This window comes from Paenibacillus sp. FSL R7-0210 (assembly GCF_038009085.1).
GTDB classification, from domain to species: domain Bacteria; phylum Bacillota; class Bacilli; order Paenibacillales; family Paenibacillaceae; genus Paenibacillus_AQ; species Paenibacillus_AQ silagei.
Genome location: NZ_JBBPAR010000001.1, coordinates 519044 through 749729 on the forward strand (window position 1 = coordinate 519044; position 230686 = coordinate 749729).

Sequence of the window (230686 nt, forward strand, 5' to 3'; positions counted from 1 at the left end):
TGTAGAGGGGATTGAGGTATCGGCTTTAACGGACCCTTTGGATAATGGAGTAAATAACCGGCGCAACATTCTAATACCGCTGGGCTCCACCAATACCGCTTCAACAGGTGCCGGAGGCGTTTACGCTGCCGGAGGTGCAACAGGTATGGGGTCCGGGGCGGCCATTGTCCCGGCAGTTGCGGCAGAGGATGATCTGAAACGTACGGATGAAGTACGCGCCGATGAAGTACGCACGGAGGGCGAGGTGCATAGAGGGCAAGAGCTGACAAGCAGTGACCTGGAGCACTTGCATTATGTGATGGATCTCAAGGTAGCCGAGAATCATTACAACGAGGTTGTAGAGGTTCTGCGCGGCAAGCAGGCCTATGTGGAGATTTTTGATTAAAAGGGACCGCGGTATCCCGCCGGGATACATTTCAGCTCCAGCCCTCCGTTATGGAGAGGCTGGAGCTGTTTTATATGCAGCATAAAAGGAAGAACTGCATTATAGATCTAGACAGGAGCTGTGGGATGGTGTAACCTATGGATTAGCATGACAGCGGGGATTTGGACGGCTTGGTGAAACGCTTTCTTTTCTGTAATGCAACTGTAACACTACATTCATGATTCCTTAATATAGCGTGTTTATAATAGAAGCATGACCCCCTTTTTTATAATATATGATGATGGACCTGCAGCAATCGGCTGCAGGTCACTTTTTTGTTTTTAGGGTTGGCGAAAGAGTGAGTGCCAGCAGAGTGAAGCGGACTGAGAAGCGCCTATTTGTCCAAAAACCGTTATTTTGAGGCAGACGAGGACTGACATTCCGTTATTAGGTTGATTTGAGCGATTAACGAGGCAGATGTAGGCACATAACGGAATCTGAGTCCGCTTAAGCTGAGAATGTTGAGTTTTTGCCACAATAGCGGAATCTCTGTCCACTTGGCGGAAGGAACGCTGGTGGCAGCTTATTTTATTCAATCCTTGACTTTAGCGCAGTGGTTCAGTAGAATCTAACAGTATACGGTAAGTTTATATTGTTTTGATGACGGGACCAAGTAATCCGTAACCCACAACCCCAGAGAGGAATCCCGCAGATCATGGCTGTCGTCCAGGTAAGGAGGACCGTACGCTGATCCGCAAGGCTGTAAGGATTCTGTTGATGAACGGACGAATGACCTCCCCGAGAACGCACGGCGAACGCAGGCAGCAGGATTGCCTACAGTCAGTAGCCGATTGCGCGTAGGCGGGCGTTAACCGCTTAGAGCGGAGCTTACGCAGAGCAAGTTGCTAAGCCCGGAATGTGGGTGGTACCACGGGTGAATTATTGGTTATGATAATCCCTCGTCCCTGTTTGTAATTGAACAGGGATGAGGGGTTTTTTGCTGTTTTAAGGGGTTATTTTCAGGAGGGATAGACTGTGGCTAAAGAAAGATTCGAGAAACCAACAGGTACACAGGATGTGCTGCCGGGTGCAGTAGAGAAATGGCAGGTTGTGGAGGCTAAGGCCAGAGAGCTGTGCCGCCGCTTCAATTACCGGGAGATTCGCACCCCGCTCTTCGAGCACACCGGGCTGTTCGAGCGCGGAGTCGGCGAAACAACGGATATTGTAGAAGGTGAGATGTACACCTTCAAGGATAAGGGCGACCGCGATCTGGCGCTTCGTCCCGAAGGGACAGCAGGCGTGGTACGCGCGTATGTCCAGAACAAGCTGTACGGGGAGCCGGATGTCAGCAAGCTGTACTATATCGGACCGATGTTCCGTTATGAGCGTCCGCAGGCCGGCAGATACCGCCAGTTCCATCAGTTCGGCATCGAAGCCTTCGGCGCGGTGGACCCGGCGATTGATGCTGAAGTCATCTCGCTTGGATACCAGTTCTACATTGATCTGGGGCTGAAGGATGTGCGGGTAGAGCTGAACTCGGTCGGCAATGCTCCGAGCCGTGCGGCTTACCGCGAGAAGCTGCTGGATTTCCTGAGACCGATGAGAGAGAGCCTGTGCAGCGACTGCCAGCGGCGGATGGAACGCAACCCGCTGCGCGTGCTGGACTGCAAGGTTGATCAGGACAAGTTCGGCGGAGCGCCTTCTATTCTGGACAGTCTGGATGAAGAGTGTACAGAGCATTTTGCCAAGGTGAAGGGGCACCTGGATGTGATGGGTGTGGAATACAGCATCAACCCCCGCCTGGTGCGCGGCCTTGATTATTACACGCATACAGCGTTTGAGTATAAAGCGGCAGGCATTGGCTCCATCGACACGGTGGGCGGCGGCGGCCGGTACAATGGTCTGGTCGAGGAGATCGGCGGACCGGATCAGCCGGGCATCGGGTTCGGGATTGGACTGGAGCGGATTCTGCTGATTCTGGAGAATCAGGGTGTGGAGCTGGAAGCGGCGAAGCCGCTGGATGTGTACTTCGTCGCATTAGGTGAAGCAGCAGATCTGGAGATCACGAAGCAGCTGTTCCGTCTGCGCAGTCTTGGATTCTCTGCGGAGCGCGATTACCTGGGACGCAAGATGAAGGCGCAGATGAAGTCGGCGGACCGTATGTCAGCCCGGTATACGGCGATTCTCGGTGAAGACGAGCTGAATAGCGGCGTCATCGCACTGAAGTCGATGGAGACCGGCGAGCAGCGGACTTTGAAGCTGGACGAACTGGCAGAGGCGCTGATTCAGAATTAGGCGAAAAGGCGAGTATATGTAATTTTAATCATGAAGGGGTAGGATAAAAGATGACCAGAAGCCATAACTGTGGACAATTAACGACAGCGAGCATCGGTGAGACAGTAACATTGAACGGTTGGGTGCAGACCCGCCGTGACCTTGGAGGCGTGCTGTTCATTGATCTGCGCGACCGGACAGGGATTGTACAGATTGTATTCAACCCTGACTATTCCGGAGAAGCGCTGCAGATTGCCGATAAGGTCCGCAGTGAATACGTGCTGTCCGTGACAGGTACGGTGGTTAAGCGCGATGAGGAGACCGTTAACCGCAACCTGCCGACCGGTGAGATCGAAGTGCAGATTACAGACATCGAAGTGCTGAATGCGGCCAAGACGCCTCCATTCTTCATCGAAGACGGAGTGGAAGTAGACGAATCCCTGCGTATGAAATACCGTTACCTGGATCTGCGCCGTCCGGAGATGCACAAGACGCTGCTGCTCCGTTCCAAGGCAGCGAAGATCTTCCGCGATTTCCTCGACAACGAAGGCTTTATCGATGTGGAAACGCCGATCCTGACCAAAAGCTCGCCGGAAGGCGCACGTGACTATCTCGTGCCAAGCCGTGTGCATGAAGGGGAATTCTTCGCGCTTCCGCAGTCACCGCAGATCTACAAGCAGCTGCTGATGGTCGGCGGCATCGAGCGTTATTACCAGATGGCCCGCTGCTTCCGCGATGAGGATCTGCGTGCTGACCGCCAGCCGGAATTTACGCAGTTCGATATTGAGACCTCGTTCATGCCGCAGGATGAGTTGCTGTCGATGATGGAGAAGCTCATGCAGCGTCTGCTGAAGGAGACGGTTGGGGTTGAGGTATCCGCACCGTTCCAGCGGCTGACCTATGCCGAAGCGATCGGCAAATACGGCTCGGACAAGCCGGACCTGCGGTTTGGCCTGGAGCTGGTAGAGATGAATGATATCGTTGCTGAGAGCGGCGTGAAGGTATTCGCTTCCGTGATCGAGAAGGGCGGAGAAGTGAAATGTCTGAACGCCAAGGGCTGTGGCACCTGGACACGTAAGGAGATTGACGATCTTGGACCATACGCTGCACGCTACGGCGCCAAGGGTCTGGCCTGGATTCAGGTCAAAGACGGCGAGTTCAAGGGACCGATTGTGAAGTTCTTCTCCGAGGAAGAAATCGCTGCCGTGAAGGAGCGCACAGGTGCCGAAGAAGGCGACCTGCTGCTCTTCTCCGCGGATACCAAGAAAGTGGTAGCAGATGTACTTGGCGCCTTGCGTCTGAAGATCGGCCGCCAGCTTGGTCTGATCGACGACAGTGTGTTCAAATTCGCTTGGGTAACGGAATTCCCGCTTCTCGGCTACGATGAAGACCAGAAGCGTTATGTGGCTGAGCATCACCCGTTCACACGTCCGATGGACGAAGACCTGCATCTCTTCGATACCGATCCTGGCGCCATCCGCGCACAGGCGTATGACCTGGTGCTTAACGGCTACGAGGTGGGCGGCGGTTCCCAGCGTATCTACAAGCGTGAAGTTCAGGAGAAAATGTTCAATGCACTCGGCTTCTCGCAGGAGCTGGCCTATGAGAAATTCGGCTATCTGATGGATGCCTTTGAATACGGCACGCCTCCGCATGGCGGCATCGCGTTTGGCTTCGACCGTCTGATTATGCTGCTGGCGGGCCGCACGAACCTGCGTGAGACCATTGCCTTCCCTAAGACAGCAAGTGCAACGGACCTGCTGATGGATGCTCCATCCCCGGTGGATGCCGGACAACTGGAGCAGCTGCACATCAAGCTGGCACCGAAACCGGAGAAAGAAAAGAAATAAATTAACTATGGACTGACGGGGCGCTCCAGGAGAGCAGAGGGACGTCCCGGAAGCCTTGCCCAAGGAGGCTGACATCATGCTGAATCAGTTCTCGCGTACGGAGCTGGCGATCGGGCCGGAAGGCCTGGCGATCATGAAGAACAGCACAGTAGCTGTGCTGGGAATCGGCGGAGTTGGCGCTATGGCAGCGGAAGCGTTGGCCCGGACCGGAATCGGCCGCATTATCCTGATTGATAAGGATTCGGTCGATATTACCAACATCAACCGCCAGCTCCATGCGCTGACCACGACCATCGGCCAGAACAAAACCGATCTGATGGTGGACCGCATCAAGCTGATTAATCCGGACTGCGAAGCGATTGCGCTAAATATGTTCTACACCGAAGAGACGTATGAGGAGCTGTTCAAATACAAGCTGGACTATGTGATTGACGCTTCGGATACGATTATCTATAAGATTCACCTGATCAAGGAATGTCTGGCCCGGAAGATCCCGCTGATCTCCAGCATGGGAGCGGCCAACAAGATGGACCCGACCCGCTTCCAGGTCGCCGACATCTCCAAGACTACCATGGACCCGATTGCCCGGGTGATCCGCACCAGACTGCGTAAGGAAGGCATCAAGAAGGGCGTGAAGGTGGTCTTCTCCACCGAGAAGCCTGTGAAGCCGCGCGAAGATGTGACGGAGCAGATTGTGCCCGCGGATGCGCCGGACCGGCGCAAGGCGAAGCAGCCTCCGGCCAGTACTTCTTTTGTCCCCCCTGTAGTCGGCCTGATTATGGTCAGTGTAACGGTACGGGATTTGCTCGAAACGGGCGGTATTACATTTGAATGAATTCTATCAGGTAAAAGGGTGTGTAGCCGGCTTCCGGCTATATGCCCTTTTATTACGGTATGTTTTGGGGCCCCCCGCAAAGTACCTGAGTAAACATCGAAGCAAACCCTCACTTTGTGGGGATATTTTTACGGTATGTTTTGTGGAGAGATACTTGACATCCTATGAGAAGAACTTAAGTGGAGGTTGTTACATGAAATCGAATATTTGGCGGAATAGTGTGGGAATGGAGCCGGGCGACAACTGGAAACAGGAATGGGCGGCCGGCATCCTGTCGTATTTCGCTTCGGTATATATTGTAATGGTTAACGCGGCGATCCTGGCAGATGCAGGCATGCCGCTGCGGGCCGGGATGGTTGCTACGCTGCTGACAGCCATCACAGGCTGCCTGCTCATGGCGTTTGGCGGCAAAACGCCGATTATCGTGGTCCCGGGCATGGGGATCAATGCCTTTTTCACCTATACGCTGGTGCATTCCATGAAGCTGGACTGGCGTGAGGCGCTGGCCGTGGTAGTGGTGACCGGGGTGCTGTTTACCATTGTGGCCTTCACCTCGCTCTACCGCATTCTCAGCGATGCGATTCCCCATAATCTGCAGCATGCGATCACAGTTGGCATCGGGCTGTTCCTGACCTTCATCGGCCTGCAAAAAAGCGGGATTGTCATTGCTCACGCCACCACCTTCGTCGCCATCGGGCATTTCAGTGATCCTGCGGTCATTACCTCGGTGGTGACGCTGCTGCTGGCGCTGGTGCTGTTCATCCGCGGCACACGCGGCGGTCTGCTGATCAGTATGCTCGTGGGCACAGGGCTTGCCTATCTGCTGGGGGCCGCTCATGCGCCGAAGAATACCGAGCCGGGACATGTGTTCAGCGGTTATGGCAGCGTGTTCGCCAGTATGGACTGGGGCGGATTCGTCAGCCTCGTCTTCTGGATTGCCGTCTTCCTGCTGCTGCTGATTGTGGTGTTTGAGAATATCGGCCTGATCTCTTCCCAGACACTGATGGCAGGACGCCCGGAACGCTTCAAAAGCAGTCTGCGGGCGCTCTCGCTCGCCAACATCGCGGCAGGTCTGTTCGGCAGCAGCCCGGTGGTCGCCGCTGCCGAATCCACCGCCGGGATTGCGGCAGGGGGACGCTCCGGCTTAACTTCACTCGTCACCGGCCTGCTGTTCGGCGCGACCTTCCTGTTCATCCCGCTGCTGGCTTATGTGCCGGACAGCGCGATTGCGCCGATTCTGATCGTGATCGGCGGGCTGATGGTGCAGAGTGTGCGCGAGATGGATCTCGGCGACATGACGGAGCTGTTTCCGGCGTTCCTGGTCATGGTGATGATTCCCTTCACCTACAGCATCGTGGACGGCATGGCGTTTGGCTTCATCACCTATCCGTTGGTGAAGCTGGCTACCGGCAAAGGCAAGGAGGTTCCTCCTGCCTTGTATGGTATTGCCGGACTGTTCATTGCGAACTTCGTGCTGCATGCGCTGATGGGCTAACAGCAAAGGCGGAAGGGGGAAGCACCCCTTCTCTCATCCGCTTGTCCTCCGCGTGGAGGGCAGTTTGAAAAATATGGCTTTCCCCGCTCTGCTGTGTTATGATGGACAGCTCACACAACTTAAGGTGCATGCTTCCGAAGCAAGTTATGCTCGAAGTGATTCAGGAAGCGAATGCCCGCACAACTTTTAGGAGGTAACTGAAATTGGAAGACAACTTTCAAAGTGCCTATCAAGAGGAAGAAGACAGGCTGAACCACGCGCTGACAGAGATTGACTCTACCCTTGAACGATTGCGCGGAACTCCGGTCTACACAGGACACGATTATACGGAGCAAGTGCTGGAGGATTCAAGGGAGCAGAGGCGCAAAGATCTTGCCAAGCTTAGGCAGGAGCCTTATTTCGGACGGCTTGATTTTCAGGGCAATGACGAGGAAGACCGCAAGGCACTGTATATCGGCAAAATCGGCGTAGACCGCGAGCAGGTTAGCGACCGTCCGCTTGTCATTGACTGGCGGGCACCGGTGGCAAGCCTGTTCTATTCTTTTACCGGAGGAACGGAAGCCGCCTCGTATGAAGCGCCGGACGGGCTGATCGAAGGGCTGGTCTATCTCAAGCGCAACGTGGTGATCCGGAAGCAAATCCTGGAGCGGGTGGCGGATACGTATAACCGTGACAGCGACGCACCGGCGGTATCGGATGAATTCCTGGTCTACCGGCTGGGGGAGAACAAGGATAACCGGCTGCGGGACATCGTCTCCACGATTCAGGAGGAGCAGGACAAGATTATCCGTGCGGCCAAGAACACGGCGCTGATCATCCAGGGGGTGGCGGGAAGCGGCAAGACCACCGTTGCGCTGCACCGGCTGGCGTTCTTATTGTATCAATACAAGGAGCAGGTCTCGGCGGAGAAAATGATTATTTTCGCACCGAACCGCATGTTCCTGGACTATATTTCGGATGTGCTGCCGGAGCTGGGCGTCGGCAATATTGCCCAGAGCACGTTCCCGGACTGGGCGGCCGGAGTGCTTGATGTCACGCTGCCGGAGCAGGATGCTTCGGAGGTCATGAGCCGCTGGTTCGAGACGGCGGGAGCAATGCCGGCCATCACGGAAGAGACCCCCGGGCGCTTCAAAGGCTCAACGGTGCTGATGAGCGTCATTGAATCCAGCGTCAAGCTGCTGGAGACCAGTGCTGTGCCGGAGGGCGATTTCAGCCCTTGGGACGGGGCGGTGCTGAGCCGCCAGGTGATTCTGCGCTGGCACAATGAGGAATACGCACCGTATCCTCCGGCGAAGCGCAAGGAGCGCGTCATGGCGCGGCTTCACCGCTGGATCGAGATGGAGCTGAAGAAGAGCCCTTCAGCGGCTGCGCTGAAGGAGCGCAAGAAGAAGGGCGCGGCCCGCGAGAAGGCCTACAGCGCCAAGTGGCCGAAATACGAGCCGCTCGCCATCTATAAGCAGATCTTCCGGGCGGCGAAAGTGCCGGAGGACTGGCCGGCGGCAGCACCGGAGGAGATTCCGCCATCCGTGCTGAAGGAGACTGTCAAGGAGCTGAAGAAGGGGATTCTGCGCGAGGAGGATCTTCCTCCGCTGCTGTATATCCATTATCTTCTGAACGGTAACGAAGGTACTGAGCGCTTTGACCATATCGTGATCGATGAAGCGCAGGATTTCTCCCCGTTCCAGATTGCCGTACTGGATCTGTATGTGAAGGGGCATTCCTTCACCATTCTGGGTGACCTGTCGCAGGGCATCCACGCCTACAAGGGAGTACATGCCTGGAGAGAGATGCAGACGCTGTTCGCCGAAGAATACACCGCATACCATGCACTGACCCGAAGCTACCGCTCAACGATGGAGATCATCGAGTTTGCCAATGGCATTCTGTCTGCGGGCGTTTTCAGCGAGCTGCTGGCTGTGCCGGTCTTCCGCAGCGGGAATCCTGTGCGGCTGATCTCCTATGAGGAGGATGTGCTGCCGGGAGCGGCGGCGGCTGCATCGGCGGACCAGCGGCTCAGCGCGGTCAAGAGCGCGCTGGCGCAGCTCTCCGGGCGCGAATACCGCACGGTGGCGGTATTGACCCGCAGCCTGCGGGAAGCCTCTCTACTGTACGCTGAGCTCGCCATGCAGTTCGAGGATCTTCATCTGATTGACGGCAGCATCACGGAATATCGCGGCGGCTTGTCGATTCTCCCCGTCTACTTGTCCAAGGGACTGGAGTTCGATGCCGTCATTCTGGCAGACGCAGACAGCGCCCATTATGGAGCGGCGGCCTGGGATGCGAAGCTGATGTATGTGGGCTGCACACGTGCCCTGCATGAGCTATGGCTGCTGCGGGGCGGCGAATTGCCGCCTTACGTTCAACTGAACGCAGAGGAGAGCGTCTCCGGCTGGCCGGAGCTTGAGCAGCAATAGGTCCAGAGAGGCAGCGCCAAGCGGCCCCGGGAAACCGAACCAGCGGCGATCCGGCTATGATCCGGTACAACGGATCCGGCGATGTAGCGAAACAGAGCCGCGGAAGCACCGTGCGTTAATGAGCGCAAAGACAAGTTCGGCTCCTTAGGGACCGTAGCGCCCTTATTTTCAGGAAAACGACACTTTTTGGGAAGTAACGGACCGTAGCGCTTTTATTGTCTCTGTAAGCGATGCTTATGAGCGGAATATCGGCTGATAAGGGCCGTGGTGTCCGTAAATTTGCCAAATCATGACCTTCATCCGAAATAAGCGCCCCTCTGTCCGTAATGACAGGCGGAGTTCCCCTGATTGAAGAGAAAAAGCAGCGATTTTCCTTTATTGGAGGATCGCTGCTTTGTATTTTGGGCGATTCTGTATTTTTAAGCCTTGTCCTTCGCATCGAACTGGAAGCGCTCCACCTGTCCCTGCATATCCGCAGCCATGCCGGAGAGCGCCGCAGAGGAGGAGGTGATCTCCTCCATCGAAGCAAGCTGCTCCTCGGTAGCTGCGGTTACGCTCTGGAAGGAATCGAGCGCGGCTCGGGCAATTGTGGCCATCTCCTGGACGGAAGCGGCTACTTCGGAGCTGCTGGCCGACATTTGCTCCGTAATGGCGGAGACCTCATGGATCTGCTCGCCGACCTGCCGGGTGGACTGCTCAATCTGCCGGAAGGCTTCGCTCGCCTCCAGGGTAAGCGCCATGCCCTGCTCCACATCCTCTGCCACCTTATGCTTCATCACATCATACGCGCTGGCGATCAGGCCCACCATCTCGGAGATGGTCTCCTGAATCTGCCCGGCACTGCTATTCGTAGCCTCCGAGAGCTTGCGCACTTCACCCGCCACTACGGCGAATCCTCGGCCGTGTTCACCGGCCCGGGCCGCCTCAATGCCGGCATTCAGCGACAGGAGATTGGTCTGCTTGGCAATGGCGGAGATCGCCGTGCTGGTCTCAGCCACTCTGGCACTTAAGCCGTTAAGCTCAGCGATCAGGGTGCCGGACTGCTGCACCGATTCGCGGATCGTCTTCATCTGCTCTCCGACCTGCTCCATTCTGGCGCTGCCGGTGGAGACATCCGTTTCCGTAAGTATAGCGGCGCTCACAATTGACTCTGAAGCGGAAGCGATTTTCTGGATGCCGGTGGACATCTCCTCCATCGTTGTAGCGACTTCGGCGGAAGCATAAGCCTGGGTCTCCACGCCCCGGGTGGATTCCTCCACCAGCTCCGTCACATACTCGACTGCCTTGCTGTTCTCGGCCGTGCTGGCTGTGAGCTGTTCACTGGCAGCGGCGAGCTGGCCGGAGGTCTCGGCAACCTCCTGCACCATGGTGCGCAGCGAAGAGACCATTTCATTATAATTGCCGGCAAGCTGACCGATCTCGTCCCTGCGGCTGGTCTGGACGAATTCATCCAGATACCCTTCGCTTACCCGTTTGGCCGAACGGTTCAGGCGTTCTACCGGCCCGGTTATCCGGCGGATAATCAGGAAGGTAATTACCGCAGCAAGCAGCAGCGCAACCACGAGAACGATAGCTGATTTGTACAGAATCGGGTAGACCGCCTTCGTATATTCACTCTCTGGAAGCACTCCGGCCAAGGTGAAGCCGGTCAGCTCATTGGTAATGTAGTATCCGTCCATTTGCGTATCGGCTGCAGCATCCTTGTAGGATATTTTACCCGCCGGGCCTTGCTTGATTCCTGCTGTCATTGCGCCTGTGGCTTCCGAAGCAATCTCCATGGCAGGGTGGTAGATCACCTTGTTATTGCCGTCCAGGATGAAGACATATCCGCTATCGCCCAGACTGACATTCTTCGCCAGCTCCATAAGCTCCTTCATGCTGATGCTGATCGTAACAGCCCCCTTGCCGTCCGGAAAAGCCTTGGAGATCGGCAGAATGTAGCTGTTCGTTACTTTGGAGAAAATGGGATCGATCACCGATGTTGTCTCCGGGGTCTTAAGTGCATCTATGTACCAGTCGCGTACGCGGGGATCATAATTGTCCAGCTTGGAATCCGGCGCGAACATGTATTTCCCGTCCTCGTTGCCTATCGCCACGATATCTACCTCAGGATGCTCCAGCTTGAAGTTGTCGATCAGCTTGCGCAGCTGTGGAGAATTGTTCGTTAGCCCCGCGCTGCTCATCTCGTATGCCAGCTCATTCACTCCGGCGCTCTCCAGCAGAATCAGCTGCGACAGTGTTTTATCCAGGAGGTGGATGCTGGAGCGTGTGGTGTCTTCCATTTTGGAGCGCAGAGCCGATTCTGAGGTTTGTGTCGATATGGCCACCAGAGCCAGCGAGGGCAGTACAATGGCTGTAATGATAAGCAGCATCAGTTCAGTTCTGAGCTTCGTGATACGGAATAGGCGCTTTAGGGGGTTTTTCGGTGTTGGCATGGAAGTTCCTCCTGAATTTCTGAATGGATGGACGTTAAAATTTATTTCCATATCTCGAAGTAACTAGATATTTTAATATATATTTCGACAGGGATCGACTAAATAGTTAGTTTTTCGTCAAAAAATGTACTCCAATATTTCTGCAATTCTCCCTCTTTCCAAAAGAGTTCGCGTGCCAGCCTTCAGGTGGAGAACGATTATAACTATTCTTGAACTTGTAACCCGGGGCGGCCTGTGGCTTAATAATAAGTGTCCGGCCGGGCAAGATTACTTCTGGAAGGAGGCTGAAGATATGTTTTCAGAATACGAGGTGGTTTCCGTCTAAGACGGAGACCTGTTAAACGGGAGGCCGCGAGGCCTCCTTATGTATAATGAGCGAACACGAGCGGATATGTAATTCCGGTTACTACAATATAAAGAATGACACTGACCAACCACTGACAGACCGCTGATCCATAATGAATGTAGACGATAACCGTAGGGTTTAATATAATGAATTTAGGTGATTTACCAAATTTGAGGAGAAGAAAGGAGGCAGGTGGAATGATTATTCAGAACAGTACAGTGATCGGACTGAACGGAATACACCTGTTGAAGGAGGAAATTGAACGTGAGTTACGTCAATGGAAAGGATGTGCTCCCCCCGGGGCTGCTCGAAGAGCTGCAGGGTTACATACAGGGTGAGCTGTTATACATCCCGAAGAAAGCGGAAGAACGGGTAAGATGGGGCGAGAACAGCGGCTCCCGGCAAGAGATTGCTGCCCGCAACGAAGAGATCTTCTGTAGTCACAGCAGCGGCTGCTCGGTGAACGAGCTGCAGAAGAGATATCACTTATCCGAAGAAAGCATCCGCAAGATCATTTCAAAAATGCGGCAAACGCGGCTGGCGATGAACCGCTAGTCTGGAACGGATATGAGTTCTAATTATAGAACAAAGAGCATGGCTCCCGCCGGTGGCGGCGGGGTCATGCTCTTTTTAACGTTTGGGACAGGTATGGTATGATAGGAGAAGTGAATGTATTCTATTGAAATCTTAGATGATAGCAAGGAAGTGTAAGGATGGATTTATTCTCGCAGGGTGAAGACAACGGGAGCGGACGGCTGCTTGCAGACCGGATGCGGCCCGGCAATCTGGATGAATATATCGGACAGGAGCATATTGTAGGCAAGGGCAAGCTGCTGCGCAGAGCGATTGAAGCGGACCAGGTCTCTTCCATCCTGCTGTACGGGCCTCCGGGCTGCGGCAAAACCACTCTGGCCCATATCATATCGCATCACACCCAAGGTGAATTCGTGCGGCTGAATGCGGTGGAGGCTTCGGTTAAGGATGTGCGGGAGGTCATTGAACGCGCACAGAGCAATAAGGCGCTGTACGGCTCGAAGACGATTCTGTTCCTGGACGAGGTACACCGCTTCAACAGCTCCCGCCAGGATGCGCTGCTGCCGGCCGTGGAGAAGGGGACGATTACCTTCATCGGTGCGACCACAGAGAATCCGTTCCATTATGTGAACGGGGCCTTGATGAGCCGCTCGACGCTGTTTCAGCTGGAGGCGCTGACCAGCGAGCACAGCTTGCTGGCCATGAAGCGTGCGCTCGCCGATGAACAGCGGGGCCTCGGATTCATGGATCTGAAGGCGGATGAGGAGGCGCTGCTGCATATCGCCGCGATGGCGAACGGCGATATCCGCCGCGCCTTGAACGCCCTGGAGCTGGCGGCGATGACTACGGCCCCTGAGCGTGACGGCAGCGTGCATATTACGCTGGAGGTAGCGGAGGAGTCGATCCGCCGCCCGATTGTCAAAGCGGACGAGTCAACACAGTACGATGTGCTGTCCGCTTTTCACAAAAGCATTCGCGGCTCCAGCGACGCCGCCCTGTTCTGGTTCCTCTACGCGGTGGAGAAGCTGGGAATGGACCCGATGACCTTCATCCGCCGCCTGATTGCGGCCAGCAGTGAGGATATCGGCCTGGCGAACCCGCAGGCGATGGTCCAGGCGGTCAGTGCGCTGGATGCCTACCGTAATAACGGCTGGCCAGAGGCGAAGCTGAATATCGCGCAGGCGATTCTGTTCGCCGTAGAGAGCCCAAAATCAGACGGGGTAGTGACCGCTATCGCGAATGTCATGAACAGCTTGGAGGATCTGAAGTCGGCTGAGGTGCCGCTGCATTTGCGGGATACACACTATAAAGGTGCGACCCAGCTGGGCCATGAGGGCTACCAGTACCCGCATAATTTTCCCGGCCATTATGTGAAGCAGGACTATCTGCCGAAGGCCATCTCCCGTAAGGTCTTCTATCAGGCCACCGAGCAGGGCAACGAGGCGAAGATCCGCCATAACCAGCAGCTGCGGCGCGGGCAATAGGGCTTCGATGATAGTTCACTCCAGCCAATTATAGATTTTTACAAACAGAGAGCAGCCATTCTCCATAACTGGAGGAGGCTGCTCTTTTTGACGCTGTAAATATGATAAAAATGGAAATATTTTGACAAAAAACCGGTATTCTCAGAAAAATATAATGTAAATATATAGAATTAATTTACTGTATGTGGTATATGTGTAGGTGGGGGTACTTTACCTTAATTTGTAATATGGAGGTGGTAAATGGAACGTGCTCAAATACTATGTCTAATTATGGACACTGGGGAGGTATTTGTGCGTGCCTGAGTCCTGAAGGACTGAACAAACAAGAAAACGAAGGGAGATGAGTAAGGATGAGTCAAAGTAAACGGAAGACTGGCTGTATCGCTTCACTAAGCCTGATGTTAGCCTTCACCATTGTATCAGGGACGGCTGTCCGCCCGTCTGTCACCGAAGCAGCAACCGCCGGATTTAATTATGCAGAGGCACTGCAGAAATCGATCTATTTCTACGAGGCCCAGCGTTCGGGTGAGCTGCCGGCGGACAACCGCGTGGAATGGAGAGGCGACTCGGGGCTGCAGGATGGTGCCGATGTCGGCCATGACCTGACGGGTGGCTGGTATGACGCAGGAGATCATGTCAAATTCGGATTTCCGATGGCGTACACCGCGACAATGCTGGCATGGTCGGTCTATGAATACAAGGATGGTTACGTGCAGTCCGGGCAGCTGGATGAGATTCTGGACAATATCCGCTGGGCCACAGACTATTTTGTGAAAGCGCATACTGCACCGAATGAGCTGTGGGGCCAGGTGGGTAACGGCACGGCGGACCATAACTGGTGGGGACCGGCGGAGGTCATGCCTATGGCGCGCCCGGCTTACAAGATTGATGCTGCACATCCCGGCTCGGACCTGGCTGGTGAGACTGCCGCCGCCCTTGCCTCGGCTTCCATTATTTTCAGAGATTCAGATGCCGCCTATGCGGACAAGCTCCTGCTGCATGCCAAGCAATTATACAATTTTGCCGATACGTACCGGGGAGCTTACTCCGATACCATCACTGACGCCAAGCAGTATTACAATTCGTGGAGTAGTTACGCGGATGAGTTAAGCTGGGGCGGTATCTGGCTATACCTGGCGACCGGTGAGCAGACCTATCTCGATAAGGCGATTGCCGCCAGTGATCTGTGGGGCACCAACCAGGCCGGTGACTGGGGCTACCAATGGACGCAATCCTGGGATGACAAGCATTATGGTGCGCAGCTCCTGCTGTCCCGCATCACCGAGGACCCGAAGTTTATCCAGTCCACGGAACGCAATATGCAGTTCTGGACGACCGGGGTGAACGGCACCTCTGACCGGGTAGCGTATACTCCAGGCGGGCTGGCCCATCTGGATCAATGGGGGGCGCTGCGGTATGCAGCCAACCATGCTTTTCTTGCTTTTGTCTATGCAGACTGGGTTACTGATCCGGTGAAAAAAAATACCGCCCAGGCCTTCGCAGAACGCCAGATTAACTATATGCTGGGCGATAATCCGCGGAGCAGCAGCTATGTCATTGGCTTCGGCGCGAATGCACCTGAGCATCCTCACCACCGCACCTCACACGGCTCCTGGAGCGACAGCCAGACCACTCCGGCCAACCACCGGCATGTGCTCTACGGCGCGCTCGTTGGCGGACCTTCCAAGACCGATGCTTACACCGATGCGATCAGCGATTATGTCTCAAACGAAGTTGCAACCGATTACAATTCAGCCTTTACCGGCTCTCTGGCCCGGATGATGATGCTCCACGGGCAGGGGCAGAGCCCGCTTGCAAACTTCCCGCCGGCCGAAACGCGTGAGGATGAGATGTTCACGGAGACTTCTGTGAATGCCAGCGGCAGCAATTTTGTGGAGATCCGCGCGGTTCTCAATAACCGTTCGGCATGGCCTGCCCGCTCCAGCAGCCAGCTGTCCTTCAACTACTATCTGGACATCAGTGAGGCTGTTGCCGCAGGATATGGCCCCGGCGATATCACCGTCAAGGCAGGCGGCTATAACCAGGGAGCCACCGTCTCGCAGCTGCTGCCTTACGATGAAGCGAACCATATCTACTATACCAAAGTAGATTTCTCCGGCACCCCGATCTATCCGGGAGGACAGTCTGCTTACCGCAAGGAAGTACAGTTCCGGATTGCCGGACCGCTGAATACTACCTTCTGGGACAACAGCAATGACTTCTCCTTCAAGGGAGTGGCTGCGAATGCTTCAGCGGCAACGAAGAATCCGTTTATCCCGGTATACGATGCAGGTGTAAAAGTGTACGGCGAGCTGCCTTCCGGCGGCGGAACACCGGGTGAACCGCAGGTTCCGGCCCGTCCGTCCGGCCTTCAGGCCGTACCCGGCAATGCCAGCGTAGCCTTGAGCTGGAACGCAGTCAGCGGTGCAACCAAGTATACGGTCAAGCGCTCTCTGGTGAGCGGAGGACCGTACACTACAGTGGGTACGGCAACCGCAGCGGTCTACAATGACAGCGGGCTGACCAATGGTGTGGACTATTATTATGTGGTGACTGCAACGAACAGTGTAGGTGAGAGTACAGCGTCTGCCCAGGTGACTGCCAAGCCGCGCGAGATTACTGTGCCTGCCGGCGCTCTGCGTGTGCAGTACCGCACCAATGACACGAGCCCCGGGGATTCCCAGATCCGCAGCCAGTTCCGGATTGTCAATACGGGAACCGAGGCCATTCCGCTCAGCGGTCTGAAGCTGCGCTATTATTACACCGTGGACGGGGACAAGCCGCAGGAATTCCACTGTGATTACGCCCAGGTCGGCAGCGGCAACGTGAGCGGAACCTTCGGGAAGCTGAGTGCGCCTGCGGCACTGGCTGATTCGTATTTGGAGATTTCTTTTGCCGCAGGGGCAGGAAGTCTGGCTCCGGGAGCAGACAGTGGGGAGATCCAAGTACGCTTCAACAAGTCCGATTGGACAGCCTACAATGAGAGCAACGACTATTCCTATGGGGGTACTCAAGCGACCTTTGCGGATTGGGATAAAGTCACGCTGTACCGTGCAGGAACACTTGTCTGGGGCCTCGAACCCTAAACCATACCAGAGAGGAAGTATGCCGAAATGATGAAGCTAAGTTCATTCAAGAAACCGCTTTCTATCGCGCTGAGTGCTGTCCTCACCTTGTCTCTCACCAGCGGGATCATCAATTTCCATCCGGGAACCGCCAAGGCGGAATCGGTGGAGAAGACCAGATTCCTGCAATTGTATGACCAGCTGAAGGACCCGGCCAGCGGGTATTTCTCGGCTGAAGGCATCCCGTATCATGCGGTAGAGACCCTGCTCAGCGAGGCGCCCAACTATGGGCATATGACTACCTCCGAGGCCTATAGCTACTGGATGTGGCTTGAAGTACTGTACGGCCATAACACCGGGGACTGGAGCAAGCTCGAATCAGCCTGGGACAACATGGAGAAATACATTATTCCGATTAATGAAGGCGACGGCGTGCAGGAGCAGCCGACCATGAGCAGCTACAACCCGAACAGCCCGGCCACCTACGCCTCGGAGCTCCCTCAGCCGGATCAGTATCCAAGCGCACTGAACGGCAAGTATACCCCGGGGAAGGACCCGCTCGATGCAGAGCTGAAGTCCACCTATGGCAATAACCAGACTTATCTGATGCACTGGCTGGTGGATGTGGACAACTGGTATGGCTTCGGCAATCTGCTGAACCCTACGCACACCGCCAGCTATGTGAACACCTTCCAGCGCGGAGTGCAGGAATCGGTCTGGGAGGCCGTAGGCCACCCTTCACAGGATAACAAGACGTTCGGTAAAGCCAATGAAGGCTTCATGACCCTGTTCACCAAGGAAAATAGCGCACCTTCCGCACAATGGCGGTATACGAATGCTACGGATGCGGATGCGCGGGCTGTGCAGGCCATGTACTGGGCCAAGGACCTTGGCTATACGAATACGGTCTATCTGAACAAAGCCAAGAAAATGGGTGACTTCCTGCGCTATGGCATGTACGATAAGTATTTCCAGAAGGTCGGCAGTGCCGCTGACGGTACGCCTGAAGCGGGAACGGGCAAGGATTCCAGCCAGTATCTGCTGGCCTGGTATACGGCCTGGGGCGGCGGCCTGGGAACCGGCGGAGACTGGGCCTGGAGAATCGGCGCCAGCCATGCGCACCAGGGGTATCAGAATGTGGTTGCAGCCTATGCGCTGTCGACCGCAGCCGGAGGGCTGATTCCGTCTTCGGCAACAGCCGGAACGGACTGGGGCAAATCGCTGACCCGCCAGCTGGAATTCTACAACTGGCTGCAATCCTCTGAAGGGGCTATTGCAGGCGGTGCGACCAATAGCTATAACGGCTCCTACAGCGCTTATCCGGCAGGAACAAGCACCTTCTATGGCATGGCCTATGACGAGGCTCCTGTCTATCATGACCCGCCATCCAACAACTGGTTCGGGATGCAGTCCTGGAGCATGGAACGGGTAGCAGAGCTGTATTATATCCTGGCTTCCAGCGGGGACACCACCTCGGCTAATTTCAAAATGGCCAAACGGGCCATTGAGAACTGGATTGACTGGTCTACAGATTATGCCTTTGCGGGCAGCCGTCCGGTAACGGATGCCGCCGGCTATTATCTGGATCAGCAAGGAAACCGGATTCTGGGCGGAGATGATCCGCAGGTTGCCACCGTATCCGCACCCGGCGAGTTCTGGATTCCGGGCAATGTGGAGTGGCACGGACAGCCGGATACCTGGAGCGGGTTCAGCTCTTTTAACGGCAATAGCGGCCTGAACGCAGTGACCAAAGATCCGGGACAGGATAGCGGCGTGCTGGGCAGTTACATTAAAGCGCTCACCTTCTTTGCCGCAGGGAATAAAGCGGAGCATGGCAGCAATACTGCGCTCGGCGGAACCGCTTCACAATTGGCCAAATCCTTGCTGGATACGGCTTGGGGCTACAATGACGGAGTGGGCATTACGACACTTGAGAAGCGTGCGGATTATTTCCGGTTCTTCACCAAAGAGGTATACTTCCCAACAGGCTGGAGCGGTACCTTCGGCCAAGGAAATACCATACCGGGCAACGCTACTGTATCTTCCGATCCGGCCAAGGGCGGTAATGGAGTGTATGCGAGCTACACCGATGTGTATCCAGATATCAAAAATGATCCCAAGTGGAGTTATCTGGAAGGTAAGTACAATAGCTCGTACAACAAAACAACCAAGACCTGGGACAACGGTGCACCTGAGTTCACCTACCACCGCTTCTGGTCACAAGTGGACATGGCTACAGCCTATGCCGAATATGACCGCTTGATCAATAACGGCAGCGGCCCAACGCCAACGCCGACGACTACACCGACGGCAACACCAACAGCCACACCGACAGTTGCGCCAACAGCTACACCGACAACAGTGCCAACAGCTACACCGACAACAGTGCCAACAGCCACACCGACAGTCGCACCGACAGCTACACCGACAACAGTGCCAACGGCTACACCGACAGTTGCACCAACCGCTACGCCTGCCGTAGGGAATCTGGTCGTTCAATACCGTACAACGGATACGAACGCCACAGACCCGCAGTTCCGTCCGCAGCTGCGGATTGTCAATAACGGGACCACAGCGGTAGACCTCAGCAAAGTTAAGGTCCGGTATTACTACACGATTGACGGCGAGCGGGCACAGCAGTTCAATGTCGATTATGCGGCTCTCGGCGGCAGCAATGTGCTGGGCAGCTTCGTGAAGCTTGAGCCTGCAGTTACAGGAGCGGACCACTATGTGGAGATTTCCTTTAGTGCGGGCGCGGGCAGTCTTGCTCCGGGTGCGAATACCGGCGAGATTCAACTGCGCATTAATAAGACCGACTGGAGCAATTACAATGAGGCGGACGATTACTCCTATGATGCAACCAAAACATCTTTCACGGACTGGAACCGTGTGCCGCTGTATCTGAACGGTGTGCTGGTCTGGGGCGTTCAGCCGCAATAAGGCTGCCGTCCGGTAAGCCAGTCCCGGCGTGACTCTGTATTCTGATTAATCAAAGAAAAAGAACCTTCAACTCCACGCGCTGTGGTGTTGAAGGTTCTTTTTTTAGCGAAATAAGAAACTGTATGCGAAAAACCGAACATAATGGGGTAGTCGTCGGCAGATGGACCCAATGTATGCCAAAAACCGAACACAATGTACTGGGCGAAGGCGCGTGGGCCAAATGTAGTCGGAAAACCGAACACAATGGGCTCAGCACCAGCACTGTTCACCCGTTAGAAAGTTTTTCTTTAGTAGGGTAGCTCTCTGGCTGGGGTGCAATCAGACCTGCGCCAGTGGCGCGACTTTGTCGGCCGTCTCGATGGTTCCGCCGCCAAGACAGGTCTCGCCCAGATAGAAGACCACGGCTTGTCCGGGCGTAATCGCCTTCTGCTGAACGTCAAAGGCCACATGGACGGTTCCATCGGCCTGCTTCGTCAGCGTAACGCCCTGATCCGGCTGGCGGTAGCGGAACTTGGCAGTACATTTCAGCGGCTCATCACCAAGGGTGTCCGGATCAATCCAGTTCACCCCTGAAGCTATAAGACTGGTCGAGTACAGGCTGATGTGCTTCTCACCTTGCACCACATACAGGGTATTGCTTGCCAGATCCTTCTCGGCCACGAACCAGGGTTCACCTGTCCCCGAGCCGCCGATACCAAGCCCCTGGCGCTGGCCCAGCGTGTAGTACATGAGGCCGTCATGCCGGCCCTTCACTTCGCCCGTAGCGATATCGACCATATTGCCTGACTGTGCAGGCAGGTATTGGCTGAGGAATTCGCGGAAATTGCGCTCTCCGATGAAGCAGACGCCGGTGCTGTCTTTTTTCTTCGCGGTATAGAGTCCGGCTTCCTCGGCAATCCGGCGTACCTCCGGCTTCGGCAGATGTCCGATCGGGAACATGGCCTTCGAGAGCTGGTACTGGTTCAGCGCATTTAGGAAATACGTCTGGTCCTTGTTGTTGTCCACACCGCGCAGCAGCTTGAACAGGCCGTCTTCTTCCACGACCCGGGCGTAATGCCCCGTAGCGACATAATCTGCGCCAAGCTGCAGTGCTTTGTTCAGGAATTCGCCGAACTTGATCTCGCGGTTGCACATCACATCCGGATTTGGGGTCCGGCCAGCCTTATATTCTTCAAGGAAATAGGAAAAGACTTTATCAAAGTATTCCTTCTCGAAATTAACGGTATAGTAAGGAATATCGATCTGCTCGCAGACGCGGCGCACATCCTCGGCATCGGTCTCGGCCGTACATACGCCGAACTCGTCGGTATCATCCCAATTCTTCATGAAGATGCCGATGACGTCATATCCCTGCTGCTTCAGCAGCAGCGCTGTAACAGAGGAATCCACTCCGCCCGACATCCCGACGACGACCCGGATATCCTGATTAGCTTTTGTCATCGTGATCACCATTTTCTGTACACAAAATACCGGCGTTCTCACTGAACACCCGGCTCATTGTGTATTATAACATACCTGTCTACCCCAAACGAGGACACTACTGCTATGAAATATAGCGAAAAACGGTCCGAAATTGACAATTTGTCCACCAGTGGAGAACAAAATCGTGAATTATTGCCGTTTGCTGTTTCAAATGTGTCCATAGATATGATAACATAAGCTGAGAGCAGACATCGGAATACATTGATATGCAACTAAACCGAAAGAGGTGCCCCTTTGAAAATCTCAACCAAAGGACGTTACGGATTAACCATTATGATGGAGCTTGCCCTGAAATTCGGCGAGGGGCCTACATCACTTAAGAGCATCGCCGAGAAAAACGGACTCTCCGAGCATTACCTGGAGCAGCTCATCGCCCCGCTGCGCAATGCAGGCCTGGTGAAGAGCATCCGCGGAGCTTACGGCGGTTATATTCTGTCCCGCGAGACCAACACCATTACCGCCGGAGATATCATCCGCGTCCTGGAAGGCCCGATCTCCCCGGTAGACTTCACCGAAGAAGACGACCCGGCCAAGCGCGACCTCTGGCTGCGCATCCGCGACAGCATCGCCGATGTGCTGGACTCCACCACCTTGTCCGACCTGATCAACTTCAAGGAAGAGAGCCAGGCGGATAATTACATGTTTTATATATAAAAATGTCTTTAAATCGTCCTTCTCAAGAAACTTGGGGAGGATCTTTTTTTATCTCGCTGTCTTTTTATTTGATCTGCAGTTCATCTGCATATGATCTTTATCTGTATAGGGTAACCTTATTGTATACTTTGGTAGTTCTATGCGTTTTATGTTCCTGGTTCTACAAAAAAAGGGTGAGGTTATCATATGTCAAAAACAATATTGATTGTGGAAGATGAAAATATTCTACGTGAAATTATGAAAGATTATCTGCTGGAAGAGGGATATCGCGTGATTGAAGCCATTGACGGAAAGCAGGCGATCTCGTTATTTCAGGAGCATGAGGTGGACTTGATTTTGCTGGACATCATGTTGCCGGAATTGGATGGATGGTCCGTATGCAGGCGAATCCGCAAGACGTCGAATGTGCCGATTATCATATTGACGGCCCGTTCGGATGAGGACGATACGTTGCTGGGGTTCGAGCTTGGCGCTGACGACTACGTGACCAAGCCTTACCGCCCGCTCATTCTGTTGGCCCGGGCCAAGCGGCTGCTGGAGAGCAGGCATACGCATGAGCATGAAAGCGACAGGGTGTCCGGCGGAGGCATTTCAATCCATTTTCCATCCCGGACCGTTTCGGTTGACGGCAAAAGCTCTGATCTAACGCATACGGAATTCGAAATATTAGCCTATCTACTGCAAAACAAAGGGATCATTATCAGCAGAGAGCAGCTGATTACGAAAATTTGGGGATATGATTTCGCGGGCGATGATCGTACGGTTAACAGTCATATCCGCAATTTGCGTTCCAAGCTGGGGGAGCATGCCAGGCAGATTGTTACGGTTGTGCGTTCAGGATATAAATTTGAGGAAGAGCTATGAAAAAGGGGATTGTGCTTAAACTGTTCCTGCTGACAGCAGGATTGTGCCTGTTCCTGATCGCCGTTATTTTCATCTTGCAGACCGTATTTTTCAAACAGTTCTACGTTCATCAGAAAATAAAAGACGTTAACGCGGCACTTCAGGCTTATGAACAAGACTACCTGGATCATGGCTCGAACACGCAGGAGATGGCCAAGCTGGAGCAAGACTTTTTTCAAAAGCATAACACCTGGATCACGGCTTTGGACTCCCGCGGAAATTTAAAGTTTGCAGATGATTTCTTCATGGACATTAAGCTGGATCATTCGGACGAACCGGCGCTTGCTGATACAACGATAACCGTGCCGCTATACAGTTTTATTAACGTAGAGGACTTCAGCAGCAATCAAACGTTCCTCACTCCCTGGATTGAAGAGGGGGGAATGATCGCCATGGAAGGCTTAATCATCAACAATCAGCCAGTGATCCAGCGGATGGGAAGGATTCGTGCCAATCTGAGAGATGAGAGCCGGCTGGAGAATCATCAGATGGTGAGCAAAGAGTACGAGGTACTGGGCCGATTAGGTGCGGTCCAATATCGTGAGCAATATTCCACCTTTCTGGTCACAGGAACGATTACGAAAGTCCGGGTGCCGGAAGGGGCTGGGGTCTCGCGTTACACCAATCACCTGTTTCTGGACCGCATCAAAGCTTTTCAGGCGGATCTATTATACGGTGACTTGAAGGATGCCGCGAACGCTAAACAGGTTATAGATGTTGAAGAAAATCACGTGAACTACAAAATTATCGTGGACCGTACCCGGGACCGCGACGGAAATCCGGCATACCTGTTCGCGATGACATCGCTGCAGCCGGTTAATGAAGCCGCAGGGATCATCAACGACTACTATGTGTATATCATTATTGCGGCCTTGCTGTTTGTGCTGCTGACATCGTTTTACTACTCCCGCCAGATTGCCCGCCCTTTGCTGCGTATCAGCCGTACCACCCGGCAAATGGCAAACCTCGATTTTTCGGAGAAAATTCCCGTCACCACGAAGGATGAAATCGGAGACTTGTCGGGCAACATTAACGAGCTTTCCGAGCGCCTGCACGCCCATATTCTCCAGCTTGAACAGGATATTGAGAAAGAAAAGCAGCTGGAGCATACGCGAAAAGAATTTATAGCCGGCGTATCGCATGAGCTGAAGACTCCGTTAAGCGTCATTCAGAGCTGCCTTGATATTTTGAATGACGGGGTTGCCAGCCATAAGCGGGAGCATTATTTTGCGGCAATGGAAGACGAGGTCGGCCGGATGAATGTGCTGATTGACGATATGCTGGAGTTGGCCAAATATGAATCGGGTACGTATAAAATGGACACCGGTTCGTTCTATATCGATGTTGTCATCAACCGGGTGTGTACTAAATTAACGCCGGATTTGGCAGCCAAGCAGCTGCTTCTCCACACTTCGCTGATTCCTGCCCAAGTCCAGGGGAACGAGCGCCGTATAGAGCAGGTCATCGTCAATTTCCTGACCAATGCGATTTCGTATACGCCGGAGCAAGAATCTATATATGTCAACGCTTCGGAAGAGAGGGACACCATTCTAATTTGTATCGAAAATAAAGGCGCCCATATCCCCGATGAGCAGCTGGAGAAAGTATGGGACCGTTTCTACCGCGGTGAAACCTCCCGCCACCGGTCTAATGGTGGGACGGGTCTTGGTCTTGCCATATCCAAGAAAATTTTGGAGATGCACGATGTGCCTTACGGCGTGAACAATACCTCCGATGGAGTGATGTTTTATTTTCAATTGAATAAAAAAGCGTAGCAATACGGAAGAAAGTGCAGACCTTGGTTCTGCACTTTTTCTTTTTTTATTTTTTGATATGGCATTGATTTGCTCTGCACTTTATCTTGACCTTGCCCGATTATACTTTTTTTCGGAAGGATAATTTAAATGAAGAGAGGACCATGTTCATGTTAAAAAAAATCATTTCAACGCTAGTTATAGGCAGCACCGTACTCACCCTGGCAGCATGCGGGAGTGGACAAAACCCGCAAAGCGCGACGTCTCAGCCGCAAGCCAATGACACAGCTCAGGTGGAGAAGTCAAACCAGACTTCCTATAAAACGATATTTAAGAACAGCGTATTTCTGGGAGATTCGATTACAGAGGCACTATCTTACCATGACATTCTGGACGAGTTCAATGTAGTGGCAGGTGCCGGAAAGACTACCGAGCTATCTCTGATGAGTGGAGATGTGGACAAGCTGGCAGAGCGGAAGCCGCAATATGTATTTATCATGCTGGGGTCCGATGATATCCTGTTGCCGCCCCAAATTACCGATAACCCCAAGCAGTATTCGCTGAAGTTTTACGCCGAATTGATCGACAGTATCAGGGAGAAGCTTCCGGAGGCATCCATAACGGTTTTGCCGGTCACTCCGGTCACGCCAGAGGCTGAACAAGTGGAGCCACGTTACAAAAATATCAGCGATTACAACCAAGGCTTACAAGAGCTGGCGGACAAGCAGCAGGTTGGATTTGCCGATTTATCTTCGATCTTTGATGACGGCCAACATTTGTATAGCTCGGACGGCATTCATTTTAAACCGGAATTCTATACACGTATGCTCGATTTGCTGAAAGATCGGGTGAAATAACATGCAGCCAGGTGAAGCTCTGGAGGTGACGGGGATTGGTTTTTAGCAGCCTTATATTTGTATTTCTCTTTCTGCCGGTCACCCTGCTGATCTACTATATCTCGCCTATGAGGATTAGAAATGCTGTTCTGCTCGCCGCAAGCCTGATCTTCTATGCATGGGGCGAGCCCGTCTACATTTTCCTGATGATCTTCTCGACGGTATTCGACTATGTGAACGGGGTTCTGATCGATAGATACAGGCATCGTAAAGTGATTGCACGCGGAGTGTTGATCCTGTCCATGATGGGCAGCCTGGGGATTCTTGGCTTCTTTAAATACGCGGGCTTCGTGTTCGATAATATCAATTCGCTCTTTAACCTGCATTTGCAGGCAGCAGATCTTCCGCTTCCGGTGGGCATATCGTTCTACACGTTCCAGACGATGTCTTACGTAATCGACATTTATCGGGGGAAAGTGAGTGTTCAGAAGAACCTGATCTCCTTCGGCGCCTACGTAACGATGTTTCCGCAGCTTGTGGCGGGACCGATTGTTAAATATGAAGATATCGCGGGACAGCTCGCTAAGCGCACAGTGACGTTGGAGCGTTTTGGCGAAGGAGCGGAACTATTTATTAGGGGGCTTGCTAAAAAAGTATTGCTTGCCAACAATATCGGTTTGCTGTGGACAAGCGTCAAAGCGGTGCCTGCGGGGGAGCTGTCGGTTCTTTCTGCATGGCTCGGCATTGTCGCCTTCACGTTTCAAATTTATTTCGATTTTAGCGGGTATTCGGATATGGCACGTGGTCTGGGTAGAATGTTCGGGTTCGAATTTATGAAGAACTTTGACTATCCTTATATTTCCAGGAGCATTACGGAATTTTGGCGGAGATGGCATATTTCGCTCGGTGCCTGGTTCCGTGAATATATCTACATCCCGCTCGGCGGGAACCGGGCGGGTAAGCTGAAACAGCTCCGAAACTTGGCGGTGGTATGGTTTATAACCGGATTGTGGCATGGAGCGAGCTGGAATTTTATCATTTGGGGCTTATATTTCGGTCTCTTTGTCACACTTGAAAAGCTAATTCTCTTGAAACAGCTTCAGCGCTTGCCTGTCTTGGTAAGCCATGTCTACACCCTGATGATCGTGATCATCGGCTGGGTATTTTTCGAATTTGAACAATTGCCCGCAGCCCTGACCTTCATCGGAACGATGTTTGGTGCCGGAACACATGGATTCGCTGACAACCGGGCGCTCTACGATCTGTCGGGGAATGCCCTGCTGCTGCTGATCCTCACGGTTTGTGCCACTCCGTTACCCGGCAAAGCCTTGGCCCGTATCCGAACCAGATTTGCCCGGTCCGGCACGATTGCCACGCTTGTCATCTACTGCATTTTCATCGTGGCCTCAACAGCGTATCTGGTCAATGCAACGTACAATCCATTCTTATACTTTCGTTTTTGATGTTTTTGCTGGAGGTGATTTGATTGAAGAAATACGACCAAGTCTATTACCGCGCACTCGCCATTGTACTGCTTATGTTTACCGGGGCGGTATTGGTTGTCAATATTCTGACCCCGGGAAAGGTATTTTCCGAATCAGAGAACCGGATGCTGCAGCAGCTCCCGGCCTTCTCGCTTCAAGCCTTAGAATCAGGCAAGTTTACTTCCGAATTTGAAGCGTATCTATCGGATCAGTTTATGGAGAGGGACTTTTGGATTGGACTGAAATCTGACGCGGACCGGGGATTGGGAAGGAAAGAGAGCAACGGGGTTTACATCGGCAAGGACGGATACTTAATTCAAAAATTTACTCCTCCCGGGGAAGGAGAGTTGGAAGACAAGGTGAAAGCCATTCAAGCCTTTGATCAGGCTACGCCTGGTCTGCGCAAATATATGATGCTGGTGCCGACGGCAGCTTCCATACTTGAGGATAAATTGCCGCCTTATGCTTCCGGGGGCGGTGAGAGGGTCTATTGGAACAAGATAAAGGCTTCTGATCTCGGGAATATTCACTGGATCGATGTTTTCCCCGCGCTGGAGGCGAACAAGGAGCAGCCGCTCTATTACAAAACGGACCATCACTGGACGACCAAAGGCGCTTTTCTAGCCTATCGGGAGCTGGGTGCATCCATAAGTTTTACCCCCAAGAACGAAGACGATTTCAACATTCGTGAGGTCACCGGTCAGTTCTACGGATCTTTGTATTCGAAAAGCGGATTCAGGCACGTACAGCCGGATTCTATAGAGCTGTATTATCCCAAGAGACCGGCGGCCCTGTCCGTGGATTATGCCCACGAACAGCAAAGTGCGGATTCGATGTACGTTATGGAAAACCTCACAAAGAAGGATAAATACACTGTTTTTTTCAATGGGAATCATAGCCTGATCCGCATAACAACCGGACATACGGAAGGGCGGAGACTGCTTATTGTTAAAGATTCGTATGCCAACAGCCTGATCCCTTTTTTAACATCGCATTTCAGTGAAATTGATGTGGTAGACCTCCGTTATTATGATGGGGATCTACTGAAGCTTACGGAAGAACGGCAAATCCGCGACATGCTGATTTTGTATAACATCACCACATTTGTTGAAGATCCATCTATTACATCATTAGCAGATTCTGTGGAATAATCCATAAAGGGGTTGAGTAACGATGTTTCCGGGAAAGAGAATGAAATACTTAGTTGTCCTGGCTGCAGTCATGAGCTTATGTGGCATTCTGATCGGATGCTCCAGTAAGAAGGAAGACGCCAAGGATGTTCCTGTCCATACCATTGAGGAGCGTATCAAGCAAGCGGCTTCTATGGAAGCCATGGAAAAAGGGGATATGAACAGGCTTAAGAAGCTCTATCATTTTAATGCAGAGGAAGTTCAGGATTTTGTGCTCTATACGGCAGAATCGAACGTCGAAGCAAATGAGCTGGCCGTGATCAGGGTGAAGCAAGAGAATCAGGCGGAAAGCGTTAAGGAGAAAATCATGAAAAGAATTGAGGCTCAAAAGGTCAAGCTGAAGGACTACCGTCCTGAGCAATTTTACCTCGTCGAAAAGCATATATTAAAGGTCAAAGGCCCATATATTTTGTTTACGGTCTCCAAGAATGCGGAGCAAATCGAAAGTGCGTTTAACGAAGCGCTTAAATAATCTCATTCACAAATGCGAAAAAGACCCCTCGGCCATCCACGGCTTGGAAGGGGCACGCATAAGTTTCTATCTGCAGGAGCTATCTGGCTAGCGGGCCTATTTATTTTATCCCCCGCCCAGCAGCCGCTGAAGCCGCGTTGCCAGCTTTTGGCCGGCATTGGCCTCTACGAGCGTAAGGTCCCACAATACCGCATGGGTTCGAGGGTCGGCAGCATCAGTTTTGACTGTAAGGGTCAGCTCCTGTTTGCCTTCAAGCGGCACCTGAAAAGACAGCGGCTGATTCTCGCTCGGTGCGATATTCACATCCAGGGAGTAAAGCTCTTCTCCGTCGGCGCTGATCATGACGCTGCTGGTGCCGCTGCCCTTAGCAGGTATAGCATCGTCAGGGACGCCGAAATTCCCGGCTAACTCCTTATACTGTCCATCCAGGCGTATTGAGAACTCGTGGAGTCCCGGATGATCAGGGCTATAGAGATTGACCGCCGGTTCAATCTGCTCCTGTGCCATAGTGAAACTATGGAGTCCTTGTTCCCACTGCACTTCACCATGCTCAAGGGGGAGCTGGTCCAGCGCTCTGATCTCCCCGCGGCCATGATCCAAATAATAGTTAATACCGCTCACGGCGGAGTAGACGATTAATGTCAAGATAGCGCCTGAGGACAGGAGCTTGAGCACCCCTCTTGGCGTTGTCCGGTCGCGGCGGATCAGCCGCTGGGCGCCGTAGCCGACAGCCGCACCGAGCGTATTAATAACGATATCGTTGATATCGAACGCACCCAAACGGGTTACCATCTGAATCAGCTCTACCCCGGTAATGGCTGCTAAGAAGACTAAGAGGAACGGCAGGAAGCGGCAGCGAACCAGCAGCGGGATAACGAGGCCGAACGGTACGAAGGCCAAATAGTTACCCAGATTGAAGACCCATAGATTCAAATAACCACCGCCTGGAAAGTGCAGCGGAATTCCGTCAAAGGTCAGCTGATACCGTAAGCCTGTCTCCGGCAGAGCCGATGAGCGGTTGAAGCCGGCAAACAAGAAAAATAAGGTGAGGATCGTGTAGAGACTTAAGCCGATCCAGACGGCAGTCCTCTTTTTGCCTTCAAACATGATGGTTGACCTCTCTTTATTCTTAGTTTAGTCCCCCTTGCAGGGATAACATAGGAAGTATAAGCTATCCTCACAGCTCCAGCAAGGCGGAGGGGCTTTACGTTCAGCTTTTCCTATCATCACACATTAATGTGTTAATCGTACTTGCAATCCATCCAATGCCTATTCTTTGGGTGTGGCCAATAACAGCACCAATGTTCTGCTCAATACTGCCAGTGTTACCGGACCCGTGACCTTTTCCGGCGTTTCGACTGGATAAAAGAAAAAAAACCGTCAGCCTTAATTGGTCGGCGGGATTTTTTATACTAGATCAATCCATTCATCCTCTATTCTCCTTGATCAGTGTACGCTCATACTCCGACGGGGTTCGGTCTTAATGGGACGGTCGGCTCGGCGTTACGGACTGAGACGCGCTTATTTCGAAGGAGAGTCACAACTTGGGCAAGTTGCGGACACGGCCCTTATTAACGAATATTCCGCTCCTAAACGTTCTTTAGAGAGACAATAAGGTCCACTCGGTCCGTTACTCCGCAAGAAGTTCCTGTTTCTTCAAATTAACGGCTCTCTGGTCCGTAAGGAACCGAAGTAGCTCGGGGCCCTTGCTTGGCCTGCAGGCTACATTACTCCATTTTTGATTTTACAATTTTGCTGGCGGTAACTTGTGCCGGAAAGGAATCATCACTTGTTTGATAGAACACTTCAATTTCTTCACCCTTTTATATTTAGAAGGTGAAACTCCATTTACCCAAATGGCTTGAGAATACATATTAGTTTCTAGAACTTCCTTGTAATTCTTATTCAAGTCTTCTTCTTTCAACTGAGCGATTACCAAGATCCTTGTATTCTCTACATCTACTGTGTGTACCTTCCCTTTAAAAACATTATCCCCTTGCTACAGGCGGCCAGGGCTAACAAAAAAACGAAAATGAGAGTCGATTGGAGACTCGCTTTTAGAAGCATGGACGTTCTCCTTTGAGGGGGTATGACATTATTCAATATTACCTCCTTTTGGGTTTCAGTTCCAGCTAGTGAATGCGGTGGAATTCCTGTTTGTTCCAGCTTTTCTCTATCTCTAAATGTTCCTTCCCGGTTCTAACTATCTCCGACTCAGCATACCCTATCTTAACGGGAACATTTGTTCTATTTTACCATTGCTTAAAAATCTTAATCCTGGTTATAATACAAACAAATGTTCTTACTTAAGCCCGGAGGCGATTAGTCATGAAGATGAGCATCGGCCAAACCATAGAAATGATATACCTGGACAAAGCGGGCCAGATTACGCAGCGGAAAATTGAAGTGCGCGGCATTCGTGACGGCCGCATACGTGCCACCTGTCTGAGTACCGGCCAGCCCCGTGTATTCCTAACCGCCAATATTCTGTCGTGGCATCCGGTACGGGGGCGGAGGTATGCCTAAGGACCGGATTATTCTGCTCTCGGACTGCCAGTCCTTCTATGCCAGCGTCGAGAAGGCGGCCCATCCCGAATATGCGGATCAGCCTGTCGCTGTGGGTGATCCGTCGCGGATGAACGGGATTGTGCTGGCCGCCTGCCCGCTTGCGAAATCCTATGGCGTAACTACCGCATCACGCGTGGGCGAAGCCCTGACGAAATGCCGGGATCTCGTGGTCATCCGGCCGCGGATGGGGACGTATATTCAGGTCTCGCTGCTGATCTCAGAGATCTACCAGGGGTATACCGATCTGGTGGAGGCGTTCAGCATTGATGAGCAGTTCCTGGATGTGACCGGTTCTCTGCGCGTGTTCGGAGGGGATTTGCCGGAGCTGATTCACTCGATCCAGCAGCATGTTCTGTTATCTACCGGAGTGTGGACCCGGGTGGGCATCGGCCCGTCCAAAATCCTCGCTAAAATGGCCAATAATTTCGCCAAGAAGAAGGCAGCCGGAACCTTCCGGCTGGATTACGATAATCTGGACACAGAGCTATGGCCGCGCCCGGTGCATGAAATGTTCATGGTGGCGGGCCGGATGACCAAGAATTTCTACCGCATGGGTATTTCGACCATTGGAGACATTGCCCGGATGGAGCTGGGCGAGCTGAAGCGGAGAATGCGCACCACGCTGGGTAAGCAGAGCGATATTCAAGCGGAATATTATTGGCAGACCGCACGCGGCATCGATCCCAGCCCGGTGGTGACCGGGATACGCCATGAGATGAAGTCCGTCGGCCACGGGAAGGCGCTGCGCTGGAATCTGTATACCCGGCTGCCGGAGATTGAGGTGGTGCTGCTGGAACTGGTGATTGAGGTCTGCCGGCGGGCGCGGAAGTACCGATACATGGGAGCTGTGGTGTCCGTTGCGGTAGTGGAGACAGACGGCAACACCTCGAATGCCTACAGCCGGCAGACGACACTGCCGGAGCCTTCGTCGTTAACCCATGAGGTGGCAGCGGCTGCCTACCGTCTATTCGTAGATCATTGGAGCGGCTTGCCGATTAGCCGGCTGGCTATCTCTATATCCCAGCTCACGGATGACAGCGTGATGCAGCTGACCTTGTTCGACGACCGGATACGAAGCAGTAGCAGAGAACGGGCTATTGATCAGATCAAGAACCGGTACGGAAGCGGGGCGCTGATCCGCGCGTCTTCTTTGCTGGAGTCTGGGGTTGCTCTGGAACGGGCGCAGCAGATTGGGGGGCACTATAAATGAGCAAGCTAGACGGAAACGAGCGGTGGAAATCCAAAATGTTAATGACAGAGCATGTCCAGCAGTATGAGCAGAAGCAGGGGACAGAGGGCAGGAAAATGATTACGGTAGAGGAGCGGACGATGGTGCGTGACCTCATTCTGCTTCCTTACCTCGATACGATGGTCAGCAAAAGTCTGAAGGAGCTTGAGCTGTCCAATAGTATTCTTAAGCGGGCTTTCATGCTCGCCGGCCAGGCGATTCAGCAGCGTATTATGCAGGATACCTACCAGCTCCAGAAGGAACTGAAGCAGCATAATATCCGGGTGCTGGCCGATGAGCAGGAGGAGTTCCTGGTGTATTACAAAATCTTTTGCCGGGGCTATCAGGAACGCTTCGGACTTACCCGGGATGTGATGCGCACCGAGATCAGCCTGCGGCTGACCAGGTACACGGCGGAGCTTGGAGCCGGTCTGAAAAACCAGCATTTGAGCAGTTAGTATCAGCTACAGCGCTTTGGTGAAGAAAATCTCTAGCGGCTCATTATCCGGCAGCAGGCAGCCTGAGTCCCGGTAGCCCAGTTTCCGGTAGAAATGCTGTGCCTCTTCACTCGCCATCGAGGAGGTCATAACCTGCTTATGGCCCATGGCCTGCATCGCTTGCTCCCAGTGCTGCACCGCCTGTCGGCCGAATCCTGCGCCGCGATAAGGCTCATCAATCCACAGCAGATTCATGAAGGGGATCTGGTCCCAGAAATACCCGTACCGCAGCCAGCCAATGTCCAGGCTACCCTCGCTCAGAATGTAAATTTCCTGCTGGTTTATTTTAGAGAGAAGAAGTGAGTTCAGGATATGGTGGTCACGGCTTGCGAGATAATCATAATCGGCTTCGGTTGCGGTTCTGATGTTCATAGGGTGATTCTCCTGTCATTGTATAGTGTGTGAAGAACGATTGTCCTTACAAAAGTCTACCACCTCTGGTTGTCTGGTTCGGTGTAACAAACAGCTATAAACAAACAAGCCCCTTCCTGGGACTTGTCTTTGTCTTTGATTGGCCCGAATGTATGCCAAAAACAGCATACATTGTGCCGGTGCGCAGGCGCATGGCCCGAATGTATGCCAAAAACAGCATACATTGTGGTGGTGCGCAGGCGCATGGCCCGAATGTATGCCAAAAACAGCATACATTGTGGTGGTGCGCAGGTGCATGGCCCGAACGTATGCCAAAAACAGCATACATTGTGCCGGTGCGCAGGCACATGGCCCGAATGTATGCCAAAAACAGCATACATTGTGGTGGTGCGCAGGCACATGGCCCGAATGTATGCCAAAAACAGCATACATTGTGCCGGTGCGCAGGTAATCAGGCTTCGCCGCCAGCTTGTCGGCTATACAGAATCCGGTATTCCAGCGGCTCCAGCGTCATGCGGATTTTCTCCCCATCCTGCTCCACAGGCTCGCCGCTCAAGGCATCCTGCCAAGTGCCCTCACCCAGGGATTGCATAAGCGTCAGCGGTTCAGCGGAATTATTCATCCAGACTGTGAAGCGGGTGTGCTCATTCCAGCGTTCATACACTAGGGCCCGGCTGCCCGGATCACTCCGCAGGAAGCGGAACTGGCCGGTGCGCAGCACCTCGTGCTCTTTGCGCAGGGCAATGAGGCTCTGATAAAAGCGCAGCAGCTCACGGTCCTGCCGGTCCTCTTCCCAGATCATACATTTGCGGCAGTCCGGGTCGTCTCCGCCGGTAAGTCCGATCTCGTCCCCATAGAAGATGCACGGCGTCCCGGTGAAGGTGAAGAGGAAGGTGACCGCAAGCTTCAGCCGCCCCTTGTCCCCGCCGAGCCGGTTAAGCACTCTCGGGGTATCATGGCTCGCCAGAAGATTGAACAGTACCTCATTCGCCTGCCGGGGATAACGCATGAGCAGCCCGTAGATTTGAGCAGCGAAGGTTCCGGGATCAACCTCCTCGTCGGTCCCGAAGAACTTCAGCAGCCGGTCAGAGAAGGGATAGTTCATTACCGAATCGAACTGGTCGCCCTGCAGCCAGCTGAGGGAGTCGCTCCACACCTCGCCGATGATGAACGCTTCCGGGTTAATTTCTTTGACCGCCTTGCGGAAATCCCGCCAGAATACATGGTCCACCTCATTGGCTACATCCAGCCGCCAGCCGTCGATGTGTACCTCCTTGAGCCAGAATTTGGTGATATCCAGCAGATAATCTCTGGCTTCCGGATGGGCAGTGTTGAGCTTGGGCATTCCGCTGAAGAAGCCGAAGGTATCATAGTTGGCCTTGCCGTCCAGCACCTGAACGGGATAATCATGGACATGGAACCAGCCTGCGTATTTGGAATCCGCTCCATGCTCCAGCACATCCTTGAACGGTGCGAACTCGGAGCTGGTATGATTGAAGACGGCATCGAGGACCACCTTAAGCCCTTTGGAATGGGCGAGATCAACCAGTTGCTTGAGCTTATCAAGATCCCCGAAGCTGGCGTCAATCGTTCCGTAGTCAACGGTGTCATATTTATGGTTGCTGGGAGCCTGGAAGATCGGGGTCAGATACAGCGCCGTTACGCCAAGCTCGGCAATATAATCCAGATGGTCAATCATCCCCTGCAAGTCTCCGCCAAAATAGCTGTCGTGGGTGGGCGGTGCCCCCCATTCGAGCGTCCCTTCGGGGTCATTCGCCGGATCTCCGTTAGCGAACCGGTCCGGCATAATCTGATAGAAGACCGCAGATTTCGCCCATTCGGGAACCTGGAGCAGGTCGGCCTCATGAAGGTAAGGCATTTCGTAGTAGCCTCCGGCAGGCTCGGGCAGCCTGTCTGTAAAGAACCCGGATTCTAGCATCCATACGGTTTCCTGATCGGTTTCCAGCCGGAAGCCGTAGGAAAAGCGTTTGAACTCAGGGAAGATTTCTGCTTCCCAGTAATCGAAGAAGCTGTCGGTAGCCACCTTGCGCATGCTCAGCTCCTGATGATGCTGCTCCCAGTCGTATTTATCGCCGGTCAGGGCAAATACCCGGTCTACATTGTTTTTTTTGCTGCGGATTCTTAAGTGGTAGGTGTCCTTGTTATAGGCATACGCCCATCGCCCCTGCGTTGAATGATAGAGACATTCCAGCTCGATGGAGTCGCCGGATGAGCTTAAGGACACTGCTTGTCTGCTGGGAGCCATATGAAATTCCTCCTGGGATACGTATTGTGGATGGATATTATGAGGTATGAGCTTTAGTTAATACCCTGGGACCGGAGGTTTCAAACAGCAGATATTTCACTAGGCAGCAGTCAAAATAGGGTGCCCTGCACCGGCTCCGGCCCGGCTCTGCGGATCAGCTCCGGGTAGTCACTCCGAGCATTGCCCACGGCTGGGGAGACGGGATAAGCCATCATCTGTTCCGCATCGTAAGGCCGCAGCAGCTTCATCAGGTCGGGAATATTCCGGTTGCTGCGCTCCAGCCACTGCGCTTCCCCGTCTGCATCCAGAATGACCGGCATCCGGTCATGGATGTCTTTCATGAGAGTGTTCGGAGCGGTGGTGATGATCGTGCAGGTGGAGATTCTGCCGCCGTCCGGACTGGTCCAGATATCATACAGTGCAGCCATGGAGAACAGCTTACCGTCCCGCATCGTGATCCGCATCGGCTGCTTGCCGCCTTCCAGGGTCTCCCAGTCATAGAAGCCGTCTGCGGGAATCACACAGCGGCGGGAGGCCACCAGCCCTTTGAATGAAGCCTTTTCCAGCAGCGTTTCACTGCGTGCATTGATTAGCTTGGCAGCGTTCTTGTCCTCCTTGGACCAGGAAGGGAGCAGCCCCCAGCGGAGTTCTCCAAGCTTATTCTGTGTGCCGTCATGAATAACCGCAGCAATATGCTGCATCGGAGCCGCGTTATACCTTGGCGCATATTGGATGAGCGGATGCTCCCGGATGAAATACTTGGCGATCAGCTCCTCCAGCGTTACCGTAATCGTATATCTTCCGCACATTTTATCTATGCCTCCCTGGGTAGTTAACGGTTTACAGACCGAACAGCTTGTCTTAGCATTATATTAGAATTATATAAGATGAGACTGAAGATTGCGAAGGGGGACGGCAGCACATGATTATCGTAAGCTCCTGCCTGGCAGGAATGAAGGTCAGATATAATGGAACCGATTGTCTGGAGCAGGGCATCCGGCAATTACTGGACAGCCGGCAGGCGGTTGCAGTATGCCCCGAGCTGCTGGGCGGCTTCTCTACCCCGAGAGAACCGGCAGAGATTATAGGCGGCAGCGGCAGAGATGTGCTGGAGGGGCAGGCCCGGGTGGTTGACAGAACAGGGAATGATGTAACCGCAATGTATATAGAAGGCGCGCATGCCGCGCTGGAGCAGGCACGCAGCTTAGCTGCCACGCTTGTTGTCCTTAAGGAGAACAGCCCTTCCTGCGGCAGCTCAAGGATCTATAACGGAGAATTTGCGGGCGGGAAAATCCCCGGAGAAGGGGTGACCACAGCCCTCTTGCGGCTGCATGGTATTGAAGTGATCTCCGAGGAGCAGCTTGCCGCGCGGTTGCCGGAATTAGAGGGCTGATCGGGAGCGCCAACCATGGACAAATGTTACAATATTGTGTTTATTAACAGGTGGTAAAACAGGCAGTTCAGCAGTATAATCTAGTAGTCCTGTAAGTGGAAACGGCATTGCCGTCCTTTTTAAGGACGGTACCGTTTCAGCGAGAAATAGAAGGATAAATTATCGTGTGAAACAAATAAATTCTTATATTTTAAGAAAATCCTGAATTTCAAGAAGTGGAGAATTTCGTTATGAAACCCATCTATTTGGACCACGCCGCCTCAACACCGGTTCATCCGGAGGTGGCAGCGGTTATGTATCATATGCTGTTGAACGAGTACGGCAATGCGTCCAGTGTGCACCAGTTCGGACGGTCTGCCAAGAGAATTATAAATGGGGCGCGCGATAGAATCGCGGGCTTTTTGGGCTGTTCCCCTGAGGAGTGGGTGTTCACAAGCGGCGGCACGGAGAGCGATAATCTCGCCCTGTTCGGGGCGGCCTATGCTTCTGCTTCCAAGGGTAGACATATCATTACTACAGCGGTTGAGCATCATGCAGTGCTGCATACCTGCGCGGAACTGGAAGGGCAGGGCTTCGAGGTCACCTATCTTCCTGTCGATTCTACCGGCCGTGTCTCTTTGGAGGATGTAGAATCGGCTCTGCGCGAGGATACAGTACTGATTAGCATAATGTATGTGAATAATGAAGTGGGAACTGTACAGCCTATAGAAGAGATTGGCAGATTAGCGGCCGAACGGGGTGTGCTTGTGCATGTAGATGCTGTACAAGCTCTGGGAACGCTGCCCCTGGTGCTCCGCGACCTGCCGGTAGACTATATGAGCTTCTCGGCCCACAAGATCGGAGGTCCTCAGGGGATTGGAGGCTTGTACGTCCGGCGGGGGGCGCCGCTTATGCCAAGACAGCATGGCGGACTTCAGGAGCGCGGCCGGCGGGCGGGCACGGAGAGTCTGGCTCATACCGCCGGGTTCGCCAGAGCCGTTGAACTGGTTGTACAAGGGCTGCCGGGTCATCATGAGCAGGCTCTGGAGCTCCGCAGAACACTGCTGGAAGAGCTGGACAAGCAGGTCGGAGCAGAGAGATATGTTATCAACGGAAATGAACAGCATACGGTGCCTGGAATTCTGAATATCAGCTTCCCCGGGGCCAAGACAGATGTGCTGCTGATGAACCTGGACATGGAACGGATTGCGGCAGCCAGCGGCTCAGCCTGTACATCAGGATCTCTGGAAATCTCGCATGTTCTGCAGGCGATGAAGCTTCCGGAAGAACTTTTGAACTCTGCGATTCGCTTTAGTACAGGTTTGGGTAATACTAATGAAGAAATGCAGGTTGTGGCCCAGAAAGTTGGAACCGTTTTGAACCGGCTGCGTACAAAAGACTAGGTTTTCGTGCAGTCTGGCAGACGTTCGGGAGGTCTTTGGCCCATGGGACCCGTATGCAATACTTAAGGTGAGGGGACTTTGGATACCATGAAGCTTCAAGATATGATTGGCCTCACTGTATATGAAGTTGAAGAAGGTACGGAAGTCGGTGAAATAATCGACATTGGACTGGATTCAAACTGGAATATTACGGGTATTGAACTGGAAAGTAAATCTTTTTTTGGAAGGCTTGTGAAAGTTGTGGCATGGGATAATATTGCCGCTTATGGCGAAGATGCTGTCATGATCCGCAATAAAGAGTCGATTGTTAAGGTTGACGCTGACCATATATCCTACACTTTCCTCTTGGGAAAGAACAAATTGAAGGACAGGCAGGTGCTTACAGCATCGGGAACGGTGCTTGGGCGAATATCGGATGTTTATTTTGACCAAAAGTTGGGAAACACAATAGTAGCGCTGGAAATCAGTGACGGGCTTGTAACTGATTTGATCGAAGGCCGCAAATGGCTGCCTTGTTCTGAAGAGATGACTATCGGAGAGGATTCTGTACTGGTTCCCGCGATGAGTGAAGAACGGCTCCAAAATGCCATTAATATTGTTAACGGATAGGTGGAATGTATTATATGAAGTGTCCAAACTGCAACTCCAAGGATATCGGCAAGATCGGCTCCCACCAGTTCTATTGCTGGGGCTGTTTCATCGAACTAACGGTCAACGGCGAGAAAATGTCGGTGTATCAGGTTGAAGAGGATGGCACGCTCAGCTCGCTTGACGATCTGTTCTCGGGTGAAGAGGTTGCACAGGATTTCCCGCAAATCCACGCCTCCTCTTGAGCATTGCCTGATTCATAACCGGCTAACAGTTACATAGATTCGCCGTGCCCAAATACCGGGCGGCTCTTGAAGCCGCCTGGTATTTGGGCTTTTTTGCTGTTCTCCAAAAACAATTGGAAAAACAACACTACGAAAGTTGCATCTTTGTTATAAGGGCTAAGGAATTGGTATGTCGTCTCCGGGACACGGACCCTATACTGAAATCGACTGGCACGGGGCCAGAATTCAACAAGGTTCTACACGAGGGGGAATGTTCAGATGTACCGCAAAGGAATATCGAAGCTTCTGATTGCCGGATTGCTGCTGTCAGGAATTCAGCTTCCGGGAACTACAGGAATAGCGCAGGCAGATAACGGGAAAGACGCAGACAGGCTGTCTGCAAGTACAGGACAGGCAGATGCAGCCCGGGCGGCAGGGTTCACCGATATGAAACAGCACTGGGCGTCGGCTGCAGTGAACAGGCTGTCAGCCGCAGGAATTCTGCAAGGGGACGAGGCAGGACAATTCAGACCGGGACAAGCGGTCTCACGGGCAGAGATGGCCGCCATCATCAGCCGCGTGTTCCGTTATTCGGATTCGGGCAGCACTGTGTTCAGTGATGTAAGCGCTTCTTCCTGGTATGGCAAGGATGTAAGCCGCGTGAATGCCGCAGGCGTTATTCAAGGCTACGCGGACGGCCGGTTCCAGCCGGGATCGGCGGTCACCCGCCAGGAAGCTGTAACCATGCTGAGCCGGGCATTCACGCTGGAGGCGGGCTCCCCGAGTGCGCTGGCTGCACAGTCAGATGCGGCAGTGGTCAGCGGCTATGCCCGGGAAGCCGTGAGTGCGATGCTGGACGCCGGTTACCTGCGCGGCGATGCGGACGGCAAGCTGAATCCCAAGGCGCAGATGACCCGGGCCGAGCTGGCCGAGCTGCTGAGCCGGATGGTCGGGTGGATCAGCTCAGGCGAGGGAAGCCAGAAGCTTGGAGCCGTGTCCGGCAATGTGATTGTCAACCGGGCGAATGTGCAGCTCGAAGGCGGCCCGGTCAGCGGCAATCTCTACGTCACAGCCGGAGCAGGGGAAGGGGAAGTCTCGTTCTCGGGCATTAAGGTGCAGGGAACGGCACATATCTCAGGAGGCGGTGACCATTCGGTGGTGTTCCGCCAATCTACCCTGGGACAGATCAAGCTGAATAAGCTTACCACCCTGGTAAGGATGGTACTGGAGGATGGCAGCACCGCAGCGCGCATTGAATTGCTTAAGCCGGCGAAGGTGGAGATCGGAGCGGGCTCACGCGCAGAGACTGTGGTCATCGGCGCAGGCGCTGCAGGATCAGAGATCGTGAGCCGGGGGCAGATCGGCCGGCTTGAGAACCAGGGGGAGCGTGTGCTGCTTAACGGCCAGGTACTCAAGTCCGGGGAGACGCTTCGGGACTTGTCCGGCACGGGAGCTACAGCGCAGGCAAGTGCCAAGGCTACCACTGCCCCGGCCCAAGCGGGCGGCGGAAGTGCAGGCGGTGTTGTCACACCAGCGCCAAGCTCAACACCTTCACCAGCGACGCCGGTGCCGACAGCGGCGCCTGTTGCCACGCCGACCCCGACGCCGGCCCCGACTCCGCCAACCCAGAACAATCCATGGGAGCTGGTGTGGAATGACGAATTCGACGGCCAGGCCATTGATGAGGGCAAATGGAATGTACAGGATACCGGCACGGTGTACAATAACGAGCTGGAATATTATCACCCGGACAATGCTTCGCTTACGACAGAGAGCGGGCAGAGCGTACTGGAGCTGGAAGCCCGGAAGCAGGCTTACGGCGGGAAGAATTATACTTCAGCCAAGCTGACCTCGAAGATGAAGGGCGACTGGACCTACGGCAAATTTACCGTGCGGGCCAAGCTGCCGGTTCAGCAGGGCATGTGGCCAGCCATCTGGATGATGCCAACCGATGACGAGACGCAGTATGGACCTTGGCCGGGAAGCGGTGAGATGGACATTATGGAATTGACGGGACCGGTTGCCGGCAAGGCAGAGGCGGATCTCTATCCAAGAACGGTCCATGGCTCGATTCACTACGACATTCCGCACGCATCCCAGACCAAAACCTATGTACTGCCGGAGGGCCAGACCTTCGCGGATGATTATCACGACTTCACGCTGGAATGGCTTCCGGGCCTGATCCGGTATTATGTGGACGATGAAATGTATTTTGAAACCAAAGACTGGGGAACGATGGCCAAAGGCCAGCCGGATTACTATACGTATCCTGCTCCGTTTGACCGGCCGTTCTATATGATTCTGAATTTGGCCGTGGGCGGCGACTGGCCGGGTGATCCGAAGGCCGACTTCAAGTCGGATAAGATGTATGTGGACTATGTAAGGGTCTACAAGTACAAGAACCTGGACCAATGGCCGGATGTAACAGGCAAGCGGCCGATCGATCCGGGGCACTCGGCCCCGCAGCGTCCTGCCCTGGCAGACGGGAATCAGATCTACAACGGGGACTTCAAGGGTACTGTAGCAGCCCAGGGTCAGCCGGAATATTGGGAATTAATTGAGAATGAAGGCGGGAGCGGAACAGCCTCCGTCATTGATGATCAGGATAAGGGCAAGGCGGTGAAGGTTGCCGTCCATGAGGCCGGCAAACAGAACTACTCCATTCAGCTTGCGCAGAAGCCGCTGCTGCTGGAGCGGGGTAAAGCCTACAAGGTAACCTTCGATGCCAAAGCGGACGCAGCCCGGCCGCTGATGAGCAAGCTGACCGAATTCGGCGGCGGATGGACGGCTTATTCCGGGGAGCGCAATTTCCAGCTTACACCGGACTGGCAGCCGTATGAGTACAGCTTCACAATGGCCAAGGCTTCGGACAATAATGCCCGCTTTGAATTCAATCTGGGTCTGAACAACATTTCCGCCTACTTCGCGAATGTAAGAGTGGTAGAGACAGAAGCACCGCCGGTAGTACGCACCCCGCTTGCTGATGGCAACCTGATCTATAACGGAGGCTTCGATCTGGGAGAAGCGCGGCTCGGATATTGGAGCTTTGCCGTTAGGCAGGGCTCGGAAGCAGCGGCGAAGGCTAGTGTAACCAATACACTTGCCCTGCCGATGATGAAGCGGGAATTCCGGGCGGACGTGCAGAAGGCCGGAGGATCGCCGGAGGATGTGACGCTGACCCAGGCAGGAATTCCTGTGTCGGCGGCAGCCGTCTACCAGCTTGCCTTCGATGCGAGATCGGCCGAGGCGCAGCCGCTTGGCATTAAGCTGGCAAGCAGCGGTGGACAGACGGTCTATCCTGACGGAACCACCTTCACGTTGACACCGGAGTGGAAGAGCTATACAGCAGAAATTGAGCTGTCCGGCGGGTCCGGCACGGAAGCTGCATTATCGTTCCTTCTGGGCGCAGCTGCGGGACAGACCGAGCTTGACAATGTGCGTCTGGTACGGATGACCGATCCGCCAGTGCTCACTAACTACCTGCATCTGCGCGGAGACCAGTTCTGGAGAGCCTCAGGAACCGGCCTGATTCCGAGCGGTGAAGGCGGCAAGGATATTACGGACATGGATAAGGGCGACTATGTGGAATACAAGGTGGTACTGCCACAGGCAGGCAGCATTATTCCGGTAACCCGCGTATCCAGTGTGCGCGCGGATTCGGAGCTTACCCTGTCCGTATTGGATGCCGGCAAGCAGAATGTGGTGACGGAATCTGTCTACAGCACGGCAGTAGGCGATACCGGAGGGCTTCAGTCCTACCGGGCGATCGTTGGAGCACCACTGGAGTTGCCTGCGGGAAGCTATTACATCCGTCTTGGCGGCAGCGGCTACAATCTGGCCTGGCTGGATCTGTCCCGCGAGCTGGTGGTGAACGGCAGCTTCAAGGACGCTTCCACCGACAACTGGACGCTATACAAGAAGGACTGGGATGACAATGACCCGGGGAAGAGCACTGTAATGAAGGCTGTGTATGGAGAACTGCAGGTTAGCCTCGGCGGAACTGGAACGGAGGCTTGGCATGCACAGGTGAAGCAAGCGGGCATCCCGGTAGAGCAGGGCAAGAAATATCTGCTGCGCTTCGATGCGGATGCTTCGGTAGGCCGGGATATTAAAGCGCTGGTTCAGCATGACGGGACTGAGGATGGCAACTGGACTCCTTATCTGGAACAGGAGCTGAGACTCAGCCAAGACGGCGGACACTATGAATATTTGTTCACTGCCCCGGCAACGGATCCCGCAGCGGTGCTCCAGTTCAGTCTGGGCAAGATCACCGAAGAGCTGGGAGCGCATATGGTCAACCTGAGCCATATCTCCTTGCTTCAGGTAAGCCCGGTGCTGGATGGTGAGGCTTACGGGGAGAATCTGATTCCGAACGGGGACTTCTCAGAGCCGCTTAAGGGCTGGAGCAGCTACTCCTCTGACAACGGGGAGTTAGCCATTGACAATGTGGATGGAGCGCTGCAGATCAAGGTGGGCTCCACCGGCACGAACACCTGGGACCGGCAGGTCTTTTATGAGGGAGTCGCTTACAACGAAGGCAATCATTATACACTTACCTTCAAGGCCAAGGCATCGGCTGAACGCAAAATGAATATCAGCATCGGCTGGCTGGATGTAGCAGACAATTACAACTGGCACGGGTATACGAGCAAAATTGTTGATCTGGGCAGTGAATATCAGGAATATACCGTAGAATTCGATGTTGCCGGAGGCAGCACCTCCATCGGCCGCATTTCCTTCGAGCTGGGGGATATCAAGGATGGCGGCACCGGGCATCTGACGGTGGACGTGGATGATATTGTGCTCACGAATAACGGGACAGCAGCTGCACCTTAAGCACCTTGAACATGCTTTGGATTTTGTTATTCAGGCTTACGATTTGGTATTTAGACTGGCCGCATACACTTCTATAATCATTACATGGAGAACGGGCAACCGTTCTTCATGCTTGTCCAGAACCTTCCCCAATCCTTCGGCCCAATGAGTATACATAACAGGGAATGAGTATCATCCAATAGAAAACAGGAAAAGAGGAGAACCATTCATGATGCTGAAATTCAATACCGCAAGAGCAGCGGCTGCTTCGCCTGAAGATATCCTGAGACAGGCATTCGCAGACCGGATAGACGAGGGCGGCCAGCTAAGCGCCATCTTCACGGATTCCAGGTGCATCGGGGCTGTTGGCGTAGCAGGACTTCCGCTTCGGCTGCCTGCCATTCAGGAGCTGCTTAAGCTCCCGGAGGTGGCAGCGCTGCTGCCGAAGGAGACTGGCGCATCGGCGCTGTTCACCGTGAATGATACAGGTACGGAGCTATCCCTGCATATCCGCCATGCCGGAAGACAGGAACAGGCAATAGCTATACCGGAGGCGGCTGCAATCGCGGCACTGGCGCAGCTTCAGGCTGCACCGGGCTGGGCTGGTGCCCTTAACGCTGAAGGCGAGCATGTGATTGACCTGCGTTCCCCCGTTCCGGGTCCGCACTTCGCGGTCAATCTGCTGCTGGGCAACCGGCTGGAGTTCCCTCATCCGCTCCAGACTACACCGAAGAGCGTGGTAGACCGCCTTGGCGGCGGCAGCTTCCGTTCCCATGCGGCTACCCAGGTGCTGGCGACCCGCTGGGATATGCGCCAGGAGGAGAACGGCTTCCCGGCCAACCGTCAATTCTATCTGTTCGAGGACGGGAAGCAGATCTTCTATTCCGCTGATCCGGGCGGAGAAGGTATTGAATCGGCGGTCTGCCGCCATTCACAGAATGTAACCATCATCACGTACCGCCTGTCTGGCGGACTTGAGATTACGCGCACCATCTTCATTCTGCCGCATGCTGAGGGTCTGCCGCTGGCGACCGAGATGCAGCGCGTTACGATTACGAACCATGGAGAGAGCAGCCGCCAGCTTCGTCTGGTGTACACGGGCATGTTCGGCTCGGCAGCACCGGGCGCTCTATTCGAGGATGTGCTGTATAGCAATGTTATTATGCAAGGCGGCGTATTGCAGGACGCTGATGGTGCCGTGGCTGCAATCAGCCCTGACTATTACCCGGAAGGCGGGCGTCATGATCTGCGCTTCCACACGATGATCATCCACGGGGAAGACGGACCGGTGCTGCCCCGCGAATATTGCGTCAGCTACAATGAGTTCGTCGGCACCGGCTCGCTTCACCGCCCATCCGGCGCGCTGAAGCTAAGCAGCATTCTGCACCGCAAGGGGCCGGGCTTCTTCGCGGTAGCGGGGGAGATTCAGGTTGCTGCCGGAGCCACGGCAGCAGTTGACCAGCTGACGGGCCTTGTCTCCGACAAGAGCGGTGCATCCTGGAGCGATACGGTACTGGAGGAAGAGGTAGGTGCGCTGATCGCCCGCTTCACAAGCCGCAGCTCGGCGGAAGAAGCCTTGGCGCAATCCCTGAAGTTCGTGCGGAATTACTCCAGGTTCCTGCAGGTATCCTCCGGGGACGCGGATTTCGACCAGTTCGTGAACCGTAATCTGCCTTTTCAGGTGCTCTACCAGAGCTTTGTCTCCCGTTCTTTCTGTCAGACCCAGAAGGGCTACCGGGAGATCGGCTTCCGTGAAATTCAGGATATGTATGCCTCGATGTATTATTTCGTCGGGATGGGCCGGGGCGGTCTCGTCAAGAGCCTGCTGAAAGAATGGACCAGCATGGTCTTCGAGCTGGGGTATGCGTATCACAATTTCTTCTGGGCCGGCAAAGAGCCGGGCAAATGGTCCGATGATGCGCTATGGCTGATCCAGGCTGTCTACCGTTATGTCATGCTGACCGGAGATTCGGAGTTCCTCGATGAGTCTTGTCCGGTAGCAGGCACGGACACAGAACGGCCGGTATTCGAGACCCTGAAGGCGATTATTGTCTATTCCGGACAGATCTCGATCGGACGCCACGGCCTGCCGCTGCTCGACTTCGCTGACTGGAACGACTGTCTGAAGCTCGATGACACCTACCTGAACGGCCCGGCCAAGGAAGCTCTCTACCGGAAGCAGCTGGAGGCCGGCGGTGTCTTCGGGGATTCGCTCGAGAGTGATTATTCCGAGAGCGTCATGAACGCCTTCCTGCTGAAGGTGGCGGTCGATGAATTGTCCGCTCTGGCCGCCCGCAAAGGCGAGCAGGCGTATGCAGATGAGCTGACCGGCTTCGGAGCCAAGCTGCGCGAACGCATCCAGGAGCATGCCTGGAAGGGCGATTTCTTCGCCCGCGTGCTGTTCAACCGCTATCCGAACGGAGAATATACGTATCTTGGCGCTGCCGGGGACGGGATGTCCTCCGATCCGGCGAAGGACGGCTCGTACTTCCTGAATTCGTTCAGCTGGAGCATTCTGGCGGGCTGTGCGGATGAGAATCAGATCGCGGTGATGCTGGACACCATGAAGGCGCATCTGATGACGCCTTACGGCATGAAGCTGGTCTCGCCGGTGGCGCTGGGCCGGGTATCCACGCACACGGCATCGGATGAATACTTCCCGGGTGACCGCGAGAACGGCGGCGTATTCAAGCATGCCTGCATGATGGCTGCTGCGGCTATGTTCAAGGGGGCCAAGGAAGTATCCAGCCCGGATCTGGCAGCAGAGCTCTGCCGCCTGGGCTACTGGCTGCTGGACCGGATTATGCCGTTCAAGACGATGGATGATCCGTTTGCCGTCTGCGGGAATCCGCGGTTCTGCACCCAATACAACAACAGCGAGACTGGTGAGAACATCGGTCCGATGCTTAGCGGCACCTCGACCTGGCTCACCCTCTCGCTGATGGAAGCGCTGGGTATTGAATATACGGAGCAGGGCATAGCCCTGAGTCCGGTGCTGCGGGAAGAGCAGACGGAGCTTACCTACACCTTGAAGCTTGGCAGCTCCTCCTACCGGATTCAGGTCCGTAAGCCGGAGGGCTTCCACCGCATGCAGGATGGGGCGGCCCGCCTGATGCTGGACGGCCGGGTACTGGAGGACGGCTTGGTACCGGCCGTAGATGACGGCTTCGCCCATGAGGTAGAGCTTACCTTCGCAGGCTGACGGAATTACAGCGCCCGGTCACGGTATTCATGCGGGGTCATCCCCGCATATTCCTTGAAGAGCTTGATGAAATAATGGGCGTTGGAGTACCCGAGCTCCGAGGAAACTTCATAAATTTTGAGCGGCGTATGGATAAGCAGATACGCCGCTTTTTCCATCTTTACCTGACTGATGTAGTCGCTGATCCGCTTGCCGGTCTCCAGCTTGTACATTTTGGAGAGATAGACCGGATGCATCTGGACATGGTCGGCGATGGCCTGTAGGGAGACATAGTGCAGATTGTGGTTGATATACTCATGGACCTTGCGGATCAGCACGGTCCGGCTGTTCCGCCGTTCGGAATCCGTATGCTCTCTCAGCAGAAGGATAACCTCCATGGCCCACTCCCGCAGCTTGTCCGGCGTCTGAAAGGGAGCCTGCTCCAGCAGCGGATTGCCGACAATCTCGCTCAGCAGCTTGTTATTCTTGTGGGCGAAGTAATAGAAGGCCGTCTCCAAGTGCAGACGGGCTTCCTGGATATGCTCCAGTGACCGCTCGGGACTGTGGATCAGCTCCGATACGATAGCGTTCAGCTTGTCTTCAATGCCCTGCCAGTTGTTCGCTTCGAACATGTGGAACAGCAGCGGAGGCTCATACAGCGGCTGGAGAATCTCCACGGGCTGGGAGCTGCTGTTATCCGTAGTATCGAGATAGATGCCGGTCTCGCTGCCGATATGCTGGCGGATGGCTGAGATGGCGGATTGATAGAGAGTGTAGACCTGATCCGGGAAGTCTCCCCAGCCGGTGGTCACCACGGACAGGCCGCCTCCCATCAGGGTACTGACATGATTCTGCAGCTGATAGGCAGCCTGGGCCACCTCATTTCCCGGATTGCCGCCATGTTCAAGATCCTCCCTGGGCTGCAGCAGGAATACGAGATAGTCATGTACATCCTTGCAGGACCAGATCAGGAACCGGTCCTGGAACAGCTCCTGGGCGATATTAATGATTGCATATTCAAACAGCAGCATGCTGTGCATATCCTGGCGGCGGAAGAATTCCTCAGGACGGACCACGGCCAGACAGACCGGCTGTCCGGCCCTGAACGGCAGGTCGAACTGGTCCAGCCGCTCCTGAAGCTGCGGCCCGGGCAGCTTCCGTCCCTGCAGCAGCTCCCCGAGCAGGCGGTCCCGCAGAATGGGCAGATGCTCGCGGAAGGTCTGCATCGTCCGCTGGTGGGAGGACCAGGCCTCCCAGTCACTGCGCAGCTTCTCCTGCAGCTTACCGATGACGGCGATCAGCTGGTCATTGGCTATCGGCTTAAGCAGATAGGCACTGGCCTGCTCCTCAATGGCCTTGCGGGCATATTCAAACTCCGCATAGCCGGTCAGCATGACCACCCGGATATGCTTCCAGCGCTTGCGGATGGCGGCAATCAGCTCGGTGCCGGACAGCTCCGGCATATTGATATCTGTGACTACAATATCGATGGGATGACGCTGGAGCAGCTCCAGCGCCTCATACCCGGAATAAGCCTTGTGGACCTGTCCGAAGCCCATCTCCGCCCAGGGAATCGAAATGGACAGATCATCGACCACATAGGGTTCATCGTCAACCAATAGAATTTGGTGCATCAGGTTCCTCTTTCTTCTCCATACGGAGAGTTGTTATTAGACCGCCTTCCGGTGAAGGGGCAATCATCAGGCCGGAAGCCTCACCGTAATGTAATTTGAGACGCTGCTGGACATTCCATAGCCCGCAGCCTCCATCCTCACGCGTAGTTTCGTTGATACTCGCCTGAAGTGCGGCAATGGCTTCCTCTGTCATACCGGCGCCGTTGTCCTCGACGGTAATGAGAATGGCTTCCTCAGTATGGCGGCCGGTGATCCGGATGGAGCCCGGGCCGATTTTTCGCTCAATGCCATGAATGATACTATTCTCTACTAGCGGCTGAATCAGCAGCCGGGGAATGTGCAGGTCCAGCAGCTCGCTCTCCATATCCATCTCGTAGCAGATACGCTGCTTCCGCAGGTTCTGGATCTTCAGGTAATTCTCCAGCAGCTTCAGCTCATCCTGAAGGGTGGTGAGGGAATGATCGACCCTGGTGATATAGCGGTAATATTCGCCTAAGCTGAGTGCCATCGCCTCCACGGACTCGGTATCTCCTATGGCAGCCTTGCTCTTGATGAAGAACAGGCAGTTGTACAGGAAATGCGGATTGATCTGTGATTGAAGCTGCTTCAGATGGGCATCCTTGGCCCGGAGCTGCTCCAGATAGACCTGCTCGATCAGCGACTGAATTTTCTCGGCCATGTCATTAAATTCTTCATTAAGCAGCGTGAACTCCGGGTTGGTCCGGGTATGGATACGGGTAGACCAGCGCCCTTCCTTCATCCGGTTGAGCGAACGCAGCAGAAGGCTCACCGGACGCTGCACCTGGCGGTAGAGCTGCAAGGAGAAAAGCAGGCTCATCACCAGCAGGATAGCCGATCCTGTCAGGAAAGAAGAGCGGCTGCTGCGGATCGGCTCAAGAATCTCCTTCAGCGGTGAATAATGCACGACCTGCCAGTCGATGGCCGAGGAGGGCACCGAGCTGACCAGGAAGCTGCCCTGCTTAAGATCGAAGATGTCGGAGGTACTCTTCCCGGCCGTGATATTCAGTGCCGCGTTGACCTGCTCCGCCATCTGCCGGTCCGAACTCCGCGAGAGGATGACGCCGAATGACGGATGGTACAGGAAGGTGTCCCCCGTGTTCTGCGACTGGTAGGCATCGAACATCCGTTCAATATTGGAGACCGGTAAATACATGGACATCAGCAGCTGCGCCTCGCGCGGCCGGCTTGTTGCCTGGGCAGGGTCCGATAAGAGCAGCCGGAAGCCTGCCTCCGCACCGGCCCGATCCTCCGAGATATACTCCCAGCCCGCCGGGAGCGGCTTGTGCAGGACAGAGACATCGAAGGACAGCGAGGAATCCGAGCCCAAGGTCTCCCCGCTGAAGGGCTTGTACAAGACAATCCGGTTCTCCCACGTACTGGAGCTGGTCTGGAGGGACAGCTTCTCAAGCACCGTCATAATCGTCTGGGCGGGATCAATAAGATGGCCCAGCTGCGTAATCTGCTCATAATCACGGATGGTGGGGTCTCGCTGCAGGGCATACATGCTGCCCGCCAGCTGGTTGATGTTGTTATCCATCTGCTGGGTCAGAAATTCCAGATGATTCAGGTCGGTGGTTTTGATCTGACTTGTAATGACTCCGACATCCTTACGGTAGGATGATCCGTAGAATAAGAGTGTGGCGGCAATCAGCGAGAGCAGGATTGCCACCATTTTAATGAACAGGTTGGGACGCCATGCCACCATAAAGATCATCCTTTGCAAGACATTTGCTGTAATATGGAGAAGTGTATCATAAGATTATGAACTCTACGAAAAGCAGGTGGTTACATGAAAGTCCGTTCACCGCTGTTCCTGCTGCTCCTGATGTTGTCGGGCTGCTCCTGGGACAGCACCGAATATAGTCAGCCGCCCGCTTCACCGCAGAGTACAGCCCCTTACTTCGATGTTAAGGAAGGCAAATATGATCCTCCGGTAGACCTGTATACCGTAGGCTCCGTGAACCCCAATCTGAACTTTATCAAAGGGGAGAGCCTGGAGCATAACGTACATACGGCCTGGGCCGAGAAGCGGCTTGGCATCCGCATCCGTTATCTCTGGACGATCTCCGGGACCTCAGAGACTTACGCCAACAAGCTGAGGCTGGAGCTGGCCAAAGGCAATATGCCCGACATCGTAACGACCAGAGATGCCGCTATTATCCAGGAGCTGATTGATTCAGGGCAATTCATGGAAGTCGGCGACCTGTTCGAGCAGCATGCGTCCGAGGTGTGGAAGAAGGCTGTTGCCGAGGATGCTTCGGCATGGAACCCCTTCATGCGCGGCGCGCACAGGTATGCCATTCCCATTATGGATTATGAATATAACTCCGATCCGCTGCTCTGGGTCCGCCAGGATTGGCTGGACAAGCTTCATCTGAAAGCCCCGCAGACCCTGGATGAGCTGGAGCAGGTCATGGATGCCTTCGTCAACCGGGACCCGGACGGCAACGGGATCAAGGATACCTACGGCCTGTCGGTTGGATTCCGCAACGGCCCCAGCACCTGGATGGGAGACAGCAGCTGGGTGTTCGGCGCCTTCGGTACGGTTCCTGAGCAGTGGAACCGCCGGAGTGACGGCACTCTGGAATACGGCTCCATCCAGCCCGGGGCAAGGAAGGCTGTCCAGCTCATGAAGCAATGGGTACAGCGCGGTTATCTGAGCGCTGACAGTGCCTGGCTGGACGAAGAGGGAGCAGCGAACCAGTTCATCTCCGGCAAGGCAGGCATCATTGCCGGACCCTACTGGATGCGCGGCTGGCCGCTGTCCTCCCTGACCAATAGTGACGCTGAGGCGCACATCCGGGCAATTGCCATCCCTTCGGGGCCAGGTGGGCTCACCATGAGAAGAGGGACCCTGCCTGTCAATGGTGCCATTCTGATTAACAAGCAGATGAAGCACCCTGAAATCTTTTTTACGTATCAGAATTATTTGTTCGATTCATATGCTACCTCGACCGGCGAGTTCGCCCATGGCCTTGCGGAGGGCTATGACTGGTCCATGGCGGGGGATCAGCCGAGCGCCCAATCTTCCGCGCTGCCGCTGGGCGGCATCCGGGTAGCCTCGTACACGCTAACCTTCGACGGGGCCCGGATCCCCTCCGGGGTCATCCGGGAGATCCCGAAGGACATTGCCCCTGTGCTGCTGGGCCAGAAGGAGGCTTCCCGTAAGGAGCAGTTCACGGGACCTCCGACAGCGACGATGAAGCGTGACGGCGAGCTGCTGAAGAAGCTGGAGCAGAAAACCTTCATCAAAATCATCTTCGCGGACAGCCCGCTTGAAGAATTCGACGAATTTGTGCACAAGTGGAACACCTACGGCGGACTTACCGAAACCATGGAAGTCAATGCCTGGGACCGCAGCAGCCGCTAAATACCGCAGGGACAAGAAACCGCCTCTATAATAAGGCGGTTTCTTGTCGTAGATACGCTTGGGTGCTTCTGCCTATTTGCCTGGCGGCGGCCCCACCCGAATCTGTTCCTCCTGTGCTGTATTCTTGCTATATATCGTACAGAAGGACGGCAGCAGCCGCCATACCAATGTGGCGATTGGAATAACAAATATTGAAGATGAGCCGCTATGATCCGCATAGACAAAAGGACCCCGGCGGATGCCGCTTGCGCACCGCCGGGGTCCATCTCCTGCCTGCAAGTTAGTTGCCTGTGAATTTCAGCCAATCGTAATAGGCGTACAGCGGGTTTGCCCCGTTATAGGAACCGAGCCAGGAATCCACACCGATTCCGTTCCAGAGGTTCATCATGATTTTACCGGGCCGGGAGGGGATGTTGCTGGTGGCCGTATGCTTCAAGACCCCGTCTACATACCATTTAATATAACCCGGCTGCCAGTCGAAGGCGTACGTATGATAGCTCTGGGAAGCATCGAAGCCAAGATTGACAATCTGCTCATGACCGCCAACACCATTGGTGTAATAGTTGAACTGGACCTTGGTGGTGTCCTTGCCGAGGAACTCAATATCGATCTCGTCCCAAGGCGTGCCGTCTGAAGGCCCGGTGTAGGTGAAGAAGGAGGAGACAATCCCGCTGTTCTTGGCCGGCTTCATACTGACCTCGTATTTGCCGTAGCCGTACTTGTACACAGAGCGGTATTCCGCGCCGTCAAATTTATTATTGCTGGGACTGGTCAGGGCTAGACGAAGCTGTCCGCCACTGGTGAAAGAGATGTTATTCGCACGCCAGGTACAGTTGAACATGGAGCCATTCGAGTAGCCGTCTGCTTTTTGCCAGGTTGCTGGGTTGAAGTAGGTCAGTGGCTCATCAAAGACGGTGGCCGCCGAAACGGACGGAGCCCCTGTCAGCAGACCGGCAAGTAGCAGGGTCATCCCTGCACCGAATAGCTTGTGTAGCGTTCTCCTCATATACAATACCCTCCTCAATAATGTAAGCGCTTTACACTATGATTGTAGCGAACCTTGAACCCGGCCACTATACCAACCTGCGAACTGAAATAACAAAAAACCAATTTTTTGCAGAGCGGAGTATTTCATTCCCCTCCCACACATACTAATATGCATGATGGTTAAGGGCTGTACACGTTCAGGAGGGAGATTATGGAGGAGTGGTTCCGCAGTAAATGGCTCCGCTGGATGACCGGCGTGCTGCTCTCACTGATTATTCTATATTTCGTCTGGCTGCTCCGTCCGATGCTGAATGGGGTATTCCTGTTTCTAAAAGCGATTCTGGCCCCGTTCCTGGCCGCCATGATTATCTCATATGTATTGAATCCGGTGGTCACTATGCTCTCCCGGAGAAAAATGCCGCGCAGCGTAGCCGTCCTGCTGATCTATGCGGTGTTCCTGACCTCGCTTGCGGTGATTCTGATCAATCTGATCCCGATGTTCATTGAACAGCTGGAGGAGCTTAACGAGCATTTGCCGGAGATGACGCTGCACGCGCAGGGGCTGATGAAGGGCATGAATTCCAGACTGATTCCGCCCGGGGTGGAGACGGGAATGAATAACTGGTTCTATCAGCTGGAGAACCGCCTGGCCGAAGGCATCTCCCACTTCCTTAATAATATCGCTTCGACCATTGGCGTGCTGTTCAACGCATTCATTGTGCCTTTTCTCGTGTTCTATATTCTGAAGGACTTCGAGGTATTCGAACGGATGGTGGTATCCTGTCTGCCCCGTTCGCGCCGCAAGTCGATTGTGATGCTGTTAAAAGACATTGATGAAGCGCTCGGCAACTATATCCGCGGGCAGTTTCTCGTCTGTATCATCATCGGCGTGCTCGCTTATATCGGCTACGCGATTATCGGCATGCCTTATGCGCTGTTGTTCGCCTGTGTTGTCGCGGTATTCAACATTATTCCTTATATGGGTCCGTTTCTGGGGGCGGCCCCGGCCATTATAATGGCCACAACCTTGTCGTGGCGCCTTGTCCTGCTGGTAGCGGTGGTGAATACCCTGTGCCAAATGCTGGAGAGCAACGTGATCTCTCCGCAGGTTGTAGGACGGAAGCTGCATCTGCATCCGCTGCTGATCATCTTCGCGCTGCTGGTCGGCGGGGAGATCGCCGGAATGATCGGACTGATTCTGGCCGTCCCTTTCTTCGCCGCCGCGAAGGTGGTCATTCAGCATATCATCGGCTATTATATCCGCAGAAGGCCGGCATAAAGCAGCCGTAATTCATCCCGTTACATGCAGGAACAGGGGGACCTGCGGCTACTTCGGGTGAAAGGATTGACGGTACATGTATCTTTTGGTTATAATGTGGTGAATATTACGATAAGAAGAGTCATCATAGCAGTGCGATGAAGAGGAGTATTAATTCGTGAGACCGTTATTGCAGAGAGCCGGCACCCCAGGTGCGAGCCGGTTAACGGACCGCAGTGAACTCACCTCCGAGTAATGGCGCGAGCCGCAGGTTCCTTAAAGGGACCGGCGAGTGAACCGCCGTCGCCTCACCCCCGATACAGGGTGTCAAAGTGAGTGCCGGACAAAGAATGTCCGCCGCTAACTAGGGTGGTACCACGGGAATTCATACCTCTCGTCCCTAGCGATTATACGCTAGGGATGGGAGGTTTTTTTGCGGTTAACCTGGGGGAACGGCGGAACGGAAGCGGGTCTGCCGGCCCGGCGAAGCATGGCCGATGGCCTTGCCGTGGCTTTTACGGCCCGGCGAATCATGGGCGGCTCTTGGGCTTTGCTGTTGCACTGGGCAAGTGAATTGGTTATTACAGATTTTATGTAAATATAAAGGAACGGAAAGAAATTTTGGAGCTGTAGCAACGTTAGTGGCCGCCTTTATACTCGGATTTCTACCTGGAAGCTTATAATTCAGAAATCCGAGTATAACAGCGGGCGGAAGCCCAAAACTTTCTGCAGTGACCCTTATTTACAGTATTTTTTTACAATAGAGTTACCTAATACAGCAACACTCCAAGGAGGAGCACAAGATGAGCGACAATATTGGATACCGCGCCCAGACCATCGAGCCGAAATGGCAGAAATTCTGGGACGAGAACAAGACCTTTAAGACAAGTGAAGAATCAGGCAAGCCGAAATTCTACGCCCTGGATATGTTCCCGTATCCTTCCGGCGCAGGACTGCACGTAGGCCACCCGGAAGGCTATACCGCCACCGACATCGTGTCCCGCTTCAAACGGATGCGCGGCTACAACGTGCTGCACCCGATGGGCTGGGATGCCTTCGGACTTCCGGCAGAGCAGTATGCAATGGATACCGGCCAGCATCCGCGTGACATTACCTTCAAGAACATTGACAATTTCCGCCGCCAGATCAAGTCGCTGGGCTTCTCCTACGACTGGGACCGCGAGATCAGTACGACAGATCCGGGGTACTACAAGTGGACGCAGTGGATTTTCATCCAGCTGTACAATCGTGGACTGGCTTATGTGGCCGAAGTATCGGTGAACTGGTGCGAGGCGCTGGGAACCGTTCTGGCGAATGAAGAAGTCATCGACGGCAAAAGCGAGCGCGGCGGCCATCCCGTGGTCCGCAGACCGATGCGCCAGTGGATTCTGAAGATTACCGAATACGCCGACCGCCTGCTGGAGGATCTGGAGGAGCTGGACTGGGAAGAGAGCATCAAGGATATGCAGCGCAACTGGATTGGCAAATCGACCGGTGCTGAGGTGACCTTTGCGATTGAGGGGCATGAGGCTGTGCTTGAAGTGTTCACTACCCGTCCCGATACCCTGTTCGGAGCAAGCTATTGCGTACTCGCACCGGAGCATAAGCTGGTGGATGTCATTACCACAGAGGCGCAGCAGGCAGCTGTTGCTGAATACCGCGACAAGGCTTCCCGCAAGAGCGATCTGGAACGCACGGATCTGGCTAAGGAGAAAAGCGGTGTATTCACCGGCGCGTATGCGATTAATCCGGTGAACGGTGCGCAGGTGCCGATCTGGATTGCCGACTACGTGCTGGCCGGCTACGGAACCGGAGCAATTATGGCCGTTCCGGGCCATGATGCCCGTGACTGGGAGTTCGCCAAGCAGTTTGGCCTGAACATCATCGAAGTGGTGCAGGGCGGCAATATCGAAGAAGAAGCCTACTCCGGCGACGGTCCGCATGTCAATTCGGGATTCCTCGACGGTCTGTCTAATACTGAAGCGATGGCTCAGATGATCGCCTGGCTGGAAGAGAAGGGCAGCGGTAAGGGCAAAGTAACCTACCGCCTGCGCGACTGGCTGTTCAGCCGCCAGCGTTACTGGGGCGAGCCGATTCCGATTCTGCACCTGGAAGACGGCACGATGAAGACTGTGCCTGTGGATCAGCTGCCGCTGGTTCTGCCGGATGTGGATGCTATCAAGCCTTCGGGCACCGGGGAATCTCCGCTGGCGAATGTGACCGAGTGGGTCGAGACGGTTGATCCCGAGACCGGCATGAAGGCCCGCCGCGAGACCAACACCATGCCGCAATGGGCCGGCAGCTGCTGGTACTACCTGCGTTATATCGATCCGCACAACGATCAGGAGCTGTGTTCACCGGAGAAGCAGAAGGAATGGCTGCCGGTTGACCTGTACATCGGCGGAGCCGAGCATGCGGTGCTTCACCTGCTGTATGCCCGCTTCTGGCATAAGGTACTCTATGATATCGGCGTAGTCGATACCAAGGAGCCGTTCCACAAGCTGGTCAACCAGGGAATGATCCTGGGGAACAACAACGAGAAGATGAGTAAATCGCGCGGTAATGTCATTAACCCGGATGAGATCGTGGAAGCTTACGGGGCAGATACCCTGCGCGTCTATGAGATGTTCATGGGGCCGCTGGAGGCCACCAAGCCTTGGAACGAGAAGGGTGTCGAAGGCATTCATCGCTTCCTCTCCCGCGTATGGCGCCTGTTCGTGAATGAAGACGGCAGCCTCAGCGCGAAGATTACAGAGGGCGGGGGTACGGATGAATTCAAACGCACCTGGCACAAGACACTGAAGAAGGTCATGGAGGATTTCGAGCTGCTGCGCTTCAATACGGCGATCAGCCAGCTGATGATCTTCATCAATGATGCCTACAAGCAGGAGAGCCTGTCCAAGGAAGCAGCTGAACATTTCGTGCAGATGCTGTCCCCGCTGGCACCGCATATTGCCGAAGAGCTGTGGGAGCTGCTTGGACATGAAGGAAGCATCAGCTATGTCGCCTGGCCGGCCTATGATGAAGCCTTGACTGTAGATGCTGAGGTTGAGATTGTAGTGCAGGTGAACGGCAAAATCGTCCAGCGCGCGCTGATTCCGGCGGATATGGGCCAGCAGGAGATGCAAGACCACGCCCTGGCCCTGCCGAATGTGAAGGCGGCTGTCGAAGGCAAAACCGTACGCAAAATCATTGCCGTTCCCGGCAAGCTGGTAAATATCGTAGTGGGTTAAGCGAAGAACGCAATTCTGCCCGCAGCAACGGAGGTTTCCGTGCTGCGGGCTTTCTTGGTTTCGGGCGGCCTGTGAGGCGTGACGACTGCCAGCGTGGGAAGGGACAGGGCCAAGGCAGGGGGCAGGATGGCTTAACGGTCTAAGCGGCTCTGGGCGATGCTGCCGAGGCCGAACAGCTCGTCGAGCTTTTCCACATCCTCATCATACTTGTCATGTGTGGTGGTGATCAGGCGTTCAAACACCCCTTCAAGACTCGTCTGCAGATGGTTCAGCGCTTGCGCGGTAATGCCTCCACGGACGGCTACCCGTTCCTGCAGCTCCTGGGGAGTAAACGAGCCTTCGGTCAGCAGCTTGCCCGTACCCAGCAGCATCTCACCCGCCAGCCGGGTGACCAGGGCTTCATCGATGCCGGTTGCTTCTACAGCCGCTTCAATCCACCGCTCCAGGAAATAGCTCAGAAAGGCCGGACCGCAGCTGGAGAAATCTGAGGCAATCCGCGTATGATTCTCAGGAATTTCCTCAGGAACACCAATGCAGGAGAATAACTGGAGCAGCAGCAGCCTGTCTTTTTTATTTAATCGGCTACCGAAGATGCACAGCGAGCTCCCGCCTCGGACGGAATGGGTGATGCTGGGAATGATTTTGGCGACCTTGGAGGGCAGGGCCGATTCCAGATGGTAGAGCTGCACAGGGCTTGTAATCGATACAACGATCTGGTCGCTGCGCAGATAAGGGGCGATCTCATCGGTTACCCGCTTGAACTGCAAAGGCTTGACACACAGGAACACCAGGTCGCTCTCCGAGGCGGCTTCGATGTTGCCGGAGCATATCGTAATTCCGGGATGAAGCTTCTTCAGCTCCATCAGCCTGCCCGGGCTGCGGTTGCTGGCCATCACATCACATGGCTCAAGGGCTCCCGACCGAAGGAAGGTGTCGATCAGCAGACTTCCCATGCTGCCTGTTCCGATAAATCCCACTTTCATCCTGTGGTACCTCCTTTCTTATGCTGCTGGCTTACAGTGATACTCTTCGTTATATGTATGCAGGCCAGACTTGGACACATGACAGGTATTCATCACAGTTTTGAATAAAATTCCAATTTATTGAGGGAGGACAACCTGATGGATAAAAGATTGATCATCTGCGCCATTACCGCCGCGCTGCTGGGCGGCGGCCTGGTATGGGCCGCAGACCATAGAGCACAGGACGCCGGCATTGCCGGATGGTCTACTCTGAACGCCGGAATGGCGCAGGCGCTGGGTGTAGCGGCTGAAGGTGAGGGTGGCAGTGCAGCCGCCGGGGGTGATGGCGGGAGTGTGGCTGGTGCAGCAGGGAGCAGAGTGGAAGGTGGCGAGGTACCGGGTGGCGGTACGGCAGGGAGTGGAGTGACTGGAGGGAGTGCGGCGGGGGACGGGGCAGTTGGCTGGAGTGTTGCAGGTGCGGCGGGTAGTGGCGAGATAGCTGGTGGCGGTACGGCGGGTAGTGGAGTAACTGGCAACGCAGTCACGGGTGGTGCAACAGTGTACACAGGAGCTGGCGGGAGTGTGATTGGTAATGGAGTTGCTGGCGCGAATGTTGTAGGCGAGGCGGGTAGCGGAGTTGTTGGCGGTGCGGCCACCGGTGATGAAGCAGCTGGCGCTGGAGCGGCGAGTGCCGGGATGGCGGGTGTAGCGGACTCAGGAGGACCCGGAGGAGCGGCGGGAAGCGGCGGTGCAAGTGGAACGGCGGCTGCAACAGCTGGAACTGGTGGAACCGCTGGCACTGCAGCCCCGGCAGCGGCTGACGGCCGGATCAATGTGAATACAGCCGATGCCAAAGCCCTCATGGACCTGCCGGGCATCGGGGAGAAGAAAGCACAGGCGATTATCGACTACCGCACCAGTAAAGGTGCCTTCCGCAGCGTGAAGGAATTGGGCAAGGTGAAGGGCATCGGCCCCAAGCTGCTGGAGAAGCTGAAGCCGCTGGTAGCATTTTAGGCCGCCGTCCCGAATGTCTCCGTCTCCGAACAACCCGTCTGTCGGGGAAGCAGTTGGATTTCCTCCACTTAATAAATCTTAAATGCTACCTTGACGAACAGTAAGTGGATTTAGGGCATCTAATTTGGTCCGAATGCGCTGAATCAGCGATTTGTAACGAATTAAGTGTCGTTTTTCCAACTACTAGCTTACATTCGGCGCTTTTACCAGTAACAGTTGTAGTTTTTCCACTTAGCGGGCTCCATACTGAGCATGGACAGAGGCACAGTAAGCTGCAATTGCACTCAGTACATTAGATTAGCCCACAATCCGCCTGATAACTGAAGCTGCTGCACTTCGTACATTAGAATTTTGCAAAAGAGGTTCTTTGGAGACTAAATGAAAGAATCAATTGTATGAAGTGCAGCAGAACGTTACTTAGGCGCTGAGAATGCAATTTCTACTGTATGAAGTGCAATCACACCCCACTCTACGGATGAGCAAATGAGGTGTAGAAGTGGCGGGACGGGAGATCTAAGCGAGAGATAGGCGAAATGTAGGTTGTTGCGGGCTATCAATATCCTAGTGAAAACGCAGCCGGGTATGCTACAATAATGAACAACTATTGAAGAGAAAGTGGAGATTACTGATGACTGTGGCTTACCGCAAGAACTGGGATACATACTTCATGGATATTGCCTGCATGGTCTCCACCCGTTCGCGCTGTCCCCGCCGCCATGTCGGCGCGGTGCTGGTGCAGGGGAAGAAGCTGCTGGGTACGGCCTATAACGGTGCGCCGATGGGCGTTCCTGACTGCTCGGAAGCAGGCTGTATGGTCTCTGAGCAATACGAGCGTGAGATGATAGACGGTGTAGAGACAATGGTCAAAAAGCAGCGCTGCATCCGCACGATCCATGCCGAGCAGAATCTGCTGCTGTTCACAGACCGGAGCGACCGGGAAGGCAGTACGGTCTACGTTACGGATGAGCCGTGCTGGACCTGTGCCAATATGCTGGCTAACAGCGGGATCGTGGAGATTGTCTACCTGCGTCCTTACAAGAAAGACATGGAGAAGGTACAGGCGATGCTCTCCTCCAAAGGCATTGTGTTCCGTCAACTGGAGAACTACGAGCCGCCTAAGGAAACGATGATTTCGGTATCTGAATAACCAGCATCTACGGATGGGCTGACGGGCTGAACATAGTTGGCTGAACGAGACACGAAAAGAATAGTGACGGGCTCCAGGGGAAGAACCTCTGTACACGCATTTGTATGCGTATGCAGGGGTTCTTTGGCGTCTAGTGCTAATTAGGAAGGAGAGATGATTATGAACAGAAGGCCGCTCTTAAGCTTTACGGTCTGCTGGGTAGCGGGAAGTGCCGCAGGATGTTTGTTCTCTGGCCGCAGTCTGCTGTTCTGCCTCACAGGGCTATTGTTGCTGCCTGTAGTCTGGGCGGTGAGCGGCGGAATACGCTGGAGGACGGCTGGGGTGTTGGTGACAGCACTGATTGTGGCAGCCTTATACTGGGAATACAGCGAGGTATGCAATGTGAGTCTGCTGCCTGAGGTGTTGGGGCAACCGGTGAGCGAACTGAATGAAGCATATATAACAGCCGCAGGCGTTATCGCTTCTCCGGTAGAGCGGGACGGGGACCGGGTTGATTTTGTCGTGAAGCTGTCCGGGATCAGGCTGCATCAGGGTGAGCTGGCCGCCGCAGCGGGAACGGAAGGCGAAGTGCAGGCCGAAGTGAATCCGGGTGATACGGCAAAGACAGGCGCAGAGCGTGCGTTGGAGAGGAGTGCTGAAGGTGAACGTGTAACCGTACAAATCAAGCTCCAGGAGGAGAGTGAGATCGCTGAGGCTGCCTTGTGGCAGCGGGGAGACCGGGTGGTCATTGAGGGGGAATTGATACAGCCCCAGATAGCGCGCAACTTCGGCGGATTCGACTACCGTGCCTATCTGCTCACCCAAAAGATTCACTGGCTGCTCAAAGGAACGGGAACAGCCAGTGTAACGGTTAACCCCCAAGTCTCGTGGGAGCCGTCCACTATTCTCCGCTGGAATGATAAGGCAAGATCTGCGCTCGGTGCAGAAATGAGCCGCTTATTTCAGGAGCCTCATGCGGGTTATATGAAGGGCCTCGTCATCGGCATCCAAAAGGAGCTGGACCCGGAGACATTCAGACAGTTCTCGCAGCTCGGGCTCACCCACATCCTGGCCATTTCGGGCATGCATGTAGCGGTGTACGTCGGAGTAATCCTGGTTCTTCTGCGCCGCTGCCGCTTGACCAGAGAAACCGCACTGACGGTGACCCTGCTGCTGGTTCCGGTCTATGTGCTGTTGTCCGGGGCAGGACCGTCTGTGATCCGCGCCGGGATCATGAGCATGATTGCCCTGCTGGCGGCAAGGCTAGGCATGCTCAAGGATGGACTAAATATTCTGGCTGCATCCGCTTTGATGATGCTGGTCTGGAATCCTTATCTGCTGCTTAGTGTCAGCTTTCAGCTCTCTTTTCTGGTAACGGCGGGACTCATGGTGTACACACCGCTTGCTGCGCCGCTATTCAGGCGGTTACCGGGCTGGCTGGGCAGCAGCCTCTCTGTAACAATTATTGCTCAACTGGTCTCATTTCCACTGACGATCTATTATTTCAACCAATTCTCATTGTTGTCCGTTGCTGCCAATCTACTGCTGGTTCCCTTCATCACCTTCCTGGTACTGCCCCTGGGAACACTGGCACTGCTCCTTGGGCGGATCTGGAATACAGCAGCACTTTTGCTGGCACAGCTTGCAGAGATACTGAATAATATCACTTTTGCGGCAGTGGAGTGGGTGAACGGATTCACCGCCGGGGTGCTGTTCTGGGCTTCCCCTTCCTTTCTGTGGATTTGTCTCTACTACGGGCTACTGTACGGTCTGTTACTTGCGTTGAAGCGGAGGACTGAAGCTAGGCTTGTTCCCCAGTTCATGGATGATGAGACCCGTCCGCTGGCGGAACTGGAGAGGCCGGGTAACCCTATCAACACCACCAACCAGCCAGATTTGCTATCCATTGCGAACAGCAGAAGAGCCGCGCTGGCCTTTCAAGCCTATCCGCCGACTGGAGCTACGCGCTGGAGCAATCCCGCAGCGATACTGTGCGCTATAGGCCTGACCATTCTGCTCTATAAGGGCTATAACGCTGAGGCTATACGCGACGGCTCCGGTTCCATCAGCTTCCTGGATATAGGCCAGGGGGACAGCAGTCTGATTACCACGCCAGGTGGAACGCATATCCTGGTGGACGGCGGCGGTACTGTGAGCTTCGGCAACCGGGAGGAATGGCGCATCCGCCGCAGCCCGTTCGAGGTCGGGGCGAAGACGCTGCTGCCGCTCCTGAAGCAGCGGGGTATCCACCGGCTGGACGCAGTTATTCTGACGCATGGCGATCAGGACCATGCCGGAGGGCTCCAGGCGGTGCTGGAAGGGATACCGGTATCGGCGCTGCTGTTCAACGGAACATTAGCCGACACAGAGCCGTACACCAAGCTGATGACGACCGCATTGGACGCGGGTGTCCGGCTGTATCCGGTGCAGCAGGGCATGTCGCTGGCTCCGGACGAGGCCACGCGGCTGAACTTCCTCTGGCCGGAGCCGCGAGCGGATGGACAGATCCTGCCAGAGGAAGTGGAGGATCAGAACCACGAATCGGTGGTGTTCCGGCTGGAGATGAACGGCCGGAGCTTTCTTTTCACAGGAGATATGGATCAGGCTGCAGAGGAAGCCATCTTACATTCCGCAAATCAATCCGGGATTAAGCAAGGCAGACCCATCGATGCCCTCAAGGTCGCCCACCACGGCAGCAAAACCGCCACCAGTGCAGATTGGCTCGCTTTCTGGAACCCCGGGGCCGCTGTAATCTCAGCCGGTGTGAATAACATGTACGGGCATCCGCACGGGACTGTGTTGGAGCGCTTGGCCGATACCGAAACAAGCATCTACCGGACCGACCAGCAGGGGGAGATTCAGCTTAGAGTGAGCAAGGAGGGAATCTCTATACGCCACAAGCTCACCCCCACCCCGGACTAGGACTCTGTAATCGTATATAATAAAACCATATGAGAGGAGTTGATCGTATCCTTATTGTTCTGGCAGGACTCCTGCTGCTGCTGATTGCCCAGACTGTGTACCTGCTGAACTACCGGAGACAGGTTGGTCAGATTAGCAGCCAGCTGTCTTTTATTATGGAGCATCAATCCCGTAAGCTGGTAGCGACCCAGTTGAAGCCAAGGGAGATCGGCAGGCTGGTGCGGGAGTGCAATAACCTGTTACGCCGCCAGCAAGCGATGGGAGAACAGTTCAGCCGCAAGAATCAGGAGATGAATCTGGCGATTACCAGTCTGTCGCATGATATCCGCACGCCGCTCACTTCACTGGATGGTTACCTTCAGCTGGCGCTGCGGACAGAGGCGGAGCAGGAGAAGGGGCGGTACGTAGCGCTTGCCCAGTCGAGAATACAGCAGATTATTAAGCTGGTAGAGGAACTGTTCCTCTATACCAAGCTGCAGAATCCCGAATATGAATTGGAGCTGCAGGCGGTTGATGTGGCGGAGGTGCTGAAGCGGAACCTGTTCACGTTCATTGATGATTTTACCCGGTCCGGGAATGAGCCTGAGCTTCGGCTGCCGGAGCTTTCTCCCTGGGTGATGGGGGATATCCATGCGCTGGAACGAATCTTTACCAATATCATCGGCAACTATTTCATCCACGGCGAAGGCCCGTTGACCGTAGAGGTTGAAGACAGGCAGGAGATGCTGTGTATACGCTTCACCAATCGGCTTAAGCCAGGCAGCAGTGTGGATACGGAGAAGATCTTTACCCGCTTTTACAGAGAAGATCCGTCGCGTACCCGGCATTCCTCAGGTCTTGGACTCTCGATTGTGATGGCGCTGATGGAGAAAATGAACGGCGACGCATCAGCCAATTCCGCCAGCGGCATCTTCAGCATTGATATCGAATTCACAAAAGCGGGAAAGGAGCACCCCCATGGGCATCCCTCTCAATAGTAAGAGCAAAAGAATTCTCATCGTTGAGGATGACGAGCATATTAACGCAATTCTGCATGACGGGCTTACCGCCGCAGGCTTTCAGTGTACCCGGGCCTATTCGGGCAGTGAAGGGATGCTGAATCTGGCAGAGCAGGAGTACCACCTCATTGTCCTGGACCTGATGCTGCCCGGATTGTCCGGCGAGGCATTTATGCAGCGTTTGCGTGAGGAGCTGAAGTCCCGGATTCCGGTTATTGTCCTCTCGGCAAAGGATCAGCTGGATCATAAGCTGGATCTGTTCACGCTGGGCGCTGATGATTATGTGACCAAGCCCTTTGAGCTGGAGGAGCTGATTGCCCGCATCCATGTCCATATCCAGCGGACAGCTGCCGGTGAGCCGGTGAAGGAGTTCAGGCATAAAAATCTGGTACTGGACTGCATGGCCTACAGTGTCAGAATTCATGGCAGCGTGCTTGCTCTGACCCGCCAGGAATACCGGATTGTCGAACTGTTGGTCAGGAATCCCTCACGCGTGTTCACGAAGCAGGATCTCTATGAGCTGGCCTGGGAGGAGATCTATCTGGGCGAGGACAAGACGATAACGGTACATGTCAGCAATATCCGCAATAAAATCAAAGCGCACGACAGCGAAGCCTATATCGATACGGTCTGGGGCATCGGCTTCCGGCTGAGTCCATGATGAACTTTGAACTTTCTTAACCTTTTGTTGGCGAACTATTAGTCTTCATCCTGTTAACTTAGGGTAAGGAGGTGGCAGACATGACAGATTGCATCATTGAACTATGCGGAGTGACCAAGATGTACCGATCGAAAGCAGCGGTGAGGAATGCCAATCTCAAAATCTACAGAGGAGAGATTGTCGGCATCATCGGCAAGAACGGTGCGGGCAAATCCACGCTGCTTAAAATGATCAGCGGACACGTATATCCGACCTCGGGAGAGCTGCATTTTTTCAACCGTGCGGCGGCGGGGGACCAGTCTTTTTTCGAGCGGATGGGGGTACTGATTGAGCAGCCCGGGTTATATCCGAACATCTCGGCCTATGAGAACCTGAAGCTGCTCGCCATCGCATATGGTCTAAGTGACAGGGATACCACGATAGAGAAATTGCTGAGGCTCGTAGGACTGGATCCTAAGAATACCGCCAAAGTCAAAAGCTATTCCATGGGTATGAAGCAGCGGCTGGGAATTGCGGTGGCCTTGCTTGGAAGTCCCGATGTGCTGATTCTGGATGAGCCGATTAACGGGCTTGATCCGCAAGGGATTGTAGAGATTAGGGAGCTCATTCTGGAGCTGAACGCAACGGGTCTGACGATTCTGATCTCCAGCCACATTCTGGAGGAGCTCTCCAAAATCGCCACCAAGTATGCCATTATCCATCAGGGGGAATTCGCCGAGGTAATCTCCAAGGAAGAATTACAGCAGCGCTGTGAGGAACGGATCGAGATTAGCGTGGAGGAAGCCCGGGAGGCTCTCCCGGTGCTGGAGCGCGAGTTGAAGATTACACAATATAAAGTGGTGGACAGCCGTACGGTGTATGTATACGACGAGCATATCCGCATCCGGCAGATCGTCCAGGAGCTGGCGCAGCATGGGATAATGGTAGATTCCATCTCAAGACATAAGCAGAGCCTGGAGCAGTATTTCCTGGAACGCACGGAAAGTGCAGGTGAACGCCATGATTAACCTGTTGCGGATGGACCTGTACCGCTTCACGCGAAACAAGATTATGTACTTGTTGCTGCTTTTGTTCTGTGCCTTTCAGATCTTCGGCATCTATATGATGAAGCAATACGAGCAACCGGTGGAGGGCCGTCCGCTGCTCAGCAGCTTAACGGAGAGTGAGTTCATCCAGCTTGTGATCTCACAGCCGCCTTCCTGGATGCTGATCTATATCGCCGTGTTCACGATTTATTTCTATATGAGCGAATGGAATTCCGGCTTCCACAAGAATTATATCTCCATGAGACAGGCAAGAATCCACTCCGTCTTCTCCAAAATGGCGATTCTCGCCCTATTCGTGGCAATGCTGTTCCTGATCCTGTTAATTGCAGACGGAATCGGCAGGAGACTGTTTATGGGTCAGACGGATCTGGAAGACTTGGGCATGCTCATTACTCTGCTGGTCGGCCAATTCCTGCTGCACTGGGCGTTCTCACTGGTTGTTCTCTGCATTGCTATGATGACCAAGAACCTGCTCATCAGCTTGAGCGCCGGTTTCGTTCTGGCTCTGAATGTGATCGGGATGGTACTGGGGGCGCTGGAGAATCAGTTCACAGGCACTCATCTGACGCAATATCTGCTGATCAACACGCTCGTACGGGTCAAGGATCTAGGCAACATGGCTGACCTGATTCATACATTCGGAGTAGCGGTTGCGGCGATTCTAATACTAAGCTATCTTGCTGTCCGCTACAAAATCAGGGAGGATCTGAACTAGCGTCACTCGCGCCTGAGGGAATCAGATTCTTCTGCATTCCCCGGGCAGCTCCCCGCCCTGAATCCATGCCTCGACCAGCTTATTGAACAGCTCCGGCTTCGCCAGAGAGAGGCCATGTCCTATCAGGGGAATCACCACGCCCATGCAGCGGGGATTTGCGGCAACCAGATCCCGGGCGGATTGCTTCATGACAGATTTCTCACGTTCACCTACAGTAACCAGTATCTTGCCTGTGGCCTCACTGAACCCGGCTGGAATGCGGAACGACATATTCTCTTCCAGCACCCGGATCAGCGTCTTCAGCTCCATCTGCCGGCTCTCTTCAACATACCGTTCCAGGTACTCCTCGCCCAGATAGAGCGTCTTAGCCTGTAGCTTCGCGAACCATCTGTACTTAATCAGCGGAAAAGACAGTCTGACCGCCGGCCCGATCAGCTTGCTGGCGGAGGGAATGGGCCGCACTAACGCGCTGTTGATGATGGCATAATCGATCAGCTCCGGTCTTAAACCCAGCATCTGAACCAACACCTGTGCGCCCAGCGAGAAGCCGGTGACAACGATCTTTCGTCCCTGAGCCCGCTCCTCAATGAGTAACAGAAGCTCCTCCGCACTGCTGCGGATCGTGAACTCCGTATCCTCCCGGCTGAACCCGTGCCCCGGCAGGTCCGGGACCAGAAAATGATACCCGGCGAACGCCGCCACCTGCTTCTCCCACATCCACCCGCTCACGCCCCCGCCATGCAGGAAGACCATCAGACAAGCCCCATCCGGGTCTCCGTACTCCTGAATATGTATCGCCATCCCGTTCCACCTCTTTCTTGTAAAATAGCCACTCCTACTCCTACGTCCCAGTAACAATATGGTCTCATAAGTAGAACCGGCTTTGCCTTCCTTTTCGGGATGGTACCGTTTCAGTGAAAAGTGAAGCTTGGGTTTCGATGATTTATTCAGAACCTTTGAGGGAACTGAAAAGGTGTATCACAAAAAAAAGCCCCGGCAGCTTGTCCAAGCGACCGGGTGCTTATTCTACATACCATCCAATAGGTTGAACTTGTAATATACAAATTAAGGGATGAATGGCGGAAGGGAATTTTGGAACTGTAGGAGCGGTAGCGTCCGCCTTTGTATACGGATTTCAACCGCGAACAGCGGTCTAATCAAGGAAATCTGTATACAACAGCGGCCGGAAGTCCAAAACTTCTCTGGAGTCACGACTATCCCGAAATCAGAGTCTACAAGTTCAATCTCTCCACTTAAAACTTAAAATCCTCATCCCGCAAAGGCTCCACATTCATAGCCCGCACATACCCATTCCCCTTCTTCGAGAAGAAGTCATGCTGCTTCGTGTGGGTGCTGATCCCGTTCTGGACGATTGGGTTAATCTCTTCCTCATCGAACAGCGGATCATGGCCGAGGTTCATCATCGCCTTGTTGGCATTGTAGCGCAGGAAGGTCTTCACTTCCTCCACCAGACCGATCGGTGCGTAGATCTGCTCGGTGTATTGCTCCTCGTTCGCGTGGAGCAGACGAAGCAGGCCGACCAGGGTCTCGTAGACATCGCTCTGGTCTTCTTCGGACAGCTCTTCGAAAATCTCCTGGGCCAGCACGCCGACATAGACGCCGTGGATGCTCTCATCACGCAGGATCAGGTCGATGATCTCGCCGCTGCAGGTCATTTTGCCTTGTCCGGCCAGATAGAGCGGGTAGAAGAAGCCGCTATAGAACAGGTAGCTCTCCAGCAGAACCGATGCAGACATCGCCAGATAGAGGTCTTTCTTCGTCTCGATCTTTTGATAATACTCCGAGATCGTCTCCGCCTTGAACTGCAGGAACGTATTGTCCTCCACCCAGCGGAAAATCCCGTCAATCTGCTCGGTGGAAGCCAGTGTGGTGAAAATGCTGCTGTACGACTTCGCATGAATCTGCTCCATCATGCCCATGAAGCCGAGGACCGCCTTGCGCTGCAAGCCGTCCACATGCTCCATAATCTGCGGCATGCCTACGCCGCCCTGGATCGTATCCAGCAGGGTCAGTCCGCCCAGCACCTTCATATAAGAGTCCTTTTCAATCTCACTCAGCGTGAGCCAGGACATTTTGTCATCGGATAATGGAATTTCGTCGTCGGTCCAGAACTGCATAATATTCTGGTTCCAGAACATCAGTGAGAAATCGTCGTCGGGACGGTTCCAGTTCACGGCTTGAATTGCGCTCATAATCGTATATTCTCCCTTTCTGTACCTGTGACCTTCTTAGATGGAGCAGGCCAGGCATTCCTCGACAGACAATTTGTTGGTCCGGGTGTAGTACAGGGATTTCAGCCCTTTGTGCGCCGCATACAGGTAAGAGCGGGCCAGCTCACGGGTTGTAACATCACTGTTCACATGCAGAACCGTTGAGATACCCTGGTCGATATGAGGCTGAATCTCCGCAATCAGATCAATGACCTTGAACTGGTCCATCTGGTAGGCGGATTTATAGTAGAACACATTGTCCGGACGCAGGTAAGGCATCGGATAGTAGGTGGTCGAGTTAGCATACGTGCGGGTCTCGATCTGCTCTACAATCGGCATGACGCTGGAGGTCGCATTCTGGATGTACGAGATGCTTGCGGTCGGCGCAATCGCCAGACGGTAAGCATGGTACAGGCCGTGCTTCATCACCTTGTCACGCAGCTGCTTCCAGTCCTCAGTTGTAGGAATGTAGATCCCTTCGAAGAGTTCCTGTGCTTTTGCCGTAACCGGACGGTAGTCTGTAGTTATATAACGGTCGAAATACACGCCGCTGGCATAGTCGGACTGCTCGAATCCATAGAAGGTCTCGCCGGTCTCAGCGGCAATCTCCATACTTTTCTCAATCGAGTGATAGTTCATGGTCATGAAGAAGGTGCGTGCGAAATCACGGGCCTGCTCACTCTCATAAGCCACCTTGTTCTTGGCGAAATAGCCGTGCAGGTTCATTACACCCAGACCTACGGAGTGCATTTCCTTGTTCGCTTTAGCTACGCCCGGAGCGTTGGAGACAGTAGTCATATCGCTGACAGCCGTCAGTGCCAGCATACCCTCATGTACGGATTCACGGATCTTGCCGTGCTCCATCACGTTCACGATGTTGAGGGAAGCCAGGTTGCAGCTGATATCGCGGCGGATCTCGTCCTGCTGACCGTAGTCGTTAATCTCTGAAGTCTCCTGCAACTGGAAAATCTCGGTGCACAGGTTGGACATCTTGATCTGGCCCACATTACGCAGGGCATGGGCGTTATTGGCATTACTCTTATTCATAATATACGGATAGCCCGATTCAAGCTGGATCATGGCGATCTTGGTCAGCATGTCGCGTGCGCTCATGGCGATTCTTTTCTTCACGCGCGGATCAGCAAGCAGGGTATCATACATGACGTCCAGATCCATGTCATCCAGGTGCGTACCATACGCCTGATAGACTGTGTAAGGAGCGAACACATGCAGCGGCTGATTATCCTGTGCCAGCTTGTAGAAGCGGTTAGGCACGATCAGGCCGATAGACAACGTCTTCAGGCGTGTCCGTTCGTCGGCGTTAATTTTCTTGCTGTCCAGGAATTCAAGTACGTCCCAGCCAAAAATATTATAATAAGCCGCACCCGAACCCTTACGCTGGCCCATCTGGTCCGCATAGGAGAAGCCGTCTTCCATGAGCTTCAGGACAGGCATAATGCCTTTGGCCGCATCCTCCACACCCTTAATGGTCTCGCCGCGCGAGCGCAGCTTGGACAGATTGACCGCAACGCCGCCCCCGATTTTCGACAGCTGCATGCAGGTATTCAGCACATAGTTGATAGAATTGAGCGAGTCGTCCATCTCCAGCAGGAAGCAGGAGACCATCTCGCCGCGGCGGCTTTTACCGGCATTGAGGAAGGTTGGTGTCGCCGGCTGCAGGCGCTGTTCCATCATCGAGCGGGCCAGTGTACGGGCCGTCTCCACGTTGCCCCGTCCCAGATGCAGAGCCACTACCGCTACGCGGTCCGGATAATGCTCCAGGTACTGCTTACGGTCATTGCTTTTGACAGCATAATCTGTGTAGAACTTGGAAGCCGCCATATAGGAAGGGAAGCGGAAATTATATTCATGGGCGATCCGGTAGACATCCTCCATCTCAGCAGCGGAGTAGCGGTCGTACAGGTCCTCGTAGTAGTCATTGGCAATCATATAATCAATCTTGGCTTTCGTATCCGTGAATGTCAGGCTACGCCGCTCCACATCCTGCATGAACTCGGCTACTGCCTCCTGGTCCTTATCCAATTGGAAAAAGCCGCTTTCGTCTCTCTTCATCAACATGTTGTTCAATTCAATATGCCGCAACCCGGTCCACCTCCTGTTTTATGCGCTGTACATCCCCGAAGGTTCCCGACAATTCAAACTTGCCGACCACCGGTACGTTGTAACGCTGTGCAATTAAGTCTGCGCTGTGCGCGTATAGCTCGCCCCAGTTTTTGTTGCCGCTCGCGGCGATGCCCTTGAGCCTGGAATGGTTTCGTTCAAGGAATGTTGACACCTTCTCTGGAATCTGTCCAAATCCGGTAGTGTATGTAACAAGCACGTAAGGCTCGTCGATCGTCATATGCTCTTCGATTTGAACCGCCGGAAGCTTCAGTTTGTTAATGAATCTTCTGACGTTGCCGGTCTTGGAATCGTAAGCAATCAACATGGCTCCTAACCTCCTATAACATGTTGCCCATTCTACTTGACAAGTGAAGAATAGCAGTTTTACTAGATTTATGGGCTTAGCTCTTATATACACTATATTTAGTAATGCTTAATCATTTTATATACCATATATTGAAAAGTCAAGAGACAGACAGACCTCTACGGCCCCTCAAAACAGAGCTTAAAACCGCCAATCCCACGCCCCGCCTGCATTCTATTCTCTTATAATTTATTAGTATTTTTTTTAAGCAATTTGCGGGGCTGCGGAATGGTGCAGACAGGGGCTTGCGGGAAGGGGAAACGGCTGTGTTTTTTGAAAGCGTTTAGCCTTCGGGGGATCTGGATTTCATTGCACTTCGTACATTAGATGCTCCTTAAATTTAGGAGGAAGTCAGATCTGTTGTATTTTGTACACTTGATTTCAGCTAACAGGGGCTAATTGAGCAGATTCTTCAAATTCTAATGCAGGAAATACAATAGAATGGAGATTAACGGCAAATATCGGCAATTCTATTGCAGAAAGTGCAATCCGCATATTCAGTTTTACAATAACAGGGAACCATATCCGCCGGCAGGAGTCTTATTAGGTGAGAAGGGGAGAGAACATGCAGAGTAAAGAACTAACGTATAGCATGACCTGTGCCTCATCGGTATCGCTTCGCGAGATGATGGAGACCTACGGCCAGGACGTATGGAATTATGCTTATGTCTTAACCCGCAACCGGGAGCAGGCGAACGATATCAGCCAGGAGGTATTTCTCAAGGCCTACAAGAGCATCGGCAAGTACCGGGGACAGGCTACCCTGAAAACCTGGCTGCTGACCATCACGCGCAACACCGCGTTCAGCTTACGGCGCAACAGCTTCTGGCGGAGGTTCACTCCGCTGGGCAGCTATCAGGATAAGGGAGGCACCATGTCCGCAGAACAAGAGGCCATCGGTAATCAATACGCTAACCGCATCTGGGAGATTATCATGGAGCTGCCGGACAAGTACCGGGAGGTGCTTGTGCTGGATATTCAGCAGGACCTGCCGGTGGCAGAGATGTCCGCTCTGCTCGGGATCGCGCAGGGAACAGTCAAATCCCGGCTCGGACGGGCCAGAGAGAAAGTGAGAACGGCGATAAAGGAGGAAGAGCTGTGAAGACAAGACAAGAGAAGGAGCAAGTGAAGGTGATGAGCGGGGAGAAGGACTGGTATAAGCAAGCCGGGCGGAACCCGCTTGCGGAGCCGGGATTCACACCGCAGCTCATGGCGCGGATTGAAGAGGCTGCAGCAGAAGGCTCATCGGGCAAAAGCGGACTACGCCGCCCGTTCGGGCGGGTGGCCGCCTTCGGCGGACTGGCAGCCATCCTGCTGCTCGTCACGCTGATCTGGCCGTTTGGCCCAGGGGCCGGGCTTGATCCGGCAGGGAGGCTGGCAGCGGTCTTTAAGCCTGGCTCGGGAGCGGCTGTGGTTACGCCCTCGGCGTCTCCTTCGGCGCCTCCGCAAGGCCTGGGTCTATACATGATCTCGGCAGAGTTTGAACTAGGCGGGCTTAAGTATTATATGCCCCTTCCGCTAGACCGTAATAAGAGTGCTGCAATGGCTGTTGAGACTTCCGCCGGAATCGTCTGGTCGCCTCCGCCGCCAATGGTTGACAATCTCAAGCCTAAATACACACACAATACAGAGCCATATACTCTTTATTTGACTCCTAAAGGGCATGCAGAGCTATCTGCGGATTCAGCACAGCGGTTGTATGTTTTTCCTTTGTATGCAGGAGGTGCACAGTCCTATTTGTCGCTGGGAAGTTTATTCGGAGCGGGAGATTATCTTTTGTTTTCCAGCAGCAGCTATAAAATTGGAGAGAATCAGAAAAGGTCAGGGGCCAAGCTGTATGTGATGGATGTCAGACAGGCAGGAGAGGGTAAGATTCCTGTTCCCCGAGAATTACTAACCTTAGATGAATCGTATAAAGTCTATAAGTCTTTTATGGCCCTTAATTCCGAAAAGGCAGAGCTGCTGGTTGTTTATTACACGGAAGATGGAAGAGGCGGTTATACACAGCATAATAAGCTGTATGATATTGCAACAGGCAATGCACAGGAACTTTCGGGTGAGATCACCACAGAAAATGTAGAAGTAGTCTCCAAAATCCATTATGGAGAGCTTACTGTTGATTCTAAAGATCCTGCAACCATAGTCCACTACGAAGTTAATGGAGAGCAACGGAGTACAGAGGTTGATATGAAGTCGGGCGATCAATGGTTCTACGACTGGTGGTATGAGGAATACGGTGTGAAAATTGATGCCTCCTCAATAAAAAAATGATCATCTTAGAGTACAGATGCAGGATGTGTGCTGGAATAGTTTGCTGATCATGAGATGTTCCATTCGGTCGATGGAGGAATTCCTGTGAAGGCAGGGAGTCCTCCAATTTGCCTGTTATCTATGTCCCTTGCGGACTGTGAAGCCTTTATATTCTCGATTTGGCACATTTGACCACGCTTACGGACTGCAAGGCCCTTATTGTAGTTCAAACGCGTCTTTATCGGCTGAGTAACAGTGAATAAGAGCACTGGAGTCCGCAGGGCTATTATAATGCTGCTTTTCGGGGAAATAAGCGCATCTCTGTCCGTTACCATTGTGCGGCCCAGTCATTTAGTGTATTTGTCTCACGCCTTAGACGCCGTATCCACTTATTTCGTATTTTCAATCTATTCATATAGATAATTTACTAAAAAAAAGCTATACTTTTTGATAATATCTCTAAGTAAACGTGATTTGTGTTTACTTCTGGAGTTCGATATCGAAGAGTGGAGCGGGATCAATGAAGAAGCTGACTATTGAGGATGTGGCTAAGAAAGCGGGCGTATCGAAAAGCACAGTCTCGCAATTTTTGAATAAACGGTTCAAGTATATGAGTGAGGCGACCAAAAACCGCATTGCCGAGGTTATCGATGAGCTGAATTACCAGCCCAACGGGCTTGCCCGCAGTCTCAAGCAGAACCGCACGCATATGGTTGGCATTATTGTAGCCAATATTGATTATTCGCTATCCATCCAGTGTATCCGGGCGATCGAGAATGAGCTGCAGCGCCATGGGATTCAGGTGATCATCTGCAACTCGGACGAGAATGCCGATAAGGAGAATACTTATGTGGAGACGCTGGTCGCCCGTCAGGTGGATGGCCTGATTATTTTTCCGGCGGGAGATCAGCCTGCGCCTTACACCAGATTAATTGAAGCGGAATATCCGCTGGTCTTCATGGACCGGCTGGTTGACGGGATCACGACCCAGAGCCTGCTGCTGGATAACGAGATGGCGGTGAAGACCGCTATCCGGGAGCTGACCGGCCACGGCCATGAAGCGATTGCTATTCTATCCCTGCCGCTTGGCGTACATGCGATTACCCCGCGCAAGGAGCGAATGAGCGGGTACAAAAAAGCGATGGAGGAAGCGGGTCTGCCGCTGCTGGGTTCGTATATGCGAAGTGTGTCACGCGAAGACATCGCATCTGCACTGGACGAGCTGCTGCAGCTTCCCGAGCCTCCAACAGCGCTGCTTGCCGCCAATGATCTGGTGCTGGGCGAAATTCTTAAATATGCGAACCGCAATGCCATTGCGATCCCCGGCCAGTTGTCGGTCATCGGCATCGACGATGCCGAATTCGCCCGGATCTATAATCCTGATATTACAACGATCCGCCAGCCGGCTTACGAGATGGGGATGCAGGCGGCCAAGATCATGCTCTCTTTGATCAACGATGCGGACAGCGCGATGCCCATCACCTACAGGTTCCCGCCTTCCTTGCAGCAGGGGGAGTCGGTGCAGCCGCCGGCTAAGCCGGAATAGAGCAGGTCGGGGCGGCGAAAGGTCCATCGTGGTGACAACTTATAGGAAATCTGCTCAGGAATCCACGGCTTTACGGACCCAGGGGCCGTTATTGTGCGGAAAAGAAGGGTTTTGTTAGTTTTACGGACTCAGGAGCCGTTAAATTGCTGTTTAGGGCGCTAGATGCCCGCGAAGTGCGGCTTAACGTCATCTGAGTCCGTTAGGCTTGCTATAGTGCAGCAACTCCCCAAATAACGGCTCTCCGGTCCGTAAGTCTATAGTTTGAGAGCAGGATTATGTACATTGAGCAAGACTATGTACTTTGCCGCGCGAACTGCTGGGAATGACGACTTGCCGGTTCACAGGAACAATGCTCGGATGAAACTGACTTATCGTAACTGAGCTGTAACTGAGCCATAAGTGAGCCATAACCATGCTGTACTACCTGCAATTCAGCCACACCTCTCTCATGCTACATATGCAAAAGGGTGTCCCAGCCGTCTGTCGGCTCAGGGACACCCTTTTTGCTGTGCTAATGTGTGTTCATGCTGAAGCCTGGCGCTGCCGGCAGCAGAGCACCTGCTCTTTGGCTATACGCCTGCGCTCATGAACTCCTCCAGCCGGGCACGGGTGGGAAGGCCATCCATATCGCCAGGCGACATCACGGCGAGTGCGCCGATCGCATTGCCGCGCTTCACGGCTTCTGCTACGCTGAGCTTCTCCAGCATAGCGCTGATCACCCCAACCGCGAAGCCGTCTCCGGCACCGACCGTATCGACAACCTGCTCGACCTTGAAGCCGTCCACATAACCCTCTTCACCAGCAGAGGTCTTATAGTAAGCGCCCTCAGGACCGAGCTTAATCACTACAAGGGATACGCCGCGCTCCAGATAGTACCCAGCAATCTCCTCCGGAGTCTCAAGACCGGTGAGAATCTTGCCTTCTCCGTGTCCGGGCAGGAACCAGTCGCAGCGGGTAGCCAGATCGTTGATCGTATTAACCATAGTTTCGGTGTCTGGCCACAGGGTCGGGCGCAGATTCGGGTCCAGTGATACGGTCTTGCCGCGCTGCTTCATGAACTCCATGGCATGCAGCGAGAACTCGTGACACGAAGCCGAGAGTGCGGAAGAGATGCTGGTCACATGCAGATGGCCTGCGGAAGCGAAGTAATCTTCATCGAAGTCGGCGAGACTCAGCTTGGAGGCGGCGGAATTTTTGCGGAAATATTCCACCTTGGGATCTCCAGTGAGTACCTTGGATTTGATCAGCATGCCCGTGGAGAATTCCTTGGTCGTTGTGATGCTTGCGGTATCGATCTTCTCCTTGTTCAGCGCCGAGGTGATGAACTGGCCAAAGTTGTCTTCGCCAAGCTTGGTCACATAACCGGTCAGATGCTCCAGGCGTGATAATCCGGTGGCTACATTGCTCTCCGCACCTGCCAGCGCCTTGGAGAAGGAAGTGACCTCATGCAGGGGGCCGGCTTCATTGGCGTAGAACATGGCCATCGGCTCCCCGAAGGTGACTGCATCCAGCTGTTTATTCATGAATAGTTCCTCCTAAAATGAACACGTTATTATGGTTTGGAATAGAATATAAGTTGAAATTATCACATAAAACGGTTTTGTACAATATAGCAATGCTCATTCTGCGGGCTTATTTTGTACAGGAACAGGGGAAGACATTCGTTTTTCCTTGATAAATAAGCGTTTTTGAATATTTTCGAAGGATTGATAATGCTTCCTGAATAAATATATATTGACTGTTAGCGGCAATGTTATTACTATTTTCTTAGAAGGATAAAGCCTGATGTTAGTAAAATAGATAAATTAGTTTATCTAAATTATTATTCTTATGAATATATAACCAGAGAGGAAGTAACAATCATGAAGAAAATTAAAGTATTGCAGAATATCACCTCTGTTGGCGTAGTAGCCGTTATTCGCGCGGATAATGCCGATGATGCTTATGCCATGTCGGTGGCTTGTATCGAGGGCGGACTGAACAATATCGAAGTGACCTTCACGACTCCGGGAGCCGAAGTAGCGATTAAGCGCTTGGTGGAAGAATACGGGGGCCGCGCCGTGATTGGTGCCGGTACTGTGCTTGATCCGCTGACGGCAAGAATAGCTATTCTGGCTGGTTCGGAATTTGTGGTCAGCCCGTCTTTTGAAGAGGATACTGCTAAGATGTGTAATCTGTACGGCATTCCTTACATGCCGGGCTGCATGACGCTGAATGAGATGAAGGAAGCCCTGAAGCTGGGTGTGGATGTGCTGAAGCTGTTCCCTGGAAGTGCGTTCGGACCGGACTATGTCAAGGCGGTTAAGGGGCCAATGCCGCATGTTAACATTATGCCTACCGGTGGCGTGGATCTGAACAATATGGAGAAATGGATCAAGAACGGCTGCATCGCTGTCGGCATCGGCGGCAACCTGACCGCACCGGCCAAGGAAGGCCGCTATGACCAGATCACAGAGCTGGCTGCTCAGTATGTAGCGAAGTTCAAGGAGATTCAAGGCAAGTGAAATACATGTACAACAGGAATGTCTTGCCTCTATGGGGCAGGGCATTTTTTTGTTGAATTTATATGTTTTGGGGTCCCCGCAAAGTACCTGGGTCATCACCTACGCTAAAGCCCCACTTTGTGGGGTTATTTTGTTGAGAGCTAGATATGCCTAAATGATGGAATTGCTGCCGCTTCGGGCAATACTTATAATAGAGGCAGAGTGCAGAGGCGCCTGCGGACATTGAGAAGTATACCTGAAAGGTGATGCCATGACTGGCGACGATCTTCGCAGCAAGCTGTACCCGACACTGGTAGTGGAAGAAGCCGATTATGTGGAGATTCGAACTGCAGTCCACGGCTGCAGGGTGAGCGCGGGAGCCATTTATAAGCTGTATCGTAACTATAATCATCCGCAACTTTTTGAGCAGGGAGAAGTATATGTGCTTGATGATGACTCCAGGGAGAATTATGCGGTGCTCCTGGTGTGCGCAACTATATTATATACATTAGAGGAGCCGTCTCGGTCGTAGCGTAAGTCAGGTACGGGACGGTCTGCTTCTCATGTCATTTCTGTAACCAACTTCTATGAAAAGAGTATTTGAATGATAGCAGCATCCCTTGTATGCTTAGTAGGGATTGTGGACTACAAGTAGAAACGGCTTTGCTGTCCTTTTTTAGGACGGTACCGTTTCAGCGAGAAAGATAAGGAACATTTATGCGCGAAGCATATCGTTTTTATCTTTTAAAATAATCATTACAGGCTTGCAACAAATTCGCAGTCTTGCGCGTCAGTAAGATTGCATAGAGAGGGGGAACCTTCGTGGTGGAGCAGGAACTCATCAGAGCCGCTCAAGCGGGCGATCGCGACGCTCTAATCACCCTATTGCGAGAAATTGAAGGGCATGTATATAAGACGGCCTTCTACATTCTGCATAATGAACAGGATGCTCTGGATGTCTCCCAGGAAGCGTTGATCCGGGTGTACACCAAGATCGGCTCCTATGAGGAGAAGGCGCAGTTCAAAACATGGGTTCAGCGAATAGTAACCAACATATGTATAGACAAATTCCGGAGAACGAAGCCTACCGTTTCTATCGATGAACACGAAATGGTGTTCCAGGATAAAAAACATAACGTAGAGCGCGAAGTGATGTCGGGTTATCTGGCGGAGGATATCCGTGAGGCCATCGACCAGCTTCCGGAGCATCACCGGACGGTAATCGTGCTTCGCTATTTACAGGATTTTTCTTACAACGAGATTGCAGACTGTCTGGATCTGCCTCTGAACACGGTCAAATCGTACCTGTTCCGGGCGCGGCAGCAGCTGCAGAATAGACTTCAGGAGTATCAGAAAGGTGGTGTGTCAGGATGAAGTGCGCGGAGGTGATGGAATGGATGCACCGCTATTTAGATCATGATCTCAGTCAGGAAGAAATGCTTGAAATGTTCCGTCATATCGACGATTGTCCTTCCTGCGCGGAAGTCTTGGACCGGCTGACGCTGCTCTCCCAGCAGCTGGAGCAGCTTCCCGATGTGAAGCCCCCCTTCAGTCTGGTTGACTCTATCCTGCCTCAGCTTGAACAGCTGGACCGCGGTGTCCCGGAAGAGCCTGCCGTAATGGAGCCGGAAGATCCGAAGGTTATTCCCTTCTCCCGTGCAAATAACCGGGGCAAGAAGTCCAAGGGCCCTTCACTGGCTGCGCGGACAGGCATTGGTGCTGCGGCGGCAGCGGTGATTCTGCTCATCGCCGTATTCAATATGCCGAAGAGTCTGCCCGGCGCAGACTTGGATATGTCATCCCAATTAATGAGCGGCGGAGCGGCGAACTCCAGCATGAGTACGGAGAGCAGTGCAGACGCCCCGCAGGCGGACGGACAGAATAACAGCGGCAGCAGCAGTGATCTTAATAAGATGGATCAGGCCACGCCTAGTGAATCTGCAGACGTTAATTTGAAATCTGCACCGCCTGCTCCCAGTGAGGGTGCTGATCAACCAGCCGCAGCCGGCGGTGGTATGCCTTCAGACAAGGTGCCTGCGGTAAGCGAAGCTCCGATCAGCAACCGCGCCGCTACTTCGCCTCCGGCGGACCGCCCCAAGAGCACCAAGAAAGCGGATAACCGGTCGGCGGAGCCCCAAAGCACGACGTCGAGTGCGCCAACACAAGAGAATATAGCGGACGATAAAGCGGCTGAGGGGGATGCACGGATAGCGCCGACTCCGGCCGCTAACGAGGCAGGAGCCATGCTGATGGCTGCGCAGGCCTCGTGGACTTCACCCGACGGGCAGCATATGGCTGAGATGACTGGCCAGCATGTTGTAATCTACAGCTTAACCGCAGAAGGAGAAGAACAACAACGAACGGTATTAACCTCGCTTCCTTTGGAGGGGAACTGGGTCTCCGGTGTGTGGTCGGAAGACGGCACCCAGTTCACTTATGTGCTACAGCTTGAGGACGGTACGCAGACGACGAAGGTATACACGGTTCCAGCAGAGAGTGCGACACCTGCCCCATCCGCTTCTCCGGCTCCTGCCAACTCTTCAGCGCCTACCGCTTCTCCGGCGGCGTCTGCTTCACCAGTCACCAGCCCGGCTATTACCCCGGACGCGGCAACGTCCGATAAATAACCGGAACGTTCTTCCGGCCTGCGGAATATGCTAAGGCAAGAGGACATGAATTACAGGCTATGCGAGTATCATCGGTATGACCGGCGGCCGGGAGAGTTTCTAGAGCTGCTCCCTCCGTCGTTTATATAGATGCGCCGCTGAAACGGAGTAACTTTGGCCCTGGCTGCCGAGGTTGCTCCGTTTTGGCTTGCGCCCCGGTCAGGACAAAGTGATAATGGTGATACCTATGTTTTCAGCCGTTTTTTTGTTAAAATGTACGAATGTATGTGTCTGATACGGACCAGGCAAGTAAATGAAAAAGGAAGTGGCGGGATGGATGCCAAAACGGCGGCCAAAGACATCAAGCAAGGAAAGGTCTCTCCGCTGTACCTGCTGTACGGTAGTGAGAAGTTCCGGATGAATGAATTCGCGGCCATGCTGGAGGAACACCTGATCCCCAAAGAAGACCGCGATTTCGCCGTGATCCCGTTCGATCTCTCCGAAACTCCGGTTCAGGCGGTCATTGAAGAGGCGGAGACGGTTCCGTTCATGGTAGAACGCAAGCTCCTGCTGGTGCGGGATGCGGCTCTGTTCACGGCAGGCAAGGAGAAGGCGAAGCTGGAACATAACGTGGAGATGCTGAGCGAATATATGCAGCATCCTGCCGAGTTCAGTGTGATTGTATTTATGGTGAACGGCGACAAGCTGGATGAACGTAAAAAAATCGTCAAAAGCATCAAGACCGCCGGCACCGTGCTGGCCTTCAATCCCCTGGGTACGGAGGAGCTGCTGCGCTGGGTGGAGAAGGGCTTCCGCGAACGCGGCTGCTCCCTTGCGCCGGGGACAGCGGAGGTTCTGATTGCAAGCAGCGGAACCGGACTCCAGGGTCTGTCTGCAGAGATGGACAAGCTGTGTCTGTTCGCCGGTACTGGCGGGCGGGTGGATGCGGCAGCGGTGGAGAGTCTGGTCCACCGGGGGACGGAGCAGAACATCTTCACACTGGTGGAGGATATCGCGAATCTGCGCCTGGACAAGGCACTGAATACGCTCTATGAGCTGCTCAAGCAGCGGGAGGAGCCGATCAAGATCGCTTCGCTGATTGCCCGGCAGTTCAGAATCATCCTGCAGGTCAAGGATCTGTCAGCCCTTAGCTATTCGCAGGGACAGATTGCCTCCCAGCTCGGACTGCATCCGTATGCAGTGAAGCTTGCCGGAGAGCAGGCTCATAAGTTCGGAAGCCAGCGGCTGCGGCAGATCCTGAGTATTCTGGCGGATCTGGACTATCAGATGAAGACGGGAGCTGTCGATAAGGTGCTGGGGCTGGAGATGTTCATGCTGCGCCTTGGAGCCTGAATAGAGCGGCCTTACATGGAACGAATCAAAGAGCCTGTCCACCCGCGTGTGTCATGGGATGGACAGGCTCTTTGATTGTACAGCGGAATTCAATGAAGGAAGTTAACGAGCATAAAAAAACCTAACCGTATGCAGCATAGCGGTCAGGTTCTTCAGTGCTCGTTATGATTGTCGCCCTTGGCTTAGGCTTGAGCCTTGAGAGCGTTCAATTTCTTAGCCAAGCGGGATTTTTTGCGGGCAGCCGCATTTTTATGAACCAGGCCTTTAGTTACAGCCTTGTCCAGCTTTTTGGAAGCCGCTTGGAAAGCAGCCTGAGCTACTTCAACTTCCGTACCAGTCACTGCTACATCAGCAGTTTTCACAGCTGTACGAAGAGCGGACTTCTGGGAAGCGTTCAGTGCACGGCGTTTCTCGATCGTCTTGACGCGTTTTATCGCGGATTTGATATTTGGCATTGCATTCACCTCCTGAAAGACATTCGAAATCAACAAATGATTCACAACTTAAAATAGTTTAGCATGAAGGGTAGCAAAAAGCAAGATAAAAAGCTTTGTAATTCCCTTAGAGCGGTTTGTATAAACGGAGGCTTTCTCTCGCACACTATCAGCAATATGCAAAAGGAGGCTGAACTAAGAATGGAACTGGATCTTCAGCTGTATTCGGTACGTACGGACTTGGCGGTGGAAGCGAAGGAAATGGCAGAGCGGCACGCCAATACGCCGATCCCGGGTGTCAATGAGGAAGTGGAAGAAGCGGACGGTATCAAGGTCACGAGACTTGCTGTAGCAGATCTTGCCGGTTCTCAGGCGATTGGACGGGCTATCGGCAATTACGTGACCCTGGAGGTGCCTGGGCTGCGCGGAGGGGACACCGGGCTGCAGCAGAAGGTCTCCACAGTGTTTGCCCGGGAATTCGAGCACTTTCTGGATGAAATCGGCATTGACCGCGATTCCAAGGTCCTTATCGTAGGCTTGGGCAACTGGAATGTGACGCCTGACTCGCTCGGCCCGCTGGTCGTTGAGAATGCACTGATTACCCGCCAGTTCTATGAGCTGGTGCCCGACCAGATTTCGCCCGGGTACCGGAATGTCAGTGCTATTGCTCCCGGAGTGCTCGGCCTGACGGGGATTGAATCCAGCGAAGTGGTGCAGGGGATTGTGGACCGCACCAGCCCGGATGTCATTATAGCTATTGATGCGCTGGCCTCCCGTTCACTGGAGAGGATCAATACCACCATCCAGATTGCGGACATCGGCATTCATCCCGGCTCAGGGATCGGGAACAAGCGCAGAGGGCTGACCAAGGAGGTGCTGGGCGTGCCCTGCATCGCCATCGGCGTCCCGACGGTCTGCTATGCTTCCACCATCGTCAACAATGTGCTGGAGATGATGCGGACCCATTTCGGGCAGATGGCGGACGGCGGTGCTCACACCAAAGAAATTATGGGTCTCCTTGACGATATATCTGAGCAGGAGCGTCTCGCCCTGGTGAAGGAAGTGCTTGAGCCGCTGGGACATGACCTGATTGTGACCCCCAAAGAGATCGATGAATTCATTGAAGAGATCGCCAACATTGTGGCAAGCGGACTGAATGCTGCACTCCATGAAGCGGTAGATCCGGGCAATGTCGGAGCTTACACTCACTGATCTGTCACTTATCACCTCGCCCGCACCGTCTGCTATAACGCAGAACTGGTGGCGGGCTTTTTGCAATGCTGCCGCTTCACTTCTCTATCTATTGCTCCCTGTTATCTCTCATTCTGTGGTTCTAGCACAACCCTTCCGCTCATAGATTTGGAGTATGAGAGATTACAGAGGGCTTAGAGGAGGACATAACAATCATGAACAGAAAATGGTTTCAGCTATGGAATATAGGGCGGCTGCGCGGACGGCTGATGGATATTCTGTCGCTGGGAAGGACGATGCTGCTGCTGGCCGGAGGTTCGCTTGTGTTGTTCATGCTGCTTGGAGCTGGCGGATTGGCCGGGCAGAAGCTGAATTCTTCGCCCATTCCTTCCATGAAAGGTCTGGCGGCTTCGCTCTCCAGTGGATTCTTCATGGAGCTGCTGGGCATGGAGGTCCCCCATCTGCCGAAGGGCGAGGAGCCTTCAGCCTTCTCCGGGGACAAGGTGACCTCCTTCGTATTCCGGCTGCTTACCAGTGTTGATCCTGGTGATCCCAAGAGTCTGGTCTCCCGTGAGATGCCCGGACTTGCTGCCGATGATCCCTTCCTGCTGCGGCAAGGCTCAGGGGGAAGTACAGGAGCACCGGCCGATTATCATCCGGGGGGCGATGAACTGGCCACCGGGGAAGATCCCGGAGCAGGGGGCGATCCTGGAGCCCCGCCGGATTCAGGGAACGGTACTGAGGCTGGTAATGGCCATGACAGCCCGGGGGAAGGCGTGGTAGAGCCCGAGGCTTCGCCTGTCCCTGACCCGTCCGGTACAGAACCTGACGAGGGCTACTCCGGAAGCGGAGATGCGGAGAATGGCACAGGAGATACTTCGGTCAAGCGTATTCTCGTTTATCATTCCCATCCCCGGGAGGCCTATAATCCGCTGCTTGGCGCACAGAGCGACAACCCCAGCTCGGCAGTCCCTTCCAAGAATGTCATGCTGGTAGGCTCCTATATTGCCAAGAGGCTGGAAGAGCGGGGGATCGGAACTGTCCATGTCCAGGAGGACTATGCTACAGAGGTACCGGGCTACAACTGGAACTTCTCTTATAAATATTCACGTATGACTGTGAAATCGGCCATGGCCTCCAATCAGAACATGAGTGAGCTGATTGATATTCACCGTGATTCCCAGCGGCACGGCAAAACGACAGCTTTGATTAACGGGAAAAATTATGCCCAGGTATATTTTATTTTGGGGCATGCGAATAAAAACTGGAAACAAAACGAGGCCTTCGCCAATAAAATCCATCAGCTGCTGGAGAAAAATTATCCTGGAATTTCACGCGGGATATGGGGGAAATCGTCCGGAAACGGGAATAATGGGGAATATAACCAGACGTTGTCCCCGAACAGTGTGCTGATTGAGGTAGGCGGAATTGACAACAGCGCCGATGAGCTGAAGCGGACGGCGAATATTCTGGCGGATGCCATCGCTGATGTGTACTGGAGCAGCCGGGATGCCGAGAAGGCAGCTGCGCCAGATCAGGGCAGTACGCAATCTGGAGGCACCGGGGCAGAGACATCAACAGGTTCCTGAACGGATTATAGCTGAAAAGGAGCGGAGAATATGACACGGTTCGGTAAAAAGCTGGTAATGGTCGGAATATGGGCGGGCGTGGGGCTGCTGATCGGACTGCAGTTCGGCGGCGGCGGTTCGGGAGTCTCCGGTATACTGCCGGACTGGAGTAAGCCAGCCGGGAGCAGCACGCCTGGACAGAACGTTCCGGCCGGAACTGCGTATGTTCCGGCTGCCAGTACAGCCCCGGGCGGCCAGGCTTATGTATATGTGCCCGTGACTATTGATCCCGTAACGGGTGCTTACACCATGCTGCCCATGAAGCAGCCGGTTGCAGGTACACAGGCGCAGACGGCTGGCGGCACGGGCAGCCTCCCGCAGCAGGAGGTGAAGGACTACTCTGCGCTCAGTCCCGAGCAGATTCTGATACCGGAGGAGCAGAAGCCGACTGTGGATGTGCTGGCGGATAAGACCGCTGGCCTGCTCCAGCAGGCTTCGCAGAAGGGCATCCGCTGGGTGGTCTCCCTCTTCGACTCGTCGGAGGAGTGAGCAGGAGCTGGGCTGGAACGAGGTTTAGCACAAAAGCGGCTGCGGATGATGGAAGTCCGCACTCGTTTTTGTGTTTTTTTGCAGGATTCACCCTGCGATTGCAGAGGGTTCAGGCGGTTTCTTTCTTTTCCGGCGTCCGGCGGGATTGATGGGTGAAGCCCGTACTGTTATAATAAGTGGATTAACATTAGGCTGTCTGTGGGGGTAAGGAATGACTGACGTTCAGAAACGACAACAACAAATTCGCAATTTCTCGATTATTGCACATATAGACCATGGCAAATCGACATTGGCTGACCGCATTCTGGAGTATACGGGTGCGCTGACTTCGCGTGAAATGCAGGAGCAGGTTCTGGATCAGATGGATCTGGAGCGCGAGCGGGGCATCACCATCAAGCTGCAGGCCGTACGCCTGACGTACCGTGCCGATGACGGCCAGGAATATTATTTGAATCTGATTGACACACCGGGGCATGTCGATTTCACCTATGAGGTATCCCGCAGTCTGGCTGCCTGTGAAGGCGCTCTTCTGGTAGTGGATGCTGCCCAGGGGATTGAGGCCCAGACGTTGGCCAACGTGTATCTGGCGCTTGACAACAATCTGGAGATTCTTCCGGTACTCAACAAGATCGATCTTCCGAATGCAGATCCTGAACGGGTGAAGCAGGAGATTGAGGATGTCATCGGGCTGGATGCCAGCGAAGCCGTTCTGGCTTCCGCTAAGGCAGGCATCGGCATCAAGGAGATTCTGGAGCAGGTCGTGAAGCAGGTTCCGGCGCCGACTGGAAACTCGGAAGAACCGCTTAAGGCGCTGATCTTCGACTCCCATTATGACCCGTACAAGGGCGTAATCGTCTATGTCCGCGTAATGGACGGCAGTATCCGTGCCGGTTCCAAGATCAGAATGATGGCCACTGATAAAACCTTTGAGATTATTGAGGTCGGGGCATTCATGCCGCGTATGACCATTGTGCCCGAGCTGAACATCGGCGATGTCGGCTTCATTGTGGCCGGGATTAAGCATGTGGGCGACACTCGTGTCGGTGATACCGTGACGGATGCCAAGCGTCCGACTGCTGAGCCGCTGCCGGGTTACCGCAGAATTAATCCGATGGTCTATTGCGGTCTCTATCCGATTGAGACCTCTGATTATAATGACCTTCGTGAAGCGCTGGAGAAGCTGCAGCTGAACGATGCCTCCCTGAGCTTCGAGCCGGAGAGCTCCAGCGCCCTTGGCTTTGGCTTCCGGTGCGGCTTCCTGGGGCTGCTGCATATGGAGATTATTCAGGAGCGGATCGAACGCGAGTTCAATCTGCCGCTGATTACTACCGCGCCGAGCGTTATTTACCGCATTAAGCTGACGAACGGGGAGACCATTCAGATCGACAATCCGTCGCATTATCCGGAGATCGGGACGATTGACTTCATCGAAGAGCCATATGTCAAAGCAGCCATTATCGTGCCTAACGACTTCGTGGGAACCGTTATGGAGCTGTGCCAGAACAAACGCGGCGAATTCGTCAACATGGAGTATCTGGACAGCAACCGTGTAACCATTACGTACGAGATTCCGTTGTCCGAGATCGTCTACGACTTCTTCGATCAGCTGAAATCCGGCACGAAGGGTTATGCATCCTACGATTACGAGATCTCCGGTTACCGCCAGTCCAATCTCGTGAAGATGGATATCTTGCTGAACAATGAGCAGGTCGATGCGCTGTCCTTCATCGTTCACCGCGACCGCGCTTATAACCGCGGCCGGGTCATCTGTGAGAAGCTGCGCGGTATTATCCCCCGCCAGATGTTCGAGGTGCCGATTCAGGCTTCCGTCGGCACGAAGGTGGTTGCGCGTGAGACCGTTAAGGCCATGCGCAAGAACGTATTAGCCAAATGCTACGGCGGCGATATCTCGCGTAAGCGGAAGCTGCTGGAGAAGCAGAAGGAAGGGAAGAAGCGCATGAAGCAGGTCGGCAGCGTCGAGGTGCCGCAGGAAGCGTTCATGGCCGTGCTTCAGATTGAGTAGCAGCATATAAGCTCCCCCGGAGCTTTCGGTTTAACACAGAAACGGGTGCCGTCCTACGCGGGGCGGTGCAGCCGTTTCTTCTTGCTTTTTAGCAGCAGGTAGTGTGGCAGGCCTGTATATTAATAGAACAAAGGAGACAGCTAATGAATAGAGCTACGAGCACTGCACACCATGGCCGTCCCCCTGAGGCCGTATATATTCACATCCCGTTCTGCACCAATAAATGCTTCTATTGTGATTTCAACTCTTACGTGCTGAAGGACCAGCCGGTGATGGACTATCTCCATGCGCTTGACCGCGAGATGGAGCTGACCGTGCAGCACACGCCTCCGGGTGTGATCAAGACGATTTTTGTCGGCGGGGGTACGCCTACTGTCCTCAAGCCGGATGAGATGGCTTATTTCCTGGAATCGGTCCGCAGGCATTTTCCGCAGTGGGACGAGAATATTGAGTTCTCTATGGAAGCTAACCCCGGAACTACCGATATTGATAAGCTCAGAGTCATGAAGGAAGGCGGCGTCAACCGGGTCAGCTTCGGGGTGCAGGCGTTCCAGAATGAGCTGCTGAGCGGAATCGGCCGGATTCATGATGTGAATGACGTATACCGCAGTCTGGAGAATGCCCGTGCGGTCGGGCTTAATAACCTGTCGCTGGATCTGATGTTCGGCCTGCCGAACCAGACGGTGGATATGCTTAGAGAGAGTATCGACAAGGCGCTGGCGCTGGACCTTCCGCATTATTCCATCTACAGCCTGAAGGTGGAGGAGAACACGCTGTTCCACACTCTGTTCAACAAGAACAAGCTTCCGCTGCCGAATGAAGAGGATGAGCTGGCGATGTACCTGCTGCTTATGTCTACCATGGAGGCTGCGGGGTATACGCAATATGAGATCAGTAATTTTGCCAAGCCGGGGCTGGAGAGCCGCCACAACATCACATACTGGCGCAACGAGGATTATTACGGTCTGGGCGCAGGCGCGCACGGATATGTGGGCCGGCAGCGGCACATGAATATCAAGGGCGTGAACCCGTATAACGAGGCTTCGCGCAGCGGGCTGCCGCGTCTGGACAGCTTTGAGATCTCCGAGCAGGAGGCGATGGAGGATTTCATGATGGTCGGCCTACGGATGCGCGAAGGGGTGTCGGATGCGGCGTTCCGCTCACAATTCGGAAAGCCGCTGGAGGCTGTTTTTGCAGGGCCGCTGCATAAAATGCTGAAGGCCGGGCTGCTGGAGCAGGCCGGGGACACCTATCGTCTGAGCAAGCAGGGAATCCTGTTCGGCAACGATGTTTTCGGGGAATTTGTCGGTGCTTTGACAGAGGTTTAATTTTGAAATACCTCTTGAATTGTAATTCACCTTGTTGTATATTTATTCATATTAACAACAAGGGGTGAGTCAAGGTGCTTGTCAAAACGGATCATTTCCAAGAGGCTTCTCCAGCAGGAGAGCAGCAAGTGATATGCAGAAATGCTACGGTGGAGGATGTAGAGCCGCTGTATCTGATGATAGAGGAGTATGCCAGGCAGGGGATTATGCTGCCCCGTTCAAGGCAAGCACTGACCCGCCAGATCGACCAGTTCGTGATCGCTGAGATCGGCGGCAAGTTTGTCGGCTGCGGTTCCTTGTTCCGGCTCGGAAGTGATCTTGTGGAGGTCCGTTCGATTGGCCTGAATGATGCTGGCAAGGGCAAAGGTGTAGGAACGATGATCCTGGAGAAGCTGGTTGAAGAAGCGAGACGCCAGCAGATTCCGAAGATTATGGCCCTGACCTATGCTGTGGACTTCTTCCTTAAGAACGGCTTCGATGTGGTGCAGAAGGAGATTTTCCCCGAGAAGGTCTGGACCGATTGTGTGAACTGCAAGAAGCAGCATGCCTGCGACGAGATCGCCGTGCTGAAGAGACTGGACTAATCCGGCGGGCTCTAGCCCCCGGTAAACTATATAATAAGAAACCACTGTTCACCCGGACGCTGCTGCTTCAGGGTGACAGTGGTTTTTTGCGGATACAGGTTTATTGTGCGTAGATAAGCTTGCGCTGTTGCTCTACCAGTTCGGCAAGCTCCGGTGTAGCATATGCGGAAGGGTTAAAGGAAGGGGACAGTGTATTATAAGTAATTCCGATGCTGGACCCGTCCGTCATCTCAATCTCCAGCCAGTATTTGTCTCCTACCCAGCCCTTGGTCTGCTTGTACAGCTGCTCGAACGGGAGGTATTCCAGCTTGGGGAATTCGCGGATGAATACGGCGTTGGCCTCCGGGGTAAAGTCCATGAGGTCAGAACCGTCATTGCCGCTCACAAAACGGACAGTTTGTATTTTTCCCTCGATATCCAGCAGATCGTTAAGGGTGTTGGCGTCAGGGTTGTTGCGTGCTTCATACAGCCGGTCTCCCGCCCAGAGTCTCGCCGATGTCTTATAGCCTTCTACCTCGTAGAGCGGTGTGCCTGTCTTAAGAGTTGTCGCATCTCCATCCTGCAGCCCAGCGCGTGGACACTCCTGCTCGGATTTGCTGTATGTGATTTTGCCGATCTCCTTGCCTTTGCCCAGTGGGGCGGGGTCAGGACCGGTATCATCGTAGTACATGACGCTGTCCCATTGCAGGATGGATGCATAATCCGCATCCACACCGATGCACTTGACCGGTAAGATTTTACCAGTACAGCCCGTAAGTGCTAATGCAGTTAAGAGGCCTGCGATTATAGCCCATAATGCTGTTTTCTTGAAACGCATTTTTATCACTCCCTGAGTATTGGACGGCATTGTCCGGGAAATGGTTGCGGTGAAATATACAAAATCTTGCTTTGACTAAAATAGGCGCAATCAAGTTGCTGAACTCACTTGACAATGCCGAGGTCAGTTTGGTATTTTTGTATTAGTGGTTAGCACTCATCTCACTAGAGTGCTAACGAATCGGAGCCACAGCCGGATAGGAGGGAATAACATGTTAACTGAACGCCAGAGAATGATACTGAATGCCATTGTCGATGACTATATTTCTTCCGCTGAGCCGGTAGGCTCGCGCAGTATCTCGAAACGCGGGGATGTGGGCTACAGTCCAGCCACGATCCGCAACGAAATGGCCGATCTGGAGGATCTGGGTTATCTGGAGCAACCTCATACGTCGGCAGGGAGAATCCCGTCCCATAAGGGCTACCGCTATTATGTGGATCATCTGGTACCGTGGAATTCCGCCGAAACGGCCGAACTGGGCACGATCCGCGCTTTTTTCGCCGAGAAGCTGAATGCTACAGAGCAGGTTATCCAACATGCGGCAATGATCCTGTCCAATATGACGAATTATACTTCCATCCTGCTGGGACCGGAGGTTTTTCATACTTCATTGCGCCATTTCCAGCTGCTCCCGCTCGATGACAAGACCGCTGTGGCGATTATCGTTACCAGCACCGGGCAGGTAGAGAACCGGACCGTGAGTCTTCCTCCGGAGATATCTGTCTCCGAGATGGAGAAGGTCGTGAATCTGCTGAACAGCAAGCTGGTCAATGTACCGCTCTACAAGCTGAAGAGTCAGCTCTATTCCGAGCTGGGCGAAGAAATGCAGCGCCACATCTCCCATTATGAAGAATTAATGCAGGTGCTGGATAAGGCGCTGGAAAGCGACCATGATCAGCGGATTTACTTAAGCGGAGCCACGAATATGCTGACCCAGCCGGAGTTCAAGGACGTCGACAAGGTGAAGACGATTCTCGATCTGCTGGAGGAGACGCCTACGCTGCTCAAGATGCTCACCCCGGCCAGCAGCGAAGCAGGAATGCAGGTGCGCATTGGTACAGAGAATAAGCATGAGGCTTTTGCCAACTGCAGTCTGATTACCGCCACTTATTCACTGGACGGCAAGCCGCTGGGGAGCATCGGCATCCTGGGTCCGACCCGTATGGAGTACGCACGTGTAATGGGTATTCTGGGTATTCTGTCCCGGGATTTGACAGCAATGCTGGCACACTGGTATAAGTGAACAGAGTGTACTAGTCCATCGCGAATGATACTAAGGAGGTGAAGACAACTTGAAAGAGGAAGAGGTTCAGGAAATGAATGAGAAGAATGACCCCTCAATGAATGACAATCTTGCGGCTGAAGAGACTGATACCACAGCAGACAGCGGCTCATTCACGGCTGAAGAGGCCGGCGAGGCGGCTTCAGGCAATGAGGAATACAGAAAGCTGCAGGAGCTTGCAGATGAACATCAGGCGCGTACCTTGCGTGTGCAGGCTGATTTCGATAACTTCCGCCGCCGGACCCAGAAAGAAAAGGAAGAGCTGGCGCAGTACGCAACATCTAAGCTCGTAACTGAGCTGCTCCCGGTAATGGATAACTTTGAACGCGCACTGGCGACTCCTGCAGCAGGTGCAGACGCTGAAGCGTTCATCAAAGGCGTGAATATGATTTTCCGTCAGCTGGAGGGAGTCCTTAAGACTGAGGGGCTTACAGCTATGGAAGTGGTAGGGCAGCCTTTTAACCCTGAATATCATCAGGCGATCATGCAGGTGGAGAGCGAGGAGTACGAGGAAGGCATCGTGACGGAAGAGGTCCAGAAGGGCTATCTCCTGAAGGATAAGGTTCTTCGTCCGGCCATGGTCAAAGTCAGCATGTAGATCTGTTCTATATAAGATAATAAATATGGATGAAGCCCCGGGCTTCACATTATTTCTGAGGAGGCACATTACTGTGAGTAAAGTTATCGGTATTGACTTAGGAACCACGAACTCTTGCGTTGCCGTTATGGAAGGCGGCGAAGCCGTCGTTATCCCGAATCCGGAAGGCGCGCGTACAACCCCATCGGTTGTAGGCTTCAAGAAGGACGGCGAGCGCATCGTCGGTGAAACGGCAAAACGCCAGGCTATCACGAACCCGGACCGTACGATCGCTTCGATCAAACGCCACATGGGTACAGGCCACAAAGAAAGCATTGACGGCAAAGACTATTCTGCACAGGAAATCTCGGCAATGATTCTTCAGAAGCTGAAATCCGATGCTGAAGCTTATCTGGGCCAGACTGTAACTCAGGCGGTTATTACAGTTCCTGCTTATTTCAATGACAGCCAGCGTCAAGCTACCAAGGATGCAGGCAAAATCGCCGGCCTTGAAGTGCTGCGTATCGTCAACGAGCCAACGGCAGCAGCTCTTGCTTATGGCCTGGAGAAATCCGAAGATCACACGATCCTGGTCTATGACCTTGGCGGCGGTACCTTCGACGTATCCATCCTTGAGCTGGGCGACGGCTTCTTTGAAGTGAAGGCTACCAGCGGTGACAACCGTCTGGGCGGGGATGATTTTGACCAACTGGTTATGGATTACCTCGTAGCTGAATTCAAGAAAGAGCAGGGCATTGACCTGAGCAAGGACAAGGCGGCTGTTCAACGTCTGAAGGATGCTGCGGAAAAAGCAAAGAAAGAGCTGTCCGGCGTACTTACAACTACAGTATCGCTTCCGTTCATCACGGTAGTTGACGGAGTGCCTCAGCACTTGGAGATCAACCTGACCCGTGCCAAGTTCGACGAGTTGACTGCAAGCCTGGTTGAGCGCACGCTGGGACCTACACGTCAAGCGCTGAAGGATGCCGGAATGACCCCTGCGGATCTGAACAGAATCGTACTGGTCGGCGGCTCCACCCGTATTCCTGCCGTACAGGATGCGATCAAGAAGCTTACCGGCAAAGAGCCTCACAAGGGCGTTAACCCGGATGAAGTAGTAGCCCTGGGTGCTGCTGTTCAAGCGGGCGTACTGACTGGTGATGTAAAAGACGTAGTTCTGCTCGACGTAACTCCGCTGTCCCTCGGTATTGAAACTGCAGGCGGCGTGTTCACGAAGATGATTGAGCGCAACACTACGATCCCTACAAGCAAATCGCAGGTGTTCTCGACCTTCGCAGACAGCCAGCCTAGCGTGGAAATCCATGTATTGCAGGGTGAACGCGAGATGGCGAACGGCAACAAGACACTGGGACGCTTCATGCTGAACGAGATTCCACCGGCACCGCGCGGCGTACCGCAGATCGAGGTTACCTTCGACATCGATGCCAACGGTATCGTTAACGTCTCTGCTACAGATAAAGGCACCAACAAGAGCCAGAAGATCACCATCACTTCTTCCAGCGGTCTGAGCGACGCAGAAGTGGAACAGATGATGAAGGATGCCGAGCTGCACGCTGAGGAAGACCGCAAGCGTAAAGAACTGGTCGAAGCTAAGAACGGTGCTGACCAGCTCGTATACTCCACAGATAAAGTAATTAAGGATCTGGGTGACAAGGTCGATGCTTCCGAGATCGACAAAGCGAATGAAGCCAAGGACAAGGTGAAGGCTGCACTTGAAACCGACAACCTGGAAGAAATCACTGCCGCTACAGAGGCGCTGAATGAGATTGTGCAGCAGTTGTCCGTGAAGCTGTATGAGCAGGCTGCACAGGAGCAGCAGGGCGCTGAAGCGGGCCAGGATGCTTCTGAAGGCAATGCCAAGAAGGATAACGTGGTAGATGCGGATTACGAAGTGGTTGACGATGAGAAGAATCAAGGGTAACCTTAGACGATAAGTTCTATGGTGGTGAGAGGGAAGGTCAAGACCGGGGCATCCCGGGTTTTGGCTTTCCTTTTACCTTGTAAATGGGGAGAATTAACGATGTACGGAGGTGAAAGCAGTGGCAGATAAACGTGATTATTATGAGGTTCTGGGCCTCGGAAGAGATGCTTCAGAAGACGAAGTGAAGAAGGCCTATCGCAAGCTGGCGCGCCAGTACCATCCCGATGTGAATAAGGCCAGTGATGCTGAGGCCAAGTTCAAAGAGGTTAAGGAAGCCTATGATGTCCTGAGTGACGGGCAACAGCGTGCGCGGTATGACCAATATGGGCATATTGACCCTAATCAGGGAATGGGCGGCGGCTTTGGCGGCGGTGGCGGAGATTTCGGCGGTCTTGGTGATATCTTCGATATGTTCTTCGGCGGAGGCGGTGGACGGCGTGATCCGAATGCCCCACAGCGCGGCGGCGATTTGCAGTATACGATGACCATTGAGTTCAAGGAAGCGGTGTTCGGCAAAGAGACCGATATTACCATTCCGCGCACGGAGACCTGCGATACCTGCTTCGGCTCCGGAGCCAAGCCGGGTACGAAGCCGGAGACCTGTTCCGTCTGCCACGGCAGCGGACAGCAGGAATTCGTGCAGAATACACCGCTTGGACAGATGCGTAACCGCCGTCCCTGCTCCCATTGCAGCGGCACAGGCAAAATTATCAAAGAGAAATGCACCACCTGCGCAGGCCAGGGCAAGGTGAAGAGACAGCGCAAGATCCATGTGCGTATCCCTGCCGGTGTCGATGACGGTGCACAGCTGCGCATGACCGGTGAAGGCGAAGGCGGCACACGCGGCGGCCCGGCCGGAGATCTGTACATTGTGATCCGTGTGAAGAATCATGATTTCTTCGAGCGCGAGAACAACGATATTATGTGCGAGGTTCCCTTGACGTTCGCTCAGGCGGCACTGGGTGACGAGATTGAGATCCCAACGCTGACCGAGAAGGTGAAGCTTAAGATCCCGGCAGGAACCCAGACCGGTACCTTCTTCCGCCTCAAAGGCAAGGGGGTTCCGCATCTGCGCGGCAACGGCGTCGGCGACCAGCATGTCCGCGTCATCGTAGTCACACCTAGCAAGCTCAGCGATGAGCAGAAGGACCTGCTCCGCCAGTTCGCCTCCTACAACGGAGAGAACACGCATGAGCAGGAACAGTCTTTCTTCGACCGTGTGAAGCGGGCGTTCCGGGGAGACTGAAGGATAAGGAATTTATAGTGTAGCAACTAGAGCAAGCCCCCAATCTGGAAGAGGAGATTGGGGGCTTTTTGCTAATAACGAATAAGGAGGAGCTATGGATAAAAGAGTGGAAGAAATCATTGCTTCACTTGATGCTTTCAGCATTGAAATAGTGGTACCACTTAGAAAAAAAGTAATTAACAAAACAGCATTCAGTGAGCTTTTTGGATTAATGAGTGAATTGCAGAAATTACTTACTAATGAAAAATGGATACAGAAAGAATTAGTGGAAAAATTATTTCACATATATTCCAACTGGATATGCAGGCTGGTTATGTTAAGGAGGAAGAAGTTAAAAATGAATTCACTGCTTATCTTACTAAAATGAGAAGCAAGATGAGAGAAATCTTTGGCAAGAGGGTGCAAGATACTGAGGAAATTTCAGTTCAAGAGCTTATAGATAATTCGGATTTTGCTAACTTACAAGAAATTATGGATGAATTTAAGAAGTTATACGAGTAGTTTTGTCTAATGTCTTCATATACAAAAGTAAAGCCCCTTCACTTCCCGTATGGGAAACGAAGGGGCTTTATCCTTAGTTTTATGTTTAACACTTTAACGCATTACTTCTTCTTTTTCGATTTCAATTATTTCTTCATCTGCAACTTTTCTATGTTCATAAAGTTCAAATTTACTTCCTACAAAAAGCAAATTTCCTGGTGCCTTCTCAGGAAACAAAAATTCTATATTACAGAGTGTTTCATAGTTATCATAGTTTGAAATAATATTTAGTACAACACTCCAATCCCGATCTGCCACATCATAATGAAAATGTGCAGCTGTTGAATAGTTTATTAAAGGAAACCTCTTTTTCCCACCTTGTTCCGTTGGAATCCAGCTAACTCTAGCTACCACCTTATTATCCATGTTATTTAATCACCTTTACCTTCCCGAACTAGTGTTTAGACCTTCTAGTCCATCAGAATTAAACAAGCGATTTCATTCCATAAAAGCGGTGAAGTATGAAACTGCATTCGTAGTGAAAAAACAGGGATAAGTGTATTCTGTACAACTAAAAACAGTGAAACGGATGGACATCCTCTTCTAATTGTATTTTGTGCAACTACATTTACCCGGGTGGACGAAAATCCAGGTATAGGGGCATTTTAATTGCACGAACTACATCTAAACGGAGATTAGGAGGCATATCGGACGATTTAGTTGTACGAATTGCAATTAAGCCTCCCCCTTGCCCCTAATCGGGGTGAGGTAACCACTCAGCAAACCATTAGTTAAAGTAATTTTCATACGTTTAGAGCTGACGAGCTACTAGGTTAAAACAATATACATAGATGTAGGATATTAAGATTTTAGCATAAAATGCTTCCTTTTCCTTATAACGAATAAGGAGGAGCTATGGATCAAAGAGTGGAAGAAATTATTGCTTCACTTGATGGGATTACCATTGAAATAGTAGTGCCGCTCAAAAAAAAGTGATTAACGAAGCAGCACTCAGCGAGCTTTTTGGATTAATGGGTGAATTGCAGATATTACTTAATATCTACTGTCTTCATAAACAATAGTAAAGCCCCTCCACTTCCTGTCCAGGAAGTGAAGGGGCTAAATGTGTTACTCTTTGCGCGGAGCGTCCTACTGAATCAACCCGCTCTTGCTCAGCAATTCATAGAGTGCAGCGGCTGCTGTCTCACGGGTTGCCGGAGCTGTTGGATTGAAGGCAATGCCCGTTTCGCTGGCGAAGATGCCGGCTTTGGTCAGGGCTTGCAGACTGTCCTTGGCGTAAGGGGCTACCTTAGCGTTGTCGGAGTAGGTTGTGAACGAAGGATTAGCAATAGCCTTCAGTTCAGTGCCTGTCAGTTTCACTGCTCTGTCCAGAATGACAGCGAGCTCCTGACGGGTTACCTTCTGAGTTGGAGCAAACTTGCCATTGCCGATACCCAGAATCAGGCCGGCCTTGGAGGCCGCAGCTACATCCTTGGCGTACCAATCCGTTGATTTCACATCGGAGAAGGTTACGCTGGCATCGGTACGCAGACCCAGTGCACGGGTCAAGAGTGCTGTGAACTCAGCGCGGGTCAGATTGCTCTGCGGCGCAAAAGTTGTTGCCGAGGTTCCCTGAATAATCAGTTTGTCGGCCAACGTCTGGATGGCAACCGCTGATTTGGAATTCGCGATGTCTGTGAAGGCTGCTGCCGGTTTGCTGACTGCTGCATACACGGAGAAGCCTGGACGGCTTACGGTCACAAGGGTTGTTCCATCGGCTTGCGGGGTGAAGACAGAAGCAACCGGGGTCACCAGTCCGTCTTTCTCAAACAGTACGCCTGCGGTCTTGGATTCAATCTTGCCAGGTACAGTAAAGGTGCGCTTGATGAACACGTTGGTTGGAACGTTCAAGTAAGTGCTGCCTGTAGCTGTAGTCCATGAAGCTTCATAGGATACCGGGGTTCCAATAACCTGGGCACCCGGAGTACCTGCAATCAGCTTGCTGGCTGCGTCTGGCTCTTGCTTAATTACTAGCTTCAAGCTCTGGCCTGCAGGGGAAGCGGCTAATAAGGATACCGGCAAGGCTACAGCAGATCCGCCAACATTCACGATAAGGGTGCTGCCTGCTTGAATGGCGGACAGTAATTTCACCTGATCAGCAGTCAGGCTCAGTTCAGCAGACTTATCTGAGATGCTGATCAGAGAGATAACAACGGCTGTCTTGACAGTAGCGGCTTTGGCCAGAGCGGCCTTCAGATCGCTGTCGCTCACGGTTACTGTCGTTACACCATCCTTCGATGCGGTTAGAGGTGTTACCGTTACTTGCTGAACGCCTTCTTCAACAAGGGACTTCACAGGTTCTGGAACCACCACAGGTGTTGGCGTAACTACTGTACCGCCACCTCCACCACCGCCGCCGCCATTGTTTCCACTGTCAGAGACAGTGATAAAGCGGAATGAGGTGTAGGTACTGTAGTATTCATCATTGTTATAGTCAATCTTGATCGGTTTGGTGTTATCTTTGGCTTTAATGCCGATAACCTCAAGCTTGTAGACTCCATCGGTCAGACCGGCCACCGCAGGGTTGCCGTAAGCATCCAAGATTGGATCACCATTGTGGTCATATGGGTGATAGGTGGATGATACAACCGTGCTATAGTTCCCAGGCTCGAAGAACTTATCCGGCGCACCGGTCGTGGATACCTGGAAGGAGCCTTTCTTGATATCATCCAAGCCAATCAGATTTACTTCATAATAGTTAATATCATCTGCTTTCAGCTTGTAGTTCAGAACAGCACTTGAATTGGTATAGACGATCGGCTGGCTCAGTGCAGCTTCCTGAATGCCTGTACCCCAATCAGGTTGTTCGGTCGTCTTATCTACATTGATTGCAAACGGCAAGTGCAGAGTTGGCTGTCCTGCTGCTTCCAGGACGACATTACCTTGCAGCATTTGCGGCACGGTATCAGCAGCGACGGTAACCTTCAGGTTGAACGTGGAGGCACCTTTTGCGGCGGCAGTTACCGATGATTTGTCGAGCGTCGCAGATACATGCTTGGGATCACCATAGTTCCATTCCACGGAAGCAGAATAGGTAAGCGCAGTATCGCTCATATTCTTTAATTGCAGCACTTGGCTAGCTTCAGAACCGGGAAGCAGGGTGCCAAAGCTTGTAGACGGATTGTAGTTGATTACATTCTGCGGGACAAAGTTCTTGTCCAGAATAGAGATCGGCTCTATCGATTGCAGCAGGGCCGGAGTGATGATGGCATTTTCTACATTGGCGCGTCCAGGACCTTGAAGATAGAAATCTTCAGGCGCATCCTGGTAGAACACAGGATCTGCTGTGTTGGCCAGAGCGGCACGAATGTCTAATGGTGTATAAGTTGGATGTGCCTGCTTGATCAGCAGTGCCAAGCCTGCTACATGCGGTGTTGCCATACTTGTACCACTAATACGATTGTATGCTTTGGAATAATCAGTTCCTGGATGACCTTTGCCATAAGCAGGCCACGTAGACAGCACTCCGTCACCAGGAGCTACGATGTCCGGCTTAATGCTTAATTTACCGTCGAAGTTCGGTCCTAGTGAGGAGAAGCTGGTCACTTCATCGCCGGCGGTCATATCCATCGGATATTCGGAGCTGAAAGTAAAGTAAGCAGGTTTGTTGCCGTTAGCAACAATGGCTCTGGCTAAAGCGCGGCCTTGGGAGCCCTTCAGGTCCAGCGTAGGGATGTTGTCATATCCATCGCCAAGGTTGGAACCGATAAAGTCAGAACGGTCAGTATAGCTCTCTTCCAGAATAGCTACTTTCTTACCGTCTACTGTCTGGAAATTACCATTGAAGATCACAATAGCTTTGGCACCGTGAGCTTTGGCATTAGCAATCTTGTCTACAAAGGCTAGATCGCCACGGGATACCAGAACAACAGTTTTCTCACCGAAATTTCCTTCCGGGTAATCTTCATTTGCGCCTAAATTAGCGTAGAACACTTTAACCGGCTCTGTTCCAATAATATCGGCAAAGTCTGTTTGACCCAATTCATAGGCCATGACATGGAACGGATTATAGGTGTCATAAGTCACTGAAGTGACTGAACCCGTAATCTCTGCCTTGAACTCACCGGAGAACGCTTTGATAGGGCTATTAACGGCACCTACCGAAATTCCGAGTTGGGAGGCAGCAGGAGAACCCATGGAGAAATAACCTGCTTCTCCATTATTCCCATTTGCAATGACAGCAGTTACTCCAGAGAGAACCGCATTATTAATCGCGATGGAATCCGGGGAGTTCACATCCTTCTCGGAATCGGAGCCGAGCGACAGGTTGATGACATCCATGCCGTCCTTGACCGCACGTTCAATTCCGTCAATGACTTGAGCGGAAGATCCGGAGGAAGTGTTCGGCTTATCAATATTACGGCCCAATACTTTGTAGACATACAGGTCAGCCCCGGGAGCGACACCCTTCTGAGCCACATCGCCTTTAGCTGCATACTGACCGATGATCGTTCCGGCTACATGCGTACCGTGGTAAGTTCCCGCATAGCCTACGCCATACTCGGTATCTTCTTCAGGAGTCAGCGGAACTTCTTCATAAGGATCATTATCCTGATAGAAGGAGTCATAGCCGCCCTTATAAGCCGGGGCAATATCCGGGTGCGTATAGTCCACACCGGTATCAATTACACCGACCTTCAGTCCGGCCCCGGTGAGGCCTTGGTCAGCCGCCCAATCGGCATGAATCTGCTTCAGGGGAGCATTGTCGTTTCTGTAAGTCACTTCGGTCACTGTCTGATCAGGGAGAGCATACCAGGTGCTGTTCGGATAAATGGAAGACACGCCGGAAATCTTCGCCAGCTCAGGGATTTTGTCAGCCGGAACGGTGACTTCAAAGCCGTTCAGAATCGTGTCGTACTTGTAATTGACGGTCAGGTCAATCTTCTTGGCTTCAGCCTTATCCAGTACTTCTTCCTGTTGGCTGTTCACTGCAGCTTCAGTCGCTGTATTGGCGAGCGCTGTAATTCCTTGTCTGGCAGCATACTTGCCAACGGCAGCAGGCTGACCGCTGAGTTGAACGATGACCCGGACAAGATTTGAGGATTTGGTGTTAATTTGTGGAGAAATATAAGGCTGATTCGCTGGAATCAAGGCTGGAAGATGATTGCCTGATACGGGTGTCTTCAAGCTGCTGGCGGCGAATGCCGCGCCTGGAATCATACTTGCAGCCACACCCAATGATAAAGTTAGTAATGATAGCTTACGAGGTAATTTTGTCCACTCCAAATGTAATCCCCTCCACAATATGATGTTGGTTCTGGCTTACATCTCTCCTGCTACAGACAGTAGCCGGATTCTCCTTTTCTATTAATCCGGTTTATTTCCGTCAAGATTACTAGGAAAAATATTAAGAAGATTTTACCACTGGTTATTTGTAAAATCTACACAAAATTTATAGAGTTTTGAGAATGTTTTCATTTCATGCGGAATGTTATATGACACAAATAGACTTTTAAAACTACTATGAAGAAATTAAAAGACAAAAAAATACAAAATAACAGAGAAAAAAACAATTATCGTCATGAATACTGACATGAATGATGGTTGGAAAAACAGGGCTGAAATTTAGAAGTGTGGCTTCTGGATAATGAAATCTGCGGACTACAGCGGGTGAAAATCCAGAACTTCGCTGGAGTCACAGCCAACCCTAAATGTATAAAATCATGTCCGGAAATCCAAAATAGCCAAGTAAGCTTGTACGTTATGGACACCAGGCAGAAAGCGGGGAATTCCCATGTCTGAAAAAAGTATACTGGCCTACTTCAAAACCCCGGAGGAAGCGGAAGGGGTCTCCCGTAAGCTGCAGGCACTGCGTGCAGAGGAGATTTCCATTGACCGGTTCAGCAGGTTTGGGGGAAGCGGGCAGGAGCCGGGAGTAAATCCGGTTACCGGCAATTTGGCGAGCATGGATTCGATGATGGCCGTCAGTGACCATACGGGCATATTAGCTGCGGCGCATACGAGCGGGAGCGGAATGAGCCATGGCGGGGATGGCGGGCCTACAGGCAGAAATATTCTGCTGACGGTTATTGTAGATGCAGCTATTCATGGTCAGGCGATGTCACTGATTGAGGAAGCCGGCGGAATGATTTGAAGCTATGACAACCAGATTAAGTGGAGGCTGATGGCAAGCTATGGACAGAGAGAACTCGAAGATCTTTTCCAAAACCGAAAAAATGAAAATGCTCTATGAGGCGAAGGCCGAGGATGTTGAATTCTCAGCAGCTGAAGCAGATCAGGATGATATAGAGGCCATGGACCGTTCCCGTGAGGCTGATAAGCGGCAGCTGGGAGAGATTATGAAGAAAGAATAATTCGGTGAAGTCAAGAAGAGATGAGCAGACGAATTGTTGCTACGGATACCCTGCGTAAGTGGGGTATTTTTGTGTTTTGGCGTGTATAATGGAGTGATATGCGAGGCCGGGAGGATACATAAGTGAATACAGTGATAATGTGGGTAGGGCTGGCGCTGCTGGTGGCGCTGTTGACCTTCATGAACCAGAAGCAGGTCTATTCCTCGAAAGTGAAACGAGCTTACCGGGAGCTAAGAATGCTTGCTGAAAAGGTTCGAGCAGAGCAGTCGGAGGCGGGAGATCTGGAGAGCTGGGAAGCATCGTTTGCCGAGATGGAGAACCATCCGAACGAATTCAACAAGCTGGATAAGGAGATCGGCTTGCGCCAGGCCTTCGTCCAGTATCTGGAGCGGCATTATCCGCAGGATACGAGACTTCCAGAGCTGCAGGAAGCGGCTGCCTACCGGAAGGACAGCGTGTGGGGAATTAAGATGGGGGACTATGGCCCCAGGAAGTAGTCTGATGTAAATAGGGGACTAACCATCCTTGCTCTGAATAGGCTAAGTTGTTTAGACTCATTATTAATTGATATCATCCAAAGCGCTGGAACAGCCGTTAATAAGAGTAAAGTGAAATAAGCGAGAGTCGTCCGTATATCAGTTAAAAATTGAGATGTATAGGGAGCAGTCAACATGGAAAATCTAGCAGACCAAGCAGTTACAGACGAACTGGTTGTCAAAGCCTTGGAAAAAAACCTTGCCATGATCCGCTTTGACCTGGATCGGCGTGTCGCCTATGTCAATGAGATCTTTGCCCAGTCAGTGAAATACAAAGCGGAGGACATGTACGGCATGCAGCACAGCCAGCTGTGCTTCCCCTCATTCGTGAACAGTCCGGATTATGAGTTGTTCTGGCAGAATTTAATGGCTGGCCGGAGCTTCCAGGACAAAATTGAACGGATGGACGCAGAGGGGAATTCGGTCTGGCTGGAAGCTACATATATGCCGGTGTTTGATGAGACAAATACCCATGTCATCGGCGTATCCAAGGTGGCCACTAACATTACGGAGAGACAAAACAACATGAGCCATGTCGTGGAGCTAATGCAGGGCATGGCGGATAGCCTTAATCAGCGTGCGGACAAAGGAATTGAGCGGAGTCAGGAGCTGCTGCAGAGTATTGACAGGATTGCCGAGGTGTCGACTGAGAATACCGAAACACTGCTAAGTCTGCAAAAGCAGGCTGCAGCGATCCGCGGCGTAGTGCAGACCATCCGTGATATTGCTTCCCAGACTCATCTGCTTGCCCTGAATGCAGCGATTGAGGCTGCACATGCCGGAGAATTCGGCCGGGGATTCGATGTGGTGGCCAAGGAGGTAAGAAAGCTGTCTGCGATGGTGCAGGATCAGATTACCGAAGTCCGGGACAGTGTCCAGGCCATTACGGAAGAGGTCGGCAGAATATCAACGGGATTGAACCAGGTGCAGGATAATGTGCAGCTCAGCCAGCGGCAGATTCAAGTGGCGCTGGATGAATTCACGCTGATCGCTACCTCTGCACAGGAACTGGACAACCAGGCGCGCGAGGTCATGAATATTATCTAAGCTGTGCTTGCTCTGAAATTGAGCAGTTATTCCCGGACAATCTATTGTAAGCAGTATGCAGCCTGTGCTTTTCAGGTGGACATGCTGCTTTTTTAGTACATATAGCTGGATATGCTGCTGAAAATGAACCTTTTGAAGCCCGGGGTTGTTATAAAGGTAATTCAAACAAGAAAGGAGGGCATGCTCAAGTGGGCAACAGGGAATTATTCCAAACCTACAGCAAGGAGGTATATCGTACCTGCTATTATATGGTGCACGATGCTGCCGATGCTGAGGATCTGTGTCAGGAGGTATTCATCACTCTCTTCCGCAGCGAGTGGCAGGGCATTGAATATCTGAAGGCCTGGATTATGAAAATCACCGTCAACACCTGCCTGAACCACCTGAAGCGCAGGAACAGCCTGCAGCAGAAGCTGACGGCCCATCTCCATATGTTCAGGGAGAATCCGCAGCCGCTGGTAGACAAGCTGGTAGAGCAGAAGGAAACGAAGCTGGAATGGGCGGGATACATGTCCCGGCTCCCGGCGAAGATCAGGGCGGTGCTGACCCTGCGGTATATGCATGATTTCAGTCTGGAGGAAATCCGCAAGATGCTGGATATCCCGCTGGGAACTGTGAAGTCCAGACAGCATAAGGGGCTACGGATGATGAAGAGGATTCTGGAAGAAGCGGGCGTTCAGCCCATAACGAAGGAGGACGATGAATATGGACAGAACCGAAGCACAGTTAAAGCGTCGCTTAAATGAGGATCAGGAGCTGAATTATCCTGATTTCGAGCAGATGTGGGGCAGAATGGAGCAGGCTGGATATGCATCATCCAAAGGCGGCAGCCGTGCGGGAGCAGGCAGCCCGGTCCGCCACCGCAACTGGCGAAAGATCACTGTCGCAGCCTCCTTCAGCGTAGTGCTGATGGCTGTTCCTGTGTATGCCGCTGTGCAAGTTGACTGGGGGAATCTGCTGAACCATAGAAGCGGTGTACAGGCGGCGCTGGCACAGAATCTGGGTCAGCCGCTCGGACAGACGATCACCAAGGATGGAGTCACCCTGACGCTACATACGGCGCTCTCCGATGAGAACCGGACGGTAATTCTGTACAGCCTAGATGTCGGGGGAGACAAGGGCAATGGAATGTGGAATGTGAATGGAATGTCTCTTAAGGATGCAAATGGGAACGGCGATGACAATGAATACAACTACCAGCAGTGGGACGAGAAGAACCAGCGTTACAACGGTTATTTCGAGACAAACTGGAGTCCGGGACAGGAGACGGTCAAGGTGAGTCTGACCGCAACAGGAATTCAATCCTACTCCCAGCAGGAGGTAGACTTGAAGCTGGATACGGACTCACCGGAGCGGCAGAGCTTCCCGGTGAACCGGGATGGGCTGGAGTCGTTCAGTGTTCAGCCCTTTAAGGAAGGGAATGAACAGCTGATGCTGTCCACGGCTGCAATCTTTAATAATCCCGAAGCTAAGAGCTTGGCATACCCGCAAATCATAGCATATAGAGATGGAGAGCCTGTCAAGAATTCTCAGTCAGGTGCAATGGGCAAGCCGGGGGATAACGGGGAATACACCTCAATTCAGTATTACAATCCTGTAGATGTCCCTCGGGCAGAGACAGCCTATAAACTCAGCTATACCAAGCTGGAACGTAATATTGATGGCCCATGGACGTTCGATTTTGAGCTGAGCAAGAAGAAAATGGCGGGTGCTACCATCAAGACGGCACTGGATCTGCCGCTGGAAGCGGAAGACGCCGGTAACCGGATTGAGCAAATGGTAATAACACCTACACAAATCCGTGTATCCATCCGGACTAAAGCCAAATTCGCTGAGCTGCCTTATGTTAATTATACTCTTGAGGTAGGCGGACAGAAATTGGAAGGCGGATTGTGGTATTCGACAACGGAGGACAAGGATCTGAGAACGCTGCGCTTCGAGCGGCCTGTAGATCTTGAGATTACAAAAACAACGCCAATGACGCTTGTAGGTAATTATAAGGTTACCCGGCATGAGGATGACAAGAAGCCACTGGAAATAACCAACATCTCCAGTGAGAAGCAGACGCTAATCCGGCAAACCGGCGGGTATCCGGTGCAGTGGACCTACTATATGCGGGGAGCAGACCTCTACGTGGAGACGAAGAGCGATGATCCGAATTTTGGCGGCGTGAATCAGACTCATATTGGCACAGGTAAAGATCGAATCTTGGGTAAAATAGTAACTGTAAACTTCCGTGGAAACGGAAACAATCACAGCATTGATGTATATAAGGATTTCAAAGGCACAGAGGCTTCAATATACATGTTCTTCTACTCTACCAATGAACCGGACAAAGAGACACGGGTACAGCTGCAAGGACAATAATAACATTATTTCATTATTTTAACGGGAAGAACCTTGTGTTCTTCTCTTTTTTTCGTATACAGTTAGAAGATATGGCTATGAATAGCTGCCAGAATTATAAGACAAAGGAGAGAATAACTATGGAAATTAAGCGCTGCGACTGGGTAAACTCGGACCCGGTATATATAGCTTATCATGATGAAGAGTGGGGCAAGCCGCTGGTTGATGACCTGAAGCTGTTCGAGCTGCTGATGCTGGAGGGGATGCAGGCCGGACTGAGCTGGTATACGGTGCTGAAGAAGCGGGAGGGCTTCCGCGAGGCTTTTGACGGCTTTGATCCGGAGAAGATCGTGCTGTATGGGGAGGACAAGGTCGAAGAGCTGATGCAAAATGTGGGGATTGTGCGCAACCGTCTGAAGATTAAGGGAGTGATTACCAATGCACAGGTGTACCAGCAGATCTGCCGGGAGGAAGAGGGCGGCTTTGCCGGTTATCTGTGGAGCTTTGTCGGCGGGACGCCGGTGGTGAATCACTGGAAGAACAGAGCCGAGGTTCCCGCGACGACCCCACAGTCCGATCTGATGAGCAAGGCGCTCAAGCGCAGGGGGATGAAGTTTGTCGGCTCGACGATCTGTTACGCTTTTATGCAGGCGTCCGGGATGGTAGATGACCATGCGCTGGATTGTTTTTGCCGCAGCACCTCGTCTGCCGTAGAGAGTTGAACGCAGTTTGGCGCTGAACGGGTAAGAAATGCTATACTAGCTAAGATAAGCTTCGAGGGACATTATGCTCCCAAAACTGAGTCTATGCTTCCGAAGTAAGTTTGTTCGAAGCAGAATCGAGAGAAGTAACGCTCACAAACTTTTAGGAGGATTCATTACCATGCTATGGCAAGAATTGACGGTACATACAACCGAGGAAGCACAGGAGATGATATCCAATCTGCTGGTTGAGGCCGGAGCGGGCGGAGTCTCTATTGAAGAATCCGGGACGCTGAATAAAAACCGGGATACACGTTACGGTGAATTATACGATGAACCGCTCAATGACATCCCCGAAGGGGAAGCGGTCATTAAAGGATATTATGCGGAATCGGTGGACATGGACGCGGTTGTGTCCGAGGTGACGCCAAGGGTGGAAGAGCTGAGAGAGTTCGGCATCGACCCCGGGCTGGCACAGATCTCTTGGAAGACAGTGGATGAGGAGGATTGGGCCCATGCCTGGAAGCAGTACTTCAAGCCGCTGCGCGTCTCGGAGCGGCTGACCATTAAGCCGACATGGGAAGAATATACCCCGGCCTCTGCGGATGAAAAAATTATTGAGATCGACCCCGGCATGGCCTTCGGAACCGGGACGCATCCGACAACGGCGCTGTGCCTTCGCGCTCTTGAGAAGCATATTGTCAGCGGTGACGAGGTCATCGATGTAGGTACGGGCTCCGGTATCCTTGCTGTCGGAGCGATGCTGCTCGGTGCCGCCTCTGTCCTGGCGCTGGATCTGGACCCGGTCGCCGTGGAGAGTGCCCGCGAGAATGTGGCACTGAACCGGCTGGATTCAGCGATCACCGTGAAGGAGAGCGATCTGCTCTCGCTGCTGGGCGGTGAGGGGGCGGCGGATACCGCAGCCGGAGAGATGTGGCCTTCAGCCCGGCCAAGCAATACGGCTGACCAAGAGGCCGTTCCTGGTGTTGCCCCGGCGGCAGACGGGCTGGGAGTGACTCTGCCGGTCCGGGTGGTCGTGGCGAATATTCTAGCCGAGATTATTGTACTGTTCACGGACGATGTCTACCGTGCGCTTCAGCCGGAGGGGATCTATATTACCTCGGGGATTTATAAGGATAAGGAAGGGCTAGTCGCGGAAGCGCTGAAGTCCTCCGGTTTCGAGATTTTAGAAGTAACCCGCGAAGAAGATTGGGTGGCGTTCACAGCCGGAAAGAGGTAGACATGGGTTCCCTGGATCAATTTTTAGTATATCCTTTACAGCAGCTTCCGTTTTTTCTGATTACGATTGTTATTGCGTTTACGGTGCATGAATTCGCCCACGCCTATTTTGCCAATAAATTCGGGGACCCTACAGCACGCCTGCTGGGCCGTATGACCTTGAATCCGGCGGTGCACTTTGACCTCTTCGGCATCATTCTGCTGCTGATTGCGGGCTTCGGATGGGCGCGTCCGGTTCCCGTGAACCGGGATAACTTCCGCCGTCCCCGCCTGATGGGTGTCATCGTATCGGCCGCCGGGCCAATCAGCAATCTGCTGCTCGGTATTCTGGGTGCGCTGATCTATGCGATTCTTGTGGGAACGGGCACGATGGATTCGATTAAGAACGAGCAGGTGCTCCGGGCGCTGATCTGGTTCTTCGGGATGTTCATTCACTTCAACTTCTTCCTCTTCGTATTTAACCTGATTCCGCTGCCGCCGCTGGACGGTTACCGGATCGTAGAGGATATCGCACCGCGTCCGATCCGTGGAAGACTTCAGCAGTATGAGCAGTATACGGTTTTCCTTTTCCTGTTGATCATCTTCATTCCGGGTCTGCGCGCCTATACGATAGAACCGCTTAGCTACTGGGCGACACGCACGGGTAATGATTTCTTCCAGCTGTTCCTAAGGATGTTCGGGGTCTGAGAACGTCAGTAAGGACGGGGGCTGTTCAGTGCATGGCAAACGTTGTAGAATATAATGTGATTATTAAGTAGATGAATGATACGTGTGAAGCGGCGGCCGGGACCTGATTTGGCGGGGACTACGCCGCTTTTACGCTGAATAACGGACAGAATGAGGTTGAGAGATGCAGCGTTATTTCGTAACTCCGGCACAGTTCGGACAAGACAAGGTTAGCATTGACGGTGAAGACGCCCGCCATATCGCCAAGGTCATGCGCGGCAAGGCCGGGGACAAGCTGATCGTCAGCGACGGCGTGGCCCGCGAGGCGTTGGCCGAGATTGCTGACATAGAGATTGGCCTCGTCACCGTGAACATACTGGAGCCTCTGGCTATGACTCATGAAGCGCGCATTCAGATTACTGTCGCCCAGAGCCTGCCCAAAGGGGACAAGCTGGAGACAGTCATTCAGAAATGCACGGAGATCGGGGCTGTAGCCTTCACGCCGTTCCTCTCAGAGCGGACGATTGTGCAGTACGATGAGCGCAAGGAGAGTAAGCGGCTAGAGCGTTGGCGCAAAATCTGTAAGGAGGCTGCCGAACAGGCGCACCGGAATATTGTTCCGCAGGTGCATTCGCCGCTCAGCTGGAAGCAGCTGCTCCAGAGCTTCAACGGCTATGATGCCGTCTATTTCTGCTATGAGAAGGAAGAGGGACTCCAGCTCCGCAGCGCAGCCGCGCCATGGCTGGCATCGCTTCCACAGGAGGCTGCGGCTAAAGTAATGATTGTTGTAGGGCCGGAGGGCGGCTTCAGTACGGAGGAATGCCGACTGGCTGAGGAGGCCGGAGCCGTCTCTGTCGGGCTGGGGCCGCGTATTTTGCGCTGTGAAACCGCAGGCATGGTTGCCGCCGCCTGCATTTTATATGAATCCGGAGAAATGGGAGGAGCTTAAACCATGCCATCTGTAGCTTTTTATACACTGGGCTGCAAAGTCAATTTCTATGATACCGAGGCCATCTGGCAGCTCTTTAAGAATGATGGATACGAGCAGGTAGATTTCGAGGGTTCCGCCGATGTCTATCTGATTAACACCTGTACAGTGACCAATACGGGCGACAAAAAAAGCCGGCAGATGATCCGCCGCGCAGTGCGCCGCAATCCAGACGCCATCGTAGCGGTTACCGGCTGCTACGCGCAGACCTCACCTGGAGAGATTCTCGATATTCCCGGAGTCGATCTGGTGATCGGCAACCAGGACCGTGAACAGATTATGACCCATGTGAAGAATATTCAGGAGTCGCGCCAGCCGGTGAATGCCGTCCGCAACATTATGAAGACGCGTGAGTTCGAGGAGATGGATGTGCCCGGGTTCGCTGACCGGACGCGGGCGTTCATGAAGATACAGGACGGCTGCAACAACTTCTGTACCTTCTGCATTATTCCCTGGTCGCGCGGTCTGTCGCGCAGCCGTGATCCGAAATCGATTGTCGCCCAGGCGCATCAGCTGGTGGAGGCCGGATACAAGGAATTCGTGCTGACCGGCATCCATACCGGCGGGTACGGGGATGATCTGGACAACTACCGCCTCGCTGACCTGCTCTGGGAGCTTGATAAGGTGGACGGGCTGGAACGAGTCCGCATCAGCTCCATTGAAGCGAGCCAGATTGACGAGAAGCTGCTGGAGGTGCTGAACCGCAGCACCAAGATGTGCCGTCATCTGCATATTCCGCTCCAGGCGGGCCATAACGAGGTGCTGAAGGCGATGCGCCGGAAGTATACCACGGAAGAGTATTACGCCAAAATGCAGCTGATCCGAGAGGCTATGCCGGATGTGGGGATCACAACTGATGTGATCGTCGGCTTCCCGGGCGAGACGGATGAGATGTTCCGGGCAGGCTATGATTTCATGAAGGCGGTCAACTATTCGGAGATGCATGTCTTCCCGTATTCCAAACGGACCGGAACCCCGGCTGCACGGATGCTCAATCAGGTCGATGAGGAGATCAAGAATGCGCGTGTGCAGGAGCTGATCGATCTTTCTGAGGAGATGCAGTTGGCTTATGCCAAGCGCTTCGTGGGCCAGACACTGTCCGTCATTCCGGAGCGTGCAGCCAAAGGCTCGGCGGGACGCAGCGTACAGCACGGCTTCAGCGACAACTATCTCCAGGTGCTGTTCGGCGGCGACGATTCGCTGCAGGGCGAACTGTGCCAGGTGAAGGTAACCGAAGCCGGCGTGAATGAATGCCGGGGCGAGCTTGTCAGTGTTAGCCGGGCAGTGGCAACCCCCTGACCGGACAGACTGCTACAGGATGTCTTCTATGCCTTTGACGGCAGGAAGACATCCTTTTTTTCGTTATCCCGTAATTAGCTATTTAAATTGGACTTAAAAAATATAAATAAACAAAAGAGCAAAAGAAGTGGAGGGGAAATTTGGAACTGTAGGAGCGATAGCGACCGCCTTTGTATTTGGATTTCTACCGCGAGAAGCGGTTTTAATCAAGAAATCCAAATTGGGCAGCGGCCGGAGGGCCAAATGTTCACCGCAACGACGACCATGCTTCAATTGCTAATCTTAAGTGCTTTTTAAATACAATTTATATAGTTACAAAGACCTGAATTTGCCCGGGAATCGTGAAATACTGAAAATGGGGTAAAGACTTGGGCCGGATTTGTCGATATAGTGGAAGAGAGTGGCAAAAAGTCCACCGATAATCAGACCGTCTAAGGAGAGAACAGATGACCGTGTACAGGAAAATGACAAAAACGCTCCTCATTATGATATTGCTCGTTGTGGCCGCTTTTCCGGTAAACGTCTTTGCCGCTGCTGGAGACACTATCTCTATTGAATTCGACAGCTCAGCCAAGGTAGAGCTTACCGTGGGCCAGTCACCGAAGCAGCTTAAGCTATATGCCAATGTAGAGGGCTCCGCTTCCAAACGGGATGTGACGGCAGCCGCAACATGGACCTCTTCCAAGAAAGAAGTAGTTACAGTATTAAATGGCCAGCTTACACCGGTGAATTCCGGAACGGCGGTAATTACAGCAACTCTCAATAATGCGATAGCCTCTGTAGAGGTGTCGGTCACCCATGCCTTTAAGGAACTGAAATTGACCCGCAGCACAGAGGGCAGCTATAAATTAGGCGACAAAGAGGAATTGCTGTCTGTTACGGCCACCGCCATCGGCGGAACTTCGGCCACTGCGGAGAAGGATGTCACGAAGGATGCGGAATGGAGCAGCTCGAATACGGGCGTGCTGACCATTGCTGCAGGCAAGATTACGCTGGTCGGTGAAGGTAAGGCTACCATTACCGCCAAATATAAAGGGTTAACCGAAACGATCAAAGCGGTGGTAGAGCTTCCTTATGCCGCTATCGTGCTGAAAGACAAGAATGACACCATCGTCAAGGAAATGGAAATGCTGGTCGGGGACCATCCGGCCAAGCTGACCGCCAAGACTAAAGCCACTTCGGCAAGTCCGGAGATTACCCTGGGCAATGAGGTAGAATGGAGCAGCTCCAGCGAGAGCGTAGCTACTGTTAAAGACGGTGAGATTACCATCCTGGGCGTGGGTAAAACGGTCATCACCGCAAGCTACCTGGGTGTAACCCAGTCGGTGGATGTCTATGTGCGTGCGCCTTATGAGGCGCTGCTGCTGACGCCTTCCGGCGACCAGTCGCTTTTCCTGGGGGAGAGTCTGAACGTAACCGCAGCAATGCGGAATGCCGTCAATTCAACCTCGAACGAAACAGCGTCCGCCGTCTGGACCTCGGATAATCTGATGAATGCTACAGTAACTGCCAATACGGCGGATGCAAGCAACGCTTATGCCACTGTTACGGGTAAAGCGGTAGGAACTTCAATCATTAAGGCCAGCTATCTGGGCATCAGCAAAAGCTTCAAGATCACCGTCTATCCAACCCTGACGGAGCTGGGTCTGGAGAAGACGGAGCAGGAAATCTACACGGCGGATGCAGTAAGCCTGCCGAAGGTGACCGGAACCAAGTATGACGGCACCAAGCTGGATATCAGCGATGAGATGGAGTGGACCTCTGCGAATGAAGAGATTGTGTCCATCAAAGACGGGAAGTTTGTCGGCGGGAAGGCAGGTACGGCTATCCTGACCGGGAAGCTCAAGACTGGCGAAGTGACCTCCGCTTCGGCTGCAACGATCCGCTCCAAGAGCGTTCAGTTTAATGTAACGGTTCAGAATAAAGTGCTTGTCCTGATCGGACCCGATGCTGCTCTGGGAGTAGTGATTGGTGAAGAGCTGCCACTGCCCGCTGTCCAGGCTGTGCTGGAGAATGGCGACGAGCTGGATGTGTCGGGAAGCATCAAATGGGAGCTGAGCGGCAGCAATGCGGTTCTTAAGCATACAACTGCCGCCAAGACCATCAAGGGACTGGTCAAAGGTACGGCAACCCTGAAGGGAACCTACTCCAACAAGACCATCAGTGTTCCGGTAACGATTGAACAGAAGGTCGTGAAGCTGGTGGTGGACCCGGCAACGCTGGAAATGAACATCAAGGCGTCCAAGTCCATTAAGGCCACCGGATATTTTTCAAACGGCAAATCTGCTAACTTCTCGGGGGTAATGAACTGGGAATCTTCGAACCCGGCTGTGGCTACTATTAAGGGAACTTCCGTCAAAGCATTGGCTGAGGGTATAACTACCCTGACCGGTTCCTACCAGGGCATTCAGGCGACGGTTAAGATAACGGTTGTTCCCAAGCTGATGAAGCTTACAGTCAGTGAGAACCGGCTGAGTCTTGCACCGGGCGCAGGCAAAAACGTAGTGGTAACCGCGCTGTATGATACCGGCCGCACTGCAGTTGTCACAGGAAGCATGGTCTGGACCAGCTCCAAGCCTGCTGTCGCCAAGGTGAGTGCTACCGGGCAGATTACAGCAGTGAGCAAGGGAACCGCATCTATTAAAGGAAAACTGGGGACTAAGACAGTCTCGGTATCTGTTAGCGTGAAATAGTGTAATACTGCTTGCGGTTTGAGCGGCAACAAGACCTGCACATTCGTCTATATGGACGGTGTGCAGTTTTTTTTGTTTATGGTGAGGAATCGGAATGCTCAAGATTAATAAGGAGGGAGGAGGGAGAAGCCATCATGGAATTGATGCCAGCCTGGAAGCGTTGGGGATACGAAGAGGGCAAAGCGGAAGGTATTGAGGAAGGAAAAGCTGAAGGAAAAGCGGAAGGAAAAGAAGAAGGTCAGGCGGAGCTCATCCGTAAATTGCTGCTTAATGGATTTTCTCCCGAAGCGGTCTCTAAGGCTGTTGAAATGCCGCTGGATAAGATTAAGAAGCTGATGTAAATATAGACCCGGAGCCAATATCGGTGGCCCTGGGTCTTTTTTTAGGATCTTTTCTGTAATTCTATAAAATTGTTGCTATGACAGAGCGCTGACTCACAATGAACTGGAAATTTGTAAGGCTTTATATTGAATACTCATTCAACCAAATCAATGCTTGTTCATAATTATCAAAAAAATTCACGGATTTTTTGGTGTTGGATTGTTGTAAATAATTCATGATCTCCCCTTCCTCAAGGAGAAACGCAATTGCCTTGCTGTGATTCAATAGGGTTTCATTGAAGAACTTATCTTTCCATGCTTTTTGAACAGAAAAATGATCTGGCGTGTATCCTTTTCGGTCCACCAGCAATTTGTATTTCCGATTCTCGGAAATGAATTGCTGGCAAGCATGCTCGAACCCATGGAACCATTCATTCACATCATCTGTGTTAATCTTGCCAATTAGATGGGTAACAATTAAATCTCCTGAAACTGTTGTGCTGATATTTTGTTTACTCAACCTTGAAATCATCTCCCTTAGTTACAATTATGCGTATAAATCCCATAAAATCAATAAAGGATAAATTTCTTATGCAATAAAGCTTTGGATTAGTACTGCAGGGCGGATTTGAAGTATAATGAGGACTGCGATTACGATTCTTGGAAGACTCAGGACTGCAGCCGCTGCTCCAGCCTGGACCAGACGCGCAGATAGCATAACGGCAGTACACCAAGCGAACAGACGACGTTGAAAATAGTCTGGGCATGGGCGAGCTGGGCGGCAGGTCCGCCGCCGATCGAGGCGGACAGGGCTTGCAGCGGCTGGGTGAAGGGCAGGAATAGCAAGGCGCCGCCGACATTCAGCGTCACATGCGACCAGGCGACGAATACGCCGGAAGGCGTACTGCCGATGGCGGCAATGACGGCAGTGACGCAGGTGCCGATGTTCGCACCGAGGACGATGGCGATGCCAAGCCCAGGCGGCATCACGCCGCTGGCGGCGAGGCCCATCGCCATGCCGATGACTGCGGCGCTGCTGTGCACCATCGCCGTCAGCACAGCCCCGGCGGCCAGCCCCCAAAGTGCGCTGGTTGCGGCATGCCCGAGGAACCAGCGGAACAGGGGGCTGCCTTCCAGGGCGGGGCTTATGGACTGCATGACCGCGATGCCCCACAGGACGAGCGCGAAGCCGGTGACCGCGAGGCAGATGAACTGCAGCGGTCCCGAGATCCGGCGGAAGACCTCAAGCAGCCGCCAGGACTGCGGGGCCAGCTCGCCAGCCATCACGGCGGCGGCCCACAGGCAGAGCGCCGCGATCAGCAGCGGCGCGGCCAGCGTGCTGATCTGCAGGCTGATCAGCTCCGTTGTCAGGCAGGTGCCGATGTTGCTGCCGAGAATAATGCCAAGCGTGCGGGCATAGGTCAGCAGGCCGGCATTGACCATGCCGATGGTCAGCACTGTTACAGCGGTGCTGCTCTGCAGCAGCGCCGACAGCAGGGCGCTGACGATCAGGCCTTTGGCAGGTGTGGAGGTCGCCTTGTGCAGGCTGCGCTTCAGCAGCGGACCGGCCAGCCGCGACAACGAGGCTTCCATCACCTTCATCCCGGCGAGGAATATGACAAGACCGTAGAGGACAGGGAATAACAGTTCACGGATCATAAGGACAGGCTCCTTTTTGAACGGGGGTTGTACCAATATATGAACGCCAGGCATAGGACATGTATATTAATCTGGCAACAAGAATAGGGAGTTGAAGGTATTGGCATCAGTAATTCTGGAACGCAACCGTAAAAAAAGACTGGAGCAGGGCCATCCATGGGTCTTCGCCAGTGAAGTAGCATCTGTAGACGGAGATCCGCAGCCAGGCGGACTGGTGGATGTTCTGACCCATCAGGGGCGGTACATGGCTACCGGGTATTATAATCCGGCTTCACAGATCCGGGTGAGAATTCTGTCGCAGCATAAGCTGGCGGCGATTGACACGGCGTTTTTTGCACAGCGGTTCTCGGACTGTCTGCGGCATAGGGAACGCTTCCTGCCGGGGGCGGACGCTTACCGTCTGGTCTACGGGGAAGCAGATTTTCTGCCGGGGCTGATCATTGACCGCTTCGGTGAAGTCCTTGTAGTGCAGCTGCTGACACTGGCTATGGATCAGCACCGCTCTGAGATTGTGGAGGCGCTGGTGCAGGTGATGGCGCCGCGTGGCATCTACGAGCGCAGCGATGTCAGTGTGCGGGAGCTGGAGGGACTGGAACAGACCACAGGTGTGCTCTACGGCGAATGCCCGCGCCACATTACCGTAAGTGAGAACGGGCTGAAGGTCATCGTTGATATTGAAGAGGGACAGAAGACCGGCTACTTCTTCGATCAGCGGGAGAATAGAGCATCGATTGCTCCGCTGATGAAGGGCTGGGGCGGGCGCAGCGGAATTACACTGCAGAACGTAGCAGCCGAGGATGGTTCACTTCAGACGCTGCCAGTCAACAAAAGCGGCAAGCCTGTCACCTTCCCGTACTGGGATGGTGCGACTGTGCTGGAATGCTTTGCGCATACGGGAAGCTTCACATTGCATGCCTGCAAGTACGGTGCCAAGAAGGTAACCTGCCTGGATGTATCCGCGCATGCCATCGAGAGTGCAAAGGCCAATGTGGAGATCAACGGATTCAGCGACCGGGTGGAATTCGTGGTAGATGATGCATTTGCCTTCCTGCGCAATCAGGTCAAGGGTCAGGAGGAACGCACTGAGCGGGCTACGGGCGGCACAGCGGCGGAAGGGAAAACCGGAAGCAAACCGGCTGCCAAGGCGGACACCGCGAAGCCGATGACCGCCGGGGGCGGACGCACGTGGGATGTCGTGATTCTGGACCCGCCTGCTTTTGCCAAGACCAAAAGTGCAGTGGCAGGGGCCGTACGCGGCTACAAGGACATCAATCTGCAGGGTATGAAGCTGGTGAATGACGGCGGATATCTGGTCACGGCCAGCTGTTCATACCACATGCAGCCGCAGCTGTTCCTTGACACGATCATGGAGGCGGCCAAGGATGCCGGCAAGGTGCTGAGACTGATCGAATGGCGGGCCGCAGGCAAGGATCATCCGCAGATTCTCGGCGTGGACGAGGGGCATTATCTTAAGTTCGCCATCTTTGAGGTGCGCAGCAAATAGAATTGTCAGACCCGGCTCGGCGGGTTAGCTGGTTAAGGCAGGAAGAGTCTCTTTTATAGAGGCTCTTTTTCTATTTTTAACAATAGTACAGAATTTAATTGTTCTGAGGCCCCTGTAAAGTACCTGTGTAAACATTGATGCTACAGATCTAGTTAAGTGGGGTTCTGGTGTAGAGTGCTCTGAGGGATAAGTATGTAAGGTGGCAGAGAGGGGTACGCGCTAAACGTTCTATGTGAGAAGGGAGAGGGTAAATAGGCATTCATACAAATAGATGTATTTGGTACAGTTAAAAGACCGCCCAAAACCAGAATAGCTGAGATAGGTGTATTCTGTACAATTAAAATCGGCTAGGAGTAACTGTGGAGATGAAAATCTGATTTTTAGTTGCAGAGAATACACTTAAACCTGTTAAAGCGCTATTTCGGCCGCTTTTAGTTGTACCAAATACACCTAAAGCTACCTAAAACACAAAACTCGCCCCAGTCCCGCCCCCGCCGTACCCGTCTTACGCCGCCCGCCGGAGTCCCGCCAACGCTGTGCCCGTCTCACTCCGCCCGCCGGAGTCCCGCCGCCCGCCGCACCCACCTCTCGCCGCCCACCCCAGTCCCGCCAACGTCGTGCCTTCGGCCCGCCGCCCCAGCTCAGTAACATCCTCCCCTTTCAATAGTTGATTTCCCTATCCCGGCCGCTTAGATGTTCCCTCTATAATCAAGGTACAGATTCTAAGGGGGGCCGTTTATGAAACAGAAAAAAATACATGCCTACGTCTTTGTATTTCCCAGCTTGTTCCTGACCCTGGTGTTCGGCATTTATCCTCTGCTGTGGGCCTTGCGGTATATGTTCTATGACTATCAGGGGTTTGGGACGCCTGTATTTATCGGCCTCGATAACTTCGGGCGGGTGCTGCGCGACCATCAGTTCTGGTCCTCTGTCGGCAATACCGGGATCTATGCGCTCGGCAAGCTCGTGGTGACGATTCCGATGTCGCTGCTGCTGGCGATTATCTTGAACCGCAAAATGAAAGGGCGTTCCTTCCTGCGAGCGATTTACTATCTGCCTACGATCTTCAGCGCCTCGGTGATGGCGATTGTCTTCTTCATTATTTTCAACTCCTATAACGGGATCTTGAATCAGCTGCTGATCCGCTTCCATATCATCAGCGAACCGGTTGGCTGGCTCAGCGCCGACCATGCCATGATGACCACCATCATTATTGCTATCTGGGGTGCCGTCGGTAACTATATGCTGTTGTTCCTCGCGGGACTCCAAGGCATTCCGAATGATCTGTACGAAGCGGCCTCGCTGGACGGGGCGAATGAATTCCAGAAGCTGAAGAATGTGACCATCCCGCTGCTGGGACCGGTGATGCAGATGATTATCATGCTGGCGATCACCATCTCGCTGAAGGGCTATGAGAGCATTATGGTCCTGACCGAAGGCGGGCCGTACGGCAAAACAGAAGTCATGTACCTGTACCTGTTCAAGCTCCTATTCCCGGTCTCGGCGGAAGCGCAGTCCATCCAGCAGCTCGGCTATGGCAGCGCAGTCGGCTTCACCACTGCAGTCATTGTGGGCGGCGTGACGCTGGTCTACTTCCGGATCTCCAAGAAATTAAACGATGTGTACTAGAACCGACAGGAGGAGAGCAGAATGAATAACACCCGTACCCATACCCGTTCCGTCATGTCCCCGCTGCTGACCCGCTTGCTCGGCAAGGCTGTGCTCTGGATCTTTCTGATTGCGGCCGCCCTGCTGGCCTTGTTCCCGATCATCATGGTCGTGCTGGGCTCGTTCAAGACGAACCAGGAGCTGACCGGCAGTGCAACCATTTGGCCGTCAAGCTGGCATTTCTCGAACTACCTGGAAGCGTGGAAGAACGCCAACTTCTCCCGCTATACGCTGAACAGTATATTTGTAAGCGTGGTCACCACTGTCGGCACTTTGCTGGTGGCTTCGATGTCCGCCTATGCGGTAAACCGGGTGTCTTTTATCGGCAAAAAAGCGTACTCCCTGCTCATGGCCTCCACGCTGTTCATCTCTATCGGGGCCGTGGTGCTGCGTCCGCAATTTGACCTGATGGTCATGCTCGGCCTGAACAAGACGCTCTGGGGTGTCATTATTATCCTGATCAGCGCCCATGCCACCTGTTATTTCATCTTAATCGGCTTCTTCCAGAGCATTCCGCGCGACCTGGACGAAGCGGCGATGATCGATGGCTGCAACTTCTACTCTGTCTACCTGCGTATCATCTTGCCACTGCTGCGGCCTGCGCTGGCGGTTGCCGGACTGGGGGCGTTCCAGGGGTCCTGGAATGAATATATTCTGCCGCTGGTCTTCACGATGAGCAATCCCCAGCTCCAGACGCTTCCGGTCGGGCTGGCGAATCTGCGCTACGGAATCGGAGCGGCGTCAGAGGTACAGCTGATGATGGCCGGCGCTTGCCTGTCCATTTTGCCGCTGCTGGTGGTCTATGTGTTCGCCAACAAATCCTTCATGCAGGTCACACTCGGCGCCGTCAAAGGGTAGTCCCGGAAAGAGTAGTGTTCCGCCCGCACTGTTGTTACAATGGGTGGCAAGGAGTGGTTCACGGATGAAACTCGGTTTCTACAAGCAGTCTTTGAAGAAAAGAATTCAGGTGCTGTACATCTTTCTCGCCATACTCTGCATCAGTGTAACCGGAGTCGGTTCGTATCTCTTCGCGGCGCGCAGCATTCAGGGCAGTGCACTTGAGCTGAAGCAAGGCATTCTGAACAAATCGGTTCAGGTGATGGACGAGCATCTCCGGCATATCGTGGTTTCTTCCTTTTCCCTGATGCTGGGCGAAAGCTTTGGTCAAGTGATGAAAGATGTCAGCAACAATAATTCCGCTAATTATTATCAGAATCTGTCGTTGCTGCAGACCTCCTTTGACCAGCTTAAGCTGGTGGAGCCGCTGATCGATGCGACCTATCTCAGTACGCCGATTGGCGATTTTTACTCCACTAAGGATTTCCCCGAACGGAAGACTAACTTCAAGGAGAAGTACGGGAGCTATCTGGAGCGGCCGGGCTGGAATACCCTGTGGCTGGGGGCGCATCAGAGCGAGCTGTTTCAGTCGAAGGGCCGGGTGCTTTCGTTGCTGCTGAAGCCAACGGTAATTGACAATCATAATTTCCCGGACGTCTATATGGTTGTGAACATGAAGGAGGAGGCGATGAGGTCCATCCTGGAGCAGGATCTGATGAATAATCAGGTTCAGCTCTTTTTGCTGCAAAAGGATGGGTCGATGGTCATCCGGCCGGAGACGCAGACCTACGCGTTCAATACGGAGCAGAATTTCGTCAGCCGGTTCAACCAAGGGACGGCAGGAGATTTCAACTATATCAATGTCTCAGGCGAGGAGCTGCTCGTCAATTACAGCACGCTGTCGATGAATGAGGACTGGGTTATGGTCAGCATTCAGTCCAAAGCAGACCTGCTGCAGCCGCTGAAGCAGATCCGCTGGCTGATCTTCTGGATTATGCTAATCTGCACCGTGGTGGCGCTGGCCTTGTCCAACCTGCTCGCCTCTGCACTGCTGAAGCCGCTCAACAAGCTGCAGCGTCTGATGGTAGAGGTAGAGTATAACGATCTGGATGTGCGGTTTCAGAGCCGCTATGAGGATGAGGTCAGCGCCGTCGGCCATAAGTTCAACCGGATGCTGGACCAGATTCAGGTTCTGATTCAGGAGGTGCGGACCTCGGAGCAGGAGAAGCGCAAGTCGGAGGTCAAGGCGCTACAGGCGCAGGTGGACCCTCATTTCTTATACAATACGCTGAATACGATCTTCTGGAAAAGCGAGAATGGCGAGAAAAGCGATGTCAGCGAGATGATCGTGGCCTTGTCGCTCCTGTTCCGCCTGGGGCTGAACAACGGGAATGATATTACGACCCTCCAGCAGGAGGTCCAGCATGTCCGGCAGTATTTGCAGCTCCAGCAGAAGTGCTATGAGAATCTGTTCACCTATACGATAGAGGTGGAGGATGACGCCTATCTGTCCGTCCGGATGTTGAAGATTCTGCTTCAGCCACTGGTGGAAAATTCAATTCTGCATGGCTTCCGCGACAAAGCGGAGCTAGGCAGAATTGAGATCCGCATCTACCGCGCTGCCGGATTCCTGATCCTGCGGGTCACGGACAACGGCTGCGGCATGGATGCCGCTCAACTTGCGAATGCGGTGAACGGCACCGAAGCGGAGCGCAGGGGATATGCTTTGTCCAACCTGCGCAGCAGGCTCAGCCTGCACTACGGTGAATCCGCATCGATTGCCTTCAGCAGCATTCCCGATATTGCCACAACTGTAACCGTCACGATACCGATCCTTTAGGAGGCTGCCATGAACCCGTTGACCCTGTGCGTAATGGATGATATTCAGACTGTCGTCAAAGGAATTGCTTCAACGATCCCGTGGGCGGATCATGGAATGGAGGTGGCGGGGACCGCCGGCAACGGTGAGCAGGGCTGGGAGCTGCTGTTGGAGAAGGACCCCGACATCGTTATCAGCGATATCCGTATGCCGAAGCTCAGCGGTCTTGAGCTCATGAAACGGGCTGCCGAAGCGAAGCTGCGGGCCAAATTCATATTCATCAGCGGGTATTCGGATTTCAGCTATGCGCAGGAGGCGATCAAGCTGGGCGCCTCCAACTATTTGCTGAAGCCGTTCACCCAGCCGGAGATTGTGGACGCTGTGCTGAAGGTGAAGCAGACTATTGAAGAAGAGCGGGCGAGAGCAGAGCAGATACAGCAAATGGAGCAGAAGATGATGGCCAGCCATGCGCAGCTGCGCCAGGATTATCTCACCGCTCTGCTGCGCCAGGAGACCAATATCAGCCTGAGTGACAGCCGCTGGCAGGAGCTCGGCATCGACCTGGACGCCGGCAATCTGCTGGTGATGGCTATTGAGCTGGACTGTTATACCGAATACGGGTACACTCTGCATCTGGATGACAGTGAGATCATTCCTTTTGCGATCAAGAACATACTGGACGAGACGCTGAAAATGCACACGCGCGGCGTTGTACTGCGCGAGAGCAGACAGCGGCTGGCCGCGATCTTTAATCCGCCGGAGGCCATGGATACGGTAGAGCTGCTGGAGCTGTGCCGTGAGAATGTGGAGAAATACAGCAAGAATACCGTTTCGATCGGCCTTGGCACAGCGGCACGGGGACCGCGTGAGATCAGGGCCTCCTTCGTGCATGCGGCCAAAGCGCTGGCCTACCGCTTTTACAGTGAGGGGAATTGTATCTTCCGCTTCACAGAGCTGGACCCGGAGAACCGCGCAGCCCCGGACTATCCTGAGGAGAAGGTGAAGGAGCTGCTGTACGCGCTCAAATCCGGCAATGAAGAAGGCTGTCATGAGATCATCGGCGAGATCTTCCGGCAGTGGACCCTCTCCGGCAGATATCCTGATCCGCTGTCGATGGTCCGTCTCTTGTCCGGGCTGACTTTCGCTATGTACCGGGCGTTCTGTGATGAAATCACGGAAGAGGAGCGCATACAGCTGGAGGCTGACCTGACGGCGCTGGAGGAGAACCGTTCTTTAACCTTTGGCGGCTGGAAAAGCTATATCAATCACTTCGCCAGCATGGGCTGTGAATTCGTCGATAGCAAGCAGTTCCGCGATGTAACACAGTCCATTAACCGGGCCAGAGAATATATCCGGCTGCATCTGGAGGAGAATCTGACTCTGAACAGCTGCGCGCAGGCCGTCCATCTGAGCCCGAGCTATTTCGCAGGCGCCTTCAAGAAGGAGACCGGCATGACGCTGATTCAGTATATTACCAAGCTGCGGATGGAGCGGGCGAAGGAGCTGCTGATTGCCGGGGCGCAGGTGCAGGAGATTTCCCTGATGCTCGGCTATGAGGACCGCCCGTATTTCAGCGGCCTGTTCAAAAAATACTGCGGACTTACGCCCACAGCATTCCGGCAGAAATACCTGAAATAAGCAGGAGCTGAAGGAACAGGGACAAGCATTTTTTCCCCCTTACAAAGTTAGAATGTCCCTCACCCCACTGAAAGCGGAACCATTATGATTACGTTAACAGATAGCCGATTGCAGGCTGTCAGGACAAGCACAAGGGGGCATAACGATGGATAAAAAATGGGTTGTTGCAACAATGAGTACAGTTCTGGCACTGAGTCTGGCCGGCTGCGCTGCCGACAGCAATAAGGAGCCCGCGGCAAGTAACAGCAAACCGGCGGACGCCAAGGGAGATAACGGAGCAGCAAGCGGCGGCAAAACCAAAATCCTCTACTGGACACCCGACCGTCACGACGCCGATTTCATGAAATCCAAGATTGATGAATTCAACAAGACGAATAAGGATAACATCGAAGTGGAAATGACCGTGATGGGGGACAATTATCCGCAGGCGGTAGATATCGCTTTTGCCAGTAAGCAGGCTCCTGATGTGCTTCAGATCAACGACTTCCAGACCTATTACAAAAAAGGCTACATGGCCCCGATCAATGATTATATGAGCAGTGAGATGAAGGAGACCTTCAAGGACAGCCTGCTGGAGAACAAGAATACCGTGGACGGCAAGACCTATACCCTGCCCAACACCGGACAGATCTGGAGACTGATCTATAATAAAGATATCTTCAAGCAAGCGGGCATTGAGAATCCGCCAAAAACTCTGGACGAGATGGTTGCTGCCGCCAAAAAGATTACCGAAACCGGCAAAAAGGACGGCATATATGGCTTTGCCAGCCCGTTCAAGAGCTCAAGCGGCTTCTGGCGTGCATCCAATACCGTAGCTGGCGCGAGCAACAATACCGGCATTGACGGCTACAATTACAAGACCGGCCAATTTGATTTCAGCATGTACAAGGATATTGCGCTGGCCCTGCGTCAGATGAACGAAGACGGCAGCATGCTGCCTGGCGTAGAGAGTCTGGACATTGATCCGCTGCGCGCGCAGTTCGCCCAAGGCAAAATCGGCATGTACATTAACCACTCGGCAGAGCCCGGCGTCTACAAAGACCAGTTCCCGACCACCGCTAATTGGGCTGCCGTTGCTGTACCGACTACGGACGGAACGATTAAGGGTGCATCGCAGATCATCGGCGGCTCCTACATCGGCATCAGCGCAGACAGCACGCACAAGGAAGCAGCGTGGAAGTTCATGGAGTATGTGTACAGCGACAGCCTGCAAAGCGAGTATTATGAAAAAGGCTACGGCATCTCCCTGATCCCTACAGTCATCAGCTCCGGCAAAAAACCAAGCATTCCCGGCATTGAAGGCTTCCTGCCGAAGCGTTATGACGCGATTTATCCGGCGAACCCGCTGACCATTACAGAAGGGTCACTGGAAGGCAGCAAATGGAGCGATGCGTTCTCGGCATTCGTCTTCACCGGCGGCGATGTGGACAACATTATCAAAGACCTGGATACCCGGTATAATGTCTCATTAGAGAAAGCAAGAGCCTCCGGCGCAACGGATATTGTGGCCGATCCAAGCTTTGACGCATCGAAGCTGCAGGGTAAATTATCCACCGAGGAATAAGAGGTAAGGTTCAGGTGGCGGCCGATGCATGATAGATTCGGCCGCTTTCTTGCATATTGAGAGAGGAGCAGATCCGAAATGATTTTAGAGAACAGCGAAGCAGCAAAGACGGTTCTTAATGAGAGCAGTTCCCGCACCCTGCTTGCAAAGGGGGGCTCGATGATGATGGTGGAGGTCACCTTCGCCAAAGGCGGCATCGGAGAGGTTCATTCCCATGATGCGCATGAGCAGATCAGCTACATTGTGAAGGGCAGCTTTGAGGTCAAGGTCGGGGAGGAGACGCGTATTCTGAAGGCGGGCGACAGCTTCTATGCCGGCTACAATATTCCGCATGGTGTGAAGGCGCTGGAGGATTCCGTGATTCTGGATGTGTTCAATCCGTTTCGTGAGGACTTCCTGGAGAAGCAGGAATGAAGGATTATTATCTGAACGCATCTGAGCTGCGCAGCGCTGCCGCTTATTATGCCCGTCATTTCCCCATCGAGGCGCAGAACTCGGTCCAGATTGCCGAGCATGCCGTGAATAATGAATTCATTATTCCTTATACCGGTGATCTGAGCCGCTGGATTCCGCTGGGCAAGCCGGTGGTAGACTGGCTGCATAATCCTACGAACGACCCCGAATTCACCTGGGGCATCAACCGCCACTGGCATATGCTGGATCTGGGCAAGGCCTATCTGATGAATGGCAAGCCGGAATACGTTACGGCCTTTATGCAGCATTTCCGCAGCTGGCGCGAGCAGAACCCGGTTCCTGTGATCCCGTCGTATGAGGAAGCGGTCTTTTTCCAGAAGCTAGGTCCATGGCGTCTGCTGGAGACCGGCCTGCGGGTGCAGTCATGGATCTCTGCGTACAAATATATGGAGGACAGCCCGCTGCTGGATGGACACTTCCGCAGTGAGCTGCTGGAGGGGCTTGCGGAGCATGCTGAATATCTGACCCGCTACCTGGGCAGCACGGAGATCAATCATGCGATTATGCATATGCAGGGCCTCTATATGATTGCTGTCTTCCATCATGAGCATCCGCGCGCACCGTATTGGCGGCAACTGGCCGGGGAGCGCCTGGAGCTGTGCCTTTTGCATCAGGTCGGGCCGGAAGGGATTCAGATTGAGCTGACCACCCATTATCATGATGCGGCCATTGAGATGTTCGGAACGCCTTATCTGCTGGGCGCGTTATCCTGCCACCCGTTCTCCGCCTGGTACGGCGGGCAGCTCCGCAAGATGGCCGCGTTCACCGAAGCGCTGGTCCGCCCGGATCACCAGTCCACCGGGATCGGCGATTCCGACTGGATCAGCAGCGGCCGGCAGCGGCTGACGCTGCTGGGCGCCATTCTGAAGGATGATGCACTGGTCGGACGCGGCACGGGCAATGCAGAATGCCTCTGGCTGCTGGGAGCCGAGGCGTATGAGCGGTGTGTGCAGCTTCAGGCGGAGTCTGCGCCTTCGGTGAGCAGCGTGGCTTTTGTGCAGACCGGGTATTATGTGATGCGGGACCCGCAGCAGTATCTGTTCTTCGATGCCGCAGAGATGGGCGGAGCGCACGGTCATGCCGATGCGCTGAATCTGGAGTGGATGTGGAACGGGCAATTGCTCTTCACCGATACCGGGAGGTACACCTATGAGGAAGGGGAATGGCGCCGTTATTTCAAAAGCACCCGGGCACACAACACTATTACCATAGACGGGTTGGATCAGACGCCGTATATCTCTACCCAGCAATGGGGCGAGCCTGTGGCTAAGGCCAGCACCTTCCGCTGGGAGAGCAACAGCCGTTACCACTTCATTGATGCCGCGCATAACGGATACATCCGTCTTCCCGGTCCGGTAATGCACCGGCGCTGGGTGCTGCTGGGCGTGGAGGTGCCGCTGTTGCTGATTGCCGACTGGCTGGAGGCGGATGGCGAGCATGAGCTGGAGCAGCGGTTCCATCTGCACCCGGAGGCGGTGCTGGAGCTGTCTTCCGGAGCCGGAGCGGCTGGAGAAGCCGTGACCGGAGAAGCTGAAGTTGAAGCTGAAACAGCCGTTATTGGAACCGGAGGAGACGCAGCTGGAGGATTTGCCGTCGCCGCACGGACTGCAGCAACCGTGGTCTATCCCGGCTCTACAGTGAAGCTGAATATGAGCTGGATGACCAGCGGCCTGAAGGATGAACAGTTCACGGTGAATAAGGAGCAGGGCTGGGTATCGGAGGTCTACGGCTCCAAATCAGAGATTCCGGTAATCGAGGGCCGGGCGGCCTGGGCCGGAAAGGCTGGAATTCTGACGCTGTGCCTGCCCGGCGATGCGGCAGACGGCAGCGGTCCGCTGCACGTGAGCACCTGCGTGGTGGATGCGGAGCGGCGGCGGGTCGAGCTGTCCTATGTATACGGAGATGCGATCGGCACCATTGTAATCGGCCCGGACACCCTGGGCTGGACGGAGCGGAAGGAATAAGGGTCTTGTGCTTCACTTGGGAGGAGTTGCAGCAGTAACTGTTAGCCTTGAACCTAATTTACATGCATTTATTCAGACTCTTCCGCCCGCCGTTTGCGCGGCTCCGGGAGAGTCTTCTTTATTTCTGCATTTGCAAACAATGGCAAACGTACGTTCTGGAGCGTGCGGTGGAGGTATGCTATACTATTGAGACGAGAAGTTTCATAGATTCTGGTATTGCATAGAGTGCCAGGGTTCAACGGAAGGAGTCTGCTGAAATGACGGTTAACTTCATCATCGGCCGCTCGGGCAGCGGCAAGACGACTACAATATGGGAGCGGGTATCCTCCAGGCTGAAGGCAGAGCCGCTGGGGGCCCCGATCATTATACTTGTTCCCGAGCAGGGATCGTTCGGAGCGGAACGGGGACTGCTTGCGGCGGGCGGCGTGAAGGGGAGTCTGCGTGCCCAGACGCTTAGCTTCTCGCGGCTTGCCTACCGGGTGAAGCAGGAGACCGGCGGCAGCGCAAGTCTGCCTATCAGTGAAGAAGGCAAGAAGATGCTGATCTACAAGATTATCAGCAAGCGCAAGGAGGAGCTGAAGCTGTTCGGGGCTTCCTCGGACCGGCCGGGATTTGTGGAGCGGCTCAGCAGTCTGCACACGGAGCTTAAGCGCTGCTGTCTTGGAGCCGGAGACCTGGAGGAGCAGATCGGCAGAATGCGGGATGCCACGCTGGGCAGCCCTATTCTGGCCGGGAAGCTGGATGATCTGCATCTCGTCTTCAGCGAGCTGGACCAGGAGATGTCACAGCTCTATATAGATGAAGAGGACAGACTGGCCGAACTGGCTGAGCATATTGCGGACTCTGCCTATATCCGCGGCGCCGAGATCTGGGTGGACGGCTTCCACGGCTTCAGCAACCAGGAATTTGTCGTCTTGCGTGAGCTGATGCAGTATGCCGGCACAATGAACATTGCGCTCACACTGGACCGGATCTATCCGCCGGGCATTGCCCCGCATGAGCTGGAGCTGTTCCATCCGGCGGCGGTTACTTACATTAAGCTCCGGGGAATAGCGGAGGAGATGGGACTTACCGTATGGGATGAGCTGCTGGCTCCGCCCCTCCTGCCAAGGTTCAAGGACGCTCCCGTACTCGCGCATCTGGAGCGCGGATTACAGCGCCGGCATCCCTGGACGGGACCGGCTGAACAGGTGAAGGAAGCTATCAGCATCCGAGCTGGGGCTTCACGCCGCACCGAGGTGGAGGGCATGCTGCGCGAGATGCAGGCCCTGGCCAGAGAATCGGGGGCCAAATATGGGGAAATGGCGGTATTCATGCGCAATATGGCTGATTATGAGCCGCTGATTGCCCCGTTATTTCAGGACTTCGGCGTTCCGTTCTTCCTGGACCAGAAGCAGAGTGAGCTGCATCATCCGCTGGTGGAATTCATCCGCTCCGCTCTCGATGTCGTCCGCCGCCGCTGGCGTTATGAAGATGTGTTCCGCTGCGTGAAGACAGAGCTGCTGCTCCCGCTGGACGGAAACATTACCCGTGCCCATATGGATGAGCTGGAGAACTATGTGCTGGCCTGCGGCATTCACGGCTATCGCTGGACGGACGGGCGCTCCTGGAAGGGGATTCCGCGCCTCTCCCTGGAGGGCAGTGAGGCTGTAGATGAAGCCATGCTATCCAGAATGGAAGCCTGCCGGAGTGCGATTACAGGACCGCTGCAGGCATTTGAACAGAGAATCAAAGCCAGCCGCAGCGGTCTGGAGCTATGCCGGGCGGTATATCTGCTGCTGGAGGATACGGAAGCGGCACGGAAGCTCGAAGGGATGGGAGCGGAGTCTCTGAAGCAAGGCCGCCCGGAAGCTGCCCGGGAGCATAGCCAGCTCTGGGGCGCTGTTCTGGGTCTGCTGGACCAGATTGCCGAGATGATGGGCAAGGAACGGATAGATTTCAGCCTGTTCGCCGGGGTGCTGGAGACCGGGCTGGCTGAGCTTAAAATGGGGCTCGTCCCGCCCGCACTTGACCAGGTGCTGGTAGGTACGATGGACCGTACCCGGGTGTCGGGGGTGAAGTACGCCTTCCTGCTCGGTTTCAACGAAGGAGTGGTTCCGGCACAGTTCAAGGAAGACGGCATTCTGTCCGAAGGGGAACGGCTTATGCTGGAGAAGTCCGGTATGGAGCTTGCGCCGGGCTCATCCCGGAAGCTGCTGGATGAACGTTTCCTGATCTACAATGCGCTTACCACTGCCAGCAGGAAGCTGTGGATCAGCTATGCCGTAGCTGACGATGAGGGCAAAGCGTTGCTACCTTCGGAGGTCATCCGCCAGCTGCAGGGAATGTTCGCGCAGCAGTTAGATGAACAATTCCTCTCCGGCTTCCCGCAGAGCGGCAATGATGACGACGCTGTCCATATGGACTTCATCGGCCATCCTGAGCAGACGCTCCGCATGCTGCTGCTACAGCTCCGCCAGTGGCGTCAAGGGGCAGAGATACCCGGCATGTGGTGGGAGGTCTATAACTGGTTTGCGGCGGAGCAGGGTGCAGACAAGCCTGCGGATGAACAGGCAGCGGAATACCGCCATGCGGATCTGTCCATGAAGCTGAAGCTGGAGCGGTTGCTCGGCTCGCTGTTCTACCGCAATGAAGGCATACGGCTGAAGAAGGAGACCAGCCTGCGCCTGTATGGCGGCTCTACGCTGCGCGGCAGCGTGTCACGGATGGAGCGGTTCGTTGCCTGCTCCTTCTCTCATTTCGCTTCCTACGGGCTGAGGCTGAAGGAGCGACAGCTCTATAAGCTCCAAGCTCCGGATATCGGGCAGCTTTTCCATGCGGCCCTTAGTGAAATGGCGAAGCGGCTGCAGGAGCAAGGCCGCAGCTGGGGCAGCATGACTGCGGAGGAATGCCGCCGTGAGGCAGGGGCGACAGTGGATAAGCTGTCTCCGCTGTTACAGGGAGAGATTCTGATGAGCAGCAAGCGCTACGGCTATATCTCGCGCAAGCTGAAGAATATTGTCGGCCGCGCTTCCGTCATCCTCGGGGAGCATTCGCGGCGCGGGAGTTTTGAGCCGGTCGGGCTGGAGCTGGATTTTGGCCCGGGCCAGGAGCTGCCTCCGCTGAGAATCACACTGCCGAACGGCTGTGTTATGGAGGTGGTCGGCCGGATTGACCGGGTGGATAAGGCTGAAGGGGAGCAGGGGATTCTGCTGCGGGTGATCGACTACAAATCAAGCCAGAAGGATCTCAAGCTGCATGAGGTCTACTATGGATTGTCGCTACAGATGCTGACTTACCTTGATGTGCTGCTGACCTATTCCGAGCAATGGCTGGGCCAGGCAGCACTGCCTGCCGGAGCGCTCTATTTCCACGTTCATGATCCGCTCCTGACCTCAGCCAACGGAATGAACCGGGAGCAAGCGGAGCAGGAGCTGATGAAGCGCTTCAAGATGAAGGGCCTGCTGACCGCCGACCGTGAGGTAGTATCGCTGATGGATACCACACTCGACAAAGGGTATTCCTCTATTGTTCCGGTAGCGCTGAAGAGTGACGGCAGCTTCTACAGCAGCGCATCCGTAGCTACCCCAGAACAGTGGGGGCAACTGCGGTCCTCAGTGCGCAGCACGATCTCGGAGATCGGGACTAGCATTACAGAGGGGGATGTGGCAATACAGCCTTACCGCATTCAGCAGGAAACGGCCTGTACCTTCTGCTCCTTCCGTCCCGTCTGCCAGTTCGATGAAGCGGTGGAGGGCAATAGCTATAACATTCTAAGTAAGCCGGGCAAAGAAGTGATCTGGGATCTGCTGTCCCGCAAAGGAGGAGAGAAGCTGTGAGCACAAGACCTGTACCCGAAACGAAGCCGGAAGGCAGTCTGTGGAGTGACGACCAGTGGCGCGCCATTGCCGAGAGCGGCAGCGATATTCTCGTGGCAGCGGCAGCCGGTTCCGGCAAAACGGCAGTCCTTGTCGAGCGGATTATCCGCAAAATCAGCAATGAGGAAGCGGGCTTCAGTGTGGACCGGCTGCTGGTGGCAACATTTACCAAGGCTGCCGCCTCCGAGATGCGCCAGCGTATCCGGGAAGCGCTGGAGCGTAAGCTGGAGGAGGACAGTGAAGGCGGGAATGAATATCTGCGCCGCCAGCTTGCCCTCCTGGGCAGAGCTTCCATTACCACACTGCATTCCTTCTGCCTTGAAGTAATCCGCCGGTATTACCAGATGATCCCGATCGATCCCGGCTTCCGTATCCTGAATGAGCATGAGGCGGAGATGATGCGCCAGGAGCTGCTGGAAGAGCTGCTGGAAGAGAAATACGGCGAGGTTGCCGAGGACGGGGAAGATACCCTGTTCGTGCAGCTCGCAGACTGGTTCAGCGGTGAACGGAGCGATGATGCAGTGCATTCGCTGATTCAGCGGCTGCATGATTTCGCGCGCAGCCACCCCTGGCCTGCGCAGTGGCTGCGGGATACCGCAGCCGACTTTGCGCTGCCGGATGCTGAGGCTCTGAGCCATACGCCTTGGGTGCAGAGTATTCTTGCCGAAGCCAGGCTGACGCTGAAGGGGGCGATCAGCCAGCTAGAGCAGGGGCGTGACATTGCGCTTCAACCCGCCGGTCCGGCGCCTTACGCGGAGAATCTTGCTGCCGATCTGGAGATGGCGCAAGGCCTGCTGGACGCGGTGGACTCACAGCCCTGGGCCGGATTGTATGATATCTTCATGGAGATCTCCTTCGGGAAGCTGAAGCCCTGCAAGAAGGATGCCACTGATCCGCTGCTTCAGGAGAGCGTGAAGGCAATCCGGGATCAGGTGAAGAAGAGCCTGCTCGAGCTGCAAAAATCCCTGTTCGGCCGTCCGGCGGAATCCTTCCTGAGTGAACTACATACGGCGGCTCCGCTGATGCAGGAGCTGGCGGAGACCGTAATCGCGTTCGGCGAACGCTACCGTCTGGAGAAGGCGGGCCGGGGGCTGGTGGACTTCAGTGATCTGGAGCATTACTGCCTGCAGATTCTGCGCCATCCGGACTCGCAGCCGGGGCATTCGCTCCCGTCGGATGCGGCGATGGAGTATCGCAGCCAGTTCGACGAAGTGCTGCTGGACGAATATCAGGATACTAACAGTGTGCAGGAGGAGATTGTCCGGCTGATCTCCCGGGAATTCCCCGGCAACCGTTTCATGGTCGGGGATATGAAGCAGAGTATATACCGGTTCCGCCTGGCGGAGCCGGGACTGTTCCTGGATAAATACCGCAGGTTCAGTAATGATCCTTCCTACGGAGACAGTGCAGGTAGCACCCTGCATGTCTTTGAGGCAGATGGCCGGGCGGGGGCTGATCCGGGACAGGAGGAACGGGAAGATGGTCTCGTCATCGATCTGGCCCGCAATTTCCGCAGCAGGCTGGAAGTGGTGAATGCGGTGAATATGGTCTTCCGGCAGATCATGGACAGCAATGTCGCGGAGATCAGCTATGATGAGCGGGCAGAGCTGGTGTACGGAGCGAACTTCCCGGGAGCTGCGGAGAAAGGTCCGGATACTTATTTTGCGCCGGAGCTGCTGCTGATCGACAAGGGAGCCTCAGCCCCGGGTCCGGCGGACGAAGCGGCAGAGGGCGATGAGCTGCCCCTTCTGGAGCTGGAGGCTGCCGAGAGTGAGACGGCGCAGCTGGAAGCACGGGCCATTGCCCGGCGTATCTCACAGATGACGGGAATGACCGGTGGCGAGCCGCTGCTGATCTATGATAAAGGATTGCGGATCATGCGTCCCGTAGTATACGGCGACATTGTCATTCTGCTGCGTTCGGCCCGGGTATGGACGCCGCTGATGATTGAGGAGCTGCGGGGTGAGGGTATTCCGGCGTACGGGGACCAGAACAAGGGTTATTTTCAGGCTACCGAGGTAGAGATTGCCCTCTCCCTGCTGCAGATTGTCGATAATCCACGCCAGGACATTCCCCTGGCCGGAGTGCTGCGCTCACCGGTAGTGAATCTTCGCGAGGAGGAGCTGGCGAAGGTGCGGCTGTGCAGCAGAGGGACGTTCTACGATGCGCTGGTTGCGGCCTCTGAAGCAGGGGGAGCACTGCGGAATAATTCGTCAGACCTGTTCTGGGAGGCCGCGCTGCTGGCGGGGCAGGGGGCCGGTACCGGTGACACAGCCGGAGAGACAGCCGCCGCGTCAGAGCTTACGCCATCGTCAGGAAATGAGAGTGTACAGGAAGATAGGGCTGACGGAACCGATGCTTCAGTGGCGCTGCGGGATATTCCGCTTACGCTGCAGCGTAAGCTTAAGTCCTTTCTGGACAGGCTGGAGAACTGGAGAAATGCCGCCCGGCAAGGAAGCTTAAGCGAGCTGATCTGGAGGATCTACCGGGAGAGCGGGTATCTGGAGTGGGTCGGGGGGCTTCCCGGAGGCTTTCAGCGCCAGAACAATCTGAAGGCGCTCTATGACCGGGCTGTTCAATTCGAGAACGAGACCTCGGCCAGAGGGCTGTTCCGCTTCCTGGTGTTCATCTCACGGCTGAGAGAGAATGGCGGCGATCTGGGGGTTGCCGGAGGAAGCAGCGAGGAGGCCGGGGGCGTCAGAATTATGACGATCCACAAGTCCAAGGGGCTGGAGTTCCCTGTTGTCTTCCTGGCAGGCATGGCCAAAATGTTCAACCGTCAGGATCTGCATTCTCCGTTCCTGATGCACAAGGAGCTTGGCTTCGGGCCGCGCTTCGTGGAGCGGGAGACCCGGGTCAGCTACCCGACGCTGCCCTATCTTGCGATTAACCGCCGTTCGCGGCTGGAGCTGCTCGCTGAGGAGATGCGCGTGCTCTATGTCGGACTGACCCGTCCGCGCGACAAAATGATTCTGGTCGGCACGGTCAGAGATCTGCCGCGCACGGTTTCGGGCTGGGCAGCGATGCAGGGCCGCGAAGAGCTGCTGCTGGCGGATCACCTGCTGGCCCGGGGCCGCAGCTATCTGGACTGGGTGGGACCGGCGCTGATCCGCCACCCTGCCGCTGCTATTCTGCGCAAGCTGGCAGGCAGTGAGGGACCGGTATCCACGGTGCTGCATGGCGATGAGTCGAACTGGAGCATTACGGTGACTGGCGCAGCGGAGCTTAGCCCTGGCGCTTTTCTTGCCGGGGACGGCGATCAGGACAAAAACGAACAACGCCGGGTGATGCTGGAGGCGCTCCGCAGGGGCAGGGCGGTGTCAACACCTGAAACCCCGGCAGCTGCGCAGATAGCGGAGAGACTGGGCTGGACTTACCGGTATGCGGCAGCGTCAAGCATCCCTGCTAAGACCTCTGTCACCGAACTCAAGGGGTTATTGTCGATGCAGGAGCAGCCGTCTTACGACCAGCTGGAGGAGCGGAAGCTCCCGGGTGGACCGGACGAACGGAACGAACGCGGGTATAGGGACAGCCTGCATCTCCAGCGGCCGAAATTCATGGAGCAGCGGGGACTTACCCCTGCCGAGCGCGGAACGGCTTATCACACGGTGATGCAGCATATCCCCCTGGATGAGCCGGTAGACCGGTCTGTGCTGGAGGCTACGCTTGCGCGTCTTGAAAGGCTTGCTATCCTTAGCAAGGAACAGGCGGATGCGGTGGTGCTGGAGGAAGTTGAGCAGTTCTGCCTGAGTGAGCTGGGACACAGACTGTTCCATTCTGCCTGGAAGACCAGAGAGCAGCCCTTCAGTTACACGATGCCAGCCGGTGAAGCCTACCGGGGGCTTGACTATCTGGACGAAGCGGCTGCCGGACTTGCGGATGAACGCGGCGGCGGTGATTTTGCAGAGACGGTACTGATTCAAGGGGTGATTGACTGCCTGTTCCGGGAAGAGGGGCGGCTGATTCTGCTGGATTACAAAACAGATCATATCCCTCCGCACGGGGACGGGCTTACACAGCTGTCGGACAAATACCGTTTCCAGCTGGAGCTGTACAGTAAGGCGCTGCTGGATATTCTGGGCGAGCCGGTCAGCGAGGTGTGGCTGTACTTTTTCGACGGCGGACATGCTGTGAGATTGTGATTGGCGGGGAAGGATTGCGGTAGCTGCGGCGGATGAGGATGAGGCGGATCTAGGGTGCTACGCGGTATTTTAGACTAATACATGCTTGCGGTCTGAAGTTCGTTGGCTGTCGACTGAAATGATATTTATGGATAAGAGTTCTATGAATGATTCGTAGAGTGGCTTTGCTGGCTGAATGTGGCTGAAGGATCGCCGGGAAGAGCAAGAGTGTATCTAATCTCACGGTTAAAGGCTGAATGTATGCTATAAGCCGAATGCAACCGGCTGGAACAGCGACATATGGACCGAGTGTATCTAAAAAACAACATACATGGTGCTTGCACGCAGGCATATGAACCAAATGTATGTGAAAAACAGCATACATGGTGCTCGCACGTAGGCATATGAACCGAATGTATGTGAAAAACAGTATACATTGTGCTTGCGCGTAGGCGTATGAACCGAATGTATGTGAAAAACAGTATACATTGTGTTTGCACGCAGGCATATGAACCGAATGTATGTGAAAAACAGCATACATTCTTTGAATCTATAATTGCCGCAGACAGGCGGGGAAAAGAGGGCGGAAATGCGCATATTGCATACGGGAGACTGGCATCTGGGGCGGACGCTGGAGGGCCGAAGCCGGCAGAAGGAGCAGGAGCAGTTCGTGGATGAGCTGGTTATGATAGCCGACTCCTCCGGGGCGGATCTGATTCTGATGGCGGGGGATGTCTATGATTCAGTCAATCCTCCGGCTGCGGCGGAGCAGTTGTTCTATGACGCTGCGGCCAGACTGACGGCAGGCGGACGTCCGCTGGTGGTGATTTCGGGCAATCACGACCAGCCGGAGCGCGTAGCTTCCGTGTCCCCGCTTGTCCGCAGACAAGGGATTACGCTCGTCGGAATGCCGACTTCGGAACCGGTCACGGTGCATGCGGCCAGAACCGGCGAGGTTGCCAAAATCGCTGCGCTCCCTTACCCCTCCGAAGCCCGTCTCGGCGAGCTGCTCGCGGGGGATAGCGGGGAGGCTGAGCTGAGGCTGGCTTACAGCGCCCGGGTGGGGCGGCTGATGAATCTGCTTGGACGCGAGTTCACCCCGCAGACCGTCAATCTGGCGATGAGCCATATCTATGTGCTGGGCGGCGTGGAGAGTGACTCTGAACGGCCGATTCAGGTCGGCGGCGCTTATACCGTTGATCCTTCGGCACTCTCTTGCGGCGCGCAATATACGGCACTTGGACATCTTCACCGCGCCCAGCGGGTCAAAGGCGATGGGATGATCCGCTACAGCGGCTCCCCGCTGGCATACAGCTTCTCTGAGGCAGGCCAGGCCAAGTCGGTGGCCATGATTAATGTCGCACCCGGCGGGGAGCCGGTGTTCGAGGAAATCTATCTCTCCTGCGGGCGGCCGCTGGTGAACTGGAGATCTGCGGGCGGATTGCAGGAGGTCTACGGCTGGCTGGATGAGGGCAGGGATGAGGGAGCATTCATTGATCTGGAGCTGCGCTTAACCGAGGCCATGTCCATGAATGATATCCAGCGGCTGCGCAAGTCACGGGAAGGCATCGTCCATATCCGGCCGGTCTATCCGCAGATGGAGCAGGAGCTGGAAGAGATGTCCCGCTCCCGCATGCCGGTACAGGAGCTGTTCCGCAGGTTCTATCAGCGCCAGACCGGCGGTGCGGAGCCGGATGACAGCCTGATTGAGCTGTTCCTGGAGCTGGCGGAAGAAGAGCGGCATCAAGCTGCGGAAGGGGAGGAGAACTGATTTGAAGCCGATATTGTTGAAATTATCCGGGCTGCAGAGTTACCGGGCGCAGCAGGAGATTGATTTTGCCAGCCTGACCGAGACGGGGCTGTTCGGGATCTTCGGTCCGACGGGCAGCGGCAAATCCAGTCTGCTGGACGCGATTACACTGGCGATGTACGGCAAAGTGGAGCGCGCCGTGAACGGAACCCAGGGGATTATGAACCATTCCGAGGACCAGCTCAGCGTGGCCTTCACCTTCGAGCTGAACTCCTCTTCCGGAACGCGTCGCTATCGCGTAGAACGGAAGTTCAAACGCACCGGGGAGCAGTCGGTCAGCAATACGATCAGCCGGTTCATCGAGGTCAAGGCGGACGGGGATCTTGTGATGGCCGACAAGCTGGCGGACGTTACGCGCTGTGTCGAAGAGCACATCGGGCTGAAGATGGACGACTTCACCCGGGCCGTTGTGCTGCCGCAGGGCAAATTCGCCGAGTTCCTGTCGCTGCGGGGCGTGGACCGCAGGCAGATGCTCCAGCGTCTGTTCCATCTGGAACAGTACGGCGACGGGCTGGCACTGAAGCTGAGCCGCCGCGTCAAGGAGAACGAGGCGGCACTGCGCGCTCTGGAGGCCGAGCAGCAGGGGCTGGGCAGCGCGGGCAAGGCAGATGTGGAAGCGGCCGCCGTCCGTGTGCAGGAGGCGATCCGTCATGCGGCGGATTGCCGGGGGCGGCTCACGGAGGCTGCGGAGCGCGCCGAGCGCTTCGCCCGCATCCGCGAGCTGCAGGAGGAACGGGCCCGCCGCGAGTCGCAGCGGCAGGCTCTGCTGGCCCAGGAGGAGCAGATCCTCCTCCTGGAGCAGAAGCTCGGCAAGGCGGACGAGGCCGAGCGGAGATTGCCCGCGCTGAAGGCCTGGCGCAGCGCGGAGGAGGCCTGGAAGGCCCGGGCGGCACGCGCCGGGGGCCTTGAGGCCTTGGCCGCCGCCGCCGTGCAGGAGGCGGCAGCCGGGGCGGAAGCGGAAGCAGCGGCCCAGGCCGCGCTGTCCGCAGGCGAGCCGGCCCTCCGCGAGGAGGAGGGCCGGTACCGGCGCGCGCTCGAGCTGGAGGCCGAGCTCGGCGCACTGCACAGCGAGCGGGCGGCGCTGCAGGTGCGCCGCGAGGAAGCCGCCCGGGGCCTGGCCGCCGGGCGGGAGAGCCTGGCCCGGGAGCGTGAGCTTTTGGCCCGCGGCCAAAAGAAACAGCACGAGCTGCAGCAGAGCCTGCAGCCACTGGCGGTCCGCTCCCAGGAGCGGCAGTCTCTGCAGGAAGCCATGCAGAGACTGCAGGGACTGCGTTCTGCCGAGGCCCAGCGGGAATCGGCAGAACGTGAGCGCCAGAGCCGCGCGGCTGTGCTCGCAGCGGCGGAAGTGCGGCTGGCCGCCGCCGGGTCCCGGCGGCAGGCGCTGGATGCCGGGCGCGGAGAGCTGCTGGCCGCCGCCGCCCTGCACCAGGAAGAGCTGCGGACGGCCGAAGGGGCAGCGGGAGACGCTGCCGGCCGCCTGGAGGGGCACATCAGCGCGCTGGAGGCTGCGCTGAAGGAGCAGGAGGTTCACCGGCTCTCGCAGGCACTCGCCGGTGAACTCCAGGAAGGTGTTCCCTGCCCGGTATGCGGCAGCGAGCATCACCCCTCCCCTGCGCTTGTTCAGAAGCAGGGGGACCCTGGGGAGCTGGACAATAGGCTCCGCCATGTCCGCGCTCAGGCCCGGCAGGCGCTGGAGACGCGCCATCTGCTGCGCAGCCTGCTGGAGCAGGACAGCTCGTGGCTCGCTGGGCTAGCGGGAGCCGCGTCCGAAGAGGCGCTGCACCAGTCCGCCGCTGGCGCCGCCGGGGCAGAGGCGGCTGCGAACAAGACGGCAAGCATTACTTCCTACGCCGCACCCGCACCCAAGCTCTCAGGCAGTTCCGGTTCGGATGCCGGATCTCTCACTCTCAGCAATTCTGAGTCTCACAACGCTTCTGATTCCTTGAGCCCTTCGGAGTCTCTTGAGGCTTCCAAGCTCTCAAGCAGTTCCGGCTCTTATGCAGCATCTGACTCTCTGAACAGTTCGGGTTCACACGCCGCACCTGATTCGTTAAACGCCTCGGAGTCTCCCGACTCTCAGGCAACCGCGCAGCTCCCGGATGAACAAGCCTTATCCGCGCTGGATGGCCGGTTGTCTGCCTTGAATGATCAGCTGGCCGCACTGCGAGGACGCTCCGCAGAGCTGCGCCGCGCGGCTTCGGACTGGCAGCGTTCCCTGCAGGAGCTGGAGCAGGTGTATCACAAGGAAGCGGCAGGTGCCGAAGCGGAGAAGACCTGGCTGCAGGGACTGTCTGCCAAGGCAGAGGAGCTGGCTGCTTCAGCCGGCAAGCTAAGGGAGGAATGGAGCCGTCTCTTCCCGGAGCTTGCCCCGGAGAAAGCGGAGAGAACGTATCAGGAGATGCTTGGCAAGGATGAACGCGCCGAGGAGATCCGCAGCCGGCTGGAGATCAGCGTCAAGTTCCTGGACGAGAAAAGCCTCACCGTGCAGACGCTGAACGAGCAGCTGGCCGGGCTGGACAAGGAGCTGGCGCAGTGGGATGCGCAGCTTGAAGGCAAAGAGGCGCTTGCCCGCGATAAAGAGCAGCGCCTTCGCGAAGGGACCGGCGGCCGGCCTGCCGGGGAACTGCTGGCCGGGTGTGAACGCAGATTGCTGGAGCTGCAGACTGCGCTGGAGCGCAGCCGGCAGGAACACCGCCGGGCAGCAGACAAGGCGCAGCAGCAGACCCGTGAAGCTGCGGTAGCCCGCCAGGCGGCAGAATCGGCGCAGGAGCATTATACCGCCGCCGCCGCCCAGTGGGAGGAGAGTCTGCAGTCTTCGCCGTTCGCTTCGGCCGCAGAAGTGGAGGCCTCATCGCTGGAGACCGGAGAACGGGCAGAAGCTGCCGAACGTGTGAAGTCCTACCGCGAAGAAGAGGCGGAGTGCCTGCTGCAGCTGCGGAGTATTGAAGAGAAGCTGGCTGGAGCTGTGCTCAGCAGTGAAGAATGGCAGGAGAGCCAGGAAACGCTGCTGAGGTGCAAAGAGGAGGATGAAGCCTCGCTTCAGGCCCGTGCACGGGCAGAACGGGATCTGGAGGATCTGCAGCAGCGCCATATCCGCTGGGTAGAGCTGGAGGACAAGCGGGCCGGACATGCGGCGATGCAGGAGCGTTTATCCAAGCTGCAGACCGTACTGCGCGGCAACGCCTTTGTGGAGTATATTGCAGAGGAGCAGCTGATGCAGGTATGCCAGGCTGCGTCACAGCGTCTGCGGTTCCTGAGCAAGCAGCGTTATGCATTGGAGGTGGATTCAGGCGGGGGCTTCGTCATCCGGGATGACGGGAACGGCGGCGTTAGACGTCCTGTGTCCACGTTATCCGGGGGAGAGACCTTCCTGACCTCCCTGTCGCTGGCGCTTGCCCTGTCAGCCCAGATTCAGCTGCGCGGACAATACCCGCTGCAATTCTTTTTCCTGGATGAGGGCTTTGGCACCCTGGACCCGGATCTGCTCGACACCGTTATCACTTCACTGGAGAGACTGCATAATGACCAATTGTCTGTGGGCATCATCAGCCATGTTCCTGAGCTTCGGGCCCGCCTGCCGCGCAAGCTGATTGTGGTTCCTGCAGAGCAGGGCGGCGGGGGTTCAACCATTCTTTTGGAAAAAATGTGAAAGACGGGGTTGGTTGTGATGAGAATCACAGATACACCTCCAACCCCCTGTTATAATACAGCTAAGCCGACATTATTTGAAACACCTCGGCGGACGTATGACAGGGAATGAACTCCTTCTCATACGTCCGCCGCCGAAGCAGCTCATATGAGCTGTGAAGGGTGTTTCTTTTTTTTGTCTTTTTTTGGGTCCACGCTCAAAACTAGCAACGGTCCTACCCCAAGGAGGGAGCACCCTCCTTTAAGGCAATCGAACAAAATGTATGCGGAAAACCGAACACAATGAGCTAGTAGGCGTGTAAATAGCCAAATATATGCGAAAAAGCGAATACATTGTGCCACAGCGAGGGTTAGAGGAGCAGTTGTGCTATTGAACGTGTTCCAGGACCATATGTTTGCGGAAACCGAATACATTATGCCACAGCAAGGGTAAGAGGGCCAATTGTGCTAGTGGAGGTACGCCCGGACCAAATGTACACGATAAACCGAATTTATTGTGCCGCCACCCTGTTATAATACAGTCTGCCCTACCTACACTCCCTGTTATTGTGATCCTCCACTCCCTGCCCCTGATATTAACGCCCTGTTCGCGTGCCACTTCCACCCCTGCTCCCCTGATCCGCCCCCACCTGATATCCTGATCCCTATTCCCTGATTCCTGCCTGTTTACCTGCTCCCACACTCCTTGCTGCTCCCACCCCAGTTCCCCCATACATCGCCGCCCGCCCACTTTCCCTCACAATCCCAGCATAAGCCGCGCCGAACATCTGATTTCGCCAGAATATAGCCTTCCGCCTTTCGTAATTGCTCAACATCCTGTATGATTAGTTCCATAAATTGAAATTTGTCGCGAAGCCGATCAGGCCGGAAGCCCGATGATCTTCAGGCGTGTGCGCCCCGCAGAGCTCTAGCTGTATTGACGGATCATCTCCTGTGAGTAGCGGGTGGCCGTTGTACGAATAAGAGTTAGGTTCGTGTCTGTTATCTCAGCCTCTGCTGCGGAAAGTGCCGGATGCAAGCTTCTGCATTACAAATTTTTTGGGAGGAAGCGTGGTATGGAAACTGTATTCAGCAAAATTATCGAAGGTGTAATCCCGTCCAAAAAGGTGTTCGAGAATGAGCGGATTCTGGCGTTCCACGATATTGAGCCTGCCGCCCCTGTGCATGTGCTGATTATCCCGAAGAAATACATCGCTTCTATGAACGAGGTTACTCCTGAGGATCTGCCGCTGATTGGCGAGATTCATGCCGTAGCACAGCAGCTTGCCGCAGAGCTCGGAATTGCCGATACCGGCTACCGGCTGATTAATAATTGCGGTCCGGACAGCGGGATGGCAGTGCCGCATCTGCATTATCATCTGCTGGGTGGAGCCAAGCTTGGTGCCCTTACGGGGAACTCCAGTTCTCATGCCTAAGTAAGCAATGCAACTATGTACAGCCCGGCTAAAAAAAGAATAACGCGAAGGTTGACACCTTATTTAGGTTTGACCTATAATGAAAGGTGATGAACCGTGTTGTTATGCTCTTGGACGGTCTGGTCGGAGGGAGGGAAAACTGGTGTCTGAAACGAAAGTTCGCAAAAACGAGACAATTGATGCTGCACTTCGTCGCTTTAAACGTTCCATTGCTAAGGATGGTGTCTTGGCTGAGGTGAAGAAACGCAAGCATTATGAGAAGCCAAGCGTAAAGCGCAAGAAGAAGTCTGAGGCTGCTCGTAAGAGAAAGTTTTAGGAGGATTACCCACGCATGAATCTTAGCGAACGATTAAACGAAGATATGAAGCAAGCGATGAAGAGTAAGGACAAGTTCACACTCTCCACCATTCGAATGGTTCGTTCTACAATAAAGTATCTTGAAATAGATTTGAAGAGAACATTAGACGACAACGAAGTGCTTGATATCCTTAGTCGTGAGATCAAACAGCGCAAAGATGCCCTCCAAGAATTTGAAGCAGCGGGTCGCGATGAGCTTGCCGCGAGTACTAAGGCAGAAATCGAGATTATCATTAAATATCTTCCCGAGCAGCTTACCGAAGAAGAAATTAAAGTAATTGTACAACAGACCATCCAGGAAACCGGTGCTTCTTCGAAAAGTGAAATGGGTAAGGTGATGAGCGCACTGATGCCTAAGGTCAAAGGTCGCGCCGATGGTAAACTTGTGAACCAGGCGGTTCAACAATTTCTGCAATAATATAACGCTAGCACCCCTTTTATAAGGGGTGTTTTTCATTGTGTGGAGCTTTTTGGATAGAACTGCGTATAAGGTATACTAAGAATTATATGCAGACTTACATAAAATGATAAGTTGAGAATGCAAATGGTTCACGTACAAAAGGGGGGCGCAGGCTTGAATAAGTTACGCACCATCATATTTTCCTGTATCGCGGCCTTAATGGTTCTTCTGTTCCTGCCATTGGCGGGGACGGTTCAGGCGGATAATGAAGCGGTCCGCGCACCGGGAGCAGCCTCAGGTACAGTGGTCAACGGACCCGTCTTCATTATTCCGGTGGATCAGGAGATTGAGCGGGGTCTGCAGAGCTTTCTGGAACGGGGCTTTCAGGAAGCGGCAAATTACGGCGCAGTTCTGATTGTTCTGGAGATCGATACACCTGGAGGACGGGTGGATTCCGCCGAACGAATCGGCACGCTGGTCAGAGACAGCAAGATTCCGGTAGTAGCCTATATCAAAGGCAATGCCGCTTCCGCAGGCAGCTACATCGCGCTGAGCGCGGACGCCATTATCATGAAGCCGGGCAGCATGATCGGAGCCGCTTCGCTGGTGGACATGAACGGGAAGAGCGTGGAAGACGCCAAGATGGTATCCTATTGGAAATCCAAAATGATCGGGGCTGCCTCGCTGAACGGGCGTGATCCTGAAGTGGCGGCCGGCATGATGGATGTCCATCTGGTAGTTAACCGCCCGGAGCTGGGCGTGAACAAGCAAGCGGGCGAGATTATCGCTCTGAGCAGCAATGAAGCACTTCAGGCTGGTTACGCCGACCGGATTGCTGGAACAGAGCAGGAGGCGATTACCTGGCTGGGCTACTCGACAGACGACATTTTTCGCGTTGAGCATACCGGTGCGGAGAAAATGTCGCAATTTCTGACTCATCCGGTAGTCATGACGATTCTGCTCTTTGTGGGCATCGCTGGTGTGTTCATCGAGCTGCTGGTGCCCGGCTTTGGGGTGCCCGGAATTGTCGGTACGCTGGCATTTGCCCTCTACTTCTTCGGCAACTATGTGGCCGGCTTCGCCGGGGCGGAGACGCTGCTGCTGTTCATTCTGGGACTGGTGATGCTGATTCTGGAGCTGTTCGTGCCGAGCTTCGGTATTCTGGGAATCCTCGGGTCCATCAGTCTGGTAGCGGGTGTTGTAAGGGCTGCTTACAGCTTTACACATGCCCTGTTTAGCCTTGGTATTGCTTTTTCGGCGGCGGCTGTGGTTATTGTGATTGTAGCCGTAGTCTTCAAGGAGCGGGGCATCTGGAACCGGTTCATCCTTCAGGATAGCCTTACCAGAGAGAAGGGATTCGTGCCTGTCCCGGAGAAGCTGCGTCTGATCGGGGCCTCCGGCATCAGTGTTACCCCGCTGCGTCCGGCCGGAACCGCCACCATTGGCGGCGAACGGATAGATGTGGTGACAGAAGGCGGGTTCATCGAGGCGCAGACGGCCGTGTCCGTGGTGAAGGTTGAGGGCGGCCGTGTGGTAGTGAAGGAAGCTGCGAAATAATTTTTGTCTATCAAAATATCGGAGGTAGGTAAGCGTATGTTAGAAGCATCAATGATTACTTTTTTGCTGATCGCGGTAGCCGTGATTATTGTACTAAGCGTCTTCTTCAGCTTCTTCCCGGTAATGCTGTGGGTATCTGCCTGGGCCTCCGGGGTCAAAATCAGCATTATCACGCTGGTAGCGATGCGTCTGCGCCGGGTAACACCGAGCCGGATTGTCAATCCGCTGATTAAGGCGACCAAGGCCGGGCTGGGGCTGAATATCAATCAGCTGGAGAGCCATTATCTGGCCGGAGGGAACGTGGACCGGGTAGTGAACGCGCTGATTGCCGCCCAGAGAGCGGATATTCCGCTGGAATTCACACGTGCCGCTGCCATCGATCTGGCCGGACGCGATGTGCTTCTGGCGGTTCAGATGAGCGTTAACCCGCGTGTCATTGAGACGCCGATTGTTGCGGCTGTAGCCAAGAACGGGATTGAAGTCAAGGTCAAGGCACGGGTAACGGTGCGGGCCAATATCGACCGGCTGGTCGGGGGTGCGGGCGAAGAGACGATTATTGCCCGTGTCGGCGAGGGGATTGTAACCACAGTCGGCTCCAGTAATTCGCATAAGGATGTGCTTGAGAATCCGGATTCCATCTCCCGGACCGTATTATCCAAGGGCCTGGACTCAGGGACTGCTTTTGAAATTCTGTCCATTGATATTGCGGATGTGGATGTAGGCAAGAACATTGGTGCGTACCTGCAGACCGAGCAGGCGGAAGCGGATAAGCGCATCGCCCAGGCGAAGGCTGAAGAACGCCGGGCCATGGCGGTTGCCCATGAGCAGGAGATGAAGGCCCGCGTGGTTGAGATGAAGGCGCTGGTCGTTGAATCTGAATCCCAGGTTCCGCTGGCGATGGCCGAAGCCCTGCGCTCCGGCAAGCTTGGTGTGATGGATTATATGAATCTTAAAAATATCGAGGCAGATACGCAGATGCGCGGTTCCCTCGGCAAACTAAACGATGGGGACGACAGCAGCCGTCCGCCCCACAAATAAAGGGATGTGAGCTCCCATGAGCGGCGTGATCTATTTCCTGGTGCTGGCGGCCATAGCGATCATCACCAATCTGAACAAACAGAAGGGCAAAGACAAACAGGCCCCGCGCGGGGGGATGCCTACCTTTGGCGGCGGGGGAGGAGATATCGCCAATCCGCTGCCCCGCCGCCGGAAGGCCGGACGCGTTGAACAGCAGGGCAGCGGATTTCCGGCGCCTGCCGGGACAAGGACGGCCCCAAACCAGCCTGCTCCGCCGCCGGATGCTCAGGAGGCCCCGTCTTCGCCAGCATGGGCTGAGGCTGGGCAGCCGGCTCCCGGTGATGAGACAGGCGAAGGTGTGTCTCTGGAACAGGCCGATGACCTGGACAGCGTGGAGGCCCGCACAGAACGCATGCAGCAAGAGCTGGAGAAGCTGAAGGCTGCCTTCGACGGAATGGCGGCTGCGGTCCCGTCTGCGGGCTCCGACGCAGGCGGGGAGGACGCAGATGCAGCATCGCCGGCATATGCTGTCCATCCGCTCACAGGCGACCCTGACGCGCTGCGCAGCGGTCTGGTATGGGCGGAGGTGCTGGGTCCGCCCCGCGCCCGCCAGCCGCATTCCACGCGGCGCTAAGACCTTGCCTCCGCCTCCCGAGCAACATGTAATACTGCAAAAAAGCCTGAATCCATTCCTTAACCGGAAGGAATTCAGGCTTTTTTGCCGTTTTCCCTGGCAGAAGGGTGTGAGTTCTTCTCATAAACAGCCGCCCCGCCGCATAAGGTGTACAGAAGGCAGGAAGGGGGAGCGTCTACTTATGACCCGTATCGGCCGCAGGCTGCGGGGATGGACAAACGGGATACTGGATCTTCCGCAGGATGTGCTGCAGGAGATGCCCCGGATCACCCTGATCGGCAATAAGGAGCTGTATATTGAGAACCACCGCGGCGTGCTGCACTTCTCTTCGGAGCAGCTCAGGCTGGCATTAACCCAAGGGGTGCTGGAGATTTCCGGTGAAGGACTGGTCATCCGCAATATTCTGGGCCAGGAGCTTGCCGTCATTGGAGTAATCGGTGAAATCAGATATAAGGAAAGTGGGGAGAATCCATGAAAGAACCGCCTCTGTCATCACTGCGGGGGTTCGTTACACTGCATGTGAGCGGACCGCAGGTGGAGAAATTCATTAATGCTGTAACTGGAGCGGGCATCATCATCTGGGATGTGAGGCCTGCCGGGGACGGCGCTTCTTTGAATCTGCTGCTGGATGACTTTTTCCGGCTTCGCCCGCTCCTCAAAAAGACAGGCTGCCGTATGCATGTTACAGCCAGGCACGGACTTCCGTTTCGCCTCGCGCGCTTGTGGAGACGGAAGTTTTTTGCCGCAGGTATGCTGATCTTCGGTGTAGGCCTGCTGCTGCTCTCCTCGATGATCTGGAGCGTCAAGGTTGAAGGGAATACCCGCATTCCGACTGAGGACATCCTGGAAGCCGCACGCAAGGAGGGCGTCTATCCGTTTCAGTGGATTTGGCGCATGCAGGAGTCGGACGAGCTGTCCCGGGAGCTGACCACCCTGGTTCCGGGCTTAACTTGGGCCGGGTTCCACCGGAACGGGACGAGCATTACTATACAGGTGGTCGAAGCTGACCGCCCGGATAACAAACCGCTGCTCAGCCAGCGCCATCTCATCAGCCGGACCGATGCGGTGGTGACCGAAATCTATGCGGAGCAGGGCAGACCGGTGGTCAGCCGGAATTCGCGGGTTAAAAAAGGGGACATCCTCATCTCCGGTGCGCTGGGTGACGAGGAGAATACAGAGTTCGTTGTCGCCAAAGGCATGGTTAAAGGCCTTGTATGGCATGAATATAATCTGGAGGTACCGCTCAAAAGAACGGGCAGTGCATATACAGGAGAACGCAAGGACCGCACCTATCTCGTTCTTGGCAAATGGGCGATTCAGCTGTGGGGCTACGGGGACTCCGGGTTTGCGAAGTCACGTACACTTTCAGAGCCGGACATGCTGTCGTGGCGCTCTTTTCAGCTGCCGCTGGGCCTGATGACCGAGAAGGAACTGGAGATTAAATACACCACTGAAGCGCTTACTTCGGAGGCCGCGCGTGCAGAAGGGCTGACGCGGGCCAAGAGCGATATTTTCGCGCGTTACGGCGCTGACAGCGTCATTAAAAGTCAAAAAATTTTGCATGAGAAGAAAGAGAATGGTAAAGTTTATATGAAAGTGCTGTTTGAGGTGGAAGAGAGAATCGCGGAAGAGCTTCCGATAGTAAACAATTGAGGAGAATGAGGCTACTTGTCAGAACAGACTGCAAGCATTCAAATATCTTTGCACAATGCGGGAGAAGCGCAATCCCTGTTCGGCCCGCAGGATGGATTCCTGAAAATCATCGAGAAAGAAATTCCGGCAGTTATTAATTCACGCGAGGCCGAAATTACGATTCGCGGTACGGAGCGGGAAGTGGACATGCTGGGCCAGCTCTTCAACGTGCTGCTGTCACTCGTACGCGGGGGTTATATATTGAGCGAACGCGATGTGCAGTACGCCGTGGAGCTGGCGAAGGATTTCCGTGCCGACCAGCTGCTGGACCTGTTCAAGGGCGAGATCACGACAACATTCCGCGGCAAGCCGATCCGTGTCAAAACGATTGGCCAGAAGCATTATGTGAGCACCATCAAAAAGCGCGATATCGTCTTCGGCATCGGCCCGGCGGGCACCGGCAAGACCTATCTGGCTGTGGTCCTCGCGGTGACGGCGCTGAAGGAAGGCTCGGTCAAACGGATCGTGCTTACGCGTCCGGCTGTAGAGGCCGGGGAGAACCTGGGCTTCCTCCCGGGAGATTTGCAGGAAAAGGTAGATCCGTATCTGCGGCCGCTCTACGACGCCTTGTACGACGTTATGGGGCCTGATCAGGTGGCGAAGGCGCTGGAGCGCGGGCTGATCGAGATTGCACCGCTTGCCTATATGCGCGGACGTACGCTGGAGGATGCTTTTATCATCCTTGATGAAGCGCAGAATACCACACCCGAACAAATGAAAATGTTCCTCACCCGTCTGGGCTTCGGCTCCAAGATGGTCATCACGGGCGATGTGACCCAGATCGATTTGCCGCGCGGCAAGAAGTCAGGGCTGATCGAAGCCAAAACGATTCTTTCCGGTATTGAGGAGCTTGGCTTTGTCTACTTCGCTGAGCAGGACGTTGTCCGTCATTCCCTTGTGCAGAAAATTATCGTTGCCTATGACCGCTCTGCCGAAAACCTCCAATAAAAAAGGGGATTGTCTTCATGGCCTCAAAGCAACCATCGAAATTAAGCGGATTTGTATACAGCAGCAGCGGATGGAAGTATAGCGCGGTGTCGCGCTATGCTCTTTTCCTGTTACTCGCGGTTGTTTTCTACCTCAGCCTGTCCTCTGATCTGCTGCCCAAAAGGTATGATATCAAAGAGGGAACCCGCAGTGCCAAGGAGATTACAGCGCCCAAGCAAATCCTGGACACCAACGCCAAGCTCAAGGCCCAGGAGACTGCTGCAGAGAATGTGACCAACCGTTATGCCATTATTCCTATCCGGGCGGAGAATCTAGTAACTCTGCTGCTGGACCGGATCGGCGGGCTGAATCAGGATGATACGATTTCACAGAGTGAGAAGACTGAGATTTACCGGGAAGAGATTCCGCGGCGGGCCAATGATTTTATCCTTAATTTTGTGGCTGCCAGCCAAAAGGCGGGGACTTACTCCGAGCATCTGCTGAATGAAATGCAGTCCGTCATTAAGGATCAGGCCTACGTCATTCCGGAAGAGACCTATATCAAGATCCCGCGCCTGACTTCACAGGATATCATCGAAATGAAGCCGGTGGCCCGGGATATTGTCACGAAGCTGATGAATGACCAGATTACCGACGCCCAGAGCGCGCGCGCCAAAGTGGCCGAGCAGGTCAGTGTCAGTTCACTGGGCCAGCGGACCGCCCGCGAGGTGGTGCAGGAGCTGGTACGGCTGGTGATCACCGCCAACAAATTCTATGACGAGGATGCGACCAAAGAAGCGAAGGTGCAGGCCCGTCAGAATACACCGGATGTATTCATCGAGCAGGGGGATGTGCTGGTCGCCAAGAATCAGGAGATTACCCCTGAGCTGTATAAGCTGCTGGATGAGAACGGGCTGCTCAGCAAAGAGATTAATTACTGGCCGCAGCTCGGCTTGCTGCTGCTCTCTGCACTGCTGTCCTTTGGCCTGATGACCTTCATCCGCTACAATGGCGGAGCCTCAGGCTTCAAATACAATAACTCCCAGCTGCTTATGCTGGTGCTGGTCTTTATCATTACCATCGTTATGATGAAGCTGACGGCCTTCCTGCAAACGGATGTGCGGACATATATAGGCTATCTGGCACCTGTGGCTCTCGGCGCGATGCTGATCTCCATGCTGCTGGACATGACCTTAGCTTATTTCTGTTCCATTCTGTTCAGCATTCTGGCCAGTATCCTGCTGAATGTCCAGCAGAATACGATATTTGATTTCACCTTCGGCTTCTTTGCTCTAATCGTAAGTTATGTTGCCATCTTCTCGACGCACCGCGCCGGACAGCGCTCAACGCTGCTGAAGGGTGGTATTATGGTGTCTCTGCTCGGCTGCCTGACCGTAGCCATACTGACCATGCTGAGCGGCGGCGTATGGAACGAGACGAATACGTTATATGCTCTGGGCTTCTCCTTTGCCGGGGGGCTGCTTACTGCAGTGCTGGTCATCGGATTGATGCCGTTCTTCGAGGTAACGTTCGGCATTCTGTCGGCCCTGAAGCTCGTAGAGCTGTCTAACCCGAACCATCCGCTGCTGCGCAAGCTGCTTACTGAGACGCCGGGAACTTATCACCACAGCGTAATGGTAGGCAATCTGTCAGAGGCTGCGGCCGAAGCGATTGGTGCGGACGGCCTGCTGTGCCGGGTAGGCTCATATTATCATGACATCGGCAAGACGAAGCGCCCGTTCTATTTCATAGAGAACCAGAACAATATGGAGAATCCGCATGATACGATTGAGCCGAAGCTGAGCAAGTCGATCATTGTGGCCCACGCCCGGGACGGGGTGGAGATGCAGAAGGAGTACAAGCTGCCGAAGCCGATCCGCGATATTGCCGAGCAGCATCATGGCACGACGTTCCTGCATTATTTTTATCATAAGGCATTGAAGCTTGCAGAGGACAAGGGTGTAGAGCCGGACTTCACGGAGGAGGATTTCCGTTATCCCGGCCCGAAGGCGCAGTCGAAGGAATCCGCAGTTGTCGGGATCGCCGACAGTGTGGAGGCTGCAGTCCGTTCGCTCCGCAAGCCAACCGTGGTGCAGGTCGAGACCATGATTGAGAAAATTATCAAAAGCCGGCTGGATGACCATCAGTTCGATGAATGCGACCTGACGCTCAAGGAGCTGGATATTATTTCGCGGACACTGAAAGAGACGGTAATGGGCATATTCCATTCCCGGATTGAATACCCCGAGGATGTGCGCAAGCCCAAAAAAGAGGAAGGGGCCATCAAAAATGAGCCTGAGCGTCGTTTGGAACAATGAACAGGATGAACATGAAATTAACGGCGATCTGATCGAACTGCTGGAGAGGCTTCTGCAGACAGCAGGGGAAGCAGAAGGGATTGACTCGGGGGAAGTAGATCTGACCTTCGTCAATAACGAACGCATTCATGAGCTGAATCTCGAGTACCGCGGCATTGACCGTCCGACCGATGTGCTCTCCTTCGCGATGAATGAAGCCGGAGAAGATGAGCTGGAGATCCGGTACGGCCTGGCAGATGAGGACGATGAGCTGGAGGAAATACCGAATGTGCTTGGGGATATTATCATCTCGGTTACCCGGGCGCAGGAGCAGGCTGAGGAATACGGCCATTCGCTGGAGCGGGAGCTGGGCTTCCTGTTCGTGCACGGGTTCCTGCATTTGCTGGGCTACGATCATCAGGAGCCGGAGGCTGAGGCCGAAATGATGTCCAAGCAGGAGCAGGCTCTGGCTCAGGTCGGGTTGACACGCTAATGGTCAAGAATACGGCGGTGGGCCACAAAAAATTCTGGCACTCCTTTCGCTTCGCCGCACACGGCATTGCGGCAGCATTCCGGTCGGAGCTGAACATGAAGGTGCATAGCGGCCTTGCGGTTATCGTTGTGATTGCCGCAGCTGTTTTCAGGCTTCCTTTGTCAAGCTGGATGCTGCTGCTGCTGGCCATTACGCTGGTGCTGACAGCCGAGCTGCTGAACACGGCGATTGAAGCAACGATTGATCTGGTTTCGCCTGAGGTTCACCCCTTGGCCAAGAAGGCCAAAGATACCGCCGCAGGCGCCGTGCTGCTTACGGCGGTGTTTGCCGTGATTGCCGGAATCTATGTTTTTTATCATCCCGTGATGGACTGGATCACAGGTATTATGTCATAATCAGTTTACAACTTCAGCTGGTGGAAGAGGCGGACCCGCTTTGCGCGCTCCGTCATCTTTAATTAGGATAATATTTTCGGGCCGTGCTCCCAAAACTAAGGTTATGCTTACGAAGCGAGTTTTATTTCGAAGAAGATTCGATGAAGAGAGTGCTCATTAAAACTAGGCTTATGCTTACGAAGCGAGTTTTGTACGAAGACTAATCGAAGAAGCGTATGCTTACAAAACTTTTAGGAGGACAATTATGGATTATGCGCTACTTCTTCAGGAAGCGATCAAGGCAAGAGCCAATGCATATATACCGTATTCCCGCTTCGGGGTAGGGGCAGCCCTTCTGGATCAGGACGGCAAGGTCCACCACGGCTGCAACATCGAGAATGCCGCTTACGGTCCCACCAACTGCGGCGAGCGGACGGCCATGTTCCGCGCCATTGCGGACGGCCATAAGCCCGGTACCTTCAAAGCTATCGCAGTCGTGGCCGACACAGACGGCCCCGTATCGCCTTGCGGCGTCTGCCGCCAGGTGATGGTCGAGCTATGCGGCCCCGATATGCCAGTCATTCTCGGCAACCTGAAGGGCGATATTATGGAGACTACGGTCCGTGACCTGCTCCCCGGCGCCTTCGGTCCTGCGGATCTTACGCAGGGGCAGGCTCCGGAGTAAACGGCAAGCTTGTAAAGACGGTTGCTGTACGGTAGCAGGATCGTAAATGCATACCGTATGAGCCGGCTTTAAGTGTATATGGTACAACTATATTTCCGTGAGGATAGGTGAAATAAGGTTTAAGTGTAAAATGTACAACTAAATTCACGGTATATTGCCAAAAGTGACTTTGCTGAGGAAAATAGATGTACAAATTACATCTAAACTGCAAAAACCTCTGATTTTGAGCAGAATAAGTGTACAAAATACAACTAAAAAATGTTATCGGGTGTATAGTTACCAAGGCCGTTCGATTTTTTGGTTCAAAGTAACCAGTTTCTTACTGCGCCGCAGTCAAGCGTGTTCCCGCAGGGAACGAAAAGCGCTCGTGCTCCACAGCTCCCTGTCCCGCGCCGCATGCTGGTCACCGCGAATCAACCGCGCCGCAGTCAAGCGTGTTCCCGCAGGGAACGAACAGCGCTCATACTTCCAAAGTCTCTTACCGCGCCAAGTGCTGCGCCCACGCCAGTTCCGGGTGTCCAGAGGGCCGGGGCCCTTGGGGTCCCCTTTGGCGAAGGGGGATTTAGGGGGATCGAAACGCTTTTAAGGGTGAACGCTTTTAAGGGTGAACGCTTTTGACCGAAACGCTTTTGACCAAGTTGTAAGATAAATAGGAGGATCATATGAAATTCAAATCAGGGTTTGTCGCCATTATCGGCAGACCAAACGTAGGCAAATCAACACTCATGAACCAGGTAATCGGCCAGAAGATTGCCATTATGTCGGACAAGCCGCAGACCACCCGCAACAAAATTCACGGAGTATACACGGCAAATAACTCACAGATCGTATTCCTGGACACACCGGGTATCCATAAAAGACAATCCAAGCTGGGTGATTACATGAATCAGACGGCGATGAGCACTCTGCATGAAGTGGAAGCGGTATTGTTCCTCGTGGATGCCTCTGAGGGTATGGGCGGCGGCGACCGTTTTATCGCGGAACAGCTTGGCAGCATTAAGACCCCGGTCATTCTGGTCATGAACAAGATTGACAAGATTGAGCCGGAAGCGCTGCTGCCGATGATTACGGAATACAACAAGCTGCATGAGTTCGCCGAAATCGTACCAATTTCTGCCAAGATGGGCAATAACGTCAACACGCTGCTGGAGCAGGTGCAGAAATACCTGCCGGAAGGCCCGCAGTATTACCCGGACGACCAGATTACCGATCACCCCGAGCAGTTCGTCTGCGCGGAGCTGATCCGCGAGAAGATTCTGCATCTGACCCGTGAAGAGGTGCCGCATTCCATCGCAGTGGCGATTGAGGATATGAGCGTGGAACCGAATGGGGTTGTGCATATTTCGGCGGTTATCTTTGTTGAGCGCGATTCCCAGAAGGGGATCATTATCGGTAAGCAGGGAGCGCTGCTGAAGGAAGTCGGACGCCGGGCGCGGACGGATATTGAGAACCTGCTGGGCTCGAAGATTTTCCTGGAATTATGGGTGAAGGTGAAAAAAGACTGGCGTAACCAGGACCGCGTCCTGCGGGATTTGGGCTTCCATAAAGAATGATCACCTCTCACGCCGCCTCAACATGGCAGGAATTGCACGGATAGATCCTGGGGCATCGCACATCCTACATCTGAAGAGACATCGTGTTTCCGAAGAAAGGATGAATACGAATGCGGAATTTTTCGTGGAAGTATTTTGCAATGACTGGAGATCTCGATGCGTATTTGCTGTACAGGGAAGCTGGGGATTCGCCCGAGGGCAGCGGACCGCTGCCGGCGGAGGAAGAGATGGCCATCGATGAAGAAGCACAATAAGGACTGGTTGCTTGCCGAGTGGTTGGGGGAAGAGGCATGCTATACAGGGTGGAAGGGATCGTCATCCGCAGCATGGACTACGGTGAAGGGAACGCCATTATTACGCTTTGCACCGAGAACGCGGGTAAAGTAGGGGTTCTGGTGCGGGGCGCCAAGAAGGTCAAAAGCCGTCATGCTGCCCTGATCCAGCTGTTCACAACAGGTGAGTTCGTGTTCTTCCGTAACAACGGCGGACTGGGAACACTCAATGCCGGGGAGATCACGAAGTCCCATCATCCGCTGCGCGAGGATCTGGTCAAGGCGGCGTATGCATCCTATGCCTGCGAGCTGCTGGACCGGGTGCTGCATGATGAAGAGACAGGCAGCTTCTGGTACCGCCAGCTGACCGCCTGCCTGAATGCACTGGAGGAAGACAAAGAGCCCGGCATTATCAATAATGTATTTGAAATGAAGGTGCTGCAAGCTGCCGGTTATGGGCCTCAGCTCGATGCCTGTATCGTCTGCGGCAAGGACAAGCCGGATGAGGAGCTTAGAATCAGTCCCCGTCTGGGGGGAGTTCTCTGCCGCAGTTGCCGGCATAACGATCCTCCGGCCATGGAGATTTCCCCGCGTGCCTTGAAGCTGCTGCGGATCTTCGCGGCGCTGGATCTGACCAGGCTGGGAAATGTGGATGTGAAGCCGGAGACCCGTGCGGAGCTGAAGACCGTTATGCGGGGATTCATGGATATGCAGCTGGGACTCAGACTGAAGACCCAGAGCTTCCTGGACCAGCTTGATAAATACAATATTTGACGAATCACGAATTATCCGTTACTATAAGTTCAGTTTCTTTTATAAGATTGCCGTGTTTGCTCCAGAACTGGAGAGAGTGCGTGGATCGGGAAAGTAGTGGGCGGTATTGTCGCAGCAGCGAGCCGGGGGTAGTGGAAGCCTGGCGGGACGACGTTCATGAACAGGGCACCCGGGAGTACGGAAGCGGCAGCATGAAAAGTGGATTTCGTGATTTTTGCGTAATCAAGTAGGGTGGAACCGCGGGAGAACATATTTGAGCTCTCGTCCCTATGTCTGTTCATCAGGCATGGGGGCGGGAGCTTTTTGGCTTGTGGCTGTGCGGGAGATCATCTTCCATCACAGACCGCAGGTACATAGAAGCGGGTGCCGCCTCCATCGCGCAGCAGCAAGAGCCAGTCATACGCAAGAGGCAGTACCACACTTGTAAAGCGAAGGAGCCGGTAGTTATGAACTTTCAGCAGATGATTCTGACCCTGCAGCAATTCTGGGCCGCCCAGAACTGTATTCTCGTCCAGCCGTATGATACGGAAAAAGGGGCGGGCACAATGAACCCTATGACTTTTTTGCGGTCCCTGGGTCCGGAGCCGTGGAAGGTTGCTTATGTGGAGCCTTCACGCCGTCCGTCCGACGGCCGTTACGGGGAGAACCCGAACCGCCTGTACCAGCATCACCAGTTCCAGGTGATTATCAAGCCGTCCCCGGACAATATTCAGGAGCTGTACCTGGACAGTCTGAAGGCACTTGGCGTAGATCCCCTGCTGCATGATGTGCGGTTTGTCGAAGACAACTGGGAGAATCCGTCCCTGGGCTGCGCGGGTCTCGGCTGGGAAGTCTGGCTGGATGGTATGGAAATTACCCAGTTCACCTACTTCCAGCAGGTCGGAGGAATTGAAGCAAGTCCGGTAGCGGTGGAAATTACTTATGGGATGGAGCGTCTGGCCTCCTATATTCAGGATAAGGAAAATGTCTTTGACCTGGAGTGGGTAGACGGCATGACGTACGGAGATGTATTCCATCAGCCGGAGGTTGAGCATTCCACCTACACCTTTGAAGTCTCGGATGTCAAAATGCTGTTCACTCTGTTCAATACCTACGAAGAGGAAGCACGCCGGGCGATGGAGAATCATTTGGTTTTCCCGGCGTATGATTACGTGCTGAAATGCTCGCATACCTTCAACCTGCTGGATGCGCGCGGCGCAATCAGCGTAACGGAACGCACAGGCTTCATCACGAGAGTTCGCAATTTGGCCCGCACCGTAGCGGCGACATATCTGGAGGAACGCGAGAAGCTGGGCTTCCCGCTGCTGAAGAAAGAAGGTGCTGACCATGTCTAAGGATATTCTGTTCGAGATCGGTCTGGAGGAAATCCCTGCACGCTTTATCCGGGCGGCGATGGAGCAACTGAAGGACAGAACGGCGAAATGGCTGGAAGCCTCGCGGATCAGTCATCAGGGCGTTAGCGCATATGCAACACCGCGCCGCCTTGCCGTACTGGTGAAGGATGCCGCTGAGCGGCAGGAGGATGTAAGCGAAGAGGTCAAAGGCCCGTCACGCAAAATCGCGCTGGATGCCAGCGGCGAATGGAGCAAGGCGGCACTGGGCTTTGCCCGCAGTCAGGGCGCCACGCCGGAGCAGTTCACGTTCAAGGAACTGGCAGGCGTAGAGTATATCTATGTGACTAAGAACAGCACCGGCATCGAGACAGCCTCACTTCTCTCCGAAGGCCTTGCAGGCATTGTGAGCAGTATGACCTTCCCGAAAAACATGCGCTGGGGCGCTTATGATTTCAAGTTCGTCCGTCCGATCCGCTGGATGGTAGCTCTCTTCGGCCAGGAGATCATTGACCTTACAATCACCGGAGTTAAGGCGGGCAATGTAAGCCGTGGCCACCGTTTCCTCGGTGAAGAAGCTGTGATCGCAGAGCCTGCTGCATACGTTGAAGCTCTGCGCAGCCAGCATGTGCTCGTGGATGTGAAGGAGCGCGAAGAGCTGATTCTAAGCGGTATTCATAAGCTTGCGGAAGAGAAGGGCTGGAAGATTGCGATCAAGGAGGATCTGCTGGAAGAGGTCCTGTTCCTGGTAGAGACGCCGACAGTGCTGTTCGGTACCTTTGATCCGGCCTTCCTGAATATTCCGCAGGAGGTGCTGATCACCTCGATGCGTGAGCATCAGCGTTATTTCCCGGTATTTGGTGAAGACGGCAAGCTGTTGCCGTTCTTCGTAACGGTACGTAACGGGAATGCGGTATCGCTGGATGTCATCGCCAAGGGGAACGAGAAGGTGCTGCGCGCCCGCTTGTCGGATGCCAAATTCTTTTATGAAGAAGACCAGAAGCTGCAGATTAACGATGCTCTGGCCAAGCTGGAGAATATCGTCTACCATGAAGAGCTGGGCAGTGTGGGTGACAAAGTGCGCCGCATCCGTGCCATCGCTGACCGCTTGGCTGTGAAGCTTGAGCTGTCTTCAGAGGCTGCTGCGGAAGTGAGCCGTACAGCGGATATTTGCAAATTCGATCTGGTGACCCAGATGGTGGGTGAGTTTCCTGAGCTGCAAGGCACGATGGGTGAGGATTATGCCCGCAAGGCCGGGGAAGCAGAGCAGGTGTCCAAAGCGGTCTTCGAGCATTATCAGCCGCGCTTCTCCGGAGATGCCGTTCCTTCTACACAGGCAGGTCTTGTAGTCAGTCTTGCTGATAAAATCGATACGATTGTCGGCTGCTTCTCCATCGGAATTATTCCAACCGGCTCCCAGGACCCGTATGCCCTGCGCCGCCAGGCGGCAGGTATTGTCCAGATCGTGCTGGAGCATCAGCTGAGCCTAAGTCTGCAGGAGATTTTTGCAGCAGCACTGGAAGTCCATGAAAGTTTCCGTACAGAGAAACATTTCACACCTGAACTGCGTATAACTCTGTACGAGTTCTTCGGTCTGCGTGTCAAACGCCTGTTAGCCGACAACAATGTACGCTATGATGTTGTGGATGCAGCGCTTGCCGCAGGATTCGATGACATCGTTGATGTAGTAAGCAGAAGTCTTGCCTTGATGAATGCCGTGACGGATCTGGCTGATTTCAAAATCACCGTGGATTCATTGACCCGTGTCAGCAATCTGGCCGCTAAAGCTCCGGAAGGTGCAGTTATCGACCCGGCTCTGCTTAAGGAAGAAGCGGAACAGAAGCTGTACGCGACCTGGCAGAGTATTCATGAGCCTTACCGCGCAGCCCTTGCTTCCAGACATGCCGCTGAAGCCCTGCAGATTCTGTCGGGACTCGAAGCAGCCGTTACCGGATTCTTCGATTCGGTTATGGTTATGGCTGAAGACGAAGCTGTCCGCTCGACCCGTCTGGCGCTGCTGGCCGGCATTCATGCGGATTCCAAACTGTTTGCCGATTTTGGCAAGCTGGTGTGGTAATTCAGGCAGGTTTTAAGTAATGTTTGCGATTTTATGGTATAGATCGAGGGTTTAGGGTATAAATATACGGAACGGTGCCAATGCGTAAGTTGACATTCGTTCCGTATTTATGCTTTACCAAAGAAGGATTTTTGAACGGTTAGAGCGTAATATATATTACACAGGAATTTGGTGAGGGTGAGCTTGGGAACTTTCCGGCTAAGGAAGATTGTTGTGGACGGTGATGCTTGTCCGGTTAAGCAGGAAATTATTACCGTGGCGCGCAGGTTCGGGCTTCCGGTGCTGATGGTCTCTTCCTATGATCATGTGCTGCGGGCGGAAGAAGGCGTTACGGTGGTTCAGGTGGACCGCGGGGCAGACAGTGCCGACCTCTATATCGCCAATCATATTTCTGCAGGAGATGTCGTAATTACGCAGGATTATGGACTGGCTGCGCTGGCGCTGGGCAAACGCTGCCTTGCACTTTCGAACCGGGGCCAGGAATATGAGAATTCTACCATGGATTTTATGCTGGAGAGCAGGCATGCCAAGGCGGTTGAACGCAGGCGCGGCCACTATTCCAAGGGTCCCAAAGCGATTACCGCAGAGGAAAAAAATCTTTTTCAACATAAACTGACAAAACTTTTAACAATTTTGCAGGAGAATGTCCAGCTATAGCGAATTATATTTAACTGTTAAGAGATGAAGGTGGTTGAAGTGGCTAGCGGACATGGTCCTATTCCCGAAGAGGTTATCGAGAACGTGCTGGCGCGGCATGATATTGTCGATACAGTCAGCAAGGTTGTCCATTTGTCCAAGCAGGGTAAATATTTATGGGGCCTCTGCCCGTTCCATTCGGAGAAGTCCCCTTCCTTCACTGTCACCCCTGACCGGGGAGTCTTTCATTGTTTTGGCTGCGGTATGGGCGGAAATGCCATCAAATTCAGGATGGAAATCGAAGGATTATCCTTCCCCGAAGCAGTCAGAATCATGGCGGAAGAGAGTGATATCCCTGTTCCTGAGGGGAGAGGCGGGGCGCTTGCTGCCCCCGATCCTGAGCGGGACCGGCTGATTCAGGCGTATGAATTATCGGCGAAGTTTTATCATTTTTTGCTGAAGAACACGGAATACGGCACTGCCGCCATGGATTACTTAAGAACCCGGGGTTTCAGCGACAAAATGATTGACCAGTTCCAGATCGGCTACGCGCCGGACCGCTGGGATACGCTGCTGCAGTTTCTGGAGAAGCGCAGCTTCGATCTCGCCGAGATGGAGAAGGGCGGACTATTGTCTGCCAGAGGGGAAGGCAAAGGCTATCTGGACCGCTTCCGCGGCCGGGTTATTTTTCCGATTGCGAACCGCATGGGTAAGACGATCGCCTTCGCCGGACGTATTCTCGGGGAGGGGCAGCCGAAGTATTTGAACTCTCCCGAGAGCCGTTTATTCAACAAAAGCCGCATTCTGTACAATCTGCACCAGTCCAAAGCATCCATCCGCAAAACGCGGCAAATCGTCCTGTTCGAGGGATACGGTGATGTCATTTCGGCTTGGGAGGCAGGTGTACAGAACGGGGTAGCCACGATGGGAACCTCGCTCACCGAGGGTCACGTGGGCCTGATGAAGAGCCTTGGAGATGAGATTGTGCTTGCCTATGATGGAGATAAGGCTGGACAAGCTGCCGCCCTTAAGGCCATTCCTATCCTGGAAGCCAGCGGTTTGCGGGTCAAGGTAGCCCTGCTTCCAAGCGGCCTCGACCCGGATGAATTCATCTCCCGGCATGGCGGGGACAGATTCAGGGAACAGGTGATTGACTCTGCCGTGTCATCCATCAAATTTAAGCTTATATATCTGAAAAAAAACCATATACTCCTAGAGGAAGACGGCAAAATTGCCTATGTCAAGGAGGCTCTGGAGATTATCGCCGGGCTCCCTTCTTCAACGGAGCGGGAGGTGTACCTGCGGGAAATCGCCTCCGAGCTTGAGCTGTCCTACGACAGTCTGAAGCAGGATTGCAATTTACTTCGGGCTTCCATGCAAAAAAACAACCCCGAAGGGGATAATAACGATAATAGGTGGAATAATGGTAGGCATAAAAAAGGGCAAGTGCAGACACCTACCTTACTGCCTGCTTACCATGTTGCGGAACGGCGCCTGTTATCATTGATGATTCAAGACCCGGAAGCAGCGGCCTATGTGGGTGAACGGCTCGGGGAAGAGTTCAATATTGATGATCATGCGGCAATCGCCGCTTATCTATATGCTTATTATGCGCAAGGCAAACCACCCGGCATCAGCCGGTTTCTATCATCGCTTCAGGACGACCGTCTGGAGAAGACCGCAACGGCCATCTCCATGATGGATACCCCTCCAGACTGGAATACCCAGGTTCTGGACGATTGTATTCGTGAAGTGCGGAAGTATCCTCTGCAGCGCAAAATTGAACCCAAGCGTGAAGAGATGATTCAGGCGGAGAAATCCGGTGACTTTTTGCGTGCAGCACAAATAGCAAGTGAAATTTTAGCCCTAGAGAGACAATGAGCTGTTGACAGGATGTACCTAGGGAGGAGGGAGTCGAATTATGGCGAACGATCAGCACACTGAACTGGAAGCGGAATTTACTCTGGATCAGGTTAAGGATCAGCTTATTGATCACGGGAAGAAAAGATCATCACTTAATTACAAAGATATCATGGAGAAATTGTCGCCATTCGATCAAGACCCCGAGCAGATGGAGGAATTCTACGAGCAGCTGAGCGATCTGGGGATCGAGGTTGTCAATGAGAACGATGAAGAGGTGAACAGCCTCCGTCCAAGCGAAGACAATGAGGACAAAGAAGGAGACGACTTCAGCTTTGACGATGATCTGTCGCTGCCTCCGGGGATCAAGATCAACGATCCCGTCCGGATGTATCTGAAGGAAATCGGCCGCGTGCCGCTGTTATCGGCTGACGATGAAGTGGAACTGGCGATGCGGATCAAGAATGGTGATGAGGAAGCGAAGCGGAGACTGGCAGAAGCGAATCTGCGGCTCGTGGTCAGTATCGCCAAGCGTTATGTCGGACGCGGCATGCTGTTCCTGGATCTGATTCAGGAAGGAAACATGGGTCTGATCAAGGCCGTTGAGAAGTTTGACCATAACAAAGGCTTCAAATTCAGTACTTATGCAACCTGGTGGATTCGTCAGGCGATTACGCGTGCAATTGCCGACCAGGCGCGTACGATCCGTATTCCGGTGCATATGGTTGAAACCATCAACAAGCTGATCCGGGTCTCCCGCCAATTGCTGCAGGAGCTGGGACGCGAGCCATCGCCTGAAGAGATTGCAGCGGAGATGGAGCTTACCGTTGAGAAGGTTAGAGAGATCATGAAGATTGCCCAGGAGCCGGTATCGCTGGAGACACCGATTGGTGAGGAAGATGATTCGCATCTGGGAGATTTCATTGAGGACCAGGAGGCGCTGGCGCCTGCGGATGCAGCGGCATATGAGCTGCTGAAGGAACAGCTGGAGGATGTGCTGGACACGCTGACTGAGCGTGAAGAGAATGTGCTCCGTCTGCGCTTCGGACTGGATGACGGACGGACGAGAACACTTGAGGAAGTGGGCAAGGTGTTCGGCGTAACCCGTGAGCGGATTCGCCAGATCGAAGCCAAAGCGCTTCGTAAGCTGCGTCACCCCAGCCGCAGTAAGCGGCTGAAGGATTTCCTCGAATAGACCGTACAACCGGGACCTTCTGCTGCACGGTGGCAGGAGGTCCTATTATGTTGTCAAGGGGATTCACCAATGCTGGAGCCCCGCCGTGTGCGGGAGCTTATAATGAAAGTGAAGGCAAGTTCTGGAAAGAGGGATGCCGGTTGAACCTGGAGAAACGTGATACTATATTAAGAGAAATTCAATACTGGAGAAGAAGCAAGCTGTTGCCCGAGCAATATTGTGACTTCCTGACTAACCTGTATGATGATCAGGCAGAGGTGAAGGACAGCAACCCGGTATCGTTACGGAATCTCCAGCAGGGAAGCATCAAAATTTGGCTGTTTGGTTTTGGAATTATTTCCTTGATTTTCTTGATTAGTCTTTATTTTAGCGTTTTTCCCTGGCCTTTGCAACTTGCTACAGCGCTCAGCGTCCTAATTATTTGTTATGGATATTCAGCGATTTACCTGAACCGCAACAAGACAATCAGTCTGATGCTGGCGGGAATCGGCAGCATTTTAACGCTGGGATTCGGACTGTGGCTGATTGAGTTGCATAAGCTGGATGCTGATTTTTGGACACCGCTGCTGATTGCGGCCTGCGGGCTGCTGTGGTGTGTGCTTGGTTTTTTTCTGCGCATCGGACTGCTTCATTTCTGCGGATATGCCTTCTGGGCTCTGCTCTATGCAGGATTCTTCGGACATGTCCGGCCGGACGCCTCTCTTCTGGAGCTGGAGCTGCTCTGGCTTCCGCTGTGTGTGCTTATGATCTGGATGAGCTGGTTGATGTATCACAAGGTTAGCGGGGTCTCTGGGGTGTACCTGGGGGCGGGTGCTGCCCTCTGGCTGATGCCGGAGGTGGATGCGCTATGGCTCAGAGCGGGATTCCCGGAATGGACCTCGCTGATATTAATACTGAAGATTGCAGTGGGCCTTGCGCTGCTGTTCCTCTTCAGAAAAAAATGGATAACGTGGGTGGCCTCATGAACAACGTAAAATTATCTGACCGGCTTCAGCTGCTGCTGGAGCAGGTCCCTGCGGGCAGCAGACTTGCCGATATCGGCTCAGATCATGCCCTGCTGCCTGTTGCCGCTGTGAAAAGCGGCCGGGTGCCTTCAGCTATTGCCGGAGAAGTAAATCCGGGACCCTTTGAAGCGGCGCGTCGTGGTGTTGCGGAAGCAGGACTCGGTGCTAAGATCGCTGTACGGCGCGGAGACGGGCTGGAGGTGCTGGAGCCGGGGGAAACGGACTGCATTACCATTGCCGGGATGGGCGGCTCACTGATCGCGGCGATTCTGGACCGCGGGCAGAAGCTCGGCAAGCTGGCCGGGGTGAAGACGCTCGCGCTGCAGCCCAATGTAGGCGAGGATATTCTGCGCCGCTGGCTGCTGGCTAACAGCTGGGTGCTGGTCTCGGAGCATATTTTGGAGGAAGACGGCAAAATCTACGAGATCCTGACCGCTGTCCCAGAGGGCGCTGAAGCGGCGGGGACGAATGAAGAGCTGTACAGCGGACGTCTGCTTACCGGAGGAAAGGTAGCCCTTGATCAGGCGCTGCTGCTGGAGATGGGACCGCTGCTGCTACAAGCGCCGAATGAAGTATTCGCTGCCAAATGGCAGGGTGAAATCTCCAAGCTGGAGAGCATTCTGGCCTCGCTCGCACGTTCGGAGCTGGAGGCAGCTGAGGAGAAGCGCAGCAGAATCAAGCTTCAGATTAAACGGATTGCGGAGGTACTGGAATGTTTGCCAAAGGACAGACCGTAATTGGATACATGGAGCAGCTTGCTCCGAAGCATCTGGCTGAGGAATGGGATAATGTCGGGCTTCAGGTCGGCAGTCTCCAGAAGGAAATCACCGGGGTGCTGGTGGCGCTGGATGTCAATGAGAGCATTGTGGACGAAGCGATTGCGAAGGGCTGTAATCTGATTATTGCCCATCATGCGGTGATTTTCCGGCCGATCAAAGGGATTCTGACAGATACCCCGGCGGGCCGCTTATATGAGAAGCTGATCAAAAACGACATTGCCGTGTATATCAGCCATACGAATCTGGATGTGGCCGAAGGCGGAATGAACGACTGGATGGCCGAGGCGCTGGGCATTGAGAACGGTGCACCGATCAAGGATATTCATACCGAGCAGCTGTCCAAGCTGGTGGTATTCGTGCCGAAGGATCATCACCAGAAGGTGCTGGATGCCATCCTGAACGCCGGAGCGGGCTGGATCGGCAATTACAGCCATTGCAGCTTCAATATCGAAGGCTATGGCACCTTCATTCCGCAGGAGGGCACGGACCCGTACCTCGGCACGCCTGGCAAGCTGGAGCGGGCTGAGGAGGTCCGTATCGAGACGATTGTGCCGCATACGATCCGTAACAAGGTGGTACAGGCCATGCTGAAGGCTCATCCGTATGAAGAGGTGGCTTATGATCTGTATTCCATGGACCTCAAGGGACGCAGCCTTGGACTTGGAAGAGTAGGGAAGCTTAAGGAGCCAACAACGCTTGGTGAGTTCATTGATACGGTCAAACGCGGGCTGGATGTGGAGAGCGTGCGGGTAGTTGGAGATCTGGACCGCAAGGTCCGCAAGGCGGCAGTCATGGGCGGGTCCGGTGCCAAGTACTACAGCAGCGCTATCTTCAAGGGAGCGGATGTGCTGGTGACCGGCGATATCGATTACCATACCGCACAGGATGCGCACCTCGCGGGAATCGCCCTGATCGATCCGGGCCATAATGCGGAGAAGATCATGAAGGTGAAGGTAGCGGAGTTTCTGGCCGGCAAGCTGACGGAGCATAAGTACGGCACGGCGGTGCATGCCTCGCAGCCGGATACCGAGCCTTTTACATTCCTGTAGGCTGTTATTATTTACACTTGTGCGCTGGGCGGCATATCTGTATAATATACAATGTTGTTTCGGAAAGTTTGACAGACAATCGCCGGTATGCGTGAGAGCGTATGCGGGAGGAAAGTCCGGGCTCCACAAGGCAGGGTGCTGGATAACGTCCAGTCGGCGCGAGCTGAAGGATAGTGCCACAGAAATGGACCGCCGATGGCCGCTTTCGGGCGGCACAGGCAAGGATGGAACCGAGGTGTAAGAGACCCCGAGGAACGCTGGTGACTTCGTTCCTGGTAAACCCCATCTGGAGCAAGACCTAATGAGACGCAGCGTCTTCTTCACGGAAGCCGCAGCCTTCGCCTGAGGCGTGTCTAGGTTGGTCGCTGGAGCTGTGCAGTAATGTATGGCCTAGATAGATGATTGTCGCTTATGGTGGGAGGGTAGTTCCCGGCTGAACCACAACGAGCACAGAACCCGGCTTACGGCAAACTTTCCTAACTGACAACTTTAACAAGACCTTGCACTAATCACACTATATGAACAATAAGACGGCGGCCTCCTGACGGGGGCCGCCTTTTTGTGAGAAAATGTTGGGTTATCCGGAGCATTGAACGAGAGTATGGATACTTCAATTGCTGCGGGCGGATGGAGTTACAGAGGCAATAAACGCTCCTCATACCGGGACAGCGCGGTGGACAAGCGCTGCACTGCGAGCGGGAGCAGCTCCGGCCGGGTATGGGTGAAATTCAGGCGCATCGTGTTCTTCATGGGCTGCTCCGAATAGAAGACTTCGCCCGGAACGAAGGCAACTCCTTGCTCCACAGCAAGCGGCAGCAGCTCGGCGGTATGTATCCGGGCAGGCAGGCTTAGCCACAGGAACATGCCGCCGCGCGGCTCCAGGAAGGATGTATCCTGCCAGTTCTGTGAAGCCAACTCTGCTGATAGCAGCTTCATCCGTGACTTGTATTCCCGGGAGACCAGCCGGATATGGGCTTCAAGGTCGAAGGACAGCAGCAGCTCATGCAGGGCGCGCTGATCGATGGTACTGGAGTGCAAATCGGCGGCTTGCTTGGCTCTGGCGATCACTCTGACCAGCCCGGCGGGGCCAATGATCCAGCCTGTCCGCAGTCCCGGAGCTACGATCTTGGAGAAGGTACCTGTATAGACCACACAGGTATCCCCGCCCAGATTCCTGTCGATGGCTGCGAGGGTTGGCGGGTACGCTTCCGGGGATTCATCGAACCTAATCTCTCCGTACGGATTATCCTCTAGCATCAGCACGCCGTATTTCCGGCATAACTCCACCACTTGTTCACGGCGTACCTTGCTCCAGGTTGCGCCTGACGGGTTGTTGAAAGTGGGGACGGCATACAACAGCTTAGGGCGGTGCACTCGAAGCTGCTCTTCGAGATGCTCCGGCAGCAGCCCTTCCTCATCGCTCTTTACAACCTGGATGTCTGCCCGGTAAGAGCCCAGTACCTGCAAGGCGGCGAGATAGGTCGGTGCCTCTACAAGTACGGTGTCTCCCGGATCAAGCAGAATTCTGCAGAGCAGATCTATGGCCTGCTGGGAGCCGGTAGTGAGGATCATTTCATCGGAGGAGACAGGGATGCCCTGTTGCCCCAGTCTGGCGGCAATCTGTTCACGCAGCGGAAGATAGCCTTCTGTCAGTCCGTATTGCAGCGCAGAACTGTCGCCGCTCAGAACTCGGCTGTAAGCTTCCCGGATCGCTTCTGCCGGAAACAGTTCTTCGGCAGGCAGCCCGCCAGCAAGCGAGATGATGTCCTTACCCTGTGTGATCTTAAGGATATCGCGGACTGCGGAGGACCCCAGATGGTTCGTCATATCCGCATAGTTGATCTTCATATTCATGCTCCCTGCTATTCTGAATTTTGTAGTATCATAACGGTATAGCGGTATAACAGTAAAGCGATAAATATAACAGTTGGGAGGAGACGGACCATGCATATTGATTTACTCCGCAGCGGTGACAAATCGCTGCCCCGGCAGATCAGTGAGACGATCGCGCAGCGTATCACCTCGGGACTGCTCCAGCCGGGCACGCGGCTGCCGTCCGTTAGAGGTCTGTCTTCCTCCTTGAAGGTAAGCCAGGTAACGGTAAGCAAGGCTTATGCTGACCTGGAGCTGCGAGGACATATTCTTTGCAGCCAGGGGAAGGGCTGCTATGTGGCAGAACGGGACCGGAGCAGGCAAGGGGCAGAAGCAAGGTGGCAGGACGGTTATGATGACTATCTGCCACGGGCCCAGCTCTGGCGTAACTTCGATTATTCTGAGGTGGACTATCCCTTTCATCTGGCCTCCATTCACAGCAGCCTGCTTCCGCTCGGGCCGATTGGCACGACCATGGCTGCACTTGTGAAGGAGCAGCCTGAGCTGATGGCCACCTATGGTAATTTCCAGGGTGACCCGGAGCTGCGCGAGGTGATGCGCAGGCACCTGCAGAATCGGGGAATCCAGCTGGGCGCGGATGATTATTTGATGATCACAAGCGGCGCCCAGCAGGGGATCGATCTGGTCGCCCGGACCTTTGTCGGTCCGGGGGATACGGTGTATCTGGAGGCGCCCAGCTATACGGGGGCGATTGATGTTTTTGCCGGGCGGGGGGCTGAGATGATCTTCGTTCCGATGGACGGGGAGGGCATGCGGGTGGACCGGCTTACAGCGATGTGTGACCGGAGGCCGCCTAAGCTCATCTATACCAATCCGACCTTCCAGAATCCGAGCGGGGTCACGATGAGCATGCCAAGAAGACAGCGTCTGCTGGAGCTTGCCCGCAGCTACCGCTGTCTCATTGTGGAGGATGATCCGTTCAGTGACCTGTATTTCCATCAGCCGCCCCCGGCGTCCATTAAATCGCTGGATACCGCCGGGCATGTAGTCTACATGAAGAGCTTCAGCAAAGTCCTCGCCCCCGGCTGCCGGATCGCCTGTGTCGCCGCTGAGGGCAATATTCTCTCCCGGCTGATCGCCGCCAAGTCGGCCAGTGATCTGGGCAGTCCGCTGCTGACCCAGCGGGCAGTGCTGCCCTTCATCGAGCGCCAGTATGACGAGTACGCAGCGAAGCTGCGGTCAGCATTGCGTGCCCGCCAGGAGGCGGCAGCGAGGCTGCTGAAGCAGAATGCTCCGGCCGGGGTAACCTGGCAGCTGCCGGGGGGCGGGCTAAATCTGTGGCTGCAGCTGCCGGAATCCCCCGGGATTGAGCAGCTGCATGCTCTGGCCGAGCAGGAAGGGATCTCCTTCCTGCCGGGCGATGTCTGCTATGCCGGGGATATCCCCTCCAGGCATATCCGGCTGAGCTATTCGCAGCTGACGCAGGAGGGGATGGAGCGCGGACTCCGCCGGTTCCTGCTGCTGCTGGAACGGCATCTGCGCTCTTAACCGCTAACGGCCGCAGCTTATTGTATAGAATCGAGCTGTTTGCCGACCTGCTGCGGGAACAGCTGGAGCGGAACCTGCCCTCCTCCTGCCGCCTGCAGGGTACGGTAGATATCCACCTGGCCCCAGCCGTAATACTTATCATGGCCGGCGGTGCCCAGATCGATGGCATTAGAGGTCAAGAGCGCGGTCACTTCCTTGTTCGTCAGCGCAGGGTTCAAGGAGCGCACCAGTCCGGCCAGCGCCGCTACATGGGGACTGGCCATCGAGGTGCCGGATAACGCCGCATACTGATTATCGGGATAGGTGCTGGCAATGCTCTCCCCGGGTGCAGCCACATCGATGTAATCCCCGTAATTGGAGAAGGAAGCACGCTCTCCCGCCGCATTCGTTGCGGCGACTGCAATCACCTCTTCATAGGCTGCGGGATATCCCGGCCGCTCCGTATTGTCATTGCCGGAAGCGGAGACAATCACTACATCCCGGTCATAGGCATACTTAATCGCATCATGCAGAAACTGCGAGTCGGCATAGTTGCCCAGGCTGAGATTAATCACCTTAGCCCCCTGATCTGCCGCCCAGATAATGCCTTCGGCCACCGAATAGGTGGTGCCCGCCCCTGAATTATCCAGCGCTTTTACCGGAAGGATCTTGTTATACCAGCTGATGCCGGCGACCCCTTCTTCATTATTGGTTAACGCTCCAATGATGCCGGCCACATGAGTGCCATGTCCAACATCGTCATCCGGCGTGCTGCCGCTGGTAATCGCATTGTAGCCCTTGAGCAGCTGCCCCTTCAGATCCGGGTGGTTCGCTTGAACACCGGTATCCACAACGGCGATTACGATCTCCTTGCTGCCCTTGGACAGGTTCCAGCCCTGCGGGGTTTCAATCGCCGGCAGATTCCACTGGTAAGTTGAGAAGAGCAGGTCGTTAGGGGTAATCACATTAGCTCCCGTATTTTCACTGACCGTATCATTGGTTAAGTACATATAGTGAGGCTCTGCGTACAGCGGATGCCACTTATTGGCGAAGTAAGTCTTGAGCTGGGAGTAACTCATCTTGTCTGACCGGAAAATATAGGCATACCCCAGCTTGCGCGGCTCCTTGCAGCGGATATCGGCTGCGATGGTCTGAAGCTGTGCCGCCGTGGGATGTCCATTCGGGAAGCGGACGACGATCTCATTCTCGTAGTAATGGCTGGCATTCTCATTGTCATGTCCAGTCTTGACCGTGATGTCCTTCAAGGTATCGGCGTGGACCGATTCTATCCGGTACTTGCCTTCCTTCGGGTACGGAATGAGCCGCAGATTCTTCAGCTGATGCAGCGCAACGCGGTCCAGAATCTTCTGGTTAATCAGAGCGATGACAGCCACTTGTCCCTCCCGGTTTCGCTGGGCTACGAAATAATACTTTTTGTCGCCGATGATGAACGAGGGGGATTCATAGGATTGGTGGCCTTTAATCGCAGATTTGGCGGTGTTCAGATAATGAAGCAGCTGCTTATTCTCCTGGTCGGTTCCTTCCGGCAGCGCAGATTTGAAGGTGGTTGTCTTACGGGTGTTGAAATCAACCATCATCAGCATGGTAATATGCTCGTGCCCCTGCTGAAGGCTCTCGGCATAAGCTGAGATAGCTTCAGGGGAAGCATGATGCATATCGGCCAGCAGTGTGCTCAGATGTCTGTGCACATCGACTCGGTTCAATTTGTCAGTGGCCGCTACATCCTGCACAAGGGTGGTTTTCTTGATCACTTTTTCCTGAGAGGGATTAGGCACAGACGTTTGCCGAAGGGTGCCGCCGCTGCCTTCCGGCCGCAGGGCGAAGGTGAGCAGCAGTACGGTCAGCGCGGCAGTGACTATACCGGCGACGGTTAGATTTTTACGTGACATGATTTCCGCTCCTTCCTTGTCGTTTCATATACCTGTTAGGGTTCGGAGCTGAAGCTGGTTTTATTCATCTTACGAAAAGGCTACCGCCGTCCTTGGTTTTATGTTAATATCAAAAAGAAAGCGCCTTCCGGGGCTTGTACTTTTCTTTTTAGAAGAAGGATTCTTTTCCGGTATCCGTACGGTGGAGGCTTAGGAGATTTTGTGATACTATCAAGAGAGTACAACTGCAATGTCTAAGTGTCATTAACAACTACTAATGCAAGGAACAATAAGGGGGAGCAACCGCCATGTCAGCAGTAAGTGTGCAGAAATTGTGTGAATCGACGAGAGAGAAGCTTAAATCCGTTATCGACAAAATGGAACTGTTCCTGAATGAGCATGCGCTTCCGCAGCTTGTTACCGAAGAGGATGAAGAAACGCTGCATTTCTATCGGGGGTTCTTGTCCGATCTCCGCCATCTGCTGGTGTTCTCGGAAATGTCTTATGAGAAGCTTGGGCTTGCATTGCGCCGCGCTACCTTCGATGAACCTTTCGCGCAAAAAGCGCTATATAATGTATATCATCTAGGAGTTAATAACTTCTTCTATCCTAAGAATGAGAGTTATTCGGAGGATGGACGTTACGCCTATACCGGGCAGGATGCGATCCGTTTCCGTAAGAAGCCTGTGCGTCCGGCACGCGATATCATTATGGAGATCACCAAGGTCTATGAAGAATTGCGTGATGATCTGACTTATTATGAGAATGATTATTTGACAGAGAAGCGGATGCAGAATCAGGTGTAATCCGTTGTCCGGTCTATCATCTTATTTCTGTAAAAGACTGTCCCAACTGCCGATATGGCTGGTTGGGACGGTCTTTTTTTTGTAAATATAAGCATTTATGTGTTTCACGCAATAAATCAATTTCTCGCCGAAACGGTACCGTCCTTTAAAAGGACGGCAAAGCCGTTTCCACTTGTGTGTTCAGGTGAGCAGCCTTCAGCCGCATAGCCTATTTCACCAGCGGGCATAATACATGACGAGGTGATCATTATGACAAACGCTAAACCGCTTGTGAAGTGTAGTGTAAGCAACTGTCATTTTTGGGGAGAACAGAACCTGTGCCGTGCCGAGGAAATTGTCATTGAGATCGATCAGCATGCAGGCAGCCGTTACATGGAGGAATACGCAGAGGAGCTGACGGCGGGTAATCATCATGATCATGCCGGAACCTCGTCCGCAACCTGTTGTCTGACGTTCAAGCCGAACGCCTGAGAAGGAGGCCCTTATGGATAATCCGAATGATGAACCCAAAGTGGACCGTTCCGCCCGCCGAAAGGTTATCCTGCGCCCGCGCAGCAGAGTCGATTACCCCCGCCGGGACCGAAGCCACAATGAGGAGTATGCCGCCGAGCTCAGTCCGCTCCCCTCGCAGCTTCAGAACACTATGGAACGGAGCGGCGAAGCTCAGCGGACATCAGGCCGTGTAAGAGAGGGAGAGGACAGGAGTATTGGCTATATCGGTCTGGGCTTCGGTGTAGTATCCTTATTCATCTGGTCCATTATATTGGGGCCGATTGCCGCTGTTCTGGGGTATTATGCGTATGCCAGAGGACAAAAATCAGCCGGGGCCTGGTCGATGGGGCTGGGGATTGTATCCACTTTAAGCTATTTTGTCTTAATTCCTTTTGCCCGTTAGAGCCGGCTGAATCTGCACATCCGATTTTCAAAACAGGCTATCAGACCTAACTATGCAGGTCTGAGGTCTGTTTTTTCGCTTAGGCATATAGTAATTGCTGTGAATAAATAGTAAAGTTCAAATATAAGACTTCGCGTGAAAGAGGGAATGAATGCATGTCAATCAATGCCGCTGCGCCAAGCGGTCAGTTGAAATGGGTAGACCTGAGAAGCTCAAGCATGAAGCGTGAGGATACCAAATCGAACCCCGGAGTGACCGGTGCCTCGGCGGCGGCGTTCACTGCAATGCTTCAGCAGGCAGCCGGGACGTCTCAAGCCACTGACAGCAGCAATAAAAGCACATACGTTGCTCTTGCAGGTACCTCTTCGATGGATAATCTGCTGTGGCAGCAGCTTGGGGAAGCAGCAGAGGCGAATAGCGGCATTTCCGGGGAAATAACGCAGACCGTGCCGACAGATTATGAACAGCTGATTCAGACTGCCAGCGCGAAATATGGCGTTCCGGTTGATCTGATCAAGGCGGTTATTGATACGGAATCCTCCTTTAATCCCAATGTTGTATCCTCTGCCGGTGCCAAGGGACTGATGCAGTTAATGGACGGAACGGCTAACGGACTGGGTGTCTCCGATCCCTTCGATCCTGCCCAGAGCATTGACGGCGGCGTACGATACCTCTCGTACCAGCTTAAGCGGTATGATGGACAGGAGAAGATGGCGCTGGCCGCCTATAATGCCGGACCGGGCCGGGTGAACAAGCTTGGTGTCAGCAGCGATGCTGAGCTTATGGCGAATCTCTCCGGGCTTCCGAAGGAGACACAGGCCTACATTGCCAAAATAGAACGCGCCCGCGCGCAATTCGCGGTATAATATAAGGATCAAACGGAATCTGCCCCCTGCTTCTTTTGGGAGGCAGGCCGTTTGATCCTTTTTGCAACATATAAGCAGTTATGAATTCTGATCAACAAAGGAGAACGCAGATATATGCTGTATTGGGATTATGCCGCTGCTGCCCCTCCCTATGAGGAGGTTGTGCAGACACTGGAGCAGGTGATGAGGAAGCACTTCGCCAACCCCTCTTCCCTGCACCGGGCGGGAGAAGAGGCGGACAAGCTGATCAAGCGGGCGCGCGAGGTGTGCGCAGCTGCGCTTGATGTGTTGCCGCAGGAAATTATATTCACCTCGGGTGCTACCGAGAGCAACAATCTGGCGGTCAAAGGAGCTGCGCTGCAGTATCAGAGCAGAGGGCGGCATATTGTGACCACGGAGCTGGAGCACCCTTCGGTCTACGAGAGCTGTCTTCAACTGCAGAAGCTGGGCTGGGAGGTTACCTTCGTAGCCCCTGACCCTCAGGGGGTGGTCGAACCCTCGCGGATTGCCGCTGCGGTCCGGCCGGATACGGTGCTGGTCAGTGTGATGCATGTGAATAATGAGATCGGCACGGTACAGCCGCTGCGTGAGATAGGACAACTGGTCAAGGCGGTGAACCGCCGGACGCTCTTCCATGTAGACGGCGTGCAGGGCTACGGGAAGCTTGTGGCTCCACTGAAGGACTGGCAGGCAGATCTATACAGCCTGTCCGCGCATAAATTACGCGGGCCGCGCGGGACGGGAATTCTCTATGTCAGAGAAGGAGTCACGCTGTTTCCCTTGTTGACTGGCGGTTCCCAGGAACAGGGCAAGCGCGCCGGGACAGAGAATGTGCCGAATATTGTAGCTTCAGCCAAGGCCATGCGGATGAGCGGAGAACAGCGGGAGGCCTTCAGCGCCCGGATTCGTCCGCTCAAGGCGCAGCTGGAGAATTATATAGCAGGGATACCGGAGCTTGTACTGAACAGCATGGAGGACGGGGCGCCGCATATTGTCCACTTCTCTTACCCCGGCATGAAGGGGGAGGTCTTGGCCCGCAGGCTGGAAGAGCTCGGGATGGCGGTCGCCACACGCTCCGCCTGTTCCTCGCGACTGGCCGAGCCGAGCCGGATTCTGCTGTCCATGGGCAAGGATACCGCTGCTGCGCTTGGCGGCATACGGATCAGCCTGGGGGACAGTCACACGCAACAGGATGTGAGCAGGCTAGAGCAGGCGCTGCTGGCAGCCGTTCAATCCTTGAAGATTGCAGAAGGAGGCATGAAATAACCAATGACAACAACAGAGACAGGTAGCGGAGCAGAGAATGGCGGATACGGAAGCAGCATGGACTATGCCGATATGCTCCTGCTGCGCTTCGGGGAGTTCATTCTGAAAGGAAAGAACCGCAGCCGGTTCGAGAAGACCGTACTGCGGCATGTGAAGGAGATGGTGAAGCCGTATCCGAACGTGAAGCTGACCCGGGAATTCGGGCGGATCTACGTCGAATTGAACGGTGAACCGGCAGGAGAATTAACAGAGGCGCTCGTAAAAGTATTCGGGATTGCCTCGATTAGCCCGGTGAAGGTCTCCCGGCCGGAATTTGAGGATATTCTTGCGGCCAGCCGGACCTTCCTCCACCTTATTGCTCCAGCGGCGGGAACCAGCTTCAAGGTTAGCGCTCGCCGGGTGTGGAAGGGCTTCCCTTACGGCTCTATAGAGATGAATAAGCTTATAGCTACACCGCTGCTCCAGGGTTATCCGGGGCTGCTGGTAGATGTGAGGTCTCCCGATCTGGAGCTGAAGATTGAGATTCGGGAAGGTCATACTCTTATTTTCTGTGAGAATATTGCCGGAGTCGGCGGCTTCCCGCTGGGAACGAACGGCAAAGCGATGCTGCTGCTCTCCGGCGGGATCGACAGTCCGGTTGCGGGCTGGTCATCCATGCGCAGGGGGCTGGAGGTAGAGTGCGTCCACTTTTACAGCTATCCTTATACGAGCGAGCTTGCCCGCCAGAAGGTTGTAGATTTGACCCGTATCTTGTCACGTTATGCTGGTGTGATCAAGCTGCATCTGGTTCCGTTTACGGAGGTGCAGACCTCTTTTACCGGGATAGGGCAGGATAATCTGATTATTACACTCATGCGCCGGGCTATGCTGCGGATTGCTACCGCCCTTGCGGAGAAGGAGGGGGCGCTTGCGCTGATTACCGGCGATAGTCTGGGCCAGGTGGCCAGCCAGACCCTGCCAAGTATGAATGTGATCGGGCGTGCAACGGCTCTGCCGCTGCTGCGTCCGCTGGTGATGATGGACAAGAGTGAGATTGTGCAGCTCTCCAAGACCATCGGTACGTATGACTTGTCCATCCTGCCATACGAGGATTGCTGTACATTGTTCGTGCCCAAATCACCAACGACGAATCCGAATCTGCGGATTGTAGACAAGATTGAAGCGACGCTGCCGGGCTATCAGGCCTTACTCGATACGGCGGTTGCCGGAACCGAGACCGTACTCATTACACCTTATGGCAACGAGAAGCCGGAGGACTTGGTACCGGCGCAGGCAGGCCTTCAGGAAGAATGGTTCTGAACAGCGAGTTGTGTCCGGCGGCGCTTCCAGTGTCCCGCAGCCAGAATACCGGCAATGACTGCGGCGATGAACAGAACATGCAGCAGCGGATGTGACTTGAAGTACGGGGCAATGACCTTCTCGCCGGAAATCATGCTGGAGGCTGTGAAGCCGAGTACGCCTGACCCGAGATAGATAATCCATGGATATCTGTTGATCAACCGGATAAACAGGGTGCTTCCCCAGACCACAATAGGCACACTGATCAGTAGTCCCAGTACGACCAGCGTAATATTATGATTCGCTGCACCGGCAACAGCAATGACGTTGTCCAGTCCCATGGCTGCGTCGGCTATAATAATTGTCCTAACAGCCGCCCACAGCGTTCCGCCGGCCTGAATATCCGTCTCTGCACTGCCGCCGGACAGCAGCTTATAAGCAATAAGGATCAGCAGCAGCCCGCCGATTGCCAGCAGCCATGGAATCTTTAGCAGCCACACCACAAGAATCGTGGCGATGATCCGCAAGATTACCGCTCCGCCTGTGCCAAGAAGAATTGCCTGCTTCTGCCGTTGTCCTTGCAGGTTCCGCGCGGCCAGGCCGATGACGATGGCATTGTCGCCCGCCAGAATAAGATCAAGGAACACGATATTCAGCAGAGATAATATGAAATCCGCAGCGGATGTATTCATCCCGGGTCACTCCTATAGGTTTGGTGGCTTGCATTCCCCTTGCGGCCATTCTGGCCGGAGACTATAGATATACGCTGCAATCCGGCCGTACATGCGCAGTTTCTAAAATAGCGGGACAAGAAGCATAGCTTGTCGCCCCCCGGCATACATGTAGATACATGGAGTTCAGGGAGGCTGAGGTGGATGGATTCATTATTGCTGCTTGGTGAAATTCTAATGATTAATCTGGTGCTCAGCGGAGACAATGCCATGGTCATTGCGATGGCCAGCAAGAATCTGCCGGAGAAGCACAGGAAGCTGGCAGTCTGGTGGGGGGCCGCTGGAGCAGTCGCGCTGCGCTGTATCCTGACCTTCGCCGCAGTGCTGCTGCTCAAGATTCCGTATATTGAAGCCGGAGGGGCCATGCTGCTGCTCTGGATTTCCTTCAAGCTGCTGCTCGAGGACGAGGAAGAGCTGAGAATTGAGGGAAGCCCTAGCGTATGGAAATCGGTGCGCACCATCCTGCTGGCGGACTTTATCATGAGCCTGGATAATGTACTGGCGATTGCCGGGCTGGCCAAAGGGGATCTGGCACTGATTGTAATCGGGATTGCGATCAGCATTCCGATTGTCGTCTGGGGGAGCGGCATCATCGTGGGCTGGCTGCACCGCTTCCCGGTGCTGATCTTCATCGGTGCCTATATTCTGGCGTATACCGCCGGGAACATGCTGCTGCAGGATGCCAAATTCGGCCCGGTGATTTCGTTCCTGCTGCCCACGCTACATACCATACTGCCAATGCTGCTGGGCATTATTGTGGTTGTCACGGGCATGCTGAAGCACAGGAAAGTATCCGCAGGCTGATAACCGGCAATAATAAGGCTGTACCAAAAGCTGGAAGGCTTTGGTGCAGCCTTATTTCTTTTTTTTTCGAGAATGCCCCGCCGGGATGTGTGAAGAATGATGGTGTTTTATGCGTTTATCAGATAAAATAAAGGGAAACCTGTCGCCGGATTTGCCTGCTGAAGGGGCACCGACCGGTGAAAAGACACGAAATTTTGAAGGGATAGGTGAAAGATGTCTTCCAAAAATGACATGAAACTGGGTGTGTTCATCGCCGCCGCCGGGCTCGTGATTCTGCTGGGCAAGCTGGGGGTGTTCGGTTTTCTGGGACGGGCCTTATGGCCGCTCATCATTCTGGTTCCGGGCCTGTTCCTGCATGTGCTCTTTTTCACCCGCCGCGCTTCTGCATCTGTACTCATTCCTGCGGGCATACTATCGGTGTACGGCTTGCTCTTCGGCTTATGCAATACCTGGGGCTGGGACCTCATGAGATACTTATGGCCTGTTCTTCTGCTGGGGATCGCAGTGGGACTGTACGAATATTCGCTGTATGCTTCAGGCAGAACCGGAGGGTTAACTGCAGCCGCTGTGATCCTTGGATTGCTTAGTGTAGTGCTGGTTATCTTCACCCTGCTGGGTACTGGTGCGCTCTATCTGCTCGGCGCTGTGCTGGTTGCTGCGGGACTGTGGCTGATGCTGGGAAGAGGCAGACCGGGAAGCCGCAAGAAGTGGAACGGTGGCTGGTAGAACAGATCGTCTACACGCCCTGATAGGACAATTCAAGACCGCTGAGCCGGACATGAGGCAAAATTAGAAAATTTAAGCGGACTTGGCAACGTTTTTTTTTCAGAAAAAGACTTGCTTTTCATAGTACTTTCACTATAAAATTAAGGAATGTTGGAGCGTCGGCTTTCTGCCTGGCGCTTCTTTTGTGAGACTGCCGTGACATGCTAAGAATTTAAACAGTTTTAATTTGATAAATGAGAGGATTTGGATACAAATCATGCATTCAAGAAAAGATATCCGTAACATTGCGATCATTGCCCACGTTGACCATGGTAAAACAACACTCGTCGATCAGCTTCTCCAGCAGTCCGGGATTTTCAGCGCGCACGAGCACGTTCAAGAACGCGCCATGGACTCTAACGATATCGAACGGGAACGTGGAATTACAATCCTAGCTAAAAATACAGCAATCACTTATAAAGAGTTCCTGATTAACATCGTAGATACACCTGGACACGCTGACTTCGGCGGCGAAGTAGAACGGATCATGAAGATGGTTGACGGCGTACTGCTCGTTGTTGACGCTTATGAAGGCTGCATGCCGCAGACCAAATTCGTACTCCGCAAGGCGCTGGAACAGCACCTGACCCCAATCGTAGTCGTGAACAAGATTGACCGTCCGGCTGCGCGTCCGAAGGAAGTTATTGATGAAGTGCTGGACTTGTTCATTGAGCTTGAAGCCAGTGACGACCAGCTTGAATTCCCTGTAGTCTATGCTTCTGCGCTTAACGGCACATCAAGCATGAACGCTGAGAAGCAGGATGAGACTATGCTTTCACTTTATGAAACCATCGTTGAGCATATCCCGGCTCCAACTGAGAAGGTTGAAGAACCGCTGCAGTTCCTGGTAACACTGATGGACTACAACGAATACCTGGGCCGTATCGCCATTGGCCGCGTGAACCGCGGTGTAATCAAGCAAGGCCAGTCCGTTACAGTCATTATGCGTGACGGCAAGAGCAAGACTGCCCGTATCGAGAAGCTGTTCGGCTTCCAGGGTCTGAAGCGTGTGGAGACAGAAGAGGCCGGCGCAGGCGACATCGTGGCTATTGCCGGTATCAAGGATATCAACATCGGTGAGACGATTGCTGATCCGCAGCACCCTGAAGCATTGCCTGTTCTTAAGATTGATGAGCCAACGATGCAAATGACTTTCCTTGTGAATAACAGTCCGTTTGCCGGTAAAGAAGGTAAATGGGTAACTTCCCGTAAGCTTCGTGAGCGTCTGTTCAAAGAACTGGAAACGGATGTGAGCTTGCGTGTAGATGAGACAGACAGTCCTGATGCGTTTATCGTTTCTGGACGCGGTGAGCTTCACCTTGGTATTCTGATCGAGAATATGCGTCGTGAAGGTTATGAGATGCAAGTGTCTAAACCGCAAGTAATCATTAAAGACATCGATGGTGTCAGATCCGAGCCGCTTGAGCGCCTCATGATTGACATTCCGGAAGAAAGCATGGGCTCCGTTATGGAAAGTCTGGGCAGCCGTAAAGCCGAGATGGTCAACATGATCAACCACGGTACCGGCCAAGTCCGTCTGGAATTCCTGATTCCGGCACGCGGCCTGATCGGCTATAACACACATTTCCTGACGCTGACACGCGGCTACGGTGTAATGAACCATGCCTTCGATAGCTATGCTCCACTGGTTGGCGGCCAAGTTGGCGGACGTCATCAGGGTGTGCTTGTAGCAAGTGAAAGTGGTACAACAACCCAATACGGAATCGTGGGTGTTGAGGATCGTGGTATTCTCTTCCTGGATGCAGGTACAGAAATTTATGAAGGTATGATTGTTGGCGAGCATACCCGTGATAACGATATTATCGTTAACATTTGTAAAGAAAAAGCACTTACCAACATGCGTACCTCAGGCAAAGATGATACTGTGAAAATGAAGACTCCACGTACCTTCTCTTTGGAAGGCGCGCTTGAATACTTGAATGATGATGAATATTGTGAGATCACTCCTAAATCTGTACGTCTGCGCAAAAAGATCCTGAATAAGGGCGAGCGCGAGCGTGTAGAGAAGCAGCGTAAGGCGGCGCAAGCCAGCCAAGCGTAAGCTGATAACAATGAAGCCGCCGGATTATTCCGGCGGCTTTTCTCATTTTACAGGCGGGGATCTTTCAAATTGCAGGGATTAATAGCAGTATAAAACGGCTGCGGGTGATATAATGTAAGCGTAACTTATGATCCGGAAGGAGTGACGGGCTATGCAAAGCTGGTTCGCTGAGCATCCAGTTATCGCTTACATTGTCATTTTTATCTTACTCACTTATGTGTATAACCGAGTATTCCGCGTCAATCAGAAGCTGCCGATCGGCAAAGAGATCGTACTGTATGTGATGATGGCGGCAGGCTCAGGCATGCTTCTTATCTTCCAGCATGACAAGCTGCCGATCATCCAGTGCCTGCTGGTAGCGGTCGGGCTGATGCTGCTTGTGCGGGTCCGCTACCTGGTCGAGGCCCGGCAGAAGCGGAAGGCTGCAGCGGCTGCAAAACGGCAGTAGGCGCAACTTTTGATGACAGGGCTCGTCTAAGTTATTACGAAGTTATCTACTTCAACTCCAGTTGAATGAAAAGGAACTAAAAGGATTATGAATACAAGCAAGGGCAATTTGCCACCCAGAAGGAACAGCCAGCAAGGAAGCACCACTACTAACCGGCAGCAGCCGAGGTCTGCTGCTTCAGCTACAACTGCAAAGAAAAAAGCGCGGAAACCGAAAAAGCGCGGATTCTTCGCCCGGCTGATGAGGGTGCTGCTCATCATTCTCCTGATTGCTGTTATAGCAGCATTAGGTTACGCAGGATATTTGTACTGGAAGGTGGACCACGGAGGATTCGGCGTGGACCAGCCGGTTGCGGCAGGACAATCCGCCTCGGAGAAGCCGCTGACGATGCTGCTGCTTGGAACGGACAACCGTCCGAAGCACCCGTCCAACCTGACGGATGTGATCATGGTCGCGGCCTTGAACCCGGAGACCAAATCGGCTACGGTGGTCTCATTACCCCGTGATACATATGTCGAGCTTGGCGGATACAAGAAGACGAAGATCAATGCCTTTTACTCCCGCTTCAAGAGCAAGGAGAAGACCTCCGGGACTCTGGCCGAGGATGAGATGAAGAAGATGATGGGCAAATATCTGGACATTAAGGTCGATTACGCAACCATACTGGATTTCCAGGGCTTCCGGGATATTGTGGATGAGTTCGGCGGCGTAGACGTTAATATTAGTGCCAATATGTGTTACACGGACAGTGTGGACGGCACCAATATTAATCTTAAAAAAGGCGAAGCCAAGCTAAACGGAGATAAAGCGCTGGATTATGTGCGTTACCGCAAGTCCAACTGCAAGCCGGCGACGAAGCCTTCGGATGATTTTGAACGCAATAAGCGCCAGAACGAGGTACTGACTTCATTAATCTCTCAGATGCAGTCGCTGGGCGGTGTTCTCAAAATCGGCCGGGTGCTGGATGCGGTGGACGATAATCTGGAGAGCGATATTGAGAATGCGCAGATTAAGAGCCTGATCGCTACGTATTGGGATATTTCCAAGGAGAATGTCGAATATGTACCGGTAACCGGAACCTGGCGCAGCCCCTATGTATATATTAACGATAAGGAGCTGGACGCAGCCAAGAAAAGCCTTCAGGACCGGATATCCGGAGTGTCCGCTGCAGTGGTCTCAGGCCAGCCTTGAGCAGCAGGCAGGGTACAATCTGTAAATTGAATGCAAGTTTCGTCCTGTGCTATAATATAATAAATTGAATGTATTCTTGCCGCATAGGGGGCCTGTAACTATGTCTGAAGCCGTTGCTCAGCTCAATGAAACTCTGCTAGCTATGCTGCAATCGGAGACGTTTGTTCTTCTTAACACTGTGGATGCAGAATCCGGCGGACCTACGTCGACTGCGATCTCCTGGATCTATGCTGTGAGCCCTTCCATTGTCCGGCTGGCTGTGGACCACCGCTCCAGACTGGTGAACAATATGAAGGTTAACCCGAGGGTAACGATTACTGTGTTTGGCGAAGGGACGGTGCATGCCATTAACGGTCATGCTGCGGTTCGGCTGGACCCGTTGCCGGATGTTCCGTTTAAGATGTGTTGTTTTGATATTGAGATTGAAGCGGTCCGCAATGCGCTGTTCTATGGTGCGCACCTGGAATCTGCTCCGAAATATGCGAAGGTATACGATGCACGTGCGGCCGAGAAGCTGGACGGACAAGTGTTTGCCGCCATGCAAAAAGCCTAGTGTGTTATCACTAGGCTTTTTTTGAAATTAGCTCCTACCGGGTATTGCCTTGCGGCTCAATATCCTCCGGCAGCTGCGGAATGATCCGGCCGATAATATCGGCCATCTCGGAGGCGAAGCCCGAGACCGGGTTGCCCTTGGAGATATGCTTGCCCATCTCGGCGAGTCTGCTGCTGAGGTCCATGTCGGCAGTCACCAGGACTCTTACGCCCCTCGGGTCCTTGCGGATCGCTTCAGCAACCGAATATTTCACGCTTCCGACCCGCGAACGGGTAAGGGCGCCGTCCACATCAATGCCGACCACGGCAAGGTTGTTCATGACGACACAGTGGACGCCTTCTACACCTGGGACTCTTCGCGCTAATTGTTCAAAATGATCCTTGAGTGCCACATCGCTGTCGCGCTTGCCTGCTGAAGGTTGTCCCGAATCTGGGGTGGGCTCCTGTACGGCTGTACCATCTTCCGACAAAGTCCGCACTCCGCGGTTCCCCTGGCTGTTTAAAGTGCCAGCTGATTGTTTATCCTGAGGAGAGGGTGATGTCTCTTTATTAGCGATACCGCAGCTTGTCAGCAGCAGCAGTACCAGCAACAGACACATTGATTTTCTCATATGTGCGTACTCCTTTCAGCCTGAGAATTAGTGATTTACCTTATCTTGCCCTTGCTGAAAAGAGTTATGTATGATCAATCAAACCAGGCGCTGTGGAGGGGATAACATGAAAAAGATATTCGTACTGGACACTAACGTGCTGTTGCACGACCCCAATTCGATTTTTGCTTTCAAGGCGAATGAGGTGGTCATTCCTGCTGTAGTCCTGGAAGAAATCGACTCCAAGAAGCGTAATGCCGATGAAATCGGCCGCAACGCCCGCACCGTATCGCGTCTGTTAGACGGACTCCGGGAGCTGGGCCACCTGCACAGCGGGGTGGTACTGGACCACGGAGGCACGCTGAAGGTGGAGCTTAACCACCGCAGCTTCGTCAAGGTACAGGAGATGTTCGGCGAAGTCTCCAATGACAACCGGATACTCGCTGTAGCGCTCAATTATCTCCATGAGGAGAATGAGAAGGCTGACCCGAGTCCTGTGGTACTTGTAAGTAAAGATGTTCTTGTCCGCATCAAAGCGGATGTGCTTGGTATAACGCCGGAGGATTATTTGTCTGACCGCACCGGCGATCTGAATGAGCTCTACTCCGGCTGCCAGTCGCTGATGGCCCATCCTTCACTGATTGATGAATATTACAGTCACCGGTTCCTGCCCACGAAGCAGCTGGCGCTTTCCTATCCGCTGTATCCGCATGAATTCGTCATTCTGAAGGATGAGATCGGCAGCGGCAAATCAGCGCTGCTGAAGGTCAACAGCGATGCCTCCCGCCTGGAGCCGCTCTATCTGGGCAATGATGCGGTATGGGGCATTAGCGCCCGGAATGCGCAGCAGCGGATGGCGCTTGAGCTTCTGCTAAATGATGATATTCCGCTGGTGACCATTACCGGCAAAGCGGGAACAGGTAAGACGCTGCTGGCGTTAGCGGCCGGATTGTTCAAGGTAGAGGATGAACACAAATACAAGAAGCTGCTGATTGCCCGCCCGGTGGTTCCGATGGGTAAGGATATCGGCTATCTGCCGGGAGAGAAGGATGAGAAGCTCCGTCCATGGATGCAGCCGATTTATGATAACCTCGAATTCCTGTTCGACACGAAGAAGGCAGGGGATATCGATAAAATATTGATGGGGCTGGGAAGTATCCAGGTTGAGGCGCTGACCTATATCCGCGGCCGCTCCATCCCTTCGCAGTTCATTATCATTGATGAGGCGCAGAACCTGTCCCGCCACGAAGTGAAGACGATTGTCTCCCGGGCCGGCGAGGGCAGTAAGGTGATCCTGATGGGTGACCCCGAGCAGATTGACCACCCTTATCTGGATGCGGCGAGCAACGGCCTCAGTTATATCGTTGAGAAGTTCAAGCAGCAGGGCATTAGCGGACATATTACCCTTGAGAAGGGTGAGCGTTCGCATCTGGCCCAGCTGGCTGCCGATTTGCTCTAACCCGCTAAACAACACTAACAAACTTTATTCCAGCCGGGAGCTCACCACTCCCGGCTTTTTCCTGCCCGCCCCCGGAAGGGGCGGGAGAGTTTTTGTGCAGTTAAAAGGTGCGTTCAGCGGAAGGAGCGGAATTGTTCTGGAGAAGCGTAGCGTTCGCCTTTAAAGACGGATTTCTACCTCTAATGGTTATCTGGTAAGAAATCTGGCTTTAACAGCGATCGGAAGAATAATCCGCACACGCAGCGTCTTGCGCACCTGGGTTTAGACCTGCACTGAACAATCCCGCCTTTTCCTTCTATATAAGAGAACGTTTTCACAACCCAAGACAAGTGCCTGCATCTCTGCTAAAATGAGGAATAAGAAACGCTGAAGGAGAGGGCGCATGTGCTGAAACGCAAAAATTACTGGCTGCTGTTTGCAGTTCTGCTGCTGGCGCTGACAAGCCTGTCACCCAGCATGGAGCTGAATACGGATCATGGAAGCTATCAGCCCAGACAGCCGTTGGACCAATCAGAGCGTCCTCCTTCAGGGGAAGCAGGAGAAATCGAGAGCCTCCAGATCCGCGTCTCACTCAGTGCGGAGGAGTTCAGCGTATTGGAGCAGATTAGCAAAGAGTACGCTTTATCCAGCGGAGTCAGCGTGATCCTTAAGAATGTAGAGGCGGAAGACGGAGGAGCACAGGTGCGTGATGAACTAACCATTGGGACAAGCCCGGATATCGTGATGCTGGACGGCCACAGCATTTATGATCTGGCGACCCGGGGCTATTTGCTGCCTGTAGATATCTACCAAAGTGTTCCCGGGAGCACGCCGCTTACGATGCTGATTCCGCAGATGCAGTGGAACGGATATAACTGGGGAGTGCCGCTGGATATCGATCCCTATGTCCTTGTCTATTCGCCGGAGCGGCTCGCCGGAATGGGTTTTGCGGAGGTGCCCGCAAGCCTGGAGCAGTGGAATATGCTGCTAGGCCGGCTGAAGGAGGACCCGGAGAAGAAACGTTATCTGCTGGCTATGGATACGCAGAATCCTTACGGATATGCCGCCGTGCTGCATAGCATGGGCAGCAGTTTGCGCTCCGCCAGCCTTGAGCAGGCTCAGTGGACAGAAGCGGCGCGCAGCTATTTGTATCTGACCAGCCGGTTCAATAAGGAGATCTGGGAGCTGCTGCAGGATGGGAAGCTTGCGGTGGCGGCTGTGCCGCTCTCGGAGTGGGAGAAGCACGGGAATTCGACGCTCGCGGTGCAGATGCCGAAGAAGCAGGAGGGTATACCGAGCTACGAGGTTATTCACAGCCGCTTTTTTGCCCTTCCTGCACAATCCGGCAGTCCGGAAGCAGCGGTCAAATGGCTCGCCTACGTGACTTCAAGCACGGCCCAGCTGGAATGGCTGGAGAACACGGACCGTCTGCCGGCACTGGATGAGCTGTACCGCTCCGCTCAGCCCAAGATTGGAAAGCTGCCAATGGAAGCCGGATGGTTCCTTGCAGAGGATAACACCCCCGGTCCCGGCTCTGAGGCAGAGTGGAACCGGAAGGCGGAGGCGGCGCTTGGTTTGTTAACCGGCAAGCTGAATGCCGCCGCTTATGAAGCGGTGGTACAGCCTCCTTTAGAATGAGAGGGACAGCTTCACATGCAGGAGGCCGTCTGAGCTTGAGACCTCGGTGGCCTGCAGGAAGGAGACAATCTTCGCCGGATAGAAGCCGAGATCGAATTCTTCCTCCAGAGCCTGGCGGGTGGTATCCGGCAGCTCCAGGCCATTGAATACCACATGATCAACATGGAACATCAAGCCGTTGACAGGCTCCTGCTGTATGGTATAGCGGCCGGTCAGCGACAGCGACAAGCCCCCGCTTTTACCCGTTGCCGAGACTGAATTGTCCTTGAACGCAAACCGGAAATCCTGGAACAGCGGGTTCTGGGTGACCAGGAACTCATTCAGATCCTTTTCGGACAGGGCCAGATTATAGGTCATCCCCTTGCGCACCAGCACGCCATCCCGGCTCTGAACGAACTCCGGCAGCTGCTTCATCGCAGAAGCCAGCGCTTTGAAGTACTTCCGCACCTCATGCAGTCCGATATTCTCCCAATATTTACTGAACTCCTCCAGCAGCCGCTCCATACTCTGAGGATCTGTACTGGCCTGAATCCCGCCTGCAATCTCCTTATCTAAGGCAAGCACACGCTTCTGCTGCTCTTCGAGCGCCGTTTTGAGCTCTGCCAGCTCCTGACTGCTGCGCCGGGCGGCCGTGAGTGTGCTTTTCAAATCCTTGTACTGCGTCTCATATTCTGTGAGCGTCTTCCGGTCTTGCCCCATAATAATCTCATAATAATCGAATAGAGCGATTAGCCTGCTGATGCTTTTGGCGGAGAGGAATGCGGTAAGAAGTCCATCCCGTTCCCCCATATAATAGGCCCGCACAACAGCACCTGCCCGTTCCTGCTGATCCGCGATATTACTCTGCTTGGCAGCAGCTTGCTCCTCCAGCTCAGCGGCTTTGTGCTCCAGCGTCTGTTGCTCTGCAGTAATCCGGGCAATCTCACGTTCAAGCTCTGCAGAGGACAGCGTCTGCTCCAGCAGCTTGCGGGTCTCTTCGTCATCCGGCATAGAGGGCGGCGGAGCGCTGACTCCTGAAGCGGAGCCGGAACCGGCGGACAGATAGACCGGAGAAGCCGGCGGCATAACGATGCAGGTGAGGATCAATATTGCTGCGAATAACCGGCGAACCGTATTACGGGATAACACTTGCACCACCACCTTGAACAGAGTTAGACAGGTATGTACTATTAATATGTTTCAGCCTGTTAAAATATCATACCCTGTTTTGCGTCTCCCCGAACTACAATTTTGCAAACAAAAAGAACGGAAATGCTCCCTTAATCAAGAAGCCATATCCGTTCATTTCTATATATATGCGTTAGAGCGGCAATTCCATCTCAAATATCGTCCAATAGCTGAAGCCCGTAAACGTCAGGATCATATACCCCCAAAAGAGCAGGATGTAGGTCTTTTCCGTAAACTTCATGTACCCCAAAATCACAAAAAAAGCGGTTTGCAAAAAGAATAACAGGGCCATTTCCGTGAGATTTCCGGCAAAAGCCATAAGTCCGATGGTAAGTGTAAAAAATCCCAATACGCGAAACATGCGGTCCAAGAGAGGGTCCCCCTTCCAATATGAATCCGGCTAACAGCTGCTTTAGCTTTATTATAACGGCTCTCCAAAACACTGTAAACGAATTCATTGAAAAAAATACAAAATTTCATAAAAAATATGATTTTTATTATTGACACAAGCCTTTTGTTTCGAAAAAGAGAATTTATAGCAAAGGTAGTATGAGGTGCAGACAAATTGGCAATACAAATTAGTATCAAATAGATTCTATGAACTCTAATAGAGGCATAGAAATGGAGTAAGCAGCTTTTATCCCTATTCACTACCCGGCGGAGCTGCCGGTTCTGAAGATGGTTATTTCATGATGTTGTTAGGAGGGTTAGGCTTTATGACAGCCGTTAGACAGGATGCTTGGAGTGCAGAAGATGATCTGATATTGGCAGAAATAACGCTGCGTCATATCCGCGAGGGCAGCACACAGCTTGCTGCTTTTGAAGAGGTGGGTGAAAAAATCGGCAGAACGTCGGCTGCCTGCGGTTTCCGCTGGAACAGCTGCGTGCGCAAAAGCTACGAGGATGCCATCGGTATTGCCAAAGGCCAGCGCCAGAAACGGAGCTATCTGAAAAAACAGCCTGCTTCGCGCGGGGCGCAGGTAGCCGGACTGATTCTCGGTGACATTGAGGAAGACTACAGCCGCAGCGAAGGATTAAGTGAGAACAGCTTGTCCATCGATGCCGTCATCCGCTTTTTGCGGCAATGGAAAGGAACGTTTCAGGAGGCTGGAAGACAGCTTAAGATGCTGGAGCGCGATCTGCGGGAGAAGGAAGAAGAGCTTTCAGAGCTGAGAGTGGAGAATGAACGCTTATCCAGAGAGGTTAATCTTGCCCAGAGCGATTACCGTGTGGTCAATGATGATTACAAGGCACTGATCCAGATTATGGACCGTGCCCGCAGGCTGGCTTTTCTTAATGAAGAGGATGAAGAGAAGCCCCGCTTCAAAATGGATGCGAACGGAAACCTGGAACGGATTGAATAGAAGATTTATGCAGCGAGCCCTGCGTCCGAGTGCGTAACAGCAACGGATTAGCAGGGCTTTTTGTTTTGCTTTTGCAGAGACAAGCAGGATATAATTAGGAAAATTATTGGTGCTTAGCATGGCAGGGGGCAGGGTTAGTGAGAATAGATGTGATAGGTGCGGGGTCACTGGGGCTGCTGCTTGCAGGGCGGCTGATCGCCGGTGGGGCTGAAGTACGGATATGGTGCAGGGGGGAAGAGCAGAGCAGGGCACTATCCGAACGGGGGCTGACTGTCAGCTATGAAGATGGCAGGGAGGCAACACAGCTTCCAGGCGGGAGTTTCTCCGCTGCACCGGTAGAAGAATATACACAGCGTCAGCTCGCCGAGCCCGGGGAGGTTACGCTGTTAACGGTCAAGCAGAAGGTGCTTCATGAGGCTCTGCCTGAGATTCTCCTGCCGCTCAGAGACAGAGAGCTTGTAATCATAGGCTTTCAGAACGGCTGCGGACATCTGGAATTGCTCAGGGGGCTGCTGCCGCAATCATCCATCTGGGCGGCTGTAACGACAGAGGCGGCAAAGAGGAAAACATTAACAGAGGTTATTCATGCCGGCAAAGGGGAAATATGTATAGGGAAGAGCAGCTCTCCTATAAATATTCATGAAACTGACCGGCAGGCATCTGAGCCTGCGGCGATAATTAGTTTCATAGAAGCTCTTGCCTCAGCAGGATTTCACGCTTCTCTGTCGAAAGAAGTGGATACCATCATTTACCGGAAGCTTCTGATCAATGCTGTCATTAATCCTCTAACCGCCATTTGGCGGGTCCGGAACGGCGAATTACTGGCCTCCGCTGCACGTGTACAGCTTATGAAGGAACTGTATACAGAGGCAGCCGGGATATTAGAGGCCTGCGGGATTTCCCTGGAGCACGGTGCCTGGGAGGCCATTCTTGAAGTGTGCCGCGCGACCTCGGGCAATACATCATCGATGCTTGCTGATGTACTTGCTGCAAGGGAGACGGAAATCCGCTGGATTAACGGAAGCATTGTAGATATGGGGCTGCGGCAGGGCGTTCAGGCTCCGCTGCACCGCTGGATCTGCGGACTGGTAGAAGGCATGACTGTGAGGGAGGGGTGAGGCTGTTTGGAATTTCTCCGGAATTCGTTCGGCGTGTTAAGCGTTATTCCGATTGTTCCTTTTTTGATTGTGTATTTCGCAGGAATCGGGCTGAGGCATGATAAGAGGAAAACGATGATGCTGGCGATGGACGTAACTACTTTATTTTTATTGCTGTCAGTTTCGGGACTGTTTAATATTATTTTTGACTCAACCTTTGGATTCTTTCTTATACTACTTATTGTATTAATATCCGCCGGACTGATTGGCGGCGCGCAAAACCGCCTCAAAGGAGGGGTGGACGGAAAACGGTTACTTCGTGCTGTGTGGCGGCTTTCTTTCTTTTTCCTGGGCGTAGGTTACGTATTATTTATGGTGGTAGGCCTCATTCAATACATATCACAAGCGATGTAACGTTCCATTGCTCCGGTGAAGCGTCAACGTCACAAAATTTTAAAGAATTAAAAAAAACTCGTTTTCAGAAAATATTGCTCTAGATTTTTTTGACCACTGGTTGTATAATCATAAACCATATACCACATTCTATTTAGGGGGAACTGCTAGATGAAGAAGAGTAAAAGTCTATTGCTCATGATTGCAATAGTTCTGGTGATCGGCACAGTGCTTGCTGGCTGCGGCGGAAACAAGAACAATGCGAACAGCGGCACCAATGCAGCGGCGACGACTGCACCAGAGGGCAGCACGAACACAGGAACAACAGGTGACGAGAAGCTGGCTGCTGACCAGACACTTAGAGTCAACCTGACTGCAGAACCACCTACGTTTAACCCTGCACAAGCTCAGGACAGCCAAGCCAACACCGTCCTGAAGACAATGTATGAAGGCTTGACCCGCATGAATGATGAAACTGGCCAAGCTGAGCCAGGTATTGCCGAGAAGTGGGATATTTCCGCTGACGGACTGGTATATACGTTCCACCTGCGTGATGCGCAGTGGAGCAACGGTGACCCTGTAGAGGCTGCTGACTTCGTTCGCGCATGGAAAATCGTGCTCGACCCTAACACAGATCCTACTGCACCTTACGCTTATCAATTGTACTACCTGAAGAACGCTGAAGAATATTATGGAAAGAAAATTACAGATTTCAGTCAAGTGGGCGTAAAAGCTGTAGATGCGAAAACTCTTGAAGTTACGCTGAAAGCTCCAACTCCTTACTTCCTTGGACTTCTGTCCTTCTATACTTATTACCCTGTACACAAATCCGTTGAGGGTAATGCTAAATGGGCTACAAGCAAAGACACTATGATCACTAACGGCGCGTTCACACTGACTGAGTGGACTACCGGCCAATCCCTGCAAGTAAGCAAGAACGATAAATACTGGGATGCTGCCAACATCAAGCTGGCTAAAATCGACTTCTCCCTGGTTAACAGTGGAGCAACTGAACTCTTGAGCTACAAGAACGGCGAGCTTGACCGCGCTGGTGCACCTCACGGTGAAATCCCGCAAGAACAGGTGCCAATCGTACAGAAAGAGCTTCCTAACGAATTCCAGAGAAAAGGTATCGCAAGTACCTACTACTATGAATTCAACATCACCGAAAAACCGTTCAATAACGTTAAAATCCGTAAAGCATTGGCTATGACTGTTAACCGTCAATCGCTGATTGACAACGTAGCACAGGGCGGACAACTTCCGGCATTCGGGTATGTACCTCCAGGTATCGCGGGCGCTGACGGTGAATACCGTACTGCAGTTAAAGACGATTACTTCAAAGAAGATACAGAAGAAGCTAAAAAATTGCTGGCAGAAGGTCTTGCTGAAGAAGGCCTGACTGCACTGCCACCGGTTGAATTGTCTTACAACACAAGTGAAGGCCACAAGAAAATTGCTTTGGCTGTAGCTGATATGTGGAAAAAAGCTCTGGATATCACTGTTAACACGGTGAACCAGGAGTGGGCAGTATTCATCGACAACCGTCAGAACCTGAACTACCAGATCGCACGTGCCGGCTGGACTGCGGATTACAATGATCCAATGACCTTCCTGGATATGTGGGTAACAGGCGGCGGTAACAATGATACTGGTTATGCTAACCCTGAGTACGATAAGCTGATCCAAGAAGCCAAAACAAGCTCTGATCTGGCAAAACGCCAAGAATTGTTTGCTAAGGCTGAGAAAATGATCATTCAGGATGACATGATCCTGATTCCGTTCTACTACTACACCAACAACTCCCTGACTAAAGAGTACCTCAAAGGTGTAACTCTTGACTTCAGCGGTGCAATTGACTTCACTCGCGCTTACCTGCTCGAGCACTAAGAATGACAGAACCTTCAGCTTATATAACTGAATAGTGATAGTCTGAAGGGAGCTTTACACTTCGGGATATATATGTGGAATTCCATATATATCCCTTTTTTTTGCATTTCGGGCATTTTGTTAAACATTTCACGAACTTACAAAATAAGAAATTAGACAAATGGCCATTTTTTTCATAAAATCTAATTATGTGTCTTAAAAAAAGTCAAAGGAGGTGTTGATGGGGATGGTTCGTTATATTGCCAATAAGTTTTTCTATATGCTTGTCTCGCTGTTTGTGCTGATTTCAGCGACCTTTTTTCTGATGAAAGCTATTCCGGGGGACCCGTTTACTTCTGAAAAGAAGATTCCACCAGAAATAAAAGCGCGTTTATACGAGCAATATGGATTGGACAAGCCGCTCTATCATCAATATTTTAAGTATTTGGGTGAAATCGCCCAGGGCGATCTGGGTGTATCCATGAAGCGTCTGAATCAGGATGTAACACATCTGATCGGTCAGACATTCTCGGCGTCTCTGAAGCTGGGGCTTATCGCAATTCTTGTGTCGGTTATTGTCGGAGTCTTCCTCGGCATGATGGCGGCACTCTATCACCGCAAGTTTATTGACAGTGCAGCAATGGTGCTGGCGGTGCTGGGGATTGCGGTTCCGAGCTTTGTAGTCGCCTCGCTGCTGCAGTATGTGTTCGCCTACAAATTTCATATGTTCCCGGTCTCCGGGTTCAAAGGGCCGATGTATTATGTCTTGCCTGTAACCGCGTTATCGGCGCAGCCTATAGCCTTCATAGCGAGGCTGACGCGCTCCAGTATGCTGGAGGTCCTGCATGCAGATTACATCAAGACAGCTAAGGCGAAAGGCCTAAGCTGGGCAGCCATCTTGAGCCGCCACGTGCTGCGTAACGGAATTCTGCCGGTGGTAACCTATATGGGACCTATGACGGCTAACATCGTAACCGGTTCGGTCGTTATTGAGCAGATCTTCGGTGTCGGCGGGATCGGCAAGCAATTTGTCGAAGCGATTGGCGTCCGTGATTATACCGTTATTATGGGGATTACCATCTTCTATGGTGTACTGCTTATGGTAGCGCGGTTTATCACTGACATTGCTTATGTGTTTATAGATCCGCGTATCAAACTATCTGGCGGAAAGGAGGGCTAACGAGTGGCTTCTGATAAAAACTTGGTATCGCAGGATGCGAACCTGAAACCGGAAGATTTCCGTAAGGTCGGAGTTGATGAACGGCAGGCTGAAGTCATTCAGCGCGAAAGTCTGTCCGCCTGGCGGGATTCCTGGGAACGTCTGCGCCAGAATAAAATGGCAATGACAGCTCTGGGGGTTCTTGGACTGATTGTACTGGCTGCAATAATTGCGCCGTTCTTCTCAAAGTTCAATTACTACTCTAACGATTTGCTCAACACGAATAAGCCCCCATCATCCGACCACTGGTTCGGTACAGATGATCTGGGACGCGATATCTTTGTCCGTACCTGGTACGGCGCACGAATCTCACTGATTGTCGGCCTTGCCGCTGCTGCCATTGACCTTTTCATTGGGGTCATCTACGGCGGAATCATGGGTTACTTCGGTGGCCGTGTAGACAATATCATGAATAAGATCTCTGAAATTCTGTACTCCATTCCATACCTGCTGGTAGTTATCCTGCTGCTGGTCGTACTTGAACCAAGCCTTGGTACCATTATCCTGGCGCTGACGATAACGGGCTGGATTACGATGTCCTGGATTGTGCGCGGGGAGATTATGCAGCTGAAGAACCGTGAGTTCGTATTGGCTTCGCGTTCGATGGGTGCAGGGTCCAAGCGTCTGCTGTTCAAGCATCTTTTGCCGAATGCTGTAGGACCGATTATTGTAACGATTACGCTGTCCGTGCCGAATGCCATCTTTGCCGAAGCGTTCCTGAGCTTCCTCGGTCTTGGTGTACAGGCCCCGGTAGCTTCACTCGGTTCGATGATCAATGACTCGCTGACCGGCTGGCTTTACTATCCGTGGCGTTTCCTGTTCCCTGCGATTCTTATCAGTTTAACGATGCTTTCCTTTAATATTTTTGGTGACGGCCTGCGTGATGCGCTTGATCCTAAGCTGAAGAAATAGATATTAACAATGGTGGAACCCATGCGGCAAAGATATTGGCATGATATTTCAAGACCCGATGACTTCTTTGAACCCAATGATCCAAGTGGGCAATCAGATAACCGAAGTTTTGATTAACATCAGAATATGCTAGCGGCCGAAGCGAATCATTAAGCTGTTGAAATGCTGAAGCTAGTAGGCATTATGAAAGCGTAGGCTCGCTTTAACCAATATCCCCACGAATTCTCCGGCGAAGTGCAGCAATTCGCTTGGGATCTCCATCATCCTGAATACACTGAACCCCGGCGTAGTTGCCGGGACGGTTATCGTAATACACCAAGGGTCTTGTGCGGCATGGCAGCACAAGACCCGAAGAAGGGCGAGCAGGTGATTCCGATCACTTCAGCTTCCCCGGATCTGATTAAGCCGCCGGTCGGTTATCCGTTCACAGCGTACTGCAGCGAAGCAGTGCCTCCTGTGAAGGAGTTGATTGATCCCGGCATCACAGAGTTCAGTGATACGCTTATAGCGCGCTGCTGGAATCTGCATTCGATGGCCAAGGAGGTGCAGTTCGTTTGAGTAAGAATCTGAGCAAGAATCTGATTGAAGTAGAAGGTCTTAAGAAATATTTCAATGTGGGCAAAGGAAGAGTTCTTAAGGCAGTTGATAATATTAGCTTCTCGATCCGTGAAGGCGAAACCCTGGGGATGGTAGGGGAGTCCGGCTGCGGCAAGACTACTGCCGGCCGCACAGTTCTCCGCTTGTATGAACCGACTGCGGGAAGCGTGAAATACAATGGTACAGATATCTACAAATTGTCCGGCGGCAAGATGAAGGCTATGCGCCGTGATATGCAAATGATTTTCCAGGACCCGTATGCCTCGCTTAACCCGCGGTTCACGGTGTCTGATATCATCGGTGAAGCACTGGATATTCACAATCTGGCTGGAAGCCGGCAGGAACGCAAGAAGCGGATTGAAGAGCTGCTGGATATGGTTGGACTTAACCATGACCATGCCACCCGTTATCCGCATGAGTTCTCCGGCGGACAACGTCAGCGTATCGGGATTGCCCGTTCGCTCGCCGTGAACCCTAAGTTCATCGTCTGTGACGAGCCGATCTCGGCACTCGACGTATCCATCCAGGCGCAGGTCGTTAACCTGCTGAAGGAGCTGCAGGATCGTCTTGGACTTACTTATCTCTTCATCGCGCATGACTTGTCCATGGTTAAGCATATCAGTGACCGTGTGGCCGTTATGTACCTGGGCAAAATGGTAGAGCTGGCGGAAAGCGAAGAGTTGTATGCTAATCCGATCCATCCATATACCAAATCTCTGCTCTCGGCGATTCCGGTTCCAGACCCAGAGGTTGAAGCGAACAAAAAACGCATTCATCTGCATGATGAGCTGGGCAGCCCGATTTATGCGGCCGGCGAGAAAACAAATGACAGCGATTATGAACTGGTTGAAGTGTCCAAGGGACATTTCGTAGCCAAGCAATTTGCCTAAACTTAAAAGGGCAAGTAGAACGTAGGCGGGAGCATTCAGCTCTCGCCTATTCTTTCGATTTACGGATATCCTTCATAAGGATGGCGTATATTACTTTGACGCCGCACCCAACTTTGGATACAATCATAAAGGGTTTACCGATTTATGAATTACATATAGCAGCGGGTTATTGCAGAACAAGGAGGCCATTATCGATGAATGTTGTACCGGAACCACTGCCGGGCGGATCTGCGCTCGCCAGTGACTATATACATCAATACGAAACAGTAGGACATTTGTATGGCGGGGACTTCCGCAGCCCGGAGAGCCGGGCTGAACGCGCAGTGTGGCTTGATCGTACAGGAAGCTTGCGGGCAGACCGTGCAGAGGTTGTGTCGTACCTGCGCAGCTACAACGGGAAACACAATACCCATGAAGCCGTCCTCCGCTCGATAGAATTGCTGGAACAGCCGGATACCCTGGTAGTGACAGGCGGCCAGCAGAGCGGTTTGTTCACAGGCCCTCTATTCGTGGTCTATAAGGCCATTACTACGATTCAGGCAGCCAAGGAGGCAGCGGCCCAGCTTGGCCGGCCGGTCGTTCCGCTGTTCTGGATTGCGGGTGAGGATCATGACTGGGATGAGGTCAATCATACGTATGTGCTGAACCGGACAGGCGAAATTACCCGCATTAAGCTGGATAAAGGCGAAGGTCCCCGGTCCTCGGTCAGCGAGATCCAGGTAGATACCGAGAGCTGGCTTCAGGCGGTTACGCAGCTGGACGGCTTATTGCAGGACAGTGAATTCAAACCGCAGCTGATGGAACTGGTTACGGCTGCATCCACGGCCGCCGGGAATATGACGGAGGCGTTTGCCAAGCTGATGGGATCTTTGTTCGGCAAATTCGGACTGATTCTGCTGGATTCGGCCGATCCTGCCCTGCGCAGGCTGGAAGCGCCCATGTTCGCATCAATGATTGAGCGCAATGACGAGCTGGAGGCAGCTTATCTTGCCGCAGCTGAACGGATTACGGCCAGCGGATATGAGCTGCAGGCCGATGTGACGCCCGGCAATGCGAATCTTTTCTATATTCATGAAGGTGCAAGGCTTCTGCTCCATAAGGTAGAGGGACGGTTCGCAGACCGGAAGGCTACGGTCTCGTTCTCGCGTTCTGAGCTGCTGGAGCTGCTGGAGAGCCATCCCGAACGGTTCAGCAACAATGTGTTAACCCGTCCGCTGATGCAGGATTATGTACTTCCTGTACTCGCTACGGTGCTTGGACAAGGGGAAATGGCTTACTGGGCGATTCCGCATCAAGCCTTCAGGGTGCTGGACGGACAGATGCCGCTGATTATTCCGCGCATGTCTTTTACAGTGATTGAGGGAACGCTTCGCAAGCATATGGATAAATACGGCTTGTCCTTCACGGATGTGCAGACGGGTCTGGATGATAAACGCAAAGCGTGGCTGAACGCTCAGGATGAGCTGAAGCTCGAAGACAAATTTGAAGAGATCAAGACGGCCTTCTCCGGGATGTATGAGCCGCTGATCGAGCAGCTTGGCAGCATTCAGGCAGGTCTGCTGAAGCTGGGTGGCAATAACAAGGATAAGATTATCGACCAGATCTCCTTCCTGCAGGGCAAAGCTCTGGATGCGATGGAGAAGCAGAATGAGGCTGCACTTCGCCAGTGGGAACGGATCGAGCTATCGCTAATGCCGCTGGGTAAGCTTCAGGAGCGTGTCTATAATATGATGTATTATCTGAACCGGTACGGGCTGGAATGGCTGGAGGAATTGATGGCTGTGCCTGCTGACTACAGCGGAACACACCGTATTATTTATATGTAAGCAAATTATTCTAGGGGGTCCTACCATGAGTTCATTATCCAAGCAAAACAGTATTGTTGCCGATATGTCGCTTGCACCCGAGGGGCATCTCAAAATCGACTGGGTTCGCCAGCATATGCCGGTACTGAACCGTATCCGTGAGCAGTTCGAAGCAGAGCAGCCGTTCAAGGGGCTCAAGGTATCGATCACCCTTCACCTGGAAGCTAAGACCGCTTATCTGGCCAAGGTAGTGCAGGCTGGTGGCGCTGAGGTAACAATTACAGGGTCCAACCCGTTATCTACCCAGGATGATGTGTGTGCTGCACTCGTTGAGGATGGCATTACCGTATTTGCCAAGTACAATCCTTCTCCGGAAGAGTTCAAGGCACTGAACATCCGGGCACTGGAGAGCAAGCCGGATCTCATTATCGATGACGGCGGCGATTTCGCCACTCTGCTGCACTCCGAGCGCCCCGACCTGATGGAGAATATCCGCGGGGGAGCTGAGGAGACAACGACCGGTATTATCCGACTGAAGGCGCTGCAGAAGCAGGGCATGCTGAAATTCCCGATGGTGGCGGTAAATGACGCTTATTGCAAATATTTGTTCGATAACCGTTACGGTACAGGACAGTCGGCATGGGACGGTATCGTCCGCACCACCAACCTGATTGTGGCCGGCAAGACCGTGGTTGTGGTGGGCTACGGCTGGTGCGGTAAAGGTGTAGCAATGCGGGCCAAGGGTCTTGGAGCGAATGTGATTGTAACGGAAGTGGATGCGATCAAGGCGGTAGAAGCCCACATGGACGGATTCCATGTCATGCCGATGCTGGAAGCTGCGAAGCAGGGTGATTTCTTCGTTACAGTCACAGGTAACCGGTATGTGATCCGCGGTGAGCATTATGATGTGATGAAGGATGGCGCGATTCTCTGCAATGCCGGACATTTCGATGTGGAAGTCAACAAGCCGGAACTGGCCGAGCGCTCGGTGTCCCAGCGGACGGTGCGCAAGAACATCGAAGAGTATCAGCTGAAGGATGGACGCAAGCTGTACCTCCTGGCTGAAGGACGTCTGGTGAATCTTGGCGCAGCTGATGGTCATCCGGCAGAGATTATGGATACCACCTTCGCACTTCAGGCATTGTCCCTTAAATATGTGAATGACAATTATAAGAGCATTGGTGTCAAAGTGGAGAATGTTCCCTATGAGCTGGATGAGCAGGTAGCGCGCTACAAGCTGGAAAGTCTGGGGATTGCCATCGACAGCCTGACACAGGCGCAAGTCGAGTATCTGGACAGCTGGAATCTGAACGACTAAGGATATGGATCTGCACGAGCCCGGAGCCAATCACATTGGCCCGGGCTTTTACGTGTCCGCAGGAGATGCAAGAATAGCCTCTTGACAAACAAGAAAAAATTACCTTGCTCCGGAAAAAGGTTTTTGATTTTTAATGGCGAATCTATTATGCTTAGGTGGTGAAAAGTGGGGCAAAGTGGGGACTCGGGATGTAGAGGTGGGAATAGATCATGTTTATGGGGGAATACCAGCATACCATTGACGATAAAGGACGGATCATTATCCCGGCCAAATTCCGTGACATGCTCGGAACCTCCTTCGTGGCGACCCGCGGCCTGGACTCCTGCCTGTTTGTTTATCCCATGGAAGAATGGGGAATCATGGAGCAAAAGCTTAAAAGCCTTTCACTGATGAAATCGGATGCCCGTGCCTTCAGCCGCTTTTTTTTCTCGGGAGCGACTGAGTGTGTATGGGACAAGCAAGGCAGGGTGAATCTGCCGGGAAACTTGCGGCAATATGCCAAGCTGGACAAGGACTGTGTTATTCTGGGCGTTTCGAACCGGGTGGAGATCTGGAACAAGGAGCTATGGGAGCAGTACTTCGAACAGTCAGAGGAATCGTTCAACGAAATCGCCGAGAAATTGGTGGATTTCAATTTTGATCTATAAAACATAACATTTCGAATTACTGCCTTGGAGGGATGCAGCTTGTTTCACCACATCACGGTACTAAAAGAAGAAGCGACAGAAGGGCTGCACATCAAGAAGGATGGCCTATATGTAGATTGTACGCTCGGGGGAGCCGGGCACAGCGCCCTTATCGCATCCAAGCTTAGCGGCGGGGGACGGCTGATCTGTCTGGATCAGGATGACTGGGCACTGAACAACGCGAAGGAGAGATTGTCCGGATACGGCGACAAGGTGGTGACCGTCAAGACCAACTTCCGCGATCTGGAGCAGGTGCTGAAGGGACTGCCGTTTGTTCCGCAAAAGGACGGAGTTCCCCAAGTAGACGGGATTCTCTTTGATCTGGGGGTATCTTCTCCGCAGTTTGATGAAGGGGAACGAGGCTTCAGCTACAACCATGACGCCCCGCTGGATATGCGAATGGATCAGTCGGCACAGCTGAGTGCAGCAGATATCATTAACACATGGAATGAGCAGGACATTGCCAGGGTGATTTTCCAATATGGAGAAGAGAAATTCTCACGGCGGATTGCCCGGAAGATTGTAGAGCGCAGGGAAGAACGCCCGGTGGAGACCACCGGAGAGCTGGCCGAGCTGATTAAGGAAGGCATTCCTGCGGCGGCAAGAAGGACCGGAGGACATCCGGCGAAGCGGAGCTTTCAGGGGCTGCGGATTGCCGTCAATGATGAGCTGGGTGCTTTTGAGGAAGGCCTGCATGCTGCTGTACGTTGCCTGGCGCCTGAGGGCAGGGTATCCGTTATTACCTTTCACTCGCTGGAGGACCGGATCTGCAAGCAGATTTTCAGCAGCTATCTAAGCCGTTGCACTTGTCCGCCTGACCTGCCGTACTGTGTATGCGGTGCCGAAGGCACCCTGAAGCTAATTAACCGCAAGCCAATTGTGCCGGGGGAAGAAGAGCTGGAGCTTAACTCGCGTGCCCGTTCAGCCAAGCTGCGTGTCGCAGAGAAATTGTAGATGACGATAAAGGAGAATCAGAGATGGCTTATACCCGCGGAAATTTAGCAGTTCAACCAAAGAGAAAAGAAGAGGCAAACCCGCTGTACCGTGAGAAAACGAAAGTTGTCACCAGGCGCAGAGTGCTGCCGCTGCAAGAGAAGCTTTTGTACATGCTGACGCTGGGAGCCTTTATTCTGGTAGCAGCCTCCCTGATCTGGCGTTACGTCCATATTTACGATTTGAATATGCAGGCCCAGAAGCTGGACAGCGAAATCGCTAAGAATAAAAAACAAATTGCCACCTATCAGATGGAGAAGCAGACGCTGGAGCAGACAATCGTCCCGCGGGCGAAGGAAATGGGCTTTGTGGTCCCTTCTGAGGAATCTACTATCTATGTTCCGCTTAGCAGCCAGGCTACTGACAAAGCCGGTAAAAAATAGCGATGAACGGCAATCGCAATAATAGAGGTTGTGAGGTACCTTATGGTTAAGAGAATCAAACTTCGCACGCTGTTTATAGGAGGGTGTATTACCCTCTTTTTTCTTGTTTTAGTCGCCAGAGTATTCTGGATTCAGGTTCTGCAAGGCAAGGAGTGGCAGGAGACCGCAGCTAAGCAGTGGGCTCATACTTCAACCATCAAGGCCGTCCGCGGGGTGATCGAAGACCGTAACGGCAATGTGCTGGCGAGCGATGTGCCCGCCGAGACTGTAGTCGTCAATCCTAAGGTCATTGCCGAGAAGAAGATCGGCGAAGAGGTGATCCAGGGTCTGCATGAGCTGCTGAACAAACCGGTGGATGAGCTGAAGAAGCTGGTGGAAGCCAAGAATAATGAAGGCGAGTATTTAACCAACCGTGAGATCCGTAATGAAGGCTGGAAGATCGACAAGGACATGGCCGACAAAGTGAGGGCTTTTGTAGACAAGCTAAAGGAAGAACATGATACGCTGGAAACCGGGGTAGGGCTCGTCAGAGAGCAGAAGCGCTATTATCCTAAGGATTCGCTGGCTGCACATATTCTGGGCTATACCGACAGGGACGGCAAAGCGATGATGGGACTGGAAAAGTATCTGGATACACAGCTCGCCGGGGTCGATGGCAAGCTCAATTACCAGAGCGATGGCAAGGGGGTTAAGCTCCCCGATTCCAAGGACACGTTCCAGCCGGTGGTGAACGGCAGTAACTTCAAGCTGACGATCGACAGCACGATTCAGTACTATATTGAAGAGGCGATAAAGAAGGCGAATGCCGAGTACCGGCCGAAGTCGATCAGTGTCATTGCCGCCGATCCCAAGACGATGGAGATCCTGGGGCTGGCGAATACACCAACCTTTAACCCCAATGAATATTATGACCTTAATCAGGACCCGGCGGGCTTCTTCAACCATGCGATCATGACGAGATTCGAGCCGGGTTCAACGTTCAAGATTGTACCGCTGGCGGGTGCTGTGCAGGAGAAGCTGTTCGATCCGAATGCTAAGTTTCAATCCGGCTCCATCCGGATTAAGGGATACAGCAAGCCTATCTTTGATATGAACAGAGCCGGATATGGAACAATTACCTTTTTGGAAGGGGTCAAGCGGTCCAGTAACGTCGCCTTCGTCAAGTTTGGGTATGAGATGCTGGGCAAGGATGGGTTGCTGAAGTATATCAATGATTTTGGTTTTAGTGAGAAGACAGGAATTGATCTTCCGGGCGAAATCACCGGGCTTGTCAACCCGGACCCGAACCGGGCGGTAGAGAATGCTACACTTGCCTACGGTCACGGCAAGCTGCTGGTGACCCCGATTCAGCAGTTGACCGCCATGGCGGCGATTGCGAACGGCGGCAAGCTGCTGGTGCCCCATGTAGTGAAGGAGGTTACCGATCCGAACACCGGCAAGACCACGGTTACTCAGCCGGAGGTTGTGCGGCAGGTGCTCTCCGAAGCAAGTGCAAGGGAGACGGGCAGCTATCTGGAGCAGGTAGTGGCAGATCAGCAGCACGGAACCGGCCGGCATGCCTACATTGAGGGATACCGGGTGGCGGGCAAGACAGGTACGGCGATTAAGCCGGATGGTAAGGGCGGGTATAACCGCGACAAGGTTCGCTCCTCCTTCCTCGGTTACGCACCGGCCAATGACCCGAAGATCGTGGTCTTCGTAACCATTGACGAGCCTGCCGATGCGGCCGGCGGCGGTGCTGCGGCGGGTCCGGTCTTCAAGGATATCGTCTCCCAGGCGCTTCCTTATATGGGCGTGCCCAAAGCGGGAGATGTCACAGGTCCTGCTGACAAGAAGACGGTGAAGGCCGAAGCTGTTGTCCAGCGCAAAGCGCCGGATCTGACCGGCAAGACGGTGAAGGCAGCGAGACAGCTGCTCATTAATCAGGGCTTTGATTTCGAAGCTGTAGGCCAAGGGGCAAATGTGGTCAGTCAGTACCCTGAGAAAGGCACCGCCCTGACCGCCGGGCAGCGGATCTATCTGTTAAGCGAGCAGGGAGAGAATGTGACGCTTCCTGATCTGCGCGGCCAGTCTCTGCGCGATGCCCTGGAGATTCTGAACCTGCTGAAGGTGGGAATCTCCGTTGAGGGAGAAGGCTATGTCACAGAACAGAGCCAGGCCAAGAATAAGGGAAAAACGCAGGTAGCGCTGAAGCTTAGCCCTCTCAATGAATATGGCGAGAATATTCCTGTTGCTTTAGCGGGCGATGCAGAGAAAGAAGAAGCTGCAGAATAACACCCATATAGGCTTGTTCTAACCCCTGTTTGTCCCGAATAGTCATGAAGGTAAGAGATCATGTCTATGAGTGAAAGCGGGGAGAACACAATGAAGGTATCGAAAGTCGTTAGCCGGCGGAGAATGCTGTGGACGCTGCTGGGACTGGCCGTGTTGTTCGGCGCGCTGGCTGTGCGTCTTGCCTATGTACAATTAACCCAGGGTGAGAAGCTGAGCGAGAGGGCCGAGGATTTATGGCGGCGGAACATCCCCTTCACCGCCAAGCGCGGCGAGATCCTGGACAGGGAGGGGGTGGCGCTGGCTTACAACATCAGCTCACCTACGATTTATGCCATTCCTGTACAGGTGAAGGAGAAGGAACAGACCGCGAAGCAGCTGGCTCCGCTGCTCGGCATGACCGAGGAGAAGCTGGTTCAGCTGCTGACCCAAAAGAAGGCCTCAGTGAAACTGCAGCCCGGCGGCCGCAAAATTACGATGGAGCTTGCCGCGAGCATCCGTAATTTGCAGCTGCCGGGCATCGTTGTCGCTGAGGATAACAAACGGTATTATCCCTTCGGGGATCTGGCCGCACATATTCTGGGCTTCACCGGAATTGACAATCAGGGGATTACCGGAATTGAGAGCATCTATGATAAGCTGCTTCAGGGGAGCGCGGGCAATATCTCCTATCTCTCCGATGCGGGAGGCCGGCTGATGCCCGGGTCCTCCGAGAAGTACACCGAGCCGCAGGATGGACTTAGCCTGCAGCTGACTATCGACAAGCAGATTCAATCTATAATGGAACGCGAGCTGGATCAGGCCATGGTGAAATATCAGGCGCAGGGGGCCTGGTCTATTGCCATGGACCCCCGCAATGGCGAGATTCTGGCGATGGCCAGCCGGCCGGGGTATGAGCCGGGCGCTTACCAGGAATACGATGCCGAAGTATATAACCGGAATCTTCCGATCTGGATGACGTATGAGCCGGGTTCCACCTTCAAGATCATCACGCTGGCTGCGGCCTTGCAGGAGGGGAAGGTGGATCTGCAGCATGAGCATTTTTTTGATCCGGGCTACATTGAGGTTGGCGGAGCTAAGCTGCGCTGCTGGAAGAAGGGCGGACACGGAAGCCAGACCTTCCTTGAAGTGGTCGAGAACTCCTGCAACCCGGGATTTGTAGCCTTGGGACAGCGTCTGGGTAAGGATACGCTGTTCAAGTACATCCGGGATTTCGGCTTCGGGAGCAAGACGGGCATTGATTTGAACGGTGAAGCGAACGGAATTCTGTTCAAGCCGGCCCAGGTGGGCCCGGTGGAGCTGGCGACTACTGCATTCGGCCAGGGGGTATCCGTCACGCCAATCCAGCAGATTGCTGCGGTATCGGCAGCCATCAATGGCGGCAAGCTGTATACTCCGCATGTGGCCAAGGCCTGGATTAACCCGGACACCGGGAATGTTGTCTCCGAGACTGAGCCGGAGGAAGTGCGGCAGGTGATCTCGGAGGAGACCTCGAAGAAAGTGCGGGCTGCCCTTGAGAGCGTGGTTGCCAAAGGCACAGGCCGACCGGCATTTATTGACGGCTACCGTGTGGGCGGCAAAACAGGGACAGCACAGAAAGTAATCAACGGCCGGTATTCTCCAACGGAGCATATCGTTTCCTTTATCGGCTTCGCCCCGGCGGATGATCCGCAGATCGTGGTCTATACGGCAGTCGATAACCCGAAGGGAATTCAGTTCGGGGGTGTAGTAGCCGCTCCGATTGTCCAGAATATTCTTGAGGATTCTCTTCTGTATCTGAAGGTTCCAGAGCGTAAGGATCAGCTGCCAAGAACCTATAAATACGGCGAGACCCCGATAGTGACGGTTCCTGATCTTACGGGAGCCACCGTTCAGGATATCTATGAGGATTTGAATATGAATTTCATGCTGGTCCGTTCCGGCACCGGCAACACCGTGATCAATCAGGCTCCGAAGGCGGGGGCAAGAGTGCAGCAGGGCTCTACGATCCGGATTTACATGGGTACGCCAAGTGAACCCTGAAATTTGTTATATAATGATTTAAAAAAATTGAACTTGAAAATATACAGACAGGGAAAAGTGGCGGAAGGGAATTTTGGAGCTGTAGGAGCGGTAGCGTCCGCCTTTGTCACCGGATTTCTACCGCAAGCAGCGGTTTGATTAAGAGAAATCTGGGGACAACAGCGGCCGGAAGCCCAAAACTTCTCTGGAGTCACGGTAATCCCATACTGAAAAACTTACAAGTACAAATGCAGAGTGAGGGATAGGTATGTTAATTAAAGAACTCTCTTCTTGTCTGGCCGCTGCCCATCTATATGGGGACGGAGACATAGAAATTTCGGATTTGCAGGCCGATTCACGCAAGGTGGGTCCGGGCGATCTGTTCATCTGTCTGCCCGGACATACAGTGGACGGACATGATTACGCACCTCAGGCTGCTACCAAGGGCGCGGCTGCCCTGGTCTGCGAACGGAAGCTGGACATTGACCTGCCGCAGATCGTGGTGGATGACTGCCGGTATGCCATGTCTGTGCTGTCCAATGCCTTCTTCGGTTCACCGAGCAGCCGGATGAAGCTGATCGGCATCACCGGTACCAACGGCAAGACCACGACTACGTATCTGATTGAACGGATCATGCAGGATCATGGGGTGAAGACCGGCCTGATCGGTACAATCCAGATGCGGTATGACGGTCAGAGCTATCCGATGTCCGGTACGACACAGGAGTCGCTGGAGCTTCAGCGCAGCCTGAATCATATGGCGCTTAAGGGCGTGCAGTGCTGTGTAATGGAAGTATCCTCCCATGCACTCCAGCAGGGCCGGGTGAAAGGGACCGACTACCGCACCGCGATCTTTACGAATCTGACCCAGGATCACCTGGATTACCACCATACGATGGAGGAGTACCGTGCAGTGAAGGGCTTGTTCTTCTCGCGGCTCGGCAACGTGATCTCCCCGTGGAAGGAAGAACGCAAGTATGCCGTGCTGAATGCTGACGATGAAGCCAGCGCCTATTTTGCCACCCAGACCGCAGCGGAGGTCATTACATATGGTATCGACAAGGCTGCCAATGTCCGGGCCTCGCAAATATCGATCACCGCCAAAGGAACTTTTTTCCACGTGGAGACGTTTAAGGGTGAGACGGATATTTCGCTTCGCATGGTCGGCAAGTTCAACGTCTATAATGCGCTTGCGGCTATTACGGCTGCGCTGCTGGAGGATGTGCCGCTTGCGGACATCAAGGCCAGTCTGGAGTCGGTTGCCGGCGTGGACGGCCGTGTCGAATCGGTGGATGCCGGGCAGGATTTCGCGGTGATCGTTGATTATGCGCATACGCCGGACGGTCTGGAGAATGTGCTGAAGGCGGTATGTGAATTCGCTGCGGGCAAGGTGCTTACTGTCTTCGGCTGCGGCGGGGACCGCGATACGACCAAACGGCCACTCATGGGCAAAATAGCTGCGAAATACAGCGACCATGTGCTAGTCACCTCCGACAACCCGCGGACGGAGGACCCGCTGCAGATTCTGGCTGATATTGAGGCGGGCCTGCGTGAGGATGGCGTGGCGCGTGAGCGCTATGAGATGATTCCGGACCGGAGGGAAGCCATCACAAAAGCTATTGAAATGGCAAGCCCCGGCGATGTAGTATTGATTGCGGGGAAAGGTCATGAGACCTATCAGCTGATCAAGGGAGTCGTTCATGACTTCGATGACCGCATCGTTGCCAAAGAAGTGATAAGGGGCCGAAGCTATTGATTATTAGAACATTGCATAACGTCGCGGAAATGTGCGGAGGAGAGCTGTCCTCGTCCGAAGCTAAGGATATAGAGATTAAGGGAGTCGTAACCGACTCGCGCAAAATATCGCAGGACTGCCTGTTCGTCCCGCTCGTTGGAGAGAACTTCGACGGCCATCACTATGCGGCCGCTTCGCTGGCGGCAGGATCTGCCGCTACCCTCTGGCAGAGGGATAAGGGGCCTGCACCCGCAGGCGGCGGGGTTATTCTGGTAGAGGACACTTTAGCGGCACTGCAGAAGCTGTCCTCCGCCTATTTGGCCGAGGTGGCCCCCCAGGTGGTTGCCGTAACGGGAAGCAACGGCAAGACGACGACCAAGGATATGATTACGGCATTGCTGGAAGTGCAGTACAAGGTACACAAGACCCAAGGGAACTTCAACAATCATATCGGCCTGCCGCTTACGATTCTCTCCATGGACAGCGATGTTGAGATCGCTGTGCTGGAGATGGGCATGAGCTCACGGGGAGAGATCGCCCTGCTGTCTCTGCTCGCTTCTCCTGACGTAGCGGTAATTACCAATGTCGGCGAATCCCATCTGCTTCAGCTTGGCTCCAGCAAGGAGATTGCCAGAGCTAAGCTGGAGATTGTGGACGGACTTCAGCCGGGCGGGCTGCTGATCTATAACGGGGATGAGCCGCTGCTTGCCGAGGTTCTGGCAGAGCCAGGCTTCCGCACGCCTGAAGGGCTGCTAACCTTCCGCTTCGGGCAGTCGGATGACAATGATGATTATCCGACCGGCCTGATGACGCACAGCGGGGGAATGACCTTCACCTCGCTGCAGCATGGGGAGCGGGCCTTCACCCTTCCGCTGCCGGGGCAGCATAATGTAATTAATGCGCTCGCTGCGCTTGCAGTGGCGCGTCATTATAAGGTGACCGATGAGAATATGGCAGAAGGACTAAGCGGCCTCAAGCTGACCGGTATGCGGATTGAGGTTATTCAGGCGGCAAGCGGACTGGTGCTCTTGAATGATGCCTATAATGCCAGCCCTACGTCCATGAGAGCGGCGATTGATGTGCTGCAGTCCATGAAATGCAGCGGCCGCAGAATCGCGGTGCTGGGGGACATGCTGGAACTCGGGCCGGAGGAGCTTCAGTTCCACCGGCAGATCGGCAGCTATCTCGACCCGGAGCTGACGGATGATGTATTCACCTTCGGGCCGCTGTCGGCGCAGCTTGCGGCGGCGGCCTCGGAGCGGTTCGAGGCCGGGCATATCTATGCTTTTACAGATAAAGAAGCCTTGATCAATGCCTTGACTGCGATGTGCGGCAATGATGATGTTGTGTTGTTCAAAGCATCCAGAGGGATGCGGCTGGAAGAAGTGCTCCACCGCTTGAAAGAACATTCTGAAGCGAATGCTAACTAAAGGAGGGGTGTACCCATGGATTATCAATTACTTCTGCTGACTATTGCTGTGTCCTTTATCCTTGCGGTCATTGCCGCTCCGCTGATTATACCGCTGCTGCGCCGGCTTAAGCTGGGACAGCAGGTTCGTGACGACGGGCCCCAGACCCATTTGAAAAAGGCGGGAACCCCTACCATGGGCGGTGTAATTATCATGGTCGCGTTCACGCTGTCTTTTCTGAAATTCTCGGTCATTAATTCGGATTTCTATGTACTGCTGGCTGCTACGCTGGGCTATGGACTCATTGGATTCCTGGATGATTATATCAAAATTGTGTTCAAGCGCTCCCTCGGCCTTACGGCGCGCCAGAAGCTGCTGGGCCAGCTGCTGGTCGGCGTCGTGCTCAGCGTCCTGCTGATCTCGGCCGGGCATCATACGAATATCAGCGTTCCGGGAACCTCCTTCAGCTTCGACTGGGGCCCCTGGTTCTATTATCCGTTCATTGTGCTGATGATGATGGCAATCACGAATGCCGTTAACTTCACGGACGGTGTGGATGGTCTGCTATCAGGCGTAAGTGCAATTGCGCTCGCTGCCTTCGCGGTGGTAGCCATGCAGGCAACCTCGATTGCCGCTGGTGTCTGTGCCGCTGCGATGATTGGCGCAGTGCTTGGCTTTCTCGTATTCAATGCCCATCCTGCCAAGGTGTTCATGGGCGATTTCGGCTCCTTCGGAATCGGCGGGGCGATTGGCGCGATTGCTATTGTCACCAAGACCGAGCTGCTCTTTGTGGTGATTGGCGGAGTCTTCGTGGTTGAAATGCTGTCCGTAATTATTCAGGTCGCCTCGTTTAAGACGCGTGGCAAACGGGTATTCAGAATGAGCCCGATCCATCATCACTTTGAGCTGGGCGGCTGGTCGGAGTGGCGTGTAGTCGTCTCCTTCTGGGCGGTGGGCCTCGTGCTGGCGGCAGTTGGACTATATCTCATCAAGGGGTTGTAACGAATGAAACATCCGGATCTGTACCGTGGTCAAGAGGTGGTCGTCCTGGGGCTCGCCAAAAGCGGCGTCCAGGTGGCCAAGGTGCTGCACGAACACGGCGCTGTGGTGACGGTCAATGATAAAAAGGAAAGAGATCAGAGTCCCGAAGCTTCCGAACTGGAATCTTTGGGAATTTCTGTTCTATGCGGCGGGCATCCGGAGAGCCTGATCCACGAGGGTGTGCAGCTGGTTGTGAAGAATCCGGGGATTCCTTATTCGGTCGCTCCGGTGCAGCAGGCGCTGGAGCTGGGAATTGAGGTCGTGACCGAGGTAGAGGTAGCTTATCATCTCTGCGCTGCCCCGATGATCGGCATCACCGGTTCCAACGGCAAGACCACTACAACGACCTGGGTGGGCCATATGCTGGAGGCAGCAGGGATGCGCCCCATTGTGGCCGGGAACATAGGAACGCCTCTCTCTCAGGCCGCACAGGAGGCTGACGCGGACAACTGGATGGTGGTCGAGCTAAGCAGCTTTCAGCTGAAGGGCACGGAAGCGTTCCGGCCCAAGATTGCTGCCTTGCTGAATGTCGCTGAGACCCACCTGGACTACCATGGGGGCATGGAGGATTATGTAGCCTCCAAATCCAAGCTGTTCGCCAATCAGGGACCGGAGGACACCGCTGTGCTGAACTGGGATGATCCGGTCTGCCGCGAGCTGGTACCCTATCTGAAGGCGGGCATTCTGCCCTTCTCCATGAACGAGGAGCTGGTGCAGGGCATCTTCGTCCGCCCGTCCTACGTGGAGGATACGGCAGACGAACTGAAGCGGGTCATTATCTACCGCGATTACACCGAGAGCGAGACCGAAATAGCCGATGTCGATTCTATCGGACTTCCCGGCCGCTTCAATGTAGGGAATGCGCTGGCTGCCTGCGGCATTGCCATTGCCGCAGGAGCGGACCCGGCGGTACTGGGTCCGGTGCTGGCTTCCTTCCGCGGGGTGGAGCACAGGCTGGAGTATGTAACAGACAAGGCAGGGGCCGCCTATTATAACAATTCCAAGGCTACCAATTCCAAAGCTACCTCCATGGCGCTGGCCTCCTTCCGGAAGCCGGTCATTCTGATTGCCGGGGGCCTGGACCGCGGCTCGGATTATATGGAGATGCTGCCTGTCCTCGGAGAGAATGTCAAAGCCCTGGTGGCGCTTGGGCAGACCCGGGACAAGCTGGCGGCTGTAGCCCGGCTGGCAGGAGTAAAGACGGTCATCTCCGTCGATAATGGGGAGAGTGCCGCTGCCGTGCTGGAGCAGGCTGTGCGGGAGGCTTCCGCCCTGGCGGAAGCGGGGGATGTAGTTCTCCTGTCCCCTGCCTGTGCCAGCTGGGATATGTTTACCTCCTATGAGGAGCGCGGGCGTATTTTTAAAGAGGCGGTGCATAACCTTTAAGTAGGGGGGTGGATAAGCCCCTACTACGGATGCAAGAGGTGTGCTCCTGATGAACAAATCCCGTCATGCGCCCGATATCTGGCTGCTGATTCCGATACTGGCTTTACTGGCTATCGGTATGGTAATGGTATACAGTGCCGGGTCCGTTCTGGGCTTCCGCAATTATGGCGATTCGTTTTATTTTGTCAAAAGACAGATGCTGTTCGCAGGCCTGGGCCTCATCGCGATGTTCATTACGGCGAACACCGATTACCTGGTGCTGAAGAGATTCGCCCGGCCGCTCCTGCTCGTGTGCTTCGCCCTGCTGGTGCTGGTGCTGATTCCAGGCATCGGAGTGGTTCGCGGCGGTGCGCGCAGCTGGCTGGGCATCAGCTCCTTCGGTATTCAGCCCTCGGAATTCATGAAGATGGGGATGATCCTCTTCCTGGCCAAGTGGCTCGGAACCGAGGAGTATGACATCTCCAGCTTCATGCGCGGGCTGCTTCCGCCGCTTGCGCTGATCGGCTCCGCGTTCGCACTGATTATGCTTCAGCCGGATCTCGGCACAGGTACTGTCATGTTCGGCGCGGCCATGATGATGGTCTTCACAGCGGGGGCGCGGATGAAGCATCTGCTCTCCCTCGGTGCGCTGGGGCTGGCCGGGTTCGCCGGACTCATTGCCGCTGCGCCTTACCGGCTGCAGCGGATCACCGCCTTCCTGGACCCGTGGTCCGATCCGCTGGGCGCGGGTTATCAGATCATTCAGTCGCTCTACGCGGTGGGTCCCGGCGGGCTGGGCGGACTGGGCTTCGGGATGAGCCGGCAAAAATACAGCTATGTCCCGGAGCCGCAGACTGATTTTATTTTCTCCATATTGGCCGAGGAGCTGGGATTCATCGGAGGGCTGGCCGTGCTGCTGCTGTTCCTGCTGCTGATCTGGCGCGGAATGAAGGTAGCCATGAGCCTGCCGGACCGCTTCGGCAGCTATCTTGCCGTAGGAATCGTCTGTATGGTGGCGGTTCAGGTCGTCATCAACATCGGTGTGGTAATCGGCCTGATTCCGGTAACCGGCATCACGCTTCCGCTCATCAGCTATGGCGGCTCATCGCTCACCCTGATGCTCACAGCTCTTGGCATTCTGCTTAATTTATCCCGTTATGCGAGGTGAAAGACATGCGTATTGTACTTAGCGGCGGCGGCACAGGAGGACATATCTATCCTGCCGTAGCCGTAGCCAGACAACTGGAATCTGAAGATGCGGATTCTGTCTTCCTGTATATAGGAGGCAAGCGAGGTTTGGAGAGCAAGCTGGTTCCCCAGGAGAATCTGCCTTTCCAGTCCATTGATATTACAGGCTTCCGCCGCAAGCTGTCGATGGATAATGTGAAGACGGTCATGCGGTTCCTGAAGGGGGTCAAAGCCTCCAAAGCCATGCTGCGCGAGTTCAAGCCTGATGTGGTTGTCGGCACCGGGGGTTATGTCTGCGGACCTGTGGTGTATGCAGCCTCCCGGCTCGGCATCCCGACGCTGATCCATGAACAGAACGCGATTCCGGGACTGACCAACCGCTTTCTCAGCCGGTATGCCAGCACGGTCGCGGTGAGCTTTGAAGGCACAGAGCCGGCTTTTCCCGGGGCCAAGAATGTAATCTATACGGGCAATCCCCGGGCCACTACGGTCATGACGGCTAATCCGCAACGCGGCTTCGCTTCACTCGGTATCCCCGAAGGAAGCACGGTGGTACTGGTTGTGGGAGGAAGCGGGGGAGCCAAGGCGATTAACCGTGCCATGATTGAAATGGCACCCTTTGTGGGTAAGGGTAATGGTGTTCACTATGTGTATGTCACCGGAGAGTCTTACTTTGAGGATACCCGCAAAGCGGTACGCGAGCAGCTGGGTGGTATTCCGAACTGGCTGCATGTCCTCCCTTACGTTCACAATATGCCTGAGGTGCTGGCCTGCACTTCCCTGATCGTGAACAGGGCAGGCGCCTCTTTTCTCGCAGAGATTACCGCGCTTGGCATACCCTCTGTCCTCATTCCGTCTCCCAATGTAACGAACAATCATCAGGAAGCCAACGCCAGAGCGCTGGAAGGTGAAGGTGCGGCAGTGGTACTGCTGGAGAAGGACTTAAGCGGCGAGGCGCTGTTCACAGCGGTTCAGAAGATCATCGGAGCGGATACGCTGCGTCACAGCATGTCGGAGGCCTCTAGACGCCTCGGTAAAAGAGATTCCGCCTCCCTGGTTGTCAGCGAGCTCCGCAGGCTGGCTGCAGGACGGGGACGCTAGAATCCGGGCTGACATTGTCACACACACGGAGCTCCGAACATAGGATGATCCTATAATCGTGACAATCACCCAGAGCGCTTCTTGATGCCTGAGATTCGGAAACGGAGTTCGTTCCGGCCGATTCTGCAGGACCGTGGTGCAGGAAGTGCTTACGGTGGGTGAGCGGTAATCTCGGAGGTGATACATTGGACAAATTGGTGATTGAGGGCGGAACCCCCCTGTCAGGCACCATACGTATCCATGGAGCAAAAAATGCGGCACTGCCGATTCTGGCAGCCAGCCTGCTGGCCGAAGGAGTTCACTCACTGCATAATGTGCCGAAGCTGCTGGACATCGAAACGATGCTGCATATTCTGCAGAGGCTGGGCTGCAGGACAGTACATGAAGAGGAGACGGTCACCGTCGATACGTCCTTTCTCCTGACCTCTCATGTTCCGGAGGACCTGATGCGGCAGATGAGATCCTCCATATTCCTGATGGGCCCGCTTTTGGCCAAGTTCGGGGAAGTGACGATCTATCAGCCGGGGGGCTGTGCCATCGGGGAGCGCAAGATCGACCTCCACCTGCAGGGCTTGAAGCTGCTCGGGGCAGAGATTGAGGAGACGGGCGGCCGGATCTGCTGCCGGGCTGCTAGCTTGAGAGGCTGTGATATCCATCTGGATTATCCCAGCGTGGGCGCCACGGAGAATATCATGATGGCCGCCGCCATGGCCGAGGGCACGACCACCATCTCCGGGGCAGCGAGAGAGCCGGAAATCCAGGACCTGCAGAACTTCCTCAATGCGATGGGGGCACATATCATCGGCGCAGGGACGGATACGATCACCATTCAGGGTGTCCGCAAGCTCCATGCCTGCAGCTATGAGGTGATCCCCGACCGGATTGTTGCCGGAACCGTGATGATTGCCGCCGCCGCCACGCGGGGCAATGTGACGCTGACACACACCAATGCAGGACATTTGACCTCCCTGATCCACATCCTGAGGCGCGCCGGTGTTCAAATTACAGTGTGCAATGATATAATTAATATCAGCTGTATGGGACGTCCCCGTGCGGTTGAGCGAATTGTTACCTCTCCGTATCCGTCCTTTCCTACGGACCTGCAGTCTCAGGTTATGGTTCTATTGTCCCTGGCGGAAGGATTCAGTGTGATTAAGGAAACGGTCTTCGAAGGGCGCTTCAAGCATGTGGAGGAGATGGCCCGGATGGGAGCCGATATCTCCATTGATCTGAACAGGGCATTCATACGCGGCGTTAAGAGGTTGTATGGGGCAACGGTTGAGGCTACTGACCTGCGGGCAGGAGCAGCCCTTGTAATCGCCGGGCTGGCTGCTCAGGGAACGACTATTGTAGAGCAGGCGCATCATATTGACCGGGGATATGACGGCATCGAATTATTGTTTCAAAAGCTGGGGGCGCGCATTAGCCGCAAGGTGCCGGTGCCTGACCCGCTGGATTTGGCCAATTAAAGCTCCCTGTCTCCTTCGGCGTAGCCGTGAGGAAGGAGACAGGGCCTTATTACGGAGATATGAGAATGCCAAAAACGCGAATACCTCTTTTGAAAGAGGACAAGCCTAGCAAGAGAAAAAACCGTAAAATCATCATCATCCTGGCACTGCTGTTCACTGCGCTGCTGGCTGTAATCTTCTTCCGTTCGTCGATCAGCAAGATTACAGCCATTGAAATGCAGGGGGATAAATATACGTCCCGCGAGAAGCTGCTGGCTGCAAGCGGCCTAAAGATCGGTGGACAGTTCTTTGCAGTCTCCGGAGATACTGTGGGGAAGGCGCTGGAAGGGCTGGATACGGTTCAGGAGGCGCAGGTAAGCAAGAAGTTCCCCGGTGTGGTTACGATCACTGTGAAGGAGTACCCGGCGGTTGCCTATGAGCTAGATCAGGCAGGCGTGCTGGAGGCTATTCTGTCGAGCGGGGCCGCCGTCTCTGTGACAGATACCGGAATTGCTGTAGAGAAGCCGATATTGACTAACTGGAAGGCTGACGATCCTTATAAGACCAAGCTGTGCCAGGCGCTGGCCGGCATTCCGAATGAGCTGACCAGTGATATATCGGAGATTGTACCTTCCCCGACGTTATCTTTTCCGGACCGGATCAAGCTCTACACACGTTCACGCTTTGAGGTCATAACGGCCATTTCACTGCTGAAGGATAAAGTAGGCTATTTGAATCAGGTGATTCAGACGGAGGAGCCGGGACTGATCAAAATGCTGGAGGCCGATTCCTATGTTCCGTTCCATTCTGAAGCCGAGGACAACGGAGAAGACGCAGCTGCACAAGAGTAAATAGTCCCTACTAATAGAGCGGAATAAATGCTACAATCTGTTTTACGGGCAATAAGCAATATCCCTCTTTTTTCTGCGGATTTTTTGAGATGCAATCCAGGATATAGCCGCTGTTCTCTTGTTTTTCTTAAAATATAAGAATGTATAGGTTTCACGCTATTCATTATCCTTCTATTTCTCGCTGAAACGGTATCGTCCTTAAACGGACGACAATGCCGTTTCCACTTGTTTGAATGTCAGGTGCTGATCCCGCTAAGCGGAGAGCATCTGCCTGCACGTGAATACCTTGTCATATTATTCCTCTCAAAAAATTTGTTGAAAAAAGAGGGAAAGGATTAGGGATGTTGAATATGTACAGAGATGTTTCCCGCGACCGGGATCAAAGACATGTTTATTATGATTATAACAGGAGGTGCCATAGGGCTTGAGCAACAATGACATCATTGTTAGTTTGGACATCGGTACATCCAAAGTTCGGGCAATAATCGGGGAAGTTACTAGTGGAACCTTCAATATTATTGGCGTTGGATCTGCTGATTCGGAAGGGATACGCAAGGGTGCGATTGTAGACATCGATCAGACTGTGCAATCGATCAGGAGTGCCGTAGAGCATGCGGAGCAAATGGTCGGTATTCAAATATCCGAGGTGTATGTCGGCATATCCGGCAATCATATCGGCCTGCAATCCAGCCACGGCGTAGTTGCCGTTCAGAATGAGGACCGTGAGATCGGCGAAGATGACATCGACCGCGTAATCAAGGCAGCGGAGGTTATTGCACTCCCGCCGGAACGCGAGGTTATTGATGTTGTAGCCAAGCAGTATATCGTCGACGGCCTAGAAGGCATTCAGGACCCGCGCGGAATGATTGGCGTCCGCCTGGAAGTGGAGGCCACGATCATTACCGGTGCCAAGACCCCCATACATAATCTGCTCCGCTGCGTGGAGAAATCAGGTCTGAAGGTTAAAGATCTTGTCCTTATGTCTCTCGGGGCTGGCGGATTAGCGCTCTCCAAAGATGAGAAATCGATGGGGGCTGTACTGGTGGATATAGGTGCCGGACAAGCCACGATAGCCGTATATGAAGAAGGTTCCCTTAGTGCAACCTCCACGATTCCGATCGGAGGAGAATTCATAACCAATGATATTGCGTATGGACTTCGGACACTTACCGACCAGGCCGAGAAGGTCAAGCTGAAATACGGCTGTGCCTGGATCGACGATGCCGCTTCGGAGGTCGTCTTCAAGGTCCTGCGTATCGGCAGCAATGTAGAGAAGGAATTCAACCAGGAAGATCTGGCTGCGATTATCGAGCCGAGAGTCCAGGAAATCTTCCACCTGATCCGCCAGGAAGTGAAGCGGCTTGGTTATACGGAGCTCCCGGGAGGTTATATACTTACGGGTGGCACAGTATCGATGCCTGGGGTGCTTAAGGTAGCCCAGAACGAGCTGGCAGCCTCCGTACGGATCGCTGTTCCGGATTATATTGGAGTACGCGACCCCGGCTTCACCGGCGGCGTAGGCATTCTTCATAATGTGGTACGTAACTACCGCGGACGGAGCAGCGGCGGAAGTGCCAACAAGAAGACCGTTAACCGCAGCAAGCAGAGCGCAGCGCCGGTTCAGGATTCTTCCAAGAAGCCGGGTCTGGTGGAACGACTAAAGAATATGTTTAGCGAGTTCATATAAGTGTAATCCAGATATACTTGGACTGGCCATCCAAGCACTACTCGAGGGGGAGATGGAAACAATATGTTGGAATTTGATTTTGAAATGGAGAGTTTGGCGCAAATAAAAGTCATCGGCGTCGGCGGCGGCGGAAGCAACGCTGTGAACCGGATGATTGAAAATGGCGTTCAGGGTGTTGAGTTCATCACGGTTAATACAGACGCCCAAGCGCTGCATATGGCCAAATCGGAGCATAAATTACAAATCGGAGATAAATTGACCCGCGGACTTGGCGCAGGAGCGAATCCTGAGGTCGGCAAGAAGGCGGCAGAGGAATCCCGCGATCTGATCTCGAATACGCTGAAGGGCGCGGATATGGTCTTCGTTACCGCAGGCATGGGCGGCGGTACCGGAACAGGCGCAGCGCCTGTCATTGCCGAAATCGCCAGAGAATGCGGAGCATTGACGGTAGGCGTCGTGACCCGCCCGTTCACTTTTGAAGGCAGAAAACGTGCCAACCAGGCAGAGCTTGGAATCGAAGCGCTCAAGGAAAAGGTTGATACGCTGATTGTGATTCCGAATGACCGCCTCCTGGAAATTGTGGATAAGAAGACTCCAATGCTCGAAGCCTTCCGTGAAGCGGACAATGTACTCCGTCAGGCGGTACAAGGCATCTCCGACCTTATTCAGGTTCCCGGCCTGATCAACCTTGACTTTGCCGATGTAAAGACGATTATGACGGAGCGCGGTTCAGCGCTTATGGGCATCGGGATTGCCACCGGCGAGAACCGGGCATCTGAGGCGGCCCGCAAGGCGATTATGAGCCCGCTGCTTGAAACCTCCATCGAAGGTGCGCGCGGCGTCATTATGAATATTACAGGCGGCTCTAACCTCTCCCTGTACGAAGTGAATGAAGCCGCCGAGATTGTTACCTCTGCTTCGGACCCTGAAGTGAATATGATCTTCGGTGCCATTATCGAAGAGAGCATGAAGGACGAGATCAAGGTTACGGTTATTGCGACCGGTTTTGAACACAAGCCTTCTCCCATAGCTCCTGTACGCCGTCCTGCGGCAAACAGCGAACCATCTGCTGATAATAAGAGCAAGAGTGAGAATCTTCGTCCATTCGGGAATCAGACAAGCTCTGATCAGCTGGATATTCCGACCTTCCTGCGCAACCGGACACGCGGCAATAATGATTAAGAGCCATTAATAGCGATTATAGCTTTGACTGTTACGGAAGCACCGTATCACGCAGCTTTGAACTGCGGGGTATGGTGTTTTTTTGCTTTTCAGGCTGTATAATAACGTTAACGGGAGACGATACCATGGAAATGCTGGACCCCCGGGTGGATTTTGTATTTAAGCGGATATTTGCAAGCGAGGGCAACAAGGATGTACTGCTCGCTTTTCTGAACCGGATATTCTTGGATGCGGGCGATCTTCCGCTGGAGGAAGTAGTGCTGCTTAATCCTTATACGGATAAGGATGATCCGCTGGATAAGCAGGCGATATTTGATATATGGGCGAAGACGGTTGACGGCAAGCTAATCAACATCGAGATGCAGCTTTTCAACAAATATGATATTGAGAAACGCACGTTGTATTATTGGAGCAAACGGTATGCCGGCCAGCTTCAGGTCAACGGCAAATATATTGATCTCAAGAAGTGCGTGACGATCAACATTCTGAATTATAAGGTGCTGCCCAATGAACATACCCATAGTGTATTTCATTTGCGGGAGGACAGCAGCGGAGCGCCGCTGACAGACGATATCGAGATTCATTTCCTGGAGCTGCCCAAGTTGAACCAGCCGCTTATACCCGGCGAGGGCGGCCTTGTGAACTGGCTGTTATTTCTAAAAGGGATTGACTACTCTGATTGGGAGGTGCTGCAAATGAACGAGCCAGCCTTGAAGAAGGCGATGGAGACGCTGGAATTTCTGAGCCAGGATTCAGAAGCCCGCCGTAAATATGAGGACCGCCAGAAGTTTCTGATGGACGAAGCCTCGCAGCGGGATGGTGCGCTTAGGGAAGGCTTCGCCAAGGGTACAGCGGCAGGTGAACTAGAAGCCAAACGGGTAATAGCAAAGAATCTCCTGTCTATGGGAATGGATTATCCTTCAGTGCAGAAGGCAACCGGACTCTCCGAAGAAGAGTTGAAATCTATCAACAATTAAATCCGGCACGTCTGAAGCCAGCCGCTTAAGGCTGGCTTTTGTTGAAATATAAGAATTTATATGTTCCACGCTATACATTATCCTTCTATTTCTCGCTGAAACGGTACCGTCCTTTTAAAGGACGGCAAAGCCGTTTCCACTTGTGTGCTGATGTTCCTCTCAAGGCCCATAACTCGACAAAAAAACTGCAAGAACGCCCCCCATGTTTAGACAGACTTTGGATGCGGGAGTTTCTATACTAATCTTATCGTCTAAAAAGAGAGCCTGCACCCCGGCCTCCGGATAGATATCCGCTTGCAGGCAGGTGAGAGCGATGGTTGTGTATATTGACTTGATTTTTGCCGCCAATCTGCTGATCGACGGAGTCCTGCTGTGGCTGACAAGCTGGCTGGTGAAGCACAAGGTATCCTGGTGGCGCCTGACTCTCTCAGCGCTGGCGGGTGCACTCTATGTCGTCATGATGTTCGTACCGGAGCTGTCCTTTCTGTATACCTTTCTCGTCAAATTCGGTTTATCGGTTTTGATGATCTGGATAGCCTTTGGATTTAGAAGTCTGCAAAGCTATCTTCGGGCATTTGGGGCGTTTTATATCATTAATTTTGCGGCGGCGGGAGGGATCATAGGCGTTCATTATCTGCTGCAAAGCTCTGGTGACCTCTGGAAAGGCATGATCTTCACCTCATCGGGAGGCCAAGCTTACCGGCTGAAGATCGGGTTCTGGTTCGTGCTTGCCCTGCTTCCGCTGGTGCTGCTGCTCTTCAAGCTGATCCAGTCCTCCCGCCGGTACAGAGAGCAGCTGGATTCCTATATCGGGGAAGTGACAGTGGAGATCGACGGAGTGTCGGTTACCTGCCCCGGACTGCTGGATACCGGGAACCGGCTCAGCGATCCGCTGACGAGGATTCCGGTGATGGTGATGGAAGCCTCGCTGTGGGAGGGCCATTTGCCGGCTTCCTGGAAAGGGAGGCTGACCCAGACGGGTGCAGATACACTTGTACTGGAAACGGACGGGCAGTCGTTCGCCTGGCAGGACAGAGTGCGGCTGGTGCCGTACAGAGGCGTCAACCGCGGGGCATCCTTCATGCTCGCGCTGAAGCCGGATAAGGTGAGGATAGAGCTTGGCGGTGATACCTTTTGCAGCACAAGGGTACTCATCGGGCTGGATGGCGGGACACTGTCGGGAGACGGCGCGTACCGGGCGGTCATACATCCTGACCTGACCCATAAAGAGAGTGCTCCAGAAGCACCGGCTGACAAGGTGATGGGCTAAGTAACCTATAGGAGGAACAATAATGGTCAAATTCAAGCTTGTGCTGCAACTGCAGTATTACCGCATGCTGTTTCTGCTCGGTCTGAAGAGCCAGGAGATTTATTATATCGGGGGAAGTGAAGCGCTGCCGCCGCCGCTGACACGCGAGGAGGAGGAATTTCTGCTCCAGCGGCTCTCCAGCGGGGATGCGGCCGTCCGGGCCATGCTGATTGAGCGCAACCTGCGGCTGGTGGTCTACATCGCCCGGAAATTCGAGAACACCGGCATTAACATCGAGGATCTGGTATCTATTGGCGCGATTGGACTCATTAAGGCGGTCAACACCTTTGATCCGGAGAAAAAAATCAAGCTGGCCACCTACGCCTCGCGCTGCATCGAGAATGAGATTCTGATGTATCTGCGGCGCAACAGTAAGACCAGAAGCGAGGTTTCTTTTGATGAACCGCTGAATATTGACTGGGACGGCAACGAGCTGCTGCTCTCGGATGTGCTGGGCACGGAGAACGATACGATCTACCGGAACATCGAAGAGCAGGTGGACCGTAAGCTGCTGCAGAAGGCGCTGGAGAAGCTTAGCGAGCGGGAACGGCTGATTATGGAGCTGCGGTTCGGACTGCGGGGCGGCGAGGAAAAAACGCAAAAGGATGTGGCCGATCTGCTGGGCATCTCCCAATCTTATATTTCGCGCCTGGAGAAACGAATTATCAAGCGGCTGCGCAAGGAGTTCAACAAGATGGTGTAAGTGATGAAAGCTGAGGAATAAAATGCCGGACCGGGGAGATAATGTACAGTAATGTTTCTCCTTGGGAGGTTAATCATCATGACCCGAAATAAAGTCGAGATTTGCGGTGTGGACACCGCCAAGCTGCCTGTTCTCACGAACGTGGAAATGCGGGCATTGTTCACTTCGCTGCAGCAGCAGGGCGAGCGATCCGCCAGAGAGAAATTGGTAAATGGCAACCTCAGGCTTGTGCTAAGCGTGATTCAAAGGTTCAATAATCGTGGAGAGTTCGTGGATGATTTGTTTCAGGTAGGCTGCATCGGACTCATGAAAGCCATCGATAATTTCGATTTATCGCAGAATGTCAAGTTCTCCACCTATGCGGTGCCGATGATCATCGGAGAGATCCGCCGCTACTTGCGGGATAACAACCCGATCCGGGTATCCCGCTCCCTGCGCGACATTGCCTATAAGGCGCTGCAGGTGCGTGACAGCCTGACGAACCAGAATTCGCGGGAGCCGACGATCTTCGAAATATCTGAAGCGCTCGGCGTTCCGAAGGAGGATGTTGTCTTCGCCCTTGATGCGATTCAGGACCCGGTATCCCTGTTCGAGCCGATCTATCATGACGGCGGGGACCCGATCTATGTGATGGATCAGATCAGTGACGACAAGAATAAGGATGTCTCGTGGATTGAGGAGATTGCACTCCGGGAGGCCATGCAGCGGCTGGGGCAGCGGGAGAAACGCATTCTGTCGATGCGCTTCTTCGAAGGCAAGACCCAGATGGAGGTCGCCGACGAGATTGGCATCTCACAGGCCCAGGTCTCACGGCTGGAGAAATCAGCGATCCAGCAAATGCAAAAGCATGTAAAGTCCTGACCACAATCTATAAATGAGCGGAGGATATTCCGGATAGCGGCAACTAGCGGCTAGCCGGAATATCCTTTTATATGTCCGGGGCGCTAAGGCTCTGGAATACAGTCATGCGGCCAAGCCCTAAGGACATATACTTAAGCTATAGGTCTGAATGTACAGGGGTGGCAGGATGATTGAGGAAACGTCAGCTTCGGGTAAAAAGATGAAAATCTCCGATTTTCAAACCAAAGATGTAATCAATATTGTTGACGGTAAACGGCTGGGCCAGATCAGCGATCTGGAGCTGGATTTGCGTAGAGGCGTCATTGACGCTGTGATTGTCCCGGGGTACACCAGATTCATGGGGCTGTTCGGCGGCGGCGCCGATCTGGTGATTCCGTGGCGGAATATCGTGAAGATCGGTGCAGATGTCGTGCTCGTGAAGCTGGAGGAGCCCCGCATACCGCAGGGACAGGAAGACCGCGAGATGATGTACCTGGATCGGCCGGACCGCAGTGAACGGCGCACTTATTAATGAGGTGCGTCTTTTTTCTGCGGATATGGGTATAGTCATAGGGTGGGTTGAGAAATGGACGGTGTGGGCTGAGTTTGTGAAGTATGTTTTCGGGGCCCCCGCAAAGTACTTGAATTGACACCGGAGCGTTTCATCACTTTGTGGGGAATACTTTGTGGTACACTTAAGCGGAGGTGAAGAGATGGAACCGTTTATGCAAAATGGTACAGCGCCCATGCTGCTGCATCTGGAGCCGTGGCGTGAGCCGTATAGGAGCATTACTGCAGGCTTCACCGGCAGAGCAGGCGGGAGCGGAACGAAGCCCTATGACAGCTTCAATTGTGCTTTTCATGTAGGCGATGATCCGGCGGATGTGCTGGCTAACCGCAGCCTGCTGGCTGCGAGTCTGGGATTCCGGCTGGCCGACTGGACCTGCGGGGAACAGACCCACGGCAAAGAGATCGCAGTCATTACAGAACAGGAACGCGGCCGGGGCAGCCTGGACCGGGCCTCTGCCTTTCAGGCCACTGACGGGCTGCTGACGAATGTGCCCGGGGTGCTGCTGACTTCTTTTTACGCTGATTGTGTGCCGCTGTTCTTCCATGATCCGCTGAACCACGTGGTAGGGCTGGCGCATGCAGGCTGGAAGGGGACCGTGGCGGAAATCGCGGCGGCGATGGTGGAGCGCATGGGACAGACGTACGGGACCCGTCCAGAGGACATACAGGCCGCTATAGGGCCTTCCATCGGAGACTGCTGCTATGAGGTGGATGATTACGTGATGGACCCTGTCCGCCGGCTGGAGGCCAGGCTGAACCTGCCGGATGCGGCGGAAGGCGCACGGGCTGTATATAGACCATCGGAGACAGACAGCAGCAAAATGATGCTGAACTTGAAAGAATTGAATCAACGCATTATGATAAAAGCAGGAATATTGCCGACTCATATCGAATGTACAACTTGGTGTACAAGCTGTAACAGTGATCTGTTCTTTTCGTACCGGAAGGAAAACGGGGTCACTGGGAGAATGACGAGCTGGATCGGAATAAAGGAGAGTTGACATTTTGGCCTCGCTACAAGAAAGAATAGCCACTACCCGGGAACGTGTCGCACGGGCCTGCGCGGCCAGCGGCCGGGATGCCAGTGAAGTCAAGCTGATTGCGGTAACGAAATACGTATCGCTGAATACGGTTGCCGCTGTGCTGGAGGCAGGTCTTGAGGAGATCGCCGAGAGCCGCTGGCAGGATGCGGAGCCGAAATGGAATGCGCTTGGACATAAGGGAATCTGGCACTTTATCGGGCATTTGCAGACGAATAAGGTGAAGGACGTTATCGGTAAATTTCAATATATTCACTCTCTGGACCGGCTGTCGCTGGCCAGGGAGCTGCATAAGAAGGCGGAAGCTGCGGGACTTGAAGTGAAGGTGTTCCTGCAGGTGAATATTTCAGGCGAGGATACCAAGTTCGGCCTGGCGCCGGAAGCGGTGGAGGACTTCCTGAGGGAGATCGCCCCGCTTGACCGGGTGAAGGTCATCGGCCTGATGACGATGGCCCCTCACGAGGAAGACCCCGAGGCGACCCGGCCGGTATTCCGCGGACTCCGCGAGCTGCGTGACCGCCTGAATCTCCTGGGCTTGACACCTGAGCCAATAGAAGAGCTGTCGATGGGCATGTCGAATGACTTTGAAGTGGCGATACAGGAAGGAGCCACCCGGGTACGCCTGGGAACGGTATTAGTAGGTCATGAGGAGGGAGAATGATGGGCGTGATGAACCGATTTATGAGTTTCTTGGGCTTGCAGGAGGAAGAGGAGATTGTGGAACGGGAGCAAATCTCCCGTGATGAGGATGAATACGAACCCGCCCCTGTAGAAACACGCAAGAATCAGAGGGCCAACGTCGTCAGCATTCATTCCCAAAAAAATGTGAAGGTTGTGCTCTACGAGCCGCGTTCGTATGATGAGGCGCAGGAGATTGCCGACCATCTGCGTTCACACCGCACGGTAGTAATTAACCTGCAGCGGGTGCGCAATGACCAGGCGATGCGGATTATCGATTTTCTCAGCGGAACTGTTTATGCTCTGGGTGGAGGAATATCCAAAATTGGGGGCAATATATTTATGTGCACACCGGACACAGTGGAGATTCAAGGCTCCATTACCGAGATCCTGGGTGACGAGCAAGACTACAATCGAATGAGGTGAGCAGGGTTTGAATGAAATATCTTCAATTATAGACATCCTATTTCAGATTTACTATTACATGATCCTCGTATACATTCTGATGTCCTGGCTGCCGAATCTGCGTGAGAACTTTATCGGTGAGCTGCTGGGCAAGCTGGTGGAGCCGTATCTGGCACCGTTCCGGAGGATTATTCCTCCGCTATTTGGAACGCTGGATATTTCCCCGATTGTCGCGATTATCATGCTGCGCTTTGCCGCAGTCGGGCTTCACTCTATCGTAGCCTCGGTCTTCGGCTAATCCGATGAAGAATGAAATCTACGGGCATTTCCACCCGGATGAGCGGCCGTTTGTGGACAAGGCCTGGGAGTGGGTTACGAATGCCGGAGAGTATCATGAGACGAAGCTGACCGAATTCCTGGACCCCCGTCAGGCCTATATTCTGCAGAGTCTGGTGAACCGCCATCCCGATGTGATTGTGCGCTGGGAGGGCGGTTCTTCGGATGCCGAACGGAAGCGGGGGCTGGTGGCTCCGGATTATCGTGACCTCACAGATGAGGATATGGAGTTAAGCGTGCTGAATATCACCTCCGGCGAACAGAAATTTCTCTCGCTTATGCATGGGGATTATATGGGGGCAATCCTGGGACTTGGCATCAAAAGAGGCAAGATCGGTGATATTCATGTGCTGGAAGACGGCTGTCACGTAGTGGTGGCTGCTGACATCGCGGATTACCTGTCCATCCATTTGACCGGTGTACACCGGATTAATGTCAGTACCGAGATCCTGCCGTTATCGGGTCTGCGCAGCAGTGAAGTCAAGCTGGAGAAGATGGAGTTCACAGTGGCTTCCCTCCGGCTTGACGGGATTGCAGCGGATGTCACGCGGCTCAGCCGGAGCAAGATTCTGGCCCCGATCAAGGCCGGGCGCGTCCGGGTGAACTGGAAGGTCGAGGAAGATCCGTCCTGTTCGCTGAAGGACGGGGACATGGTCTCTATCCAGGGCTTCGGACGGTTCAAGGTGCTGGAGATCGGCAGCTTGACGAAGAAGGGCCGTTACCGGATTTTGGTAGGCAAATTTGTCTGAAGTCTTTGCAGGATTACAGCTGTGCTTGTCGAAATTGATAATCTCAGGGAAATATGGACATTTAGCAGGCCGTGCGCCGGTAATTGTCTTTCATCTATAATCTTCACCGAAATTTCTAGGAGGTGCACAGCATGCCATTAACACCGCTCGATATACATAACAAGGAATTCTCCCGGAGAATCCGCGGTTATGACGAAGATGAGGTCAATGAATTTCTGGATCAGGTGATTAAGGATTACGAGAGTGTGATCCGGGAGAACAAGGAACTGCACAACCAGCTGTTAACTCTTCAGGAACGCCTGGATCATTTCGTCAATATTGAAGAAAGTCTGTCCAAGACCATTCTTGTAGCCCAGGAGGCTGCGGATGATGTGAAGAACAACTCCAAGAAGGAATCCCAGCTGATCCTCAAGGAAGCGGAGAAGAACGCCGACCGGATTATCAACGAAGCGTTGTCCAAATCCCGCAAGGTGGCGATCGAGACCGAGGAGCTGCGCAAGCAGGCTTCGATCTACCGTACCCGGTTCCGGACGCTGCTGGAAGCCCAGCTGGAGCTGCTGTCCCAGGATGACTGGAATGCGCTGGAGAGTCGTGAGGTTAGTGAGAACGCGCTCTGAGCAGGTAACCGCTCAGATGCATACAAAAACTCCTTAGTAGAAGTTAGTCTTGTTTGCTTTAGTGCAAATAAGACTTCTACCAAGGAGTTTTTTTGTATAGCCTTTATACAGTGGCGATTACCTTTCCGGTGATGAGGATAGGGCCTCTTAAGGTGATATCTCCTTGAAGATCCTCCAGGTTAGTAGCAAATACCTGAATCGCATAATATCCTTCGGGAAGATCGGTAAGAATGGTCTGGAACATGGTGGTCATCCGCAGTGGTTCGTCTTCATCGTTCGAGATGGAGGACTGCTGGGCACTGCCGACCAGGATGCCATCTACAAGGACTTCAAGCAGGAGCTTGGGCTGATCGGGCGGAGTAGCAAATACGTTCGTTACCTCCCAGCCAACGGTAGTAGTGAGTTCTACATAATTGCTTGGAGCAGGAGGAATTGCCATACCGAATTCTAATATCAGAGTTGGTGTGGCAGGGACTGGAATCATAATAACTCCGGTGCTTAGATTGGTATGGAAACTTCTTGCATATTCAACTAATGTTTGCGCCATATTTTCACCTCCAATTTGATCATAATCACATCATATGGTTTTCATGGATATTATGCTTGGGGCGACATCCTATTCTTTGGAAAATTGGGAGTTTATAAGGGAGGAATATATTTGAATATTCTATTTATTACCTCAGGTTTCCGGGCCGTCTATTACTTTTTTGAGCAGAGTATAATAGAAGCCTTTTCGAAGGCCGGCCATCGTTGTGAATCTTTCACGCTAAAGAGTGGCTTGGATGCGCTAAAGCTTAAGCAGCAGTCCCTGCAGCCGGATCTGATTCTGGTCCTGGCCGGCCTCAAAATCACGACACCTGTGCTGGAATTCATACAACAAACCAAAGGGAAGTCAGCTATATGGCTGACCGAGGACCCTTATTATATGGATTGGACGGTTTCGCTCATCCCTTATTTTGATTACATCTTCACCATCGATCAAGCCGCATTGGAACAGTACAGACAGCTTGGTCATCCCCATGTCAATCATCTGCCACTGGGCACAGATCCCTGCCTGTTTCATCCCTCAGAGGTCTCTGAAGAGTATGAAAGTGATATTTGTTTAGTAGGTGTACCCTACAGTAACCGCATAGAGCTTATCGAATTCTTACTCCAGAGAACCGATTACCGGATTCAAATTGTGGGGAGAGGGTGGGGCAGGTATTACAATGAATGGGTGAAGCAGCCCGGCCAGACTATAGAGCTGGTGAACGCCTGGGTGAAGCCCGAAACAGCCGTGAATTATTATAATGGCGCTAAGATTGTGCTGAATATCCACCGGCCCTCCGCTGAGAAGTACAACCGGAACCGGGCGGGGATCATCGCAACAAGCATCAACAACCGCACTTTCGACGCGGCCAGCTGTGAAGCGTTTCAGCTTACAGACTATAGAAGCGGGCTCCGTCATCAATTTGAGGAAGGAAATCAGGTGGTTTCGTATCAGGATAAGCATGATTTACTGCAGAAAATCCATTACTATATGGCACATGACGATGAGCGCAAGCGGATAGCTGAAGCAGCGAGGCAGCAGGTGCTGGCCGCCCATACTTTTGAACACCGGGTGCATGATTTGTTAATGAACGTGCAAGCTTGATAGACGGATTTACCGGACCTGATTCACGCCTTACAGTTATTCTGTTAGGCGTTTATTCAGGTTGCCCTTAGATCCAGAGAAGCATTCTGTCCTCCATTTGAAAATTTAGTCTTCTAACCTATACCGTTTCGAAGAAGGATACATATGATAGCAAGTAAACAGCGAGGGAGGTATTCGATTGCCAAAAGTTACGATCATTATGACCAGCTACAATAAGGCCGCATATGTCGCAAAGTCCATTGAATCCATTCTGGATCAGACGCTTACAGATTTTGAATTCTACCTGATGGATGATAACTCGAATGAAGAAACTCTGAAAGTGATTGAGCCCTATCTCAAGGATAAGAGAATCAAATTCTTCAGAAGCGATACAGAAACCCTGCAGCAGAGGGTGGAGAAGGTCAGATATTCCGCGCTGATTAATCAAGCCCTGTATCAAGCAAAGGGAGAGTATATTTCCTATGCTACGGATGACAACTGTTACAGAAATACTAGACTTGAGCAGATGGTGGACTATCTGGAGGAGAACCCCGAGGTCATGATTGCCTACTCTGCATCGCTGGTCAACTACTTGAATGAACACAATGAAGTGACCCGCAGCCAGTTAAGACCGGCCAAAAAAATCGTTTCGGTGGCCCCTTGCGTCATTGATCATTGCTCCATCCTGCACAGAAGCACCATTCTTCCTGTCATTCATGACAAGTTCGGGTCCTACTGGGATGAGAATCCGGAGTTCTATAGAATTGGCGACGGCCGGTTCTTCTGGCGGCTCAACCAGTTCTGGGACTTCTACCCGGTGGATGAGGTTCTGGATGATAACTATATCACCGAGCTGTCCATTCACTTTCAATTGCAGCACCAGGAGAAGAGCCAGTTCATCCAGATGCTTCCCCCGCAGCGAACCTGCAAGGAGCTGAGAGAAGAGCTGAAATTAATGCAGCAGAAGAAATAAAAAAGCTGCCAAAACCGGTGCATGAAGAAGGAGGAAACGGATTGTCTATCTATCTGTCCAATTACTGGTCGCTCTACAGTGAATTTATCCATGCTGCACAGGAGCTGAAGTACAGGAATATCCCTCTGGCCCTGATGACGAACTTCTATCAGCAAATCAATGATGAGCTTAGAAGCGAGATGGGAAGCAGTGATTTTAAGCTGAAGCTGGAGCATTCCGGTATTCATGAACAGGATCAGATTCAGCCTTTTTTTGAAACGATGGTTGCGCCGCTCTATCAGTCTGTGAAGTCCAATCTGAAGGGCAAAATACTGATTAATCTGGACTATATCAGAATGTCGGAGCAAACGATCAGCGAGCATTTCAGCGGAGATTCGGCCATGATTCTATCCCGCTCCAGAGCGGATGAGCTATTTGGCATCCCCAATGTATACAGCCTGGGCTACAAGCAGGACACCAAAGCTGCGGCGGAAGAGCTGGTCCAGCGGGCGGCAGACCTCTTCGCTAAGGCCGAAGGACATCCTGCGTTCAGCAATGAATTTTTCACCCAGACCTTCCTAAGCCGGATTCCTACCATTGTAGATACCATTGAAATGGTGTTTAATCTCTACAATGACCTGCCGGTAGCCGCTGTAATGGTAGGTACGACAGAAGATGTTGCCAGCCGGACACTTGCCGTCGTTGCAGGGATTAAGGGGATTCCCAGCGTATGTCTGCAGCACGGAATTCTGATGGGAGAGGAAGCATTCATTCCTGTATTCTCCAGCCATGTTGGAATCTATGGGCAATACGAACACGACTGGTATACGAGAAGAGGGCTTGAAGCGGAGCGAATTGTGATCATCGGCCACCCGCGTTATGATGATATCTTTACGGCACCGCATACCCCCAAAGATTCGTTCCGGGAGACCTACCAGCTTGACCCTCATAAAGTCACCTTACTAATCGCTACCGGACCAACGCTCGATGAATACAAGATCCGCACCCTGCTTACCCAGTTGGCCTCACATCCGCAATTCCAGTTGATTATTAAGCCCCATCCCTGGGAGCTGTCCAAGAAGCTGATCTCGCTGTATACCGAGTATGAAGAAGAATATAGCAATGTTCATGTGGTTACCGACCGAAAGGCTGACACCCGTGAGCTGATTATGAAATCGGACGCCGTGGTCGCCACCCTCTCCACGGTTGCCCTCGAAGGCCTTTTGTTCGATAAGCCCGTATTTGTCTACAAATTCATTCAGGCCAACCGTGAATATGATTACTATGATGCCCTTGATCCCTATATTCAAAAAGAGCCGGCTGATCTGACCCGAATGGTGGCCCATTATTTCTCCAGCAATAAAGAGAAAGTAAACTACAAGGCTGTGAAGGATAAGTTCTTGCAGCAATCCTATCAGATTGAGCAATCCGGCCGGAGACTTGCCGAATTAATGGACCGCCTGATCCAGGGAAGACCCAAGCTATGAACAGGGGGGAGGAGGAGATGTTCTTTAGGAACAAGAAAATTCTGGTCATTGGCGGAACCGGCACCATCGGGAAAAGCATTGTGAGGCTTATCGCAGAGCAGGAGCCTGAAGTCATCCGGATTCTCAGCAGAGATGAATATAAACAATTTGAGCTGCAGAATGAACTGAACGGAAATCCAAGGCTGCGCTACCTGATTGGCGATGTTCGTAATTATGACCGTGTGCTGGCTGCGATGGAGGGGATAGATTATGTTTTCCATACCGCAGCTATGAAGCATGTATCCTTCTGTGAATATAACCCGTTCGAGGCTGTACTTACGAATATTATCGGCACTCATAACGTGATTCAGGCAGCGAAGCAGCAGAAGGTACGCAAGGTCGTTTTTACAAGCACAGATAAGGCCATTTCGCCGACCAACAACTACGGGGCCACCAAGCTGTCTGCTGAGAAGCTGATTTC

Annotated in this window: 187 protein-coding genes, 1 other RNA gene and 1 pseudogene (2 of these 189 cut by a window edge); 161 read left to right on the top strand and 28 right to left on the bottom strand. The window is 53.7% G+C overall.

The window, feature by feature from the left end; all coding sequences use genetic code 11:
* The 6 genes from MKY64_RS02360 to MKY64_RS02385 form a co-directional block, all read left to right on the top strand.
* Positions 1–385: the 3' portion of a hypothetical protein gene (locus tag MKY64_RS02360; protein ID WP_339250398.1), read on the top strand. 77 nt of this gene lie to the left of the window's left edge; only the last 385 of its 462 coding nucleotides appear in the window; its start codon lies beyond the left edge, outside the window; the stop codon is at positions 383–385.
* A 1014-nt stretch (positions 386–1399) separates the two neighbouring features.
* Positions 1400–2659, top strand: a complete 1260-nt coding sequence (gene hisS, locus MKY64_RS02365) for a histidine--tRNA ligase (protein WP_340950718.1) — start codon at positions 1400–1402, stop codon at positions 2657–2659.
* A 50-nt stretch (positions 2660–2709) separates the two neighbouring features.
* Positions 2710–4488, top strand: coding sequence for an aspartate--tRNA ligase (gene aspS, locus MKY64_RS02370; RefSeq protein WP_036732340.1), 1779 nt, complete (start codon positions 2710–2712; stop codon positions 4486–4488).
* Positions 4489–4564: 76 nt separating this feature from the next.
* Positions 4565–5323, top strand: coding sequence for a tRNA threonylcarbamoyladenosine dehydratase (locus tag MKY64_RS02375; protein WP_340950720.1), 759 nt, complete (start codon positions 4565–4567; stop codon positions 5321–5323).
* A gap of 193 nt (positions 5324–5516) precedes the next feature.
* The gene (locus tag MKY64_RS02380) at positions 5517–6818 is read left to right on the top strand and encodes an NCS2 family permease (protein WP_339250395.1); all 1302 of its coding nucleotides are present in this window, start codon (positions 5517–5519) and stop codon (positions 6816–6818) included.
* Between the two features lie 203 nt (positions 6819–7021).
* Complete coding sequence (locus MKY64_RS02385; protein WP_340950723.1) at positions 7022–9232, top strand: HelD family protein; 2211 nt, start codon at positions 7022–7024, stop codon at positions 9230–9232.
* 419 nt (positions 9233–9651) lie between these two features.
* Here the strand turns inward: MKY64_RS02385 and MKY64_RS02390 are convergent, their stop codons facing one another.
* Positions 9652–11667: a methyl-accepting chemotaxis protein gene (locus MKY64_RS02390; protein WP_340950725.1), complete on the bottom strand. Its 2016-nt coding sequence runs from the start codon at positions 11665–11667 to the stop codon at positions 9652–9654.
* A 610-nt stretch (positions 11668–12277) separates the two neighbouring features.
* Here MKY64_RS02390 and MKY64_RS02395 point away from each other — a divergent pair.
* The 4 genes from MKY64_RS02395 to MKY64_RS02410 all read left to right on the top strand — a co-directional run bounded on the left by MKY64_RS02395 (position 12278) and on the right by MKY64_RS02410 (position 20036).
* Complete coding sequence (locus MKY64_RS02395; RefSeq protein WP_036690524.1) at positions 12278–12568, top strand: CD3324 family protein; 291 nt, start codon at positions 12278–12280, stop codon at positions 12566–12568.
* Between the two features lie 158 nt (positions 12569–12726).
* Complete coding sequence (locus MKY64_RS02400; RefSeq protein WP_340950727.1) at positions 12727–14031, top strand: replication-associated recombination protein A; 1305 nt, start codon at positions 12727–12729, stop codon at positions 14029–14031.
* Positions 14032–14381: 350 nt separating this feature from the next.
* Positions 14382–17117, top strand: coding sequence for a glycoside hydrolase family 9 protein (locus MKY64_RS02405; RefSeq protein WP_340950729.1), 2736 nt, complete (start codon positions 14382–14384; stop codon positions 17115–17117).
* A gap of 30 nt (positions 17118–17147) precedes the next feature.
* Positions 17148–20036 carry a glycoside hydrolase family 48 protein gene (locus MKY64_RS02410; RefSeq protein ID WP_340957997.1) on the top strand — a complete coding sequence of 963 codons (2889 nt, stop codon included), beginning with the start codon at positions 17148–17150 and terminating at the stop codon, positions 20034–20036.
* A gap of 318 nt (positions 20037–20354) precedes the next feature.
* Here the strand turns inward: MKY64_RS02410 and mnmA are convergent, their stop codons facing one another.
* Positions 20355–21476, bottom strand: a complete 1122-nt coding sequence (gene mnmA, locus MKY64_RS02415; protein ID WP_036732325.1) for a tRNA 2-thiouridine(34) synthase MnmA — start codon at positions 21474–21476, stop codon at positions 20355–20357.
* A 276-nt stretch (positions 21477–21752) separates the two neighbouring features.
* Here mnmA and cymR point away from each other — a divergent pair, with 276 nt between their 5' ends.
* From cymR to MKY64_RS02450, 7 genes are all read left to right on the top strand, one after another.
* A complete protein-coding gene (gene cymR / locus MKY64_RS02420; RefSeq protein ID WP_036732323.1) occupies positions 21753–22172 on the top strand; it encodes a cysteine metabolism transcriptional regulator CymR in 420 nt (139 codons plus the stop codon).
* Positions 22173–22358: 186 nt separating this feature from the next.
* The gene (locus MKY64_RS02425) at positions 22359–23036 is read left to right on the top strand and encodes a response regulator transcription factor (protein WP_036732321.1); all 678 of its coding nucleotides are present in this window, start codon (positions 22359–22361) and stop codon (positions 23034–23036) included.
* Entirely contained in the window at positions 23033–24850 is a 1818-nt protein-coding gene (locus MKY64_RS02430; protein ID WP_340950732.1) for a sensor histidine kinase, read from the top strand. Before MKY64_RS02425 ends, MKY64_RS02430 begins: the two co-directional genes overlap by 4 nt.
* A 149-nt stretch (positions 24851–24999) precedes the next feature.
* The gene (locus MKY64_RS02435) at positions 25000–25686 is read left to right on the top strand and encodes a GDSL-type esterase/lipase family protein (RefSeq protein ID WP_339250383.1); all 687 of its coding nucleotides are present in this window, start codon (positions 25000–25002) and stop codon (positions 25684–25686) included.
* Between the two features lie 35 nt (positions 25687–25721).
* Complete coding sequence (locus MKY64_RS02440) at positions 25722–27128, top strand: MBOAT family O-acyltransferase (RefSeq protein ID WP_340950734.1); 1407 nt, start codon at positions 25722–25724, stop codon at positions 27126–27128.
* Between the two features lie 23 nt (positions 27129–27151).
* Entirely contained in the window at positions 27152–28300 is a 1149-nt protein-coding gene (locus tag MKY64_RS02445) for a DHHW family protein (RefSeq protein ID WP_036732313.1), read from the top strand.
* A gap of 22 nt (positions 28301–28322) precedes the next feature.
* Entirely contained in the window at positions 28323–28811 is a 489-nt protein-coding gene (locus tag MKY64_RS02450) for a DUF4358 domain-containing protein (RefSeq protein WP_036732311.1), read from the top strand.
* A gap of 105 nt (positions 28812–28916) precedes the next feature.
* Here MKY64_RS02450 and MKY64_RS02455 read toward each other — a convergent pair whose 3' ends face one another.
* Entirely contained in the window at positions 28917–29918 is a 1002-nt protein-coding gene (locus MKY64_RS02455) for a VanZ family protein (protein WP_340950738.1), read from the bottom strand.
* A gap of 1221 nt (positions 29919–31139) precedes the next feature.
* Between MKY64_RS02455 and MKY64_RS02460 the strand changes: the two genes are divergently transcribed.
* Genes MKY64_RS02460 through MKY64_RS02470 form a run of 3 tightly spaced genes read left to right on the top strand, consistent with a single transcriptional unit; the run spans position 31140 to position 33065 of the window.
* A complete protein-coding gene (locus MKY64_RS02460; protein WP_036732308.1) occupies positions 31140–31337 on the top strand; it encodes a hypothetical protein in 198 nt (65 codons plus the stop codon).
* Positions 31330–32589 carry a DNA polymerase IV gene (locus MKY64_RS02465; protein WP_340950742.1) on the top strand — a complete coding sequence of 420 codons (1260 nt, stop codon included), beginning with the start codon at positions 31330–31332 and terminating at the stop codon, positions 32587–32589. Before MKY64_RS02460 ends, MKY64_RS02465 begins: the two co-directional genes overlap by 8 nt.
* On the top strand, positions 32586–33065 hold the full coding sequence (locus MKY64_RS02470) for a hypothetical protein (protein WP_036732304.1): 480 nt from the start codon (positions 32586–32588) through the stop codon (positions 33063–33065). Before MKY64_RS02465 ends, MKY64_RS02470 begins: the two co-directional genes overlap by 4 nt.
* A gap of 6 nt (positions 33066–33071) precedes the next feature.
* Here the strand turns inward: MKY64_RS02470 and MKY64_RS02475 are convergent, their stop codons facing one another.
* The 3 genes from MKY64_RS02475 to MKY64_RS02485 all read right to left on the bottom strand — a co-directional run bounded on the left by MKY64_RS02475 (position 33072) and on the right by MKY64_RS02485 (position 36551).
* Positions 33072–33476, bottom strand: coding sequence for a GNAT family N-acetyltransferase (locus MKY64_RS02475; protein ID WP_340950744.1), 405 nt, complete (start codon positions 33474–33476; stop codon positions 33072–33074).
* A 451-nt stretch (positions 33477–33927) separates the two neighbouring features.
* Positions 33928–35742, bottom strand: coding sequence for an alpha-glycosidase (locus tag MKY64_RS02480; protein ID WP_340950746.1), 1815 nt, complete (start codon positions 35740–35742; stop codon positions 33928–33930).
* Between the two features lie 110 nt (positions 35743–35852).
* Positions 35853–36551, bottom strand: coding sequence for an SOS response-associated peptidase (locus MKY64_RS02485; RefSeq protein ID WP_340950749.1), 699 nt, complete (start codon positions 36549–36551; stop codon positions 35853–35855).
* A gap of 113 nt (positions 36552–36664) precedes the next feature.
* Between MKY64_RS02485 and MKY64_RS02490 the strand changes: the two genes are divergently transcribed.
* From MKY64_RS02490 to MKY64_RS02515, 6 genes are all read left to right on the top strand, one after another.
* Positions 36665–37135 (top strand): DUF523 domain-containing protein, encoded by a 471-nt coding sequence (locus tag MKY64_RS02490; protein WP_036732298.1) that lies wholly within the window; start codon positions 36665–36667, stop codon positions 37133–37135.
* 230 nt (positions 37136–37365) lie between these two features.
* Complete coding sequence (locus MKY64_RS02495; protein WP_340950750.1) at positions 37366–38517, top strand: cysteine desulfurase family protein; 1152 nt, start codon at positions 37366–37368, stop codon at positions 38515–38517.
* An 87-nt stretch (positions 38518–38604) separates the two neighbouring features.
* Positions 38605–39126 (top strand): PRC-barrel domain-containing protein, encoded by a 522-nt coding sequence (locus MKY64_RS02500; protein ID WP_036732295.1) that lies wholly within the window; start codon positions 38605–38607, stop codon positions 39124–39126.
* A gap of 14 nt (positions 39127–39140) precedes the next feature.
* A complete protein-coding gene (locus MKY64_RS02505; protein ID WP_036690502.1) occupies positions 39141–39350 on the top strand; it encodes a hypothetical protein in 210 nt (69 codons plus the stop codon).
* Between the two features lie 258 nt (positions 39351–39608).
* On the top strand, positions 39609–44165 hold the full coding sequence (locus tag MKY64_RS02510; protein ID WP_340950754.1) for a carbohydrate binding domain-containing protein: 4557 nt from the start codon (positions 39609–39611) through the stop codon (positions 44163–44165).
* 208 nt (positions 44166–44373) lie between these two features.
* The gene (locus tag MKY64_RS02515; RefSeq protein WP_340950755.1) at positions 44374–47346 is read left to right on the top strand and encodes a GH36-type glycosyl hydrolase domain-containing protein; all 2973 of its coding nucleotides are present in this window, start codon (positions 44374–44376) and stop codon (positions 47344–47346) included.
* Between the two features lie 5 nt (positions 47347–47351).
* On the opposite strand, the gene MKY64_RS02520 is transcribed toward MKY64_RS02515, so the two are convergent.
* Positions 47352–48959 carry a response regulator gene (locus tag MKY64_RS02520; protein WP_340950756.1) on the bottom strand — a complete coding sequence of 536 codons (1608 nt, stop codon included), beginning with the start codon at positions 48957–48959 and terminating at the stop codon, positions 47352–47354.
* Positions 48937–50685 (bottom strand): sensor histidine kinase, encoded by a 1749-nt coding sequence (locus MKY64_RS02525; protein WP_340950757.1) that lies wholly within the window; start codon positions 50683–50685, stop codon positions 48937–48939. The genes MKY64_RS02520 and MKY64_RS02525 overlap by 23 nt, the downstream gene beginning before the upstream one ends.
* A gap of 84 nt (positions 50686–50769) precedes the next feature.
* Between MKY64_RS02525 and MKY64_RS02530 the strand changes: the two genes are divergently transcribed.
* Entirely contained in the window at positions 50770–52350 is a 1581-nt protein-coding gene (locus tag MKY64_RS02530; RefSeq protein WP_340950759.1) for an extracellular solute-binding protein, read from the top strand.
* Positions 52351–52630: 280 nt separating this feature from the next.
* Here MKY64_RS02530 and bglS read toward each other — a convergent pair whose 3' ends face one another.
* The gene (bglS, locus tag MKY64_RS02535) at positions 52631–53320 is read right to left on the bottom strand and encodes a beta-glucanase (RefSeq protein ID WP_245368144.1); all 690 of its coding nucleotides are present in this window, start codon (positions 53318–53320) and stop codon (positions 52631–52633) included.
* A gap of 228 nt (positions 53321–53548) precedes the next feature.
* Between bglS and MKY64_RS02540 the strand changes: the two genes are divergently transcribed.
* The 3 genes from MKY64_RS02540 (at position 53549) to leuS (ending at position 57828) form a co-directional block, all read left to right on the top strand.
* On the top strand, positions 53549–54616 hold the full coding sequence (locus tag MKY64_RS02540) for an AI-2E family transporter (protein ID WP_340950761.1): 1068 nt from the start codon (positions 53549–53551) through the stop codon (positions 54614–54616).
* Between the two features lie 412 nt (positions 54617–55028).
* Entirely contained in the window at positions 55029–55193 is a 165-nt protein-coding gene (locus tag MKY64_RS02545) for a hypothetical protein (protein WP_340950762.1), read from the top strand.
* Between the two features lie 205 nt (positions 55194–55398).
* The gene (leuS, locus tag MKY64_RS02550) at positions 55399–57828 is read left to right on the top strand and encodes a leucine--tRNA ligase (protein WP_340950763.1); all 2430 of its coding nucleotides are present in this window, start codon (positions 55399–55401) and stop codon (positions 57826–57828) included.
* A 131-nt stretch (positions 57829–57959) separates the two neighbouring features.
* On the opposite strand, the gene comER is transcribed toward leuS, so the two are convergent.
* Positions 57960–58811 (bottom strand): late competence protein ComER, encoded by an 852-nt coding sequence (comER, locus tag MKY64_RS02555; RefSeq protein WP_340950764.1) that lies wholly within the window; start codon positions 58809–58811, stop codon positions 57960–57962.
* Positions 58812–58949: 138 nt separating this feature from the next.
* On the opposite strand from comER, the gene MKY64_RS02560 reads away from it, so the two are divergent.
* From MKY64_RS02560 to MKY64_RS02590, 7 genes are all read left to right on the top strand, one after another.
* Positions 58950–59804, top strand: a complete 855-nt coding sequence (locus tag MKY64_RS02560; protein ID WP_340950765.1) for a ComEA family DNA-binding protein — start codon at positions 58950–58952, stop codon at positions 59802–59804.
* 628 nt (positions 59805–60432) lie between these two features.
* Positions 60433–60951, top strand: coding sequence for a deoxycytidylate deaminase (locus tag MKY64_RS02565; protein ID WP_076082103.1), 519 nt, complete (start codon positions 60433–60435; stop codon positions 60949–60951).
* 159 nt (positions 60952–61110) lie between these two features.
* Positions 61111–63852 carry a ComEC/Rec2 family competence protein gene (locus MKY64_RS02570; protein WP_340950766.1) on the top strand — a complete coding sequence of 914 codons (2742 nt, stop codon included), beginning with the start codon at positions 61111–61113 and terminating at the stop codon, positions 63850–63852.
* Between the two features lie 29 nt (positions 63853–63881).
* Positions 63882–64829 carry a sensor histidine kinase gene (locus MKY64_RS02575; protein ID WP_340950767.1) on the top strand — a complete coding sequence of 316 codons (948 nt, stop codon included), beginning with the start codon at positions 63882–63884 and terminating at the stop codon, positions 64827–64829.
* On the top strand, positions 64810–65511 hold the full coding sequence (locus MKY64_RS02580; protein ID WP_340950768.1) for a response regulator transcription factor: 702 nt from the start codon (positions 64810–64812) through the stop codon (positions 65509–65511). Before MKY64_RS02575 ends, MKY64_RS02580 begins: the two co-directional genes overlap by 20 nt.
* 80 nt (positions 65512–65591) lie before the next feature.
* Positions 65592–66518 carry an ABC transporter ATP-binding protein gene (locus MKY64_RS02585; protein ID WP_340950769.1) on the top strand — a complete coding sequence of 309 codons (927 nt, stop codon included), beginning with the start codon at positions 65592–65594 and terminating at the stop codon, positions 66516–66518.
* The gene (locus MKY64_RS02590) at positions 66511–67272 is read left to right on the top strand and encodes an ABC transporter permease (RefSeq protein ID WP_340950770.1); all 762 of its coding nucleotides are present in this window, start codon (positions 66511–66513) and stop codon (positions 67270–67272) included. Before MKY64_RS02585 ends, MKY64_RS02590 begins: the two co-directional genes overlap by 8 nt.
* A 21-nt stretch (positions 67273–67293) precedes the next feature.
* Here the strand turns inward: MKY64_RS02590 and MKY64_RS02595 are convergent, their stop codons facing one another.
* The 4 genes from MKY64_RS02595 to nrdI form a co-directional block, all read right to left on the bottom strand.
* Positions 67294–68073: an alpha/beta fold hydrolase gene (locus tag MKY64_RS02595; RefSeq protein WP_340950771.1), complete on the bottom strand. Its 780-nt coding sequence runs from the start codon at positions 68071–68073 to the stop codon at positions 67294–67296.
* Between the two features lie 452 nt (positions 68074–68525).
* Positions 68526–69485, bottom strand: a complete 960-nt coding sequence (gene nrdF / locus MKY64_RS02600) for a class 1b ribonucleoside-diphosphate reductase subunit beta (RefSeq protein WP_340950772.1) — start codon at positions 69483–69485, stop codon at positions 68526–68528.
* 36 nt (positions 69486–69521) lie between these two features.
* The gene (nrdE, locus tag MKY64_RS02605) at positions 69522–71606 is read right to left on the bottom strand and encodes a class 1b ribonucleoside-diphosphate reductase subunit alpha (protein WP_076082078.1); all 2085 of its coding nucleotides are present in this window, start codon (positions 71604–71606) and stop codon (positions 69522–69524) included.
* Positions 71593–71952: a class Ib ribonucleoside-diphosphate reductase assembly flavoprotein NrdI gene (nrdI, locus tag MKY64_RS02610; RefSeq protein WP_036732265.1), complete on the bottom strand. Its 360-nt coding sequence runs from the start codon at positions 71950–71952 to the stop codon at positions 71593–71595. The genes nrdE and nrdI overlap by 14 nt, the downstream gene beginning before the upstream one ends.
* Before the next feature lie 604 nt (positions 71953–72556).
* Between nrdI and MKY64_RS02615 the strand changes: the two genes are divergently transcribed.
* The 3 genes from MKY64_RS02615 to MKY64_RS02625 all read left to right on the top strand — a co-directional run bounded on the left by MKY64_RS02615 (position 72557) and on the right by MKY64_RS02625 (position 75787).
* Positions 72557–73093, top strand: a complete 537-nt coding sequence (locus MKY64_RS02615) for an RNA polymerase sigma factor (RefSeq protein WP_340950773.1) — start codon at positions 72557–72559, stop codon at positions 73091–73093.
* Positions 73090–74262, top strand: coding sequence for a hypothetical protein (locus MKY64_RS02620; protein WP_340950774.1), 1173 nt, complete (start codon positions 73090–73092; stop codon positions 74260–74262). Before MKY64_RS02615 ends, MKY64_RS02620 begins: the two co-directional genes overlap by 4 nt.
* Positions 74263–74761: 499 nt before the next feature.
* Positions 74762–75787 carry a LacI family DNA-binding transcriptional regulator gene (locus MKY64_RS02625; RefSeq protein ID WP_036732257.1) on the top strand — a complete coding sequence of 342 codons (1026 nt, stop codon included), beginning with the start codon at positions 74762–74764 and terminating at the stop codon, positions 75785–75787.
* A gap of 569 nt (positions 75788–76356) precedes the next feature.
* Here the strand turns inward: MKY64_RS02625 and MKY64_RS02630 are convergent.
* Positions 76357–77310, bottom strand: a complete 954-nt coding sequence (locus MKY64_RS02630) for a sugar kinase (RefSeq protein ID WP_339250324.1) — start codon at positions 77308–77310, stop codon at positions 76357–76359.
* A gap of 339 nt (positions 77311–77649) precedes the next feature.
* On the opposite strand from MKY64_RS02630, the gene MKY64_RS02635 reads away from it, so the two are divergent.
* From MKY64_RS02635 to holA, 5 genes are all read left to right on the top strand, one after another.
* Positions 77650–78291 (top strand): bifunctional 2-keto-4-hydroxyglutarate aldolase/2-keto-3-deoxy-6-phosphogluconate aldolase, encoded by a 642-nt coding sequence (locus tag MKY64_RS02635; protein ID WP_036732253.1) that lies wholly within the window; start codon positions 77650–77652, stop codon positions 78289–78291.
* A 250-nt stretch (positions 78292–78541) separates the two neighbouring features.
* Positions 78542–78802 (top strand): hypothetical protein, encoded by a 261-nt coding sequence (locus tag MKY64_RS02640; RefSeq protein WP_340950776.1) that lies wholly within the window; start codon positions 78542–78544, stop codon positions 78800–78802.
* Positions 78803–79092: 290 nt separating this feature from the next.
* A complete protein-coding gene (locus MKY64_RS02645) occupies positions 79093–79644 on the top strand; it encodes an RNA polymerase sigma factor (protein WP_340950778.1) in 552 nt (183 codons plus the stop codon).
* Positions 79641–80897 (top strand): anti-sigma factor family protein, encoded by a 1257-nt coding sequence (locus MKY64_RS02650; RefSeq protein WP_340950780.1) that lies wholly within the window; start codon positions 79641–79643, stop codon positions 80895–80897. Before MKY64_RS02645 ends, MKY64_RS02650 begins: the two co-directional genes overlap by 4 nt.
* A gap of 312 nt (positions 80898–81209) precedes the next feature.
* Positions 81210–82229, top strand: coding sequence for a DNA polymerase III subunit delta (gene holA / locus MKY64_RS02655; RefSeq protein WP_340950782.1), 1020 nt, complete (start codon positions 81210–81212; stop codon positions 82227–82229).
* A gap of 182 nt (positions 82230–82411) precedes the next feature.
* Here holA and rpsT read toward each other — a convergent pair whose 3' ends face one another.
* On the bottom strand, positions 82412–82684 hold the full coding sequence (rpsT, locus tag MKY64_RS02660; RefSeq protein WP_036732246.1) for a 30S ribosomal protein S20: 273 nt from the start codon (positions 82682–82684) through the stop codon (positions 82412–82414).
* A 180-nt stretch (positions 82685–82864) separates the two neighbouring features.
* Here rpsT and gpr point away from each other — a divergent pair, with 180 nt between their 5' ends.
* The 6 genes from gpr (at position 82865) to MKY64_RS02690 (ending at position 89906) form a co-directional block, all read left to right on the top strand.
* The gene (gpr, locus tag MKY64_RS02665; protein WP_036732245.1) at positions 82865–83875 is read left to right on the top strand and encodes a GPR endopeptidase; all 1011 of its coding nucleotides are present in this window, start codon (positions 82865–82867) and stop codon (positions 83873–83875) included.
* Positions 83876–84069: 194 nt separating this feature from the next.
* On the top strand, positions 84070–85443 hold the full coding sequence (gene spoIIP / locus MKY64_RS02670; RefSeq protein ID WP_340950784.1) for a stage II sporulation protein P: 1374 nt from the start codon (positions 84070–84072) through the stop codon (positions 85441–85443).
* 30 nt (positions 85444–85473) lie between these two features.
* Entirely contained in the window at positions 85474–85971 is a 498-nt protein-coding gene (locus MKY64_RS02675) for a hypothetical protein (RefSeq protein ID WP_340950786.1), read from the top strand.
* A 211-nt stretch (positions 85972–86182) separates the two neighbouring features.
* Positions 86183–87994, top strand: a complete 1812-nt coding sequence (gene lepA / locus MKY64_RS02680) for a translation elongation factor 4 (RefSeq protein WP_340950788.1) — start codon at positions 86183–86185, stop codon at positions 87992–87994.
* A 143-nt stretch (positions 87995–88137) separates the two neighbouring features.
* Positions 88138–89322, top strand: coding sequence for a radical SAM family heme chaperone HemW (hemW, locus tag MKY64_RS02685; protein WP_340950790.1), 1185 nt, complete (start codon positions 88138–88140; stop codon positions 89320–89322).
* A gap of 74 nt (positions 89323–89396) precedes the next feature.
* The gene (locus MKY64_RS02690; protein WP_155991690.1) at positions 89397–89906 is read left to right on the top strand and encodes an N-acetyltransferase; all 510 of its coding nucleotides are present in this window, start codon (positions 89397–89399) and stop codon (positions 89904–89906) included.
* A gap of 100 nt (positions 89907–90006) precedes the next feature.
* On the opposite strand, the gene MKY64_RS02695 is transcribed toward MKY64_RS02690, so the two are convergent.
* Complete coding sequence (locus MKY64_RS02695; RefSeq protein WP_036732238.1) at positions 90007–90723, bottom strand: hypothetical protein; 717 nt, start codon at positions 90721–90723, stop codon at positions 90007–90009.
* Positions 90724–90934: 211 nt separating this feature from the next.
* On the opposite strand from MKY64_RS02695, the gene hrcA reads away from it, so the two are divergent.
* From hrcA to MKY64_RS02720, 5 genes are all read left to right on the top strand, one after another.
* Complete coding sequence (gene hrcA / locus MKY64_RS02700) at positions 90935–91966, top strand: heat-inducible transcriptional repressor HrcA (RefSeq protein ID WP_036732236.1); 1032 nt, start codon at positions 90935–90937, stop codon at positions 91964–91966.
* A 49-nt stretch (positions 91967–92015) separates the two neighbouring features.
* Complete coding sequence (grpE, locus tag MKY64_RS02705; protein ID WP_036732234.1) at positions 92016–92603, top strand: nucleotide exchange factor GrpE; 588 nt, start codon at positions 92016–92018, stop codon at positions 92601–92603.
* A 73-nt stretch (positions 92604–92676) separates the two neighbouring features.
* On the top strand, positions 92677–94524 hold the full coding sequence (gene dnaK, locus MKY64_RS02710) for a molecular chaperone DnaK (protein WP_209872159.1): 1848 nt from the start codon (positions 92677–92679) through the stop codon (positions 94522–94524).
* Positions 94525–94642: 118 nt separating this feature from the next.
* Positions 94643–95770: a molecular chaperone DnaJ gene (gene dnaJ / locus MKY64_RS02715; protein ID WP_209872156.1), complete on the top strand. Its 1128-nt coding sequence runs from the start codon at positions 94643–94645 to the stop codon at positions 95768–95770.
* A 94-nt stretch (positions 95771–95864) separates the two neighbouring features.
* The gene (locus tag MKY64_RS02720) at positions 95865–96137 is read left to right on the top strand and encodes a hypothetical protein (protein ID WP_340950793.1); all 273 of its coding nucleotides are present in this window, start codon (positions 95865–95867) and stop codon (positions 96135–96137) included.
* Between the two features lie 227 nt (positions 96138–96364).
* On the opposite strand, the gene MKY64_RS02725 is transcribed toward MKY64_RS02720, so the two are convergent.
* Both MKY64_RS02725 and MKY64_RS02730 read right to left on the bottom strand, forming a co-directional pair.
* Positions 96365–96676, bottom strand: a complete 312-nt coding sequence (locus tag MKY64_RS02725; RefSeq protein WP_340950795.1) for a hypothetical protein — start codon at positions 96674–96676, stop codon at positions 96365–96367.
* Between the two features lie 723 nt (positions 96677–97399).
* Complete coding sequence (locus MKY64_RS02730; protein WP_340950797.1) at positions 97400–101536, bottom strand: S8 family serine peptidase; 4137 nt, start codon at positions 101534–101536, stop codon at positions 97400–97402.
* Between the two features lie 508 nt (positions 101537–102044).
* On the opposite strand from MKY64_RS02730, the gene MKY64_RS02735 reads away from it, so the two are divergent.
* From MKY64_RS02735 to MKY64_RS02795, 13 genes are all read left to right on the top strand, one after another.
* A complete protein-coding gene (locus tag MKY64_RS02735) occupies positions 102045–102404 on the top strand; it encodes a hypothetical protein (RefSeq protein ID WP_340950798.1) in 360 nt (119 codons plus the stop codon).
* A gap of 40 nt (positions 102405–102444) precedes the next feature.
* On the top strand, positions 102445–102624 hold the full coding sequence (locus MKY64_RS02740; RefSeq protein ID WP_036732220.1) for a YfhD family protein: 180 nt from the start codon (positions 102445–102447) through the stop codon (positions 102622–102624).
* 122 nt (positions 102625–102746) lie between these two features.
* Positions 102747–103121, top strand: coding sequence for a hypothetical protein (locus MKY64_RS02745; RefSeq protein WP_339250305.1), 375 nt, complete (start codon positions 102747–102749; stop codon positions 103119–103121).
* A 174-nt stretch (positions 103122–103295) separates the two neighbouring features.
* Positions 103296–104207 (top strand): methyl-accepting chemotaxis protein, encoded by a 912-nt coding sequence (locus MKY64_RS02750; protein WP_339311119.1) that lies wholly within the window; start codon positions 103296–103298, stop codon positions 104205–104207.
* A gap of 188 nt (positions 104208–104395) precedes the next feature.
* Positions 104396–104953, top strand: coding sequence for an RNA polymerase sigma factor (locus tag MKY64_RS02755; protein ID WP_209872145.1), 558 nt, complete (start codon positions 104396–104398; stop codon positions 104951–104953).
* A complete protein-coding gene (locus tag MKY64_RS02760) occupies positions 104913–106574 on the top strand; it encodes a DUF4179 domain-containing protein (protein WP_340950800.1) in 1662 nt (553 codons plus the stop codon). The genes MKY64_RS02755 and MKY64_RS02760 overlap by 41 nt, the downstream gene beginning before the upstream one ends.
* A gap of 119 nt (positions 106575–106693) precedes the next feature.
* A complete protein-coding gene (locus tag MKY64_RS02765) occupies positions 106694–107275 on the top strand; it encodes a DNA-3-methyladenine glycosylase I (RefSeq protein WP_340950801.1) in 582 nt (193 codons plus the stop codon).
* 160 nt (positions 107276–107435) lie between these two features.
* Positions 107436–108494 carry a 50S ribosomal protein L11 methyltransferase gene (gene prmA, locus MKY64_RS02770; RefSeq protein ID WP_076082561.1) on the top strand — a complete coding sequence of 353 codons (1059 nt, stop codon included), beginning with the start codon at positions 107436–107438 and terminating at the stop codon, positions 108492–108494.
* A gap of 2 nt (positions 108495–108496) precedes the next feature.
* Positions 108497–109180, top strand: a complete 684-nt coding sequence (locus MKY64_RS02775) for a site-2 protease family protein (protein WP_076082558.1) — start codon at positions 108497–108499, stop codon at positions 109178–109180.
* 163 nt (positions 109181–109343) lie between these two features.
* The gene (locus MKY64_RS02780; RefSeq protein WP_076082556.1) at positions 109344–110108 is read left to right on the top strand and encodes an RsmE family RNA methyltransferase; all 765 of its coding nucleotides are present in this window, start codon (positions 109344–109346) and stop codon (positions 110106–110108) included.
* 3 nt (positions 110109–110111) lie between these two features.
* Entirely contained in the window at positions 110112–111446 is a 1335-nt protein-coding gene (gene mtaB / locus MKY64_RS02785) for a tRNA (N(6)-L-threonylcarbamoyladenosine(37)-C(2))-methylthiotransferase MtaB (RefSeq protein WP_340950803.1), read from the top strand.
* 446 nt (positions 111447–111892) lie between these two features.
* The gene (locus tag MKY64_RS02790) at positions 111893–114139 is read left to right on the top strand and encodes an Ig-like domain-containing protein (RefSeq protein ID WP_340950804.1); all 2247 of its coding nucleotides are present in this window, start codon (positions 111893–111895) and stop codon (positions 114137–114139) included.
* A gap of 134 nt (positions 114140–114273) precedes the next feature.
* The gene (locus MKY64_RS02795; RefSeq protein ID WP_340950805.1) at positions 114274–114480 is read left to right on the top strand and encodes a hypothetical protein; all 207 of its coding nucleotides are present in this window, start codon (positions 114274–114276) and stop codon (positions 114478–114480) included.
* Between the two features lie 121 nt (positions 114481–114601).
* On the opposite strand, the gene MKY64_RS02800 is transcribed toward MKY64_RS02795, so the two are convergent.
* Together MKY64_RS02800 and MKY64_RS02805 are read right to left on the bottom strand one after the other, a co-directional pair.
* Positions 114602–114979, bottom strand: a complete 378-nt coding sequence (locus tag MKY64_RS02800) for a SpoIIAA family protein (protein ID WP_036732199.1) — start codon at positions 114977–114979, stop codon at positions 114602–114604.
* 149 nt (positions 114980–115128) lie between these two features.
* Positions 115129–116118: a Na/Pi cotransporter family protein gene (locus MKY64_RS02805; protein ID WP_340950806.1), complete on the bottom strand. Its 990-nt coding sequence runs from the start codon at positions 116116–116118 to the stop codon at positions 115129–115131.
* A 100-nt stretch (positions 116119–116218) separates the two neighbouring features.
* On the opposite strand from MKY64_RS02805, the gene MKY64_RS02810 reads away from it, so the two are divergent.
* The 37 genes from MKY64_RS02810 to rnpB all read left to right on the top strand — a co-directional run bounded on the left by MKY64_RS02810 (position 116219) and on the right by rnpB (position 165879).
* Positions 116219–117622, top strand: coding sequence for a class I SAM-dependent rRNA methyltransferase (locus MKY64_RS02810; RefSeq protein WP_340950807.1), 1404 nt, complete (start codon positions 116219–116221; stop codon positions 117620–117622).
* 738 nt (positions 117623–118360) lie between these two features.
* Complete coding sequence (locus MKY64_RS02815) at positions 118361–119251, top strand: carbohydrate ABC transporter permease (protein ID WP_036724369.1); 891 nt, start codon at positions 118361–118363, stop codon at positions 119249–119251.
* 21 nt (positions 119252–119272) lie between these two features.
* Positions 119273–120148, top strand: coding sequence for a carbohydrate ABC transporter permease (locus tag MKY64_RS02820; RefSeq protein ID WP_340950809.1), 876 nt, complete (start codon positions 119273–119275; stop codon positions 120146–120148).
* A gap of 64 nt (positions 120149–120212) precedes the next feature.
* A complete protein-coding gene (locus MKY64_RS02825) occupies positions 120213–121967 on the top strand; it encodes a sensor histidine kinase (RefSeq protein ID WP_340950810.1) in 1755 nt (584 codons plus the stop codon).
* Positions 121968–121976: 9 nt separating this feature from the next.
* Positions 121977–123584, top strand: coding sequence for a response regulator (locus tag MKY64_RS02830; RefSeq protein ID WP_339250276.1), 1608 nt, complete (start codon positions 121977–121979; stop codon positions 123582–123584).
* Between the two features lie 145 nt (positions 123585–123729).
* A complete protein-coding gene (locus MKY64_RS02835) occupies positions 123730–125148 on the top strand; it encodes an ABC transporter substrate-binding protein (protein WP_340950811.1) in 1419 nt (472 codons plus the stop codon).
* A 78-nt stretch (positions 125149–125226) separates the two neighbouring features.
* On the top strand, positions 125227–125562 hold the full coding sequence (locus MKY64_RS02840; protein ID WP_036724361.1) for a cupin domain-containing protein: 336 nt from the start codon (positions 125227–125229) through the stop codon (positions 125560–125562).
* Positions 125559–127586, top strand: a complete 2028-nt coding sequence (locus MKY64_RS02845; protein WP_340950812.1) for an alginate lyase family protein — start codon at positions 125559–125561, stop codon at positions 127584–127586. Before MKY64_RS02840 ends, MKY64_RS02845 begins: the two co-directional genes overlap by 4 nt.
* Before the next feature lie 257 nt (positions 127587–127843).
* Positions 127844–131404, top strand: coding sequence for a helicase-exonuclease AddAB subunit AddB (addB, locus tag MKY64_RS02850; RefSeq protein ID WP_340950813.1), 3561 nt, complete (start codon positions 127844–127846; stop codon positions 131402–131404).
* Positions 131401–135585 (top strand): UvrD-helicase domain-containing protein, encoded by a 4185-nt coding sequence (locus tag MKY64_RS02855; RefSeq protein WP_340950815.1) that lies wholly within the window; start codon positions 131401–131403, stop codon positions 135583–135585. Before addB ends, MKY64_RS02855 begins: the two co-directional genes overlap by 4 nt.
* A 568-nt stretch (positions 135586–136153) precedes the next feature.
* Positions 136154–137335 (top strand): exonuclease SbcCD subunit D, encoded by a 1182-nt coding sequence (locus MKY64_RS02860; protein WP_339250268.1) that lies wholly within the window; start codon positions 136154–136156, stop codon positions 137333–137335.
* A gap of 1 nt (position 137336) precedes the next feature.
* Positions 137337–141023 (top strand): AAA family ATPase, encoded by a 3687-nt coding sequence (locus MKY64_RS02865; RefSeq protein WP_339250266.1) that lies wholly within the window; start codon positions 137337–137339, stop codon positions 141021–141023.
* Between the two features lie 1054 nt (positions 141024–142077).
* The gene (locus MKY64_RS02870) at positions 142078–142437 is read left to right on the top strand and encodes a histidine triad nucleotide-binding protein (RefSeq protein ID WP_076075810.1); all 360 of its coding nucleotides are present in this window, start codon (positions 142078–142080) and stop codon (positions 142435–142437) included.
* A gap of 142 nt (positions 142438–142579) precedes the next feature.
* Positions 142580–142753, top strand: coding sequence for a 30S ribosomal protein S21 (gene rpsU / locus MKY64_RS02875; protein WP_005547957.1), 174 nt, complete (start codon positions 142580–142582; stop codon positions 142751–142753).
* Between the two features lie 15 nt (positions 142754–142768).
* On the top strand, positions 142769–143212 hold the full coding sequence (locus tag MKY64_RS02880; protein ID WP_036724349.1) for a GatB/YqeY domain-containing protein: 444 nt from the start codon (positions 142769–142771) through the stop codon (positions 143210–143212).
* A gap of 201 nt (positions 143213–143413) precedes the next feature.
* Positions 143414–144751 (top strand): NfeD family protein, encoded by a 1338-nt coding sequence (locus MKY64_RS02885; RefSeq protein ID WP_340958001.1) that lies wholly within the window; start codon positions 143414–143416, stop codon positions 144749–144751.
* Positions 144752–144787: 36 nt separating this feature from the next.
* Positions 144788–145789, top strand: coding sequence for a flotillin-like protein FloA (gene floA / locus MKY64_RS02890; RefSeq protein WP_209872081.1), 1002 nt, complete (start codon positions 144788–144790; stop codon positions 145787–145789).
* A gap of 16 nt (positions 145790–145805) precedes the next feature.
* Entirely contained in the window at positions 145806–146402 is a 597-nt protein-coding gene (locus tag MKY64_RS02895) for a hypothetical protein (protein ID WP_340950817.1), read from the top strand.
* A gap of 181 nt (positions 146403–146583) precedes the next feature.
* On the top strand, positions 146584–146877 hold the full coding sequence (gene yqfC, locus MKY64_RS02900; RefSeq protein ID WP_209872075.1) for a sporulation protein YqfC: 294 nt from the start codon (positions 146584–146586) through the stop codon (positions 146875–146877).
* Entirely contained in the window at positions 146874–148055 is a 1182-nt protein-coding gene (gene yqfD, locus MKY64_RS02905) for a sporulation protein YqfD (RefSeq protein WP_036724344.1), read from the top strand. Before yqfC ends, yqfD begins: the two co-directional genes overlap by 4 nt.
* A gap of 15 nt (positions 148056–148070) precedes the next feature.
* On the top strand, positions 148071–149042 hold the full coding sequence (locus MKY64_RS02910; RefSeq protein ID WP_036690294.1) for a PhoH family protein: 972 nt from the start codon (positions 148071–148073) through the stop codon (positions 149040–149042).
* A gap of 17 nt (positions 149043–149059) precedes the next feature.
* Positions 149060–151339 carry an HD family phosphohydrolase gene (locus MKY64_RS02915; protein WP_339250261.1) on the top strand — a complete coding sequence of 760 codons (2280 nt, stop codon included), beginning with the start codon at positions 149060–149062 and terminating at the stop codon, positions 151337–151339.
* A complete protein-coding gene (ybeY, locus tag MKY64_RS02920) occupies positions 151311–151811 on the top strand; it encodes an rRNA maturation RNase YbeY (protein WP_339250260.1) in 501 nt (166 codons plus the stop codon). The genes MKY64_RS02915 and ybeY overlap by 29 nt, the downstream gene beginning before the upstream one ends.
* On the top strand, positions 151811–152206 hold the full coding sequence (locus MKY64_RS02925) for a diacylglycerol kinase family protein (protein ID WP_036724339.1): 396 nt from the start codon (positions 151811–151813) through the stop codon (positions 152204–152206). The genes ybeY and MKY64_RS02925 overlap by 1 nt, the downstream gene beginning before the upstream one ends.
* Positions 152207–152450: 244 nt before the next feature.
* Positions 152451–152870 (top strand): cytidine deaminase, encoded by a 420-nt coding sequence (locus tag MKY64_RS02930; RefSeq protein ID WP_076075831.1) that lies wholly within the window; start codon positions 152451–152453, stop codon positions 152868–152870.
* A 662-nt stretch (positions 152871–153532) separates the two neighbouring features.
* Positions 153533–154423, top strand: a complete 891-nt coding sequence (era, locus tag MKY64_RS02935; protein ID WP_036724337.1) for a GTPase Era — start codon at positions 153533–153535, stop codon at positions 154421–154423.
* A 110-nt stretch (positions 154424–154533) separates the two neighbouring features.
* Positions 154534–154677 (top strand): YqzL family protein, encoded by a 144-nt coding sequence (locus MKY64_RS02940; protein WP_076075837.1) that lies wholly within the window; start codon positions 154534–154536, stop codon positions 154675–154677.
* 36 nt (positions 154678–154713) lie between these two features.
* A complete protein-coding gene (gene recO, locus MKY64_RS02945; RefSeq protein WP_036724335.1) occupies positions 154714–155469 on the top strand; it encodes a DNA repair protein RecO in 756 nt (251 codons plus the stop codon).
* A gap of 446 nt (positions 155470–155915) precedes the next feature.
* On the top strand, positions 155916–156803 hold the full coding sequence (gene glyQ / locus MKY64_RS02950; RefSeq protein ID WP_036724333.1) for a glycine--tRNA ligase subunit alpha: 888 nt from the start codon (positions 155916–155918) through the stop codon (positions 156801–156803).
* Positions 156796–158877 (top strand): glycine--tRNA ligase subunit beta, encoded by a 2082-nt coding sequence (gene glyS / locus MKY64_RS02955; RefSeq protein ID WP_339250258.1) that lies wholly within the window; start codon positions 156796–156798, stop codon positions 158875–158877. The genes glyQ and glyS overlap by 8 nt, the downstream gene beginning before the upstream one ends.
* A 177-nt stretch (positions 158878–159054) precedes the next feature.
* Positions 159055–159534 carry a YaiI/YqxD family protein gene (locus MKY64_RS02960; protein ID WP_339250257.1) on the top strand — a complete coding sequence of 160 codons (480 nt, stop codon included), beginning with the start codon at positions 159055–159057 and terminating at the stop codon, positions 159532–159534.
* Positions 159535–159558: 24 nt separating this feature from the next.
* Entirely contained in the window at positions 159559–161394 is a 1836-nt protein-coding gene (gene dnaG, locus MKY64_RS02965) for a DNA primase (RefSeq protein ID WP_339250256.1), read from the top strand.
* A 40-nt stretch (positions 161395–161434) separates the two neighbouring features.
* Entirely contained in the window at positions 161435–162568 is a 1134-nt protein-coding gene (gene rpoD, locus MKY64_RS02970; protein ID WP_036690273.1) for an RNA polymerase sigma factor RpoD, read from the top strand.
* A gap of 47 nt (positions 162569–162615) precedes the next feature.
* On the top strand, positions 162616–163533 hold the full coding sequence (locus MKY64_RS02975) for a hypothetical protein (RefSeq protein ID WP_339250255.1): 918 nt from the start codon (positions 162616–162618) through the stop codon (positions 163531–163533).
* Complete coding sequence (locus MKY64_RS02980; protein ID WP_339250253.1) at positions 163530–164309, top strand: tRNA (adenine(22)-N(1))-methyltransferase; 780 nt, start codon at positions 163530–163532, stop codon at positions 164307–164309. The genes MKY64_RS02975 and MKY64_RS02980 overlap by 4 nt, the downstream gene beginning before the upstream one ends.
* Positions 164285–165400, top strand: coding sequence for a Nif3-like dinuclear metal center hexameric protein (locus tag MKY64_RS02985; RefSeq protein WP_339250251.1), 1116 nt, complete (start codon positions 164285–164287; stop codon positions 165398–165400). Before MKY64_RS02980 ends, MKY64_RS02985 begins: the two co-directional genes overlap by 25 nt.
* Before the next feature lie 63 nt (positions 165401–165463).
* Positions 165464–165879: RNase P RNA component class A (gene rnpB, locus MKY64_RS02990), an RNA gene on the top strand.
* Between the two features lie 154 nt (positions 165880–166033).
* Here rnpB and MKY64_RS02995 read toward each other — a convergent pair.
* Positions 166034–167248, bottom strand: a complete 1215-nt coding sequence (locus tag MKY64_RS02995; RefSeq protein WP_339250249.1) for an aminotransferase-like domain-containing protein — start codon at positions 167246–167248, stop codon at positions 166034–166036.
* A 96-nt stretch (positions 167249–167344) separates the two neighbouring features.
* On the opposite strand from MKY64_RS02995, the gene pdxR reads away from it, so the two are divergent.
* Positions 167345–168781 (top strand): MocR-like pyridoxine biosynthesis transcription factor PdxR, encoded by a 1437-nt coding sequence (gene pdxR / locus MKY64_RS03000; RefSeq protein WP_340950827.1) that lies wholly within the window; start codon positions 167345–167347, stop codon positions 168779–168781.
* A gap of 17 nt (positions 168782–168798) precedes the next feature.
* On the opposite strand, the gene MKY64_RS03005 is transcribed toward pdxR, so the two are convergent.
* Positions 168799–170670, bottom strand: coding sequence for a S8 family peptidase (locus tag MKY64_RS03005; protein ID WP_340950828.1), 1872 nt, complete (start codon positions 170668–170670; stop codon positions 168799–168801).
* 287 nt (positions 170671–170957) lie between these two features.
* Between MKY64_RS03005 and MKY64_RS03010 the strand changes: the two genes are divergently transcribed.
* From MKY64_RS03010 to thiI, 6 genes are all read left to right on the top strand, one after another.
* The gene (locus MKY64_RS03010) at positions 170958–171455 is read left to right on the top strand and encodes a YpuI family protein (RefSeq protein ID WP_036724316.1); all 498 of its coding nucleotides are present in this window, start codon (positions 170958–170960) and stop codon (positions 171453–171455) included.
* 249 nt (positions 171456–171704) lie between these two features.
* Positions 171705–171926 carry a DUF1540 domain-containing protein gene (locus MKY64_RS03015; protein ID WP_445253443.1) on the top strand — a complete coding sequence of 74 codons (222 nt, stop codon included), beginning with the start codon at positions 171705–171707 and terminating at the stop codon, positions 171924–171926.
* Positions 171927–171939: 13 nt separating this feature from the next.
* Positions 171940–172350, top strand: a complete 411-nt coding sequence (locus tag MKY64_RS03020; RefSeq protein WP_339250243.1) for a hypothetical protein — start codon at positions 171940–171942, stop codon at positions 172348–172350.
* A gap of 218 nt (positions 172351–172568) precedes the next feature.
* Positions 172569–173216, top strand: coding sequence for a lytic transglycosylase domain-containing protein (locus tag MKY64_RS03025; protein ID WP_445671717.1), 648 nt, complete (start codon positions 172569–172571; stop codon positions 173214–173216).
* 114 nt (positions 173217–173330) lie between these two features.
* A complete protein-coding gene (locus MKY64_RS03030; RefSeq protein WP_340950831.1) occupies positions 173331–174482 on the top strand; it encodes a cysteine desulfurase family protein in 1152 nt (383 codons plus the stop codon).
* Between the two features lie 57 nt (positions 174483–174539).
* Positions 174540–175781: a tRNA uracil 4-sulfurtransferase ThiI gene (gene thiI, locus MKY64_RS03035; protein WP_340958002.1), complete on the top strand. Its 1242-nt coding sequence runs from the start codon at positions 174540–174542 to the stop codon at positions 175779–175781.
* On the opposite strand, the gene MKY64_RS03040 is transcribed toward thiI, so the two are convergent.
* The gene (locus MKY64_RS03040; RefSeq protein ID WP_339250237.1) at positions 175763–176452 is read right to left on the bottom strand and encodes a TerC family protein; all 690 of its coding nucleotides are present in this window, start codon (positions 176450–176452) and stop codon (positions 175763–175765) included. The genes thiI and MKY64_RS03040 overlap by 19 nt on opposite strands.
* Positions 176453–176635: 183 nt before the next feature.
* On the opposite strand from MKY64_RS03040, the gene MKY64_RS03045 reads away from it, so the two are divergent.
* The 6 genes from MKY64_RS03045 (at position 176636) to MKY64_RS03070 (ending at position 182314) form a co-directional block, all read left to right on the top strand.
* Positions 176636–177295, top strand: coding sequence for a TerC family protein (locus MKY64_RS03045; RefSeq protein ID WP_209872023.1), 660 nt, complete (start codon positions 176636–176638; stop codon positions 177293–177295).
* 213 nt (positions 177296–177508) lie between these two features.
* A complete protein-coding gene (locus tag MKY64_RS03050; RefSeq protein ID WP_340950833.1) occupies positions 177509–178021 on the top strand; it encodes a hypothetical protein in 513 nt (170 codons plus the stop codon).
* Between the two features lie 256 nt (positions 178022–178277).
* On the top strand, positions 178278–180122 hold the full coding sequence (gene typA / locus MKY64_RS03055; RefSeq protein ID WP_036724305.1) for a translational GTPase TypA: 1845 nt from the start codon (positions 178278–178280) through the stop codon (positions 180120–180122).
* Between the two features lie 151 nt (positions 180123–180273).
* Positions 180274–180570: a YlaH-like family protein gene (locus tag MKY64_RS03060; RefSeq protein ID WP_036724304.1), complete on the top strand. Its 297-nt coding sequence runs from the start codon at positions 180274–180276 to the stop codon at positions 180568–180570.
* Positions 180571–180657: 87 nt separating this feature from the next.
* Entirely contained in the window at positions 180658–181761 is a 1104-nt protein-coding gene (locus tag MKY64_RS03065) for an LCP family protein (RefSeq protein WP_340950834.1), read from the top strand.
* 100 nt (positions 181762–181861) lie between these two features.
* A complete protein-coding gene (locus MKY64_RS03070; protein ID WP_036690242.1) occupies positions 181862–182314 on the top strand; it encodes a pyridoxamine 5'-phosphate oxidase family protein in 453 nt (150 codons plus the stop codon).
* A 34-nt stretch (positions 182315–182348) separates the two neighbouring features.
* On the opposite strand, the gene MKY64_RS03075 is transcribed toward MKY64_RS03070, so the two are convergent.
* Positions 182349–182924, bottom strand: a complete 576-nt coding sequence (locus MKY64_RS03075; protein WP_340950836.1) for a YhcN/YlaJ family sporulation lipoprotein — start codon at positions 182922–182924, stop codon at positions 182349–182351.
* Positions 182925–183030: 106 nt separating this feature from the next.
* Between MKY64_RS03075 and MKY64_RS03080 the strand changes: the two genes are divergently transcribed.
* Both MKY64_RS03080 and MKY64_RS03085 read left to right on the top strand, forming a co-directional pair.
* Positions 183031–184362, top strand: a complete 1332-nt coding sequence (locus MKY64_RS03080) for a PhoH family protein (protein ID WP_036724299.1) — start codon at positions 183031–183033, stop codon at positions 184360–184362.
* Between the two features lie 384 nt (positions 184363–184746).
* Positions 184747–185979 carry an extracellular solute-binding protein gene (locus MKY64_RS03085; protein WP_340950838.1) on the top strand — a complete coding sequence of 411 codons (1233 nt, stop codon included), beginning with the start codon at positions 184747–184749 and terminating at the stop codon, positions 185977–185979.
* Here the strand turns inward: MKY64_RS03085 and MKY64_RS03090 are convergent.
* Positions 185971–187107: a coiled-coil domain-containing protein gene (locus MKY64_RS03090; RefSeq protein WP_340950840.1), complete on the bottom strand. Its 1137-nt coding sequence runs from the start codon at positions 187105–187107 to the stop codon at positions 185971–185973. The genes MKY64_RS03085 and MKY64_RS03090 overlap by 9 nt on opposite strands.
* Positions 187108–187279: 172 nt before the next feature.
* Positions 187280–187516 (bottom strand): DUF2626 family protein, encoded by a 237-nt coding sequence (locus MKY64_RS03095; RefSeq protein WP_036724295.1) that lies wholly within the window; start codon positions 187514–187516, stop codon positions 187280–187282.
* 346 nt (positions 187517–187862) lie between these two features.
* On the opposite strand from MKY64_RS03095, the gene MKY64_RS03100 reads away from it, so the two are divergent.
* From MKY64_RS03100 to MKY64_RS03275, 36 genes and pseudogenes are all read left to right on the top strand, one after another.
* Positions 187863–188510 carry an RsfA family transcriptional regulator gene (locus MKY64_RS03100; RefSeq protein ID WP_036724294.1) on the top strand — a complete coding sequence of 216 codons (648 nt, stop codon included), beginning with the start codon at positions 187863–187865 and terminating at the stop codon, positions 188508–188510.
* Between the two features lie 137 nt (positions 188511–188647).
* Entirely contained in the window at positions 188648–189628 is a 981-nt protein-coding gene (locus tag MKY64_RS03105) for a ketopantoate reductase family protein (RefSeq protein ID WP_036724293.1), read from the top strand.
* 6 nt (positions 189629–189634) lie between these two features.
* Positions 189635–190021 (top strand): DUF3397 domain-containing protein, encoded by a 387-nt coding sequence (locus tag MKY64_RS03110; protein ID WP_036690228.1) that lies wholly within the window; start codon positions 189635–189637, stop codon positions 190019–190021.
* Positions 190022–190171: 150 nt separating this feature from the next.
* Positions 190172–191890 carry a peptide ABC transporter substrate-binding protein gene (locus MKY64_RS03115; RefSeq protein WP_036724292.1) on the top strand — a complete coding sequence of 573 codons (1719 nt, stop codon included), beginning with the start codon at positions 190172–190174 and terminating at the stop codon, positions 191888–191890.
* 226 nt (positions 191891–192116) lie between these two features.
* On the top strand, positions 192117–193049 hold the full coding sequence (locus MKY64_RS03120; protein WP_036724388.1) for an ABC transporter permease: 933 nt from the start codon (positions 192117–192119) through the stop codon (positions 193047–193049).
* A 3-nt stretch (positions 193050–193052) separates the two neighbouring features.
* Positions 193053–194000 (top strand): ABC transporter permease, encoded by a 948-nt coding sequence (locus tag MKY64_RS03125; protein WP_036724290.1) that lies wholly within the window; start codon positions 193053–193055, stop codon positions 193998–194000.
* Positions 194001–194025: 25 nt separating this feature from the next.
* Positions 194026–194558 (top strand): annotated as a pseudogene (locus MKY64_RS33360) (peptide ABC transporter ATP-binding protein); the annotation flags it as partial.
* Positions 194559–194566: 8 nt separating this feature from the next.
* Positions 194567–195487 carry an ABC transporter ATP-binding protein gene (locus MKY64_RS03135; RefSeq protein WP_036724386.1) on the top strand — a complete coding sequence of 307 codons (921 nt, stop codon included), beginning with the start codon at positions 194567–194569 and terminating at the stop codon, positions 195485–195487.
* A gap of 194 nt (positions 195488–195681) precedes the next feature.
* Positions 195682–197313 (top strand): bacillithiol biosynthesis cysteine-adding enzyme BshC, encoded by a 1632-nt coding sequence (gene bshC / locus MKY64_RS03140; RefSeq protein ID WP_036724289.1) that lies wholly within the window; start codon positions 195682–195684, stop codon positions 197311–197313.
* Between the two features lie 25 nt (positions 197314–197338).
* On the top strand, positions 197339–198610 hold the full coding sequence (locus tag MKY64_RS03145; protein WP_036724288.1) for an adenosylhomocysteinase: 1272 nt from the start codon (positions 197339–197341) through the stop codon (positions 198608–198610).
* Between the two features lie 209 nt (positions 198611–198819).
* On the top strand, positions 198820–199257 hold the full coding sequence (mraZ, locus tag MKY64_RS03150) for a division/cell wall cluster transcriptional repressor MraZ (RefSeq protein ID WP_036724286.1): 438 nt from the start codon (positions 198820–198822) through the stop codon (positions 199255–199257).
* 39 nt (positions 199258–199296) lie between these two features.
* Entirely contained in the window at positions 199297–200250 is a 954-nt protein-coding gene (gene rsmH, locus MKY64_RS03155) for a 16S rRNA (cytosine(1402)-N(4))-methyltransferase RsmH (protein WP_340950847.1), read from the top strand.
* A 23-nt stretch (positions 200251–200273) separates the two neighbouring features.
* Positions 200274–200672, top strand: a complete 399-nt coding sequence (locus MKY64_RS03160) for a hypothetical protein (protein ID WP_036724284.1) — start codon at positions 200274–200276, stop codon at positions 200670–200672.
* Positions 200673–200714: 42 nt separating this feature from the next.
* Positions 200715–202946, top strand: a complete 2232-nt coding sequence (locus MKY64_RS03165; protein WP_036724282.1) for a penicillin-binding transpeptidase domain-containing protein — start codon at positions 200715–200717, stop codon at positions 202944–202946.
* Positions 202947–203036: 90 nt separating this feature from the next.
* Entirely contained in the window at positions 203037–204965 is a 1929-nt protein-coding gene (locus tag MKY64_RS03170; protein ID WP_036724385.1) for a stage V sporulation protein D, read from the top strand.
* 247 nt (positions 204966–205212) lie between these two features.
* Complete coding sequence (locus tag MKY64_RS03175) at positions 205213–206700, top strand: UDP-N-acetylmuramoyl-L-alanyl-D-glutamate--2,6-diaminopimelate ligase (protein WP_036724281.1); 1488 nt, start codon at positions 205213–205215, stop codon at positions 206698–206700.
* Entirely contained in the window at positions 206700–208109 is a 1410-nt protein-coding gene (locus tag MKY64_RS03180; protein WP_340958003.1) for a UDP-N-acetylmuramoyl-tripeptide--D-alanyl-D-alanine ligase, read from the top strand. Before MKY64_RS03175 ends, MKY64_RS03180 begins: the two co-directional genes overlap by 1 nt.
* A gap of 15 nt (positions 208110–208124) precedes the next feature.
* Complete coding sequence (gene mraY / locus MKY64_RS03185) at positions 208125–209090, top strand: phospho-N-acetylmuramoyl-pentapeptide-transferase (RefSeq protein ID WP_340950849.1); 966 nt, start codon at positions 208125–208127, stop codon at positions 209088–209090.
* 3 nt (positions 209091–209093) lie between these two features.
* Complete coding sequence (murD, locus tag MKY64_RS03190) at positions 209094–210515, top strand: UDP-N-acetylmuramoyl-L-alanine--D-glutamate ligase (protein WP_340950850.1); 1422 nt, start codon at positions 209094–209096, stop codon at positions 210513–210515.
* 49 nt (positions 210516–210564) lie between these two features.
* Positions 210565–211662 (top strand): stage V sporulation protein E, encoded by a 1098-nt coding sequence (gene spoVE / locus MKY64_RS03195; protein WP_340950851.1) that lies wholly within the window; start codon positions 210565–210567, stop codon positions 211660–211662.
* A gap of 5 nt (positions 211663–211667) precedes the next feature.
* Entirely contained in the window at positions 211668–212783 is a 1116-nt protein-coding gene (gene murG / locus MKY64_RS03200; RefSeq protein ID WP_340950852.1) for an undecaprenyldiphospho-muramoylpentapeptide beta-N-acetylglucosaminyltransferase, read from the top strand.
* Between the two features lie 185 nt (positions 212784–212968).
* Complete coding sequence (gene murA, locus MKY64_RS03205) at positions 212969–214252, top strand: UDP-N-acetylglucosamine 1-carboxyvinyltransferase (RefSeq protein WP_340950853.1); 1284 nt, start codon at positions 212969–212971, stop codon at positions 214250–214252.
* Between the two features lie 65 nt (positions 214253–214317).
* Positions 214318–215082 carry a cell division protein FtsQ/DivIB gene (locus tag MKY64_RS03210; RefSeq protein WP_340950854.1) on the top strand — a complete coding sequence of 255 codons (765 nt, stop codon included), beginning with the start codon at positions 214318–214320 and terminating at the stop codon, positions 215080–215082.
* 424 nt (positions 215083–215506) lie between these two features.
* Positions 215507–216769, top strand: a complete 1263-nt coding sequence (ftsA, locus tag MKY64_RS03215; protein ID WP_036690197.1) for a cell division protein FtsA — start codon at positions 215507–215509, stop codon at positions 216767–216769.
* Positions 216770–216832: 63 nt separating this feature from the next.
* Positions 216833–217951 carry a cell division protein FtsZ gene (gene ftsZ, locus MKY64_RS03220; protein ID WP_036724269.1) on the top strand — a complete coding sequence of 373 codons (1119 nt, stop codon included), beginning with the start codon at positions 216833–216835 and terminating at the stop codon, positions 217949–217951.
* 125 nt (positions 217952–218076) lie between these two features.
* Positions 218077–218928: an Rpn family recombination-promoting nuclease/putative transposase gene (locus tag MKY64_RS03225; RefSeq protein ID WP_340950855.1), complete on the top strand. Its 852-nt coding sequence runs from the start codon at positions 218077–218079 to the stop codon at positions 218926–218928.
* 313 nt (positions 218929–219241) lie between these two features.
* Entirely contained in the window at positions 219242–220198 is a 957-nt protein-coding gene (gene spoIIGA / locus MKY64_RS03230; RefSeq protein ID WP_340950856.1) for a sigma-E processing peptidase SpoIIGA, read from the top strand.
* A 19-nt stretch (positions 220199–220217) separates the two neighbouring features.
* Entirely contained in the window at positions 220218–220940 is a 723-nt protein-coding gene (gene sigE / locus MKY64_RS03235; protein ID WP_036690190.1) for an RNA polymerase sporulation sigma factor SigE, read from the top strand.
* Between the two features lie 78 nt (positions 220941–221018).
* Positions 221019–221801, top strand: coding sequence for an RNA polymerase sporulation sigma factor SigG (gene sigG / locus MKY64_RS03240; RefSeq protein WP_036690188.1), 783 nt, complete (start codon positions 221019–221021; stop codon positions 221799–221801).
* Positions 221802–221967: 166 nt separating this feature from the next.
* The gene (locus tag MKY64_RS03245) at positions 221968–222312 is read left to right on the top strand and encodes a YlmC/YmxH family sporulation protein (protein ID WP_209871931.1); all 345 of its coding nucleotides are present in this window, start codon (positions 221968–221970) and stop codon (positions 222310–222312) included.
* Positions 222313–222493: 181 nt separating this feature from the next.
* Positions 222494–223351, top strand: coding sequence for a peptidoglycan editing factor PgeF (gene pgeF, locus MKY64_RS03250; protein WP_036724264.1), 858 nt, complete (start codon positions 222494–222496; stop codon positions 223349–223351).
* A 4-nt stretch (positions 223352–223355) separates the two neighbouring features.
* Complete coding sequence (locus MKY64_RS03255; RefSeq protein WP_340950857.1) at positions 223356–224051, top strand: YggS family pyridoxal phosphate-dependent enzyme; 696 nt, start codon at positions 223356–223358, stop codon at positions 224049–224051.
* The gene (locus MKY64_RS03260) at positions 224051–224494 is read left to right on the top strand and encodes a cell division protein SepF (protein WP_036690181.1); all 444 of its coding nucleotides are present in this window, start codon (positions 224051–224053) and stop codon (positions 224492–224494) included. The genes MKY64_RS03255 and MKY64_RS03260 overlap by 1 nt, the downstream gene beginning before the upstream one ends.
* A gap of 7 nt (positions 224495–224501) precedes the next feature.
* Entirely contained in the window at positions 224502–224771 is a 270-nt protein-coding gene (locus tag MKY64_RS03265; RefSeq protein ID WP_036724260.1) for a YggT family protein, read from the top strand.
* Between the two features lie 4 nt (positions 224772–224775).
* Complete coding sequence (locus tag MKY64_RS03270) at positions 224776–225558, top strand: YlmH family RNA-binding protein (protein ID WP_036724259.1); 783 nt, start codon at positions 224776–224778, stop codon at positions 225556–225558.
* Between the two features lie 131 nt (positions 225559–225689).
* Entirely contained in the window at positions 225690–226175 is a 486-nt protein-coding gene (locus tag MKY64_RS03275; RefSeq protein ID WP_036690176.1) for a DivIVA domain-containing protein, read from the top strand.
* Positions 226176–226278: 103 nt separating this feature from the next.
* Here MKY64_RS03275 and MKY64_RS03280 read toward each other — a convergent pair whose 3' ends face one another.
* The gene (locus MKY64_RS03280) at positions 226279–226722 is read right to left on the bottom strand and encodes a hypothetical protein (protein ID WP_036724258.1); all 444 of its coding nucleotides are present in this window, start codon (positions 226720–226722) and stop codon (positions 226279–226281) included.
* Between the two features lie 111 nt (positions 226723–226833).
* Here MKY64_RS03280 and MKY64_RS03285 point away from each other — a divergent pair, with 111 nt between their 5' ends.
* The 4 genes from MKY64_RS03285 to MKY64_RS03300 form a co-directional block, all read left to right on the top strand.
* A complete protein-coding gene (locus MKY64_RS03285) occupies positions 226834–227808 on the top strand; it encodes a CgeB family protein (protein ID WP_340950860.1) in 975 nt (324 codons plus the stop codon).
* Positions 227809–227986: 178 nt separating this feature from the next.
* Positions 227987–228760: a glycosyltransferase family 2 protein gene (locus MKY64_RS03290; protein ID WP_340950866.1), complete on the top strand. Its 774-nt coding sequence runs from the start codon at positions 227987–227989 to the stop codon at positions 228758–228760.
* 41 nt (positions 228761–228801) lie between these two features.
* Entirely contained in the window at positions 228802–230226 is a 1425-nt protein-coding gene (locus MKY64_RS03295; protein WP_340950867.1) for a CDP-glycerol glycerophosphotransferase family protein, read from the top strand.
* 17 nt (positions 230227–230243) lie between these two features.
* Positions 230244–230686 carry the beginning of an SDR family NAD(P)-dependent oxidoreductase gene (locus MKY64_RS03300; protein ID WP_036724384.1) on the top strand. The gene runs 565 nt beyond the window's last position, so the window shows 443 of its 1008 coding nt (coding positions 1–443); the start codon lies at positions 230244–230246; the stop codon falls past the right edge of the window.

Excerpts from the sequence above, each read along its gene's own strand:
- MKY64_RS03100 (WP_036724294.1), top strand. The coding sequence starts at position 187,863 with ATGACAGCCGTTAGACAGGATGCTTGGAGTGCAGAAGATGATCTGATA.
- mraY (WP_340950849.1), top strand. The coding sequence starts at position 208,125 with ATGGATTATCAATTACTTCTGCTGACTATTGCTGTGTCCTTTATCCTT.
- MKY64_RS02885 (WP_340958001.1), top strand. The coding sequence starts at position 143,414 with ATGGTTCTTCTGTTCCTGCCATTGGCGGGGACGGTTCAGGCGGATAAT.
- typA (WP_036724305.1), top strand. The coding sequence starts at position 178,278 with ATGCATTCAAGAAAAGATATCCGTAACATTGCGATCATTGCCCACGTT.
- MKY64_RS03080 (WP_036724299.1), top strand. The coding sequence starts at position 183,031 with ATGAAAAAGATATTCGTACTGGACACTAACGTGCTGTTGCACGACCCC.
- dnaG (WP_339250256.1), top strand. The coding sequence starts at position 159,559 with ATGAAGGTGGTTGAAGTGGCTAGCGGACATGGTCCTATTCCCGAAGAG.
- MKY64_RS02860 (WP_339250268.1), top strand. The coding sequence starts at position 136,154 with ATGCGCATATTGCATACGGGAGACTGGCATCTGGGGCGGACGCTGGAG.
- MKY64_RS02435 (WP_339250383.1), top strand. The coding sequence starts at position 25,000 with ATGTTAAAAAAAATCATTTCAACGCTAGTTATAGGCAGCACCGTACTC.
- MKY64_RS03175 (WP_036724281.1), top strand. The coding sequence starts at position 205,213 with ATGTTAATTAAAGAACTCTCTTCTTGTCTGGCCGCTGCCCATCTATAT.
- MKY64_RS03115 (WP_036724292.1), top strand. The coding sequence starts at position 190,172 with ATGAAGAAGAGTAAAAGTCTATTGCTCATGATTGCAATAGTTCTGGTG.
- sigG (WP_036690188.1), top strand. The coding sequence starts at position 221,019 with ATGACCCGAAATAAAGTCGAGATTTGCGGTGTGGACACCGCCAAGCTG.
- MKY64_RS02390 (WP_340950725.1), bottom strand. The coding sequence starts at position 11,667 with ATGCCAACACCGAAAAACCCCCTAAAGCGCCTATTCCGTATCACGAAG.
- MKY64_RS02505 (WP_036690502.1), top strand. The coding sequence starts at position 39,141 with ATGAAGTGTCCAAACTGCAACTCCAAGGATATCGGCAAGATCGGCTCC.
- MKY64_RS02625 (WP_036732257.1), top strand. The coding sequence starts at position 74,762 with ATGAAGAAGCTGACTATTGAGGATGTGGCTAAGAAAGCGGGCGTATCG.
- rpoD (WP_036690273.1), top strand. The coding sequence starts at position 161,435 with ATGGCGAACGATCAGCACACTGAACTGGAAGCGGAATTTACTCTGGAT.
- MKY64_RS02930 (WP_076075831.1), top strand. The coding sequence starts at position 152,451 with ATGGATTATGCGCTACTTCTTCAGGAAGCGATCAAGGCAAGAGCCAAT.
- MKY64_RS03120 (WP_036724388.1), top strand. The coding sequence starts at position 192,117 with ATGGTTCGTTATATTGCCAATAAGTTTTTCTATATGCTTGTCTCGCTG.
- MKY64_RS02925 (WP_036724339.1), top strand. The coding sequence starts at position 151,811 with ATGGTCAAGAATACGGCGGTGGGCCACAAAAAATTCTGGCACTCCTTT.
- MKY64_RS02400 (WP_340950727.1), top strand. The coding sequence starts at position 12,727 with ATGGATTTATTCTCGCAGGGTGAAGACAACGGGAGCGGACGGCTGCTT.
- MKY64_RS02495 (WP_340950750.1), top strand. The coding sequence starts at position 37,366 with ATGAAACCCATCTATTTGGACCACGCCGCCTCAACACCGGTTCATCCG.
- MKY64_RS02805 (WP_340950806.1), bottom strand. The coding sequence starts at position 116,118 with ATGATCCGTGAACTGTTATTCCCTGTCCTCTACGGTCTTGTCATATTC.
- MKY64_RS03065 (WP_340950834.1), top strand. The coding sequence starts at position 180,658 with ATGAATACAAGCAAGGGCAATTTGCCACCCAGAAGGAACAGCCAGCAA.
- MKY64_RS02510 (WP_340950754.1), top strand. The coding sequence starts at position 39,609 with ATGTACCGCAAAGGAATATCGAAGCTTCTGATTGCCGGATTGCTGCTG.
- prmA (WP_076082561.1), top strand. The coding sequence starts at position 107,436 with ATGCTATGGCAAGAATTGACGGTACATACAACCGAGGAAGCACAGGAG.
- MKY64_RS02375 (WP_340950720.1), top strand. The coding sequence starts at position 4,565 with ATGCTGAATCAGTTCTCGCGTACGGAGCTGGCGATCGGGCCGGAAGGC.
- MKY64_RS02830 (WP_339250276.1), top strand. The coding sequence starts at position 121,977 with ATGAACCCGTTGACCCTGTGCGTAATGGATGATATTCAGACTGTCGTC.
- MKY64_RS02775 (WP_076082558.1), top strand. The coding sequence starts at position 108,497 with ATGGGTTCCCTGGATCAATTTTTAGTATATCCTTTACAGCAGCTTCCG.
- MKY64_RS03170 (WP_036724385.1), top strand. The coding sequence starts at position 203,037 with ATGAAGGTATCGAAAGTCGTTAGCCGGCGGAGAATGCTGTGGACGCTG.
- MKY64_RS02410 (WP_340957997.1), top strand. The coding sequence starts at position 17,148 with ATGAAGCTAAGTTCATTCAAGAAACCGCTTTCTATCGCGCTGAGTGCT.
- MKY64_RS03050 (WP_340950833.1), top strand. The coding sequence starts at position 177,509 with ATGTCTTCCAAAAATGACATGAAACTGGGTGTGTTCATCGCCGCCGCC.
- comER (WP_340950764.1), bottom strand. The coding sequence starts at position 58,811 with ATGAAAGTGGGATTTATCGGAACAGGCAGCATGGGAAGTCTGCTGATC.
- MKY64_RS02750 (WP_339311119.1), top strand. The coding sequence starts at position 103,296 with ATGGAAAATCTAGCAGACCAAGCAGTTACAGACGAACTGGTTGTCAAA.
- pgeF (WP_036724264.1), top strand. The coding sequence starts at position 222,494 with ATGGAACCGTTTATGCAAAATGGTACAGCGCCCATGCTGCTGCATCTG.
- mraZ (WP_036724286.1), top strand. The coding sequence starts at position 198,820 with ATGTTTATGGGGGAATACCAGCATACCATTGACGATAAAGGACGGATC.
- mnmA (WP_036732325.1), bottom strand. The coding sequence starts at position 21,476 with ATGACAAAAGCTAATCAGGATATCCGGGTCGTCGTCGGGATGTCGGGC.
- MKY64_RS03025 (WP_445671717.1), top strand. The coding sequence starts at position 172,569 with ATGAAGCGTGAGGATACCAAATCGAACCCCGGAGTGACCGGTGCCTCG.
- MKY64_RS02765 (WP_340950801.1), top strand. The coding sequence starts at position 106,694 with ATGGAAATTAAGCGCTGCGACTGGGTAAACTCGGACCCGGTATATATA.
- MKY64_RS02870 (WP_076075810.1), top strand. The coding sequence starts at position 142,078 with ATGGAAACTGTATTCAGCAAAATTATCGAAGGTGTAATCCCGTCCAAA.
- MKY64_RS02580 (WP_340950768.1), top strand. The coding sequence starts at position 64,810 with ATGGGCATCCCTCTCAATAGTAAGAGCAAAAGAATTCTCATCGTTGAG.
- MKY64_RS02540 (WP_340950761.1), top strand. The coding sequence starts at position 53,549 with ATGGAGGAGTGGTTCCGCAGTAAATGGCTCCGCTGGATGACCGGCGTG.
- MKY64_RS02825 (WP_340950810.1), top strand. The coding sequence starts at position 120,213 with ATGAAACTCGGTTTCTACAAGCAGTCTTTGAAGAAAAGAATTCAGGTG.
- spoVE (WP_340950851.1), top strand. The coding sequence starts at position 210,565 with ATGAACAAATCCCGTCATGCGCCCGATATCTGGCTGCTGATTCCGATA.
- MKY64_RS02695 (WP_036732238.1), bottom strand. The coding sequence starts at position 90,723 with ATGCGTTTCAAGAAAACAGCATTATGGGCTATAATCGCAGGCCTCTTA.
- MKY64_RS02740 (WP_036732220.1), top strand. The coding sequence starts at position 102,445 with ATGGACAGAGAGAACTCGAAGATCTTTTCCAAAACCGAAAAAATGAAA.
- MKY64_RS03015 (WP_445253443.1), top strand. The coding sequence starts at position 171,705 with ATGACAAACGCTAAACCGCTTGTGAAGTGTAGTGTAAGCAACTGTCAT.
- MKY64_RS02380 (WP_339250395.1), top strand. The coding sequence starts at position 5,517 with ATGAAATCGAATATTTGGCGGAATAGTGTGGGAATGGAGCCGGGCGAC.
- MKY64_RS02980 (WP_339250253.1), top strand. The coding sequence starts at position 163,530 with ATGAACAACGTAAAATTATCTGACCGGCTTCAGCTGCTGCTGGAGCAG.
- MKY64_RS02460 (WP_036732308.1), top strand. The coding sequence starts at position 31,140 with ATGAAGATGAGCATCGGCCAAACCATAGAAATGATATACCTGGACAAA.
- aspS (WP_036732340.1), top strand. The coding sequence starts at position 2,710 with ATGACCAGAAGCCATAACTGTGGACAATTAACGACAGCGAGCATCGGT.
- MKY64_RS02820 (WP_340950809.1), top strand. The coding sequence starts at position 119,273 with ATGAATAACACCCGTACCCATACCCGTTCCGTCATGTCCCCGCTGCTG.
- MKY64_RS02425 (WP_036732321.1), top strand. The coding sequence starts at position 22,359 with ATGTCAAAAACAATATTGATTGTGGAAGATGAAAATATTCTACGTGAA.
- MKY64_RS03280 (WP_036724258.1), bottom strand. The coding sequence starts at position 226,722 with ATGGCGCAAACATTAGTTGAATATGCAAGAAGTTTCCATACCAATCTA.
- recO (WP_036724335.1), top strand. The coding sequence starts at position 154,714 with ATGCTATACAGGGTGGAAGGGATCGTCATCCGCAGCATGGACTACGGT.
- MKY64_RS02985 (WP_339250251.1), top strand. The coding sequence starts at position 164,285 with ATGTTTGCCAAAGGACAGACCGTAATTGGATACATGGAGCAGCTTGCT.
- mtaB (WP_340950803.1), top strand. The coding sequence starts at position 110,112 with ATGCCATCTGTAGCTTTTTATACACTGGGCTGCAAAGTCAATTTCTAT.
- MKY64_RS02640 (WP_340950776.1), top strand. The coding sequence starts at position 78,542 with ATGACTGGCGACGATCTTCGCAGCAAGCTGTACCCGACACTGGTAGTG.
- MKY64_RS02570 (WP_340950766.1), top strand. The coding sequence starts at position 61,111 with ATGAACAGAAGGCCGCTCTTAAGCTTTACGGTCTGCTGGGTAGCGGGA.
- MKY64_RS02520 (WP_340950756.1), bottom strand. The coding sequence starts at position 48,959 with ATGCACCAAATTCTATTGGTTGACGATGAACCCTATGTGGTCGATGAT.
- MKY64_RS02650 (WP_340950780.1), top strand. The coding sequence starts at position 79,641 with ATGAAGTGCGCGGAGGTGATGGAATGGATGCACCGCTATTTAGATCAT.
- MKY64_RS02845 (WP_340950812.1), top strand. The coding sequence starts at position 125,559 with ATGAAGGATTATTATCTGAACGCATCTGAGCTGCGCAGCGCTGCCGCT.
- MKY64_RS02630 (WP_339250324.1), bottom strand. The coding sequence starts at position 77,310 with ATGAATAAACAGCTGGATGCAGTCACCTTCGGGGAGCCGATGGCCATG.
- MKY64_RS02675 (WP_340950786.1), top strand. The coding sequence starts at position 85,474 with ATGACACGGTTCGGTAAAAAGCTGGTAATGGTCGGAATATGGGCGGGC.
- MKY64_RS02560 (WP_340950765.1), top strand. The coding sequence starts at position 58,950 with ATGGATAAAAGATTGATCATCTGCGCCATTACCGCCGCGCTGCTGGGC.
- nrdI (WP_036732265.1), bottom strand. The coding sequence starts at position 71,952 with ATGTTGATTGCTTACGATTCCAAGACCGGCAACGTCAGAAGATTCATT.
- pdxR (WP_340950827.1), top strand. The coding sequence starts at position 167,345 with ATGCATATTGATTTACTCCGCAGCGGTGACAAATCGCTGCCCCGGCAG.
- MKY64_RS02880 (WP_036724349.1), top strand. The coding sequence starts at position 142,769 with ATGAATCTTAGCGAACGATTAAACGAAGATATGAAGCAAGCGATGAAG.
- ybeY (WP_339250260.1), top strand. The coding sequence starts at position 151,311 with ATGAGCCTGAGCGTCGTTTGGAACAATGAACAGGATGAACATGAAATT.
- bshC (WP_036724289.1), top strand. The coding sequence starts at position 195,682 with ATGAATGTTGTACCGGAACCACTGCCGGGCGGATCTGCGCTCGCCAGT.
- hrcA (WP_036732236.1), top strand. The coding sequence starts at position 90,935 with ATGTTAACTGAACGCCAGAGAATGATACTGAATGCCATTGTCGATGAC.
- MKY64_RS03270 (WP_036724259.1), top strand. The coding sequence starts at position 224,776 with ATGAAGAATGAAATCTACGGGCATTTCCACCCGGATGAGCGGCCGTTT.
- MKY64_RS03005 (WP_340950828.1), bottom strand. The coding sequence starts at position 170,670 with ATGTCACGTAAAAATCTAACCGTCGCCGGTATAGTCACTGCCGCGCTG.
- MKY64_RS02455 (WP_340950738.1), bottom strand. The coding sequence starts at position 29,918 with ATGTTTGAAGGCAAAAAGAGGACTGCCGTCTGGATCGGCTTAAGTCTC.
- MKY64_RS03045 (WP_209872023.1), top strand. The coding sequence starts at position 176,636 with ATGGATTCATTATTGCTGCTTGGTGAAATTCTAATGATTAATCTGGTG.
- hemW (WP_340950790.1), top strand. The coding sequence starts at position 88,138 with ATGAATAGAGCTACGAGCACTGCACACCATGGCCGTCCCCCTGAGGCC.
- murG (WP_340950852.1), top strand. The coding sequence starts at position 211,668 with ATGCGTATTGTACTTAGCGGCGGCGGCACAGGAGGACATATCTATCCT.
- MKY64_RS02590 (WP_340950770.1), top strand. The coding sequence starts at position 66,511 with ATGATTAACCTGTTGCGGATGGACCTGTACCGCTTCACGCGAAACAAG.
- MKY64_RS03260 (WP_036690181.1), top strand. The coding sequence starts at position 224,051 with ATGGGCGTGATGAACCGATTTATGAGTTTCTTGGGCTTGCAGGAGGAA.
- MKY64_RS03165 (WP_036724282.1), top strand. The coding sequence starts at position 200,715 with ATGGTTAAGAGAATCAAACTTCGCACGCTGTTTATAGGAGGGTGTATT.
- ftsZ (WP_036724269.1), top strand. The coding sequence starts at position 216,833 with ATGTTGGAATTTGATTTTGAAATGGAGAGTTTGGCGCAAATAAAAGTC.
- MKY64_RS02940 (WP_076075837.1), top strand. The coding sequence starts at position 154,534 with ATGCGGAATTTTTCGTGGAAGTATTTTGCAATGACTGGAGATCTCGAT.
- lepA (WP_340950788.1), top strand. The coding sequence starts at position 86,183 with ATGACTGACGTTCAGAAACGACAACAACAAATTCGCAATTTCTCGATT.
- MKY64_RS02565 (WP_076082103.1), top strand. The coding sequence starts at position 60,433 with ATGACTGTGGCTTACCGCAAGAACTGGGATACATACTTCATGGATATT.
- MKY64_RS02480 (WP_340950746.1), bottom strand. The coding sequence starts at position 35,742 with ATGGCTCCCAGCAGACAAGCAGTGTCCTTAAGCTCATCCGGCGACTCC.
- holA (WP_340950782.1), top strand. The coding sequence starts at position 81,210 with ATGGATGCCAAAACGGCGGCCAAAGACATCAAGCAAGGAAAGGTCTCT.
- gpr (WP_036732245.1), top strand. The coding sequence starts at position 82,865 with ATGGAACTGGATCTTCAGCTGTATTCGGTACGTACGGACTTGGCGGTG.
- addB (WP_340950813.1), top strand. The coding sequence starts at position 127,844 with ATGACGGTTAACTTCATCATCGGCCGCTCGGGCAGCGGCAAGACGACT.
- MKY64_RS03075 (WP_340950836.1), bottom strand. The coding sequence starts at position 182,924 with ATGAGAAAATCAATGTGTCTGTTGCTGGTACTGCTGCTGCTGACAAGC.
- era (WP_036724337.1), top strand. The coding sequence starts at position 153,533 with ATGAAATTCAAATCAGGGTTTGTCGCCATTATCGGCAGACCAAACGTA.
- MKY64_RS02450 (WP_036732311.1), top strand. The coding sequence starts at position 28,323 with ATGTTTCCGGGAAAGAGAATGAAATACTTAGTTGTCCTGGCTGCAGTC.
- MKY64_RS03070 (WP_036690242.1), top strand. The coding sequence starts at position 181,862 with ATGTCTGAAGCCGTTGCTCAGCTCAATGAAACTCTGCTAGCTATGCTG.
- MKY64_RS02515 (WP_340950755.1), top strand. The coding sequence starts at position 44,374 with ATGATGCTGAAATTCAATACCGCAAGAGCAGCGGCTGCTTCGCCTGAA.
- MKY64_RS02915 (WP_339250261.1), top strand. The coding sequence starts at position 149,060 with ATGGCCTCAAAGCAACCATCGAAATTAAGCGGATTTGTATACAGCAGC.
- MKY64_RS02795 (WP_340950805.1), top strand. The coding sequence starts at position 114,274 with ATGGAATTGATGCCAGCCTGGAAGCGTTGGGGATACGAAGAGGGCAAA.
- MKY64_RS03040 (WP_339250237.1), bottom strand. The coding sequence starts at position 176,452 with ATGAATACATCCGCTGCGGATTTCATATTATCTCTGCTGAATATCGTG.
- MKY64_RS02840 (WP_036724361.1), top strand. The coding sequence starts at position 125,227 with ATGATTTTAGAGAACAGCGAAGCAGCAAAGACGGTTCTTAATGAGAGC.
- MKY64_RS02720 (WP_340950793.1), top strand. The coding sequence starts at position 95,865 with ATGGATAAAAGAGTGGAAGAAATCATTGCTTCACTTGATGCTTTCAGC.
- MKY64_RS02470 (WP_036732304.1), top strand. The coding sequence starts at position 32,586 with ATGAGCAAGCTAGACGGAAACGAGCGGTGGAAATCCAAAATGTTAATG.
- MKY64_RS02490 (WP_036732298.1), top strand. The coding sequence starts at position 36,665 with ATGATTATCGTAAGCTCCTGCCTGGCAGGAATGAAGGTCAGATATAAT.
- MKY64_RS02575 (WP_340950767.1), top strand. The coding sequence starts at position 63,882 with ATGAGAGGAGTTGATCGTATCCTTATTGTTCTGGCAGGACTCCTGCTG.
- leuS (WP_340950763.1), top strand. The coding sequence starts at position 55,399 with ATGAGCGACAATATTGGATACCGCGCCCAGACCATCGAGCCGAAATGG.
- MKY64_RS02595 (WP_340950771.1), bottom strand. The coding sequence starts at position 68,073 with ATGGCGATACATATTCAGGAGTACGGAGACCCGGATGGGGCTTGTCTG.
- MKY64_RS02835 (WP_340950811.1), top strand. The coding sequence starts at position 123,730 with ATGGATAAAAAATGGGTTGTTGCAACAATGAGTACAGTTCTGGCACTG.
- MKY64_RS03030 (WP_340950831.1), top strand. The coding sequence starts at position 173,331 with ATGCTGTATTGGGATTATGCCGCTGCTGCCCCTCCCTATGAGGAGGTT.
- MKY64_RS02475 (WP_340950744.1), bottom strand. The coding sequence starts at position 33,476 with ATGAACATCAGAACCGCAACCGAAGCCGATTATGATTATCTCGCAAGC.
- MKY64_RS03245 (WP_209871931.1), top strand. The coding sequence starts at position 221,968 with ATGATTGAGGAAACGTCAGCTTCGGGTAAAAAGATGAAAATCTCCGAT.
- MKY64_RS02995 (WP_339250249.1), bottom strand. The coding sequence starts at position 167,248 with ATGAAGATCAACTATGCGGATATGACGAACCATCTGGGGTCCTCCGCA.
- MKY64_RS02815 (WP_036724369.1), top strand. The coding sequence starts at position 118,361 with ATGAAACAGAAAAAAATACATGCCTACGTCTTTGTATTTCCCAGCTTG.
- MKY64_RS03145 (WP_036724288.1), top strand. The coding sequence starts at position 197,339 with ATGAGTTCATTATCCAAGCAAAACAGTATTGTTGCCGATATGTCGCTT.
- spoIIGA (WP_340950856.1), top strand. The coding sequence starts at position 219,242 with ATGGTTGTGTATATTGACTTGATTTTTGCCGCCAATCTGCTGATCGAC.
- MKY64_RS02405 (WP_340950729.1), top strand. The coding sequence starts at position 14,382 with ATGAGTCAAAGTAAACGGAAGACTGGCTGTATCGCTTCACTAAGCCTG.
- MKY64_RS03275 (WP_036690176.1), top strand. The coding sequence starts at position 225,690 with ATGCCATTAACACCGCTCGATATACATAACAAGGAATTCTCCCGGAGA.
- MKY64_RS02585 (WP_340950769.1), top strand. The coding sequence starts at position 65,592 with ATGACAGATTGCATCATTGAACTATGCGGAGTGACCAAGATGTACCGA.
- glyS (WP_339250258.1), top strand. The coding sequence starts at position 156,796 with ATGTCTAAGGATATTCTGTTCGAGATCGGTCTGGAGGAAATCCCTGCA.
- nrdF (WP_340950772.1), bottom strand. The coding sequence starts at position 69,485 with ATGAGCGCAATTCAAGCCGTGAACTGGAACCGTCCCGACGACGATTTC.
- MKY64_RS02790 (WP_340950804.1), top strand. The coding sequence starts at position 111,893 with ATGACCGTGTACAGGAAAATGACAAAAACGCTCCTCATTATGATATTG.
- MKY64_RS02465 (WP_340950742.1), top strand. The coding sequence starts at position 31,330 with ATGCCTAAGGACCGGATTATTCTGCTCTCGGACTGCCAGTCCTTCTAT.
- MKY64_RS02525 (WP_340950757.1), bottom strand. The coding sequence starts at position 50,685 with ATGGTGGCATGGCGTCCCAACCTGTTCATTAAAATGGTGGCAATCCTG.
- MKY64_RS02760 (WP_340950800.1), top strand. The coding sequence starts at position 104,913 with ATGGACAGAACCGAAGCACAGTTAAAGCGTCGCTTAAATGAGGATCAG.
- MKY64_RS02780 (WP_076082556.1), top strand. The coding sequence starts at position 109,344 with ATGCAGCGTTATTTCGTAACTCCGGCACAGTTCGGACAAGACAAGGTT.
- MKY64_RS02500 (WP_036732295.1), top strand. The coding sequence starts at position 38,605 with ATGAAGCTTCAAGATATGATTGGCCTCACTGTATATGAAGTTGAAGAA.
- thiI (WP_340958002.1), top strand. The coding sequence starts at position 174,540 with ATGGACTATGCCGATATGCTCCTGCTGCGCTTCGGGGAGTTCATTCTG.
- MKY64_RS02635 (WP_036732253.1), top strand. The coding sequence starts at position 77,650 with ATGAAGAAAATTAAAGTATTGCAGAATATCACCTCTGTTGGCGTAGTA.
- MKY64_RS02430 (WP_340950732.1), top strand. The coding sequence starts at position 23,033 with ATGAAAAAGGGGATTGTGCTTAAACTGTTCCTGCTGACAGCAGGATTG.
- MKY64_RS03160 (WP_036724284.1), top strand. The coding sequence starts at position 200,274 with ATGGCTTATACCCGCGGAAATTTAGCAGTTCAACCAAAGAGAAAAGAA.
- bglS (WP_245368144.1), bottom strand. The coding sequence starts at position 53,320 with ATGACCCTGCTACTTGCCGGTCTGCTGACAGGGGCTCCGTCCGTTTCG.
- MKY64_RS02485 (WP_340950749.1), bottom strand. The coding sequence starts at position 36,551 with ATGTGCGGAAGATATACGATTACGGTAACGCTGGAGGAGCTGATCGCC.
- MKY64_RS03210 (WP_340950854.1), top strand. The coding sequence starts at position 214,318 with ATGCCAAAAACGCGAATACCTCTTTTGAAAGAGGACAAGCCTAGCAAG.
- spoIIP (WP_340950784.1), top strand. The coding sequence starts at position 84,070 with ATGAACAGAAAATGGTTTCAGCTATGGAATATAGGGCGGCTGCGCGGA.
- MKY64_RS03060 (WP_036724304.1), top strand. The coding sequence starts at position 180,274 with ATGCAAAGCTGGTTCGCTGAGCATCCAGTTATCGCTTACATTGTCATT.
- MKY64_RS03020 (WP_339250243.1), top strand. The coding sequence starts at position 171,940 with ATGGATAATCCGAATGATGAACCCAAAGTGGACCGTTCCGCCCGCCGA.
- MKY64_RS02975 (WP_339250255.1), top strand. The coding sequence starts at position 162,616 with ATGTTGTCAAGGGGATTCACCAATGCTGGAGCCCCGCCGTGTGCGGGA.
- glyQ (WP_036724333.1), top strand. The coding sequence starts at position 155,916 with ATGAACTTTCAGCAGATGATTCTGACCCTGCAGCAATTCTGGGCCGCC.
- MKY64_RS03010 (WP_036724316.1), top strand. The coding sequence starts at position 170,958 with ATGTCAGCAGTAAGTGTGCAGAAATTGTGTGAATCGACGAGAGAGAAG.
- MKY64_RS03225 (WP_340950855.1), top strand. The coding sequence starts at position 218,077 with ATGGAAATGCTGGACCCCCGGGTGGATTTTGTATTTAAGCGGATATTT.
- MKY64_RS02735 (WP_340950798.1), top strand. The coding sequence starts at position 102,045 with ATGTCTGAAAAAAGTATACTGGCCTACTTCAAAACCCCGGAGGAAGCG.
- MKY64_RS02615 (WP_340950773.1), top strand. The coding sequence starts at position 72,557 with ATGCAGAGTAAAGAACTAACGTATAGCATGACCTGTGCCTCATCGGTA.
- yqfC (WP_209872075.1), top strand. The coding sequence starts at position 146,584 with ATGACCCGTATCGGCCGCAGGCTGCGGGGATGGACAAACGGGATACTG.
- rpsT (WP_036732246.1), bottom strand. The coding sequence starts at position 82,684 with ATGCCAAATATCAAATCCGCGATAAAACGCGTCAAGACGATCGAGAAA.
- yqfD (WP_036724344.1), top strand. The coding sequence starts at position 146,874 with ATGAAAGAACCGCCTCTGTCATCACTGCGGGGGTTCGTTACACTGCAT.
- MKY64_RS02725 (WP_340950795.1), bottom strand. The coding sequence starts at position 96,676 with ATGGATAATAAGGTGGTAGCTAGAGTTAGCTGGATTCCAACGGAACAA.
- MKY64_RS02895 (WP_340950817.1), top strand. The coding sequence starts at position 145,806 with ATGAGCGGCGTGATCTATTTCCTGGTGCTGGCGGCCATAGCGATCATC.
- floA (WP_209872081.1), top strand. The coding sequence starts at position 144,788 with ATGTTAGAAGCATCAATGATTACTTTTTTGCTGATCGCGGTAGCCGTG.
- murD (WP_340950850.1), top strand. The coding sequence starts at position 209,094 with ATGAAACATCCGGATCTGTACCGTGGTCAAGAGGTGGTCGTCCTGGGG.
- MKY64_RS02530 (WP_340950759.1), top strand. The coding sequence starts at position 50,770 with ATGAAAGTCCGTTCACCGCTGTTCCTGCTGCTCCTGATGTTGTCGGGC.